General features: G+C 56.4%; 180 protein-coding genes, 4 tRNA genes and 1 other RNA gene (1 of these 185 cut by a window edge). 92 read left to right on the forward strand and 93 right to left on the reverse strand.

Going from position 1 to position 230686, the window contains the following annotated elements:
• The 5 genes from CA832_RS15190 to CA832_RS06415 form a co-directional block, all read right to left on the reverse strand.
• The coding region (locus CA832_RS15190; RefSeq protein ID WP_233131780.1) for a transposase at positions 1 to 88 on the reverse strand (88 nt) is incomplete at its 3' end.
• 218 nt (positions 89 to 306) lie between these two features.
• Positions 307 to 753, reverse strand: coding sequence for a hypothetical protein (locus CA832_RS06400; RefSeq protein ID WP_143542344.1), 447 nt, complete (start codon positions 751 to 753; stop codon positions 307 to 309).
• A gap of 375 nt (positions 754 to 1128) precedes the next feature.
• Positions 1129 to 1677 (reverse strand): hypothetical protein, encoded by a 549-nt coding sequence (locus CA832_RS06405; protein WP_143542345.1) that lies wholly within the window; start codon positions 1675 to 1677, stop codon positions 1129 to 1131.
• Between the two features lie 202 nt (positions 1678 to 1879).
• Complete coding sequence (locus CA832_RS06410) at positions 1880 to 2464, reverse strand: N-acetylmuramoyl-L-alanine amidase family protein (RefSeq protein WP_088340783.1); 585 nt, start codon at positions 2462 to 2464, stop codon at positions 1880 to 1882.
• Between the two features lie 213 nt (positions 2465 to 2677).
• Positions 2678 to 2941, reverse strand: coding sequence for a hypothetical protein (locus CA832_RS06415; RefSeq protein ID WP_088340784.1), 264 nt, complete (start codon positions 2939 to 2941; stop codon positions 2678 to 2680).
• A gap of 210 nt (positions 2942 to 3151) precedes the next feature.
• On the opposite strand from CA832_RS06415, the gene CA832_RS06420 reads away from it, so the two are divergent.
• Complete coding sequence (locus tag CA832_RS06420; protein WP_233131746.1) at positions 3152 to 3454, forward strand: helix-turn-helix domain-containing protein; 303 nt, start codon at positions 3152 to 3154, stop codon at positions 3452 to 3454.
• Positions 3455 to 3467: 13 nt separating this feature from the next.
• Here CA832_RS06420 and CA832_RS06425 read toward each other — a convergent pair whose 3' ends face one another.
• The 5 genes from CA832_RS06425 to CA832_RS06450 form a co-directional block, all read right to left on the reverse strand.
• Positions 3468 to 4616: a tyrosine-type recombinase/integrase gene (locus tag CA832_RS06425; RefSeq protein WP_088340785.1), complete on the reverse strand. Its 1149-nt coding sequence runs from the start codon at positions 4614 to 4616 to the stop codon at positions 3468 to 3470.
• A 58-nt stretch (positions 4617 to 4674) separates the two neighbouring features.
• Positions 4675 to 5103 (reverse strand): GNAT family N-acetyltransferase, encoded by a 429-nt coding sequence (locus tag CA832_RS06430; RefSeq protein WP_088340786.1) that lies wholly within the window; start codon positions 5101 to 5103, stop codon positions 4675 to 4677.
• Between the two features lie 28 nt (positions 5104 to 5131).
• Entirely contained in the window at positions 5132 to 5953 is an 822-nt protein-coding gene (locus CA832_RS06435; RefSeq protein ID WP_088340787.1) for a C-GCAxxG-C-C family protein, read from the reverse strand.
• An 89-nt stretch (positions 5954 to 6042) separates the two neighbouring features.
• On the reverse strand, positions 6043 to 6795 hold the full coding sequence (locus CA832_RS06440; RefSeq protein ID WP_158211894.1) for a CPBP family intramembrane glutamic endopeptidase: 753 nt from the start codon (positions 6793 to 6795) through the stop codon (positions 6043 to 6045).
• 582 nt (positions 6796 to 7377) lie between these two features.
• Positions 7378 to 7450, reverse strand: a tRNA-Lys gene (locus CA832_RS06450).
• 149 nt (positions 7451 to 7599) lie between these two features.
• Between CA832_RS06450 and CA832_RS06455 the strand changes: the two genes are divergently transcribed.
• Positions 7600 to 8115, forward strand: coding sequence for a shikimate kinase (locus CA832_RS06455; protein WP_088340790.1), 516 nt, complete (start codon positions 7600 to 7602; stop codon positions 8113 to 8115).
• On the opposite strand, the gene CA832_RS06460 is transcribed toward CA832_RS06455, so the two are convergent.
• The 3 genes from CA832_RS06460 to CA832_RS06470 are packed head-to-tail and all read right to left on the reverse strand — an operon-like array spanning position 8107 to position 9550.
• Positions 8107 to 8601: a phosphoribosyltransferase family protein gene (locus CA832_RS06460; RefSeq protein WP_088340791.1), complete on the reverse strand. Its 495-nt coding sequence runs from the start codon at positions 8599 to 8601 to the stop codon at positions 8107 to 8109. The two genes, CA832_RS06455 and CA832_RS06460, sit on opposite strands and share 9 nt — an antisense overlap.
• A 6-nt stretch (positions 8602 to 8607) precedes the next feature.
• A complete protein-coding gene (locus tag CA832_RS06465; RefSeq protein WP_088340792.1) occupies positions 8608 to 9189 on the reverse strand; it encodes a methyltransferase in 582 nt (193 codons plus the stop codon).
• Positions 9179 to 9550 carry an RNA-binding S4 domain-containing protein gene (locus CA832_RS06470; RefSeq protein WP_088340793.1) on the reverse strand — a complete coding sequence of 124 codons (372 nt, stop codon included), beginning with the start codon at positions 9548 to 9550 and terminating at the stop codon, positions 9179 to 9181. The genes CA832_RS06465 and CA832_RS06470 overlap by 11 nt, the downstream gene beginning before the upstream one ends.
• A 74-nt stretch (positions 9551 to 9624) precedes the next feature.
• Here CA832_RS06470 and CA832_RS06475 point away from each other — a divergent pair, with 74 nt between their 5' ends.
• Positions 9625 to 10587: an FKBP-type peptidyl-prolyl cis-trans isomerase gene (locus CA832_RS06475; protein ID WP_088340794.1), complete on the forward strand. Its 963-nt coding sequence runs from the start codon at positions 9625 to 9627 to the stop codon at positions 10585 to 10587.
• Positions 10588 to 10657: 70 nt separating this feature from the next.
• Here the strand turns inward: CA832_RS06475 and CA832_RS06480 are convergent, their stop codons facing one another.
• The 3 genes from CA832_RS06480 to CA832_RS06490 form a co-directional block, all read right to left on the reverse strand.
• The gene (locus CA832_RS06480; protein ID WP_088341377.1) at positions 10658 to 11227 is read right to left on the reverse strand and encodes a porin family protein; all 570 of its coding nucleotides are present in this window, start codon (positions 11225 to 11227) and stop codon (positions 10658 to 10660) included.
• A gap of 80 nt (positions 11228 to 11307) precedes the next feature.
• Positions 11308 to 12264: a transketolase family protein gene (locus CA832_RS06485; protein ID WP_088340795.1), complete on the reverse strand. Its 957-nt coding sequence runs from the start codon at positions 12262 to 12264 to the stop codon at positions 11308 to 11310.
• A gap of 16 nt (positions 12265 to 12280) precedes the next feature.
• Positions 12281 to 13126, reverse strand: a complete 846-nt coding sequence (locus CA832_RS06490) for a transketolase (RefSeq protein ID WP_088340796.1) — start codon at positions 13124 to 13126, stop codon at positions 12281 to 12283.
• 162 nt (positions 13127 to 13288) lie between these two features.
• Between CA832_RS06490 and tgt the strand changes: the two genes are divergently transcribed.
• The 5 genes from tgt to CA832_RS06515 all read left to right on the forward strand — a co-directional run bounded on the left by tgt (position 13289) and on the right by CA832_RS06515 (position 19550).
• Positions 13289 to 14419 (forward strand): tRNA guanosine(34) transglycosylase Tgt, encoded by a 1131-nt coding sequence (gene tgt / locus CA832_RS06495; protein WP_088341378.1) that lies wholly within the window; start codon positions 13289 to 13291, stop codon positions 14417 to 14419.
• A gap of 5 nt (positions 14420 to 14424) precedes the next feature.
• Positions 14425 to 15504 carry an LptF/LptG family permease gene (locus tag CA832_RS06500; RefSeq protein ID WP_088340797.1) on the forward strand — a complete coding sequence of 360 codons (1080 nt, stop codon included), beginning with the start codon at positions 14425 to 14427 and terminating at the stop codon, positions 15502 to 15504.
• Positions 15505 to 15588: 84 nt separating this feature from the next.
• Positions 15589 to 16542, forward strand: a complete 954-nt coding sequence (locus CA832_RS06505) for an acetyl-CoA carboxylase carboxyltransferase subunit alpha (protein WP_088340798.1) — start codon at positions 15589 to 15591, stop codon at positions 16540 to 16542.
• A 169-nt stretch (positions 16543 to 16711) separates the two neighbouring features.
• The gene (gene dnaB / locus CA832_RS06510; RefSeq protein ID WP_088340799.1) at positions 16712 to 18265 is read left to right on the forward strand and encodes a replicative DNA helicase; all 1554 of its coding nucleotides are present in this window, start codon (positions 16712 to 16714) and stop codon (positions 18263 to 18265) included.
• Positions 18249 to 19550: an asparagine synthetase B gene (locus CA832_RS06515; RefSeq protein WP_233131747.1), complete on the forward strand. Its 1302-nt coding sequence runs from the start codon at positions 18249 to 18251 to the stop codon at positions 19548 to 19550. Before dnaB ends, CA832_RS06515 begins: the two co-directional genes overlap by 17 nt.
• Here CA832_RS06515 and CA832_RS06520 read toward each other — a convergent pair.
• Entirely contained in the window at positions 19547 to 20347 is an 801-nt protein-coding gene (locus tag CA832_RS06520) for an HAD family hydrolase (protein WP_088340800.1), read from the reverse strand. The two genes, CA832_RS06515 and CA832_RS06520, sit on opposite strands and share 4 nt — an antisense overlap.
• 85 nt (positions 20348 to 20432) lie before the next feature.
• Here CA832_RS06520 and CA832_RS06525 point away from each other — a divergent pair, with 85 nt between their 5' ends.
• Complete coding sequence (locus tag CA832_RS06525) at positions 20433 to 20855, forward strand: secondary thiamine-phosphate synthase enzyme YjbQ (protein ID WP_088340801.1); 423 nt, start codon at positions 20433 to 20435, stop codon at positions 20853 to 20855.
• 50 nt (positions 20856 to 20905) lie between these two features.
• Here the strand turns inward: CA832_RS06525 and rplT are convergent, their stop codons facing one another.
• From rplT to CA832_RS06550, 5 genes are all read right to left on the reverse strand, one after another.
• Positions 20906 to 21250, reverse strand: a complete 345-nt coding sequence (gene rplT, locus CA832_RS06530) for a 50S ribosomal protein L20 (protein WP_088340802.1) — start codon at positions 21248 to 21250, stop codon at positions 20906 to 20908.
• 88 nt (positions 21251 to 21338) lie between these two features.
• A complete protein-coding gene (gene rpmI / locus CA832_RS06535; RefSeq protein ID WP_088340803.1) occupies positions 21339 to 21536 on the reverse strand; it encodes a 50S ribosomal protein L35 in 198 nt (65 codons plus the stop codon).
• A gap of 40 nt (positions 21537 to 21576) precedes the next feature.
• Positions 21577 to 22134 (reverse strand): translation initiation factor IF-3, encoded by a 558-nt coding sequence (gene infC / locus CA832_RS06540; RefSeq protein ID WP_394335745.1) that lies wholly within the window; start codon positions 22132 to 22134, stop codon positions 21577 to 21579.
• Between the two features lie 26 nt (positions 22135 to 22160).
• Complete coding sequence (thrS, locus tag CA832_RS06545; RefSeq protein ID WP_088340805.1) at positions 22161 to 24101, reverse strand: threonine--tRNA ligase; 1941 nt, start codon at positions 24099 to 24101, stop codon at positions 22161 to 22163.
• Between the two features lie 67 nt (positions 24102 to 24168).
• The gene (locus CA832_RS06550) at positions 24169 to 24405 is read right to left on the reverse strand and encodes a DUF6095 family protein (RefSeq protein WP_233131748.1); all 237 of its coding nucleotides are present in this window, start codon (positions 24403 to 24405) and stop codon (positions 24169 to 24171) included.
• Between the two features lie 113 nt (positions 24406 to 24518).
• Here CA832_RS06550 and CA832_RS06555 point away from each other — a divergent pair, with 113 nt between their 5' ends.
• Positions 24519 to 25646 (forward strand): glycerate kinase, encoded by a 1128-nt coding sequence (locus CA832_RS06555; RefSeq protein WP_088340806.1) that lies wholly within the window; start codon positions 24519 to 24521, stop codon positions 25644 to 25646.
• Here the strand turns inward: CA832_RS06555 and CA832_RS06560 are convergent.
• The 7 genes from CA832_RS06560 to CA832_RS06590 all read right to left on the reverse strand — a co-directional run bounded on the left by CA832_RS06560 (position 25633) and on the right by CA832_RS06590 (position 35919).
• On the reverse strand, positions 25633 to 26526 hold the full coding sequence (locus CA832_RS06560; protein ID WP_088340807.1) for a DUF4249 family protein: 894 nt from the start codon (positions 26524 to 26526) through the stop codon (positions 25633 to 25635). The two genes, CA832_RS06555 and CA832_RS06560, sit on opposite strands and share 14 nt — an antisense overlap.
• A gap of 3 nt (positions 26527 to 26529) precedes the next feature.
• A complete protein-coding gene (locus tag CA832_RS06565; protein WP_088340808.1) occupies positions 26530 to 27432 on the reverse strand; it encodes a DUF4249 family protein in 903 nt (300 codons plus the stop codon).
• The gene (locus tag CA832_RS06570) at positions 27432 to 29837 is read right to left on the reverse strand and encodes a TonB-dependent receptor (protein WP_088341381.1); all 2406 of its coding nucleotides are present in this window, start codon (positions 29835 to 29837) and stop codon (positions 27432 to 27434) included. The genes CA832_RS06565 and CA832_RS06570 overlap by 1 nt, the downstream gene beginning before the upstream one ends.
• Before the next feature lie 87 nt (positions 29838 to 29924).
• Positions 29925 to 32147: an NADP-dependent isocitrate dehydrogenase gene (locus tag CA832_RS06575; RefSeq protein WP_088340809.1), complete on the reverse strand. Its 2223-nt coding sequence runs from the start codon at positions 32145 to 32147 to the stop codon at positions 29925 to 29927.
• 632 nt (positions 32148 to 32779) lie between these two features.
• Positions 32780 to 34042 carry a carboxypeptidase-like regulatory domain-containing protein gene (locus tag CA832_RS06580; protein WP_233131749.1) on the reverse strand — a complete coding sequence of 421 codons (1263 nt, stop codon included), beginning with the start codon at positions 34040 to 34042 and terminating at the stop codon, positions 32780 to 32782.
• 98 nt (positions 34043 to 34140) lie between these two features.
• Positions 34141 to 35250, reverse strand: coding sequence for a helix-turn-helix domain-containing protein (locus CA832_RS06585; RefSeq protein ID WP_088340811.1), 1110 nt, complete (start codon positions 35248 to 35250; stop codon positions 34141 to 34143).
• A gap of 30 nt (positions 35251 to 35280) precedes the next feature.
• Positions 35281 to 35919, reverse strand: a complete 639-nt coding sequence (locus CA832_RS06590) for a M23 family metallopeptidase (RefSeq protein ID WP_088340812.1) — start codon at positions 35917 to 35919, stop codon at positions 35281 to 35283.
• A 137-nt stretch (positions 35920 to 36056) separates the two neighbouring features.
• Between CA832_RS06590 and CA832_RS06595 the strand changes: the two genes are divergently transcribed.
• The 3 genes from CA832_RS06595 (at position 36057) to CA832_RS06605 (ending at position 39537) form a co-directional block, all read left to right on the forward strand.
• The gene (locus tag CA832_RS06595) at positions 36057 to 37319 is read left to right on the forward strand and encodes an aminotransferase class V-fold PLP-dependent enzyme (RefSeq protein ID WP_088340813.1); all 1263 of its coding nucleotides are present in this window, start codon (positions 36057 to 36059) and stop codon (positions 37317 to 37319) included.
• A gap of 107 nt (positions 37320 to 37426) precedes the next feature.
• Entirely contained in the window at positions 37427 to 37909 is a 483-nt protein-coding gene (locus CA832_RS06600; RefSeq protein WP_088340814.1) for a DoxX family membrane protein, read from the forward strand.
• Positions 37906 to 39537, forward strand: a complete 1632-nt coding sequence (locus CA832_RS06605; protein WP_088340815.1) for a Gfo/Idh/MocA family protein — start codon at positions 37906 to 37908, stop codon at positions 39535 to 39537. Before CA832_RS06600 ends, CA832_RS06605 begins: the two co-directional genes overlap by 4 nt.
• 35 nt (positions 39538 to 39572) lie before the next feature.
• Here the strand turns inward: CA832_RS06605 and CA832_RS06610 are convergent, their stop codons facing one another.
• Positions 39573 to 42041 (reverse strand): M14 family metallopeptidase, encoded by a 2469-nt coding sequence (locus CA832_RS06610; RefSeq protein WP_088340816.1) that lies wholly within the window; start codon positions 42039 to 42041, stop codon positions 39573 to 39575.
• Between the two features lie 128 nt (positions 42042 to 42169).
• Between CA832_RS06610 and bshC the strand changes: the two genes are divergently transcribed.
• Both bshC and CA832_RS06620 read left to right on the forward strand, forming a co-directional pair.
• Positions 42170 to 43774: a bacillithiol biosynthesis cysteine-adding enzyme BshC gene (gene bshC, locus CA832_RS06615; RefSeq protein ID WP_088340817.1), complete on the forward strand. Its 1605-nt coding sequence runs from the start codon at positions 42170 to 42172 to the stop codon at positions 43772 to 43774.
• Positions 43775 to 43826: 52 nt separating this feature from the next.
• A complete protein-coding gene (locus CA832_RS06620) occupies positions 43827 to 45200 on the forward strand; it encodes a pyridoxal phosphate-dependent decarboxylase family protein (RefSeq protein ID WP_088340818.1) in 1374 nt (457 codons plus the stop codon).
• Here the strand turns inward: CA832_RS06620 and CA832_RS06625 are convergent.
• On the reverse strand, positions 45189 to 45743 hold the full coding sequence (locus CA832_RS06625) for a pyridoxamine 5'-phosphate oxidase family protein (protein WP_088340819.1): 555 nt from the start codon (positions 45741 to 45743) through the stop codon (positions 45189 to 45191). The two genes, CA832_RS06620 and CA832_RS06625, sit on opposite strands and share 12 nt — an antisense overlap.
• Before the next feature lie 531 nt (positions 45744 to 46274).
• On the opposite strand from CA832_RS06625, the gene guaA reads away from it, so the two are divergent.
• Genes guaA through CA832_RS06645 form a run of 4 tightly spaced genes read left to right on the forward strand, consistent with a single transcriptional unit; the run spans position 46275 to position 50851 of the window.
• A complete protein-coding gene (gene guaA, locus CA832_RS06630; RefSeq protein ID WP_088340820.1) occupies positions 46275 to 47804 on the forward strand; it encodes a glutamine-hydrolyzing GMP synthase in 1530 nt (509 codons plus the stop codon).
• A gap of 1 nt (position 47805) precedes the next feature.
• Entirely contained in the window at positions 47806 to 49944 is a 2139-nt protein-coding gene (locus tag CA832_RS06635) for a LysM peptidoglycan-binding domain-containing protein (RefSeq protein ID WP_088340821.1), read from the forward strand.
• The gene (locus CA832_RS06640; protein WP_088340822.1) at positions 49941 to 50345 is read left to right on the forward strand and encodes an OsmC family protein; all 405 of its coding nucleotides are present in this window, start codon (positions 49941 to 49943) and stop codon (positions 50343 to 50345) included. Before CA832_RS06635 ends, CA832_RS06640 begins: the two co-directional genes overlap by 4 nt.
• The gene (locus CA832_RS06645; protein ID WP_233131750.1) at positions 50333 to 50851 is read left to right on the forward strand and encodes a DUF922 domain-containing protein; all 519 of its coding nucleotides are present in this window, start codon (positions 50333 to 50335) and stop codon (positions 50849 to 50851) included. Before CA832_RS06640 ends, CA832_RS06645 begins: the two co-directional genes overlap by 13 nt.
• 6 nt (positions 50852 to 50857) lie before the next feature.
• Here the strand turns inward: CA832_RS06645 and CA832_RS06650 are convergent, their stop codons facing one another.
• Positions 50858 to 51724 (reverse strand): hydroxypyruvate isomerase family protein, encoded by an 867-nt coding sequence (locus CA832_RS06650; protein ID WP_088340823.1) that lies wholly within the window; start codon positions 51722 to 51724, stop codon positions 50858 to 50860.
• A gap of 45 nt (positions 51725 to 51769) precedes the next feature.
• On the opposite strand from CA832_RS06650, the gene CA832_RS06655 reads away from it, so the two are divergent.
• The 4 genes from CA832_RS06655 to CA832_RS06670 all read left to right on the forward strand — a co-directional run bounded on the left by CA832_RS06655 (position 51770) and on the right by CA832_RS06670 (position 56801).
• Positions 51770 to 52009 (forward strand): DUF3820 family protein, encoded by a 240-nt coding sequence (locus CA832_RS06655; protein WP_088340824.1) that lies wholly within the window; start codon positions 51770 to 51772, stop codon positions 52007 to 52009.
• Between the two features lie 49 nt (positions 52010 to 52058).
• On the forward strand, positions 52059 to 53696 hold the full coding sequence (locus CA832_RS06660; RefSeq protein WP_088340825.1) for a CTP synthase: 1638 nt from the start codon (positions 52059 to 52061) through the stop codon (positions 53694 to 53696).
• Positions 53697 to 53770: 74 nt separating this feature from the next.
• Positions 53771 to 55606: a membrane protein insertase YidC gene (yidC, locus tag CA832_RS06665; RefSeq protein WP_088340826.1), complete on the forward strand. Its 1836-nt coding sequence runs from the start codon at positions 53771 to 53773 to the stop codon at positions 55604 to 55606.
• A 628-nt stretch (positions 55607 to 56234) separates the two neighbouring features.
• Positions 56235 to 56801: a DUF6515 family protein gene (locus CA832_RS06670; RefSeq protein ID WP_143542346.1), complete on the forward strand. Its 567-nt coding sequence runs from the start codon at positions 56235 to 56237 to the stop codon at positions 56799 to 56801.
• Positions 56802 to 57054: 253 nt separating this feature from the next.
• Here CA832_RS06670 and CA832_RS06675 read toward each other — a convergent pair whose 3' ends face one another.
• Positions 57055 to 58938 carry a fasciclin domain-containing protein gene (locus tag CA832_RS06675; protein ID WP_088340828.1) on the reverse strand — a complete coding sequence of 628 codons (1884 nt, stop codon included), beginning with the start codon at positions 58936 to 58938 and terminating at the stop codon, positions 57055 to 57057.
• A gap of 151 nt (positions 58939 to 59089) precedes the next feature.
• Between CA832_RS06675 and mnmA the strand changes: the two genes are divergently transcribed.
• Positions 59090 to 60280, forward strand: a complete 1191-nt coding sequence (mnmA, locus tag CA832_RS06680) for a tRNA 2-thiouridine(34) synthase MnmA (RefSeq protein ID WP_088340829.1) — start codon at positions 59090 to 59092, stop codon at positions 60278 to 60280.
• A 16-nt stretch (positions 60281 to 60296) separates the two neighbouring features.
• Positions 60297 to 61244: an NAD(P)H-dependent flavin oxidoreductase gene (locus tag CA832_RS06685; protein WP_088340830.1), complete on the forward strand. Its 948-nt coding sequence runs from the start codon at positions 60297 to 60299 to the stop codon at positions 61242 to 61244.
• Between the two features lie 24 nt (positions 61245 to 61268).
• Here the strand turns inward: CA832_RS06685 and CA832_RS06690 are convergent, their stop codons facing one another.
• The 3 genes from CA832_RS06690 to CA832_RS06700 all read right to left on the reverse strand — a co-directional run bounded on the left by CA832_RS06690 (position 61269) and on the right by CA832_RS06700 (position 68253).
• Positions 61269 to 64688 (reverse strand): PVC-type heme-binding CxxCH protein, encoded by a 3420-nt coding sequence (locus CA832_RS06690; protein WP_088340831.1) that lies wholly within the window; start codon positions 64686 to 64688, stop codon positions 61269 to 61271.
• A gap of 2 nt (positions 64689 to 64690) precedes the next feature.
• Positions 64691 to 66889, reverse strand: coding sequence for a M28 family metallopeptidase (locus CA832_RS06695; protein ID WP_088340832.1), 2199 nt, complete (start codon positions 66887 to 66889; stop codon positions 64691 to 64693).
• 74 nt (positions 66890 to 66963) lie between these two features.
• Entirely contained in the window at positions 66964 to 68253 is a 1290-nt protein-coding gene (locus CA832_RS06700; RefSeq protein WP_088340833.1) for a Zn-dependent hydrolase, read from the reverse strand.
• 156 nt (positions 68254 to 68409) lie between these two features.
• Here CA832_RS06700 and CA832_RS06705 point away from each other — a divergent pair, with 156 nt between their 5' ends.
• Positions 68410 to 69027, forward strand: a complete 618-nt coding sequence (locus CA832_RS06705; RefSeq protein ID WP_088341383.1) for a trimeric intracellular cation channel family protein — start codon at positions 68410 to 68412, stop codon at positions 69025 to 69027.
• 4 nt (positions 69028 to 69031) lie between these two features.
• Here CA832_RS06705 and CA832_RS06710 read toward each other — a convergent pair whose 3' ends face one another.
• The gene (locus CA832_RS06710; RefSeq protein WP_088340834.1) at positions 69032 to 69751 is read right to left on the reverse strand and encodes a peptidylprolyl isomerase; all 720 of its coding nucleotides are present in this window, start codon (positions 69749 to 69751) and stop codon (positions 69032 to 69034) included.
• Positions 69752 to 69839: 88 nt separating this feature from the next.
• Between CA832_RS06710 and CA832_RS06715 the strand changes: the two genes are divergently transcribed.
• Together CA832_RS06715 and CA832_RS06720 are read left to right on the forward strand one after the other, a co-directional pair.
• The gene (locus tag CA832_RS06715; protein WP_233131751.1) at positions 69840 to 70391 is read left to right on the forward strand and encodes an NUDIX hydrolase; all 552 of its coding nucleotides are present in this window, start codon (positions 69840 to 69842) and stop codon (positions 70389 to 70391) included.
• Between the two features lie 25 nt (positions 70392 to 70416).
• Positions 70417 to 71229: a lysophospholipid acyltransferase family protein gene (locus CA832_RS06720; protein WP_088340836.1), complete on the forward strand. Its 813-nt coding sequence runs from the start codon at positions 70417 to 70419 to the stop codon at positions 71227 to 71229.
• Here the strand turns inward: CA832_RS06720 and CA832_RS06725 are convergent.
• The 4 genes from CA832_RS06725 to xerD form a co-directional block, all read right to left on the reverse strand.
• Positions 71226 to 71879: a hypothetical protein gene (locus tag CA832_RS06725; protein ID WP_088340837.1), complete on the reverse strand. Its 654-nt coding sequence runs from the start codon at positions 71877 to 71879 to the stop codon at positions 71226 to 71228. The genes CA832_RS06720 and CA832_RS06725 overlap by 4 nt on opposite strands.
• A 4-nt stretch (positions 71880 to 71883) precedes the next feature.
• The gene (locus CA832_RS06730; RefSeq protein ID WP_088340838.1) at positions 71884 to 72378 is read right to left on the reverse strand and encodes an RNA polymerase sigma factor; all 495 of its coding nucleotides are present in this window, start codon (positions 72376 to 72378) and stop codon (positions 71884 to 71886) included.
• Between the two features lie 110 nt (positions 72379 to 72488).
• Positions 72489 to 73901 (reverse strand): amidohydrolase, encoded by a 1413-nt coding sequence (locus CA832_RS06735; RefSeq protein WP_088340839.1) that lies wholly within the window; start codon positions 73899 to 73901, stop codon positions 72489 to 72491.
• A gap of 94 nt (positions 73902 to 73995) precedes the next feature.
• Entirely contained in the window at positions 73996 to 74898 is a 903-nt protein-coding gene (gene xerD, locus CA832_RS06740; RefSeq protein ID WP_088340840.1) for a site-specific tyrosine recombinase XerD, read from the reverse strand.
• 179 nt (positions 74899 to 75077) lie between these two features.
• On the opposite strand from xerD, the gene CA832_RS06745 reads away from it, so the two are divergent.
• Both CA832_RS06745 and aroQ read left to right on the forward strand, forming a co-directional pair.
• Positions 75078 to 75584 carry a porin family protein gene (locus CA832_RS06745; protein ID WP_158211895.1) on the forward strand — a complete coding sequence of 169 codons (507 nt, stop codon included), beginning with the start codon at positions 75078 to 75080 and terminating at the stop codon, positions 75582 to 75584.
• Between the two features lie 180 nt (positions 75585 to 75764).
• A complete protein-coding gene (gene aroQ / locus CA832_RS06750) occupies positions 75765 to 76184 on the forward strand; it encodes a type II 3-dehydroquinate dehydratase (protein WP_088341384.1) in 420 nt (139 codons plus the stop codon).
• Here the strand turns inward: aroQ and CA832_RS06755 are convergent.
• The 5 genes from CA832_RS06755 to CA832_RS06775 form a co-directional block, all read right to left on the reverse strand.
• Complete coding sequence (locus CA832_RS06755; RefSeq protein WP_088340842.1) at positions 76181 to 76459, reverse strand: DUF3817 domain-containing protein; 279 nt, start codon at positions 76457 to 76459, stop codon at positions 76181 to 76183. The genes aroQ and CA832_RS06755 overlap by 4 nt on opposite strands.
• A 10-nt stretch (positions 76460 to 76469) precedes the next feature.
• The gene (lpdA, locus tag CA832_RS06760; RefSeq protein ID WP_088340843.1) at positions 76470 to 77861 is read right to left on the reverse strand and encodes a dihydrolipoyl dehydrogenase; all 1392 of its coding nucleotides are present in this window, start codon (positions 77859 to 77861) and stop codon (positions 76470 to 76472) included.
• Between the two features lie 100 nt (positions 77862 to 77961).
• Positions 77962 to 78510 carry a DUF1572 family protein gene (locus tag CA832_RS06765; RefSeq protein ID WP_088340844.1) on the reverse strand — a complete coding sequence of 183 codons (549 nt, stop codon included), beginning with the start codon at positions 78508 to 78510 and terminating at the stop codon, positions 77962 to 77964.
• 4 nt (positions 78511 to 78514) lie between these two features.
• Entirely contained in the window at positions 78515 to 79012 is a 498-nt protein-coding gene (gene msrB / locus CA832_RS06770) for a peptide-methionine (R)-S-oxide reductase MsrB (protein ID WP_088340845.1), read from the reverse strand.
• 115 nt (positions 79013 to 79127) lie between these two features.
• On the reverse strand, positions 79128 to 79706 hold the full coding sequence (locus CA832_RS06775) for a hypothetical protein (RefSeq protein ID WP_088340846.1): 579 nt from the start codon (positions 79704 to 79706) through the stop codon (positions 79128 to 79130).
• Positions 79707 to 79939: 233 nt separating this feature from the next.
• Between CA832_RS06775 and CA832_RS06780 the strand changes: the two genes are divergently transcribed.
• The 7 genes from CA832_RS06780 (at position 79940) to CA832_RS06810 (ending at position 91774) form a co-directional block, all read left to right on the forward strand.
• A complete protein-coding gene (locus tag CA832_RS06780; protein WP_088340847.1) occupies positions 79940 to 81454 on the forward strand; it encodes an MFS transporter in 1515 nt (504 codons plus the stop codon).
• A gap of 94 nt (positions 81455 to 81548) precedes the next feature.
• The gene (locus CA832_RS06785; RefSeq protein WP_088340848.1) at positions 81549 to 83483 is read left to right on the forward strand and encodes an alpha-1,4-glucan--maltose-1-phosphate maltosyltransferase; all 1935 of its coding nucleotides are present in this window, start codon (positions 81549 to 81551) and stop codon (positions 83481 to 83483) included.
• A 5-nt stretch (positions 83484 to 83488) separates the two neighbouring features.
• Positions 83489 to 85147, forward strand: coding sequence for a maltokinase N-terminal cap-like domain-containing protein (locus tag CA832_RS06790; protein ID WP_088340849.1), 1659 nt, complete (start codon positions 83489 to 83491; stop codon positions 85145 to 85147).
• Between the two features lies 1 nt (position 85148).
• Positions 85149 to 87044 carry a 1,4-alpha-glucan branching protein GlgB gene (glgB, locus tag CA832_RS06795; protein ID WP_088340850.1) on the forward strand — a complete coding sequence of 632 codons (1896 nt, stop codon included), beginning with the start codon at positions 85149 to 85151 and terminating at the stop codon, positions 87042 to 87044.
• A 99-nt stretch (positions 87045 to 87143) separates the two neighbouring features.
• Entirely contained in the window at positions 87144 to 89543 is a 2400-nt protein-coding gene (locus CA832_RS06800) for a glycoside hydrolase family 31 protein (protein ID WP_088340851.1), read from the forward strand.
• Positions 89544 to 89588: 45 nt separating this feature from the next.
• The gene (locus CA832_RS06805) at positions 89589 to 90395 is read left to right on the forward strand and encodes a M48 family metallopeptidase (protein ID WP_088341385.1); all 807 of its coding nucleotides are present in this window, start codon (positions 89589 to 89591) and stop codon (positions 90393 to 90395) included.
• Between the two features lie 56 nt (positions 90396 to 90451).
• Positions 90452 to 91774, forward strand: coding sequence for an MFS transporter (locus CA832_RS06810; protein ID WP_088341386.1), 1323 nt, complete (start codon positions 90452 to 90454; stop codon positions 91772 to 91774).
• A gap of 59 nt (positions 91775 to 91833) precedes the next feature.
• Here the strand turns inward: CA832_RS06810 and CA832_RS06815 are convergent, their stop codons facing one another.
• The 5 genes from CA832_RS06815 to CA832_RS06835 are packed head-to-tail and all read right to left on the reverse strand — an operon-like array spanning position 91834 to position 95524.
• Entirely contained in the window at positions 91834 to 92565 is a 732-nt protein-coding gene (locus CA832_RS06815; RefSeq protein ID WP_088340852.1) for a head GIN domain-containing protein, read from the reverse strand.
• Positions 92566 to 92588: 23 nt separating this feature from the next.
• Positions 92589 to 93320, reverse strand: a complete 732-nt coding sequence (locus CA832_RS06820) for a head GIN domain-containing protein (RefSeq protein WP_088340853.1) — start codon at positions 93318 to 93320, stop codon at positions 92589 to 92591.
• A 17-nt stretch (positions 93321 to 93337) separates the two neighbouring features.
• Complete coding sequence (locus tag CA832_RS06825; protein ID WP_088340854.1) at positions 93338 to 94429, reverse strand: DUF4097 family beta strand repeat-containing protein; 1092 nt, start codon at positions 94427 to 94429, stop codon at positions 93338 to 93340.
• Positions 94410 to 94967 (reverse strand): hypothetical protein, encoded by a 558-nt coding sequence (locus CA832_RS06830; protein ID WP_088340855.1) that lies wholly within the window; start codon positions 94965 to 94967, stop codon positions 94410 to 94412. Before CA832_RS06830 ends, CA832_RS06825 begins: the two co-directional genes overlap by 20 nt.
• Positions 94964 to 95524: an RNA polymerase sigma factor gene (locus CA832_RS06835; protein WP_088340856.1), complete on the reverse strand. Its 561-nt coding sequence runs from the start codon at positions 95522 to 95524 to the stop codon at positions 94964 to 94966. Before CA832_RS06835 ends, CA832_RS06830 begins: the two co-directional genes overlap by 4 nt.
• A gap of 215 nt (positions 95525 to 95739) precedes the next feature.
• Here CA832_RS06835 and lon point away from each other — a divergent pair, with 215 nt between their 5' ends.
• A complete protein-coding gene (gene lon / locus CA832_RS06840; protein WP_088341387.1) occupies positions 95740 to 98190 on the forward strand; it encodes an endopeptidase La in 2451 nt (816 codons plus the stop codon).
• A 48-nt stretch (positions 98191 to 98238) separates the two neighbouring features.
• Positions 98239 to 98931, forward strand: coding sequence for a (d)CMP kinase (gene cmk / locus CA832_RS06845; RefSeq protein WP_088340857.1), 693 nt, complete (start codon positions 98239 to 98241; stop codon positions 98929 to 98931).
• Between the two features lie 58 nt (positions 98932 to 98989).
• Here the strand turns inward: cmk and CA832_RS06850 are convergent, their stop codons facing one another.
• Positions 98990 to 99370 carry a LysM peptidoglycan-binding domain-containing protein gene (locus tag CA832_RS06850; RefSeq protein WP_088340858.1) on the reverse strand — a complete coding sequence of 127 codons (381 nt, stop codon included), beginning with the start codon at positions 99368 to 99370 and terminating at the stop codon, positions 98990 to 98992.
• 261 nt (positions 99371 to 99631) lie between these two features.
• Between CA832_RS06850 and rpsA the strand changes: the two genes are divergently transcribed.
• From rpsA to ppk1, 8 genes are all read left to right on the forward strand, one after another.
• Entirely contained in the window at positions 99632 to 101470 is a 1839-nt protein-coding gene (rpsA, locus tag CA832_RS06855; protein ID WP_088340859.1) for a 30S ribosomal protein S1, read from the forward strand.
• Positions 101471 to 101605: 135 nt separating this feature from the next.
• On the forward strand, positions 101606 to 102145 hold the full coding sequence (pyrR, locus tag CA832_RS06860) for a bifunctional pyr operon transcriptional regulator/uracil phosphoribosyltransferase PyrR (protein ID WP_088340860.1): 540 nt from the start codon (positions 101606 to 101608) through the stop codon (positions 102143 to 102145).
• Positions 102146 to 102148: 3 nt separating this feature from the next.
• Positions 102149 to 103078: an aspartate carbamoyltransferase catalytic subunit gene (locus CA832_RS06865; protein WP_088340861.1), complete on the forward strand. Its 930-nt coding sequence runs from the start codon at positions 102149 to 102151 to the stop codon at positions 103076 to 103078.
• A 3-nt stretch (positions 103079 to 103081) separates the two neighbouring features.
• Complete coding sequence (locus CA832_RS06870; RefSeq protein ID WP_088340862.1) at positions 103082 to 103414, forward strand: ribonuclease Z; 333 nt, start codon at positions 103082 to 103084, stop codon at positions 103412 to 103414.
• A gap of 23 nt (positions 103415 to 103437) precedes the next feature.
• Positions 103438 to 104343 (forward strand): ribonuclease Z, encoded by a 906-nt coding sequence (locus tag CA832_RS06875; RefSeq protein ID WP_088340863.1) that lies wholly within the window; start codon positions 103438 to 103440, stop codon positions 104341 to 104343.
• Between the two features lie 96 nt (positions 104344 to 104439).
• Positions 104440 to 105087, forward strand: a complete 648-nt coding sequence (gene pdxH / locus CA832_RS06880) for a pyridoxamine 5'-phosphate oxidase (protein WP_088340864.1) — start codon at positions 104440 to 104442, stop codon at positions 105085 to 105087.
• 27 nt (positions 105088 to 105114) lie between these two features.
• On the forward strand, positions 105115 to 105600 hold the full coding sequence (locus CA832_RS06885; protein ID WP_088340865.1) for a SixA phosphatase family protein: 486 nt from the start codon (positions 105115 to 105117) through the stop codon (positions 105598 to 105600).
• Between the two features lie 4 nt (positions 105601 to 105604).
• On the forward strand, positions 105605 to 107692 hold the full coding sequence (gene ppk1 / locus CA832_RS06890) for a polyphosphate kinase 1 (RefSeq protein WP_088340866.1): 2088 nt from the start codon (positions 105605 to 105607) through the stop codon (positions 107690 to 107692).
• A gap of 6 nt (positions 107693 to 107698) precedes the next feature.
• Here ppk1 and miaE read toward each other — a convergent pair whose 3' ends face one another.
• Positions 107699 to 108280 (reverse strand): tRNA-(ms[2]io[6]A)-hydroxylase, encoded by a 582-nt coding sequence (gene miaE / locus CA832_RS06895; RefSeq protein ID WP_088340867.1) that lies wholly within the window; start codon positions 108278 to 108280, stop codon positions 107699 to 107701.
• A gap of 151 nt (positions 108281 to 108431) precedes the next feature.
• Here miaE and CA832_RS06900 point away from each other — a divergent pair, with 151 nt between their 5' ends.
• Genes CA832_RS06900 through CA832_RS06930 form a run of 7 tightly spaced genes read left to right on the forward strand, consistent with a single transcriptional unit; the run spans position 108432 to position 115213 of the window.
• Entirely contained in the window at positions 108432 to 109286 is an 855-nt protein-coding gene (locus tag CA832_RS06900; protein ID WP_088340868.1) for an EboA domain-containing protein, read from the forward strand.
• The gene (locus tag CA832_RS06905; protein ID WP_233131752.1) at positions 109265 to 110197 is read left to right on the forward strand and encodes a TatD family hydrolase; all 933 of its coding nucleotides are present in this window, start codon (positions 109265 to 109267) and stop codon (positions 110195 to 110197) included. The genes CA832_RS06900 and CA832_RS06905 overlap by 22 nt, the downstream gene beginning before the upstream one ends.
• Before the next feature lies 1 nt (position 110198).
• Positions 110199 to 111104: a UbiA-like protein EboC gene (gene eboC / locus CA832_RS06910; protein WP_088340870.1), complete on the forward strand. Its 906-nt coding sequence runs from the start codon at positions 110199 to 110201 to the stop codon at positions 111102 to 111104.
• Between the two features lie 9 nt (positions 111105 to 111113).
• Positions 111114 to 112280 (forward strand): 3-dehydroquinate synthase, encoded by a 1167-nt coding sequence (locus tag CA832_RS06915; RefSeq protein WP_088340871.1) that lies wholly within the window; start codon positions 111114 to 111116, stop codon positions 112278 to 112280.
• Complete coding sequence (gene eboE / locus CA832_RS06920) at positions 112280 to 113476, forward strand: metabolite traffic protein EboE (RefSeq protein ID WP_088340872.1); 1197 nt, start codon at positions 112280 to 112282, stop codon at positions 113474 to 113476. The genes CA832_RS06915 and eboE overlap by 1 nt, the downstream gene beginning before the upstream one ends.
• On the forward strand, positions 113473 to 114852 hold the full coding sequence (locus CA832_RS06925; RefSeq protein ID WP_088340873.1) for an alkaline phosphatase family protein: 1380 nt from the start codon (positions 113473 to 113475) through the stop codon (positions 114850 to 114852). The genes eboE and CA832_RS06925 overlap by 4 nt, the downstream gene beginning before the upstream one ends.
• 7 nt (positions 114853 to 114859) lie before the next feature.
• Complete coding sequence (locus CA832_RS06930; protein WP_233131753.1) at positions 114860 to 115213, forward strand: transmembrane 220 family protein; 354 nt, start codon at positions 114860 to 114862, stop codon at positions 115211 to 115213.
• Here CA832_RS06930 and CA832_RS06935 read toward each other — a convergent pair.
• A complete protein-coding gene (locus CA832_RS06935; protein WP_088341388.1) occupies positions 115208 to 117001 on the reverse strand; it encodes a DNA polymerase III subunit gamma/tau in 1794 nt (597 codons plus the stop codon). The two genes, CA832_RS06930 and CA832_RS06935, sit on opposite strands and share 6 nt — an antisense overlap.
• A gap of 135 nt (positions 117002 to 117136) precedes the next feature.
• On the opposite strand from CA832_RS06935, the gene rnpB reads away from it, so the two are divergent.
• Positions 117137 to 117445: RNase P RNA component class A (gene rnpB / locus CA832_RS06940), an RNA gene on the forward strand.
• Positions 117446 to 118252: 807 nt separating this feature from the next.
• Here rnpB and CA832_RS06945 read toward each other — a convergent pair.
• Genes CA832_RS06945 through CA832_RS06955 form a run of 3 tightly spaced genes read right to left on the reverse strand, consistent with a single transcriptional unit; the run spans position 118253 to position 120253 of the window.
• Positions 118253 to 118792 (reverse strand): RsmD family RNA methyltransferase, encoded by a 540-nt coding sequence (locus CA832_RS06945; protein WP_088341389.1) that lies wholly within the window; start codon positions 118790 to 118792, stop codon positions 118253 to 118255.
• Positions 118792 to 119625 carry a DUF3822 family protein gene (locus CA832_RS06950; protein WP_088340875.1) on the reverse strand — a complete coding sequence of 278 codons (834 nt, stop codon included), beginning with the start codon at positions 119623 to 119625 and terminating at the stop codon, positions 118792 to 118794. The genes CA832_RS06945 and CA832_RS06950 overlap by 1 nt, the downstream gene beginning before the upstream one ends.
• Positions 119600 to 120253 (reverse strand): hypothetical protein, encoded by a 654-nt coding sequence (locus CA832_RS06955; RefSeq protein WP_088340876.1) that lies wholly within the window; start codon positions 120251 to 120253, stop codon positions 119600 to 119602. The genes CA832_RS06950 and CA832_RS06955 overlap by 26 nt, the downstream gene beginning before the upstream one ends.
• 103 nt (positions 120254 to 120356) lie before the next feature.
• Between CA832_RS06955 and CA832_RS06960 the strand changes: the two genes are divergently transcribed.
• The 6 genes from CA832_RS06960 to CA832_RS06985 are packed head-to-tail and all read left to right on the forward strand — an operon-like array spanning position 120357 to position 125532.
• Positions 120357 to 121796 carry an ATP-dependent DNA helicase gene (locus CA832_RS06960; protein ID WP_088340877.1) on the forward strand — a complete coding sequence of 480 codons (1440 nt, stop codon included), beginning with the start codon at positions 120357 to 120359 and terminating at the stop codon, positions 121794 to 121796.
• A 28-nt stretch (positions 121797 to 121824) separates the two neighbouring features.
• Positions 121825 to 122400, forward strand: coding sequence for a DUF4126 domain-containing protein (locus tag CA832_RS06965; protein WP_088340878.1), 576 nt, complete (start codon positions 121825 to 121827; stop codon positions 122398 to 122400).
• 40 nt (positions 122401 to 122440) lie between these two features.
• Complete coding sequence (gene kdsB, locus CA832_RS06970; protein WP_088340879.1) at positions 122441 to 123169, forward strand: 3-deoxy-manno-octulosonate cytidylyltransferase; 729 nt, start codon at positions 122441 to 122443, stop codon at positions 123167 to 123169.
• The gene (locus CA832_RS06975; protein ID WP_088340880.1) at positions 123160 to 123864 is read left to right on the forward strand and encodes an HAD family hydrolase; all 705 of its coding nucleotides are present in this window, start codon (positions 123160 to 123162) and stop codon (positions 123862 to 123864) included. The genes kdsB and CA832_RS06975 overlap by 10 nt, the downstream gene beginning before the upstream one ends.
• A gap of 1 nt (position 123865) precedes the next feature.
• Positions 123866 to 124990 (forward strand): iron-containing alcohol dehydrogenase family protein, encoded by a 1125-nt coding sequence (locus CA832_RS06980; protein ID WP_233131754.1) that lies wholly within the window; start codon positions 123866 to 123868, stop codon positions 124988 to 124990.
• 5 nt (positions 124991 to 124995) lie between these two features.
• A complete protein-coding gene (locus CA832_RS06985; RefSeq protein WP_088340881.1) occupies positions 124996 to 125532 on the forward strand; it encodes a 1-acyl-sn-glycerol-3-phosphate acyltransferase in 537 nt (178 codons plus the stop codon).
• Between the two features lie 13 nt (positions 125533 to 125545).
• Here CA832_RS06985 and CA832_RS06990 read toward each other — a convergent pair whose 3' ends face one another.
• The gene (locus CA832_RS06990; RefSeq protein WP_088340882.1) at positions 125546 to 126019 is read right to left on the reverse strand and encodes a hypothetical protein; all 474 of its coding nucleotides are present in this window, start codon (positions 126017 to 126019) and stop codon (positions 125546 to 125548) included.
• 648 nt (positions 126020 to 126667) lie between these two features.
• On the opposite strand from CA832_RS06990, the gene CA832_RS06995 reads away from it, so the two are divergent.
• Together CA832_RS06995 and CA832_RS07000 are read left to right on the forward strand one after the other, a co-directional pair.
• Entirely contained in the window at positions 126668 to 135844 is a 9177-nt protein-coding gene (locus tag CA832_RS06995) for a malectin domain-containing carbohydrate-binding protein (RefSeq protein WP_088340883.1), read from the forward strand.
• 34 nt (positions 135845 to 135878) lie between these two features.
• Positions 135879 to 145445 carry a malectin domain-containing carbohydrate-binding protein gene (locus CA832_RS07000; protein WP_233131755.1) on the forward strand — a complete coding sequence of 3189 codons (9567 nt, stop codon included), beginning with the start codon at positions 135879 to 135881 and terminating at the stop codon, positions 145443 to 145445.
• Between the two features lie 75 nt (positions 145446 to 145520).
• Here the strand turns inward: CA832_RS07000 and CA832_RS07005 are convergent, their stop codons facing one another.
• From CA832_RS07005 to thrA, 7 genes are all read right to left on the reverse strand, one after another.
• Positions 145521 to 146231 carry a YebC/PmpR family DNA-binding transcriptional regulator gene (locus CA832_RS07005; RefSeq protein ID WP_088340884.1) on the reverse strand — a complete coding sequence of 237 codons (711 nt, stop codon included), beginning with the start codon at positions 146229 to 146231 and terminating at the stop codon, positions 145521 to 145523.
• 74 nt (positions 146232 to 146305) lie between these two features.
• Positions 146306 to 146593, reverse strand: a complete 288-nt coding sequence (locus CA832_RS07010) for a 4a-hydroxytetrahydrobiopterin dehydratase (protein ID WP_088340885.1) — start codon at positions 146591 to 146593, stop codon at positions 146306 to 146308.
• A 51-nt stretch (positions 146594 to 146644) separates the two neighbouring features.
• Positions 146645 to 147472, reverse strand: coding sequence for a sugar nucleotide-binding protein (locus CA832_RS07015; protein WP_088340886.1), 828 nt, complete (start codon positions 147470 to 147472; stop codon positions 146645 to 146647).
• Positions 147473 to 147499: 27 nt separating this feature from the next.
• Positions 147500 to 148585, reverse strand: coding sequence for a glycine cleavage system aminomethyltransferase GcvT (gcvT, locus tag CA832_RS07020; protein WP_088340887.1), 1086 nt, complete (start codon positions 148583 to 148585; stop codon positions 147500 to 147502).
• A gap of 66 nt (positions 148586 to 148651) precedes the next feature.
• The gene (thrC, locus tag CA832_RS07025; protein WP_088340888.1) at positions 148652 to 149956 is read right to left on the reverse strand and encodes a threonine synthase; all 1305 of its coding nucleotides are present in this window, start codon (positions 149954 to 149956) and stop codon (positions 148652 to 148654) included.
• A 3-nt stretch (positions 149957 to 149959) separates the two neighbouring features.
• A complete protein-coding gene (locus tag CA832_RS07030) occupies positions 149960 to 150919 on the reverse strand; it encodes a homoserine kinase (RefSeq protein WP_088340889.1) in 960 nt (319 codons plus the stop codon).
• Positions 150920 to 150934: 15 nt separating this feature from the next.
• Complete coding sequence (gene thrA, locus CA832_RS07035) at positions 150935 to 153376, reverse strand: bifunctional aspartate kinase/homoserine dehydrogenase I (RefSeq protein ID WP_088340890.1); 2442 nt, start codon at positions 153374 to 153376, stop codon at positions 150935 to 150937.
• Between the two features lie 339 nt (positions 153377 to 153715).
• Between thrA and CA832_RS07040 the strand changes: the two genes are divergently transcribed.
• Positions 153716 to 155272, forward strand: a complete 1557-nt coding sequence (locus CA832_RS07040; RefSeq protein ID WP_088340891.1) for an NAD(P)H-hydrate dehydratase — start codon at positions 153716 to 153718, stop codon at positions 155270 to 155272.
• On the opposite strand, the gene CA832_RS07045 is transcribed toward CA832_RS07040, so the two are convergent.
• Together CA832_RS07045 and CA832_RS07050 are read right to left on the reverse strand one after the other, a co-directional pair.
• Entirely contained in the window at positions 155273 to 155677 is a 405-nt protein-coding gene (locus CA832_RS07045) for an STAS/SEC14 domain-containing protein (RefSeq protein WP_088340892.1), read from the reverse strand.
• A gap of 198 nt (positions 155678 to 155875) precedes the next feature.
• Complete coding sequence (locus tag CA832_RS07050; protein WP_088340893.1) at positions 155876 to 158434, reverse strand: ATP-dependent Clp protease ATP-binding subunit; 2559 nt, start codon at positions 158432 to 158434, stop codon at positions 155876 to 155878.
• Positions 158435 to 158694: 260 nt separating this feature from the next.
• Here CA832_RS07050 and gyrA point away from each other — a divergent pair, with 260 nt between their 5' ends.
• Together gyrA and CA832_RS07060 are read left to right on the forward strand one after the other, a co-directional pair.
• Entirely contained in the window at positions 158695 to 161241 is a 2547-nt protein-coding gene (gyrA, locus tag CA832_RS07055) for a DNA gyrase subunit A (protein ID WP_088340894.1), read from the forward strand.
• Positions 161242 to 161267: 26 nt separating this feature from the next.
• Positions 161268 to 162530 (forward strand): tetratricopeptide repeat protein, encoded by a 1263-nt coding sequence (locus tag CA832_RS07060; RefSeq protein WP_088340895.1) that lies wholly within the window; start codon positions 161268 to 161270, stop codon positions 162528 to 162530.
• 53 nt (positions 162531 to 162583) lie between these two features.
• Here CA832_RS07060 and CA832_RS07065 read toward each other — a convergent pair whose 3' ends face one another.
• Together CA832_RS07065 and CA832_RS07070 are read right to left on the reverse strand one after the other, a co-directional pair.
• Positions 162584 to 163336, reverse strand: a complete 753-nt coding sequence (locus CA832_RS07065; protein ID WP_088340896.1) for a C40 family peptidase — start codon at positions 163334 to 163336, stop codon at positions 162584 to 162586.
• 18 nt (positions 163337 to 163354) lie between these two features.
• Positions 163355 to 164530 carry a thiolase family protein gene (locus tag CA832_RS07070; RefSeq protein WP_088341392.1) on the reverse strand — a complete coding sequence of 392 codons (1176 nt, stop codon included), beginning with the start codon at positions 164528 to 164530 and terminating at the stop codon, positions 163355 to 163357.
• 117 nt (positions 164531 to 164647) lie between these two features.
• On the opposite strand from CA832_RS07070, the gene CA832_RS07075 reads away from it, so the two are divergent.
• From CA832_RS07075 to CA832_RS07095, 5 genes are all read left to right on the forward strand, one after another.
• Positions 164648 to 166693, forward strand: a complete 2046-nt coding sequence (locus tag CA832_RS07075) for an HD family phosphohydrolase (RefSeq protein WP_088340897.1) — start codon at positions 164648 to 164650, stop codon at positions 166691 to 166693.
• 173 nt (positions 166694 to 166866) lie between these two features.
• Positions 166867 to 169266, forward strand: coding sequence for a TonB-dependent receptor (locus CA832_RS07080; protein WP_088340898.1), 2400 nt, complete (start codon positions 166867 to 166869; stop codon positions 169264 to 169266).
• Positions 169267 to 169501: 235 nt separating this feature from the next.
• Entirely contained in the window at positions 169502 to 172288 is a 2787-nt protein-coding gene (locus CA832_RS07085; protein ID WP_233131756.1) for a TonB-dependent receptor, read from the forward strand.
• On the forward strand, positions 172288 to 173619 hold the full coding sequence (locus CA832_RS07090) for a DUF4249 domain-containing protein (RefSeq protein ID WP_088340900.1): 1332 nt from the start codon (positions 172288 to 172290) through the stop codon (positions 173617 to 173619). The genes CA832_RS07085 and CA832_RS07090 overlap by 1 nt, the downstream gene beginning before the upstream one ends.
• Before the next feature lie 7 nt (positions 173620 to 173626).
• Positions 173627 to 175405, forward strand: a complete 1779-nt coding sequence (locus CA832_RS07095) for a peptidase associated/transthyretin-like domain-containing protein (protein ID WP_088340901.1) — start codon at positions 173627 to 173629, stop codon at positions 175403 to 175405.
• Positions 175406 to 175629: 224 nt separating this feature from the next.
• Here the strand turns inward: CA832_RS07095 and CA832_RS07100 are convergent, their stop codons facing one another.
• Together CA832_RS07100 and CA832_RS07105 are read right to left on the reverse strand one after the other, a co-directional pair.
• Positions 175630 to 176211, reverse strand: a complete 582-nt coding sequence (locus CA832_RS07100) for a hypothetical protein (RefSeq protein WP_088340902.1) — start codon at positions 176209 to 176211, stop codon at positions 175630 to 175632.
• Positions 176212 to 176288: 77 nt separating this feature from the next.
• Entirely contained in the window at positions 176289 to 178340 is a 2052-nt protein-coding gene (locus tag CA832_RS07105) for a helix-turn-helix domain-containing protein (protein ID WP_088340903.1), read from the reverse strand.
• Between the two features lie 242 nt (positions 178341 to 178582).
• Between CA832_RS07105 and CA832_RS07110 the strand changes: the two genes are divergently transcribed.
• Together CA832_RS07110 and CA832_RS07115 are read left to right on the forward strand one after the other, a co-directional pair.
• A complete protein-coding gene (locus tag CA832_RS07110) occupies positions 178583 to 179164 on the forward strand; it encodes an ankyrin repeat domain-containing protein (RefSeq protein WP_088340904.1) in 582 nt (193 codons plus the stop codon).
• A gap of 28 nt (positions 179165 to 179192) precedes the next feature.
• Positions 179193 to 180278: an acyltransferase family protein gene (locus CA832_RS07115; protein ID WP_088340905.1), complete on the forward strand. Its 1086-nt coding sequence runs from the start codon at positions 179193 to 179195 to the stop codon at positions 180276 to 180278.
• Positions 180279 to 180659: 381 nt separating this feature from the next.
• Here CA832_RS07115 and CA832_RS07120 read toward each other — a convergent pair.
• Both CA832_RS07120 and CA832_RS07130 read right to left on the reverse strand, forming a co-directional pair.
• Positions 180660 to 180734: transfer RNA gene (locus CA832_RS07120), tRNA-Pro, on the reverse strand.
• A gap of 291 nt (positions 180735 to 181025) precedes the next feature.
• Positions 181026 to 181109 (reverse strand) — tRNA-Ser (locus tag CA832_RS07130).
• Positions 181110 to 181399: 290 nt separating this feature from the next.
• Between CA832_RS07130 and CA832_RS07135 the strand changes: the two genes are divergently transcribed.
• The gene (locus CA832_RS07135) at positions 181400 to 181618 is read left to right on the forward strand and encodes a dodecin family protein (RefSeq protein ID WP_088340907.1); all 219 of its coding nucleotides are present in this window, start codon (positions 181400 to 181402) and stop codon (positions 181616 to 181618) included.
• Between the two features lie 42 nt (positions 181619 to 181660).
• On the opposite strand, the gene CA832_RS07140 is transcribed toward CA832_RS07135, so the two are convergent.
• Positions 181661 to 182539: a sugar phosphate isomerase/epimerase family protein gene (locus CA832_RS07140; protein WP_088340908.1), complete on the reverse strand. Its 879-nt coding sequence runs from the start codon at positions 182537 to 182539 to the stop codon at positions 181661 to 181663.
• A 163-nt stretch (positions 182540 to 182702) separates the two neighbouring features.
• Between CA832_RS07140 and CA832_RS07145 the strand changes: the two genes are divergently transcribed.
• Complete coding sequence (locus tag CA832_RS07145) at positions 182703 to 183191, forward strand: pyridoxamine 5'-phosphate oxidase family protein (RefSeq protein ID WP_088340909.1); 489 nt, start codon at positions 182703 to 182705, stop codon at positions 183189 to 183191.
• On the opposite strand, the gene CA832_RS07150 is transcribed toward CA832_RS07145, so the two are convergent.
• Entirely contained in the window at positions 183188 to 183781 is a 594-nt protein-coding gene (locus CA832_RS07150) for a TlpA family protein disulfide reductase (RefSeq protein WP_088340910.1), read from the reverse strand. The two genes, CA832_RS07145 and CA832_RS07150, sit on opposite strands and share 4 nt — an antisense overlap.
• 125 nt (positions 183782 to 183906) lie before the next feature.
• Between CA832_RS07150 and CA832_RS07155 the strand changes: the two genes are divergently transcribed.
• The gene (locus CA832_RS07155) at positions 183907 to 184671 is read left to right on the forward strand and encodes an exodeoxyribonuclease III (protein WP_088341393.1); all 765 of its coding nucleotides are present in this window, start codon (positions 183907 to 183909) and stop codon (positions 184669 to 184671) included.
• 4 nt (positions 184672 to 184675) lie between these two features.
• On the opposite strand, the gene CA832_RS07160 is transcribed toward CA832_RS07155, so the two are convergent.
• Positions 184676 to 185458 (reverse strand): LOG family protein, encoded by a 783-nt coding sequence (locus CA832_RS07160; RefSeq protein ID WP_088340911.1) that lies wholly within the window; start codon positions 185456 to 185458, stop codon positions 184676 to 184678.
• Between the two features lie 136 nt (positions 185459 to 185594).
• Here CA832_RS07160 and CA832_RS07165 point away from each other — a divergent pair, with 136 nt between their 5' ends.
• The 3 genes from CA832_RS07165 (at position 185595) to acs (ending at position 189590) form a co-directional block, all read left to right on the forward strand.
• Positions 185595 to 185876: a DUF4212 domain-containing protein gene (locus CA832_RS07165; protein WP_088341394.1), complete on the forward strand. Its 282-nt coding sequence runs from the start codon at positions 185595 to 185597 to the stop codon at positions 185874 to 185876.
• An 18-nt stretch (positions 185877 to 185894) separates the two neighbouring features.
• Positions 185895 to 187607: a sodium:solute symporter family protein gene (locus CA832_RS07170; RefSeq protein ID WP_088340912.1), complete on the forward strand. Its 1713-nt coding sequence runs from the start codon at positions 185895 to 185897 to the stop codon at positions 187605 to 187607.
• Positions 187608 to 187682: 75 nt separating this feature from the next.
• Entirely contained in the window at positions 187683 to 189590 is a 1908-nt protein-coding gene (gene acs / locus CA832_RS07175; RefSeq protein ID WP_088340913.1) for an acetate--CoA ligase, read from the forward strand.
• Between the two features lie 3 nt (positions 189591 to 189593).
• Here acs and CA832_RS07180 read toward each other — a convergent pair whose 3' ends face one another.
• A complete protein-coding gene (locus CA832_RS07180; protein WP_088340914.1) occupies positions 189594 to 191039 on the reverse strand; it encodes a DUF294 nucleotidyltransferase-like domain-containing protein in 1446 nt (481 codons plus the stop codon).
• A gap of 105 nt (positions 191040 to 191144) precedes the next feature.
• On the opposite strand from CA832_RS07180, the gene CA832_RS07185 reads away from it, so the two are divergent.
• Together CA832_RS07185 and CA832_RS15195 are read left to right on the forward strand one after the other, a co-directional pair.
• Positions 191145 to 191218, forward strand: a tRNA-Arg gene (locus tag CA832_RS07185).
• A gap of 530 nt (positions 191219 to 191748) precedes the next feature.
• Positions 191749 to 191910: a hypothetical protein gene (locus CA832_RS15195; protein ID WP_233131757.1), complete on the forward strand. Its 162-nt coding sequence runs from the start codon at positions 191749 to 191751 to the stop codon at positions 191908 to 191910.
• 36 nt (positions 191911 to 191946) lie between these two features.
• Here the strand turns inward: CA832_RS15195 and CA832_RS07190 are convergent, their stop codons facing one another.
• A complete protein-coding gene (locus CA832_RS07190; protein WP_158211896.1) occupies positions 191947 to 192456 on the reverse strand; it encodes a YfcE family phosphodiesterase in 510 nt (169 codons plus the stop codon).
• Between the two features lie 173 nt (positions 192457 to 192629).
• On the opposite strand from CA832_RS07190, the gene CA832_RS07195 reads away from it, so the two are divergent.
• A complete protein-coding gene (locus tag CA832_RS07195; RefSeq protein WP_088340916.1) occupies positions 192630 to 193907 on the forward strand; it encodes a M14 family metallopeptidase in 1278 nt (425 codons plus the stop codon).
• Positions 193908 to 193985: 78 nt separating this feature from the next.
• Here CA832_RS07195 and CA832_RS07200 read toward each other — a convergent pair whose 3' ends face one another.
• Positions 193986 to 194375 carry a hypothetical protein gene (locus CA832_RS07200; RefSeq protein WP_088340917.1) on the reverse strand — a complete coding sequence of 130 codons (390 nt, stop codon included), beginning with the start codon at positions 194373 to 194375 and terminating at the stop codon, positions 193986 to 193988.
• 174 nt (positions 194376 to 194549) lie between these two features.
• Between CA832_RS07200 and CA832_RS07205 the strand changes: the two genes are divergently transcribed.
• Positions 194550 to 195821, forward strand: coding sequence for an MFS transporter (locus CA832_RS07205; RefSeq protein WP_088340918.1), 1272 nt, complete (start codon positions 194550 to 194552; stop codon positions 195819 to 195821).
• Between the two features lies 1 nt (position 195822).
• Here CA832_RS07205 and CA832_RS07210 read toward each other — a convergent pair whose 3' ends face one another.
• Genes CA832_RS07210 through CA832_RS07220 form a run of 3 tightly spaced genes read right to left on the reverse strand, consistent with a single transcriptional unit; the run spans position 195823 to position 199881 of the window.
• Complete coding sequence (locus tag CA832_RS07210; RefSeq protein ID WP_088340919.1) at positions 195823 to 197328, reverse strand: sulfatase family protein; 1506 nt, start codon at positions 197326 to 197328, stop codon at positions 195823 to 195825.
• Positions 197325 to 198893: a DUF1593 domain-containing protein gene (locus CA832_RS07215; RefSeq protein ID WP_088340920.1), complete on the reverse strand. Its 1569-nt coding sequence runs from the start codon at positions 198891 to 198893 to the stop codon at positions 197325 to 197327. The genes CA832_RS07210 and CA832_RS07215 overlap by 4 nt, the downstream gene beginning before the upstream one ends.
• Position 198894: 1 nt before the next feature.
• On the reverse strand, positions 198895 to 199881 hold the full coding sequence (locus CA832_RS07220) for an amidohydrolase family protein (RefSeq protein ID WP_233131758.1): 987 nt from the start codon (positions 199879 to 199881) through the stop codon (positions 198895 to 198897).
• Positions 199882 to 200016: 135 nt separating this feature from the next.
• On the opposite strand from CA832_RS07220, the gene CA832_RS07225 reads away from it, so the two are divergent.
• The 3 genes from CA832_RS07225 to CA832_RS07235 are packed head-to-tail and all read left to right on the forward strand — an operon-like array spanning position 200017 to position 204549.
• Positions 200017 to 201660 (forward strand): carboxylesterase/lipase family protein, encoded by a 1644-nt coding sequence (locus tag CA832_RS07225; protein ID WP_198944454.1) that lies wholly within the window; start codon positions 200017 to 200019, stop codon positions 201658 to 201660.
• The gene (locus CA832_RS07230) at positions 201617 to 202429 is read left to right on the forward strand and encodes a carboxylesterase family protein (protein ID WP_088340923.1); all 813 of its coding nucleotides are present in this window, start codon (positions 201617 to 201619) and stop codon (positions 202427 to 202429) included. The genes CA832_RS07225 and CA832_RS07230 overlap by 44 nt, the downstream gene beginning before the upstream one ends.
• Before the next feature lie 26 nt (positions 202430 to 202455).
• A complete protein-coding gene (locus CA832_RS07235; protein WP_158211897.1) occupies positions 202456 to 204549 on the forward strand; it encodes a thioredoxin domain-containing protein in 2094 nt (697 codons plus the stop codon).
• Here the strand turns inward: CA832_RS07235 and CA832_RS07240 are convergent.
• The 3 genes from CA832_RS07240 to CA832_RS07250 form a co-directional block, all read right to left on the reverse strand.
• Positions 204546 to 208103, reverse strand: coding sequence for a VCBS repeat-containing protein (locus tag CA832_RS07240; RefSeq protein ID WP_088340925.1), 3558 nt, complete (start codon positions 208101 to 208103; stop codon positions 204546 to 204548). The genes CA832_RS07235 and CA832_RS07240 overlap by 4 nt on opposite strands.
• Before the next feature lie 111 nt (positions 208104 to 208214).
• Positions 208215 to 209969 carry a RagB/SusD family nutrient uptake outer membrane protein gene (locus CA832_RS07245; protein WP_088341395.1) on the reverse strand — a complete coding sequence of 585 codons (1755 nt, stop codon included), beginning with the start codon at positions 209967 to 209969 and terminating at the stop codon, positions 208215 to 208217.
• 58 nt (positions 209970 to 210027) lie between these two features.
• Complete coding sequence (locus tag CA832_RS07250; protein ID WP_233131759.1) at positions 210028 to 213351, reverse strand: SusC/RagA family TonB-linked outer membrane protein; 3324 nt, start codon at positions 213349 to 213351, stop codon at positions 210028 to 210030.
• Positions 213352 to 213601: 250 nt separating this feature from the next.
• Between CA832_RS07250 and CA832_RS07255 the strand changes: the two genes are divergently transcribed.
• From CA832_RS07255 to CA832_RS07265, 3 genes are read left to right on the forward strand one after another with little or no spacing between them, the layout of a single operon-like run.
• Positions 213602 to 215320, forward strand: coding sequence for a GMC family oxidoreductase (locus CA832_RS07255; protein WP_088340926.1), 1719 nt, complete (start codon positions 213602 to 213604; stop codon positions 215318 to 215320).
• Position 215321: 1 nt separating this feature from the next.
• Positions 215322 to 216035, forward strand: a complete 714-nt coding sequence (locus CA832_RS07260) for a gluconate 2-dehydrogenase subunit 3 family protein (protein ID WP_088340927.1) — start codon at positions 215322 to 215324, stop codon at positions 216033 to 216035.
• An 11-nt stretch (positions 216036 to 216046) separates the two neighbouring features.
• Positions 216047 to 216871 carry a sugar phosphate isomerase/epimerase family protein gene (locus CA832_RS07265; RefSeq protein ID WP_088340928.1) on the forward strand — a complete coding sequence of 275 codons (825 nt, stop codon included), beginning with the start codon at positions 216047 to 216049 and terminating at the stop codon, positions 216869 to 216871.
• On the opposite strand, the gene CA832_RS07270 is transcribed toward CA832_RS07265, so the two are convergent.
• Positions 216868 to 217956, reverse strand: coding sequence for a glycoside hydrolase family 130 protein (locus CA832_RS07270; protein WP_088340929.1), 1089 nt, complete (start codon positions 217954 to 217956; stop codon positions 216868 to 216870). The two genes, CA832_RS07265 and CA832_RS07270, sit on opposite strands and share 4 nt — an antisense overlap.
• A 74-nt stretch (positions 217957 to 218030) precedes the next feature.
• Here CA832_RS07270 and CA832_RS07275 point away from each other — a divergent pair, with 74 nt between their 5' ends.
• The gene (locus CA832_RS07275) at positions 218031 to 218801 is read left to right on the forward strand and encodes a M15 family metallopeptidase (RefSeq protein WP_233131760.1); all 771 of its coding nucleotides are present in this window, start codon (positions 218031 to 218033) and stop codon (positions 218799 to 218801) included.
• Entirely contained in the window at positions 218798 to 219709 is a 912-nt protein-coding gene (locus CA832_RS07280; RefSeq protein WP_158211898.1) for an alpha/beta hydrolase, read from the forward strand. The genes CA832_RS07275 and CA832_RS07280 overlap by 4 nt, the downstream gene beginning before the upstream one ends.
• Before the next feature lie 10 nt (positions 219710 to 219719).
• On the opposite strand, the gene CA832_RS07285 is transcribed toward CA832_RS07280, so the two are convergent.
• The 7 genes from CA832_RS07285 to tsaD all read right to left on the reverse strand — a co-directional run bounded on the left by CA832_RS07285 (position 219720) and on the right by tsaD (position 226238).
• Positions 219720 to 221087 carry a Gfo/Idh/MocA family protein gene (locus tag CA832_RS07285; protein WP_088340931.1) on the reverse strand — a complete coding sequence of 456 codons (1368 nt, stop codon included), beginning with the start codon at positions 221085 to 221087 and terminating at the stop codon, positions 219720 to 219722.
• 36 nt (positions 221088 to 221123) lie between these two features.
• Positions 221124 to 222245 carry a THUMP-like domain-containing protein gene (locus CA832_RS07290; RefSeq protein ID WP_088340932.1) on the reverse strand — a complete coding sequence of 374 codons (1122 nt, stop codon included), beginning with the start codon at positions 222243 to 222245 and terminating at the stop codon, positions 221124 to 221126.
• A 73-nt stretch (positions 222246 to 222318) separates the two neighbouring features.
• Positions 222319 to 223419, reverse strand: coding sequence for an AI-2E family transporter (locus CA832_RS07295; protein ID WP_088340933.1), 1101 nt, complete (start codon positions 223417 to 223419; stop codon positions 222319 to 222321).
• 4 nt (positions 223420 to 223423) lie between these two features.
• Positions 223424 to 224065 carry a DUF4159 domain-containing protein gene (locus tag CA832_RS07300; protein WP_088340934.1) on the reverse strand — a complete coding sequence of 214 codons (642 nt, stop codon included), beginning with the start codon at positions 224063 to 224065 and terminating at the stop codon, positions 223424 to 223426.
• A gap of 66 nt (positions 224066 to 224131) precedes the next feature.
• On the reverse strand, positions 224132 to 224839 hold the full coding sequence (locus CA832_RS07305; protein ID WP_088340935.1) for a 16S rRNA (uracil(1498)-N(3))-methyltransferase: 708 nt from the start codon (positions 224837 to 224839) through the stop codon (positions 224132 to 224134).
• Positions 224840 to 224845: 6 nt separating this feature from the next.
• A complete protein-coding gene (locus CA832_RS07310; protein WP_143542347.1) occupies positions 224846 to 225199 on the reverse strand; it encodes a TfoX/Sxy family protein in 354 nt (117 codons plus the stop codon).
• A 10-nt stretch (positions 225200 to 225209) separates the two neighbouring features.
• Complete coding sequence (tsaD, locus tag CA832_RS07315) at positions 225210 to 226238, reverse strand: tRNA (adenosine(37)-N6)-threonylcarbamoyltransferase complex transferase subunit TsaD (RefSeq protein WP_233131761.1); 1029 nt, start codon at positions 226236 to 226238, stop codon at positions 225210 to 225212.
• A 97-nt stretch (positions 226239 to 226335) separates the two neighbouring features.
• Here tsaD and CA832_RS07320 point away from each other — a divergent pair, with 97 nt between their 5' ends.
• Positions 226336 to 230686, forward strand: the 5' portion of a protein-coding gene (locus tag CA832_RS07320) for a translocation/assembly module TamB domain-containing protein (protein WP_233131762.1). It continues 95 nt past the right edge of the window; only the first 4351 of its 4446 coding nucleotides appear in the window; the start codon lies at positions 226336 to 226338; the stop codon falls past the right edge of the window.

Genomic DNA, 230686 nt, shown 5'->3' on the forward strand with positions numbered 1-230686 from the left:
CCCGACAAATGTCCGTGACCTTCATACCCGCATCATACTGGCGAAGCATGGAAACAATCTGCGTTTCTGTGAATCTGCTCTTCTTCATGATCTAAAAATAGTTGATTTTTAAACTGTCCGAAAAACAGGGAAGCCTTCACCAGGGTATGCATCCGTGGCGTTTGCTGCGGAGTGTTTCGCCGAAGATGGTTTCATAGCGAAACCCCGCTGGTGCCGGGGAGTATCCTGAGGATGAATTACAGTTTCTTAAATGTAGGGAATTTTGTTTTGGGGAAGGAAGCAGCCATGGAGCATACCCGATGTTGGCTACAGTTGTGTTCTACCACAGCTAAGAGAAAACATTAGCAAGTCCGCCATATCAAACATGTCATAATTAGTAAGCTCATTGATGGAAGTATTTTGGAAAATCGGAGGGATTCCATAGGCTTCTTTAGATCTGATGACAACTGATCTCATTTCTTGGAAAAGTTCAAGTTCTTTTGTTAGGATGGATCGATATTTCTCATTCAGTTTTAAGATCAGTTCATTGGGGTCATGCTTTTCACAATGCCTTTGAATGATTTGGAAGATGGAATAGGAGGATGGAAAGGAATAAAACTCCTGAATGGCAAGCCACGTATTGGTTTTAGCAAAGATGAAGCGATTGTCAAATGTGCATCTTTGAGTATTTCGGAACTCAGATTCCAAGCGTTGTACGGCGCATTCATAAGATTCCATTAAAGTCCGTATTCTCACTTGGTCCTCCTTTTCCACCTTTTCGAGTACGGTTTTAGAGAGAAAATTATAATCTGGTAATATGGAATCGTTGAGCTTAGACAAGTAGGATAATCTTATGGGAATGTCCTCCTTGGATAAAGAATCAACATTTGGCATTATACTCTGGCAGAAGGAGAATAAATGAGTAAATGTTACGAATAATAGAAAGGAGTACTTCATAAATTGTAGCCAACGCCCCAGGGTATGCCTCCGTGGCTTTTGCAGCGGGAGGTTTCGCCGAAGATGGTTTCATAGCGAAACCCCGCTGATGCCGGGCGGTTTCCTGAGGATGAATTACAGTTTCTTAAATGTAGGGATTTTTGTTTTGGGGAAGGGGCAGCCATGGAGCATACCCGATGTTGTAACACGTTCTTACCCCTGTAAAAATCTCAGGTCCAAATAATGATTATTTGGATTATTTGGATCCACGTATAATTCTGTTTCAGCTTTTAGATTTAAATGCATCTTAAGCTTAGTCGGATCCATATTGATGTCGACGCGATAAGGAATTATGCGATCCTTGTATGGAATTTCAAGAAGAATAACGTTATGATTTATATCTATCTGTTTATTGTGTTTACGATTGCCGCTACCAACTTCTATCTCTTCTAAATAACTATTTGTATAAATAGTGAGGTTCTCCAAATTGACCATTATTTTCATTCCGGTACTAAGTAGTCCTTCTATTCTATGCTTTTCGGTCTGCTTAAACCTTCTAATTTGAAATTTACTCTTAACCATGAGAAAAAGAAAGGGTAAAATGAGAACCAATCCTATTGCAAAAACATAATAGTTCCTCCCTCCAGGAGTATTCCAACTTCCACGCCCTCCGAGTCCGGAATAAATAAGGACGACCCCTATTATGGTAATACTAACAAGGGCCCATGAACCGGCATTGGAAAATGCTTCCTTAATCTTCACTAAGGTTCTTTCTTAATGTGTTACAACGCCCCAGGGTATGCATCCGTGGCGTTTGCAGCGGGAAGTTTCGCCCAAGATGGTTTCATAGCGAAACCCCGCTGGAGCCGGGGAGTTTCCTGGAGATGAATTACAGTTTCTTAAATGTAGGGAATTTTGTTTTGGGGAGGTGGCAGCCATGGAGCATACCCGATGTTGGCAATGGTTATTCTACTGCACTAAGAATCGATTTTGCGATCTCCATTTGTCCTTTTTCACTAGTCAACAATTCCAGGTCATTATTGTTGGTTAGGTATCCTAGTTCAATCAAAACAGTCGGGTGTTTTACATTTTCCAGAAGATGGAAATCCGCTTTTTTAATTTGAACATTACTATCGTTGAAATCATAGAATAGTCTGATGGCCAAATCACCTGACTTGTCCTTTTGAATGTTCTTGTCACTTACAAAAATTTCCTTACCCATTCTTTCCTTATCTGCTGCTGAATTTACATGTAGTGAAATAACGAAATCAGGGTTTAGTTCATTGATTTGCTCCGCACGTTCATGAATGGAAAGGAATTCATCGGTTTCTCTAGTTAAGATGATTTCCATGTTTGAGCTTTCGTTCAAGGCCTTAATCTTATTCGCAATTTCAAGAGTGATGTCTTTTTCCTTATAACTATTTGCAGCAATTCCGCTGTCTAAGCCACCGTGACTTACATCAATTACAATAGTCTTTTTATCGGATGTTGTAAATGCCATAATAACTCCTAAAATGCCAACTCCGAGAACCTTTAATAAATTTTTCATGGGTTTTTAATTTTGATGAATAATTATTGCCAACGCCCCAGGGTATGCATCCGTGGCGTTTGCAGCGGAGTGTTTCGCCGAAGATGGTTTCATAGCGAAACCCCGCTGGTGCCGGGAAGTTTCCTGAGGATGAATTACAGTTTCTTAAAAGTAGGGAATTTTGTTTTGGGGAAGTGGTAGCCATGGGGCATACCCGATGTTGGCAACGGGCAACTATTTATTCCAGATAGACTCAAATTCATCCTTTGATATAGTGAACTCTTTAAATTCATCCAAGTCTAGTTCTTGATCTCCTAAGAAGCCATATTTATCCTCGGGATTAGCTTCATCATATTTTAAGACTTTGCCATTCGAGTAAATCTCAATTTGTTTTATTGGCATTCCATTTTCCCTGGTTTCAAAATACCAAATTGAAGAACCCCAATGGTCAAATTCATCACCTCGAGATTCAGGACATTCTCTTTTGTAAAATGCCATTCGCGTGCTTGTTGCCAACTTGTTTTATGCAAATAAAGATAGCATATATCCCCAACCCACCCCTCCGGGATAAACGAAGGTTTACTGTACTTTATCGAAATCTACATTTCGAACTACGTGGGCTTCACAGATGTTTCCTTTTATGGAAACATTTTGTAATTTATGGGAATGGGAACGAATGTGTCAACACAGCTTCAAACCTCCAAACGAATGACCCTGGATCAGATCAAGGATAAGCACCTCGGCCCCGTGGGCACCCCGGATCGGGATCTATATGAGTTTGACCTCAAAATAGAAGTGTTGGCCGACATGATTAAGGCCGTCCGGAAGGAGCGCAACCTTACCCAGGAAGAATTGGGTAAAATGATTGGGGTAAAAAAGGCGCAGATTTCAAAGCTGGAGCGGAATACCAAGAACGTAACCCTGGGTACCATACTTAAGGTTTTTGAAGCCCTGCAAGCGAAAATCAAGTTCAGCGTTCAGGTGGATCAGGTGGATTACAAAGTAGTCTGACGACATACCGTATTTACTTTCTATCCTCCAGCCGAAACGGACCGTCCGCCTGAGGCACAGGGGTGTTGCCTTCAAAAATGCGGTCCAGGGGGCTGCGGATGTTCAGCAGGTCCTGGCGGGAGACGTGGGTATAGACCATGGTGGTCTCCGGGCGGGCGTGCCCCAGCAGTTCCTGGATGTAGCGGATGTCTACCCCCTGTTCCAACAGGTGGGTGGCAAAGGAATGGCGCAGGGTGTGGGGCGTGACGCGTTTCAGGATCCCAGCCCGTTTGGCACTGCGCCTCAAAAACACCCTGATGCTCGTAGCGCTGTAGGGCTGCCCCGGGGCGCCCTCGGCAAAGTATTCCCTGGGGGCATAAGTGGCCAGGTAGTTTTCCAGCAGGGGGATGAGCCGCTCGGCCAGGATAACGCTGCGGTCTTTGCGGCCCTTCCCGCTGCGGATAAACAGCTGCCTGCGGTCTACATCCAGAGCATCGAGCCGCAGGGCGAGCAGTTCCCCCACCCGGAGGCCGGAGCCGTACATCAGGGCCGTAATGGCACGGTGCTTCAAATTGCGGGTATGCTGCAGCAGCAGGACCACCTCTGCCGTACTAAGGACTTTGGGCAACAGCCGGCTTTTTCTGGGGCGCACCAGACCCTCGGGCTCCAGGCGGCATTCCGGGAGGAAAACCACCCATTGTTTCAGCGCGCTGATGGCCTGGCGGTGGGTGCTGATGGAGATGCGCCGTTTCAGCACCAACCATTGCAGGAAGGCCTCGGCATCGGCTTGGGTGGCCGCTTCCGCCGGGGTGTGGCCCAGGAAGGTCAAAAACTGACCCGCCAGGGAGGCATAGGTCCCCACCGTGCTGGCGCTGTAGCGGCGGGCCCTCAGGAAATCCGCGAACTTTTCCACCAGGGGCTGGGCAGGGGGCAGCGCCTGAGGCCTCCGAGGGCCGGCGGGCTGGGAAGCATCGAAGGTTACCTGGTGGCCATGGTTTTTTAAATGGCGGATCAGCTCCGGGGCGGCAGCGGGGTCTTTCAGGTACCAGCACCCCAGTGCTCCATCCCACCGGGTGCCCGGAAAGGACTTGACGCATTCCTTTGCAGCATAGGTATACGGAAAGGCAATGCGCAGGTGCTCCCGCCCTTCGTACAAAAAGGTGGAAAGGGTCATTCGGGCCATGGCGGCGTTTTGAGAAAAGGTAACCTCCGGGGCTGCATCCCCATTGCAGGCGGGAAAATCAGTCCAGGGCCAGGCGCATCAGCCGGCTCTGTTTTTCGGCAAACCCCAGGCTCAGGTACAGGCGGTGGGCCGCTTCGCGGTGGTGGCCGGTAAAAAGCAGCACCTCCCGGGCGCCCGCTTCCCGGGCACGGCCAATGAGGGCCTCCATAATCCGGCGGCCAAGTCCGCTGCCCCGTGCTGTCGCATCGACTACCACGTCCTCTATCCAGGCCTTGCGGCCGGAAATAACCGTGTACAGGCAGAGGGTCCCCATCCCGATAATTTTTCCCCCGTCCCGGCAAACCACCAGCAATGGGGGGTTAGGGGAGGCGAGCAGGGCCGGGACATCCTGCTGGGGCAGCTCCGGGTTCAATTGGCGGAACAGGTCGGAAATCTGCCGGAGGTCTGCCGCGCTGAGGTCCTCCGGCGATACGAATGCTAGGGTCATACGGAAAGGTACGTAAATCTGCCGGGGGTTAGCCCATCTCCAGGACCTTCATCAGGGCATCGCAGCCGTCCTGGTCCAAAAATCGGGTGTGGGCATCCACGGTCTGGAAGCGTTTTCCGCTGATTTCCCGGCAGGTCATTTTGCCATGGGTGGCCTGCAGGAAGGTTTCCAGTGTCCGTTGGGAGTCCGGGTTGTCGTAAGGGGAGCGGTCTTCTTCCCGGCTCCATTTAAGGGCCTGCATCCAGACGGCAGCGGCCAGGGCGCCGCACCCTCCGCCGCTCAGGCCCAGCCCCCCTGCAAAACCGGATACCATAATGGCTTGTTCTTCGGTAGCACCCATGCGCTCGGCCACCTCCGCGGCACAGCTGCGGCAGGGGCCTGCCTGCCCGGAGGCCTGAAGGCCTTCCCGGGCCGCCTGTACCGCCTTGGGGGCCCACTCCTGGGCCAGGGTAAAGCAGTGGCGATAGCGCCTGGTAATCATGTATTTGGCAAAGCTCCACCGGCTGGAAAAATTACAATGGGTAATCTCCCGGCAATTGATGGTCCCCTCTCGTTCCCGGAAGGATTGCATCACGGTTTGGGTAGCGGCAACGGCTGCCCGGATGGCTTGGTCCCTGTCCTTGCAGGTCCGGTAGGCTTCGGCCCCTATGGCCAGGGAGGCGCCCCAGAGCATACCGCACTGGTGGCCTTCCCGGAGGATGCCCCCGGCCAGGGTATCCGAGGCGCGTTCCTCCCCGGGGCGGTTATGCCCGAATTCCCGGTTCAGTAAAAAATGGAAGGTCCGGGAACAGGTCCCCAATTCCTTAAAGACTTTTTTGCCATCGGTGGGCTGAGCTACAGCAGGGTTCATGACTAGGCGCTTAGAACCCTCATGTTACAAACAATAGTGCTGTGCGTCAATGATTTGGGTCAGTGGGCGGCTGTATACCCCTCAGCTGCTTATTTAAAGTCCTTCCTCCGGAGGGAGTAGAGTAGCCCTGTAAGGATGGCCATGTAGAGCAGGAAGATCCAGAAGGTATGCATGGAACCCGTAAACTCCGGCAGGAGCTGCAGGTAGTTAAACGCGGCATTGGCACCGATGTGCACCAGGATGGAGGTCAGCACGCTTTCGGTGCGGGAATAAATCCAGCCTATAACTATCGAGGCCAGGAGTACCCAAAGTAAAAAAACGGGAAATTCCATATCCAGGGGTACCCCGGTGCCTATCAGGTAGGCGGGAAAATGCCAGAGCCCCCAAACCAATCCAACCAAAATACCGGAAAGAAGGACATTGAATCGCTGCCTCAGTTTTGGGAACAGGTAACCCCGCCACCCGTATTCTTCCCCAAGTGCGATGAGGATTATAACAGCAGATTGGGGCAGTATTTGGGTGGTGCGCAGCTGAAAATGGGATAAATCAAACCCCAGTTCGGTAAGTACCGCAAGGGCGGCCAGCATCGGGATACCAAGAAGGCAAAGCAACAGCCATAAAAGATGGGTTCGCCTGAAGGTTTGTTGTATGAACAGCGCATGCAGCCCCTTGCGCCCTGAGGCCTTTGCAGTGAGGATCAAAGCCACCAGCGAAGGGGTAAAGACCGACAGGATGGAGAGGTTTTTATTCCCGGAGGAAAAACCGGCATAACAGATTAGGGCACTAAGAACCAGGACCAGGGTAGAGAAAAGGGTTGCTTCTTTAATTGAGCTGCGTTCCATAAGCCTCAAGGATGGCATGTATAAGGAACCGACGATCTCAGAGAAGGAATGTTACCAGGGGTAGGACCAGGGAAAGTCTTTGAAACCAACTTCAAACCGACCCATTTCCACATTAACACATTAGCACATTAAAGAAGGCTGGGGTTGGCTTCGCTTGGTAGGAATGGAATTTGGAATTTAGTCCCGATAACTATCGGGATGGAATTTGAGCCCCAGTGGCTGGGGTTGGCTTCGCTTGGTAGGAATGGAATTTGGAATTTAGTCCCGATAACTATCGGGATGGAATTTGAGCCCCAGTGGCTGGGGTTGACTTCGCTTTGCCTCTTGGCAGGAAAGAATGGAATTTGGAATTTAGTCCCGATAACTATCGGGATGGAATTTGAGCCCCAGTGGCTGGGGTTGGCTTCGCTGCGCTCAGCCGACCCAGCACTCCCGTCCTGCACCCCGATAGCTATCGGGGCAAAACCAGCGCAGTTTTCAACTGCGCGGTTTTTTCGTTCCGACCGCAAGACTCAAGCGAGCTTGGCCTTGCTCCGAAACGAAAAAACCCGCCTCATTTGAGGCGGGTTTTGCGCTTGATCGTGACTTGGCTGGGGCTCGAACCCAGGACCCTCTCCTTAAAAGGGAGATGCTCTACCAACTGAGCTACCAAGTCAGGAGTGTCAAAAAAAGAACCGCGCTGCACCTGCGGTTCCGAGGGTGCAAATATAAAATGTATTTGTCATTTTTCAAGTGAAAGGGGAATAAATTTCTCCTTTGCCTGAAAAGGCGGATATTTGGGGCGGACTTTCAAAAGCAACGCGCATGGTAATTGCCCTTGTAGGCTATATGGGAAGCGGGAAATCGACCGTGGGGCAGGCCCTGGCACAGCAACTGGGCATCCCCTTTGTGGACTTCGACCGGTACATCGAAAACCGGATCGAACAGACCATCCCGGAGATCTTCCAGACCCGGGGCGAGCTGTTTTTCAGGCGTACCGAACACGAACTGCTTAAGGAGTTGCTGGCCGAAGGGGCCGGGATGGTTCTGGCCCTGGGAGGGGGTACGCCCTGCTATGCCGGGAATATGGATTTGTTGCTGGCCCATACGCCCCATGTGGTCTACTTGCAGCTCTCAGTAGGGGCGCTTACCCGTAGGTTGCAGGGAGAGAAGCAGGAGCGGCCGCTTATTGCCCACCTGCCCGATGCCGAACTCCCGGAGTTTATCGGCAAACACCTCTTTGAGCGGGCCCCCTTCTACGGGAAGGCGCCCATCACCATTATTGCGGACCACCTGGGTCCGGAGGAAGTGGTTTCGGAAATCCGCGCCCTGCTAGTCTAGGTACACGGCATGGTTGCGGGCTGCGAAATCGACCCGCACGTGCTCCTGCAGGGAGGTGGAGAGGGACAGCCCCTTGAAGTCTGCTTTTACCGGGTAACGTTTAAAGTTCCGGTCTATCAGCACAGCGGTTTTCAGCTGCTTGAGCGGGGTTTTTAAAAAGTGGTGTACGGCATAGATCAGGGTCCCGCCGGAATACAGCACATCGTCTATGATCACCACCGGTTTCCCTGCGTAGGATTCCTGCCCCGGGATGGTTTTTACCCCGCTTAAGGGGTCTTTCTTGTCCATTTCCACCCGGCACAACACCACCTTGGCAGGGGTAATCTGCTCCAGGACCCGTTTGATCTTTTTGGCGAACTCCAGCCCGCCCCCTTTGATGCCGGCCAAGACAATTTCCGGCTCCTCCACATGGGCTTCGTAAATCTGGTAGGCGATGCGCCTTATTTTGTACTGCACCTGCTGGTGGGATAGGATGCGGTTTTCCATGGCCGTTTATTTCTTCTCAAAGATAAAAAAGAGTTCGTTCCCTGCCCGGGGCGGAATGGAATTCCGCGCGGTTTCCAGGGTGTGCAGGTGGAACAGGCCCCCGAAGCGCTTGCGGTACTCGGTGGCCGAGCCGCCAAAGGGCGGGCCGTTTTCGGTGAGCGGGAACTGGAAGAGCAGGCCGGCCAGCCGCCCGCCCGGGGCCAGCAGCCCGTGCATGTGGCGCACGTAGTGGTCCCGCTCCTCTGGCGGGAGGGCGCAGAAAAAGGTGTGTTCCAGCACCAGATCGAAGGGCCCGCCCCGGTAGTCGAAAAAGTCCTGGCACACCAGGCGCTCTTTCGGGAACCCGGGTACCCGCCGGCCGATTTCCGCCAGGGGGGCGCGGGCAATGTCCAGGACGGTGACATCGGTAAAACCGGCCTGGTGGAGGTATTCTGCCTCGTACCCGTGGCCAGCCCCGGGTAGCAATATCCGCAGGTCCTTGCGGCCCAGCTGGTCGGCATAGGCGGTCAGGGCCGGGGCAGCGTACCCGATGTCCCAGCCGGTGGTGCCTGCCGCATAGCGGCCTTCCCAAAACGCCTTAGTCCCCATCGTCTATAAAATCGTCCAGGTCGCGCCGGTCCTTCTTGGTGGGCCGGCCCGTGCCCTTGTTGCGGTAGTATTCGCGGGTGGTCTGGATCAGGCGGTGCTGCTCCAGGGCTTCGGCCGGGGTGGTGTCTTCCCGGTAAATGCCCACCCATTTGGCCCCGACCCGCTGGGGCGGGATGTCCAGGACCTTCAGGCTGAGGTCCAGCTGCTGGCGGCGCAGGGTAATCTGGTCGGAGGGCAGCACTTCCCGGGAGGGTTTCACCACCTGCCCGTCTATGCGCACCTGGCCCTTCCGGCAGGCCTCGGTGGCCTGGTTGCGGGTTTTGAAATATCGGGTGCACCACAGGTACTTATCGATGCGCATGGGCCAAATTCTTTGTTAATGCCTTCCGCAAAAATAGGGGAAAATAGTATCTTGCGGGCCTATAGAAAATGGCTATGAACCTGAAAAACCTAGGCCTCGGATTGCTCGCGGCACTCCTTTTAGCCTCCTGCCGCAATGACGACGACGGCATCCTCCCCGGTAGTACGGTACCCCCGCGCGACCTGGATGAGGTAGCCCTGGAAAACGATGCGGACATCCGGGAATTCCTCCAGACCCACTTTTACAATTACGAGGAGTTCGATAACCCCCCGGCCGGTTTCGACTATCAGATCCGGATCGATACCCTGGCGGGAGACAACGCAGACAAGACGCCGCTCATTGAGCAGATGCAGACCGAAATCATCCAGATTACCCCGGAGCAGGTAGGGGTAGACCAGGATTTGGGCAATGTGGCCCATACGCTCTATTACCTGAGTGTCCGCGATGGGGTAGGGGTAAGCCCCACCATCGGGGACTCGGTGCTGGTGCGCTACCAGGGAAGTTACCTGGACGGGCGCTCCTTCGATGCCAACCCCAATTTCCAGTGGCAGGAACTCCCCTTTTTCCTGAGGGGGTACCAGGAAGCCATGAAGCATTTTTCCTCCGGGACCCTGGGGTCTCTCGTGGTAAACCCGGATGGGACCAGCGAGATCGACGACCGGGGCGTGGGCCTGCTTATCCTGCCTTCGGGCCTGGGGTATTTCAGCGATACCAGCACCGGGATTATCGCCTATTCCCCCCTGATTTTCCGGGTGGACCTGGGCCTGGTGGTGGAGGATACGGACTCGGACGGGGACGGCATCCCGAATATTATGGAGGACCTGAACAACAATGGCTACCTCTACGACGACAATACGGATGAGGCCCAGGAATTACAGGCCTTTACGGCCATCCTGAGGCCCAACTTCCTGGATACGGACGACGACAGCGACGGACGCCCCACCCGGGAGGAAATCGAAATTGACGCTCAGGGGAATATCACCTTCCCGGATTCGGACGGGGACGGTACCCCGGACTATCTGGACCGGGATTCCTAAACCCGGGATACCCTAAAAGAAAAACCCTGCCAACGGCAGGGTTTTTTTATTTGAATGGAATGTCCCGGTCTCAGAGTTTGACCGATACCCCCAGGATAAACTGGCTGGTACGGGTATCGAGCCGCTGGTCGGGCAGGTTCACAAAGGCTGCCTCGTTGGAGGAGAGGCCGCGCTCGTAGCGCAGGTCTATCCCGATGTTCCCGAGGTCTACCCCGGCCCCGATGTGCAGGCCTACGGTAAAGTCGTTCTCCAGGTCTCCCAGGGTCACGTCCTCAAAGTCGGTGTCCAGGATGTACTGCAGGTCCGGCCCGGCGAAAACCTTCAGAGGCCCCAGGATGCGGAGGCCTACCAGAAGGGGCAGGTCCAGTTTTTTCATGTCGAAGTCCGCGCCGTCGTATTCGGAACTGGTCTTGGTGTAAATCAGTTCCGGGCGGAAAAAGACCTTGTCTCCGAACTGGCCGAACACGCCCAGGTGCCAGCCCATTTTGGTGTCGGAGCTGAGGTTGGGGGCGGAATCGAATTTGTAGTCGCCGTTGGAGTTGAAGTTCAGCCCGGCCTTGACCCCGAAACCGGGATCTTTCTGCGCAAAGGCAGCCATGCTGGTCAGGGCCAGCACGCATACAATCAGTGTACGTTTCATAAGGGTGTTCATTTAGTGGGCCTTCAGATGGTAACAGGCCCTGGGTTATGAACCCCAGAGGCGCAAAAACGGTACCAAAATCAGGCTTTTCGTTTTAAAGCTTTAAAAACGGCGGTTTCGATGGCTTTATTGTCCAGCCCGTATTTGGCCATGAGCTGCTCCGGTGTACCGCTTTCACCGAAACTGTCGCGGACGGCCACCAGTTCCTGAGGGGCAGGGTGGTGGGTGGCCAGGGTACGGGCCACGCTTTCCCCCAGCCCGCCCAGCATGTTGTGCTCCTCGGCGGTGACCACGCAGCCGGTTTTGGCAACGGAGTCCAGGATGGCTTTTTCGTCCAGGGGTTTGATGGTGTGGATGTTGATGACTTCTGCAGAAATTCCCTGGGTTTCCAGGGCTTCAGCGGCCTTGAGGGCTTCCCATACCAGGTGGCCCGTGGCGATGATGGTAACGTCGTTCCCCTCCGACAGTTTCACGGCCTTCCCGATTTCAAACACCTGGTCTGCCGGGGTGAAGTTGGCCACCTTCGGGCGGCCGAAGCGCAGGTACACCGGCCCCTGGTGCTCGGCCACGGCCAGGGTGGCCGCCTTGGTCTGGTTAAAGTCGCAGGGGTTGATGACGGTCATCCCCGGGAGCATTTTCATCAGGCCGATGTCCTCCAGGATCTGGTGGGTGGCCCCGTCCTCGCCCAGGGTAATGCCCGCGTGGGAGGCGCATATCTTCACGTTCTTGCCGGAATAGGCAATGCTCTGGCGGATCTGGTCGTATACCCGCCCGGTGGAAAAGTTCGCAAAAGTGGAGGTGAAGGGGATGTACCCCCCTATGGTCAGGCCGGCGGCAATCCCCATCATATTGGCCTCGGCGATGCCCACCTGGAAGAATCGCTCCGGGTTCTCGGCGATAAAGGTCTCGATTTTCAGGGATCCTACCAGGTCGGCGCAAAGGGTCACCACCTTGGGGTTGGTGCGCCCCAATTCGGTCATCCCGGCGCCAAAGCCGCTGCGGGTATCCTGTTTTCCTTGGTCTGTATAGCGTGTCATTGCGGGTGTGTTCGGGTTAGTAATCGCCCAGGGTTTCCGGGTTCTGTGCCAGGGCGGTGGCCAGCTGCTCGTCGTTGGGGGCCTTGCCGTGCCAGGCGTGGGTGTGCATCATAAAGTCCACCCCATTGCCCATTTCGGTAGTCATCACCAGGGCAACCGGTTTTCCTTTCCCCGTGCGGGAGCGGGCGGTCTTGAGGGCCTCCACCACCGCAGCCATATCGTTCCCGTTTTCGCACTCCAGGACCTCCCACCCAAAGGCCTCGAGCTTGGGCCGCAGTTCGCCCAGGGCCAGGACTTCCTCGGTGGGCCCGTCTATCTGCTGCCCGTTGCGGTCTATGGTGGCAACCAGGTTGTCTACCCCTTTGCTGCCGGCAAACATGATGGCCTCCCAGTTCTGGCCTTCCTGCAGCTCCCCGTCTCCGTGGAGGCTGTAGACCAGATGGGAGTCCCCGTTGAGTTTCTTCGCCAGGGCCGCGCCTATGGCCACGGACATCCCCTGCCCCAGGGAGCCGGAGGCAATCCGTACCCCGGGCAGCCCCTCGTGGGTGGTGGGGTGGCCCTGCAGGCGGGAGTCAATTTTGCGAAAGGTGCTGAGTTCCTCCAGCGGAAAGTACCCCTTGCGGGCCAGGACGCTGTAGAACACCGGGGAGATGTGCCCGTTGGAAAGGAAGAAAAGGTCCTCCCCGATCCCGTCCATCTCAAATCCGGGCTGCAACTCCATGATCTCGTTGTAGAGGGCCACCATAAATTCGGTACAGCCCAGGGAGCCCCCGGGGTGTCCGGAATTGACCGCGTGAACCATCCGGAGGATGTCCCTGCGGACCTGGGTGGCCAGGGCCTCAAGGTCTTTGATATCAGCCATGCTTGCGTATTTAAACCCTCCAAAAGTACGGGCATTCTGCGGCCCCTGCAACCCAACTTTCCACAATTTATCAACGCCCCGGGGGGTGGAACTTTATTGTTTTCTTAAGGGGCGGATGCCCCGGAGTTGTGTATCTTTGGCCGCGAGCCCAAACCCTCGGACTTGGCCTTTACACTCCTCCATACCGACCCCGCCAGCAAGGCCCGCGCCGGGGAACTGCAGACTGCCCACGGGGTTATCCGTACCCCTATTTTTATGCCGGTAGGCACGGTTGCCTCCGTAAAGGGGGTCCACCAGCGGGAACTGCGGGAAGAGATAGACCCGGATATCATCCTGGGCAACACCTACCACCTGTATCTGCGCCCGGGGATGGAGATCCTGGAGAAGGCCGGGGGGTTGCACCGCTTTATGAACTGGGAGCGCCCCATCCTGACCGACAGCGGGGGCTACCAGGTGTACTCCCTTTCGGGAACCCGGAAGATCAAAGAGGAAGGGGTCAAATTCCAGTCCCATATAGACGGGTCGCGCCACCTGTTTACCCCGGAATCCGTCATGGAACTGCAGCGCACCATCGGGGCAGACATCATCATGGCCTTCGACGAGTGCACCCCGTACCCCTGCGACCGCCGGTATGCGGAGCGCTCCATGCACATGACCCACCGCTGGCTGGACCGCTGCATGGCTCACCTGGAGAAGGCCCCGCCCAAATACGGGTTCGACCAGCTGTTTTTCCCCATCGTCCAGGGCTCGGTCTATACGGACCTGCGCCAGCAAAGTGCGGAATATATTGCCGCTGCCGGGGCCCCTGGCAATGCCATAGGCGGGCTGTCGGTAGGGGAGCCGGCCGAGGAGATGTACGCCATGGCCGAGGCGGTTTGCGACATCCTGCCCCGGGAAAAGCCCCGCTACCTGATGGGGGTGGGGACTCCGGTGAACATCCTGGAAAACATTGCCCTGGGGGTGGATATGTTCGACTGCGTGATGCCCACCCGCAACGCCCGCAACGGGATGCTGTTTACCTCGGAGGGCACCATCAACATCAAAAACAAGAAATGGGAGGACGACTTCTCCCCCCTGGACCCCATGGGCCACACCTTTGTGGACCGGGAATACACCCGGGCCTACCTGCGGCATTTGTTTGCCGCCAATGAGTATCTTGGCAAGCAGATTGCCACCATCCACAACCTGGGCTTCTACCTCTGGCTGGTCCGGGAGGCGCGCCGCCGGATCCTGGACGGCACTTTTGCCCCCTGGAAGGCGGAGATGGTGGCCAAAATGGACAAAAGGCTCTGAGCGGTATGACGATCCTGGACTGGTACATCTTGCGCAAATACCTGCAGACCTTCTTCCTGCTGCTGTTGCTCTTTATCCCCATCGGGATTATGCTGAACCTGGCGGAGCAGATCGGGAAGATGATCGACAACGAGGCACCCCTCTCCGAGATCCTGGTCTACTACGGCAACTTTACGATTTACATCGGGAGCCTGCTCTTCCCTATCCTGCTCTTTCTGGCCATTATTTTCTTTACCTCCCGCCTGGCCAACAACACCGAGATTGTGGCCATCCTCTCCAGCGGGGTGTCCTTTGCCCGTTTCCTGAGACCCTATTGGGTAGGGGCGGGGATCATTGCCGTGATCATGTTTATGATGGGGATGTTTATCGTGCCCTCGGCCAGCAAGGGGTACAACGAGTTCCGGTACAAATACCTCAAACGGGGCGGGCAGGAACGGGTTACCAGCAACATTTTTACCCAGCTGGGGGAGAGCGACTATATTTATGTAAGCAGCTTCGACCCCAAGCGGCAGATCGGCTACAATTTCACCTACGAGCACTTCGGGGAGGACGGGGAGCTGGAATACAAGATGGCCGCGGCCAACATCCGGTGGATTGAGGAGGACAGCATCTACCGCCTTACGTCCTATTCCCGCCGCAACCTGAAGGGGGAGACCGAGTACCTGGAAACCCGCCGCCGGCTGGACACGCTTTTTGCCTTCCGCATAGACGACCTCACCCCGGTCTCCTATATTGCCGAGACCAAGAACCTCTTCGAGCTGAACAGCTTTATCGCAGACCAGCGCCGCAAAGGCGCCTCCAATGTGAATACCTATGTGCTGGTGAAGTACCGCCGGTGGGCCCTGCCCATCTCCGCCTTTATCCTGACCATCATCGGGGTGGCGGTCTCCTCCATGAAGCGACGGGGCGGGCTGGGGGTAAACCTGGCCTTCGGCATTGGGGTGGCTTTTATCTACATCTTCCTGGACAAGGTCTTCGGCACCCTGGCCGAGCAGAGCGGGTTTTCCCCCCTGCTGGCTGTGATGCTGCCCAATATCTTCTTCGGTATTGTCGGGATTTATCTGCTGCAAAAGGCTAAGCGCTAAGGGCTGGGCTTTTGTTTTTCCGGGCAACCGGAGTTTGGGAATATCCTGTATCTTTGCCCCGCATACAGACCAAACGAGAACCGCATGGAATACCTGGATTTTGAACTACCGATCAAGGAACTCGAGGAGCAGCTGGAAAAGTGCCAGCTCATCGGGGAGGAGAGCGATGTGGATGTGACCGAGACCTGCAAGCAGATCGAAAAGAAGCTCGACGAGACCCGGAAGGAAATCTTCAAAAACCTGACCCCCTGGCAGCGCGTCCAGCTTTCCCGCCACCCCAGCAGGCCCTACACCATGGACTACGTCCGGGCCCTTTGCGGGGATACCTGGCTGGAGCTCCACGGAGACCGCACCGTTAAGGACGACAAGGCCATGATTGGCGGCCTGGGCAAGATCGGGGACCAGAGCTATATGTTTATCGGCCAGCAAAAGGGGTTTAATACCAAGACCCGCCAGTACCGCAACTTCGGGATGGCCAACCCCGAAGGCTACCGCAAGGCCCTGCGCCTGATGAAGTCCGCGGAGAAATTCGGGATCCCCGTCGTTTCCTTTATCGACACCCCCGGGGCCTACCCGGGCATCGAGGCCGAGGAACGCGGGCAAGGCGAGGCCATTGCGCGGAACATCCTGGAGATGACCCGCCTGAAGGTACCCATCATTGTGGTTATCATAGGGGAAGGGGCCTCCGGTGGCGCCCTGGGCATAGGCGTGGGAGACCGCGTACTGATGCTGGAGAATACTTGGTATTCGGTAATCTCCCCGGAATCCTGTTCCTCCATCTTGTGGCGCAGCTGGGAGTACAAGGAACAGGCTGCTGCGGCCCTGAAACTCACCGCCACAGACATGAAAAAATTAAAGCTGATAGACGAGATTGTCCGGGAGCCTGCCGGGGGGGCGCACGCCAACCGGGAGAAGGCCTTTGAGATTGTCCGCAACAAGATTGCAAAGCACTATCAGGAACTTCAAAAGTTATCACCAGCCGAGCTGGTGGCCTCCCGCATGGACAAATACGGCTCCATGGGGGTCTTCAAGGACTGATGCCCCGCTTGGCGGCGCATCGGGAAAAATCCGGGGGCAGGCCCCCGGATTTTTTTTCGTTTATAAACAGAAAGTTGTAACTTATTAACACCCGGAATGTTAACGACCGGTGGATATCCCCCCGGCCCCGCCCGCACGGACTTCGGGTGAATTCCCTACTTTTACCGCTATGGAAAACAGCATCCCCGTTACCGCCCAGCGCATAGGAAAATCCAGCATCATTCCGTTGGAACGCGGGAAGATACCTCCGCAAGCTGTTGATTTAGAGGAGGTTGTAATCGGGGCCATGATGATCGACAAAAAAGGGGTAGACGAGGTGATCGACATCCTCCACCCGGATGCCTTCTATAAAGAGGCCCACCGGTATATCTACGAGGCCATCTTCAAACTCTTCGAAGGGTCCGAACCGGTCGATTTATTAACCGTTTCCGCCCAACTGAAGCAGGACGGCAGGCTCGAGCAGGTCGGAGGCGATTTTTACCTGATCAGACTCACCCAGAAAGTAGCCTCTTCGGCCCATATTGAGTACCACGCCCGCATTATCCTGCAGAAGTACATCCAGCGCAGCCTGATCAAGATTTCCAGCGAGATCATCGAAGAGGCCTACGACGAGAGTACGGACGTCTTCGACCTGCTGGACAATGCGGAATCGAAGCTCTACGAGGTCACCCAGGGGAACCTGAAGCGGTCTGCCGAAACGGCCCAGAGCCTGGTGATGCAGGCCAAGAAAAAAATCGAGGAAATCTCCAATCAGGAGGGCCTCAGCGGGATCCCCTCCGGTTTTGACAAGGTGGATTTGCTCACCTCCGGCTGGCAGCCCAGCGACCTGATCATTATCGCAGCCCGCCCTGGTATGGGTAAGACGGCCCTGACCCTCTCCATGGCGCGGAACATGGCGGTAAATGCGAACATACCCGTGGCTTTTTTCTCCCTGGAGATGTCCTCCGTACAGCTTATTACCCGACTTATCTCCTCGGAGACCGGCCTTTCTTCGGAAAAGCTGCGTACCGGCCGCCTGGAGAAGCACGAATGGGAGCAGCTCAACGTGAAGGTGAAGGCCCTGGAAAAGGCGCCCCTCTTTATAGACGATACGCCTTCCCTTTCCATTTTCGACCTGCGGGCCAAGGCGCGGCGCCTGGCCTCCCAGCATAAGATCAAGCTCATCATTATCGACTACCTCCAGCTCATGACCGGGGGTGCCAGCCAGAAGGGCGGCAACCGGGAGCAGGAGATTTCCACCATTTCGCGGAACCTGAAAGCCCTGGCCAAGGAACTCAACGTCCCGGTCATTGCCCTGTCTCAGCTCTCCCGGGCGGTGGAGACCCGAGGCGGCAGTAAGCGGCCTATCCTTTCCGACCTCCGGGAATCCGGGGCCATCGAACAGGATGCGGACATCGTGTCGTTTATCTACCGCCCGGAATACTACAAGATAGACGAGTGGGACGACGAGGAGCGCACCCCCACCCAGGGGCAGGCAGAGTTCATCGTGGCCAAGCACCGGAACGGAGGGCTCGATAATATTAGGTTAAAGTTCATTGGGCATCTGGGTAAATTTGATAATTTGGATGACTTTGATTCTCCTTTCGAGTTTCAATCCAAGATGAATGCCGAGGGTGAGAACCCGTTCCTGGCCAAGGATTTCCCCAGTGCCGACCAGGCCTTCGGAAGCGCCATGAACGACCATCCCGAGGCGGACCCGGATGACAATGACGTACCGTTCTGACACGCATTTTTTCGGCCGCCCCTCCAGGCGGCTTTTTGTTCTGGTGCTGTTGCTGCTGCTGGCAGGGGCGGCCCGGGCCTCGGTGATCCTCATCCCCATGGATGCCGACAGCCAGGAGAACCACCTGAAGGCCTACGGCATTACCTACTGGGTGCTCAGCAAAAAACAGAAAGTCCAGTGGCTGCTCAATTACCGGGGCGGGTCCTTCCTGTTGCCCGACGGGGAGCCCATCCGCAGCGAATGCCGCATCCGCGGGGTATCCTTCGAGGTCCTCTCCGACGCGGAGGCCCAGCAAATCCTGGATGAAATTTCCAGCCCCTCCCGCAACCAGGAGGCGGTTATCCTGGAAAAGGCCCCCCGCATTGCCGTATATACCCCCAAGGACAACGCCCCCTGGGACGACGCGGTTACTATGGCCCTGACCTATGCGGAAATCCCCTATGCCACCATTTACGACCGGGAAGTCCTGGAGGACAAGCTCCCGCTCTACGACTGGCTCCACCTGCACCACGAGGACTTTACCGGGCAGTACGGGAAGTTTTACGGAGCCTACCGGGCCACCCCCTGGTATATTGAAGGCAAACAGCAGGCAGAGGCCCTTGCGGCCGAACTGGGGTATTCCAAGGTGTCTGAGGAAAAAAGCGCCGTGGCCCAGAAGATCCGGAATTACGTGATTGGGGGCGGGTTTATGTTTGCCATGTGCTCGGCCACGGATTCCTTCGACATTGCCCTGGCGGCCGAAGGGGTGGATATCTGCGAGCCCATGTTCGACGGGGACCCTTCGGACCCCAATTACCAGCAGCGCCTGGACTATTCCAAGACCTTCGCCTTTACGGGCTTTACGTTGGAGCGCAGCCCGCTTCGGTATGAGTTCTCCTCCATAGACATGACCAACAAGCGGGACGAGGTCCCCATGGAATCCGACTACTTCAGCCTTATGGACTTCTCGGCCAAATGGGACCCGGTGCCCACCATGCTCTGCCAGAACCACACCGCCCTGGTCAAAGGGTTTATGGGACAGACCACGGCCTTTACCCGTTCGGAAATCAAACCCACGGTACTTATCCTGGGGGAAAACCGCCTCAACGGGGAGGCGCGGTACATCCACGGGGTCAAGGGCAGGGGCTTCTTTACCTTCTACGGGGGGCACGACCCGGAAGACTATCAGCACCGGGTGGGCGACCCCAAGACCGAGTTGGAACTCCACCCGAATTCCCCGGGCTACCGCCTGATCTTAAACAATGTGTTGTTCCCCGCTGCCCAGAAGAAAAAGCAGAAGACCTAAACCTGTCGCAACAGGGCTTCGAGCACCTGTTCCACACCTCCTTCGTCGTTCCCGCCGGTCTCATACCGGGCTACCTTCTTGACGTTGGGGTGGGCATTGGCCATGGCAAAGCTGTAATCCGAGAGGGCCAGCATCTCCAGGTCGTTGTTGTAATCCCCGAAGACCATGATCTGGTGGCGGCCCAGGCCGCGCTGTGCCATAAGGGCCTCCAGGGCATGCCCCTTGTGGGCATCCGGGTGGGAGACATCCACCCAGTTAGACCCGGATACCTTTACCTTCAGGGTATCCTCCATATCGGCAAAGGCGGGGTAGATAAACTGCTCGGAGCTCTCCCAGTGGTAAATGGCCACTTTCATCAAGGGGTCGGTAACCGCACCCAGGTCCGGGGCTATGGTATATTCGGTATAGTACTCCTGCAATAGGGTCAGGAAATCGTCTGAGGCCCCGTCTACGTAAGCGCTGGAGGAGGCGCAAAGGACGGGGTGGGCCTGGCGTATCCCAGAGGCTCGCCGGAGGATTTCCCCCACGTGCCGGGAGGGCAGGGGGGTGGTCATCAGGGTCTGATCCCGCCAGCGTACCAGGGCCCCGTTCTCGGCTATGAAAACGATCTCATCGCGGATGGGGGCCAGCTTATCGGCCATGCTGTGGTACTGGCGCCCGCTGGCGGCGACAAATTCCACGCCCTTGTCCCTCAGGCTGTGGTAGAGGTCAAAAAACCGGTTGCTGACCTCGTGGGCCGGGTTAAGCAGGGTGCCGTCCATATCGGCGACTACCATTCGGATGTGAGAGAGGTCCATAATAGGCGTTCTAAGTGTGCAAAGGTATTTTTTCTCCCTAACTTCGCCGGGTAGTACCCGGAAGTTTCACTAAAAGATAACACCCATGCCCTGGATACAGCGGAAAATCCGCCTGAAACCCCTGCCGAGGGGCTTCCACCTGATTACCCGGGAAGTCCTGGGCGCGCTGCCCGAAATCCGCGAGATGCGGGTGGGGGTGCTCCACGTGTTTATCCGCCACACCTCTGCCAGCCTTACGGTAAACGAAAACGCAGACCCTACCGTACGCACAGATTTCGAAAGCCATTTTAACGCCATGGTCCCGGAAGAGGCCCCGTACTACCGGCACACCTACGAAGGCCCGGACGATATGCCCGCCCACCTGAAGGCCTCCCTTCTGGGTCATAGCGTTCAGCTGCCCGTAGGGGAGGGCCGTCTGCTGACGGGTACCTGGCAGGGGATCTACCTCTGCGAACACCGGGATGCCGCCTCCGGCCGGGAGCTGGTGCTGACTCTCTGGGGGGAATAAAAAAAAACCCGGCTCAGTGAGCCGGGTTTTTGCGAGAAATCCGTTGTGACTTATTTTACCTTGTCCACCACGGCCTTGAAAGCCTCGGGGTGGTTCATGGCCAGGTCTGCGAGTACCTTGCGGTTCAGGCTGATGTCATTGGCTTTTACCTTGCCCATGAATTCGCTGTAGGACATGCCGTGCATGCGGGCACCGGCATTGATCCGGGCAATCCAGAGGGCGCGGAAACTGCGTTTTTTGTTGCGGCGGTCGCGGTATGCATATACCATAGCCTTTTCAACCGCGTTCTTGGCTACGGTCCAGACGTTTTTACGTCTTCCAAAATACCCCTTGGCCTGCTTCATTACTTTCTTGCGGCGGGCTCTTGAGGCAACTGCGTTTACTGATCTTGGCATTTCTTTTCGTTTTTTTGTAGCAGGCGTCCCCGTATGTACGGGGCTCTTTTACGGCCTGTCTCCAGGGTTAAACTTCTACCGTGCGTCCTTATTTAAGGCGCAATTGTTCTTTGATGCTTTGCTCATCGGCCTTATCCACCAAAGTGCTGTGCGTCAGGCGGAGTTTCCGCTTTTTGCTCTTTTTGGTGAGGATGTGGCTTTTGTAAGCGTGCTTCCTTTTGATCTTACCGGTACCGGTCAGCTTAAAACGCTTCTTGGCACTGGATTTGGTCTTCATCTTGGGCATGGTCTCGCTTGTTACACGTTACTATTTCGGATCTCTCGCGTTACTTCTTGTTGGTTTTGGGGGCAATGAACATGGTCATGCGCTTGCCTTCCAGTTTGGGCATCTGCTCCACCTTCCCGTAGTCTTCCAACTCCTGGGCCAGGCGCAGCAGCAAGATTTCGCCCTTCTCTTTATATACGATGGAGCGCCCCTTAAAGAAAACATAGGCCTTTAATTTGGCCCCCTCCTTGAGGAACTTCTCCGCGTGTTTCTTTTTGAAATCGTAATCGTGGTCGTCCGTGTTGGGCCCGAAACGAATTTCCTTCACCACCACCTTGGTCGCCTTGGCCTTCATGGCCTTGTCCCGTTTTTTCTGCTCGTACAGGAACTTTTTATAGTCCATGATCTTGCAGACGGGGGGCTCCGCTGTGGGGGATATTTCAACCAGGTCCAAACCGATTTCCTCCGCCTTGCTCAGGGCTTCCCGAATACTGTAAACGCCCATCTCCACATTATCGCCCACCAGCCTGACTTTTGGCGCGGTGATATTGTCGTTAATGTTGTGAGGGTTTTTATTTTCCCTCCTGGGCCTGGGTCGGAATCTTCTGCGAATTGCTATGGCTCGAATATTTTGATTTAACCTGTTTAAAACGATTTTAAGGTACGGCTTATTTCCTTTTGTATCAAGTCGGCAAAGGCCTGGGGGGTAATTGCCCCGAGATCTTCGCCCCCGTGCCTGCGCACGGAAATGGTGCCGTCCTGCATTTCCTGGTCGCCTACGATGACCATAAAGGGGTATTTACCCATTTCGGCCTCACGGATCTTTTTCCCCACGGTTTCACTGCGGGCGTCCAAGAGGGCGCGAATTTCGTCATTTTCCAGCGATTTTAAAACTTTTTCCGCATATTTTTCATGCTTCTCGCTGACGGGCAGGACAATAGCCTGCTCGGGAGTGAGCCACAGGGGGAAGTTGCCCCCGGTGTGCTCCAGCAGCAGGGCCACAAAGCGCTCCATACTGCCGAAGGGCGCGCGGTGGATCATCACCGGGCGGTGGAGTTCATTGTCGCTGCCCTTGTAGGTGAGGTCGAAACGCTCGGGCAGGTTGTAGTCCACCTGTATGGTCCCCAGCTGCCATTGGCGGCCCAGGGCGTCCTTGACCATAAAATCCAGCTTGGGCCCATAGAAGGCGGCCTCCCCGGGCTCGATCACAAAGTCCAGCCCCTTCTCGGTGGCGGCGTTGATGATGGCCTGTTCGGCCTTGTCCCAGTTTTCGGAAGAACCGATGTATTTCTCCGGGTTTTCCGGGTCCCGCACCGATACCTGGGCGGTAAAGTGCTCAAAGCCGAGGGACCCCAGCACGTAGAGGGAGAGGTCGATCACATTTTTGAACTCTTCATCCAGCTGCTCGTGGGTGCAGAAAATATGGGCATCGTCCTGGGTAAACCCGCGCACGCGGGTGAGCCCGTGCAGCTCTCCGCTCTGCTCGTACCGGTAGACCGTGCCGAATTCTGCATAGCGCTTGGGCAGTTCCCGGTAGGAGAACGGCTTGGCGCGGTATATCTCGCAGTGGTGGGGGCAGTTCATGGGTTTCAGCAGAAACTCCTCGTCTTCCCTGGGGGTGCGGATGGGCTGGAAGCTGTCTTCCCCGTATTTGGCGTAGTGGCCCGAGGTCACATAGAGTTCCTTCTGGCCGATATGGGGGGAGACCACCATCTCGTACCCGGCTTTTTTCTGGGCTTTTTTCAGGAATTGCTCCAGGCGCTCGCGCAGTGCAGCCCCTTTGGGCAGCCACAGCGGCAGCCCCTGGCCCACGCGCTGGGAGAAGGTAAAAAGTTCCAGTTCCTTGCCCAGTTTGCGGTGGTCGCGCTTCTTGGCTTCCTCCAGGAGTTCCAGGTACTCGGTGAGGTCTTTCTGTTTGGGGAAGGAGATGCCGTAGACCCGCGTCAGCTGGGGGTTGTTCTCGTTCCCGCGCCAGTAGGCCCCGGCCACGTTCAAAACCTTGAAGGCCTTGATTATCCCTGTATTGGGGATATGACCGCCCCGGCACAGGTCCGTGAAGGTATCGTGGTCGCAGAAGGTGATGTCGCCATCCTGCAGGTTCTCGATGAGCTCCACCTTGTAGGGATTGTCCTGTTTGCGGTAAAACGCCAGGGCATCTGCCTTGGAAACTTCCCGCATCTTAAAGTCGTGCTTGCCCCGGGCGATCTCCAGCGCCTTTTTTTCGATGGCGGGGAAGTCCTTTTCCGAGACGGTGTGCTCCCCGAAGTCCACGTCGTAATAGAACCCGGAATCGATGGCCGGGCCTATGGTGAGCTTGCAACCCGGGTAGAGTTCCTCCAGGGCCTGGGCCATCACGTGGGAGGTGGAGTGCCAGAAGGCCTTTTTCCCCTCCTCGTCCTTCCAGGTGTACAGGACCAGCGCCCCATCCTCCTCCAGGGGGGTAACCGTTTCTACTTTCCGGTTGTTGAAACGGGCACTGATGACGTTGCGCGCCAGGCCTTCGCTGATGCTTTGGGCCACCTCCATGGGGGTGGTGCCTTTGGGGTGTTGGACCTTGCGGCCGTCCGGGAGCGTGATTTCAATCATAAATGGTGGGCGTAATGCGGGAGCAAAGATACTATCTAAGGGGAAGACTCACAACCGAAACCAGGGGTCAGCCGGAGGGTTTGTCCCCGGAAAAAAGGGCCCGTACCAGGGTGCGGATCCCCAAAAACCCCATCGCGATGGCCCCAAGGGCCAGCAGCCCCCCCACTATCAGTACGGGCAGGTACCAGGGGTGGTCCTGGTTCTTAAAGGCCTGGTAGAGCACAACCGGCCCGGCAAACAGCAGCAGCAGGGTCAGCATCAGGCGGCGCAGGCCTTTCATCAACAGGGTTTTGTCAGTAGCCAAGGCAACAGGTATTTCCCGGTAAATGTAAGGCAAATGCCCCGATTTTCCTGCCTGTTGCCCCCGGTTTTGGCCCGGGCCGCCTGTGGCGTATCTTTACAGGGAACACCCAGCCCATGTATATTGTCCTGATCCCGGATAAATTTAAAGGCTCCCTCACGGCGGCACAGGTACGCCAGGCCATTGCCGAGGGGGTCTGCTCCCGTTTTCCCGAAGCCCGCTTCTCGGCCTTCGAGGCCTCCGACGGGGGCGATGGCTTCCTGGATGCCGTGGGGGCCGTACGCCCCCTGCAGCGCCATACCCTGCAGGTTCAGGACCCGCTGGGCCGGCCGGTTACAGCCGCTTACGGCTACGATCCCGAAAGGCGGGAAGCCTTTGTGGAGATGGCCCGGGCCTCCGGCCTGGTGCTGGTGGAACCCGGCCTTCGGGATGCCTTAAAAACCAATACCTACGGCACGGGGGAACTCCTGAGGGATGCTCTTAACCGGGGGGCGCGTACCCTCTATGTGGGCCTCGGGGGGAGTGCCACCTCAGACGGGGGTACGGGAATTGCCAGTGCCCTGGGCTACCGTTTCCTGGATGCCCAGGGGAAGGAGCTCCGGCCGGCAGGGGGGACTCTGGAGCACATCCACACCCTGGTGCCGCCGGAGAACCCGGTCCTCCCAAAAGATGTGACCCTTTTTGCCGTAAACGACGTGTCTAACCCGCTTTGGGGCCCGGATGGTGCAGCCTTTGTGTACGGCCCCCAGAAAGGGGCCTCCCCGGAGGCGGTGGAAACCCTGGACCGCGGCCTGCGTCACCTGGACCACCTGGCAGGCGGGCATCTGGGCGCTGTTCCGGGCGCCGGGGCAGCAGGGGGCACGGCCTTCGGCCTGATGGCCTTCCTGGGGGCAGAGTTTTTACCCGGGACCCAGTACCTGTTCCGCATTACCGGTTTTTCCGAATTCCTGGAGGGGAACCGCCCGGATTACATCATCACGGGTGAAGGGAAAATAGATGGGCAAAGCCTGCAGGGCAAGCTCCTGGATGGGGTGTTGCGGGAGGCAGGGCCCCGGAAAATCCCAGTTCTGGCCGTTTGTGGCGCCTGCGAGGCAGAATCAGGAGCCCTGGAACAGGCCGGATTAACGGCCCTGCTGGTAAGTGCCCACCCGGGGCAGTCCCTGGCCTGGAATATGGAAAACGGGTATGGCCAGGTCCGCGCGGCGGTAGCCGACTATTTCCGGGGCGTGGCTACTGAATCGTAACCTCGGCCTGTCGCTCCTCCACCACCGCGAAATAACCCAGGGGGAATACCTCCGGCCTCCCGGTATTGTCGAAAAGGTCGGTATTGTCTATCCCCGTAACATCCAGCACATTGCCGCGAACCGTGGTAACCGGTGTCTGGAAAGGGCCTTCCCGCCCGCTCTCCTCAATCACCCGGTCCATATAGTTGTAAAAGGCTTCATCCACCCCCAGGAGCCGAACGGTCTTTACCGTCCCCTGAGGGATGGGGTCTTCGTAGAAATAGGAAAACTGGAAGAACTGCCCCTGGTAAAACCGGTCTTCGGTGACCAGGTACTCCGCCGGGTCGAACTGGAACAGGTAGAAATCGTCCCCATCCCCCGGGTCCGAAAACCCCACAATGACCTCGGTCTCGTCCCCTTCCAGCAAGGTGGCGCGCCCCTGAACCAGGATGCTGATCGGGACGGCTTCCCGGTACCAGGTCTGAGCCAGGTACTGCCGCCCCTGGTGGCGGATCTGCAGGGTAAAGCGCACCTCTTCGTTTAGGAAAACCGTGGGGATGCGCTGGTCGAAGGTGGCATTGGGGTCCGGGATATACACCCCGCTTCCGGGGGTTTGCTCGGCCAGGGAGGAGGTGAAACTCTCAATGAGCTGGCCGTCCTCGAAGCGTTCCACCTGGATGATGACAGACTCGGCCCGGGTCACCGGGTTGGGCTCCAGGAACCCGGAGGATTCGCTCAAGGTGATGCGCACGGGTACAAAGGCCTCCGTGGCATCCACCCGGATCAGCCCCCCTACCACCAGCCGGGGCGGGTCCTGGGGGAGGTCTACCTCTACCACGTCCTCGCAGCCGGGCAGCAGCAGGACCGCCAGCAAGGTGCCGAAAAGGAGCCTGCGGGCCATGGCTTATTCTATGGTGAGGGTTTGGACCTGTTCCTGTACTATGGCGAAATACCCCAGGGGGAAGTCCTGAGGGCGGTCGGTGTTGTCGGTCAGGTCGATATTATCCAGGCCCGTTACGTCAAATACATTGCCGCGCACCGTGGCCACGGGGGTCTGGAAGGGGTCCCCGGAATCCCCGGACTGTTCCACCAGCAGGGCCATATAATTGTAGAAGGACAGGTCTGCCCCCAGGATGCTTACCCGGAGTTCCTCCCCGGGCTCGAAGACCTGGTCGTAGAAGTAGGAGAACTCCAGTTGCTGGCCTTTGTAAAACGTGTCCTCCGAGGGGAGGTAGTTCCCGAACCCGAAGTCGAAGACGTAGTAGTTGTCCTGGTCCGGGATATCGGTGAAGGCCACCACTACTTCGGTTTCATCATCGCCGAAGAGGGTGTTGTCCCCTTGCTCCAGGCGGTCTATGGGCGGGGCCGCCACGTATTCGGTCTGGGCAGCATACCTGCGACCCTGCCAGTCGATGACCATGGTAAAACGGATGTCGTTTTCCAGGACGGCGGAGGTGCGGATGCGCTGGTCCCGGTCGAAGGACGGATCGGGCACGTAGACCCCGCTCCCGGGCTCCAGCTGGGTCAGGCTGCTGGTGCCCGTATTCCCGCTGGGGAGGCCGTTTTCCAACTCCGAAAGGATGATGACGATGTTGTCTACATCGGTTACCGGCTGGATCTCCCCGAAAAACCCGGCCGTCTGGGTCAGGCGGATTTCCACCGGGATGAATTCCTGGGTGACGTCTACCCGGAGCAACCCTTCCACCACCAGGCGGGGGGCTTCCCCGGGGGTTTCCACCTCAATGACATCCTCGCACCCGGCCAGTGCCACAAACAGAAAACAGAAAAAGGGGAGACAGCGTTTCATTAGAACCGGAAATTATAGGTTACAGAGGGCACGATGCCGAAAATGGAGGTGCGTATCGCCTCATTGCGGCCGGTATCCTGGTTCTGCCGGAAGTTGATGGCCGCCGCGTTGTAGCGGTTGTAGAGGTTGTAGATGCTGAAGACCCATTCCCCCTGGATCTCACGGGTCCGGGACTTGCGGGTCTTTAAGGTGGCCGCCACGTCCAGGCGGTGGTAATCCGGCAGGCGCTCCTGGTTGCGCAGGCCGTAATAGGGCACTACCAGGCCTTCGAACTGGAACTGCCCCACGGGGTAGTTGGTGGGCTGCCCGGTCTGGTAGATAAAATTGGCGTTGAAGCTCCAGCGGTCATCCAGCTGGTAATTCCCGTAGAGGGCCAGGTCGTGGCGTTTGTCGTATGGGGTGTTGTACCAGTCCCCGAAGTTGATCCCGGTTTCCTCCACCTCCAGGCCGTTGCTGAAGACCGAGGACCGGCCCGGGGTGCGTTGCTCGGATTTGGAGAGGGTATAGGCCAGCCAGCCTGTGAGTTTCCCCGTGTTTTTGCGCAGCAGCAGCTCCCACCCATACGCCCGGGCCTCCCCGTTGAGGATGACCTGCTCTATGGCGTTGTTGGCAATCAGGTTGGCCCCGTCTATATAGTCGATGCGGTTCTCCACGGTCTTGTAGAACACCTCGGTTTCCAGGCTGTATGCGCCCCCGGAAAAATTCCGGAAGTAGCCCAGGGCAAACTGGTCCAGCAATTGGGGCTTGGTATAGGGCCCGCTGGGGGTCCAGACGTCCAGGGGGGTGGGGGAGTTGGTGTTGGACAACAGGTGGAGGTACTGGGCCATACGGATATAACTGGCCTTCACGGAGCTCTCGTCGGTAAGGGCATAGGAGACCGAGACCCGCGGCTCCAGGTTCAGGAATTTCTCCAGGGTTTCGAAGCGGTCTGCGCTAACCGTGTCTATTGGGGTGCCTTCCCGATAGACCAGGGTAAAGGGGTCGTAAATGACCGGGTTGTCGTTCTCATACACATAGAATTCGTCTTGCCCCAGGCGGTTGAACTGGCTCAGGCGCAGGCCGTAGCCAAGGCTCAGGCGGTCGGTAACCTCGTGGGAGGCGTCCACGTACCAGGCGTTCTCGTTGGCGTACTGTTTGGTGAGTTGCTCCTCCACAATCCCCGAGGTGGGGCTGTTGGGGGAGATACGCCCGGGGTTGAACACATAGTAGGTGTTGTGCATCCCGTAATTGAGCTGGAACCTGTCGCTCAGGTAGTGCTTCAGGTCGTATTTCAGGTTGAAGTTCTGGATGCCCGAATTCCATTCGAAGCCTACGAAATCCAGTTCCAGCCCGTAATAATAATCCGAATAGATCAGGGACAGGTTGGAAAAGAGCTTGTCCGAGAACAGGTGGTTCCACCGGAAATTCACCACCGCATTCCCGTAGGTATTTACAAAGAGGTCGGTGATGCTGAAGAGGTCCCGGCCGAAGTACCCGGAGAGGAAGAGGTTGTTCCTGTCGTTAATCCGGTAGTTGAGCTTGGTGTTCAGGTCATAGAAATAGGCGCGGTTGTCTATATCGAGCAGCGGAAGGAACAGGTGGGCGTAGGAGGCCCGCCCCCCGATCAGGAAGGCCGAGCGGTCCTTCTGGATGGGGCCTTCAGCCAGCAGGCGGCTGGCTACGGCGCCGATGCCTCCGTTCATGTGGAATTCCTTGCTGTTGCCCTCCTTCTGGTAAATGTCCAGTACGGAGGAAACGCGCCCCCCGTAACGGGCGGGGATGCCGCCCTTAAAGAGTTTGACGTCCTTGATGGCATCCGGGTTAAAGACGGAAAAGAACCCGAACAGGTGGGAGGAATTAAAGATGGTCGCCTCGTCCAGCAGGATGAGGTTCTGGTCTGCCGCCCCGCCCCGCACGTTGAAGCCCGAGGAGGCTTCCCCGGCGTTGGTGACCCCGGGCAGGAGCACGATGGATTTGATCACGTCGGCCTCCCCGAGTACCACGGGGATATTCTTGATGGTGGCCGCCTTGAGGGTGGCCACGCTCATCTGGGGTTCCCGGATATCGAGCCGTTCGGCATCTTCGGTAACCACCACCTCCTCCAGCTGTTCTGCCTTTTCCTCCAGGCTCAGGTCCAGGCGGCGGTCCGTATCGAAGGCGATTTCCCGCCGGACCTCCTCAAACCCGAGGTAGCGGATCACCACCTGGTAGGTACCCTCCGGGAGGGTGAGGGAATAGAAGCCGTATTCGTTGGTGACGGCCCCGGTCCGCAATTCCGGGACCAGGATATTCACGCCGATGAGGGTTTCGTTGGACCCCGCTTCGGTTATGGTCCCGCTCAGGGTGTACCGCTGCTGGGCCGATAGTGCCGAGCCCAGCAGGAGCAGGAAGCCGAACAGGGCGCGGTGGAATGCCTTTGGGTGCATGCAATTTTTTTTGGGCGGCACGGGGCCGGAAGCTTCAAAAATAAAAAAGCCCCGGCGAAACCGGGGCAATTTTAACGTTAATTGGCCTTATGCCAGCCCGTCCAGGATCCCGTTGAGGGTTTGGCTCGGACGCATGGCCCGGGCCGTTTTGGCAGCATCGGGCAGGTAATAGCCCCCAATGTCCTGGGGGGTGCCCTGCGCCTGCAGCAACTCCTCGAGGATGGTGTCGGTCTGGGCCTTCAGGGCTTCGGCAACGGGCCCGAAGACGGCGGCCAGCTGTGCATCCGCCCCCTGGGCGGCCAGGGCCTCTGCCCAGTAACGGGCCAGGTAGAAGTGGCTGCCGCGGGTATCGAGTTCCCCTGTTTTACGGGAAGGGGACCGGTTTTCTTCCAGGAAGCGCTCGGTGGCTTCGTCCAGGGCGCTGGCCAGGACGCCTGCCCGGGCGTTGTCGTTCTTTTGTCCGTAGTGTTCCAGGGAAACAGCCAGTGCCATAAATTCCCCCAGGGAGTCCCACCGCAGGTGGCCTTCCTCCAGAAACTGCTCTACGTGCTTGGGCGCCGAGCCCCCGGCACCGGTCTCAAAAAGCCCGCCCCCGTTCATCAGGGGGACAATGGAGAGCATCTTGGCGCTGGTCCCTACTTCCAGGATGGGGAAGAGGTCGGTGAGATAATCCCGCAGTACGTTGCCGGTTACCGAGATGGTATCCTTCCCGGCACGCATCCGCTCCAGGGTAAAGCGGGTGGCCTCCATGGGGGAGAGCACCCGGATGTCCAGTTCCTGCCGCGTTTCGGACGGGAGGTAGGCATCCACCTTGGCGATGAGTTCCCGGTCGTGGGCGCGCTCCGGGTCCAGCCAGAAAACCGCCGGGGTTTGGGAGAGGCGTGCGCGCTCCACGGCCAACTGGATCCAGTTTTGCACCGGCAGGTCCTTCACCTGGCACATCCGCCAGATGTCCCCGGCCTTTACGGGGTGTTCCATCAGGGTTTGGCCCGTTTCGGCATCGATAACCTTCACGAACCCGGCCCCTTTGATCTCAAACGTCTTGTCGTGGGAACCGTACTCTTCGGCCTTCTGGGCCATGAGCCCCACATTCGGGACTGTGCCCATGGTACGGGGGTCGAATGCCCCGTGCTTCTTACAGTATTCGATGGTGGCCTGGTAGATACCTGCATAGCTGCTGTCCGGGATCACGGCTTTGGTGTCCTGGGGTTTGCCTTCGGCATTCCACATCTGCCCGGAGTTCCGGATCATGGCCGGCATGGAGGCGTCTATGATCACATCGCTGGGCACGTGGAGGTTGGTCACCCCTTTGTCTGAGTTCACCATGGCCAGGTCCGGTCCGTTGGCTATTGCAGTGGTGATGGCCTCACGGATTTCTGCCGCTTTGCCTTCCGGCAGCTTCGAGAGGTCCGCCAGCAGGCTTTCCAGACCGTCGTTGGCATTGATTCCGGCGGCTTCAAGGTCGGCGCCATAGGCATCGAAGACGCCCTTGAAATAAGTACGCAGCACATGGCCGAAAATAATGGGGTCCGAGACCTTCATCATGGTGGCCTTCAGGTGTACAGAAAACAGGACCCCGGACGCCTTGGCGTCTGCGACCTCCCGGGACAGGAAGTCCAGCAGGGCCGCCTTTTCCATAACACTGGCATCTACAATCTCCCCGTCCAGCACCGGGACGGCAGCCTTGAGGGTTTCGGTTTTCCCATCCTGACCTTCCCACACAATCTTCAGGGTAGTGGCCTTTTCCAGCGTCAGGGATTTTTCGTTCGATTTAAAATCGCCCGCCCCCATGGTAGCCACGTGGCTTTTGGAATCCGGGCTCCAGGCCCCCATACTGTGCGGGTTCTTTTTGGCGTAGTTTTTAACCGGTTTCGGGGCGCGGCGGTCCGAATTGCCTTCGCGAAGCACCGGGTTCACGGCGCTGCCTTTAACCTTGTCGTACCGGGCTTTGATGGCTTTTTCCGAATCGGTCGAAGGGTCGGACGGATAGTCCGGAATCCCGTACCCTTTTGCCTGCAACTCGGCAATGGCTTCCTCGAGCTGCGGGATGGAAGCTGAGATATTCGGCAGTTTGATGATATTGGCTTCCGGCTGCTTGGCCAGTTCGCCCAGGAATCCCAGATCGTTCCCCACCCGCTGGTCTTCCCCGAGGAATTCCGGGAACACCGAAAGGATGCGCGCTGCCAGAGAAATATCCCGGGTTTGGACCGCTATGCCGGCGTTGCGGGTAAAGGCCTGGACAATGGGCAAAAAGGAGGCAGTGGCCAGTGCCGGGGCCTCGTCGGTTTTGGTATAATGGATGGTTGCCATGAAACGGTTTGGGTTAAAGCGCAGCAAATATACAATTTTCGCAGGGCTTGAGCAGCCGCCGTGGCCAGGCTTTTAAAATACCGTCTGCAGGAGAGGGGAGGGGATAAAAAAACAAAAGCCATATCACTGCAACGGGTACATTGATATGGCTTTCTTAAGCAGTCGGCAACTTAGGGTTCCGGATATTTCATCTTTCCCCACAACCCGGGGGTTGTTTGCCTTGCGACCGCCTGACGTTTGGATTGGTGCTGTTGCTGTGCGTACGCATACGCCCAGTGCCTGCCGCTCCTTTATGCCGCTTAACACGGTCTGTCTTATATGGGAAACCGGAGTTTTCCACGTAAAACACAGGTGCCCACCTTCCGATGGAGAACTACAGCCCTCCTATCGTGGCTCGGTTTCAGCTTCCTTTGCAGGGGTCCTGCGCAGGTTTCTGATTCCTAATCGGCATTACAAAGAACGTCTGCTTCGCAGCAATCTTTCATCGTTACCATGGACTGATAACCGCTACTCGATTACATTTACTAAAATAGACGAATCCCCCTCATTTCCAAAATTTTAGCCTAAAAAAGAATTGACAGGTTATGAACGGGGGATATCAACAATTGTTTATAACTAAAACAGTCTGAATCCTACTTGCCATTGCGGTTGGCACGCCTCAGTTGCCGCTGGATTTTGCGGATGGCGGATTCGATGGATTTGTCCGGTTCTATGATGTTGTATTCCCCCCAGAAATCCGGGTCTTCGAAACCATCGGCCGCCTCACTCAGGATGATGGAGGACCGCACCCGGTCCCGGAAGCGGGGTACCTGGCCCCCGGTATTGAAGTCCCAGTCCGTTATGGCCATCTCCAGGCTCAGGCTGTAGATGGAGTTGAAGAGTTTGCGGTCCCAGTCTACCTTGAACTCCAACAAGGCATTGCTGTAGGAATAGTACCAGCGGCCCTCGTGCTCCCGATAGTCTACCCGGTAGGATACCGAGGTGGGCGTCACCGAGGCATTGGCTGGCTTGCGGCGCACGAACATCCGCCCGGCCGCTTCCGGGTCTGTGATATTCAAAGAGAAGATTGCGCTGGTGAGTACCTTCCGGTCTGCATCGATAAACAGCCGGCCCTGGTACATGGGTTCGCGGATATGGGATTTTTGTTCGAAGCGGATCACGAAGATCAGCCGGTCGTCTATCCGTGTATTGCGGTCGAATGTGAAGGTGTAGTCGTCTATATAGTCCTGGGAAAAGAGGAAGTCCGGATATTTCATCACATCCACGAAGAGGGCATTGTACGGCCCGCCCTGCAATTTGAGGGCCACGGTGTCCAACCGGCTGTAGTCTGTGTTTTTGCGGGCGCGGTACAACTCCACCGCATCCCGCCTTTCGGAGGAGTAGGGGGCTTTGTAGATGTTCACCACCGCCTCGGCCAGGGAAGCGTTGCGCCTCCTTTTTTTAATGGTCTCCCGGTAGAATGCCGTCATCCGAAGGGGCTCGTCCAGGTAGTTTTCCCCTTTGCGGCGCAGGGTTTCCTTTACCAGGACAGTGGCATCCGCCGGCACCACCAGGTCTACCTCGGGCAGGGGGGTCACCGAAACCACCATACGGATTTCCAGGGGGGTATCCCCGAAGGCGGACAGGGGCACTTCCCGGTTGCGGTACCCCAGGTAGTTCACCACAAGGGTTCCCTCCTCCAGGTCTGCCGGGACTTTTAGCAGGAAGCCCCCGTCTGCATTGGTAACCGTTGAGATGTTCTCCCCCTGCAGGGACAGGGAGGCAAAGATCAGGGGCTCCCCGGTGGCAGCATCCACTACCTCCCCCTGCAGGGAGCGGTACGGCGCCCCGTCCTGAGCCCTGGAACCCGGCACGGCCAGCAAAGCCAGAAGGGCCAGTAAAAACAGTTTTTTCACAGCAATGGTTTTTGGTTCCGCAAGGGTTGCCCCGGGGTCTTTTCCGCTTCCCGGGCAATGGGATACAAGGTACTTAATTTTTGTCGCATCCCGAAGCCCTATCCCACCCTGGGGCCGGCGTTGTTGAGGTACTCGGCCGGGGTGGCCCCGGCAAATTTCCGAAAGGCTTTGTAGAAGGATGCCCGGGTGTTAAACCCGGCCTCGAAGGCAATCTGGGCAATGGTGGCTTCCCCTGGCTCCATTTCGATGAGCATCTGCCGGGCTGCTCCTACGCGGTATTCGTTGATAAAATCGAAAAAACTCCGGTTGAAGTGTTCGTTGATGATCTGGGAGGCTTGGTTTCGGGACACCCCCAGGCGTCCGGCGAGGTCCTCCAACCGCAGGTCAGGGTGGAGGTAAGGCTGCTCGGCTTCCATCAGGTGTTGGAGTTTATCCGAAAGGTCCCGGGCCAGCAGGGGGGAAAGTCCGGTATTGCGGTATTTAACAAAGGGTACACTCCGGGGTCCCCGCCCCTGGAAGAGTTCCGGCTGGAAGTAGGCAAAACCCGCAAGCAGGCCGATGAACCCTACAATGGCGAGGTCTATCAGATAGTCGTAGGAAGGGTCCATGAGGCCTGTTCGCACCAGAACGATATAGGCGGCAAAGGCAAGGGTAAACCCCAGGTAACTCCCTGCAAACCATTTCAGCCACCGGTTTTTTCGCCATTGGGGTATCTTCTGCGGCCCAAAACGGTAGAGGGTTAAAAAGGCATAAAAAACCATGATGGGGATAACCACCCAAATCCCATAAGAGGGGAAAAGGATGTAGTCGCCCACCAGGCCATTGGCCATAACTTCCCGTTTGGCCGGGCCGTCCAGGAGGTAAAAGTCCCATAACAGACCTATCATGACCAAGGGAGGCAGGGCAAAAACCAGATCGCTGATCCGGAGGCCTTTCCCGGTCATCGCGCGCCGGGCATAGAGGTAGACCAGGGGGCCGTAGGCGGTCCAGAACGGGAAGTGCATCAGGTTGAAATGCACCAGCCAGCGCCACTGTATCCACCCACCCCACCGCAGGCAGTTGTTCAGCAATTCCAGGGCAAAGAGGAAGGTAAAGGCGGCCAGGATCCGGTTTTGGAGCACATCCCCTTTTTTGCGGACCAGCAGGTGGGCCGTCAGGACGAAGCCCAACAGGGTAAAAAACAGGAAGAGAAAAAGGACAACACGCATGTCTTAAATATAAGGCAAAGCACCGGGGTTTCAGGGAGGGAAGGCCTCGTACCGCATCCCGCTTTCCAGGCTTTTCGGGTTTGGGGTGGTATTGCGGAAGGTGACCGGAAGGGAGGTATAGGGATACCCCATACTCCCGGGGGCCGTAAGCACGAAGTGCAGGTGGGGATAACCCGCCAGCCCGGTATTTCCACTGTACCCGAGAAGGGCTCCGGCGGCCACGGCCTGGCCCACCCGTACCACTGCCCCGTTTTGGGTAAGGTGTGCATAATGCGCATAGGTCCCGTCCGTATGTTGTACCGATACCAGGTTGTTGGGGAACCCGCCGTCTACCCCACGCTCCTCCACATAAACGACCCGCCCGCCCCGGGCGGCGTGGATGGGGCTGCCGATGGGCATATTGAAGTCGATCGCAAACATATCGGGCTGGCCGGCACTGTGGTAAGAACCCCCGCATGGGCCCAGGCCGATGATATAGGAGGTGCCCACGGGGTAGGGGAGGATATATTCGGAAGTATCCCAGGGATCGTAGCTGGCATCGGCACAGCTGGCAAACCCCTGGGAGGGGATGCCAACAGGGGCTGTCCCGATCAGATTTTCCCGCCAGGCTTCCTCTTTTTGACATGCCCATAATCCCAGCAGCACGACAAGGAGTTTCCAGTACTTCATTCGCTTAAAAGATTGATGCCCTAAATTTAGGTCCCCTGGGTCCGGGCCATGTCTCTTAGCGTAGGGAAATGCGCTGTCTGGCCGCAATATGCAAATTCCCAGGAATGCGTATCTTGTAGGGACCAACCAACTATCGAATGGACAAACGCGATTTCCTCCGGCGCCTCGGGACGGCAGCCATGGCGGCTCCCTTTGTTTGGCCCGAAATGGCCACGGCCGCGGAAGACCTCCCGCCCTGGCCGGACCCCTCCAACGAGGAAGCCTTCTGGGCCCGGGTACGCCTGGATTACGAACTTAAACCCGAATACATCAACCTGGAGAGCGGGTATTACAACATCATCCCCAGGCCCACCCTGCAGTATTTCCTGGAACAGGTTCGCCACGTCAACTACGAAGGCTCGTACTATATGCGTACCGTACAATGGGAGAACAAAGCGCGGGTGGCTGCCCGCCTGGCGGCGAAGGTAAACTGCCCGCCGGAAACCCTGGTCATCACGCGCAACACCACAGAATCCCTCGATCTGGTGATTGGGGGATACCCCTGGAAGGCGGGGGATGAGGCTGTTTTTGCCGAGCAGGATTACGGGGCCATGCGGATGCACTTCCGGCAGGTGGCAGACCGGTATGGGGTAGTGAACAAGGTAGTTTCCCTCCCTCAGCACCCCGCCTCGGACGAGGAAATCGTAGCCCTGTACGAGCAGGCCATAACCCCGCGTACCCGCTTGCTGATGGTATGCCACATGGTGAACATCACCGGGCAGATCCTCCCGGTGCGCGCCATCTGCGATATGGCCCACCGCCACGGGGTGGAGGTCATGGTGGACGGGGCGCATTCGGTGGCCCACCACCCGGTGGACCTCACCTCCCTGAATTGCGACTATTACGGCTCGAGCCTGCACAAATGGCTGGCGACCCCCCTGGGGGCCGGCCTGCTTTACGTACGCCCCGACCATATCCCGAAACTCTGGCCCCTGCTGGCCGAGCACGACCGGGAGCCGGGGGATATCGGCCGGCTGAACCACACCGGGACCCACCCGGTGCATACCGACCTGGCCATAGATGCCGCTATTGACTACTGGGAGCGCCTGGGGCCGGAGCGGAAAACAGACCGGCTGCGGTACCTGCAGCAATACTGGACCAACCGCCTGAGAGGTGTGCCCCGGGTGCTGGTCAATACCCCATCGGACCCCTCCCGCCATTGCGGGATCGGCAATGTGGGGATAGAAGGGCTGGACCCGGTGGAAATGGCAAGTATCCTGTTGGAGGAATTCCGGATTTTTACCGTAGGAATCCGGGATGCCGGGGTGTGGGGCTGCCGCATCACCCCGAATGTCTTTACCACCACCGAAGAACTGGACCACTTTGTGGCGGCCGTGGAATCCCTGGCCCGCCGAAGATGAAGAAACCTGATTCCTGTCATAAAATACCAGGAGCCCGGGCAGTACCTTGGTAGGTTGAATGCCCGCATGGACAAACCCAAACCGAGAACCCTTAAACCCATATACAAATGACCACAACGCAATTAAACCGGAAACTCACCAATGCCCTGGTGCTGCTCCGCGTATTTATCGGCTGGCATTTCCTCTATGAGGGGATTGTCAAGGTCTACAACCCGGACTGGACCAGTTTCGGATACCTGGCTTCGGCCCAGGGACCGTTTTCGTCTGTCTTCGGGGCCCTGACCGGGGAGGCCATCCTGCCCTGGGTAGACACCATGAACTGGCTGGCGCTAATGTTCGTGGGGATTACCCTTATCCTGGGCATCTTCGAAAAGGCGGGCGCCCTGGTGGGGATGGCCCTGCTGGCCATGTACTACCTGGCCCATCCTTCCTTCCCCTGGCTGGACCAGATCAACGTAGAGGGAAGTTACTGGTTTGTAAACAAGAACCTAATAGAACTGGTGGCCTGTTGGATTTTGTTCCTGCAGCCCACAGGAGCCACCTTTGGCCTTACCCGTTTGTTATCCAAAACTAAAACCGCACAATCATGAGTTGGACAAGAAGAGAAGCCCTGTTTGGGCTTGGCGGCATCCCCATTTTGGGTGCCATATGGTGGGCCGGTGCCCGCGGAACCGTTGGCAAGCGCCGGGAGCGCGACGCCATCCTGGAAACCCTCAACATCCAACCTTCCCTACCCCCGGCTGTCCCGGCTATCGGGGGCGAACCGGTTAAGGTAGGGGTTATCGGATTCGGGATCCGGGGTGAGCAGCTCTGCCGCGCCCTGGGCTATGCCACCGACGAGTGGATTGCGGATATGGAAGAGGCCACCGCCCTGGCCAAGGCCGAGGGCCGGCCATTTACCGCCCTGGAGGATTTCCGCAACCAGGACCCGCTTAATGTGCGCATTGTGGGGGTATGCGATATTTTTGACGCCCGGGCCGAGAAGGCGATTCGCTCCTTCTCCGACGAGCAGACCACCGTTAAGCGCTACCGCACATATACCGAGATGATCGGCAGCGGGGATGTGGAGGCCGTGGTGATTGCCACCCCGGACCACTGGCATGCCCCCATGGCCATGGAAGCCCTGCGCAACAATGTGCATGTCTATGTGGAGAAGCCCATGACCCACACCCTTTCGGAGACGTATGAACTCCGGGATACCGCCTTGAATTCCAAGGGTATCCTGCAGGTAGGGCACCAGCACCGTCAGACCCTGAGTTTTAAAACGGCCCAGGACATTATCGATAAGGGCATCCTGGGGCATGTGTCCCTGATAACCACCAATACCAACCGGAACGACGACAACGGGGCCTGGAATTACGAGATCCACCCGGATGCCAGCCCGGATACCATAGACTGGGCGCAGTTCCTGGGAAGTGCGCCGGAAATCCCCTTTAACCTGAACCATTTCTTCCGGTGGCGCAAATGGTGGGCCTACGGCTCCGGACTCTCCGGGGACCTGCTTACCCACGACTACGACCGCCTGAACTGTGTGCTGAAGATGGGGATCCCTGCTTCGGTCATGGCTTCAGGGGGCATCTATACCCACCGGGACGGCCGCAATGTGCCGGACGTCTTCCAGGCCAATATGGAATTCCCGGATTTCAGTACCGGAAGCAGCCAGGTAAAAGGAAAGGAGAAAGGGATGACCTTTGTCTACAGCGCCAGCCTGGGGAACGGGCTTAACCGGCCCACTATGCTGATGGGGCACGACGCGAGCATGGAACTCGGCAACCGCCTGACCATTTGGCCCGACGGCCGCTCCACCCGCTTTGCGCCCATGCTGGAAGAAGGCAAGATGGAGCCCCAGTCGCCCATTTACCACTACAACCCTGCGGCTACGGCCCTGGACGGGGTGTCTTCGGCTACCTCCCAGTATTTCGCAGACAAAGGCCTTATGTGGACGTACATAGACGGCAGACGCGTAGATTCCACCTTCCTGCACATGCGGGAGTGGCTCAGCGCTATCCGCAACGACGGCCCGGTGAGCTGTGGCATACAGGAAGGGTTCGAGGAGGCGATTTCCGCCCATATGGCGGGGCTGTCCTGGAAACTGGGCAGGCGTGTCGAATGGGATGCCGAGGCCCAGCGGGTCAAGCCCATCGACGAGATCGATCTCGATGCCGCCCTGTTGGAAAGCCCCCCTGGAGTTGGGGTGCCACCCGAACAGATGGGTTAAAAAAGAGAAACCCCGGGGAGCGCCCCGGGGTTTTTTTAATCCAGCATAAACAGGGTGTTGGCCATAAAGAGCTTCCCGTTTTCCCAGAAGCCCCGGAACAGCGGGTTATCTGCCATAAAGACCACCTGCCCGCGGCCGTGGGGCCGTACCCCGAATATGAGGGAGCCTGAAATTTCCGTTACCGCCTCGCTCCCGGCGAAGCCCGCTACAGGGCGGGCACCTTCGTCCAGGTAGGCCACGGTCCCCCGGGGAAAGCGCTCATAGGAGGCACTCCCCAGTTTCAGGCTGTAGTAGGTATCCGGGTACCCGAAGGCCAGGGGGTGGGTAGGGTCTACCCGGGTCTTAAAGATGGCGCCGGTAATGGCCCCTTTGATGCGTTCCCGCCTGCCTTCGGCATACGGCTCAGGGGTTACCTCCCCTTCGCCAGAGGACGCGCTGTTGCGTTTGGGGCGGATACCGAAGCCATCTTCCCCGCCGAGGGCATCCAGGCTGGACCCCATGGCAACCAGCCGCCCGCCGGAGGCTACCCATTGCTTCAGGGCCTCCAGGCGCGCCGGGGTCAGGAAGCGCCGGTACCCGCGGCCGTCGGGAAATACGATGACATCGTATTGTTCCAGCTCGGCTTCATCCCAGAAGTCGGCATCCAGGACGGTAAGGGGGTAGTGCAGCTGCTGCTCCATAAAGTGCCACACCTCCCCGAATCTTAGAGTGGAGGTGGGATCGCCCGAAAGGACGGCTACCTTTATCTGCGGGATCATAGCTACCGCGCGAGACCCGAAATCCTTTCCGGAATCCACATACCCCGAGGCTACCGGGGTAAGCTGCTTGCCTTCCCGCCGGGCCCATTGGGCCAGGGTGCTGCCCAAATCGGGCAGGTTCCGGTTATCGCCCGCCTGGATGATGAGGGTTCCCCGGTCCCAGTCGCGGCCTTCGGCCCGGAACGGCTCAGAGGCCCGCCGCACCCGGACACCCGCCTGCAGCAGTCCGGCCAGAAAGCGCGCGTCTTTCATGCTGTTCCAGTCTGTCAGGTAGGCATATGCCCCAGGTAGGGAAGCCTGCCCACTAGTTGCGGTTATGGCAGTGGAGGTTTCCGAATACGGTACTGCCGCCTCCGAAGCCAGGGCATCCAGGCCGTACGCATAGGGGAGGGACCAGGCGGTGATGTCGTAGGTGAGGGAGTCGCTCAGGCGGGCGTCGGGCTCAAACAGGACCTTCACCAGGTTGCCTCCGGGTTGGTCTGTGGGCACAACCAGGGTACTTCCATCCAGAGCCATGCTGCCGTTGGCCTGGGTGCTGTAGCGGAACCCACGTGCCGTTCCCGTGCGGGCAGTGCCGTATCGGATATCGTGTTTGGAAAGCAAGGCCGTGAGGGCAGCCAACCGGTCCGGCTCCCCTTTCAGGACATAACTCTTGTATTTGTGGTTGCGGGGTTGGCGGTAGTATTGCCGGAAGGCATCGGTAAGGGCACCGGCATTCCCGGCAGCTACCTCCACGGTACTGAGCCCGGTGGTCAGGTGGTGGGCAATGCGGTCTTTCAGGGTAAGGGTGTCCCCGGTGCGGGTAATGACGCCCAGGCCGGCCACGCCGCCCCCGCCCTGTTCATAAGTCATGCCTATGGCCCCGTTATAGGTGGGGTAGGTGTCCCCGTAGCTGGGGTAGAACAAATCGAAGACTTCCTTGGTAAAGTAGTACCACCCATTGGCGTCGAAGTACCGGGCGTGGTTCCGCCCGATGGTCTTCTGGAACTCCCGCTGAAACCCGGTAATGACTTCGTGGTAGGGCTCGGCTGCCGGGGCAAAATAATAGGGGGCGTTCATCCCTTGTTCATGGAAATCCACATGGATATGGGGCATCCAGGACCGGTAGGCCTGCAGGCGTTGCTGGCTTTCCACCTGGGTAAGCCACGCCCAGTCGCGGTTCAGGTCGAACATGTAGTGGTTGCTGCGCCCGCTCCACCAGCCTTCCTGGTGCTCCTTGCTTTCCGGGTTCACCTGGTAGGGGGTATTCTTGTACTGGTTGTACCAGTTCACGTACCGGTCCCTCCCGTCCGGGTTTATACAGGGGTCCATAATCACCACCGTGTTCTCCAGGTATGCGGATTTGGAGGTTAGCAGGTCGTAGAGGGTCTGCATGGAGGCCTCCGTGCTGACGCTTTCGTTCCCGTGGACGTTATAGCTGAGCCAAACGATGGGTGTGGCCCCGTTCCCGGTACCCTCCAGGCTTTTGAGGTGCTCCCCGCGGATCTCCTCCAGGCGCGTCATATTGGCTGCCGAACTGATAATGGCGTACATCAGGGGCCGGCGTTCATTGGTTTTGCCGTAAGTGTGCACTTGAACCTGCCTGGGAAGGGTTTCCGCTACATACTGGTAGTAATCCACCACCTCGTGGTGGCGTGTGAATTGGCTGCCCAGGGGGTATCCGAGGAATTCGGAAGGGGATTGCAGCTGCTGGGCAGCAACCTGCAGCCCGCAAAGGGCCACCAGCAGGAAAAGGTATGGTTTCATCGGTCCGACAAATTGGGTTTGGCCCAAAACTACGGAATCCGCCTAAAAACAGCCGACCCCGATCTTAACTTATTTTTTAGGGATTGTCCCGGGCTGGTGCGTTATCTTTGGACTGCTCAAACCAACCCATGCGCGCAGAAGGCATCCCTTACCAAGATACCGGCTTTTTTTCCGACCTCCTTGCGGATTACCTCCGGGCAGAACCGGGCCTGAAGCCTTTCTATGGGCGCTGGCCATCCCTCGAAGCCCTGGGGGAGCAATTGCAGGAGAAGGCGGGGCAGTACCCTGCTGAGAACCGGGAGGTGCTGGCTACTGTGCTCCGGGAGCAATATCAGGGCCTGGAAGTGCCGGAGGCTACCGCGGCTCACCTGGAAGCCCTGGGCGCCGCCAATACCTTTACGGTGGTAACCGGCCACCAGTTAAACCTCTTTACCGGCCCCCTTTATTTCCATTACAAAATTGTCTCGGCCATTGCCCTTTGCCGCCAATTGCAGGCGGCCTACCCGGACCACCATTTTGTGCCCGTGTACTGGATGGCCACCGAAGACCACGATTTCGAGGAAATCAGCCATTTTAATACAAGGGGCAAGGAATTGCGGTGGAACCGGGAAGCTTCCGGTGCCGTGGGCAGGCTGGATACCAAAGGCCTGGATGCCCTCGCGGACGCCCTTTCCCAGGAACTCGGGCCGGGTACTGCAGCCGGGCGGCTCACCCAATTGTTCCGGGAAGCCTACCTGGGACAGCCCACCCTGGCCGCTGCCACCCGCTACCTGGTGCATACCCTCTACGGGGAGTACGGACTTGTGATCCTGGACGCGGACGATGCCCGGCTGAAAGCCTGTTTTAAACCCTATATGCGGGAGGATTTGCTGCAGCACCTCGCCCATCAGAAGGTAACGGAGCAGACCCAGGCCCTGACGACCCTCAAAGACACCTACCCCATACAGGTGTCCCCCAGGGAGATTAATCTTTTTTATCTGGAGGATGGGTTGCGCTCCCGCCTGGTACAGGAGGGCGAAAGCTTTGGGGTGGTCGATACCGATATCCGCTTTACCCGGGAATCCCTGCTGGAAACCCTGAATAAACACCCGGAGCGGTTTTCGCCCAATGTGATCCTGCGCCCGCTTTACCAGGAGGTTATCCTGCCCAACCTCTGTTATATAGGAGGTGGGGGCGAACTGGCCTACTGGCTGGAATTAAAGTCCTTTTTCGAGGCCAGCGGGGTTCCTTTTCCGGTCCTGCTGCTGCGGAATTCGGCCCTGATCCTCTCGGAAAAACAGGTTCGCAAGGCCGAAAAGCTCGGGGTGGCTCTGCAGGAATTATTCCTGAAAAAGAACCACCTGATCAACCGGAAAATCCGGGAAGTCTCCAATATTGATATCGACCTGAGCCCCCAGCGGCAGCACCTGGAAGCGCAGTTCGAGGCTTTGCTGGAAGTAGCGGAGAAAACCGACCCCACCTTCCTCGGCGCGGTCCGCGCCCAGCAGGTCAAGCAACTCAAAGGCCTGGACCACCTGGAAAAACGGCTTTTGAAGGCGCAGAAGCGCAAACTCAGCGACCATGTGAGCCGGCTCTCTCAGCTGCACGAGGCGCTGTTCCCTTCCGGTCAGTTGCAGGAACGGAGCCGGAATTTTGCCGAATTCTATCTGGAAACCGGGGCGGACTGGCCCGGGTTGCTCCTGAAGCATTTCGACCCCCTGGGCGGGGAATTCTCCCTGCTGATTTACCCCTGAGACCCTCCAAAGCTCGACGGGGAATCCTATCTTTGCCGGTAAAACAACCCCTATGCACAGGATCGATATCGACACGGTCGAAATGACCCTGGACGTAATGAAATACGCCCTGGGCCGCATCAGCAACAGCGACCCGGAACTCGGCTGCCCCCGGACTGAGAAGGATCTCATGGAAGCTGTGGGGGAGACCATAACCCCGGAAGGGATTGGAGGCGAGAAGGCTTTCGCCCTTTTCCGCGATGTCCTGGTCCGCGCCACCGTCCCCATAGACCACCCGCGCCACCTGGCCTTTGTACCGGCTGCCCCTACCCGGGCAGCGGTCCTGTTCGACCTGGTGACCTCGGCCTCCTCCATCCACGGCGCTTATTGGATGGAAGGTGCAGGGGGCATTTTCTGCGAAAACCGGGCCATGGACTGGCTGGTGTCCCTCACCGGGATGCCTAAGGGGGCTTTCGGGGTCTTTACCAGCGGGGGTACCGCAGCCAACCTGTCGGCTATGGTTACCGCCCGGGAGGCCTGGCGGAAAAAGGGCGGGGAACGCCGCCGCAAGGGCATCCTGATCACCTCGGCCGGGGCCCACAGCTCTATCAAGGCCATGGCGAAGGTCATCGATGCAGAGGTGCTGCTGGTGCCTACAGAAGACCTTATGCGGGGGGAAGACCTGCAGCGCGCTATAGATGAACTGGACCCCGAACAGCGGGATTGCCTTTTTGCCGTGGTGGCTACAGGGGGGACCACCAATGCAGGCATAGTGGATGACCTGCAGGGGATTGCCGGGGTCTGCGAAAGAGAAAACCTCTGGTTTCACGTAGATGCCGCCTACGGGGGAGGGGCCCTGCTGGCCGATTCGGTCCGCCACCTGTTCCAGGGCATTGAAAAGGCAGACAGTGTAACCATCGACCCCCATAAATGGCTCTTTTCCCCCTATGATTGCGGGGCGATAATCTATCGGAACCCCGAACTGGCCCGGGAGGCCCATTCCCAGGAAGGGTCCTACCTGGACATTTTCAAGGACGAGGGCGCACAGGGTTTTAACCCGGCCGATTACCAGATCCAGCTCACCCGCCGCTTAAGGGGGATGCCCCTGTGGTTTTCCCTGGCCATGCACGGGACCAACCGCTACAAGTGGGCTGTGGAACGAGGGATCAGCCTGGCCCGGGAAGCTGCCGTCCAAATCAGCATGCACCCGGACCTGGAACTGGTACGCCCGGCCAGCCTGTCCTGTGTTTTGTTCCGCAGGAAGGGGTGGGGAGATGCCGAGTACAAGGATTGGACCTACCGCAACCACAAAGAGGGGCTCGCCCTGGTGGCACCCACCAAATGGCCCTCCGGCGGCAAGGTGGAAAGCGTCCTGCGTTTTTGTTTTATCAACCCGGATACCACCGAGGAGGACATTCAAGTGATTCTGGATACCCTACGGGACTAGGTAATCGCTGGTCCACCCGGACCCCCTTTTGGAGAAGCGCACCCGGGTGTTCTTGGGGCGAGAGAGTTTCAGGTACTCTATTTTGAACGGGGCGATGTGCACCATACCGAAGAACAGGTTGCCCTCTTCCTTCATATAATCCACCTTCTCCGGGCTGGCGATCTCCGTTCCCGGGGAAAGGACGCTGGTGTAATCCAGGCGGGAGGCGGCGTGGAGGTGGCTCCACCGCTCCTGCAGCAATTCGGGCGATCGCTCGCGAATGGCCAGGCCCTCGATGCGGATCTGCAGTTGGTTTTCGTGGTGGAACAACAGGAGGCTTACCCGGTTGTTTTCTTTGATATGCAGCATTTTCTTGGAACGCGTATCGGTATAAAAGGTAATGCGCAGGGTTTGCGGATCGAACTCGCGCAGGACCACCGTTCGTAACCTGGGAAGGGTTTCCAGGCCCACGGTAGCCAGGGTGGCGTAGCGGAACGGATGGGATTTTTCCGAGGTTCCGGCCTGTATCTGTCTGATGATTTCCTGCCAGATGGAGGTATTCATGGCGGGGAATTTTACCTAAAGTTAAAAAAAAATGCGTTTCGGGGTAGGGTATTTTTTCCTGGGGTTGTTATAAGGTCAAAGTTGCTAAGAAAGAGGAACTCAATACCTCCTCCCGCATTGCCCCCACGCAGGCGGGAAGAGGTTTCCTCCAGGAACTAAAATGTTTTGAATTAGCAAATTTGTGTCATAATTAGTTCATGTGTTTAGGTTGGTTTTGCCCCGCCCCTGGCGGGGGAAAGAGAAACCCCGGCAGGAGTGCCGGGGTTTTTTCTTTGGTACCGGATAACCGGCTGTTTGTCCCGCCTAAAGATCTTCGAAAACCAATTTGTAGGAAAAGGCATAAGTGCTTTTTTTCCAGGATATTGCAGCACATTACCTTTAGTGTAAGTTTGTGTGATGTGAATCCTGAATTCCCGGGCGGAAGTAGCCCGTATGGCGCCCGGAAATGGGCCTCCTCCCTATGTAAATAACCTTGGGAAAACTCTCCCGGAAAAAGGGGGGCGAAGCGGGTGTAAATTACTATTTTTGGCCATGCAAAATAACGTTCTCATCCTCGACTTCGGTTCCCAGTATACCCAATTGATCGCTCGCCGCGTTCGGGAACTGAACATCTTCTGCGAAATCAAGCCGTATAACAAACTCCCGGAAAACCTGGAGGAGTTCAAAGCCGTGATCCTGTCCGGCTCTCCTTTCTCCACCCTGTCGGAGGAGGCACCCCACCCGGACCTGAGCCGGATCAAAGGGCATAAGCCCATGCTGGCTATCTGTTACGGTGCCCAGTACATTGCCCATTTCGGGGGAGGGAATGTGGCGCCTTCCAATACCCGGGAATACGGGCGGGCCAAACTGGCCCATATCCAGGCCGACCCTTTCTTTAAGGGGGTGCAGCCGGACAGCCAGGTCTGGATGAGCCACAGCGACACCATCCAGCAACTGCCCGAGGGGGCAGAGCTGCTGGCCAGCACCCACGACGTGACCAATGCGGCTTATAAAATCGCTTCCCAGAATATTTATGGAATTCAATTCCACCCGGAGGTCTACCACACCAAGGAAGGGACCACCATTCTGAGGAATTTCCTGGTGGACATTGCCGGGCTGGAGCAGAACTGGACCCCGGATGCGTTTGTGGAAACCACCGTAGCGGAACTCAAGGAGGAAATCGGGAACGACAAAGTTATCCTCGGCCTCTCAGGAGGTGTAGATTCTACCGTGGCTGCCGTTCTGCTGCACAAGGCCATCGGGAACCACCTCCACTGCATCTTTGTCAATAACGGCCTGTTGCGCAAGAATGAATTCGAAGACGTGCTGGACCAGTACGAGCACATGGGACTCAATGTAAAAGGTGTAGACGCTTCGGCACGCTTTTTGGACGCACTGGCAGGGGTTGAGGACCCTGAGGCGAAGCGCAAGGCCATCGGCCGCGTCTTTATCGAGGTCTTCGACGACGAAGCCCATAAGGTGGAGGATGCCAGATGGCTGGGTCAGGGGACCATTTACCCGGACCGGATCGAATCGGTATCGGCCACCGGGGGCCCATCGGCAACCATCAAGAGCCACCATAATGTGGGTGGGCTGCCGGATTATATGAAGCTGAAGGTCGTGGAACCGCTGAAAATGCTTTTTAAGGATGAGGTAAGGCGCGTTGGCGCCAGCCTTGGGATCCCGGATGAACGCCTGGGCAGGCACCCGTTCCCGGGACCGGGCCTGGGGATCCGCATCCTCGGGGAGGTGACCCGCGAGAAGGTGGCCATCCTCCAGGAGGTAGACCACATCTTTATCCGCGGGCTCCAGGAATGGGGCCTCTACGACAAGGTCTGGCAGGCCGGTGCCATGTTGCTCCCGGTGAACAGTGTGGGGGTAATGGGCGACGAACGCACTTATGAAAAATGCGTAGCTTTAAGGGCCGTGGAAAGCACGGATGGGATGACAGCCGACTGGGTGAACCTCCCGTACGACTTTCTGCAGAAGACCTCAAACGATATTATCAACAAGGTGCCCGGGGTAAACAGGGTGGTGTACGACATCAGCTCCAAGCCCCCGGCCACCATAGAATGGGAATAACATGAACGCTGCTTGCAGGTACCTGCTGGCCGGGCTTTTTGCCCTGCTGCTGAGCGGCCCGGCCTGGGCCCAACAGCAATTCCGCACCCACGCTGTACAGGAGGGGGAAACCGTCTCCTCTATTGCGCGGCGCTACGGACTGACCCCGGCCGATCTGATCCGCCACAACAAGGAACTGGAAGGCGGCGCCACCCTAAAACCCAACACCCTGTTGGTCATCCCCAGGCGGGAAGCGGTAGCGGCGACTAATGTTGCTTCAGCCCAGGACAGCACGGACTTGAGCAAGCCGATTGGTTTTGTTACCCATCGGGTAAAGCGCAAGGAGACCCTGTTCAGCATCACCCGCCGTTACGAAGTAGAAGAGGAGGAGATCAAGCGGTACAATCCGCAGCTCTACGGCTCTGACCTGCAGCGCGGCATGGTCATCCGGATCCCCCGTTTTGCCCCCGGGTACCGGGAGCAGCAGGAAGTGGAATCCCAGCTGACGACTTACACCGTCCTGCCCAAGGAAACCCGGTGGAGTATTGCGCACAAGTTCGGGATCCCCATGGACAGCCTCCTGAGCCTAAACCCGGAACTTCCCCGCAGTACCAGTTACCTGGCCGCCGGGCAGGAGCTCCGTGTTCCCAAACCGGCAGAAGCCCCGGAGATGAACCAGCAAACAGAGCTGTACCGCTCCTACACGGTGCCCCCCAAACAAACCCTTTTCAGCCTCAGCCAGGAATTCGGGATTTCCAGGGAAGAGATCATCCGCCTGAATCCGGAAATTATGGAGCGGGGCAACCTGCAGGAGGGCATGGTGCTGCGCCTGCCCGAAAAAAAGTTGGACACAACAGGAGTACATGCGCAGGATTTTGTGTTTTACGAGGTAAAACCCAAGCAGACGGAATTTTCTCTTACCCGTAAATTCGGGTTGGGTTGGGACGAAATGCTCATGCTGAATCCGGACCTCGAACTGGGCCTGAAGGCCGGGATGGTCCTGAAAATCCCCCGGGAGAAGGCCGAGGGGTTGGAAGTCAAGAACACCCTGGTCCTGGATGCCTTCGACCTGAAGGACAGTATTAACACCCAACATATCCCCCGCCTGCTTGTCATGTTACCCTTCCGCCTGGATCGGCTGGATTTGCAGAACCAGGAGGAGACCTTTAAAAGGGTCCAGCAGAACAATGCCCTGACCTATGCCCTGGGCATTTATTCCGGCCTCATGGTGGCCCTGGACAGTGTGGCAGAGCTGGGCGTATCCGTAGAAGTGCGCGCTCTGGATACCCAGCTGCGACCGGAACGGGTGCGGCAGTTGCTGCTGCAAGAAGATTTAAGCAGGTACAGCGCCGTCTTGGGTCCGCTGGACCCGAGGTCGGTGCAGGAAGTAGCTACCCGGGCCTCCGAACTGGATTTGCCGGTTGTAGCCCCTGTGCCGGTGCCCTCGGCAGTAGGGACTGAGAATGTCTTTTACACCTATACGGACGAGGGACGCCTCAGACAGCGGATGTTGCAGTACATGCAGGCTACCGTTACCGACCAGAATATATTTATTATTTCGGACCAGAAAAACCGGGAAGTGGAAGCCCGGATTCTGGAAGCGTTCCCCGCCGCGGAACTGGTGGCCCTCAAGCAGGATGATGAGAATATTTCCCTGGACATGGAAGCCTTTGTGGCGAGCCTCTCGGAAGAGCGGGAAAACTGGGTCTTTGTGGAGACCGGAGACTTCCGGATTGCCTCCAGCGTGACCTCCATCCTGAATTCGGCCAATACCGAAACCACCCCGGTGCGTATGTTTACCACCAACCGGAGTGCCTTCGACAACGAGGTGGTTTCTGCCACCCACCTGTCTAACCTGAAGTTTACCTACCCATCAGTGAACCGGGAGGTGGCCGAATCTGCCTTTACCAAGCGGTACCGCCGCCGTTTCGGGGCCGAACCGGACCGCTATGCCGTGCGGGGCTTCGACCTGGGGATGGACCTGCTGCTGCGCCTGGCGTACAAGCCGGATTTATTCGAGGCCGCAGACCAGATTGGCAACACCCGGTATAGCGGGAATATGTTTAACTATGTTAAAGAACTGCAGTCCGGGTACTTTAATACCGCCTCCTACATCATGATGTACGAGGGCCTCAGGCTGCGCGAAATCCAGGGACCATGACATCGAAAGTCGTTTACCTCGGAGCCCTGCGCACCGAGAACACCCATATTGCCTCCGGGAACACCTACATCACCGATGCCCCTGTGGACAACCACGGGAAGGGAGAGGCCTTCAGCCCTACGGATACCGTAGCCACCGGGGCCGCCAATTGTATGCTGACTGTAATGGGGATTAAGGCACAGGACCTGGAAGTGGACCTTACCGGGGCCACTGCCCAGGTAACCAAGCACATGGCCTCCGGCCCCAGGCGTATTTCGCGTATTGAAATCCAAGTGACCCTCCCCGGGGGTGTTTCCGATAAAAACCGGAAAATCCTCGAGCAAACCGGTCGTACCTGCCCGGTTCTCATGAGCCTGCACGAGGCCATCGAAAAGGAAATCACCTTTCATTGGCAAGACTAGCCTGTTTACTCTTTTGTTTATTGGGGTTGGTAACTGCGGCCCAGGAACCCAGCATTGCCTGGGAGCCCGGCCTGCGTCTTACCTGGGAGAACTTTCGTGGGACGCCCCCGGCCAGCCAGCGCATTGCGGCTACCACGGCCAGCGGGATTTCCTACCAATACAACGCCCGTTGGAATGGGGAGGGGTATGTGTTGGAATTGCAGGTGGAAACCCTTTTTTACCCGGAAAAATCCTGGTACCACCCGGAGGTTTGTACGGCAGTAACCCTAAGCCACGAACAACTGCATTTCGACATCACCGAATGGTTTGCACGAAAATTTCGCCAGCGCCTGAGCGGACGGGTCTTCGGGGAAAACGTGAAGGCTGAAGTACGGCGGATCTTCGAGGAAACAAACAAGGAGCTATCCGATTTCCAGGACCGGTACGACCGGGAAACAGACTTCTCCCGCAACCCCGAAGCCCAGGAAAAGTGGAACCGGGAAATGGCCGGCCGCCTGAGGAAATAACCCGGTTTAAATATCGCAGATGCTCACCCCCTGTTTCAGGGCGGCAATCTTGTCCTCCCAACTGGGGATGAATTCCTGAGCCACGTAGCCGGTATACCCGGTATCTGCAATGGCTTTCATAATGGCGGGGTAGTAGAGTTCCTGGGTCTCGTCTATCTCGTGCCGGCCCGGGTTGCCCCCGGTGTGGTAATGCCCGAAATAAGGGTGGTATTCCTGTATGGTCCGGATGATATCCCCTTCCATGATCTGCATGTGGTAGATGTCGTAGAGCAGTTTAAAATTCGGGCTGCCCAGGCGACGGCACAACTCCACCCCCCATAAGGTGCTGTCACACATATAATCCTTGTGGTCCACTTTCGAATTCAGCAACTCCATTTGCAATACCACCCCGTGCTTTTCGGCCAGGGGCAGTATTTTGGACAGTCCTTCAACGCAGTGGTGCAGCCCCACCAGGTCGTCCATCCCATTTCGGTTTCCACTAAAACAGATTAGGTTGGTGTACCCGGCTTCGGCGATGAGGGAGATTTTTTCGGTATAGTCTGCAATGAGTTCCGCATGGAGTTTGGGGTTGTTCCACCCCTCCACGATACCCTTGCCCGCACCCCAGCACATGGCAGCGTGAATGCCGTGCTTTTTGAGTAATGGGAATTCCTCCGGGCCCACCAGGTCTATTGCCGGAATGCCGAGCTCCACCAGGTTGCCGAGGAACTCGTCCAGGGGGATACTGCCGTAGCACCAATAACAGACGCTGTGGTTAATGCGGTTTCCGGCTGGTTTTGACACCGGTGCGTAGGGTGCCGCTTTAAGCGCTCCGGTACTGAGGAAGGCTGCCGAGGCCGCTGCCCCCTGCTGCAGGAAGTTTCTGCGTTTCATAGGCTAGGGTTGTGATGTCTCTAAAGATAGTATTTTTACCGGTGTATGAAACACACGCCAAAAGAGGAACTGCTGCGACTGGCCCATTACCGGATGCCCTTTGGCAAGTATAAGGGACGGTACCTGACAGAACTGCCCTCCCCGTACCTGGTCTGGTTCCGCCAGCGGGGGTTTCCGGAGGGGTCGCTTGGTGAGCAACTAAGGGCTGCCCTCGAAATCCGCGAGAATGGGCTGGAGGGCCTCATTCGGAAAATCCGGCAAGAATTTCCCCCGGATCGCCCCTGAATTCCTCGGGCAATTTGTATCTTTGAATCCCGTAACACCGATTCCGCTCATGGCAGCTACCAAATATATTTTCGTTACGGGGGGCGTATCTTCTTCACTCGGAAAAGGCATCATCGCCGCTTCCCTCGCCAAACTCCTTCAGGCCCGGGGCTACCGGACCACCATCCAGAAACTCGACCCGTATATCAACGTAGATCCGGGTACCCTCAACCCCTACGAGCACGGGGAGTGCTATGTAACGGACGATGGGGCGGAAACTGACCTCGACCTTGGCCACTATGAGCGTTTCCTGAATGTGCGCACCTCCCAGGCCAACAACGTCACCACGGGGCGGATCTACCAGAGCGTTATCGAAAAGGAGCGCCGGGGGGAATTCCTGGGCAAGACTGTACAGGTGGTGCCCCATATTACCAACGAAATCAAGGAGCGGATCCAGATCCTGGGTAATAGCGGGGAATACGACATGGTCATTACCGAAATTGGCGGGACCGTGGGGGATATCGAATCCCTGCCCTATATAGAGGCCGTTCGCCAACTGCTCTGGGAACTGGGCGACCACAACGCTTTGGTGGTACACCTGACCCTGGTACCCTACTTGTCAGCTGCGGGGGAATTGAAAACAAAGCCTACCCAGCACTCGGTTAAAACCCTCATGGAGAGCGGGATCAAAGCCGACATCCTCGTATGCCGTACCGAACACGAACTCTCCGATGAGATTAAAGAGAAACTGGCCCTGTTCTGCAACGTCAAGAAGGAAGCAGTCGTTCAGTCCATCGATGCCTCCAGCATTTACGAGGTGCCTATCCTGATGCAGGAAGAAGGCCTGGACCGCGTTGCCCTTGAAAAACTAAACCTGCCGCCCACGCCGGACCCGGACCTGACCCAGTGGAACCAGTTCCTGGACCGCCTGCACCACCCGGGCAGTACCATTACCATTGGCCTTATCGGGAAGTATGTGGAGCTGCAGGATTCGTATAAAAGCATACAGGAAGCCATAATCCACGCCGGGGTAGCCAACGATGTAAAGGTGGAGGTCAAGAGCATCCACTCTGAGCATATCAGTGACAACAACCTGGAAGCCAAAATGAAAGGGCTCAATGGGATTATTGTGGCCCCGGGCTTCGGGGAACGTGGAATAGAAGGCAAGGTAAAGGCTGTGAAATATGCCCGGGAACGAGGCATCCCCTTCCTTGGGATTTGCCTGGGCATGCAGATGGCAGTAATTGAATACGCCCGGAATGTCCTGGGCCTCAAGGGGGCGAATTCCACTGAAATGAACGAGCAGACCCCGGCCCCGGTTATCGACCTGATGGAAGCCCAGAAGACCATCGTCAACAAAGGGGGTACCATGCGTCTTGGTGCCTGGGACTGCGAACTCTCCGAGGGGACCCTGGTCCATAAGACTTACCAGGGAGCTGCCACCATTTCCGAACGCCACCGCCACCGCTATGAATTCAACAATGAATACAAGGAGGCCATGGAGGAGGCGGGTCTGGTATTTTCCGGAATCAATGCGGAAACCGGCCTTGTGGAAATTGTGGAAATCCCTACCCACCCCTGGTTTATCGGGGTGCAGTACCACCCGGAATACAAGAGCACGGTGGCCAACCCACACCCGCTTTTTGTGGGCTTCGTGGGAGCAGCCCTGAAACAGAAGCGCGAAAACCAGGATGCCACTTTGGCATAAACTCCCCAATTGGGCCTATATTTGCGTCGGCTAAGCCCCGCGGGACCCTTACATCCGGCCTAAACCCTTTTTGAATGGAAGAAAAAAAACTGGATATCAATTCCATTATCGGTTTCGTACTGATATTCGGAATCCTCATTTACTGGTTCTATACTACCCAGCCTACCCCTGAAGAAATTCAGGCGCAGCAGCAGGCCGAACAGGTCCAGGATTCTCTGGAACAGGCCCAAAAGCCTATCCTGGAACCCGCAACCTCCAGGGTTGAGACCCAGCTGCCGGATTCCCTAGCGGCAGATGCCTATGCCCAGCAGGTAGGGGCATTCGCCTTCACCCCGAAACGGGAAGGGACCACACGCCTGGAGAATGATGTGCTGTTGCTGGAGGTTTCCAACCGGGGCGGGCAGATTTCCAAGGCCCAGATGAAGGCCTTTGTGAACCACGACTCCCTTCCGGTAGACCTCATCCGCGACGGCAATTCGGATTTCAGCCTTCGCCTTACCACTGCTGAGAACCGAGTCCTGAATACCAATGAGCTCTATTTTGAACCGGAGCTGAAAGAAGAGGGGGAGACCCAGGTTCTTTCCATGAAGGCCCGGACCGGACCCCAGCAGTACCTGGAATTCCGGTATAAAATGAAGCCGGGAGAATACCTGGTCGACTTTGACATCCGCTCCCAGGGCTTGCAGCTTCGCGGGGATGCCGTGGAGGCAGGGTGGGAACTCACAGCCATCCGCCACGACCCCAGTGTGATGTACGAGAACCGCTATACCCGGCTGACCTACCGCCACAGTGGCGATGATATCGATAAACTCTCCGCTACAGGCGAAGACGATGAAACCGAGCAGGATGTCCGGTGGATGTCTTACCGCCAGCACTTTTTCAGTTCCATTCTGGCAGCGGCCGAACCCCTGGCTTCTGTCCGCTTCCGCTCCGAGGACCTGGTGGAAGAGGAGAGCAGCGAAACTGCCTTTACCAAAACCTTCGGCATGGGGACAGAGCTTCCGCTGACCGGGGGCGAACTCAGCCGCAGCCTGCAGTGGTACTACGGACCAACAGACCTGGAGGTGCTGGCCCAATACGAAGACCTGGCCCTGGCCGATTCCATCCCCTTTGGGTGGGGGATTTTCGGGTGGATTAACCGGTATATCTTCACGCCGTTCTACGGGTTGCTAAGCTCCTTCCTGCCCTTCGGTATTGCCATTGTGGTCATGACCATCATTGTCCGGATTCTGATGTCTCCGGTTACGTATAAGTCCTACTTGTCCCAGGCCAAGATGAGGGTGCTCAAGCCGGAGATTACGGAGATCAATGAAAAGCACAAGGACAACGCCATGAAACGGCAGCAGGAAACCATGAAGCTCTACAACAAGGCAGGGGTGAGCCCCCTTAGCGGGTGTATCCCGGCCCTGTTGCAACTGCCCATTTTCTATGCCCTTTTCATGTTCTTCCCCACCAGTTTTGCCCTGCGGCAGAAATCGTTCCTGTGGGCGGAAGACCTTAGTTCCTATGATACCGTGGCCCAGTTGCCCTTTAGCATTTGGTTTTACGGGGACCACATCAGCCTGTTCCCCATCCTGGCCTCCATCGCCATCTTTTTCTATATGATGATGACCACCGGCCAGCAGATGCAGACCCAACCCGGGATGCCGAACATGAAATTCATCATGTACCTGTCTCCCCTGCTGATGCTGTTCTTTTTTAACAACTACGCCAGCGGGCTTAGTTTGTACTACTTTGTTTCCAACCTGATTACCATCGGGATTATGCTGGTGATTAAAAATGTGATTCTGGATGAGGACAAGATCCACGCCCAGATCCAGGAGCAAAAGAAGAAGCCGAAGAAGGAAAACCGCTTCCAGCGCAAAATGCGGGAGATGATGGAAGAGGCCGACAAACAGAAAAAGCGGTAGGACCGGAACGGTTGCGGAGGCTGCCGACCGTAGTATACCTTACTGAAGTTCAGAAAAAAACCCTGGTTTTGAAGCCGGGGTTTTCTTTTGGTATGAGGGTGAGATGGGGTTCCGTTTTTAAGGGGAAAGCCCCCTGAGCCCCATTGACAAGTTAGGCGTTGTCCCTGCAGGTTCCCATCACCTGAAGGTATGCAGGCAGGGTTTTTTCGAGAAGGGGACCCCTGAAACCCCTAATACCAAGATACCCGTTTAAACCCCATGGACCTTGCACCCGGGATTGGTTTACGGAGGTTGACTGACGTAGTTGCGTTTTTGGTAAAAAAGGGGAAATTTCCCCCAAAGCCCCGGTTTCAAGATATCATGCAAGACTGAAATCCCCTTTCAGTGCTGGCCGTTTTCGGAACTTCCAATGGAAACCTTGCTGCTTTTACTAATAGGGGAAGCTTTCCCCAATACCCCCAAAGCCAAAATACCCCACACCCCTGCAAAACCCCACCACCCCCTGGATTTTAACAGGTTTTCATCACAACTGCGGAACTTTCCATACCGTTCATCGAAAAAATCGGCGACAATTAAACGCGAAGGCGTTTTAAGAATCCAAGCACTGTTAACCCATTAAAGAATTGCCATGAAACGATTTCACATTTTAGGGCCTGCTTTGTTTTGCCTCCTGATGGCCCTGCCGGCAGAAACAGAGGCCCAGGCCTCCAGGACTACAACTGTAGTACAAGTAGAACGCAGCGGCCCGGCCAAACGAACCGTGCGCCGGAAAAAGCGCCGTGTGCGCCGCCGTACCTACCGGACCCTGCGCCAATTGCCGGCTGCAACCCGCGCAGTCCGCTACCGGAACATCAGCTACTACCCTGTAGCAGGGAAGTACTACCTGGCCCGTAAGGGTGTTTATGTCCGGACCTTTCCCCCTGTGGGCTTTCGGGTGAGGACCCTGTCGGTTGCTCCGCGCCGTATTGTGGTACGCGGACGTCCGTTCTGGTACGCCCAGGGCGTATTCTACATCCAGGACGGGGAAGATTACGTAGTAAGCGAAACCCCGGTGGGTGCTGTGGTCCCGGAACTTCCCGAAGAGGCCGAGGCCCTGGATTGGGATGGCGTCTCCGCCTATGAGCTCAACCAGGCCGTTTATAGGGAAGTAGACGGGGGGTACGAAGTAATGGAACTCCTGGATGAAGAGCAGTAAACTTAGTCCCTGGTTCAATGAAAAAGCCCCGCCAAACTGGCGGGGCTTTTTCGTGGGGTCAATTGTTGGTCAATTGAGGTCTGGAAAGATTTGGGACTGGAAAGATGCACCCGGATTTCCCCAAAGCAAAACAAAAGTTGTCTACGCGCTTTTTTTGTATGTGAGCAGCCGGTAGCCGGAGGTCACATTTCCAGACATTAAAAAACCACCTGCCGGGAGGGCAGGTGGTTTTCAGAATATATAGGGGGGAACCTTAGTTGTTCGTGTCGGGGATCATGACCTGGTTCAGGACATGGATCACCCCATTGCCAGCCTGTACATCCACGGCTATAATGCCGATGCCTGTATTGCCAGCTCCATCGGTAACATCGGCGATATTCTCGCCGGTACCGGGAAGGTTAATCGTAATCATGTCGCCTTCCAGGGTGGCCGGCATAATGCCGTCTGTAAGGTCTTCGGAGCGCACATTCCCGGAAACCACGTGGTGGAGGAGCACCTGGGTCAGGACGCTTTCCTCAGGAATGGAGGCCAGGGCATCGAAGGCCGCGTTGGTCGGGGCGAAGACCGTGAAATCCGGGTCCAGCCCATCTCCGTTCCCGCCTTGGGTACGGGAAAGGATTCCCGCGAAATCCGTGCCTGGGGTCAGCTCGGTAAGAGCGCTGACCAGGGTGCTGAAATCCGGGTCGGCAGTGGCAAAGGTGACCACGGTCGGGATGTCAATAACTTCTTCTACGGCGTGGATGACTCCATTGGTGGCTACCACATCGGCTACCACAACCGAGCTGGATCCATTAATGGTTACACCTGCATCCGTATTGATATAGGCGCTGAGGGCATCACCATCGGCATTCGTCCCGAGGGTGGATATATAGGAGTTGCTCAAGCCGGAGGAGAAGGCTGCCGCCCCGGAAACCACATGGTTGGAAAGAACATTGTTGATGTCGTTTCCATTGGGGTTGGTAAAGGCTGCAAAGGCATCATTCACTGGGGCGAATACGGTGAAAGGCCCCTCGGAAGAAAGCAGGTCCGTAAAGGTGGTATTGCCGCCATCGGTCAGTGCGCCCACAAGGCTGCTGAAGCTGGCGTTGGCCGTTGCGTGGTCTACAATGGTGGGAAGGCCAATCACGGCGTCCACAATATGGATTACCCCGTTTGAGGCTTCCACATCGGCTGTGCTAACGGTAGAAATCCCGTTGATTTCCACGCCCCCATCTGTGTTGATATACAGACTCAGGTTGGCCCCGCCAGGACCGGCCGTGGAAAGGGAAGACACATATCCTGTGGAGAGCTGGGTGGAAAGGACAGCACCGCTAACCACGTGGTTGAGCAATACCTGGGTGAGGACCTCGTCCGGCACGTCTTCCACGCCCGTAAATCCATTTACGCTCAGGAAAGTGGCAAAGGCATCGTTGGTGGGGGCAAAGACCGTAAAGGGGCCGTCTCCCTGCAGGGTCCCTACAAGTCCGGCCTCTGTCAGGGCATCTACCAGGGCGGAGAGGTCCGGGTTACCAAGAGCTTTATCCACGATGGTCTGCTCAGCTTCCAGGGCGGCCAGGGCATCCAGGGCGGCCTGGGGTAACAACACTTTATCGATTACGTGTACCACACCGTTGCTGGCCGGTACGTCGGCGGTCACCACATTGGCAGCGGTGCTGGTGGCATCTTCAATGGAAACGCCTCCGCTCAGACGGGTAGTGATAGATTCACCCTGTACGGTTGTAACGGTTCCGCCATCGCTCAGGTCCGTGGACTGGGCGGCAACACCGGCCACCACATGGTAGGCGAGAATTTCCGCCAGAAGCTCCCTTTCGGCATCCGTATCGAAATCGTCCAGGCTGCTGAAACCATAGACTTCCAGATCATTGATAAGGTTAGAAAAGGCCGCATCAGTAGGGGCGAATACCGTAAAAGGACCATTGCCACTGAGGGTCCCGATCAGGTCGGAGGAAGGCAGGGCATCGGCAGCCGTCAGGGCCGCTACCAGGCTGGTAAGGTTACTGGCCTGGGCCACTTCAACAATATTCGATTCGATTTGCGTTCCGCCGTTGCCGTCGTCATCGTTGGAACACCCAAAGGCAAAGGCCAGGGAAAGCCCGCCCAGCAATAGGGTTTTGAGGTTGTAATAAATCTTTTTCATAGCAATTTTTAGATGGTTTAACGTTTAACGAAAATATTTAAAAGTTAAACAAACTACCAAGCGTGTTAAGGGTAATTTAACAACCGGAGGGTGGATGCACCTGCTGCAAGCGCCGGGTTTTATTTCGTAATTTTGCGGAAGGAGAAATGAGATGAAAAAGGTAGTAGTAGGTCTTTCCGGAGGCGTAGACAGCAGCGTGGCGGCCCTCTTACTCAAGGAGCAGGGGTATGAGGTGATCGGCCTGTTTATGAAAAACTGGCACGACGATTCCGTTACCATTTCCAAGGAATGCCCATGGCTGGACGACAGCAATGACGCCCTTATCGTTGCGGAAAAACTCGGGATTCCCTTCCAGACGGTGGACCTGAGTGGTCCGTATAAGGAGCGGATTGTAGAATACATGTTCCGGGAATACCAGCAGGGGAGGACCCCCAACCCCGACGTGCTCTGTAACCGGGAAATCAAGTTCGACCTTTTTCTGAAGATGGCCTTGCAACTGGGCGCGGACTATGTGGCCACAGGCCATTACTGCCAGCGGGATAGTGTTACGGACAGCACCGGGGAGGTGCACTACCGTTTGCTGGCCGGGGCGGATCCCAACAAGGATCAGTCCTATTTCCTGTGCCAACTCAGCCAGGAACAACTTTCGCGGGCCATGTTTCCCATCGGCCACCTCACCAAACCCGAAGTGCGGGAAATAGCAGCCAAACACGGCCTGGCTACTGCAGGGAAGAAGGATTCCCAGGGCCTTTGTTTTATCGGGAAGGTTCGCCTGCCGGAATTCCTGCAGCAGCAGCTCAAACCCAGGGAAGGTGAAATTGTGGAGGTCCCTGCTTCGGCCCCGGTTTACCAGGAGCCCGTCCCGGACTTTGAAACCCGGGCCGACGCCCTTGCCTACCATGCGCGCAAGCACAACTATGCACCCTCCGACGGGAAGGTAGTGGGCCGCCACCAGGGTGCCCATTATTTTACCATTGGCCAGCGTAAGGGTCTGGACGTAGGAGGCACCCCGGAACCCCTTTTTGTCATACAAACAGATGTCAAGGAAAACATTATCTACACCGGCCAGGGAAAGTCTCACCCTGGTCTTTACCGGAAAGCCCTCTTTATCCAGGATGCGGAATTGCACTGGGTACGCCCGGACCTGGCCCTGGAACCCGATGGTACCCTGGAAGTGATGGCGCGTATCCGTTACCGGCAGGAATTGCAGCCCGCAACCTTATATAAGTATGAAGGTGGGATTTACATCGACTTTGAAACCCCGCAATCCGCAATCACCGAGGGGCAGTTTGCCGCCTGGTACCTCGGGGAGGAACTCATAGGTTCCGGCGTAATATCCTGACCTTAAATCCAAGCCCATGGCCAACCGTATAACGAGCTTGTTCGAGATTCAATACCCCATTGTCCAGGGCGGGATGATCTGGGCCAGCGGCTGGCGACTCGCTTCCGCGGTATCGAATGCCGGCGGCCTGGGCCTGATCGGGGCAGGGAGTATGTACCCGGATGTCTTGCGCGAGCATATCCGCAAATGCAGGCAGGCCACCGCGAAACCTTTCGGGGTGAATATTCCTATGCTGTACCCGGATATCGAGCAGCTCATGGAAATTTTGCTGGAAGAAAACGTCCCCATTGTGTTCACTTCTGCGGGAAATCCCAAAACCTGGACCCCAGTGCTCAAAGAGGCGGGCCGGACGGTGGTCCACGTGGTCAGCAGCGTGGCCTTTGCCCTCAAGGCCCAACAGGCGGGGGTAGATGCCGTGGTGGCCGAGGGTTTTGAAGCCGGGGGGCACAACGGCAGGGACGAAACCACCACCCTAACCCTGATCCCCGCGGTGCGGGAAGCCCTCGAAATACCCTTGCTGGCCGCCGGGGGCATTGCCACAGGGCGTTCCATGCTGGCGGCCATGGTTCTGGGGGCCGACGGGGTACAGGTAGGCAGCCGGTTTGTGGCCAGCCAGGAAGCGTCTTCCCACCCGGAATTTAAGCGCCTGGTGGTGGAGGCAGGCGAAGGGGATACCCGGCTTACCCTGAAGGAACTCGCGCCGGTCCGGCTGCTTAAGAACAAATTCTACCGCGACGTGGAGGCGGCCTATGCCCGCGGGGCCACACCTGAAGAACTCAAGGCTTTGCTGGGACGCGCCCGGGCCAAAAAGGGTATGTTCGAGGGCGACCTCGAGGAAGGCGAACTGGAAATTGGCCAGGTGTCTGCCCTGATCCGGGAGATCCTGCCTGCCGGGGACATTGTCCGCAACATGATGCAGGAGTTCGAGGCGGCCCGCAAAGCGGTCCCCGGATATTTTCCCTGATTTTATGCGCCCTTATACTCCTGCCTAGGACCTCCTTCGGCCCTTCAGGCTGGAAAGGTATTCCATCAGGTCCCGTAATTCCCGCCGGCTGATTACCCGCCCCATGGGGGGCATGGCCGAGGGTTGGTTCACCCTGCGCGCAATACGGCTTAAGGGGATGCGGATGGGTTCGGGTTCGTGGCCCCGGAGTACCAGGGTGGTCTTGTTTTCCTCCAGCAACAAACCGGTTATTTCCTGCCCGTCTTTCAGGGTAAGGGTAACCGAACCATATCCCGGTGCGATTCGCGCGCCCGGGTTTATGAGCGATTCGAGGATTTCCTCCCGGGAAAGGATAGAAGCTATGGAATCCAGGGGTGGCCCTACCTGCCCGCCAGCACCTGCAACGGCATGGCAGCGTACGCATTGGGCAGCCGGGTTGCTGGTAAAGACCGATTGCCCGTCCCACCAACTCCCTCCATAGAGGGTTTCCTTATACGAATCCACCGAATAACCACTTGCCTTAAGTTCGCCCAGGGAGGCCAGGAGGGTCTCAGACCCCGTTGCTTCCACCGCTTCTATAAGGTCCAGGATAACCCCGGGCTCCAACTGGTCTTTCCCTGCGGCTTTCACCAGGGAGGCCAGGGCACCTTCGCTTTTTTGGAGGTCCATCTCGGAAAGGGTGGTAAGCATGGCCTGCTGTTCGCGGAGGCTTCCCTTCTGGAAGATGGGGGTTACGATATCCGGGAGGGCTGAGGCTGGGAGATCCAGGACTGGCAGCATTTCTATAGCGGCTGTGCGTACCTGTGCCTCCGGGTCACTCAGGCCCTTGCGTAGGTAGGCCCCGATTTCGGGATCCCCGAGGCGGGAGAGCGTCCGCAGCAAGGCGGCCCGCGTCCCGGCGTTTCGGTGCCTGTCGAAGAGCCGTTTTAAGGCCGCGTTGTGTCCCGGGATGCCCAATTCCCCGATAACCCTGCAGGTACCGGCCAGGATGTCCGGGTTTGTGTCTGCCAGCAGGGCCGGCAGCGTACCGGAAACACGGGTAATAACGATGGAGGAATCCCGGCGGACTTCGCCCCGGTAGCGGCCGTCTACCCGGTCCAGGACAGAAGGCGCCGCCCAGCTTCCCAGGGCGGCCAGGGCTTCTCCCCGGAGTTCTGCCGGGGCCGATTCCCGGAGGGCAAAGGCCATGAGCCGGTCCAGGTCTGCCTCTGTGCCCGTGCGTAATGCGGCATTGATGGCCCGCCGGAGCAGGGGCTCCGAAGAGAGGGTATCTCGCTCCAGCAGGCCGGCCAGGTCTGGCAGGGCCTCCGGAATGGACCAGTCGTCGTTGATGGCCCGGGCCGCCTCGGCCAAAATATACTCGTCCGGGTCCTGGAGAAAGCGACGGATTTCAGGGCTTCGGAGCCGCCTGAGCACCAGTACCGCAGCCAGTCGGAGACTGGCATCCTCGTGGGTAGCCAGGGCAGCCATGGGCCCGACCTCCCCGATACGGGAAAGGGCCAGGACCGCAGCGTGCCGGAGGTATACATCGGCATCGTTGTTCTCGGCCAGTAGTTGTAACAACCCGTCTGTGGCGGGGGCATATTCCAGGCGGCCAAGGGCCTGGGCGGCAAAAAACCGCACCCTTGGCACCTCGTTGGAAAGCAGCGGGAGGAGGGCTTCCCCCGCCCCTTCGTAGCGAATGTTCCCAAGCGTTTTAGCTGCCTGGGCGATTATCTCAGGGTCGTCATCCGAAAGCAGGGGCAGCAGGGCTTCCCCCCGTCCCGGATCGGACTCGGCCAATTGGCCGATCCCCCAGATCGCATGGATCCGGGCCATCTGGTTTTGTGTTTCAGGCAGGACCTCCCGCAAAGCCCGGTAGCCGCGGCGCCCCCTGCTGGCGAGTTCAAACTGGGCGCGCTGGCGCACCCGCATGTCCGGGTAGCCCAATAACCCGGTAAGGGTGTCGGTCTCCTGCTCGGCGTAATCCATCTGGATCAGCCGCTGGGTTTCGGCCCGTGCCTGGGCCCAGGTATTTTCTTCAGGGCTCACATCGAGTTTCCAGACCCGCCCGGCATTTTTGGTATTCCACCCATTTATCCAGTCCGCCAGGTAGAGGGCACCGTCCGGCCCAAAGCGAATCCCGGTGGGTAATACCCCGCTGAGCACATCCTGTTCGGATTTGAGTTTAAAGCCCGCCCCGTCGGCCTCCAGGTCGAACGCCCAGATATGGGAGCGGGAGGGGTCCCCGATAAACTCCACCAGGAAGAACTTATTTTCCCATTGCGGGCCCAGGGCAGTGCCGGGGTTAAACTGCATCCCGGTGGGGCCGTTGTGGTAATTCTGAATGGGGGGGAGGATGTAAGCGGCCTGTCCCTCCCAGCGGGGCAGGTAGAGTTTTTCGTCCATCCAGACCTTATACCCGTTGTTTTTCGGGTCGGTGTATTTGCCGAACTGCCAGTTGGTCCGCCACCCGGTATCGGAGCCTTCCACCAGGTATACCAGGCGTTCGCTCTCGCCCTGGTGGTCCCCGTCATTGTCTGCGGTTATCAGGTTTCCGTAGGCGTCAAAGACAAATTCGTGGGTATTGCGCAGCCCGTGGGCAAAAACTTCAAAGTTGCTCCCGTCCGTATTGCACCGGACGATCACCCCCTGGTTGGGGTAGTGGTGCTTTCTGCCGTCTGCCGCGGTAATGCTCGCCCCAATATCGCCGATACCCCAATAGAGTTTCCCGTCCGGCCCGCGCACGGCTCCGGACATCCCGTGCCCCCCAAAGCCGATGTGGACCATAAAGCCAGTCGCCAGGGATTCTTTGGTATCCAGGACTTCGTCCCCATTGGTGTCGGTCAGGCGCCAGAAATCCGGGGCGATGCCCACGTAAACGGCATCGTCTTCCACCAGGATGGCCCCGGCCACATCCGAAACCTCCTCGTTGAAATCGCTCAGGATCCGGGTGCTGATGTCGGCAATACCATCCCCGTCCCGGTCTTCCAGCCGCCAGACTTCATCCTCTTCCACGCGCAGGTCGTTCCAGTCGTGGATGCTGTCGTTGTTCAGGTCTTCCAGCCAGCTGTTCGCTTCGCTTTTTTCCGGGGCGAAGGTCTGGCGGAGGAATTGGCGACGGTCTTCCACAGACTGCAGGCTAATAGAGGCCGTCATCCAATCCTGATGCCCCCGGATGTCGAATTCCGAGTGCTTTTGGCGGTTGGTCCGCGTGAGGTATATCCGCCCCCACTTGTCTATATCCATGGAAACGGGGTCCGGAGCCAGGGAATCCGTAGCCCAGAGACTGAGCTCCAGCCCGTCTGCCACCTGGGCGGCAATGGTCTCCCGGGCTTCCAGGGCCAGGGGTTGGGCAATGCTGTCCGGCTGTTCAATGGCCAGGGGGATTTCGGTTGGAATATCCGGGGTCCGGTTGCAACTCACGGCGAGCAGGGCCAAATAGCAAAAGGCCTGAAAAAGGGGGTAAGGTACTTGGGTCTTCATGGTTACGGTTGGTTCAGGATGGTTTGGATGCGTTCCAGGTGGGCCGTCATCCCATTGAGGGTTGTGGCCAGTCTCTCAATTTGTTGGCGGGCCTCCTCCCAGTTCTCCTGTTCGATGGCTTCACGTACCCCCGGGAAAGTCTTAACCCCATAGCCGGTATAGAAGCCAGGAGCATAGATCTGGTGTTTGTACCAGGACCTGCGCGGCAGCCCCTCCGGGTGGGTCAGTTGTTGTTCGGCCATCCGGAGCAGTTCATTGAGCTGGGCCCTGGAAGCCCGAGGAAGGCTTTGCGCAGCCGACAGGTTTGTACGGCCCACGGCGTCCTTCAGGGATGCCATGGCGTTCTGCAAGGGGGAGAAATCCAGGTAAGGTACAGCTGCCCGGGGTTTGGGTGCGGCGCCCGGCTTGGTAGGGTCGGCGGCAAGGGAATAGGCATTTCGGGACACCAGGCTATTGTGTTTGGCCACGGTTGTCCGCATGTTTTCCGCAGTTTCCATAACTTCTTTGGCATATCCCTCCAGGGTCTGCTGCCACGGCCCGAAATCCAGAGGCAGGACCTCGGCATTGGCCAGGCGCAGCACCACGCGCCCGGCAGTTTTGGCCAGGGCTACCCCGTAGGCCATTTCCGGGTCCTTAAAGCGCTTGTAGTGCGTATAGGTGTCGTAGATGGTGTGGTATTCGCCCCCGGCATTTTCACCCCCAAAGCCCAGGTTCAGGGAGGCAATCCCGGCATGCTGGATAAAGGGCGTATAATCGGAACCGGACCCCAGGGCATAAAGGGCAAATTGGTCGTCCCCGCCGGAGACCAGATTTCGCGCTGCGCCCCGCTCTTTGATGCTGACCCCTGTCTGGGGGTCCGGGACTTCAGAGGCCACTTGTGCCACCAGTGTCTGCAGGGCATGCGACCCGCCGGCACCCAGGAACCCCCGCCCGTTTCCGTCCGTATTGATATAAGCCACGGCTTTTTCTTTTAATTCCTCCAGGTGGTCTTCCACCCATTCAGTAGACCCTATAAGGCCGGGTTCTTCGGCGTCCCAGGCGCAGTATACCAGGGTGCGGCCCGGCTTTTGGCCCTTTTTGGCCAGTAAGCCCACGGCCCTGGCTTCTGCCATAAGGGCCACCATGCCGCTAACCGGGTCTGCCGCCCCGTGCACCCAGGCATCGTGGTGGTTGCCCCGGATCACCCACTGGTCCGGGTTCGTTGCCCCCTTCAGGGTGGCAATTACGTTATGGGCGGGTACCAGTTTCCAATCGAACTCCAGTTTGAGGCGTACCCGTGCGGGGCCGGGCCCAATCTGGTAGGTGAGGGGGAGGGCACCCCGCCAGGAGGCAGGGGCTACAGGCCCGCCCAGGGCGCGTAGCAGGGGTTCCGCATCGGCATAGGAGATGGGCAGTACCGGGATCCGGGTAATGGTAGGCGCCTGGTTGCGGTCCAGGCGTTTGGCTTTTTCTGTGGCCGCGTACCCCGGGGTCAGGACATCGCCCGGGTAAAGCGGCATATCCATTACCGAGCCGCGTTGCACCCCGGTGGCATTCTTAAAGGCACCCTCCGGGTAAACCTCGCCCCGGTAGTAACCGTCATCTTCCGGGTCCGAGTAAATGATACAACCTATAGCACCTTTCTCGGCGGCCAGTTTGGGCTTGATCCCGCGCCAGGATCCGTAGTATTTGGCAATCACGATCTTCCCCTTAACATCGATGCCCATTTTTTCCAGTTCCTCGTAGTCGCTGGGTATCCCGTAATTGACAAAGACCAGCTCGGCCTCCACGTCCCCGTCCGTGGAAAACGCATTGTAGGAGGGCAACAGGGCATCACCCTGTTGGGTATATGGGTCACCCTCCACAGGCACGGCCTCCAGGGAAGCTTTAAACGTCTGGGGAGCGGTCATCTCCAGAAGGCGCACCTTGGGGTAGGGGAACAAGACCTGGTAGGTATCGATCCGGGCCTGGTAGCCCCAGGATTCGAACTGCTGTTTCATCCACCTGGCATTGGCCTCGCCATAGGGGGTCCCTACCCAGTGGGGCTCTGCGGCCATACGTTTCATCCAGGCATCGAGGGAATCTGCCGAAAGCTGGGCATCAAAAGCGGCTTCCAGCTGGCGCTGGGCAGTAGCTTGTTGGTCGGTAAAGCCCGCCATTTGCTGCGCGGAAATCCATTGGGACGCTAGCAGGAGGCCTGCAGCCAGAAGTCGTGTTTTCATGGGTTGGATTTAGATAAACCGGAATATACTATAATTCTGGGTTCGCTGCCCTTGTCAGGTGTAAAAGTTACACCTTAATCCCACTCCGCATCCAGTTGCAGGAGGGTGCGCAGCAGGACATTGGCCCCGTTGGCCATATCCTCCGGGGAGGTATACTCCTCAGGGGAATGGCTAATTCCCCCTTTACTGGGCACAAAAATCATCCCCACAGGGGTAATGAGTGCCATGTCCTGGGCATCGTGGCCCGCCCCGCTTTGCATTTGCCTGTGGGAAAGCCCCAGGCGGCCCGCTGCTGTAGCAACAGCCTTTTGGATGCGGGGGTCGGTCAGGGCTGGTTTTCCCGTGGTGTCCAGAGGGAGGAAAGAAAAGCTTGTACCGCTTTCCTTCCCGATTAGTTCCGCCCGGGAATGGATTTTCTCATAGAGCCGGTCGATGACCGCATCGGACAGGTCGCGAATCTCCAGGCTCAGGACTACTTCCCCGGGGATTACATTGGGGGCCCCTGGCAAGGCAGAAATCCGCCCCACGGTTGCCACCTGTTTCCCTTCCATGGCAAGGGCCTCCTCATTGACGGCCTGGATAAAACGGGCGGCCGCCAGCAGGGCATCCCGGCGCAGGTCCATGGGCGTGGTGCCCGCGTGGTTGGCCATCCCACGGATGGTTACATCCCACCAGCGAAGGCCTACAATACCTTCCACCACGCCTATATCTTCCCCTTCCCGGTCCAGGATCCCTCCCTGCTCGATATGCAGCTCCAGGAAGGCGGTAAAACTCCCTTTCGACCTGATGGCACCGGCCAGGCGGGTCGTATCCCCGCCAAGGCGCATAATGCCCTCACCCATGGAGTATCCCGTACTGTTGACCACCCCCAGGGCCTCGGGTTTCAGGGCCCCTGCCATGGCACGGCTGCCCATCACGCCCCCTTCCTCGTTGGAAAAAATGATGACCTCCAGGGGGTGTCTGGTCTGAATTCCTGCATCCTGAAGGGTGCGCACAACCTCAATGGCCCCCAGGCTTCCGACGCAACCGTCGTAATTACCGCCCCGTGGGACCATATCGATATGGGACCCGAGTCCTATGGGTTTTAAGCCGTTATCGGTACCCTCCCGGGTGCCTATGATGTTCCCGGCAGGGTCTATGCGCACTTCCAGGCCCGCTTCCCGCATAAGCCCCATGACATAGGTACGCCCTTCCAGGTCCCCGTCGCTGAACGCCACGCGGTTGGGTTGCCCCTGGGCATCCCGGCCATAGGTCCCCAGCTCCAGGATGGTTTTCTCCAGGCGGTCCTGCTGGACGTTCGGGGAACTCTGGGCCCCGGCCCGGATAAGGAAAAGAAGTACAAGAAGGTAATGGATGGGTTTCATAGTTTAGGTGTTTGGCTCGGGAGTAACGCTCCGGTTTGGTTTGTAGAAGGCGCATTGCCAGAGGGCTATGGCCTTCGACTAAAAGTACTTATTTTCGCAGGAATTCAGCAAATGCTACCCGGGGCCGGGCAGGAACACTCCTCAGGACCGAACCGTATGGAACACTTATACTTTTTAGTCGATATGTTGGGCACGGCGGCATTTGCCGTTTCCGGGGTCCTGGTGGCCATGGAAAAGCGCCTGGACCTTTTCGGGGTAGTGATCGTAGCCGGGGTTACAGCCATTGGCGGGGGAACCCTCCGGGACCTGCTTATAGGCAGTACCCCGGTTACGTGGATGGCAGACCCCCGCTACCTGTACCTGATCCTGGCTACGGCTATTTTTGCGGTGCTTTTCCAGAGCAGGCTCAAGTACCTCAGGCGCTCGTTGTTCCTCTTCGACACCATAGGCATTGGCCTCTACACCCTGGTGGGCATTGAAAAAGGGCTTTCCGCTGGCCTTTCGCCCCTTATATGTGTAGTTCTGGGGACCATGACCGCCTGTTTTGGCGGGGTAACCCGGGACATCCTCTGCAATGAAATCCCGGTGATTTTCCGAAAGGAGATTTACGCAACGGCTTGTATTGTGGGCGGCGGGCTTTACTTTCTATTCCTGCGGGCGGGTATGGGGGAGTCCTATGCCTACCTGTCGGGCATCGGGGTGGTAATCCTGGTTCGGCTGCTTGCCGTGCGCTTCCACATTGCCCTGCCCGATATCTACAGGGCTAGACGGTAGGCCCCTATTCTAGGACTTCTGCCTTTAAGATGTAGATGTTTTTCATGGGCCATTCCCCATCGTCTATTTCCACCTGGTTGATGGCATCGACCACATCCATCCCATCCACCACCTTTCCGAAAGGGGTGTACTCCCCGTCCAAATGGTAAGACCCCGGGTCGGTTACCACGATAAAAAACTCAAAAGGGGAGGCCAGCATATGGGGGTTGTCGATTTCGCTGGAGGGCATCGAGAGGGTCCCCCGGTGGTGGCGGTGGCCCTTCCGGGTATCCGGGGGGAGGAGGTAGCGCCCGATGGCCCGCCGTTTGTCTGCCGTTTTGCGGTTGTCTGCATTGCCCCCCTGGATGATGAAATTCGGGACCACCCGGTGGAACATGGTGCTGTCGAAATACTGCTGTCGGGCCAGGTAGATGAAATTGGCCTTGTGGTAGGGCACGTTGTCGTAGAGTTCCACGGTAAAGGAACCCATGGTCGTGGTTAGCTTTACCCGGTTGGCTTTCAGTCCTTTCTGGTATTCGAAAAAGAAGGGGATGGCGTTGTCCTCATTTAGGCGGGTGGTATCCTTTTCGGCTGTCTCCGCCTCAGCTTCGGCCTTTAGGGTGTCCAGGGCCTGCATTTCCAGGGTTTCCGCCTTGTCGGGCACGGATTTATTTTGTTCCTTACACCCTGGCACCAAAACCGATGCCAACAGGGTTATTCCCAGGATTACGCGTTGTCTACACATGAAGTTTGAGGATTTTTCCCGTTCGGTCGCAAAAATAAAAAAACTTCCCCTACCGGGTCGGGAGGCCCATTACGAGATGGCCCCCAGGATGCGTGTAGAAGAGCTGGAGCGCATGGCTGCTGTCCCGGATTCTGCCCGGCAGGCCGGGGTCATGGCCCTGTTTTATCCCGGTGCGGATGGGGCGGCCAACCTGCTGTTGATCCTGCGCCCGTCTTACCCGGGGGTACACTCCGGCCAGGTGGCCCTGCCGGGGGGAGGCTGGGAGCCTGCAGACGCCGATTTACTCCAAACTGCACTTAGAGAAACCCGGGAAGAGGTAGGGGTTCCGGAAACCCATATCGAGACCCTCCGCCCGCTGAGCCCACTCTATATCCCGCCCAGCAATTACCAGGTAAGCCCGCATGTGGGCCTTTGCCACACGACGCCGGCGTTCCGGCCGGACCCGGCAGAAGTCGCCGGGATCATTCATGTTCCGGTGCCCCACCTGATAGCTCCCGGAAATATCATTAGCCGGCCCATGTCAACCTCCTATGCCCAAAACATTGAAGTTCCGGCATTTGCCCTTCAGGGCCATGTGGTATGGGGGGCCACAGCCATGATATTAAGTGAACTGCGGACCTTAATACGGCAGGTCATCTGAAGTCATTTTTGTATTTTAGCCCCCTATGGGCCTATTTAAGAAGAATCCGTTCGGGCATATCCTGCTGTTGAAGAAATGGCTGATCCGCATCATGGGCTTGCTGACCCACCAGCGGTACAAGGGGTTTAATAAACTCGAGATCGAAGGGTCCGAGGTATTGCGCTCCCTCCCGGACACCAACGTCCTGTTTGTAAGCAACCACCAGACCTATTTTGCAGATGTGGTGGCCATGTTCCATGTGTTTAATGCCAGTCTGAGCGGGCGGGTGGACAGTATCCGGAACATCGGGTACCTGTGGAACCCGAAGCTCAACATTTACTATGTGGCTGCCAAGGAAACCATGGGGAAGAGCCTGCTGACAAAAGTTCTGGCCTATGCCGGGTCCATCAGCATAGAACGCACCTGGCGCGCCGACGGGGAAAACGTGAACCGGCAGGTCCGCATGAGCGACATCACCAATATTGGCGTAGCCCTGAACGACGGCTGGGTCATTACCTTTCCCCAGGGGACTACCACCCCGTGGAAGCCGTTGCGCAAGGGTACGGCCCATATTATCAAAAAATACAAGCCCCAGGTGGTGCCTGTAGTCATAGACGGTTTCCGCCGGTCCTTCGACAAAAAGGGATTGTACATCAAAAAGAAGGGGATCCTCCAGTCCATGGTCATTAAGCCGCCGCTGGAAATCGACTACGACAACGAATCGGTGGACGCTATCATCGAGAAACTGGAATACGCCATTGAGCAGCACCCTTCCTTTCTGAAGGTCATCCCCCAGGAAGAGCTCCTGGCCTACGAGGAGGCCCACAAGGGCCGGAAGTGGCGGCCGGGGAAGGCCTAACGGTCCATGCGCCTCAGTTCCTTGTAGTTGGTATAAAGCCTTCGGGTAAGCAGGCCGTAGAGCAGGAAGTAAATGCCACCCATCAGGGTGGTGAAGACCACGCCCAGTACTCCCATAATCCCCATCATAAGCCATTTCAATTCCACCGGGTCCTGTTTGGCCCCTGCCTCGCCCAATTGCAAAGCCTCGGCCAGGTTGTCCGAGAAGTAGATCCCTACCACAAAAAGCCCGAAGATCACCAGGATCATGCTGAGGCAGAAAATTACATAGTGCTTCACTGTCCGGCGGGTTCTTATAATGCGCTTCATCAGCCGGTTGGCATCGTCCAGGACGGAAATCTCCTTATACCGGCGGTAAAACTGTATGATAAAGTAGAGCACCACTGCATACTGAATGACGGTCAAGACCAGGAGTTCGGTGTGGATGCCCAGGTCCTTGGCCACCGAATACCCATTGCCTTCCCGGAAGGAAGGGACCAGGTACAACAGGTGGGGTACCAGGAATTCGATAATGCTGATATAGAAAATCCAACGGACCAGGGAAGAGGATTTCTTCCAGATCATCCTGTGGATGTCATCGTAACTGAGCCTGGGGAGCTCCTGCTCCCGCTGCTGCCAGTCTTTTTTGAGTAATTCCAGTTCGTCCATCATACCCTTACGGATTGAGAATGGTTTTTAGTTTGGTCTTGATCCGGCTCATTTTTACCCGGGCATTTACTTCGCTAATCCCGAGGGTATCGGCGATTTCCGAGTAATTCTTATCCTCCAGGTAGAGGAAGACCAGGGCTTTGTCAATATCCCCCAACTCGCGGATGGCGCTGTACATCAGCTTGAGTTGTTTTTCCTCTGTGGGGTCGTAGGGTTCCGCCCCAATGCGGTAGACTACGGTGTCGAATGCCTGTGTACGGGGCTGTTTCTTTGCCTTCCGGTACAGGGTGATAGCCGTGTTAAGGGCTACCCGGTACATCCAGGTGCTGAATTTGGAATCGCCCCGGAACTTGGGATACGCCTTCCATAACTGTATGGTGATTTCCTGGAAGAGGTCGTTATGGGCTTCCGGATTATCGGTATACAGGCTGCACACTTTGTGTACGATGTTCTGGTTTTGCTCCAGCAGGGAAACGAATTGATGTTCGAGTTCCTTTTTCACTAAGGTTGGTGTGTTTCGTCGGTTTGCTCGGATCTGACTATAAGTGTGCCCGACGGGGGAATCGTTACACTTTGGCGCATAAAAAAAGGGGGCGAGGCCCCCGTTAGGTGTCAATCCCTGTAATCCAGGGCAGGGGCGCGGTCGCCCAGCAGGGATTCGTACTGGAATCCCGGCCCGCGCCGCGTCTCAAATTCCTTTCGGGCCTCGGCCAGGATGGCAGGCTCCTGGAAGAGGTCTATGGCCGTCCCGGCCAGGGTTTTGGCGGCAATCATCATGCCCTTGACCCCAATGCTGGTACCGCCGGCGGCTACGGCCTGCCAGCTGTGTGCCGGGGTCCCCGGAACCCAGGTCGCAGCACGCATGCCCACGGTGGGCACCACAAAGCTCACATCGCCCACATCGGTAGAACCAAAGGCCCGGCTCTCCTCCTGGTAAGGGAGTACAGAACCCGCGGTCTTCTCGTCCAGTTCAATATCCATGGAGGCCGCTATTTTCCGGGCAAATTCCCGTTCCTGCTCGGTGTAGGTCATGCCCCCGACGGCTTCCAGGTTCTGGTGCATTACCTTTTGAAGGGCGAGGTTGGGGAGGATTTCAAAAACCCCGTTGATGAGTTCGTAGTCCATGGTGGTACCGGTGCCCAGGGCAGCGCCTTCGCCGGCTTTCACAATGCGGTCGAAAACTTCGCGCACCACCTCCCGGGTGTTGTGCCGGGCGTAGTAATACACTTCGGCAAAATCCGGAACCACATTCGGGGCTTTGCCCCCGTCCGTAATCACGTAATGGATTCGCGTTTCCTGGGGGATGTGCTCGCGCATCAGGTTTACCATGTGGTTCATGGCTTCCACCCCGTCCAGGGCAGAGCGTCCGCGTTCCGGTGCGCCCGCAGCATGGGCGGAAATCCCATAGAACCTGAATTTAGCCGATTTGTTGGCCAGGGAAGCCCCGGCGCTGGCCCCGTTGGCAGCCCCCGGATGCCAGTGCAGTACGGCATCCAGGTCATCGAAAAGCCCGGCCCGTGTCATATAGACTTTCCCGCCCCCGCCTTCCTCGGCAGGGGTGCCGTAGAAGCGGATGGTACCGGATGCCCCGCTGTCGGCCAGCCAGTTGCGCACGGCAATGGCCGCGGCTGCAGAGGCCGTCCCGAAGAGGTGGTGGCCGCAGGCATGCCCGGCAACGCCCCCGGCAGGTTCCTTGGCAGGGACTGCCTTCTGGGACAGTCCCGGGAGGGCGTCATATTCGCCCAGAATCCCGATTTTCGGGGACCCGCTGCCGTATTCGGCGATAAAGGCCGTGGGGATACCGGCTACCCCGGTGCGGATGGTAAACCCGGCATCCTTCAGGGTTTGCTGCAGCAGGGCGGAGCTTTTCTCCTCCTTGTATCCCATTTCGGCCCAATCCCAAATCTGCATGGCAATGTCGGCGTATTTGCCTTGCTGTGCGTCGAGGGCCGTAACGGCATTTTCCTGGGCCTTTGCCCCGGAGAGCAGCAGCAGGCCACATAAAAAGGTATAAAGTCGTTTCATAGGGTTTTGGATTTCAGTAGCCCTAAAGATACAAAGCCGCTGCTGTTGCACAAGTCCCGTTTTTCCCCTGGGCATACGCAGCGGGCTACTGCGCTTAAATGGCCTTGCGCGGGTGGAATTGTTCCACGACCTGGGTGAGGTGGCTGCGGTCTACATGCATATAGACTTCCGTTGTGGTGATACTCTCGTGGCCCAGCATTTGCTGGATGGCTCGGATATCGGCGCCGTTTTCCAACAGGTGGGTGGCAAAGGAATGCCGGAAGGTATGCGGGCTTACACGTTTGCCAATCCCGGAGCGGGCCGCCAGGTCCTTTACCACGGCAAAGACCATGGCGCGGGATAGCCGCCGCCCGTTCCGGTTCAAAAATACCAGGTCCTCACTGCCCTTTACAGGTTGCCAGCGGGGGCGGATTTCCTTCAGGTATAATTCCAGACAGCGGATATTATGCCGGCCTATAGGTACAAAACGCTGCTTACTGCCTTTGCCTGTTACTTTGATAAACCCCTCGTCGAAGAACAGGTCGCTCAGGCGCAGGTCCAGGAGTTCGGAAACCCGCAGGCCACACCCGTAGAGGGTCTCCAGAATGGCCCGGTTGCGCTCCCCTTCCGGTTTGGAGCGGTCTATGGCCCCTATGATGCGGTCGATATCCTTTACACTGAGAGTATCCGGCAGCTTCCTGCTGATCCGGGGCGATTCGATCCAGTCCATGGGGTTGTCTTCCCGGTAGCCTTCAAAAACCAGGTAGGCAAAAAAACCGCGGAGCCCGGAAATGACCCGAGCCTGGGAGCGGGCCTGCAATTGCCCCCCAATATGGTGCACAAAGGCTTCCAGGTCTTCCCGGGAAACCGATAAGGGACCCGGAGCAGGCTCCCCCTTTTGGGCGTAGTCCGCCAGCTTGCCCACATCCCGGCGGTAGTTGCTTACCGAGTGCGCAGCCAACCCTCTTTCCAGTTTCAGGTAGTGCGTATAATCGGATATGGCCTGGTTCCAGTTCACCCCGGAAAGTTACGGTTAAATATATTTTGATCTCCTTGTTGGGCGCATTCATCCAACATCTACCTTTAATCCGGTTTTACCTCCCAGCAAAGGAGTGTCAAAACGGGATGTCGGGTACCTGTGTGCCGGGGTCCCGCGGCATCCCCAAGATGATCCGGCACGTCACCTATTTCTCATTAATGAAAAAACCAATTTTATGGGTCCTGCTACTGATGGTAACAGGCACCGCAGCCCAACAGGCCAAATTTGGCGTAACTGCCGGTTACCTCAACGCCAGGGGTTCCATTAAGGCAGAGGGGATTTCTATCTCCGCAAGTGAATCCGGGTTTTACGGGGGCCTTCTCGCCGATTTTACCCTGGGCGAGACCTGGCACGTACAGCCCGAGTTGCTCTATGCTACGGTCGATGGAGGAGAGGCCCTGTTTTTGCCCATTGTCCTGCGCTATTATGTGGCACCCAAGCTCAACTTCCAGGCCGGGCCACAGTTCGTGTTTTCCCTGGAGGATGTCCCGGAGGACTTTACCGGAGTTGAGTTCGACCTGGCAGGGGGCATCGGTTTTGATATTACCGAGGACTTTTTTGCCCAGGCGCGGTATTCCTTCCAGCTAAACAACAGCTACACCGGGTCCGAAGATGTTACAGTCCGGGGTAATTACCTCACCCTCGGGTTGGGGTATACGTTCTGAGCATAGGACCACAATGCATTTGGAAGCAGGGCTCAGGCCCTGCTTTTTTTATGGCCGTTCCCATTAGGGGGCCAGGGGGCAGGCCACGGCATTTACCGGTTGTTGATCCGGTTGGATCCCGGGAAGGCTAAAAAGAACGCTACCATGAGCCCTGTTCCCGTAAATGCTTATTTTTACGCCATGAAGATCGCCATTATCAACGGACCCAACCTCAACCTGCTGGGCAGCCGGGAACCCGATTTGTACGGGAGTACCACCTTCGAAGCCTATCTGGAAGAATTGCGCAAGGCCTTCCCGGAATTGGAACTGAGCTATTTTCAGTCTAATGTGGAGGGGGAATTGGTAAACCACATCCAGCAGGCAGGTGCTGCAGCCGACGGGATTGTCCTGAATGCCGCCGCCTATACCCACACTTCCGTGGCTATTGGGGACGCGGTAAAGGCTGTGAAAGCGCCCGTTGTGGAAGTCCATATCTCCAACCTCGCCACCCGCGAACCTTTCCGGCATGTTTCCCATGTGTCTGCGGGTGCCAAAGGGGTCATCTTCGGGTTCGGGCTCAGCGGCTATGCCCTGGCCCTGCAGAGCTTTTTGCAGGATTAAAGGCGGCGCAGCAGCCTGCTTTCCACATAGAAGGTGCCGAAGGGTAGGAGGGAAGCCAGCAGGAGGTAGAAGTACCGCTTAAAACTCCAGTTCCGCTCCCGCCACAGCAGGGTCGCCATTGCGATATAGGCGATAAAAAGCGCCCCGTGTACATACCCGATGTAGATATTGGGTTCCCGTATCCCGGTCCAGTATTTCAGGGGCATGCTCAGGGCAAAGAGCAACAGGTAACTGATCCCTTCCAAAACGGCCGTCCCCCGGAAAATCTTCAACATAAGGCGGCTTTTACAGGTGGATTACTTCGTCGTAGGCATCGGCAACGGCCTCCATTACGGCCTCACTCATAGTGGGGTGGGGGTGTACCGCTTTCAGGATTTCATGCCCGGTGGTCTCCAGTTTCCGACCCAGGACGGCTTCGGCAATCATGTCGGTAACGCCTGCCCCAATCATGTGGCAACCTAGCCATTCCCCGTATTTGGCGTCGAAGATCACCTTCACAAAACCGTCGGCATTCCCGGATGCCTTGGCCTTCCCGCTGGCGGAGAAGGGGAATTTGCCCACTTTGATGTCGTACCCCGCTTCCTTCGCCTTGGCTTCTGTAAGCCCCACGGAGGCGACCTCCGGCATGCAGTAGGTACAGCCCGGGATGTTTCCGTAGTCCAGGGGTTCCACATGCATGCCTGCTAGTTTCTCCACGCACAGGATGCCTTCGGCAGAGGCCACGTGGGCCAGAGCCGGCCCCGGGGTTACATCGCCAATGGCGTAGTATCCGGGGATGTTGGTCTGGTAGTAATCATTGACCAGGATTTTATCGCGGTCGGTGGCAATGCCTACCGCTTCCAGGCCTATGTTTTCAATGTTGGTTTTGATCCCGACGGCAGAAAGGACGATATCGGCCTCCAGGATTTCTTCTCCCTTTTTGGTCTTTACGGTAGCCTTTACTCCGCTACCGGAGGTATCTACGCCGGTTACCTCGGCCGAGGTCATGATTTTGACACCCGCTTTCTTAAAGCTCCGCTCCAGTTGTTTGGAAACATCTTCGTCCTCCACCGGGACAATGTTGGGCATGTATTCCACTACAGTGACTTCGGTCCCCATGGAGTTGTAGAAATAGGCGAACTCAATCCCGATAGCCCCGCTTCCCACCACGATCATTTTCTTAGGTTGCTGGGGCAGGGTCATGGCCTCGCGGTAGCCGATGATTTTTTTGCCGTCCTGCGGGAGGCTGGGCAATTCCCGGCTGCGCGCCCCTGTGGCTACGATGATATGGCTGGCCTCATACACGGTTTCCTTTCCGTCGGACCCTTTAACGCTGACCTTCTTTCCCGGTTGGAGGGTGCCATAACCGTTAATGACTTCGATCTTATTCTTTTTCATCAGGAATTGCACCCCTTTGCTCATCCCGTCGGCTACATCCCGGCTGCGTTTAACCACGGCCCCGAAGTCCTTGTCTGCACCATCTACGGTAAGGCCGTAATCGCCCGCGTGTTTCAGGTATTCGAATACCTGTGCGGATTTCAAGAGGGCCTTGGTAGGGATACACCCCCAGTTCAGGCAGACCCCGCCCAGGTTTTCTTTTTCGATAATAGCGGTTTTAAAACCCAGTTGGGATGCCCTTATGGCGGTAACATACCCGCCGGGTCCGCTTCCTAAAACAATAACGTCGAAGGTGCTCATAGTGGATCGGTTTCTCAATTTTAGCGAGGCAAAGGTACGAAACAACCGGCAAAAAAAAGCCCCTTCAAAAGGAGGTGGCCCCTGCTTCCCCGCTGGCGGATCAGGCTTCCTTATCCGGAGGTGTGCCCCGGAGCATCTGCCGGTTGAAGGCTTCGCTTTGCCCTGGGGGAATGCTCAGGTACCGCCAGGACTCACCTTTGAGGATTTTTCCCAGAAAGACCAGCTGCCCGGCATGGGAGGCGTAATGGGCCAGCTGTCGGTTTATAGCCTCTGCCGGGGTATGCGCTTCACCGCGGATATGCAGGAGGGTCCCCTCGGGTGCCCGTTCCAACAACTCCAAGGCTTCAAACAGGCAGCCCCAGCCTTTCTCCCAATAGGCCAGCAGGGCCTCGCGGGTTGGGGGCGGGTCGGTGAACTCGCCCTCGCGGTTGCGCCAGGATTTTTCCCCGTCTTCCTCCAGGACCCGGGTCCAGCGACTGATCATATTCCCCGCCATATGGGTGGCAATAATCGCGGCGCTGTTGGAGGTCGGGGAGGGCTTCCAATAGAGCTCGGAATCGGTAAGTTGGGCAAAGGTGTTTTCCCCTAGGGATTTATAGCGTAAGAATTCGCGCCTTACGCTGGTGAAATAATCCATCGGGAGGCCCATGGGACTACTCTGAGGGGATGAAATTCAGGGCAGCACCGTTGATGCAGTGGCGCATGCCCGTGGTCTTGCGCGGCCCGTCTTCGAAGACATGCCCCAAATGGCCGCCGCAGGTGGCACAGTGTTCCTCCACCCGGATCATCCCATAGCTGCGGTCTTCCGAAAAGGCGACGTTTCCTTCTATCTCCCGGTCGAAGCTCGGCCACCCCGTCCCGGATTCGAACTTGTGTTCGCTCTTAAAGACCGGGGTGCCGCAACCGGCACATACATAGGTCCCCTCCGCTTTGTTTTTCAGCCATTCGCTGGTACCGGGGTTTTCGGTCCCGGCCTTTCTGAGGATGTAGTATTGCAGAGGGGTCAGTTCTTTTTGCCACTCGGCGTCCGATTTGGTAACCGGGTAGGCTGCAGTAGTTTCGGTAGCTGTTGTTTCATTTGCGGGGTTCTGGGAGTTCCCCTTGCAGGAAAAGGCGAGGGTGCACAGGGCTGCCAGGACAAGCGTTCTCATAGTGATGTTTTACAAGATTAGTACGTGGAGGCAGGCTGTTCCTTTCAAAAATAAGCAGAAACACAAAACCCCTGCACAAGGGCAGGGGTTTTTGGCAAAATTTTAAGGGGGGAGGTTACTCCGCCTCGATACGCTGGATGGTATTTTCTTTTACCCCCATGAAATCGAGCACGGCCTGCATGTTGGAAACATCCAGTTTGGCACCGCCCAACCCATCGGCCGGCAGGATGGCAATCCGGAATACCTGATTGTCGGTATCCCCGGGCAAAAGAGTCCCCAGGTCGAAGTCGGATTCCAGGAAAATACTCACGTCCAGGAAGGTGTGGTCGTAATTGTATTGCAGGATACCCTGGTCCAGAAGCCGGGTCTGGGGCAACAGCCTCCAGACGTCGATGGGCGCGCCGCCATCCGGGTCATCTACCTGTTCCCACAGGATGTAGACCAGGACCACGTCGGTCTCAAAGACCTCCACGGAAGGGGCATCGTCGGAAAAGACCGAGAAGAGGGTGTAATTGTTTTCGGGGGTGAAGTCGCCTACAATATCGTAAACGCTCCCCAGGATGTTAACCCCATCTGCGCCGTCCAGGCCATCGAGGCCGTCGAACCCGGGAGGGCCGGGGGGGCCTGCGGGTCCTTCGCAGGAAAGGGTGGCCACTGCCACGAGCATACCAAAGAGTAGTTTGAATGTTTTCATATGACTGGTTTTTTTAGTGTCTGAGCCCGGAAAGCGGGAACTGCTTAACAGGGTTTCAAAAAGCGTTCCAAAAAATTGGCAAAGGGAGATAAATCGATATTAAATAATTGATAAACAGTGAAATAAAAATTTAAAATTCCCATTCACCCCCCGCGAAGGTACCCCGCAAAAAAATGTATCTTTAGCTGGGGCGCCCGCGAATTCCGGTAGCGCTGCCACCAAATTACCAAAACATGAAAAAACGCCACCTGAGTTTCTGGGAAATCTGGAACATGAGTTTCGGGTTCCTGGGCATACAGTTCGGGTTTGCCCTTCAGAATGCCAATACCTCCCGTATTTTTGAAACCCTTGGGGCCGAGGTAGACGAAATCCCCATCCTGTGGATTGCGGCCCCGGTAACCGGGCTTATCGTCCAGCCCATCATCGGCTATTTCAGCGACCGCACCTGGACCCGTCTCGGACGCCGGCGCCCGTATTTTCTGGTGGGGGCCATCCTGGCGTCCATCGCGCTGTGCATCATGCCCAACTCCCCCGCCCTTTGGGTGGCTGCAGGGATGTTGTGGATCATGGATGCCTCCATTAACGTGTCCATGGAGCCCTTCCGGGCCTTTGTGGGGGACAACCTCCCGGCCGACCAGCGCACCCTGGGCTTCGCCATGCAGAGTTTCTTTATCGGGATAGGGGCGGTTGTGGGGTCCGCCATGCCGTATATCTTCACCAATTGGTTGGGGATCAGTAATACAGCACCTGAAGGGGTCATCCCAGATTCGGTGAAATGGTCCTTTTATGTCGGGGGGGCGGTGTTTTTACTGGCGGTGCTTTGGACGGTCTGGCGCTCCACCGAATACAGCCCGGAGGAACTGGAGCAGTTTGAGGACAACCAGGAATTCGAAACCCCGGAGCTTACCCCGGAAGAAAATCAGACCCGGATAAAGCGACTGGTGCGCTCCGGATCTATCCTTGGGCTTGCGGGTCTTTTAGCCACCTGGCTGCCCTATGCCTACGATTTGCAGAAGGAATTGTACATCCTCACCGTTGGGCTTATGGTGGTGGGGGTCCTCTTTTTGCTGGCCGCGGCCGTCCGGAAGCGAAAAGGCCGAAATGGTTTTGTGGTTATCATGACGGATTTGCTCTATATGCCGGTCACCATGAAACAACTGGCCTGGGTGCAGTTCTTTTCCTGGTTTGCCCTGTTTTCCATGTGGATATACACCACCCAGGCCGTAACCGGCCATATCTACGGAACTTCGGATACCACCTCCCAGGCCTACAACGACGGGGCAGACTGGGTCACCATCCTTTTTGCGGTATACAACGGGGTAGCCGCCCTGGTGGCCTTTCTCCTGCCGGTTATGGCCAAGCGGACCAGCCGGAAGGTAACCCACCTTGGGGCGCTGGTCCTGGGGGGGCTGGGCCTGATATCGGTCTATTTTATCACGGACCCGGACTGGCTGCTGCTCTCCATGGTAGGGGTAGGGGTGGCCTGGGCGAGTATCCTCTCGGTCCCCTATGCCATGCTGGCCGGGGCCCTGCCCCCCAGGAAAATGGGTTATTATATGGGGGTATTCAACTTTTTCATCGTGATTCCGCAGATGGTGGCGGCCACCATCCTGGGCTTTATCGTCAACCAGTTTTTCGACAACCAGCCGGTATATGCCCTGCTGGTAGGGGGAGGGGCCATGATCCTCTCGGGCCTGCTTACCCTCAGGGTACAGGATGAGGCGGAGGTCCGGGTAGACGGAACCTGAGATATGGATAGGGTCCATCGGGGTCTTCCCCTCTGAATGCCCAGAAATACCTATTTTTAGCCACGGGATTAACCCATTAACCAAGCTATTCCATATGCTGCCACAACAACGGGTCGTGATAGATGACATACGGCCACAATTGGACTGCGGAACGTTTTTTATCAAACGCATCATAGGCGAAGAGGTCCTGGTCTCTGCCGACATCCTGCCAGACGGGCACGATGTCATGCAGGCCGAGGTACTTTTTAAACACCAGTCCGAACGGCGCTGGGGGGAAGTGCGTATGACACCCCTGGCCAACGACCGGTGGGAGGCGGCCTTCCGGGTAGAGAAACAGGGTTTTTACCAGTATAAGGTACGGGGGTGGGTAGATTACGCCCTCAACTGGCAGCACGGTATTGAGGCCAAACTGGCCGATGGCCAGCACGTGAAGAGCGAACTGCTGGACGGGGTGAAATACCTCCGGTTTCTGGAAAAGAAGACTTCGGGAAAAGACCGCACCTATGTGCGCGGACTAATCGAGGCTTTTGAAACAGAGGAACAGTACGGCGAGGCCACTAGGGAGGCGGTTTCCCACCGCCTGCATAAGCTCTTTGTGGCGTACCCCCAGCGGTTGCTGGCCAACACCAGCAAGGAACTCCAGGTCTATGTAGACCGGACCCGGGCGCACTTCAGTACCTGGTATGAGTTTTTCCCGCGTTCTGCGGCCCGGGAGCCCGGTGCCCACGGGACCTTTGCAGACTGCGAGCGGCTCTTGCCGAGGGTTGCGGAAATGGGCTTCGATGTGCTTTATTTCCCGCCCATCCACCCTATTGGGGAGAAGAACCGGAAAGGAAAAAACAATACCACCAACGCCCAGGAAGGCGATAGCGGGGTGCCCTGGGCCATTGGGTCCCGCCACGGCGGCCACCGCCACATCCACCCCGAACTCGGCACCGAGGCCGATTTCCGAAGGCTGGTGGGCAGGGCTGCTGACCTCGGGATTGAGGTGGCCATGGACCTTGCCTTCCAGGCCGCCCCGGACCACCCTTATATCACCGAGCACCCGGAATGGTTCCGCCGCCGCCCGGACGGGACCATGCAGTACGCGGAAAACCCCCCGAAGAAATACCAGGATATCGTCAATTTCAACTGGGAGTCTGAGGCCTACGAGTCTCTTTGGAAGGAACTCCTGGGGGTCACCCTGCAATGGGTCGATTGCGGGGTGAAGATCTTCCGGGTAGACAACCCCCACACCAAACCCTATTATTTCTGGAACTGGCTGATCGGGGAAGTCAAGAAAAAACATCCGGACGTGCTCTTCCTGGCCGAGGCGTTTTCCCGCCCCAGGGTCATGCAGCAACTGGCCAAGCAGGGCTTCTCCCAGAGCTACACCTATTTTACCTGGCGGGTCCACAAGCAGGAGATCATCGAATATATGGTGGAGCTCACCCAGAGCGAAATGCGGGAGTATTACCGCCCCAATTTCTGGCCCAACACCCCGGATATCAACCCCTACCACCTCCAGGGTCAGGGGGAGGCCATGCACATGATCCGGTACGCCCTGGCGGCTACCCTCTCCGGGAACATCGGTATCTACGGCCCGGTATACGAATATATGGTTACCGAGCCCTACCCGGGCAAGGAGGAGTACCTGGACTCGGAGAAATACGAAATCAGGCACTGGGACTGGGAGGTCCGCAACAAGCTCACCCACGTGATTACGCGTATCAATACGCTGAGGAGGAAACACCCGGCCCTGCAGCAGACCAATAACATTCATTTCTGCGGGTTGGAGCACCCCCAGTTGCTGGCCTTCTACAAATGGGATGACTCCCGCCGGGACGAGATTTTGGTAGTGGTAAACCTGGACGCCCACAACACCCACCAGGGCATGGTCCGCCTGCCCTGGGAGGCCATGGGACTGGAAACCCACCGGGTGGAGGTATACGACCTGATGACCCAGGCCCACTACCACTGGCATAACGAATGGAACTTCGTAGAGTTGGATCCCGGCCTGCCATTTCATATTTTTCAGATCAGACGGTAGCAGTTATGGCGAAGAAAACAGCATCGGAAGCAGCAAATACACCCGCAGGGGAACCGAAGGCCTACCATTTTGACGTGACCTGGGAAGGCCTTATGGACCATCAGGCTTTTGTTGGGGTCTTCCTCTCGGAGGTCCTGGAACAGTACGTACAGCAACAGCGCTGGTATGGGGGTAAATCCAGCACCCTCAAGTATATTGAGCTGCAGGAATACTTCAAGATCCAGCAAGGGGCGGAGGTGTACTACGGGTTGTTGCTGGAGGTGAACTTCGAAGAGGCATTTTTCCAGCACTATTTCCTGCCCATCGCTTTTGTTTCCGATCCGGATTTTGCCAGAAAGGACCGCATTCTGCCCGTGGTGGTAGGGGGGGAGGAAGGCTTTATCATCGATGCGGTAAACCTGGAGTCGTTCCGCAGACTGGTCTACGAGCGCATTATTACCGCCGAGCCCAATGACACCACCCGGGTGCGCTACCACAAAAGCACCACCTTCGAACCCACCCCCTATGAGTCGTCCAGGCTTATGGGCCTGGAGCAGAGCAATACCTCCATCGTCATCAACGGGAAATCGGTAATCAAGTTCTTCCGCCGCATCTATGCGGACAAGAACCCGGATTACGAGATGAGCCGCTTCCTCTCCGAACGGAAGGGCTACCGGAATACCCCGGCTTACCAGGGGAGCCTGAGCATTATCGACACCGATAATGCCAACATAACCATAGCCCTGATGCAGGAACTCATCCCCAACCAGGGGGATGCCTGGGAGTATATGCTCAAGGAGCTCAACAAGATATTTGCCAACCTCGAATACAAGGGCATCCAGGTAGCCCGCCTGCCGGGTACCGAACTATTCGCCCGCCTGAAAATCCGGGACGTACCCCCGGAGATCATCGACTGGGCAGGGCTCAACATTTTCCTGAAACTGCAGAAACTCGCCCAGCGCACCGCGGAGATGCACATCGCCCTGGGGTCAGAATTCGAGGATACCGCCTTTACCCCGGAGCACTTCAATGGCGATTACGAGGTCTGGCTGAAGAACCGTCTGCTCTACCAGTTCCAGAACCGCCTCAATACGGTGGAAAACAACCTGGAGAGGCTCCAGGGGCCTTCCCTGGAGCTGGCCAAAGAATTCCTCGAGCGCAAAAACGAGATTCGCAAGCGCTTTATGAAGTTCGACTGGACCAAATTAAAGGGCGAACGCCTGCGGGTTCATGGCGACTACCACCTGGGCCAGGTCCTGGTGCGCGACCAGGATTTCTACCTCCTGGATTTTGAGGGGGAGCCGGAGAGCACCATCCGGGACCGCAAGGTGAAACAGCCCCCCCTGAAGGATATTGCCGGCATTTTCCGGTCCTTCCACTATGCGGTCTACGCCACGATTTTTAACAATGAAGGCAAGTTTCCCTACAGCCGGGAAGACCTCTTCCGGGCCGGGGAGCTTTTGTACCGCTATTTTATCGGTGTTTTTATGGAGACCTATGTCCAGCTCATCCAGGAGCACAATGTGGATATAGGGTACAGCGCCGAGCGCATCTTCCTGCTCAAATACTGCATGCTGGAAAAGGCAGTATACGAGCTGGGCTATGAAATGAATTCCCGTCCGGACTGGGCCGTTATCCCCCTGGAAGGCATCCGGAGTATTATCAACGACAAACACGACTCTTAATATGGGCCAGGTAACCCCCCACAGTTTATTTTCCGATTTCGACATCGAACTCTTCAAGGCCGGCAAGCATTTCCGCCTCTATGAAAAACTCGGCTCCCACCCGGTAACGGTAGACGGGGTAGACGGGGTCTACTTTGCCGTTTGGGCCCCTTCGGCCAAGGCGGTATCCGTAGTGGGCGATTTCAATTACTGGATGGAAGGGGAGCACCCCCTCAATGTGCGCTGGGATGCCAGCGGTATCTGGGAGGGGTTTATCCCCGGCCTGAAGACCGGCACCTTGTACAAATACAAAATCCAGTCCCACATCGGGGACGTGAAGACCGAGAAGGCCGACCCCTTTGCCCGTTATTGCGAACACCCGCCAAAGACGGCTTCGGTGGTCTGGGAGGCCGATTACGCCTGGAAGGATAAGGCCTGGATGGAAAATCGGGAGGCCCACAATACCCTGGATGCCCCCTATTCGGTGTACGAGGTGCACCTGGGTTCCTGGAAGCGCAAGGCCGATAACCAGTTCCTGACCTACAGGGAAATGGCTGAGGACCTGGTAGCCTATGTCAAAGACATGCAGTTTACCCACGTGGAATTCATGCCGGTCATGGAATACCCGTACGACCCCTCCTGGGGGTACCAGCTTACCGGGTATTTTGCGCCCACCAGCCGTTTCGGGACCCCGGAGGATTTTAAATTCCTGGTAGATGCCCTGCACCGCAGCGGTATCGGGGTCATCCTGGACTGGGTCCCGTCCCACTTCCCGGAGGACGCCCACGGGCTCGGCTTTTTCGACGGCTCCCACCTGTACGAGCACCCGGATCGTCGCAAAGGGTACCACCCGGACTGGAAAAGCCTCATTTTCAACTACGGACGCAACGAGGTGCGGGCCTTCCTGATCAGCAACGCCCTGTTCTGGCTGGACCAGTACCATGTGGACGGGTTGCGGGTGGATGCGGTGGCCTCCATGCTCTACCTGGATTATTCCCGGGAGGAAGGGGAGTGGGAGCCCAATATGTACGGGAACAACGAACACCTGGAGGCCATTTCCTTTATCCGGGAACTCAATACGGAGGTGTACGGGAACTTCCCCGGGGTGCAGACCATTGCCGAGGAATCCACGGCCTTTTCCCAGGTGACCAAGCCGGTCAGCATGGGCGGCCTGGGCTTCGGGATGAAGTGGATGATGGGCTGGATGCACGATACCCTGGAGTACTTCAAGAAGGAACCCATCTACCGCAGGCACCACCAGAACGACATTACCTTCAGCCTAACCTACGCCTTTACCGAGAATTTCATGCTCCCGTTCAGCCACGATGAGGTAGTCTACGGCAAGCAGTCCCTGCTGTACCGTATGCCCGGGGACGAGTGGCAGCGGTTTGCCAACCTCAGGACCCTCTTTGGTTATATGTTTACCCACCCGGGGAGCAAATTGCTCTTTATGGGCGGGGAATTCGGGCAGTCCTCCGAATGGAATTTCCAGCAAAGCCTGGACTGGCACCTGCTGCAATACGACTTCCACAAGGGGGTGCAGGCCGTGGTGCGCGACCTCAATGCCCTGTACCGCAGCCAGCCCGCCCTCTATGAGAAGCAGTACAGCCCGGAGGGCTTCCAGTGGATTGACTACGGGGATGCCGAAAACTCGGTGCTGGCATACATCCGCAAGGGCCATGCCACCAAGGACGACCTGGTGGTCCTCTGCAACCTCACCCCGGTACCCCGGGAGAATTACCGCATCGGGGTGCCGAAAACCCGGCAGATGAAGGTGCTGTTCAACAGCGATGCAGCGGAGTATGGCGGAAGCGGGATGGGCGTAGACAAAGTTGCCATCGACAAAACGCCTTCCCACGGGTATGACCGGTCTGTGGTACTCACCCTCCCACCCCTTTCGGCCATGATTTTACGATAACCGGCACAGCGCAAACGTTGTAGTTTATAATTGCCTCCCCGTGGGTTTTATTTTCACGGGCGAATGTCGTTTTTTTGTCAGGTTGAAAACCAGCCGCCTATGATTACCAATACGGAACTCGAGTACAAAGGCAATCTCTACCCCAAGCGGGTAGTGGAGCACAAGGAGGACTCCGGGAATTTCCTGTTCACCAGCGAAAACGGCGTCCTGCTGCAGATTTCCGTGTTGCGAAACAGCGTGCTGCGCATCCGCTACGCCACCGACCATATCTTTGAACCCGACTTCTCCTATGCCATTGCCCCGGATTCGAGCAGGGGGTATAACCAACTGAAGAAGGAGGAAACCGACGAGCATTTCCTGATTTACACCAGCAAGCTGAAGATCGAGGTGGAAAAGGAGAGCCTCCGCGTGGCCATCCATGACCTGGAAGGCAATGTGATCAACGAGGATGAACTCGGCTTCCACTGGGAGGAGAATTATGCCTTCGGGGGTAATACGGTCAAGATGAGCAAGGTGACCCAGCCTTCGGAGAGTTTCTACGGGATGGGAGACAAAGCCACCCATACTAACCTGAAAGGCCGCAGGGTAAATAACTGGGTAACGGACCAGTATGCCTTTGCCAAGGAACAGGAGCCCCTCTACAAGGCCATACCGTTTTACATTGGCCTGCACAACAATATCGCCTACGGGATCTTTTTCGACAACTCCTTCGGCACCACTTTCGATTTTTCCCACGAGCGCCGGAACATCACCAGTTTCTGGGCAGACGGTGGGGAAATGAACTATTACTTTTTTTACGGCCCGGCCATCTCCAAAGTGGTCCAGGCCTACACCGACCTGACCGGTACCCCGGAACTCCCACCCCTATGGGCCCTGGGCTACCACCAGTCCAAATGGAGTTACTACCCTGAAAAACGGGTCAAGCAGCTTGCCAGGACCTTCCGCAGGCTGAAGATCCCCTGCGACGCCATCTACCTCGATATCGACTATATGGACGGGTTCCGCTGCTTTACCTGGGACAAGAAACACTTCCCGGACCCCAAGCGGATGATTGGGGAACTGGAGCAGGACGGCTTCAAGACGGTGGTCATGATAGATCCGGGGATCAAAATAGACCGCGACTACTGGGTCTACCGGGAAGCCCTGGAGAACGACTATTTCTGCAAGCGTGCGGACGGCCCCATCATGACCGGGAAGGTCTGGCCGGGCCCTTGTAGCTTCCCGGATTTCACCAACCCCAAGGTGCGCCAGTGGTGGGCCGGGCTCTATGAAGATTTTATTAAGGAATCCGGGCTGCATGCCGTCTGGAACGACATGAACGAGCCGGCCATCATGGAGGTGCCTACCAAAACGGCGCCCCTGGATACCCGCCACGACTACGACGGTAACCCCTGCAGCCACCGAAAGGCCCATAACGTATATGGGATGCAGATGGTACGGGCTACCTACGAAGGGGTCAAAAAGTATGTCTTCCCCAAGCGCCCCTTTGTGATAACCCGGGCGGCGTATGCCGGGACACAGCGTTTTGCCTGTACCTGGACCGGGGACAACGTGGCTACCTGGGAACACCTTTGGATTGCCAATGTGCAGGTCCAGCGGATGTGCATGAGTGGGTATTCCTTTGTGGGTTCCGATATCGGCGGGTTTGCCGAGCAGCCCAACGGGGAGCTTTTTGCCCGCTGGGTGCAGCTCGGGGTTTTCCACCCCTTCTGCCGCGTGCATTCCAGCGGGGACCACGGCGACCAGGAACCCTGGTCTTTCGATGAGGAGGTTACCGGGATTGTCCGGAAATTCGTGGAACTGCGCTACCAGCTGCTGCCCTACCTCTACACCATGTTCTGGAAGTATTCCAAGGAAGGGGTCCCCATGCTGAAACCCCTGGTTTATTTCGATCAGGAAGACCCCCAGACCCATTTCCGGACAGACGAGTTTATTTTCGGGGAACAGATCCTGGTCTGCCCCATACAGGAGCCCAACGCCAAGGGTCGCCGGATGTACCTGCCCCGCGGCAAATGGCACAACTACTGGACCGGGGAAGTCCTGGAAGGGGGCAGCGAGAAATGGGTGGCGGCCGATATCGACAAGATCCCGATTTTTATCCGGGAAGGGGCCATCATCCCTATGTACCCGGTACAGCAATACGTAGGGGAGAAGATTATCGAGCAGCTCCGCCTGAATGTCTACTACAAACTGGGAGTGGAGCAATCCACCCTGTACGAGGATGCCCAGGATGGGTACGATTACAAAAAGGGCGGGTACAGCATCCGGAATTTCCGCCTGAGCGGGCGGGAGAAGGAGCTTATCATCCAGCAATATAAGGACGGCTCCTACATTACCCCCTACAAAACCCTCAAAGTGAACCTCATTGGGCTTCCCTTTAAGATCAAGAGCGTGGAGGTAGACAACCAGGAGGTAGACCTGAAATCGGTACGGCCTAATGGGGACAACACCATTGTGGTGGACAAGAACTTCAGCGAGTTGCATATTTTCGGAAGCTGATTTTTTTGTACTTTCCACTCACCATTAACCGTCATGCCGAGCATTATGAAAAAAGTTGCTTTAGCGCTGCTGGTATTCCTTTCCGTAGCCGCTTGTAAGACCAACCCCTTTACCGGGCAGAGAACCCTGAATTTTTACCCGAACAGCCAGATTTTCCCCATGGCCTTTGCCCAGTACGACCAGTTCCTGGGCGAAAACAAGGTGGTGAAGGAGACCGACCAGGCCAAGATGATTGTGCGGGTAGGGCAGCGGATCGCTTCTGCAGCTGAGCGCTGGCTGGATGCCAATGGGTATCCCGGCTACCTGAAGGATTACAAATGGGAATACAACCTGGTGGATGACCCTACCGTTAACGCCTGGTGTATGCCTGGGGGCAAGATTGTTTTTTACACAGGAATTATGCCCATATGCAACGGGGAGACCGGCGTTGCAGTAGTGATGGGCCACGAAGTGGCGCATGCCCTGGCAGACCACGGTGCCCAGCGGATGAGCGCCGGGATGCTCCAGCAAATCGGTGCTGTGGCGGGTAATGTTGCCATCCAGGATCCGCAGAAACGCAATATGTTCAACCAAGCCTACGGTTTGGGCAGTACGGTAGGGGTCATGCTCCCCTTCAGCCGGAGTCACGAGACGGAGGCAGACCGCATCGGGCTGCAGATCATGGCTATAGCCGGGTACAACCCGGATGAAGCCGCCGAGCTCTGGAAGCGGATGAAAGCCCAGAATTCCCAGGCCCCGCCCGAATTCCTCAGCACCCACCCCTCCAACGACACCAGGATTTCCAACCTCACCCAGTGGGCGCCCTTAGCTAAGGAAGAAGCGCGTAAATTCGGGGTTACCAGTTTCAAGTAGGGGGAGAACCGCCATTAATCGTATATTGAGAGCCATTCACCAGAATGGCTTTTTTTATGGACAGGGCATTCGCATTAAAAGGCAGCCGCAAACTGCTTAACGCATGGGCATTCTACGACTGGGCCAATTCGGTATACAGCCTGGTAATAGCCTCGGCCATCTTTCCCATCTATTACGGCGCGCTTTTCCGAATGGCGGACATCGATACCGTCGCCGTCTTCGGGATGTCAATAGCCCGGGCCCCGCTCATCAGCTACGTGACGGCCGCGGCTTTTGTGGTTATCGCCCTCATTACCCCCCTGCTATCCGGGATAGCCGATTACCTGGGAAACAAGAAGGTCTTTATGAAGTTCTTCTGCTACCTGGGCGGGGCGTCTTGTATGGGCCTCTACTGGTTTTCTCTGGAGCATATTTACCTGGGCCTGGTCTGTTACTTCCTGGGCCTGGTGGGCTTCTGGGTTAGCTTTGCCATCAATAATTCCTACCTGCCCGATATCGCCTACCCGGAACAACAGGACGGGGTGAGCGCCAGGGGTTTTTCCCTGGGGTATGTGGGCAGCGTGATCCTGCTGCTGGCAAACCTGGCCATGGTGTTGCAACCTGAGACTTTCGGGATTGCGGATACCCCGGAGCAGCCGGCAGAAGTACTGGCCATGCGGTATTCCTTTGTCTCGGTTGGCCTGTGGTGGATCGGGTTCAGCCAGTATACCTTCTACCACCTGCCCAAGGGCTACCGGCGCGAAGGCAGCCGCTCCCGGATTATCTTCAACGGCTTTAGGGAATTGCAGTCGGTTTGGAACCAACTCACGCAGAACCGAAGGCTTAAGCGCTATCTGGGGGCCTTTTTCGTCTACAGTATGGCGGTACAGACCATTATGCTCATCGCAGCGTATTTCGGGGAGGAGGAGATTGCATGGGGATCGGATTCGGAGCGTACCACCGGCCTTATTGTCAGCATCCTGGTGATCCAGGTGGTTGCCATCGCTGGGGCTACCTTAACGGCAAGGGCCTCCCGTAGCTTTGGCAATATCTCCACCCTGATTGTGATCAACGCCCTTTGGCTGGTCATCTGTGTCTATGCTTACACCGTGGTCAGCCCCACAGAGTTTTACATCGCCGCCGGGTGCGTGGGCATGGTGATGGGCGGGATCCAGGCCCTTTCCCGGTCCACCTACTCTAAATTCCTTCCTGAAACCACCGATACCACGTCGTTTTTCAGCTTTTACGACGTCACCGAAAAAATCGGGATCATCATCGGGATGGTGCTCTTCGGGGCGGTGTCACAGGCCAACGGGACCATGCGGCCTGCCGCCCTGGTCCTGGGGTTGTTCTTTGCCCTTGGCATTGTCCTTCTGGTTCGCGTTCCCCGAAAAAAATAACCCCGGGAAGGCCTTGACTTTCCCGGGGCGACTGTCGCGTTTTCGGATGGGTGGTATGACTAGGACCTGGTGATATCGCCGGAGCCCGAGGTTTTGGCGTCTACCTTGGAGGGGTTCCCCTTGTAGTTGATGTCCCCGGAACCGGAAACCCGGGCCTCCAGGGATTCCTTTGCCGTTACCTGGATGTCGGCCGAGCCGGAAACCGTGGCATCCACGTGGTCTGCCTCCAGGTCGAAGGCCCTAACATCACCGGAACCGGAAACGCGTACCTCCAGCCGGCCCGCAGTCCCGCTGAGGTTAATATCCCCGGAACCCGAGAGGCTGGCTTCCACTTCCCGGGCGGCCACCTCCAGGGTGATATCTCCGCTTCCGGACATGCCCGTTTCAAAATGGTCTGCCCGCAGGAGGGTTTTCCCCACGATATCCCCGGATCCGGAGAGGGAGACCCCGTGGATGTCCTCCACCGGGACGGTGATGGTGATGCCCCCGGACTTCCAGGAGGAGGGCTGCAGGTTGTACCCCTGCTCGGTCTTGATGACGAGCTTTCCGTTTTTCACCTCAGTGATGACGTGCTCCAACAGGTTTTCTTCCCCTTCCAGGGTAAGGGTGCCCTCGTTGCCGGCAACCAGTTCTACATCGAACCAGCCGGAGAGGGATACGGCATCGTAGGTGCCCACGTTTCGGGTCTCGGTGGTCATTTCGCCGTTGCCCTTTACGCGTTTGCCCCATTGGCCGCTTAGGTTGCAGGAGACCAGTAGTCCGGCCAGGATCAGGATCATGGATTTTTTCATGGTGTTCGTGTTTTTGATGTCAATTATGATTTTTTTACGTTGGCCGCCCCGGAAGCTTTGGAATCTACCCGGGTGGGGTTGCCTTTGTACCGGAGGTCACTTGCCCCGGATACCCTGGCGGTAAGCGCTTCCGTGGCGGTAATCTGCACATCGGAAGACCCAGAAAGGTTGGCCTCCACTTCCCGGGCTGTAAGGTCGTAGCCCCTGAGGTCCGAAGCCCCTGAACCAGAAATCCGCACCGATTGGGCCGTGCCGGACAGTATCAGGGTGGCCGCCCCGGAGATATCGGCCCGGAGTTCCCCGGTTTCCAGCTCGAGGGACATATCGGCCGCCCCCGAGATACTGGCGCGGAAGGTATCTGATTTCAAACGTACTTTTCCGGTAAGGTCAGAGGCGCCGCTGGCATGGGCTTCGCGCAGGTCCTGCACCGGGACTGTTACCCGGATCCCATTCCTCCCGGCCGAGGATACCTTAAGCTGGTAGCCCTTTTTCACGGAAATGACCAACCGGTCGCCCTTTACTTCCGTTATCACGTAGTCCAGCAGGTTGTCCTCCCCTTCCAGGGTAAGGGTGCCCTCCCGGCCGTCCACCAGGGTTACGCTGAAAATGTGGGACACTTCTATTTCGTCGTATGTCCCTACCTCACGGGTCTCTGTGGTGGTCTTCCCGTTGCCCTTAACGGTTTTTCCCCATTGGGCCCCTGCGGTAGTGCTAACCAACAGGGCGAGGAGCAGGGTTATGGATATGCGTTTCATGGGTAATTGTTTAAAGGTTAGTTTCTGGTGAGGGTCACGCTCCCGTAATCGCTGGTGATGCGAAGGGAATTGCCGCTGCCCGCAGCACCGTGGTAGCCGGAATAATAGCGGGAACTGTTGCGCTCGCGGCTGATGTTCACCTCCAGGTCATCCATTCCTTTTACGCCGGCGTATTCCGTGCTGATCTCAAAATCGAAGGCATACCCCGGGTCGTAGCCCAGCTTGATGCCCGTGTAGTCGGTACGGATATTCACATTCCCGGCATCGGCGGCCATCCGGTCAATCCGGATAGAGCCGTAATCGGCTGTGATATCGACATCCCCGTGGAGGGTGCCCAGCTTTACATTAATGTAATCGCCATTACCCTGTACATCTGCGGCTTCCCCTACTTCCAGGTTGCCGTAATCTCCCGAATAGATGAGGTTCTCCATCTGTTCTACTGTGGAGTTCGTATAATCGGCGTTAATGGTGAGGTCCCCGGCACGCTCTACCACATAGCCGGAATAGTCTGCGCTGATCTTCCCGGAGCGGATATAGCCAATCCGGGATTTGGAGGTATAGTCAAAACTGAGTTCGTTGTTGCGGCCCTGCAGTTCTCCCAGGTCGAGGCGGCCGTAATCGCAGCTGATTTTGGCATGCCCGTCTACCCGGTCCAGGATGATGTTGCCGTAGTCGTTACTCAGGTGAACTGAGTTCTTCACCGGCATGTTGACCGTGTAGTTGATCTGCATGTTCACATTGTTGTTGTTGCCCCACCAGCCCCAGGATTTCTCCTTGCTGAACCGTGTGCGGGCACTTACCATGGAAGCGCTCGATTCGAATTCCACGGTAATTTCGTCGAGTTTGCGCTGAACCTTTTCCTCGTTGTTGCCGTTGGTGGTGATGTGTACTTCGATAACCACGCGGTTTTCATTCCAGGAGTTCAGCACCAGGTTGCCGTAGCTGTTACTGATTTTCAACAGGGCATCCGGGTTTACCTGGAATTCCTTTTTGATGGTTTTCTCCCGGGTATGGCGGCCCCGCAATTCGGGGTCCGAGGCGTGGGAAGTGCCCAGCCCGATAAAAAGGGCCAGCAGGAAGGGAAACATTTTAAATGGTATACGTATCATGGGATTCGTCTTTAAAGTCTTTAACGGTTTCTATTTGGCGCATCACATCCTGCAGCAGGTCGATGCGGGTTTGGAAGTTGGTGATCATGGCACTGAGGATGAGTTTGCTGTTGCCCCCGGCCACCAGGTCCTGTTCCAGTCGGCGGTAATCGGCTTCCAGAAGCTCAAGCCGCCGGAGGGTATCTTCAATGAGGGGTTCGGTATCCGGGCCGCTCAGGTCCTTCAGCTCGTTAACCTGCTGTTCGATAAGGTTGGCGAAGTAAAAGGAGGTCTGGGAGGCCTCTGGCGAGATCTCAGCTACCTGCTCCTCCAGGGTGCCGGAGGGCCTGAGCAGGACCAGGCCGGTTCCCAGCAGGAGGATTATGGAAGCGGCTATGGATAAGGGTTTCCACCAGCTTCGGCCACTGGCAGCTACCCCACCGCCCTGGCTTGCCAGGCGCTGGCGGAACCGTTCCCTGTGCCCGGCCGGGGGCGCTTCCCGGTCGAAAGCCCCTTGCAGGCTCTCAAACAGGTCCTCTATGTTGTAGTCCTTTTTCATAGGCTTGGTGTTATTGTTAACTTTTTCCTTAGGCTTTCCTTGGCCCTGGAGACCGTGGTGCGGCAATTCGCGTAACTGATATCCAGGATCTCGCTCATCTCTTCGTAATCGTACCCTTCAATTAAGTGTAAGGTCAAAGCTATTCGGTAGTTATCCTTCAGCTGTTTCATGGTTTCCAGAACTTTTTGAGCCATCTGTGCCGTACTCCCCGAATCAGCATCCCCCACCTCATTGGCTTCGACCTTGTACAATACACTGTCCAGTCCCACTTCCCGGTTTTTCTGTTGCTTGCGGTAGTGGTAAATACTGTTGTTGATCACAATCCGCTTCAGCCAGGCCCCGAAGGTTACCTCGCCCTTAAAGGAGTCTAACCGCGTAAAGGCGCTCAGAAAGGATTCCTGCATGATATCTTCGGCCGTCGCAGCATCCTTTACGATCCGCAGGGCCGTGTTGTACATGGCCTGGTAATAGCGGTCGTACACCTTCATTTGTGCCCGGGAGTCGCCCCTCAGGCAGGCTTGAATCAGAACATCAGTATGTTCGATCGGTTGGCTCAAAAAGTTGTATTTGTCTTAGAGATGCTCCAAGTTACGGTTTGTTACAGTTTAGGGGTAAAATCTTTGGACTTGGCACAGGAATTGTCCATACCAAGGGAATTGAAAAGGAATGAACGGGGCTAAGTGCCTGTAAAACAATAGTTAAATCACAGTTCATTCCCGTGAAGGATGGCGGTATGCCGTCCGCAGGTGACAGAATGACCGAAAAACCCTTTATGGCTACATCAAAATTCATATCCCTTGACAAACTGTCGCTTCAGGACCTCGATCAGGACTCGGAACTCATCCCCCTGCTTACCCCTGAGGACGAAAAAGAAATGAACAACGAGGAGTTGCCGGAGGTCCTGCCCATCCTCCCGCTCCGCAATACGGTACTGTTTCCCGGGGTAGTGATCCCCATCACGGCGGGGAGGGACACCTCCATCCACCTGATCCGCGACGCCAACAACGGCTCCAAGGTAATCGGGGTGGTGGCCCAGAAAGACGAGACGGTCGAAAACCCGGGGGTCAAGGATATCCATACCCAGGGGACGGTGGCCCGCATCCTGAGGGTCCTGCAGATGCCGGACGGGAATACCACTGTCATTATCCAGGGAAAGAAGCGGTTTGAGGTGGCGGAAGTCCTTACCGAGAAGCCCTACCTCACGGCTACCGTCCGGGAGGCCGGGGAGGTGCGCCCCGCCGAGGAAGACCCGGAATTTGCAACCATCATAGAATCCATGAAGGAGCTCGCCCTGCAGATCATCCGGGACAACCCCAACATCCCCAGCGAGGCTTCCTTTGCCATCAACAACATACAGTCCAATTCCTTCCTGGTCAACTTTGTCTCCTCCAACCTGAACCTGGAAGTGCACGAGAAACAGGCCCTGCTGGAAATAGGGGACCTGAAGCAGCGGGCCCTGGCGGTGCTCAAACACCTCAATACGGAACTGCAGAAGCTCGAGCTGCGCAACGAGTTGCAGTCTAAGGTGCGCTCCGATATGGACCAGCAACAGCGGGAATACTTCCTCCACCAACAGATGAAGACTATCCAGGAGGAACTCGGGGGTCTTTCCTACGACGAGGAAATCGAGGAAATGGAGGCAAGGGCCAAGGAGAAGAAATGGGGAGAGAAGGTGGCCGAACACTTCGAGAAGGAACTGGCCAAACTGCAGCGGATGAACCCCCAAGTGGCCGAGTATTCCATCCAGCGCAATTACCTGGACCTGCTCCTGGACCTCCCCTGGGAGGAATATTCCCAGGACCGCTTCGACCTGAAACGCGCCCAGCGTATCCTGGATCGGGACCACTATGGCCTGGAAGACGTCAAGCGGCGGATTATAGAATACCTGGCGGTGCTCAAGCTGCGAAACGATATGAAATCGCCCATCCTTTGCCTGTACGGGCCACCCGGGGTGGGGAAGACCTCCCTGGGAAAATCGGTGGCCGAGGCCCTCGGCAGGGAGTATGTGCGCATGTCCCTGGGCGGGCTGCGGGACGAGGCTGAAATCCGCGGACACCGGAAAACCTACATCGGGGCCATGCCCGGCCGGATCATCCAGAGCATCAACAAGGCCGGGACCTCCAACCCGGTTTTTATCCTGGACGAGATAGACAAGCTCTCGAGCAGCTACCAGGGAGACCCCTCCTCGGCCATGCTCGAAGTGCTGGACCCGGAACAGAACAACGAATTCCACGACAACTTCCTGGAGGTGGGTTATGACCTTTCCAAGGTCATGTTCATCGCCACGGCCAATAGCCTGGCCTCGATCCAGCCGGCCCTGCGGGACCGGATGGAGATCATCAACGTTACCGGGTATACCATAGAGGAAAAGGTAGAGATCGCCAGGCGCCACCTGCTGCCCAAGCAGCTGGCCGAACACGGCCTCACGGGCAAGGACCTGAAAATTGGAAAGCGCCAGCTGGAGAAAATCGTGGAGGGCTATACCCGGGAATCCGGGGTGCGCGGCCTGGAGAAGCAGATTGCCAAGATGGTCCGGTATGCCGCCAAGAATATCGCCATGGAGACCGAATACAATGTAAAAGTCAGTTACGCCGATATCGAGGAGGTCCTGGGTCCGCCCCGCATGGAACGGGATAAATACGAGAACAACGAGGTGGCCGGTGTGGTCACGGGCCTGGCCTGGACCAGCGTGGGGGGCGATATCCTCTTTATCGAATCCATACTTTCGCGTGGCAAAGGCGCCCTGAATATTACCGGGAACCTGGGGCAGGTCATGAAGGAATCGGCCACCATTGCCCTGGAGTACATCAAGTCCAATGCCGAGGATTTCGGGATAGACCCGGAGGTCTTTGGCCGTTACAACGTGCATATCCACGTGCCGGAGGGCGCTACCCCCAAAGACGGGCCCAGCGCCGGGATTGCCATGCTCACCTCCCTGGTTAGCCTTTTCAGCCAGCGCAAGGTCAAGAAGAGCATCGCCATGACCGGGGAAATCACCCTCAGGGGCAAGGTCCTGCCAGTGGGTGGTATCAAGGAGAAAATCCTGGCTGCCAAACGCGCCCGGATCAAGGAGGTCATCCTTTGCGAGGAGAACCGCCGCGATGTGGCCGAGATCAAGGAGGAATACCTCAAAGGCCTTACCTTCCATTACGTAAAGGATATGAAGGAGGTCATAGACTTGGCCATTACCCAGCAGAAGGTAAAGAACGCGAAGAAACTCTAAGCCCCTTCAGGCTTGGGGCATATCCGCCGGGATTCCCTATTTTTGGGCATGCGCAAAATTTCCATAGCCATAGACGGCTTTTCCTCCACGGGCAAAAGCACCCTGGCCCGCCAGTTGGCCCGGGAATTGGGGTATGTCTATATCGATAGCGGCGCCATGTACCGGGCGATAACGCTTTACGCCCTCCGCAACGGGTTAATCGGGCCCGGGGGCCTGGACCGGGAGGCCCTGCTGGAACACCTGCCGCAATTGGAACCGGGCTTTGCCCTGAACCCGGAATCCGGCCGTTCCGAAATTACCCTCAATGGGGAAAATGTAGAAGCCGAGATACGCACCCTGGAGGTTTCCCGACACGTCAGCGAGGTCTCTACCCTTGGTCCCGTGCGCGAAAAACTCGTGGCACTCCAGCGCAGCCTGAGCAAGGACGGCGGGGTGGTTATGGATGGCCGGGATATCGGCACCGTGGTTATGCCCCATGCGGAACTCAAGCTGTTTATGACTGCCAGCCCCGAGATCCGGGCCAGCCGCCGCTACAAGGAACTCCTGGACAGGGGGGAGGACGTGCATTACGAGGAGGTGCTCAAAAATGTGCGCCACCGGGATTACCTGGATTCCCACCGGGATATCTCCCCTTTGCGCAAGGCTGCCGACGCCGTGGAATTCGACAATTCCGATATGGGTCTTAAAGAGCAGTTCGAACGGATCCTGGCCCATTCCCGCAACATCATCGAAAAAAAATAAGGCGCCCCTTTCGGAGCGCCCTATGTGTTTTGGGCCACCTAAGGCCTGAAACCCCGCCTTAGAGGTTCGGGATCACCAGTACCTGGTCCGGGTGGATCAGGTCCGGGTTGGACAGGATGTTGGTATTGGCCTCGAAGATCTGCTTGTACTTCATGGGGTCGCCGTAGTAGTGCTTGGCAATTTTGCTCAGCGATTCCCCGCGTTGTACGATATGGCGGTGGTACACCGAAGCGTCCTCTACCGTGATATTCGCCTTAATATCGGCCGGGCTTTCCCCGCCAATGGCTTTGATTTTATCCCAGATCAGGTTCTTCTCGTACTGGGTGCGGGCCATCCCCTTGATTTTCAGGACGCCTCCCTCTTCGCGGACATCTCCGTCGCGAACCCCGAGTTGCTCGCCCAGGTCCAGCACCGGCTGATACTTTTGTTTAACGCTCATTTTTGATGGATTTAATGGTTACTATTTAAGCCTCCACAAGATACGAATTCGGGGCTGATTCCGGGGGCTTTACCGCCTTTTTTGGGGGAATTTCGCCCCTCCCGGCACAAACGCTTTGTAAAACGGCGGAATCGTTGTACTTTTGCGGTCCTTTTTAGCTAAGAATCAAGAGGAAAAGGAAACAGACACATGTTTTAAAACCCCTTCCGAAGGAACGGCGAACTCTTGAAGGTACTTTGGAATACAAATGAATATCAGCACATGGCTGAAGAAAAAAAGGCGGCAGAAGCGGTAGAAACCGCAGCCCCGGAAACCCAGGCAGCAGCGCCTGTAACGCAACAAGACCCGCAGGAATTTCTCGAAAACTTCGATTGGGATAAGTACGAGGAAGGCATCGAGCGGGTAGCCGACGACAAACTCAAGGAATTTGAGAAGCTCGTTGAGGAAAACTTTGTAGATACCGCCGACGAAGAGGTTGTTGAGGGGGTTATCACCCACCTGACCGACCGGGAGGCGATCATCGATATCAACGCGAAATCCGAAGGGGTTATCTCCCTGAACGAGTTCCGCTACAACCCCGACCTGAAGGTAGGGGACAAGGTAGAAGTCCTGATCGACATCCGCGAGGATAAGAACGGGCAACTGGTACTGTCTCACCGCAAGGCCCGCACCATCATGGCCTGGGATCGCGTTAATGAGGCATACGACAAAGAAGAAGTGGTCACCGGTTTTGTAAAGTGCCGCACCAAGGGCGGTATGATTGTGGACGTTTTCGGGATCGAGGCCTTCCTGCCCGGTTCCCAGATCGACGTGAAACCCATCCGCGACTACGACCAGTATGTAGGGAAAACCATGGAATTCAAGGTGGTCAAGATCAACCAGGAATTCAAAAACGTGGTGGTTTCCCACAAAGCGCTTATCGAAGCCGATATCGAGGAGCAGAAAAAAGAGATCATCAGCCAGCTGGAGAAAGGCCAGGTTCTGGAAGGGGTGGTCAAGAACATCACTTCCTACGGGGTCTTTATCGACCTGGGCGGCGTAGATGGTCTTATCCACATTACCGACCTGTCCTGGAGCCGTATCAACCACCCCAGCGAGGTGGTGGACCTGGACCAGAAACTCAATGTGGTGATCCTGGATTTCGACGACAACAAATCCCGTATCCAACTGGGTCTGAAGCAGCTTGAGAAGCATCCTTGGGATGCCCTTGGCGACGAGATCAAAGTGGGAGACAAGGTGAAAGGAAAAGTCGTGGTCATTGCAGACTACGGTGCCTTCCTGGAAGTAGCCGAAGGGGTGGAAGGACTCATCCACGTTTCCGAGATGTCCTGGTCTACTCACCTGCGCAGCGCCCAGGATTTTGTGAATGTAGGCGACGAGCTGGAAGCCGTGGTCCTGACCCTGGACCGCGAGGACCGCAAAATGTCTCTTGGCCTGAAGCAGCTGACCCCGGACCCGTGGACCGATATCACCACAAAATATCCCGTTGGCAGCCGCCACACCGGTATCGTCCGCAACTTCACCAACTTCGGTGTCTTTGTGGAGCTGGAAGAGGGCATCGACGGGCTTATCTATATCTCTGACCTTTCCTGGACCAAAAAAATCAAGCACCCCTCCGAGTTTGTGAACGTAGGGGACAAGCTTGAGGTTGAAGTACTGGAACTGGATGTGGACGGCCGCAAGCTGAGCCTTGGCCACAAGCAGACTCAGGAAAACCCCTGGGACAAGTACGAAGCCGAATTCGGCGAAGGTACCGTCCACAAGGCAGCTATTACCGAGATCGTGGACAAGGGTGCCATCATCGAGTTCAACGAGGATATCACCGCCTTTGTACCCGGACGCCACATGGAGAAGGAAGACGGCAAGAAGCTGGGTCGCGGTGAGGAAGCCGAGTTCAAGATCATTGAGTTCAATAAGGACTATAAGCGGGTGGTAGCCAGCCACACGGCCATCTTCAAGGAAGAGGAGCAGCGCAACGTTCGCGCGGCCCGGAAGAAGGCTGCTGTACAGGCCGAAGAGGCCAAGCCTACCCTTGGGGATGCCAACGAGCAGCTCCAGGCGCTTAAGGACAAGATGGAAGCCGCCAACAAGAAGAAGTAAGGCGGAGTTCCTTTCAAACAAAACCCCGGGGATGACCCCGGGGTTTTTTTATGCCCTCCCGGCAGGGGTCGGGGCAAGGGAATCTGGGAGGAATTGCCTATTTTTGTTCTACCAATGTCTTAGGCCAGGCCTTCTATGAGTCAAAAAGTGCTGCTTTCCGCCAAGGAGATCGAAATTATCCTGCACCGACTGGCCTGCCAAGTATTGGAACACCACCTGGATTTTTCCGAAAGTGTCCTGATCGGGCTGCAGCCCCGGGGGACGTACCTTGCACGCCGGCTGCTGCAGTTGCTCGAATCCGATTACAACGTAAAGAATATCCCCTTCGGCCTGCTGGACATTACCTTTTACCGGGACGATTTCCGCCGGGGCGACAAAACCCTCGCCGCCAGTACCACCGAGATCAATTTCCTGGTGGAGGGCAAGCGGGTGGTTCTGATAGACGATGTGCTCTATACCGGCCGGAGTATCCGTGCGGCCCTCACGGCCCTGCAGTCTTTTGGCAGGCCCGGGAACATAGAACTGCTCACCCTGATAGACCGGCGTTTCAGCCGCCACCTGCCCATACAGCCCGATTACCGCGGGAGGCAGGTGGATGCCATCAATGAGGAGCGGGTGAAGGTATGCTGGAAAGAAAACGACGGCGAAGACGCCGTATACCTGATTAGCAACTAACCGATGAGCGAACTGAGCGTACGACACTTACTGGGCATCAAGTACCTGAACCTGCAGGATATCGAGCTCATTTTTAAGACGGCCGACCACTTCAAGGAGGTCCTGGGCCGCTCCATTAAGAAAGTCCCCTCCCTTCGCGACATCACCATTGCCAATATCTTTTTCGAGAACAGCACCCGTACGCGCCTCTCTTTTGAGCTGGCCGAAAAGCGCCTCTCCGCCGATGTGGTGAACTTCTCGGCGGCCCAATCCTCGGTGCGCAAAGGGGAGACCCTCATAGACACGGTGAACAATATCCTCTCCATGAAGGTCGATATGGTGGTGATGCGCCACCCCAACCCGGGGGCGGGTATTTTCCTTTCCCGCCATGTAGATGCGGCCATCGTCAACGCCGGTGACGGGGCCCATGAGCATCCTACCCAGGCCTTGCTGGATTCCTATTCCATCCGCGAAAAACTGGGAGGGGTAGCCGGAAAAAAAGTGGTCATAGTTGGTGATATTCTGCATTCCAGGGTGGCCCTCTCCAATATATTCGCCCTGCAGATGCAGGGTGCCTCGGTCCGGGTTTGCGGCCCTAAAACCCTCATTCCAAAGTATGTGGAAAGTCTGGGGGTGACAGTGGAACCGGATTTGCGCAAAGCCCTCGAATGGTGTGATGTGGCCAACATGCTCCGGGTACAGAACGAACGGATGGACATGAGCTATTTCCCATCGACCCGCGAATATGCCCGGCAATTCGGGCTTACCAAACCCCTGCTGGACAGCCTGGACAAGGAAATCGTGGTGATGCACCCGGGACCCATCAACCGGGGTGTGGAAATTACCAGCGATGTGGCAGACTCCAGCCACTCCATAATCCTGAACCAGGTGGAAAACGGCGTGGCCATCCGCATGGCGGTTATTTATTTGTTGGCGTCCAAAATAAAAAAGTAACCCATGATTTTTGAAACGGAAGGGACCACCACCACGGTCTTTCAGGAAAAGGTATCCCTGAAGGTATTTAGGGAAAACCTGGAGGCGGCCTACCCGAAACTGAAAAACAACAACCTGATCCTCAACCTGCTTTCCTTCGATACCCTCCGGGTGGCAGATATCCTGGAGCTGCTGGAACTCTCCAATACCCATCGTGGAGGGGGTAAATCCTTTGTGGTGGTTACCCCTGATGTGGGGTACGAGGAGGCGCCGGATGAAATCTGCGTGGTTCCCACCCTGCAGGAAGCCCGGGACATTATCGAAATGGAGGAAATTGAAAGGGATCTTGACTTTTGACTGCCGGTAAAGCCGTTCGGGGAATGAAGCTGCACATTATAGGGTGCCATGCCGCCACCCCCAGGCACCTGACCCACCCCAGCGCCCAGGTTCTGGAAGCCGGAGGCCATATGATACTTATAGACTGCGGGGAAGGGACCCAGATGGAACTGCGGCGGTACCGGATTAAATTTTCCCGTATTTCCCACATCTTTATCTCCCACCTCCACGGCGACCATTTTTTCGGCCTGCCGGGCCTGGTGTCTACCTTCCGCCTGCTGGGGCGGGAGAAACCCTTGCATATTTACGGACCCAAAGGGATCAAGGAAGCCATTACCCTGCTACTGAAACTTGGGGATTCCTGGACGCAATACCCCCTGCACTTCCACGAGCTGGCCTCGGATGCCCCCGAATGCATTTTTGAAGATAGCAGCCTGAAGGTAACCACCCTGCCACTGCTGCACCGGGTCTATACCAATGGGTTCCTCTTCCAGGCAACCCCTGGCCCGCGTACCCTCGACCCCGTTAAAGCCAGGGAATACGGAATAGACCGGGCCTACTTCCAGAAAATAAAACAAGGGGAAGATGTTCCCGATGCGGATGGAAACCTGGTTTCCCATACCCTGGTTTCTCACCCGCCCCCACCGCCTCCCAGTTATGCCTACTGCAGCGATACGGCTTACAAGCCGGAACTGGCCCGGTGGATACAGGGTGTAGACCTGCTTTACCACGAAGCCACTTTTCAGGAAAGGGAAGCTTCCCTGGCCCCGAAAACAGGGCATTCAACAGCCCGGGACGCTGCACGGATTGCCCGGGAAGCCGGAGTCGGGCGGCTGCTTCTGGGGCATTTCTCTACCCGGTATAAGGACCAGCAGGGTTTTCTCAGGGAAGCTTCGGAGATTTTCCCTGAGGTGGAACTGGCCGCAGACGGCAAAGTCCTGCAATGGTGAGGGTTAGGTCATAGCCCCTGTAAGCGGCCCTTTTTACGTCTTAGCCCCCCTGTCTTTCGTGCAACTTTGATTATATTGTGGACCCAGTTGCGAAACATGCAGAAAGATCTGAGCCATTACCGGAAAACCTATGAAAAAGGGGCCCTGACAGAGGATTCCACCCCGGAGAACCCCATGGAGTTGTTCCGGGATTGGTTTCACCAGGCCGAGGGGGATCCGGGTGCCGACGAAGCCAATACCATGATGGTATCCACCATCGGGCTGGACGGCTACCCCAAGAGCCGGATCGTACTGCTCAAGAAGTTTACCTTCGAGGGCTTTGTGTTTTACACCAATTACGATAGTGAAAAGGGCAGGGCCATTGCGGCCGACCCCCGCGTTTGCCTCTCCTTTTTCTGGCCGGTGCTCGAGCGCCAGGTAATTGTAAAAGGGAAGGCAGAAAAACTGGCGCCCAACTTGTCCGACGGGTATTTTGAATCCCGGCCTGACGGAAGCAAACTCGGGGCGGTTGCCTCCCCCCAAAGCCAGGTAATCCCGTCCCGGGAGTACCTGGAGGAGAAGGTGGAGGCCCTGCAGCGGGAGTACCAAGGAAAGGAGATACCCAGGCCCGAGTATTGGGGTGGGTACCTGGTACGACCCTCGAGCCTCGAATTCTGGCAGGGCAGGCCCAACCGCCTGCACGACCGGCTGCGCTACACCCTGAGCCCGGATTGGGACTGGACCAGAGAGCGACTGGCACCGTAACGCAAACAACCAACCCGATTAATACAGATGAAAGAACTTATTTTAATCCGCCACGGGAAATCCTCCTGGGAGTACGACGTGTCGGACAAGGACCGCCCGCTCACCGAGCGGGGCATACAGGACGGCCACCTGGTGGCCCAGGCCCTGGGTAAGGAATTTCCGGCCCCGGACGCCATTTACTCCAGCCCGGCCAACAGGGCGCTGCATACCTGCTGTATCCTGATGCGGGAACTAGGCCTGCCCCTGGACCGGCTCCGCCTGGAGGAGGGGCTTTACGACTTTAGCGGGGCCTCCGTAAAGGCGTTTGTCAGGGGGCTGGATAACTCCCTGGGAAGGGTGATGATTTTCGGGCACAACCACGCCTTTACCCTGGTGGCCAATGCCTGGGGAAGCCGGCACACCGACAATGTGCCTACCACGGGATGCGTGCACCTGGCCTTCGATACCGATTCCTGGTCAGGCATCCGGCATGGAAGAACCGTTAAGATGGTTTTTCCCAAACAACTGAAATAATACAATGAATAAAAACCAGTACATCAACCGGGAAATCAGCTGGCTTCGTTTTAATGAACGGGTGCTGCAGGAAAGCCAGGACCAACGGGTCCCCCTTATTGAGCGCCTGCGTTTTCTCGGGATCTTTTCCAACAACCTGGACGAATTCTTCAAAGTCCGGTACGCCACGGTAAAACGTATCGTACAGGCGGGAAAATCGGGCAAGAGCGTCCTGGGTGGCGAGAAAGCCAAGGACCTGTTGGATGAGATCACCAATATCGTCATCCGTCAGCAGGAAAAAAGCGTCCAGATTCTAAAACAGGTGGAACAGGAGCTCGAGCAGGAGCACATCCACATCATCAACGAGACCGAAATCCAGGAACACCAGGAGGACTTCCTGAAGCATTACTTCATCCAGAACGTCTCCCCGGTGCTGATGACCATCATCCTGGACGGCCTGGTGGAATTCCCGGTATTGAAGGATACGGCGGCTTACCTGGCGGTTAAACTGGTGCTGGTCGATACCGAGGGCGGGAAGGAGGCCGAGGGGGAAACCCGGTACGCACTAATAGAAATTCCCAAGGATGCAGACCGCTTTATCGTACTTCCCAGGGAAGGGGAGAAGCATTACATCATCCTGCTGGACGACCTGATCCGCTATTCCCTCAGGAGCATTTTCAACATGTTCACGCTGAAGGAGGTCTCTGCCCACATGATCAAGATTACCCGCGATGCGGAACTGGATATAGACAACGACCTGAGCAAGAGTTTTATCGAGAAGATCTCCACCTCTGTGGAGCACCGGAAAATAAGCGACCCGGTGCGTTTTGTCTACGACCGGGCCATTGAGAAGGACACCCTGGCCTTCCTGAAGGAAAAAATGAACATCCACGAAACGGACAGCGTAATCCCGGGAGGACGGTACCACAACCGCAGGGATTATATGGGCTTCCCCAGCCTGGGCCGGGAGGACCTTATGTACCAGAAAATCCGCCCCCTGCCCATCAAGGGACTAAGCATGGAGGGGAGCTTGCTGGAGGACATCGCCAAACGCGATTACCTGATGTACGCCCCATACCAGTCCTTTACCTATGTGATCAAATTCCTCCGGGAAGCGGCCCTGGACCCTAAGGTGCGGAGTATCAAGATTACGGTGTACCGTCTGGCGAACAATTCCCAGGTGGCCTCGGCCCTGATTAACGCCGTGAAAAACGGAAAACAGGTGACCGTCCAGATCGAGTTGCAGGCCCGTTTCGACGAACGCGCCAATATCGAATACGCCGAACAGCTCCAGGCCGAAGGGGTCAGGCTCATTTTTGGGGTACCCGGCCTGAAGGTCCACAGCAAAATCTGCGTTATTGAACGGGAGGAGTCCGACGGGTTGCAGCGGTACGGGTTTATCAGCACCGGGAATTTCAATGAGAGTACGGCCCGGATTTATACGGATTACACCCTCTTTACCGCCAATGATCCGATCCTGAAGGAGCTTTGGAAGGTCTTCGACTTTTTTGAAACCACCTACAAGATCAAGAAATACAAGCACCTGATTGTGTCCCCCCACTATACCCGCCAGCGCTTTGAGCGCCTCATCCGCAAGGAGATGGCCAATGCGGCCCAGGGGAAAGAGGCCTACATCAAGATCAAAATGAACAGTTTCACCTCCTATGATATGGTGGATTTACTCTACGAAGCCAGCAATGCAGGGGTGAAGATTCAGCTTATTATCCGGGGTATTTGCTGCCTGATCCCGGGTATTCCGGGGATGAGCGAGAATATCGAGGCCATCAGTATCGTAGACAAATTCCTGGAGCACCCCCGGGTATTTATTTTTGCCAACGACGGAGACCCAAAGGTTTTTATCTCATCGGCAGACTGGATGACCCGCAACCTAGACTACCGTGTGGAAGTAGGGGTCCCCATCTACCAGGAGGACATCAAACAGGAACTCATAGACACCTTCGAAATTTCCTGGAACGACAATGTGAAGGCCCGCATCTTCGATGCCGAACAGAAAAACCGCTACCGCCTGAATAACAAACCGCCCCTGCGTTCGCAATTTGAGATGTACGACTACTACCAGCGCAAACTCGGGCTGCCGGCAGGGAAGGGGTAAGTCCCTTTACCCGTGTACGGTTTCCTTTTTTCCGAGGTCCTTCATGATGGAGGCCTCGTACTCCAGCAGGGCCTGCCATTTGCCGTCTACCTCGGCCTTCTTCCCGTATTGGCGGGCAAATTTCAGGAACAGGGTATAATGCCCCGCCTCGCTGATCATGAGTTTGCGGTAGAATTCTGCCAGGTCTTTGTCCTGGAGTTCTTCGGAGAGCAGGCGGAAGCGTTCGCAGCTGCGCGCCTCAATCAGGGCGGCGTAGAGCAGGCGGTGGACGAGTTGCTCCTCCCGGCTCCCGCCCTTGGGGAAGAATTTCATGAGTGCCACCACATATTCGTCCTTCCGGTAGCGCCCCAGGGTTTTGCCCCGGGCCAGGATACGGTCGTGGACCATCTTGAAATGCCCCATTTCCTCCCGGGAAAGGGCTACCATTTCTGTAACCAGCTCCGGGTACTCCGGGAAATTCACGATGAGGGAAATAGCGGTACTGGCTGCTTTTTGCTCGCAAAAGGCGTGGTCGGTGAGGATTTCGTCGATATTTTTTTCCACGATATTGACCCAACGCGGGTCGGTAGGCAGTTTTAATCCGAGCATGGCAGTCACTTTTGTGCTAAGGTAGGGAGAATTGACGGGATGCCCCCCGGTCGCAAATGTAGATTGGCCCCGGGGATTCTGGATATTAATGGCTAATTTTGTAGGAACCCTGCATTTGATTCCAGGGGATGCTTAAGGCTGAAATGAACCCATGAGTGAAGCAAACCTCCCGGACCTCCTCCGGGGCTTATTGTCCCGGGCGGCAGATGCCGATGCCACAGATTGGCTGGAATCCCGTCTCCCGGAGATCCTGGACCCACCCTCGGCGAGGAACCTTTTTCTGACCTACAGCCTGGTTGGCCGTACATTCCCGGATCGGGAAGTTACAGGCATCGATGGGGATACCTCCGGGGTGCACGCCTATCTTAGCCGGCATGGCATCCGCCAGGGTGAGCTGGCGCGGGTCTACCTGCTTGCCAGGGCCCTGGTCTCCGACCCGGAATACTTTACCCCAAAGGTCCGGCAACTGGCCCAGGTAGCCGATACGGGGGAATTAGTGACCTTCCTGAGGTACATCTCCCTGTTGCCCGGGTGCGAGGCCTTTGCGGATACGGCCGTGGATGCCCTGCGGACGAACATCGCAGACGTTTTCAAGGCTATCGCCCTGGACAATCCCTACCCGGCAGCCCATTTCAATACCCAACAGTGGAACCAGATGTACCTGAAAGCGGCCTTTATGCAATTGGACCTGCTGGCCATCCCCGGGGTGGAATCCCGGGCCAACCCGGACCTGGTACGCATCATTTCAGACTACGCACACGAGCGGTGGGCGGCTTCCCGAGAGATAGACCCCATCTTCTGGCGGCCGGTTTCCCCATTTCTGGCAGGAGCCCTGCTGCAGGATATGCAACGCCTGCTTTCCAGCCCCAACCCGGCGGAACAGCAAGCGGGTTATTTGTGCTGCAGGGCCTCCGGTAAACCCGAAGCCCGGGAACTGATCTCTGGCCACCCTATGGACAACGCATATTCGGAATCCCCCTTTGGATGGGAAGACATAAACGCATGACAATGGAACACGATTTGAAATTCATAGATCCCCACGTCCACATGACCTCCCGCACCACGGACGATTACGAGGCCATGGCGGCCGCCGGGGTGGTAGCGGTAATCGAACCCTCCTTCTGGCTGGGGCAACCCCGGACCCAGGTGGGTTCCTTCCAGGACTATTTCAGCAGCCTGGTGGGGTGGGAGCCGTTCCGCGCAAGCCAGTTCGGGATCAAGCATTATTGCACCATCGGGCTGAACTCCAAGGAGGCCAACAATGAGCCGCTGGCAGAAGCGGTCATGGAACTGTTGCCCCTGTACCTCCACAAGGAAAATGTGGTGGGTATAGGCGAAATCGGATACGACGACCAGACCCCGGCAGAGGATAAATATTTCAGGGCCCAGCTGGAACTGGCCCGGGAACTGGGGATGACTGTACAGGTGCATACCCCGCACCGGGACAAAAAGGCCGGCACCATCCGCAGTATGGAAGTATGCCTGGAACACGGCCTGGACCCATCTCATGTGATCATCGACCACAACAACGAGGAAACCGTGCAGGAGGTTCTGGACCGCGGGTTCTGGGCAGCCTTTACGATCTACCCCAAGACCAAGATGGGGAACGAGCGCATGGTAGAGGTGGTCCGCCGCTTTGGCAGCGAACGCATAATTGTGGACAGTTCTGCAGACTGGGGCGTATCCGACCCCATGGCCGTCCCAAAAACGGCTTCCCTCATGCTTCGCAGGGGAATTGACCGCGTCCATGTGGAGCGCACCTGTTATTCCAATGCCCTGGAAGCCTACAGCATGAATAGCTCCATGAAAGAAGCAGACTGGGAACAGGCCGGAGGTATAGACCAGCGAAAACTCTTCAACGACAACAGTGTACTGCGGGGGCAGCAACCCCGGGTAGATACCGACCAGATCAGTTAAGATGCAGCCGGATGCCCTGCGCGGATGGGTGCAGCTGATGCGCCCGGCCAACCTGCCCACGGCGGCAGCCGATATTGTGGCAGGAACGGCCATTGCTGCAGGCCTCACCGGTATGGATGTTTCCGGTCTGGCCCTGGCCGACCTGCTTTTGGGTTTGCCATACCTGGTGGGCAGTTCTGTATTCCTTTACGCGGGTGGGGTGGTCCTGAACGATGTTTTCGATGCCGAAACAGATCGGAAGGAGCGGCCTGAAAGGCCTATCCCCAGGGGTGCAGTAACCCAACGCGCTGCGGGGTACTTCGGCACGCTACTCCTGTTGGCAGGCGTTGCGGCAGCGGCAGGTCACAGCCTTCCGAGTGCAGCCATCGCTGCGGTACTAGCCCTCTCCATCCTCGCCTACGATGCGGTGGCCAAGAAACACGCCTTCTTCGGACCCCTGGTCATGGGGTTGTGCCGGAGCCTGAACCTATGGTTGGGAATGAGCCTGGTTTCCGATGCGTTTTATCCCGCCTTTCTGGCCGTGCCCCTGGTCTACATCTTTGCGGTTACCACCGTGAGCAGGGACGAGATAGACGGGGGGCGCAAAAAGCCGCTGATTCTGGCGGGCATTTTATACGCTATTGTTATTTTTAGCGTTGGTATCCTGGTGGCCTATGGCACCGGTCACCTGCTGTATACCCTGCCGTTTATGGCCATGTTCGGCCTGATGGTTTTCCGGCCCCTTGCGGGGGCGTTCCGGGATCCGAGTCCGGAGCATATCCGAAAGGCCGTTAAATGGGGTGTAATCGGTATCATTGCGCTGGATGCCTGCTGGGCTGCCGGAATGGGCACCTGGTGGCTCGGGGTTGTCGTGCTGGCACTCCTTCCCCTTTCCCGCGCTCTGGCCCGCGGCTTTGCCGTGACCTAAAAACCCGACATGAAACGACGTATTGAGAAGTTTTTTTCTGTCCCCTTCCGGCACAGGCTGCTGTTTACCCAGGACGTCTTTAATCCCGGTAACAGCCTCCTGGCAGATGTCGTGGGGGAGTACCGTCCGGATACCCGCGTAAAGCTTTTGTTTGTGGTGGATTCAGGGGTCATGCAAGCCCATCCGGGCCTGGAAAAGGCCATCCGCGCCTATTGTGAAGCCCACGCCTCCCGCCTTCAAGGAACAGGGTTTCTCACGGTACCCGGGGGGGAAGCTGCCAAACAGTCCGAAGACCACGCCCAGGAGGTGCTCAAAGCCATCGACCGCCATAAAATATGCCGGCATTCTATCGTAGTTGTGATTGGTGGCGGGGCAGTAATCGACATGGTGGGCTATGCAGCAGCCATTGCACACCGGGGGGTACAGCTTATCCGGATCCCAACAACCGTCCTGGCCCAGAACGATGCCGCGGTTGGCGTAAAAAACGGCCTGAACCATTTTGGCAAAAAGAACTTCATCGGGACCTTTGCCGTCCCGCTGGCCATACTCAACGACGCCCTTTTCCTGAACACCCTCGAAGACCGCGACTGGATAGCCGGCACGGCGGAAGCGGTAAAAGTGGCGCTGATCAAGGATGCCGAGTTTTTCGAATTTCTCGAGGCCAATGCAGCTGCCTTGCGCAAGCGGAGCCCCCAGGCTATGGACCACCTTATCTACGAATGTGCCGAGCTCCATATGGACCATATTGCCCAAGGAGGAGACCCCTTTGAGAGCGGGTCCTCAAGACCCCTGGACTTCGGACACTGGGCGGCCCATAAACTCGAACACCTTACCGGGTACAACATCAGGCATGGAGAAGCCGTAGCCATCGGGATGGCCATCGATGTGGAATACAGCTACCGGATAGGGTTGCTCGACAATGAAGACCGCCTTCGGATATACGACATGCTCCAAACCCTGGGCTTCCACCTGGAACTCCCTGAAATGGAAGCGGGGGGCATCGATGCGCTGTTGGACGGAATCGAGGAATTCCGCGAACACCTGGGCGGGGTGCTGACCATAACCCTCCTGGAGCGCATTGGCCGCAAACGGGATGTACACGAAATAGACCTGGCTACCATGAGAGAGGCCATAAGCGCCTTCCTCCCGGGCCGCCGCATAAACCGGGCTTCCTGATGCAGGTAGGGCAGGGGTACCATATCAGTTATTGCACCAACATCCATCCCGGGCAGGACTGGGAAGCCACTTTTGGAGCCCTGAAACAGCACGTTACCCATATACGCCGGGAAGTTTCTCCTGAAGACCCTTTTGGCCTCGGCCTTCGGCTTTCCGACCGGGCCAGCCGGGAACTGGGGTTGGGAAATACCCTCGAAGACTTCAGCAACTGGCTGCAGGAGAACGATCTGTATGTGTTTACCATGAATGGGTTCCCATACGGGGACTTCCATGGGGAACGGGTGAAAGACCGGGTACACGAACCGGATTGGACCACCCCGGAGCGCCTGGAATATACCCGGCGGCTCTTTCGGCAGCTGCTCCGGCTGATGCCCGGAGGCACGGAGGCCGGGATATCGACTTCCCCGGTTAGTTACCGGCACTGGCACCGTTCTGATTCCCAAAAGGATGCCGCCCTGCGCAAAGGTGCCGGGCAGATGGCCCTGGTGGCCGTGGACCTGGCGCGGATGGAATTGGAAACCGGGAACTACCTCCACCTGGATATAGAACCGGAACCGGACGGGTTACTGGAGTGCACCCGGGATGTCCTGGACTTCTACAGGGATTACCTGCTGCCAGCGGCTATCCCTCTGATGGAGCAGGAGCTCGGTCTTTCGTCAGATAGAGCACGCTCCAGGGTCCTGAGGCATATTACCCTCTGCTATGACATCTGCCATTTTGCCCTGGCCTTCGAGCCGGCATCCCATGTCCTTCCTGCCCTCGAATCGGAGGGTATACAGGTGGGTAAGATCCAGGTGAGTGCAGCCCTTAAAATAAGGCCGGGTAATAATCGCGAGGCGGTTTTGGAGGCACTGCGGGCATTCGACGAACCCATTTACCTCCACCAGGTAACCCAGAAGACAGCCGATGGGGTTAAAACCTACCCCGACCTGCCGGATCTGTTCCGGGAAGACCCTGCCTTCAGCGAACTTCGCGCCCATTTCCACGTGCCGATTTTTACTCGGGAATTTGGGTTGCTCCAGGCCACACAGGATGAGATCCTGGAGGTTTTGGCCCATTTGAAACAAAAGCCATTTACCCGTCACCTCGAGGTGGAGACCTATACGTGGGATGTCCTTCCGAAGGGTCTCAAGGAAGACCTAACAACCTCTATCACGCGGGAATTGAAATGGCTTCTGGACGTTCTGCAGCAATGAAAAAGACCGTAGTCATAAATGTAGTGGGCCTCACCCGGAGGTTGCTGGGGGAGCGCATGCCGCGCATCACCGAATTTGCAAGGAAGGGCCAGGCAGCGGAGATTGCCCCTGTGCTGCCTGCGGTCACCTGTACGGCCCAATCTACTTACCTTACCGGGGTACCACCCTCGGGCCATGGCATTGTGGGGAACGGCTGGTTTTTTAAAGAAGAACTGGAAGTAAAATTCTGGAGGCAATCCAACCGCCTGGTTCAGGCACCCAAACTCTGGGAGGCGTTGCGCGCTGAGGACCCCTCCTTTACCTGTGCCAACATGTTCTGGTGGTACAATATGTACTCTTCGGCAGATTTCAGTGTAACCCCCAGGCCCAATTACCTGGCCGACGGGCGGAAAATCCCGGATGTCTACAGCCACCCTTCCGACCTTCGGGACCGGCTTCAGAAGGAATTGGGGACTTTTCCGCTTTTCCATTTCTGGGGCCCCCGGACCACCATCCTATCCAGTGAGTGGATTGCACGGGCCAGTATGCTTACCGACCAGTGGCACGACCCAACCCTTACCCTGATTTACCTGCCCCATCTGGACTACAACCTCCAGAGATACGGGCTGGACATGGACCGCGTGGGGAAGGACCTGGAGGAAACCGACCGGGTTACGGGGGAACTCATTGACTATTACCAAGGCAGGGGAGCGCGCGTGATCCTGCTTTCCGAATACGGCATAACCGATGTAGACCGGCCGGTACACCTGAACCGGATCTTCCGGGAAGCCGGCTTGCTGGCTATCCGGGAGGAACGGGGCCTGGAATTGCTCGATGCCGGGGCCAGCGAAGCCTTTGCCGTAGCAGACCACCAGGTAGCCCATATTTACGTCAAAGACCCGGAGCGGCTGCCCCAGGTAGCAGCGCTGGTCCGCCAGGCCGAGGGTGTAGAGCGGGTACTGGACGGACCGGGAAAAAAAGAAGCGGGAATGGACCACCCCCGCGCCGGGGATCTGGTCGCAGTGGCAGACGCCCGGTCCTGGTTTACTTATTACTACTGGCAAGACGATGCCAAAGCCCCCGATTTTGCCCGCACGGTTGATATCCATCGCAAACCGGGTTACGACCCAGTAGAACTCTTTACCAACCCCTCAGATCCGCTGGTAGGTGCCCGGGTGGTGTGGAAACTCCTCAGGAAAAAAATGGGGTTCCGCACCCTTATGGATGTAATTCCACTTCAGGCAGAACTGGTAAAGGGCTCCCATGGGAGAATCCCGGAAGATCCGCAGGATTATCCTATCTTTATCTCAGACAACCCGGCTACCTTGCCAGAATCCCCCCTGAAGGCCACCGATGTTTACGGGCTGCTCCTGGGGGCTGCAGGGTCCGATAAATAACCAAACCATGAGTGCTTTCTTCAAGTATTTTTCCCTTGTCATGTTCCTTGTGTTCCTGTGGGCCGCCTATGTGCAGCTGAACGACCCGGATGCCACCAGCTGGGTGGCTATCTATCTGGTGGCTGCAGCGGGAAGCCTTTTGTTCTTTCTGGGAAAACTTCGGTACTGGTTGGCTTTGGTACTGGGGATTGCCTACCTGGCCGGGGCTTTTATCTACTGGCCGGAGACCTATGAAGGGGTTCGTTTCGGGGAGATGGAAATGGCCAATATGAACATTGAGCGCGGCCGGGAATCCCTCGGTTTGGGGATCACGGCCCTATTGTTCCTGATCCTGGGCTGGCGCATCCGCCGGGGCTCATAACTCCAGGTCGAAGGTTTTTCTAAGGAGTTCGATGGCGGGGTTTTGTTCCCGCAGTTTCTCGTACTTTTCCCGGGGCGTAAAGGCGTATTGGCGCTCCGTCTCCTCGTTGATGGTAATACGGAGCTGCAAGGCGTAATTGTTGAGGGTCTGCCTCAAATGGGTCATCAGCTCCAATTGGTCCCGTTCCACTTCTTTTTTCATGGTGCTGTTGGGCAGCTCTATCCGGATGATATTTCCGTCTTCGAGTTTCGGGGTATCTGTGCCCAGGCTGGCCGCCAGGAGCTTCTTCCCCTTATCTCCTAGGGTCCGTACAAAAGCAGCCCACTCCTCCTGCATCCTGCTTTCCTCCACCGGATCTTCGGGCAAGTGCTCGGGTTCCTGGTCCTGTTCGGCCCGGATTTTCTCTAAATGGGCCTTTTTGGCCTTAATACTCGACAGCGATAAGCCCGACACCCGTTTGGAACCCTCCGGTTTCAGCAGCGGGGCCACTGGGACCGATGTCTCCGGGGCTGCTTCAGGAGCAGGTGCTTCCTGGGGCGCCCCAGAGGCGGTTTCCTCCACAGGTTGAGGGGTGGCTGCCTGGGCAGGCTTTTCCAATTCAGGCTGCTGATTGACCGTGGATGGTACAGGTTGGGGTGTCTCCCTCTTTACTGGTGCTGCCGGTGCGGGTTGGCTGTCCCTGAAGCGGGAAGCGGGGATCAGCTCGGGGTCTTTTCTACCCTTTTTTTTTTGACCGTCTCCAAGGGAAGCCAGTCGCATCAGGCACAGCTCTACCAGGAGGCGGTGGTTTTTGCTGGATTTGTAATCCAGATCGCACTGGTTGGCTACATCCAGCGCTTCCAGCAGGAACGGCCCCGGGCAATGCCGGGATTGTTCCAGATAGCGCTTCCGGGTAGCTTCACTGGTTTCCAGAAGGGCAACGGTAGACTCGTGGGTACAGACCATCAGGTCCCGAAAATGGGAGGCCAGCCCGCTGATATAGTGGTGCCCGTCGAACCCCTGGGCGAGAACCTCGTTAAAATAGAGGAGCAGTGCGGGGATATCCCCTTTGAGGATGAGGTCCGTACTGTGGAAGTACACATCAACGTCAAGTACGTTCAGGTTTTCAGCAACTGCTTTTCGCGATAGCGTTTTCCCTGCAAAACTCACGACCCTGTCGAAGATGGAGAGGGCATCGCGCATGGCGCCGTCCGCTTTCTGGGCGATCATGTGCAGGGCTTCCTCTTCGGCTTCCACCCCCTGCTGCTGCGCGATGTATTTCAGGTAATCCACAGCGTCCTGAACGGTAATGCGTCGGAAATCGAAGATCTGGCAGCGCGACAGGATGGTGGGGATAATCTTGTGTTTCTCCGTGGTGGCCAGGATAAAAATGGCGTGCGCCGGCGGCTCCTCCAGGGTTTTTAGAAAGGCGTTGAAGGCCGACTGGGAGAGCATATGCACCTCGTCGATGATGTAGACCTTGTATTTCCCTACCTGGGGTGGAATACGCACCTGGTCAATGAGGTTGCGGATATCGTCTACCGAGTTATTCGATGCAGCGTCCAGCTCGAAAATATTGAAGGCAAAATCCTCACCCTCCCGCTCGCTGCCGTCTTCATTGATTTTCTTGGCCAGGATACGGGCGCAGGTGGTTTTACCCACCCCCCTGGGGCCACAGAACAGAAGGGCTTGTGCCAGGTGGTTGTGGGCAATGGCGTTTTCGAGGGTGCGTGTTATGGCCTGCTGGCCCACCACGTCCTCGAATTGCTGCGGGCGGTATTTTCGTGCGGAAACAATAAAGGGTTCCATGGGGTACGCCTTGCGTTTTCGGATATGACCCGTAATCCGGGTCAAATACAAATATAGGGATCGGCCCGCTTACTTCGGAGGGCCGCGGGCTGGACTGAGATGGAACTTATTAACAATATCCGTATCTTTGCAGGCTGAGCAGGCCGGCCTGTCGCCCGGGGTTTTCCCCCGGGAGGAAAGTCCGGACACCACAGTGCAGCATAGCGGGTAACGCCCGTCCGCCGTAAGGCGAGGACCAGTGCAACAGAAAGGATGTACAGTTCGGCTGTAGTGAAATCAGGTAAACTCTATGCGGTGAAACGCCATGTAGGCCGGCATTTGAAGGTGGCACGCCTGAGCCGGTGGGTAGGCGGATCGAGCCCGGGAGCAATCCCCGGCCTAGATAGATGACAGGTAACCCGGCCCCGTCCGGGTACAGAATCCGGCTTATGGCCTGCTTTTTTTTGAACCCGGCTGGCGTTTTCAGGAGCTGCTGCGCCTTGGTCTTTTGCACCGGAAGATTGGCTTTTTCTCGTCGCGTAGCGCTGCTATGCTCCTCTAAAAACCCCTCCTCCCGGCACAAAATCCCTGAGGCTCGCTTTGCTCCTTCAAACGCCAGCCGGGTTCTTTTCTTCCAAATGGACATAAAGGCTGCTGCGCCTTGGTCTATTGCACGAGAAGATTGGCATTATCGCGTCGGGTAGCACTGCTATGTTCCTCTAAAAACCCCTCCTCCCGGCACAAAATCCCTGAGGCTCGCTTTGCTCCTTCAAACGCCAGCCGGGTTCTTTTCTTCCAAATGGGCAGAGAGGCTGCTGCGCCTTGGTCTATTGCACGAGAAGATTGGCATTATCGCGTCGGGTAGCGCTGCTATGCTCCTCTAAAAACCCTGCCTTCAGGCACAAGATCTATCGGCCTTGCTCTGCTCCTTCAAACGCCAGCCGGGTTCTTTTCTTCCAAATGGGCAGAGAGGCTGCTGCGCCTTGGTCTATTGCACGAGAAGATTGGCATTATCGCGTCGGGTAGCACTGCTATGTTCCTCTAAAAACCCCTCCTCCCGGCACAAAATCCCTGAGGCTCGCTTTGCTCCTTCAAACGCCAGCCGGGTTCTTTTCTTCCGAATGGGCAGAGAGGCTGCTGCGCCTTGGTCTTTTGCACCGGAAGGACGGCTTTTTCTCCCCGCGTAGCGCTGCTATGCCCCCGATAGCTATCGGGAAAAACCTCGGTATTTAGCCCTTGGTCGCACCGGTTCTTTATCCCGGTCCGGAATCGCTAGGATTTTTCGAAGAAACTGAACACCGAACCCCCATAGGCGCGGTGTTCGGTAAACCCGGGAAGGTCGGAGAGGTCGGTGCCTTTGTCGTGTTCCAGCACCAGGATACCCTCCTGTTCCAGAAGATCCTTCTGCCCAATTAGGTGGAGCAGCTCCTCCAGTTTTACCTTTTCCATCCCGTAGGGCGGGTCTGCAAAAATCAGGTCAAAGGACCTGCCGCAGCGCTCCAGGTATTGGAAAACATCGCTCCGAACCGGGTAGACAGGCAGCCCCAGGGCTTCTGCTGTCTGGCCGATGAATGCTACACACCCCTTGTGGGCGTCAACAGATGTTACCGAGGGGCATCCCCTCGAAGCGCATTCCAACCCGATGTTCCCAGTCCCCGCAAAAAGGTCTAGTACTTCGGTTTCCGGCCAGTAGACCCGGTGGGCCAGGATGTTGAACAGGGCTTCCTTGGCCCGGTCGGTGGTAGGCCGTACGGGAAGGTTTTTGGGCGCCTTCAGCCGCCTGCCGCCGTGGGTGCCGGAAATAATGCGTATCACAGTGCGCCGATAAGGGTGAAATCTATAGCGTTGGAGTCCCCATCCGGGTCGTACATGAGGTCTGCAGGCATGAAAATCGACACGTTTTCCACGTACTCTGCCGAGGATTCGAATACCGCATCCCCTTCCGAAACCTCGCCCAGCAGCCGAAGCTTGATCCGCTGGGGGTCCAGGCCCAGTTGTTCCAGGGAAAAGAGCAGGTAATAGAGGTAGTCTGTCTCTCCCGAGAGGGGAAAGCTGTTGTAAAACCGGAATTTTTTATTCGCGAATACCGCCAGGTCTAAGCGGGACTCGGCAAGGTGGGCGTAACACACGGTGCCCTGACCACTGCTCGGGAGTTTTGCCAGGGACTCCAGCAATACGGTGGCAGCGTGTTTAAACTCGAACGGCCCGAACAGGTCGAAAATGTAGTTGTTTACATTGGTGAAGGGGACATACACGTTTACCAGGTCCAGTCCTTCCACAGTGTCGTGCTCCACGTGGTCAGTAGGCAGGATTTTGGTATTGAATTTCAGGTAATCGGCCTGATCTTCAGGGCGGAAAAAGGCCTGGGGGACCAGGCTGAACATCGGGTTGCGGTGGATGGCGACTACTTCAGAATACGCGTAATCCCAAACGCCTTGCTGCCGTAGGCGCTCCTTGAGCTCATGTTGCAACCGGTATGGGGTGACGGCCGAGTCAAAGCGGTGTTCGTGCCTTAGGGCAATGGACTGTCCCACGGTATCCAGCACACAAAAAGAAAGTCCATCCAGGCTCACCTGGATGGACAGTTTATGATACGGGATTTCGTTGGAATCCAGGTCTTTATTGTTGTTCTCCCTTCTTGTCATAGATAGGGGGCCAGTTCCCGCTGGTACTTACCTTAGAAAGCGATCCCACGGTAATGGCGGTACCATTTACCTCTTCCACGCTTACCTGGGCGTTTTCGCGCGCCACCAAATCCTTCGGTTGGTCGGAAAGGATTAGGTTTTTGGCCACCTTGGCCTCGAAAACGGGAGCCCGGTATCCGGAAGCATCGATAAAATCGGCCTTCATTTCGAATTTGGCATCCCCCTGGGCGTGCGGGACATTCATCATGTTTTTATAACGGGTATCGTTCTTAAACAGGGAATCCCTTACGGAGACGTACCCCAGGGTGTCGATAATCTTCACTTCCTTAAGCATATCGATGCCATAGGTAGGGTCGAATTCCATATAGGAGGAGTCCCGCTGTTGCGTGATCACGTACTGGCCGGTATCCACAAAGGTGATAAGGCTCTGAAAATCGTTGGCGTAGCGCCCGTTTACAGTTTTATAAGCCTCCTGGGAGTTCCGGATGTCTTTCAGACGGTCGATCACATCCGCAAATCGTTCCTTCTTTACTTTGTCGAATTCAATGGGACCGGTTACGGACCTGTAGATCATGTACCCCAAAATGATACATACAATCCAGAGAACAATCTGCAGTACGGTTTTCATTTTAATATTGTGTTATTTGGAATTAGTGGTTAGTCACAAATCTACAATTTTTTTTTAATCGCAAAAGGCAGTCCGGTAAATTCATTCCTATATTTACAGGCCCATGGACGCCCATACGCCCGCCTCTTTTTACAAGCTTCTAAAGGAAAAATTCCCACACCAGCCCACCGCGATGCAGGATATCGCCATGCAAAAAATGGCGGGTTTTGTCATCCAGTCTGCCACCAATGGGGTGTTCCTGTTAAAGGGATATGCGGGAACCGGGAAAACCACGTTGCTTGGGACCCTGATTACAAATTTGTGGCATTGCAAGAAAAAAGCCGTGCTGATGGCGCCTACCGGGAGGGCCGCAAAGGTGATGTCTTCCTATACGGGTACCCAGGCCTTCACCATACACAAGCAAATTTATTTCCCCAAGAAGGAGCGTTCCGGGGGGGTGCGTTTCACCCTGGCCCCGAACCGCCATCGCAATACGCTCTTTATCGTAGACGAGGCCTCGATGATTCCGGATGCGCCCACGGAATCCGCCAAGGGGCCGCAGGCGTCCCTGCTGGACGACCTTATTTCCTATGTGTATTCTGGGTTTAAATGCCAGTTGATGCTGGTAGGGGACACCGCCCAGCTCCCGCCCGTGAAACTGAGCCTGAGTCCTGCCCTGCAGGCCCATACCCTGGAATTGCAATACGGCAAATCGGTGGAGGAACTGGAGCTGGACGAAGTGATGCGGCAGGCCGAGGATTCGGGTATCCTGATGAATGCCACCCGCCTACGGGAGGCCCTGGTCATGGACCCTGTGGGGGAATTCCGGTTTTCACCCGAAGGCTATCCGGATATCGTGCGGCTCACGGACGGATATGAGATACAGGATGCGATAAACAACGCCTTCGATACCTGCGGAAAGGAGGAGACGGCTGTTATTGTCCGGTCCAACAAGCGGGCGAATCTCTACAACGAAAACATCCGCAGCCGCCTCCTTTTTCTGGAAAACGAGATTGCCGTAGGGGATTATATGATGGTGGTCAAAAACAATTACTTCTGGATCAAGAGCAGTTCCGAGGCCGGGTTCATCGCCAACGGCGACATTATCGAGATCCTCGAGCTGTTCGCCATTAAAGAACTCTATGGGTTCCGGTTTGCGGAGTGCAAGGTGCGCATGGTGGATTACCCCCGGATGAAACCCTTCGAAACGGTGCTGTTACTGGATACCATCAAGGCCGAGAGCCCCGCCCTTTCCTATGAGGACGGCAACCGCCTGTACCAGGCGGTTATGGAAGACTACGCCCACGAAACCTCTTCCTACCGGAAGTTCCTGGGGGTTAAGAACAACCCCTTTTTCAATGCCCTTCAGGTGAAGTTCTCCTATGCCATTACCTGCCATAAATCCCAGGGAGGGCAGTGGGAGACGGTTTTTGTGGAGCAGCCCTACCTCTCCGGGAGCCCTGACCGGGAATATCTGAGGTGGTTGTATACGGCCGTTACGCGGGCCCGGAAAACGCTCTACCTCATTGGCTTCAGCAACGATTTTTTTCTCCGTGGGGATTGATGTATTTTAGAGTCAAAACCAGTCCCGCATGAGTGCAGAATCCATCCTGAGTATTTTCCTGGGCGTAGGCTTGGCGGCCTCTGTGGGTTTCCGGGTATTTCTCCCTCTTTTTGTACTTAGCCTTGCCTCCTACAACGGCCTTTGGGACCTCAATGAAAGCTGGACCTGGATCGGCAGCCTGGCGGCTGTCATCACTTTCGGGGTCGCCACCCTGGTGGAATTGCTCGCGTACTTTATCCCTTGGGTAGACAACCTTTTGGACTCCATCTCTCTTCCTCTGGCAGCCATTGCCGGGACTGCAGTGATGGTTTCTACAGTCGCCGGCCTGGACCCCCTGCTTACCTGGTCCCTGGCCATCATCGCCGGTGGCGGTACGGCTACTGCCATTAAGGGCGCTGCTGCAGGGGGACGTCTGGCGTCCAGTGTAGGCACCGGCGGACTGGCTAACCCGGCCATTGCCACCCTGGAAACCGGCACGGCGACTGTCATGAGCGTTGCTTCTGTCCTGGCCCCGGTTTTTGCGGCCCTGCTGGTCATTATTGTATTGGCCCTGGTCTTCCGGATCTACCGGAAACTGCGGCCGAAAGGAAATGGGGGTCGCTGAAATAAATGTACCTTTACAATCGAAATAAACACCAGAATCCATGAAGGTATTCGCCATGATTCCTGCCCGTTACGGGGCTTCCCGCTTCCCGGGAAAACTCATGCAGGACCTGGGAGGAAAACCTGTCATCGTACGAACCTATGAAGCCGCCGCGGGCACCGGCCTTTTCGACCGGGTTATTGTGGTTACCGACAGTTCGGAAATCGCCGAAGCCGTTACCGGGGCCGGGGGTGAAGTCATTCGCAGCCGTGAAACCCACGAGACGGGAAGTGACCGCCTGGCCGAAGCCGTTGCCGGCCTGGAGGTGGATGTGGTGGTCAATGTGCAGGGGGACGAGCCCTTTACAGAACGGGAAAGCCTGGCCAAGTTGCTGGATGTTTTCCACCAGGACCCGGAAGGCGTGGTAGACCTGGCCTCTCTGATGACGGAGATTACGGACCCGGAGGATATTGCCAACCCCAATACGGTAAAGGTCATTACCGACCGTCAGGGGTTTGCCCTGTATTTTTCGCGAGCCCCCATCCCGTACCAGCGGGCAGAACAGCCCAAGGCTGTCTACTACAAGCACAAAGGGGTTTACGCCTTTCGCAAAAGGGCCCTTATGGACTTCAGGAACCTGCCCATACAGCCCCTGGAGGCCGTTGAAAAAATAGAGGCCATCCGCTATCTGGAGTACGGCAGGAAAATCAAAATGGTACAAACCGATGTAACCGGAATTGAAATCGATACCCCGGAGGACCTGGAAAGGGCAAAAGCAGCATGGACCTAGACTTTACCAACATTACCACCATCGGTTTCGATGCCGACGATACCCTGTGGGTCAATGAAACCTATTTCCGCAGGGCGGAGGATGAGTTTGCCGGGTTGCTGGAGGATTTTGAAACCAAGAACACGGTAGACCAGGAACTCTTTAAAATGGAGATGCGCAACCTGGACCTTTACGGGTACGGCATTAAAGGGTTTATGCTATCCATGATAGAATCGGCCCTGGAACTCTCCAACCAACGCGTCTCCCAGCAAACCATTGGCCGGATCCTGCAGATAGGTAAGGATATGATTGCCCACAGACTGGAATTGCTCGATGGGGTGGAGGAGGTGCTCTCCAGCCTCCATGGCAAGTACCGCCTGCTGGTGCTCACCAAAGGAGACCTGCTGGACCAGGAGCGCAAACTGGAGAAATCCGGCCTGATGGACTATTTCCACCATGTGGAAGTCCTCTCGGATAAAAAGGAAAGTAATTACTCCCGCCTGCTGGAACACCTGGAAATTCCGGTGGAGGAATTCCTGATGGTAGGGAATTCCCTGAAGTCGGATGTTTTACCCATATTGAACATTGGTGCCCGAGCCGTTCATGTGCCCTTCCATACCACCTGGGCTCATGAACAGGTAGATCCCTCCGAGCATTACAACTCCCATCTGACCTTGGGGAATCTCAGGGAGTTATTAAAGTATGTAAACGGATAGTATGAAAGTAGAACGAAAAACCACCAAACCCGGGGAACGACAAACTTCCCGGAACTTCCGAAATTTCCCCATGGTGCCCCGTGTGGTCTTCGGGGCAGGAAGTTTCGACCAACTGGGGGACATCCTCATGCCCAAGCGGCGCCATGCCGAGGCCCCGGTGATCTTTTTGGTGGACGATGTATTTGAAGGGACGCAACTGTTGGGGCGGATTCCCGCTATCTTCGATGACCAGATCATCCTGATAAGTGCCGATGAAGAACCCAAAACCGTCCAGGTAGACACCCTGGTTACCCGGATTCGACAATCCTTCGGGGCCACGCCTTCCGGGATTGTGGGCATTGGGGGAGGGTCCGTAATGGACCTGGCCAAAGCCGTGGCCATTATGCTGAACAACGAGGGCCACAGTGCCGATTACCAGGGTTGGGACCTGGTGAAACGGCCGGCGGTGTACCATGCCGGGATCCCGACCCTGAGCGGGACGGGGGCAGAGGTGAGCCGCACCGCCGTATTGTCGGGACCCCAGCGGAAACTGGGAATTAATTCGGACTATACGGTTTTCGACCAGGTGGTCCTGGATCCGGACCTCACCCGGGGTGTTCCTAAGGACCAGTGGTTTTACACCGGGATGGATTGCTATATCCACTGTGTGGAATCCCTGAACGGCTCGTATCTGAATGCCTTTAGCAAGAGCTATGGGGAGAAGGCCATGGAACTCTGCCACGAAGTCTTTTTAGGCGATCCCTCCCCGGAGGAAAGCCGCGAAAAACTGATGATGGCTTCCTGGCATGGAGGGATGAGTATAGCCTACTCCCAGGTTGGCGTAGCCCATGCGGTGAGCTATGGGCTCTCCTATGTACTGGGCGTTCCTCACGGACTCGGGAATTGTTTGGTGTTCAACCACCTGCAGCAGTACTACCCTCAAGGGGTTGAAACATACCTGAAAATGCAGGAAAAACACGGGATACGGATGCCCAAGGGCGTCTGCGCCGGGGTTTCCCCTGAGGAGATGCAGACCATGGTAGAGGTGGCACTCTCCATGGAACCCCTCTGGGAGAATGCCCTCGGCCCCCACTGGAAAACACAAATAACCCCGGAAATCCTGTCGGGGATTTACGAAAAAATCTGAATGGCATGAAGGCCTTTGCCTCCTGGATTTTTTACCGCCTGATGGGCTGGAAGCTAACCGGGCCCAGGCCGGAACTGGAAAAGTGCGTCATTGCTGTAGCCCCGCATACCCATTGGGTGGACTTCCTGCTGGGACTTATCGTGAGGAAGGTTTTAGCCCTGGAAATACATTACATCGGGAAAGCTGCTTTGTTCCGGCCGCCCTATGGCTGGTTTTTCCGGTGGACCGGGGGTACTCCCGTAGACCGGAGTGGGGGCAAGGACAATGTAAAGGCTGCAGCCGAGATCTTCGGACAAAGGGACCTCTTCCGCCTGGCCCTTGCCCCGGAGGGAACGCGCAAAAAGGTGGCGCGCTGGAGAAGCGGGTTTTACTACATCGCTCTGGAAGCCGGGGTTCCTATTTTCCTGGTGGCTTTCGATTTTGGCCGGAAGGAGGTCCGGATTTCCCAGCCGCAGTACCCCACAGGTAATTTCGAGTCCGATTATGCCCAATACCTGTCCTTCTATGAAGGGGTGGAAGGCTATGTCCCAGGGCGCTTTTGATTATTATCCCACATTAGCCTCGCTCAAAAATAAAATGGATGGAGCAGGACTCGAAGTCTCCGTCATTGTCGAAGTCGTACTCCCCGGTGTCTGCCCCGCCATTTAAGGAAAGGACCGTGCCGTTGTAAGTATGACCGTAGGTGTCCCAGTCCCCGGGGTCATCGTCCCATTCAATGGCAAAGTAATAGCTGCCCTGCCAGGCTTCCCAGAACATTTCCCCGCTAACCGTATAGGCTGGCCGGTCCGCCGGGTTCAAAATCAGGCTGAAGCGGCCACTGGTCTGGACTGTCATTCGGGCAGACCCCCCTTGTTCTATGAGATCCACGGAGGTGGTACTTACGGAGAACTGGGCCTTGGTGGCATCCCAGGTCCCGGCCAGTTCGCTGATAGCGAAGGGCCCGTCCTTGGTGGTAACGTCTTCGTCCCCATCGCTGCTGCAGCCCAGGGACAGGAAAAGTAGTACGAGAAGGGTGATGGTGGTTTTCATGATAAGGGTTTTAGCCGGCGCCCCGTCTTTAGGGCACCTATGCAAACCTAGCGGTAAGGGCTGGCCCTGGCAATGATGCGGGTCAGCAGTGGCGGGGCTGGACAAATGCCAGGAGGCACCATTTGTTAAAGGCTTCGGGGATATGGATGAACATCGGCGGAGAACCTTCCTACAAGTTTGCGTAAGGATAACCTGCCCTGGGTTTTTATTGTATCCTTTTACCGAATTTTTGTGCGTCTTGACGATTAATACCGCCGGTCATCGAGCGGGAACCCGTTCAAATGCTAATCTTTAGGGTGCTGAAGTCAACGATTAACCAATTACGCTTCACCCAGGATTTCCATCCTGATCTATTTCCTTATCGTTCCCCCATTGGTTAAAGGAAGATGCCCCACAGCTTCCGCATAGCCTACCTGTGCATTGGTGCGTAACGCGCTCCTGTGCCTATGATTGAACACTACCCGAGTACCCGCTGCCGACGGTATCCCTGCAGGGATTTCCCTGCAATCCGTCACATGCTGAGCCTGTCTTCCGGAAGTCTCCGGATGGTGGGCCTTAGTGGTGTATTCCTGGGGGGTGACTTCCGGCATAGGCGTGTCTTAATCCTGAAAGACCAAAACCACCAATATCCCACAACCCATCCCACCTATGGAACGATTTGTACTCCCGATCCTGGAAGCTACCCTGCGTAGCTTCAATGCCTTAATCAATGGTAGAAAAAGCAATCTGACTCCCTTGCCGGAGCCGGTCAGACCAGACTCCAAACCCTACCGGAACTGGCTGCCCCTGGCCGTCCTGCTGGTGGCACTCTCCGGGGTAGGTTCCTGGCAGTCTGCCATGGCCCAGGCAGATATGTCCGTAACCCCGGCCACTTCTACGGTAAATACCGGAGACACATTCTCCCTTACCGTGGAAATTGCAGCCAATGGGGTTACCTACAGTACGGCAGACGCCTACCTGAGCTTCGACCCGGCTATTCTCGAGGTGCAGAGCGTTACCGCCGGTGGAACGGAGTTGCCCATCCCATTGCTGTCTGTCTCCAACAATACGCTTGGGACGGTACAGTATAGTGCTGGTAATTTTGCAGCACCCACAACGGCCGATATCGATCTGGTGGTGATCGAGTTCCAGGCCATTGCCGAGGGCACTACCACTGTAGACTTCTACGACCCGGATGGTGCCGACCCCATCCAGAGTGGCGTGTTCCTCACCGGCACCAATTTTGTGAATTCCCTTACCGGAGCCAGTGTTACGGTAGGTACCGCCAACCAGAATCCTGTCGCCTCCTTTAGTATTACCCCGAACCCTGCGGAAACCAACCAGGTGGTCTCCTTCGACGGGACGGGCAGCACGGACGACGGGACTATTGTTTCCTGGGAATGGGACTTTGACGGGGACGGTAATTTCGACGATACCACTTCCGGGGCGAATACTACTTTTTCCTATACCACAGCCACTACCTACACCGTAACCCTGCGGGTAACTGACGACGGGGGGTTGCAGGGGGTAAGCCAGCAACCTATTACCATCACGTCCCCCTCCATTACAACCTACACGGTGAATGCCAGCGCGGGCCCCAACGGGTCTATCTCCCCCTCGGGGGCCGTCTCTGTGGACGAGAACGACAATATAACGTTTACCATCACTCCGGATCCCGGGTTTGAGATCGCGGAATTACTGGTAAACGGGAACCCGGAACCCCCAACTCTTAGTTATGAGTTCGTTGGGGTAACCCAGAACAGCAGCATTAGTGTGACCTTCCAGGAAATCCCTCCCTTCCAACTTTGTATTGCCTCGGGCAGCGCAGACCTGGTGGCTTTCGGCCGGAATTTTGTCGGGGATCCGGCCACAGCCCCGCCAACGGGGCTCGGCTTTACCCGGACCAACGGGACCGTTTTTTCAAATTACAGTAATGCCATTGCCGGTACAACCCCGGGAAGTGGGGAAGAACTGCTGTTCCAAAAGGAAATCTATGGCGGTGCCCCTGCCAACCCGGCATTTATTTATGACATCCCTGTATCAAATGGCTTTTATCAGGTAGACCTGTATTTTGCCGAGGTATTCCACCCCAGTTCGGGTGGACGCGTTTTTGACGTTTTCCTGGACGGGAACCTGATCCTTGACGAATACGATTTGGTAGACCCAATAAAGGATGGCCTTTCCAGCAACCAAACCGCCATTACAAGAACTTATTTTGTCCAGGTCACCGACGGCTCGGTGAGCCTGCAGATCGGGGATGCCACTATTGACAACGGCAAGCTCTCTGGGATTTGCGTCACCGAGGTGTCTTCTGCAAACCTGCACCCGCTGAGCGCCATTGGGGATTTCAGCGTGAATGCCGGGGAGGCCGCCGCTGTCCTGCTCAATATCAATGACCCGGAAAACGACCCCCTGACGGTTACCCTTAACGGGTTGCCCGCAAGCCTGACCTATAATACGGGTAACGGACAACTGGAAGGCACACCCCTGCCCGGGGATGCCGGGGTTTACACCATCAATGTTATTGTGAGCGACGGCACCAGTGCCCCGGTCACCGAAGAATTTACCCTGACCATCAACCCGCCAGCCGGAGACGATCCTCCTGCAATCGCGGCCATTGCGGATGTCTTTGCCAATGAGGGCGATGCCATTTCCGTCCCCATTGCCGTGACAGACGATACCAATCCTGCCGCGACCATCGAAATATTCGACGTGAGCGCCGGGGGTACCAATCCCTTTACCCCAACAACAACGGTAACGGTAGGTTCCCTTACGGACAATGGCGGCGGCAGCTACACCTTCGACTGGACGCCGGCCCCCGGGGAAGGCAAATCCTATCTGGCTGTGGTTACGGCCAACGACGGGGTGAACCTCCCCGTTACTGAGTCTTTCCGGATAAACGTGGCCCAGCAACTGCCGGGAACCATCCTGGCCAGGACGTTCTTCAACCCGGATCCCTGGTATGGCAGTTCAAGCCCTACAAGCCCCTATACCGTGGCCATTGAGGACAATGCCAACCAGAACATTGGCTATATCAACAATGGGGACTTTGTTGACTACCTGATACATGTCCCGGTTGCAGGCACCTACGACCTGGAACTGTTTGCCGGTAAAGGGGTTGCAGGGACCACTGTAATTACGGTATCTGAAGAAACAACCTCCGGTTTCAACCCTATCGGAACTCTGAATGTGGTGCAGACGGGCTGGCAAACATACGTCCCCTACACGGCTCAGGTGACCTTTGCAAACCCCGGGGTACAGACCTTGCGCCTGGCCTTTAACGGGGGTGCAAACGTCAGGGATTTTAATTTCACCACGCCGCTGGATGTACCCCCGACCATTGACCCCATTGCCAATGTTGAGGTTTCTGAGGGAGGGACAGTGAACCAGGTTATCCAGGTAAATGATGATTCCAACCCCAATGCCTCAATTGTCATCTATGACAAAAGCGTCTTCAACACAGGGGGCAATACTACACCCTTCACCTCCGGGTTGGAGGTTCCCTCCTCGGACTATACCTTTACTGAAAACCCCGTTGGTTCAGGAACCTGGACCCTGAACTGGGTGACTGCCCCTGGTGACGGACGGGCCTACCTTGCCCGCATAACTGCGGATGACGGGGCCAACCCGCCAGTAACTGAGGAATTCCTGATCGATATCGCCCAGCCCGTTCCTGCCACAGTGCTGGCACGAACCTTTGCCAACCCACTGCCCTGGTACGGGGGAAGTCCGGCGGCCCCTTTCACCGTGGCTATTGAAAATACAGCTGCCCAGAATATCGGTTGGATCGATACTGGCGAATTTGTGGAATATTTTATCGATGTGCCTGCTGCAGGTACCTATACCGTGGAAATGTTTGCTGGCAACGGCAGTGGTGCAGCTACCACGGTAACCTACCTCGAGGAGTCGGGAACAGGTTTTACCCCTATAGGTTCGGTTGTGGCACCGGCTACGGCCTGGCAGTCCTACAGCGGGTATGCTACGGACATAACCTTCACCAGTCCCGGACCCCAGACTCTGCGCCTGGAGTTTAACGGAGGGGTGAATATCCGTGATTTTGTTTTTACCCTGGTCAGTGACAATGCTACACCTGTAGTGGTAATCAACTCCCCGGCAGACGGTATTTATGCCACCTCCGATGTAAGCCTTTCCTTCACGGGGACGGCTAACGATACCGAAGACGGGGATCTCTCCGCAGCCATCAGCTGGAGCTCTAACCTTGATGGCGCCCTTGGAGTAGGGGCCTCCGTGAATGCCTCCCTTTCCGTGGGCACGCATATCGTCACCGCATCGGCCACCGATCTTGACGTAGCAGACCCCCAAACGGGGGAAAGTACCATAATAGTCAATGTCGTGGAATCCGATCCCTTCTGCGCCACCCCGAGTTTCCGGGTGAATGCGGGTGGGCCGGCCATCCTGTCGGCCAATGGCGATTTTGAGGAAGACCAGAAAGCCAGCGGCCCCACCAACGGCACTGCCCAGCTCGGAACGCCTTCTCCTTACTTGGATCTGACCCCTCCCGCACTGGACCAGACTTTTGGCTCCAATGCGCCTTTGGTGTCGAACACCACGGGGTATCCAGATTACCTTTTCCAGACCGAGCGATACAGCGAAGCCGCAAACCCGGACAATATGAACTGGGCCTTCCCCACGGGCAACGGTGTCTTTGAGGTTAAACTGCTTTTTAATGAGAACTGGACCGGGGAGATCAACAGTCCCAGGGTTTTCGACGTATTGATCGAAGGAGACCTGGCCCTGGACGACTACCGTCCGTCAGGACCCACTGGGGCCGACGTGAATGTGGCTAAAGTAGAGACATATACGGCTACGGTAACCGATGGCGTCCTGAACATCAACTTTATCCAGGGCACACAGAACCCGTCCATCAAAGGGATAGACATCTGTTTTGTTTCGGATCTGAATACCGCACCGGTGGTAGCCATTACCGCTCCCACGGCAGGTGCCAGCGTCAGCCGCGGCCAGGCCATTACCCTGGAGGCTACGGCAAATGACACCGAAGATGGGGACGTAAGTTCCTCGATCCAATGGACTTCGGATTCCGATACCCAGTTTACCCCCGCCGGGTCAGGGGGAAGTACCACAGGTACGTTTGTAACCCCGGGTACGCAACTCCTCCGGGCGACTGCCGCGGATTCCGAGACCCTGCAAGGTTTCGATGAGATCAGCGTGGAGGTGAGCGCCCCTGCGGTGACCTTTGTGAGCCCGACTAGTGGCAGCACACTTTCCAGCCTTACGGTCAATGTGGAGGTCAGCACTACGGATGTCTTGTTTGGCAATACCGAACACTTCCACTTCTTCATCAACCCTCCGGACCCCAATACCCTCGATATCAATACTCGGGTTTCCACCGCACCGGCCACTGCGCCCTGGAAGCTCAGTGATACCGAGTTCGTCTTTGACGAGAACAGCGGTGCCTTGTCTGCCAATGGGCAGGGTAATGGCATAGTGGAAGGGGAGAATACCCTTATTGTTATCGTTGCGGACCAGTTCCATACCGAATTCACCAATCCGGAAGCCCGGGCCGAGGTAACCTTCGACGTCTGTTTGGTTTCTATTACTGATGTTTCGCTGGAAGATCCTTCAGGCTGTACTACCAATGACGGAAGCTTTCAGGTCACGGCCACAGGTTCCAACCTGGAATACAGCAGTAACGGGGGCACGGACTTCTTCCAGAACGGCGGGGCCTTCAGTGGCCTTTCTGCAGGAACTTATGACATTGTAGTCCGCAGTGTGGACAATCCCGATTGCACCGCTACTACCCAGGTCGTCCTCAACGATCCTGCCGGCCCGATGCCGGTCATCAGCGGCCCGCTCACGTACCTGCAGGGTACCCCCGGGGTAACCCTCGATGCCGGGGCCGGCTATACCAGCTATCTCTGGTCTACCGGAGAAACCAGCCAGACCATAGATGTTACGGCGGGCACCTATTTTGTAACCGTAACCGACTCCAATGGTTGTACGGGCACCTCCGTTTCCGTTATCGTAACCGAGGACCCGGATACCATTGCCCCTTCGGCAGTTTGTAAGAATATCGAGATCTTCCTGGATGAAAACGGCGTGGCGACACTCACAGCCGAAGATATAGATGGCGGCTCCACCGATAACGTGGCTATCGCCTCCCTGGTCGCCAGTACCACCTCTTTCGATTGTTCCAGCCTCGGGCCCAACCAGGTGATGCTTACAGTTACGGATGTGAATAACAACACCGATTTCTGTATGGCCACTGTTACGGTTACTGATCCGGTGGCTCCGGTAGTCTCCTGCGCGGCCAACGTGATTGTGACCAGCTCCAACGGCAGCCCGGTTATCGTGACGGTCCCGGAGCCCGGTATCCTCGACAATTGTGATTCCGGCCTTACTGCCACTGCGGTGCGCAGCGACAATGCCAGCCTGACACTGTCCGATCCGTTCCCGGTTGGGACCACCCAGATCACATGGTCGGTTACCGACGCCTCCGGCAATACGGGGACCTGTTTCCAGAATGTGATCGTGAACTTTACCGCTTCCGCGGCGAATGATATCGTGAGTTTCACTGTAGGCGGTCAGGTAGGAGCTTCCGATATCAATGCGGTGTCTCACACCGTTGCTTTTACGATGCCGTTCGGAACAGACCTGAGCGATCTTACGCCTACCATTGGTGTTTCTCCCTTTGCTTCTATTGATCCGGATACCGGGGTGCCGAACGATTTCACCTCCCCGGTGCAATACACGGTGACTGCCCAGGACAACAGCCAGCAGATCTGGGAGGTCACGGCAAGTCTTGAAGCCGATGGAGAAAACCCGGTGGTAACCTGTCCGGGAGATATCACAGTTTCCAACGACACCGATCAGTGCGGTGCTGTGGTGACCTTCTCGGCCTCTGCCACCGATAATGATGGCAGTGCCCCATCGCTGTCCTATTCCCATGCTCCGGGCAGTTTCTTCGAGGCGGGTACTACTACGGTAACGGTTACAGCCACCGACCTGGCCGGCAATACGGCCCAGTGTACCTTCAATGTGACGGTCAATGATGGGCAGGCACCGGATATCGTGTGCCCCGGAGACCAGACGTTAACCGGAGATATCTCAGGTAACCTTTCCATGCCGGACCTGACAGGCCTGGCCAGTGCAGTCGATAATTGCGACGCCAGTGTGGTGGTCACCCAGTCGCCGGTAGCCGGGACCGCGGTTTCGGGGATCACTCTTGTTACCCTTACAGCAGAGGATCTGTCAGGGAATACTGCTACCTGCAGTTTTAACCTGACGGTAGAATTGGCCTCTGAAGCCAACCTGGTCATTGCGCCTGCTTCCATGGAGGTCACCCTCTTTGAAGGCCAGACGGCGGATGTCTTCTACACGGTAGACTCAGACGATGCCAGCACCCTGCCCACTCCGGCAGCCATGACCCTGACGGACAATGCCTCAGGCGTAGCACCCACCTGGGCGGCCACCACCAGTGCGGCCAACCAGGATACGCCCTATGAGGTTATCTTCAATAGTGCAGGCCTGGCCCCCGGCACGTATACAGGGGTCCTTGAAGCAGGGCCGGTGACCGGTTATACCAATGCCAGCATCCCTATAACCCTCAACGTGGTGGCGGTACCCCCGCTGGGCGTGCTTGAATTCGTCCTGGTGGATGCCGATGCAGATGTGGATCTGTTCACCATTACCGAGGGGATGCAGATCGACGTGAACACCCTGCCCACGGCAAACCTGAATATCCGGGCAGAGGCCGGGCCGTTGACGGAAAGCGTAGTCCTGCAACTCAGCGGACCGCTCACCAAGTCGCAAACCGAGAGCGTACCGCCCTATGCCCTATATGGGGATGCCTCCGGCAATTACAACCCGCAGGTCTTCCCGCTGGGTACCTATAACCTGAATGCCACTGCCTATTCCGGCAACAGCGGAAGTGGTACGGCCGGAGCCACTGCAAACGTTTCCTTTGCCTTTACCGACCAGGATCCGGCTTGTGCGTCCTTCCTGGCCCTGTTGGAATCCAGTACGGACCCGACTACCTGTTCAGGGACAGATGGCAGCGCGACCCTTTCGGTCAGCGGTGCCACGGGAGCGGTAAGCTATGACTGGAGCCATGATGCCGGGCTCAACGGACCAACGGCAACAGGACTTGCAGCCGGGGCATACTCCGTTACAGTTACCGACCAGAACGGCTGCGTAGATGTGGTGGCCTTTACCCTCACGGGGCCGGCCCTGCCCATTGTAAGCCTGGCGCCTTTTGCCAATGTAGTGACTACCGATGCGCCCTTTGCCCTTACCGGCGGTTCGCCGGCTGGAGGTACCTATAGCGGTACAGGCGTGAGCGGAGGTTTCTTCGACCCATCCGTTGGGCCGGGTACTTTCCCGATTACCTACACGTATACTGATGGCAACGGCTGTTCCAATAGCGCCGTACAGTCTATAACGGTGACCGCTGAATTGGATAATTCAGCTCTTATCGTCCTGGATGCTACCACGGATACGGAATTGTTTGCCCTGGTAGACGGTATGACTATCTACAAAAGCGATATTGGAGAAACCCCTCTTGGGATCATATATAATGCGGACCTGAACCCTGGAGGCGTACAGTTCAATCTGAGCGGCCCCCTTACCCAGAACCGTTTCGAAGGTCCCGCTCCCCATTCCCTCTTTGGAGACAAAGGGGTGGATATCCAGGGCAAACCCTTCCCCGTGGGCAGCTACGTGCTGATCGCCGATCCGAATAACGGACCCACGCTAACGGTGAACTTCACCGTAGCGGACGAGGATCCATTGTGTGCCGGTTTCGATGCTAGCCTGGCGAGCACTTCCCCGGCCACCAGTTGCCTGGTGTCTAATGGCAGTGCGACCATTGCCGTGAGCGGGGCTACTGGATCGGTCACCTACGCCTGGAGCCATAATGGCGGCCTGAACAGCCCTACGGCCACAGGCCTTGCGCCGGGTAATTACTCGGTTACGGCTACGGATGCTAACGGATGTTCGGATACCCTAACCTTCAGCCTGAGCGGACCTCCGCTTCCTGCGGTAACCCTGGCCCCGTTTGCAAGTGTGCTCAGTACGGATGCCCCCTTTGCCCTGAGTGGCGGTTCCCCAGCTGGCGGCACCTACAGCGGTACAGGTGTCAGTGGAGGCGTATTCGATCCTTCTGTAGGACCGGGTAGTTTCCCCATCACCTACACCTATACCGATGGCAACGGCTGTACCAATAGTGCGGTTCAAACCATCCTGGTGACTGCTGTTGGCGGATCCTCACCCCTGATTGTGCTCAATGCCAATACCGATACCGAGCTCTTCCGCCTCTTTGACGGAATGGTGATTGACAAGGCATCGATAGGGGAGACCCCCCTGGGTGTGATCTTTGACCCGGCTGTTACCTCAGGAGGGGTCCAGTTTAACCTCACCGGACCTATCAATGAGAGCCGTTTTGAAAGCCCGGCCCCGCGTTCGCTCTTTGGCGATATCGGGACGAATATCCTCGGGAAGCCTTTCCCGGTTGGCAACTATACCCTGGTGGCCAACCCGAATATCGGCCCGACCATTACGGTGAATTTCTCCGTGGTACAGAGCCCGGCTACTGCTAAAATAGCCCCTGTAATACCCATGACGGCCAGCCCGAACCCTGCCGATACCGAGGTACAGGTAACCTTCGAAGAACCGGTGCGCCTGGTTTCCCTCCATGTCTTTGACACCTCCGGGAAACTGGTTAAAGTGGTCCAGGCCGGAGGGGATGAAAACCTGACCTCGTATCAGTTGCAGGTCATGGACCTCCCCATCGGGATTTATTACATCCGGGCCACCGATGCCTACGGCAATTCGTATCAGGAAGAAGTAGTGGTAAGCCGTTACCGGTAACCCGGGTTAATTCAATAAGAATACTAGCATGAAAATGACCACCCCACAAATAACCAAAACCAGTATAGGAGCCGTGCGGTGTATCCGCACGGCCCTCCTGCTGGCTGTATGTTTCCTCCTGACCCTAAGCGGGCTGCAGGCACAATCATTCGGGCAAAGCCAGCTGAATTTCAACGGGAACGGCGGCGTCAGCCAGGGCACTTCCCTAATGTTCGGCCCGGACGGGCGCCTGTACGTCCTGCAGCTAAACGGGACCATCGACATCTTCACCATCCAGCGCAATGGGCCGGACGACTATGTTGTGGTAGCCAGTGAGGAGCTGTTGCTGGTCAAGAATATCCCCAACCACAATGACGATGGATCCTCCAATGCCGGGAACAACCGGGAGGCCACCGGGATTACCGTGGCCGGGACGGCGACCAACCCTGTCATTTATGCGACCTCCAGCGATTCGCGGGTGGGTGGCCCCAGCGGCGACCAGAACCTGGATACCAATTCCGGGGTGATAACCCGCATTACCTGGAACGGCAGCAGCTGGGAAGCGGTTGATATCGTACGCGGCCTGCCGCGCTCCGAAGAAAACCATGCCACCAATGGGCTGGAGTTTGTTACGGTAGGGGGCACCGATTACCTCATCGTCGCTTCGGGAGGGCATACCAACGCGGGAGCCCCGTCCGACAATTTTGCGTGGACCACCGAATATGCCCTTTCGGCGGCCATCCTCTCGGTGAACCTGACCATGCTGGAGTCCATGCCCATCCTCAACGATGGGGTACGGAACTACATTTATGACATCCCGACCCTGGACGACCCGGAACGGGCCAACGCAAATGGGATAACGGACCCGGACGCCCCGGGTTATGACGGGATAGATGTAGACGACCCCTGGGGAGGGAACGACGGTCTTAACCAGGCTATGATTGTTCCGGGGGGCCCGGTACAGATCTTCTCGCCCGGGTACCGGAACTCTTATGATCTGGTGGTTACCCAGGATGGGAAAGTCTACGCCACGGATAATGGGGCTAATGGCGGTTGGGGCGGCCTTCCCATAAATGAAGGTACCGCAAACGTGAACAACGACTACGACCCCTCGGAACCCGGCAGTTCTTCCGCCGTCGGTAATGAGCAGGTCAACAACCAGGATCACCTTACTCTGATTACAACGGATATTCAGAGTTATACCTTCGGGAGTTTCTACGGCGGGCATCCCACCCCGGTGCGGGCGAACCCGGCAGGGGCAGGGCTTTTTACCAACCCGACTGCAAATGCAAACTCCGGTTCTGTGTTCCGGACACAGACCTATGACCCGGATGGGTCCACACCAGGCTCCACTACAAACCCGGCCATTGCGCTTCCGGCCAACTGGCCTCCGGTACCCGTGGCCCTGGCCAACCCCGACGAGGGGGACTGGAGGGGTCCGGGCATCAACAATCCGGACGGGCCCAACGACATCCTGGTGACCACCTGGGGGACCAATACCAATGGAATTGACGAATACACCGCATCCAACTTTGGTGGGGCCATGCAGGGCAACCTGTTGGCTGGTACCAATGGCGGCGTCCTGAGAAGGGTCGAGCTCGATGCCAGCGGCAACCTTCTGAATCTGACGAATAACTTCCTTTCCAACCTGGGCGGAAATGCGTTGGGGATTACCTGTAACAGCGATTCTGACCCTTTTCCGGGTACGATTTGGGTGGCACCCTTTAATGGTTCCATCGTGGTCCTGGAGCCCCAGGATTTCGTGATTTGCATCCTCCCGGGAGAGGCTGGGTACGATGCCAATGCCGACAATGACAGCGACGGGTACACCAACCAGGATGAGATCGACAATAAACTCGTGGGGCAGACCGACGAGCAGCTTATCTGCAATGGAGGGAACCAGCCTAACGATTTCGACAAAAGTGCCGGGGGGACCCTGGTTTCCGACCTGAATGACGCAGACGACGATGCAGACGGTATCCCGGATGCTGCAGATCCCATGCAGCTGGGCGACCCTACAGACAATGGCTCAGACGCCTTCAACCTGCCTGTACTCAACGACCTGTTTTCGGACAACCAGCAGCTTAAAGGCTATTTTGGGCTTGGGTTTACGGGCCTGATGAACAATGGGGATACCGGGGCCAACTGGCTCAACTGGCTGGACCGCCGGGACGACCCGGCAGACCCCAACCCCAATGATATCCTGGGGGGGGCTACCGGTTCCATGACCATGCAGATGACAGCAGGGACAGCCCTTGGTTCCGCCAATTCCCAGGAAAAAGCGTTCCAATATGGCGTCAACGTCAGTACGGCCACCGGCGCTTTTACCGTGGAAGGCAGGCTGTTCAATTTTTCGGATAACCTCCAGCTCTACCACCCGGATTCCCCAACAGGGGGTGAACTAGGTCTGTTTATCGGGGATGGAACCCAGAGTAACTACATCAAGATTGTCATTACCCAGGCCGGGATTACAGCCTTGCAGGAGCTCAATGATGTACCGCAAACCCCCATCTCTGTTACTGTGCCCACAGGAAGCCGTCCGGGGAACGAAGTATTCTTCTATTTTGTGGTCAACCCGGGCAGTGGGGATGTTACCCTTCAATACAAGTTTGATACAGGTCCTGTACAAACCCTGGGCACCCTTACAGCAGGGGGAGCGATCCTGTCCGCCATTCAGAATGCCTCTAACCCCCTCATGGTAGGGTTTATCGGCTCCTCCAACGCTGCAGGAGAGGAAGTGGAAGGTACCTGGGACTACCTGAATGTACAGGGCAGCCAGCCAACTATTGAGGCGGCAATCCCGGATATCAGCGTTCTTACAGGCGCTTCCCCGACCTCCCTTACACTGGCGGATTACTTTTCCGATGATGGTGGTGATGGGAACCTGACCTATACCATAGAAAACAATAGCAACCCGTCCATAGGGGCGGTTATCAACGGGGGTGCTCTTAACCTGACTTTTCCCGGGGCACCGGCCACCTCCCAGATCACGGTCCGGGCCACGGATACCCAGACCCTCTTTGTGGAACAGACCTTCACCGTGGAAGTCTCGGACGAGCCGGTTCCTATATTCCGGATCCGGGCCAACGGGGCTACCCTTACAGCAACGGATGCCGGGAACCCGGACTGGATCGGGGTAACGGCCACCGGGGCCCAGGGAGGTACTGCCAACGGGATTACCTGGAACGTAAACACCGGAAACCACTCCACCCATAACATCCCTGCGGTGGATGCTTCCGTACCGTCCTATGTACCCCTGGCGCTCTTTGCCAACGAGCGTTGGGATCCGGGAACAGCTCCGGAAATGGAATGGACCTTTGCCCTGGAAAATGGGGATTACCTGGTTCGCCTCTATATGGGGAATGGCTTTGCGGGAACTTCTGCGGTAGGCCAGCGTGTCTTTGATATCTCCATTGAAGGTGCCCTGGTGCAGAATGACCTGGACCTGGTGCAGACCTTTGGACACCAGGTAGGTGGGATGCTGGAATACCCTGTAAACGTGGGTGATGGCACCCTGAATATCCTCTTTGAGCACGTTACGGAGAACCCCCTGGTAAACGGGATTGAAATCCTCTCCCTCAGCGGTGGCTTTACCCCGCCGGTGACGGTAGCCAATATTCCCAACCAGACCCATGTGGAAGGGGCGCTGATTAACCTAACCGTTGAGGCCAGTGGAGGGGATGCCAACGAAAATTTCAGTTTCGCCGCGACCGGGTTGCCACCAGGTATTGATATCGAACCCACCACGGGCCTGATCTTTGGCAATATTGCAGCGGGGGCCTTTGCCGGTAGTCCGTATGCAGTAACTGTTACGGTGAGCAAACCCGGAAGCACTCCGGTACAGGAGAACTTCTCCTGGGTGGTTCTGGACCCCTCCGTATCGGGCACTGTCCTGTACCGGGTGAACACCGGTGGGCCCTTAACGGCTTCCAATGATGCCAGCCCACAGGGCTGGGAAGAAGACCAGTCCGTGGCTACGGCCAATGGAACGGCAGCTACGGGTGCGCCTTCCCCCTATGTCAATAGCGGTGCGGAGGACCTGACCTTTGGGGCAGCTCTTCCAGGAGCCTTTGTAAATACAACAGGGTACCCGAATGCGCTCTTCCAGACCGAGCGTTACAACACCCTTCCCGCCCCGGATAACATGCAATGGGATTTTCCGGTGGCCAATGGCAGCTACACCGTAAACCTCATCTTTGCCGAGGTCTGGACCGGTGCCCAGACCGCTGGCGTGCGCGTTTTTGATGTTGCTATAGAAGGGGCGCTTGTCCTGGACGATTTCGACCAAACGGCTGTCTACGGATGGGCTACCGCAGGGGTTGAGACTTTTAATGTGACCGTAACAGACGGCAACCTGGATATCGACTTTATACAGGGCATCCAGAACCCGAATATCAAAGCAATTGAGATCCTGGCGGCAGACCCGCCCCCAACTGATGCCTGGGCGGACCAGACCGATGACGAGAACTACACCGCCCGCCATGAGTGCTCCTTTGTTCAGGCAGGGGATAAGTTCTACCTCTTCGGTGGCCGGGAGAATTCTGCCACCCTGGATGTTTACAATTACCAGAGTAAAACCTGGTCTCCCATAACCACGAGTTCCGCTCCCCAGGCCTTTAACCACTTCCAGGCGGTGGAGTATAATGGCCTGATCTGGGTGATCGGCGCCTTCAAGAACAATGCCTTCCCCAATGAGGTCCCCGCGGATTACGTCTGGGCCTACAACCCCGCCCAGGACGAGTGGATCCAGGGGCCGGAGATCCCGGCGGCCCGGAAACGCGGTTCGGCCGGTTTGGTGGTGTACAACGACAAGTTCTATATCATTGCCGGGAACAATGACGGGCACGATGGCGGGTACGGTACCTGGTTCGACGAGTTCGACCCGGCTACCGGTACCTGGACCACCCTCCCGGATACCCCAAGGGCCAGGGACCACTTCCACGCCGGGGTTATCGGTGATAAACTTTACGTAGCCGGCGGGCGTCTTTCGGGAGGCCCAGGAGGGACCTTCCAGCCGCTGATTGCCGAGGTGGATGTATTCGACTTCACCACCGGTACCTGGTCTACCCTCCCGGCAGGGCAGAACCTGCCCACGCCAAGGGCTGCTGCGGCTACTGCCGTCTTCCAGAATGAGCTCTATGTCATTGGGGGGGAGATCGAGGACGACCTCGGCGGAAACCCTGTAGACGATGCTGTAAAGACTACCGAATCCTATAATCCGTCAAACGGGACATGGACCACCCGGGCAGACCTGATTACCGAACGCCATGGGACCCAGGCCATCGTATCCGGCAGCGGCATCCACGTAACAGCAGGTTCTAATAGCCTTGGCGGCGGGGGCACCATGAAGAACATGGAGGTTTACGGGACCGACAACCCCAGCGGAACCCCCATCACGGCGGGTCAGCTGGGCGTGGCCGCTTCCCAGGTAGTACCCGCGGGAGCAACCGCCTCCCTGACCCTGACCCATACCGGGGGCAACGCGGCGATTATCCTCACCGGGGCCTCTCTCTCCGGTCCCAACAGCGGGAACTTCCAGGTCCTGACCGACCTGGGCTTCCGCATGATCCCGCCCGGGGGCAGCCTGCAAGTGAGTTTGAGCCATACCGGTGCAGCCGAAGGCGAAACAGCAACCCTGACGTTTAACTACGACGGGGGCAGTACTTCCCCGGTGGCTTTGAGTTCGGGAGCGGCTTCTGCCACCGTGCTCTACCGGGTCAATACTGGCGGCCCTTTAACGGCAGCCACGGATACCCCAAACCCGGACTGGGAGCAGGATGAAGGTAATTTTGGAGCTGCCACCAACTCCCCGTATTTATCGGGTGCGAGCTCAACTACCGGGACTTTCGACCAGACTTCGGCAAGCGCGTACCAGGGGCCTATTGTAATGACGGACCCTTCGTTGCCGGCAGGGACGCCGAGTACCCTCTTCCAGACCGAGCGATTCGATGCCCTGGAAACCCCTGAAATGAACTGGGCTTTCCCGGTTGCAGCGGGGACCACCGTTGAGGTGCGGCTCTATTTTGCCGAGCTCTTCAACGGGATCACCGCGGCCGGGCAGCGGGTATTTGATGTTTCTGTTGAGGGAGCGATACCCCCGGTCTTCGACGATATAGACCCCTTTGCCCGAAACGGGGCCCTGGGCGCCTTTATGCTGAGCCATACCGTTACCGTAACCGACGGGACCCTGAACCTGGAGTTTCTCCACGGGGTCGAAAACCCGAGCGTCAAGGCTATTGAAATCCTCGATGCCGGTGGGTTTACAGGCAATACGCCGCCCGTGGTGACTAATCCCGGCCCACAGCAGGGCGTAGACGGCGATGTGGTTAGCCTGCAGGTCCTGGCCAGTGACACGGACCCTTGCGACGGGTTGACCTACAGTGCCACGGGGCTGCCCCCCAACCTGTTCATAGACCCGGCTACCGGCCTGATTACCGGAACCTTGCAAGAAGGCTCCGGATCCGGGGTGGCGGGTGCCTACATCGAAAGCGGCGGGATCGTGATGATCGAGGCCGAAAATGATTTCGTAGATACACCCGGTGGTTGGAACCTCTTCAGCGAAAGCGGGGTCGATTATCTGGTCGCCAGTACGAACCACTTTGGTGATACCAACGGTCAGACGGTGAATTACCCCATCCAGATCAATACCCCGGGGGTATACCGGTTACACATGAAATCTGCCATTACGGGGACAGTATTCTCTGAGGAGAACGATACCTGGTTCCGGATTGTCAACACCCCTGAAGTACACTTCTTTACTGTCCTGAAAAACGCCAATGCCCTTACGGGTACGGCAGAGTTCGAAGGGATTCTGGCGGGTAACCCAACCACCAAGGAAGTGTTCTGGCCCGCAGGAAATGCCATGGGCCGTCCGGATCACGGAAATGAAAACCCCGGTGTAAATGGCTTTTTTAAAGTCTACCGTAGTGGTTCCGGTGGCAACAAATGGAGCACGGTCACTATTGATAATAGCGCCGGATCGGCAGTATATGCTTATTTCCCGAACCCGGGGAATTTCACGATCTCCATTTCCGAGCGTTCGGCAGGACACCGCCTGGACCGGTTTGCCCTCGTGCATATCGACGATGTGGCCACAGACGTGCCTTTTTCCATCCTCAACGCTACCCCGCAGTCGCAACAGGCCGTTGGGGGTACCCCAGGGGCTTCCGCCAATAGCCCGTACAATGTAACGGTGACCGCCACCGACGGTTGCGACCCGGCCCTGAGCTCCCAGGTGAACTTTAACTGGAATGTCACGGCCGAACCCGTGGGCAACCCGGAAGCTCTGGTACAGGTTAACGCCGGTGCAGGCATAGGAGCTTCCACCTTCGGGAACAACAGTTTCCTGATCTCCAATACAGGCGACGACCAGATCACCAACGTCACCATCACCACCAATACTGGGTATATGATGGATGTGGTCTTCGATCCCGTGGGTACGGCTGGGGATAATGCCGCCAAATGCCTTACCGAGGGCACAGCCTCCGTAGGGGATGTGGGGATAACCGTCCCGGCCGATGGCGGAACGGACGCAGCGGACTGCGTCAGCGTCTTTGCCCTCCCGCACAATGGCGTGAACAACGAAGAAGGCTACGACCAGCTGGTGCTGGACTTCACCAACTTCGACCCGGGTGAGGCCTTCGCCTTTGGCGTGGATATGGACCCGACCACCATTAAAGGGGATCTGAGTTCCGGCGATGCCGGTTCCATCTCTGGCTTCGAACTGATCGGGGCCACCGTGAGTATTACCTTCGGCAGCGGGGTTACCTATACAGCCAGCCTATACGACGAGGGATCGCTTGGCGGTTCCGACGTCCTGGTCAACCAGACGTCCCAGAACCTGCAGGCTCCCGCCATTGCCGTGGACGGCAATGCTTTGTCCCGGGTGGTGACCGACCCCAACCAGGTGGTAACCATTACGGGTGTGCCCAACAGCCAGGTGAGCCTGCTCCGGATAGATGGCCGGCTCTATATTGACCCGGGCAACCCGGGTGTCGGGTACGACATCGACCTTTTTGAAGCGAACGAGGCCATGGCCAAGCAATTGTACACGGCCCAGCTGGACGGATCCGGGGTGGCCCAGATTCCTGTGGTCCTGACCCAGACGGCCGGGGCTTCCGGAACGCCGAATGGCGGGCTGAACCACTTTGTGGCTGTCACCACCGCTCCAACAGGGGAGAACAGCACGGCTTCCAATATCATCGTTCTGGAATACGACCCGGATGCGGTATTCGGGCCTTCCGCCCTGGTGGAAGTTACCCCGGATGCCAGCCTGGATGCCAGTACCTTTGCCGGTAACAGCTTCCAGATCACCAATACCTCCACCGGAGGCCTGCAGATCACCTCGGTGAGCATAGACCTGAGTACCGGGATCCTTCCGGATATGGTCTTCGACCCGACCGGGGCAGGAGGGGACGCCACCGCCAGCTGCCTCACCCCGAATACTGGGGCAGCAGCCACGGGCTTTGTGGCACCAACCGACCCCTGTGCGGACCCCTTCAGCCAGCCACGCAACGGTGGGTTTGATGTCCTAACTGTGAACTTTACCGGGTTCGACCCCGGGGAAAGCTTCCAGTTTACCACGGATGTGGACCCCAACAGCATTCAAGGGGTCGCGGGAGCAGGCGCTGCCGGTGCCGTATCCGGGTATGAACTCATCGGGGCCACCGTTACCATTAGCTACAGCGATGGCTCCACCCTGACCGGCAGCCTGTACGAGGATGGAAGCCTCGGCGGCTCGCAGGTCCTGGCCGAAACCCTGCCCACGGCGCCTACCATAAGCGTCCTGGGCGTGGGCACCGGCCCGGCCACGGTGAGCGACCCCAACCAGACGGTACAAGTCACCGGAACCCCAGGGGATTATGTGTCCCTCCTGCTCATGGATTCCAGGCTGTATATCGCCTCCGGCGACCCGCCTTTCAACGTGGGGGACCCCACCTATTACGCCAACGAGGCTATGAGTGGCAAGGCCCTCTTTTCAGGGCAGATTCCGACTGGCGGCACGCTGGATATCCCGGTTACCCTACTGGCCACCGCGAGCCCGGATGCAGGTCCCGATGGCGGGTTGAACCAGCTCATCGCGGTTACCTCTGCAACCCCCTATGCCGTAGACCAGCCGGTAAGTGAGACCTCCAACGTGGTAACCCTGCTTTATGACCCGAACTTCCAACCGGCCCAGGCCACGATCAACTACACCCTCCAGGGGCGTACCGATCATACGGCCACGCTCAACGTGGAATTCTACGAAGTAGGGCAAACCACCCCGGCCTTTACCTTTACCGCAAATGGAGACAACTCCGGGGCAGCGGCCCTCAGCAACCTGCCGGAAGGGGAGTACCAGGTAGCGGTGAAGGAGGCCAAGTACCTGCAGCGGGTGGTGACGGTGACCCTGGTGGCCGGAGCCAATACAATCAACCTAGGGGAGTTGCTGGCAGGCGATGCCAACAACGACAATGCGGTTACGGCCCTGGATTTCTCTATCCTGGCAGCCACCTATAACCTGGGCAGCAGTGCCACTGGTTACGACGACCGGGCGGACTTTAACGGGGACGGGTCGGTCACGGCATTGGATTTCTCCCTCTTGGCCGGTAATTACAATGTGCAAGGAGAGAAAGTGGAGTAGCCATTTCCAATTCTAATACTAAAAAGCCCCCGGAATCCCGGGGGCTTTTTTTTATCTCTTGAGGAAAGCGGAAATCTACTCCTGCATGTTGTGGTAGACGTTCTGTACGTCATCGTCCTCCTCGATCATCTCCAGGAGTTTTTCGACATCCTCCACCTGTTCTTCGGTAAGTTCCTTGGTCACCTGTGGGATGCGGTCGAAGCCCGAGGAGCGGATTTCAATGCCGCGGGATTCCAGTTCTTTCTGGATGGCCCCGAAGGATTCGAAAGGGGCGTAGATGTGGATCCCGTCCTCGTCGTCGAAGACCTCCTCGGCCCCGAAATCGATCATGTCCAGTTCCAGTTCTTCCGGGTCCAGCCCTTCCGGGGCAATCCGGAAGTTGCAGGTATGGTCGAACATAAATTCCACCGAACCCGAGGTTCCCAGGTTCCCGTCGCATTTGTTGAAATAGGAGCGGATGTTGGCTACCGTGCGGGTGTTGTTGTCTGTGGCCGTCTCAATTAGGATGGCAATCCCGTGCGGGGCATAGCCTTCAAAAAGGACCTCCTTATAATCGCCCTGGCTCTTGTCGGTGGCCCTTTTAATGGCCCGCTCGATGTTGTCCTTGGGCATGTTCACCGCCTTGGCGTTCTGGATGACCGCCCGCAGCCGCGAATTGGAATCCGGGTCGGGCCCGCCTTCCTTTACGGCCATGACGATATCCTTCCCGATCCGGGTAAAGGCCTTGGACATGGCGGCCCACCGTTTCATCTTCCGGGCTTTCCGGAATTCGAATGCTCTTCCCATGGTACGCTTGGTTTATCGGGGACCAAAAATACGAAAACCCCGGTTCTGTTCAAGCGGGGGCAGCAGGCAAAACATCAGCTCCCGGCAATTAAGGTTTCAATGGTCCGGGCCAGGTGGAAGTCCTTCTCAGTAACCCCGCCCGCATCGTGGGTACTGAGGCGAATTTCCAGCTGGTTGTACACATTGGCCCAGTCCGGGTGGTGGCCCTGTGCCTCGCATTCGAAAGCAATGCGGGTCATGGCGGTAAAGGCCTCCCGGAAGTCCGCAAATTCGAAGGTGGTGGCTATGGCCTCCCCGGTATACTCCCAGCCGTCCAGCCCTTCCAGGGCCTGCCGGATCTGGGTTTCGTTCATAGGTTTCATAGGTGTCGTTTCCCCGGAAGGTACATAAACTGCACTATTTCCCAAAGGCTGCTACTGTGGGATATGCGCATCGATAACTTCCTGGTAGGCAAACTGCAGGTTGCGCGGGAGTTTGTTGTGCCTCGGCAGTACGGCCAGGTACCGCTCGTCATTGGTAGTGTAGACCCGCTTGAAGATGGGTTTGGCATCGCTCAGGTGCTGGCAGATTTCCAGGATAAAATCGTCATGGTGCACCAGATCCCGGGAGCCCAGGTGGTAAATACCGGTCTTGCTGCGGTTGATCATATAATGGACCTGCTGGCAGAGCTTGTCGTCCGAGGAGACGTTCATCACCAGGTTGGGGAAGACCTCAATAGGGGATGCCTCCTTCAGGGCATCGAGGATTTCCCTAATGCGCGGGGAGGAGTTCCCAAAGACCATGGGTAAACGGATGATGGCCCATTTTTCCTGGGGCAGCCGTAGCAGCATGTTTTCAATCCGGATTTTCAGCCGTCCGTAAACACTTTCCGAAAGCGTTTTATCCAGTTCGTAGGAAGGAAATTTACTGTAGGCGTCAAAGACGTTGGCCGAGGAAAGGAACAGCAGTCGGGCGTTGTGGGTGGCCAGGTATTCCGCCAGATGCAGGTGGGCCTGAATCTGGGCCCCGAAATCCCCCCGGAGCGCAGAGATGACAATATCCGGCTGCACTTCCTGCAGGAGCCGGAAGATATCGTCTTCCAGTAAATCGTAGCGCAGGTACTTGGAGTTGTCCTCAAAGCGCCGGCGCGCCGAGCAGTAGGTGGCGTAGGTGTCGAAATACCCGGAAAGCTCCCGGTACAGGGCATGCCCCAAAAATCCGCTTCCGCCCAGTATGAGTATTCGCTTTCCTGCTTCCCGCACGCCTTCTCCTTGCTGATTTCCTGTGGGTTAGCCCTTATAGAACGGGGGCCTGACCACCTGGGCCGGTACCCGGTTCTTCCGGATTTGAATGTAGATGGTGGTTCCGGGTGCGGCCATTTCCGTAGGTACATAGCCCAGGCCTATACCCTGGTTCAGACTCGGCGCCATGGTCCCTGAGGTAACCGTGCCAACGGCCGTGCCGTTGGCATCGGTAATGTCGTAGCCCTGTCTTGGGATGCCGCGTTCCAGAAGTTCAAAGCCCACCAGTTTGCGGGCAACCCCTTCGGCCTTTTGTTTTTCCAGGGGGGCTTTCCCCACAAAATCCGTAGTGAGTTTGGTAATCCAGCCCAGCCCGGCTTCCAGGGGGGTAGTGGTATCGTCAATATCGTTCCCGTAGAGGCAGTACCCCATTTCCAGGCGGAGGGTATCGCGGGCCGCCAGCCCGATAGGCTTGATCCCATAAGGGGCGCCGGCTTCCATCACCTTTTTCCAGACCTGTTCCACCTCGCTGTTCTTGCAATAGATCTCAAACCCGCCGGACCCGGTATATCCGGTAGCGGAGATGATCACATGGGGGATCCCTGCAAAATCGGAGACCTCAAAGTGGTAGAAGGGGATGGCGGAAAGATCAACCGAGGTCAGGGATTGCATGGCTTCGGAGGCTTTAGGTCCCTGGATAGCCAATAGGGAGTAGCCTTCCGAGATGTTGCGCATTTCCGCCCCGATGGCCTTATTCTGCGCACTGATGTGCTCCCAGTCCTTCTCGATATTCGAGGCATTGACCACCAACAGGAAAGTTTCCTCTTTTACCCGGTAGACAATCAGGTCGTCCACAATCCCGCCCTCAGGGTTGGGCAGGCAGCTGTACTGGGCCCTGCCCACTTCCAGCTTGCTGACGTCATTGGAAGTAACCCATTGCACCAGATCCAACGCTTTCGGGCCTTCGATGAGGAATTCTCCCATATGGGAGACATCGAAAACACCCACCCCTTCGCGCACGGTCTGGTGTTCGGCGTTTACCCCTTCGTAGGATACGGGCATTTCATACCCGGCAAACGGGACCATTTTGGCACCCAGGGCTTTGTGGACGTGGTTCAGTGCAGTCTGTTTCATCTCGGTAAATTTCTTCCGGCAAAGGTATTGAAATTCCCCCGATCCGTCCGGGGTCCGATGGGGAAATCAGCCCGCAGCGGAATCCAGCAGGAAGGCCTTGACATCTTCGTAATGGGCTACCGGAAACCATTGTTTTTCCTTGCCCATAACCGTTTGTATCTGCGGTGGGATATCCAGGCGCAGCCCCAGGGTGTTTTCCACCTCGGGCCTGAATTTGATGGGGTGGGCGGTTTCCAGGAAGATCCCGGGAGCTTCCGGATAGGTATCCCTGAATGCCTGGAGGCCCAGGTAGCCCACGGCCCCATGAGGGTCGGCCACATAACCATAGCTGTCGTACAGGGTTTTCATGGCCTCCCGCGTTTGCGTGTCGGTAAAAGCCCTGGCGCTCAGGGTGGCGGAGAGCTCGGGAAAGCGATCCCCGAAAAGCTCCCGGATCCGTACAAAGTTGCTGGGGTCGGCCACATCCATGGCATTGGAGATGGTAGGAACGGCCGGATGCGGATCATAACGTCCGGTTTGCATATAACGGGGGACGGTATCGTTGGCGTTGGTGGCGGCTATGAAATGGGCGCAGGGCATCCCCATGTGCCGGGCCAGCAGGCCCGCGCAGATATTCCCGAAATTCCCGCTGGGGACGGCAAAGACGGGTGCTGCGGCTCCAGGGCCCAGGGCACGGACAGCAAGCACGTAATACAGCATTTGAGGGATCCAGCGCGCCACGTTGATACTGTTGGCCGAGGTGAGGCGGACGGCACCCTCCAGGTCCGGATCCAGAAATGCTGTTTTTACCATGGCCTGGCAGTCGTCGAAGGTACCGCGGACCCGGAGGGCCCGGATGTTCTTCCCCAGGGTGGTTAGCTGCCGTTCCTGGATATCGCTGACCTTCCCCTCGGGATAGAGGATCACTACCTGTACGCCTTCCACCCCCAGGAAGCCATGGGCAACAGCCCCTCCGGTATCCCCGCTGGTGGCTACCAGCACGGTCACTTGCTGGTCCGAACCGGCAGAAAAATGCCCGAGGCACCTCGCCATAAACCGGGACCCCACATCTTTGAAGGCCATCGTGGGCCCGTGGTAGAGTTCCAGGGCAAATACCCCGGGGGAGACCTCCACCAGGGGAAACTCAAAGGCCAGGGTCTCCTCCAGGATGTCCCGCAACCGACCTTTTGGGACGGTATCCCCCACAAAGGGCTGCATGAGATCCAGGGCGAGGTCCGGCACCTCCATTGCCCCCAGGCCATTCCAGAAAGCGGGTTCCCGGACGGGGATTTCAGTGGGGAAATAGAGTCCCTTGTCTGGCGCGATCCCTCTTAGGACTGCCTGGTCGAAGCGGACCCGGGGGGCGTTCCCGTTTAAGCTGTAGTATTCCATGGGTTAGACTTTAGGTAGCTGCTGATCCGGTTCCAGCAGGCAGACGCCTCGCTGGCCCACAGGACTCAGGTGTAGTTCGAAAGGGATGTCAAAGGGCGCATAGGATTCTTGCAGGGCCTGGCCCACCTGCCGGGCAGAAGCGCTTCCTCTGCAAAGGGCATAGACTGAGGGGCCGGATCCCGAAATCCCAAAGCCCAGTGCCCCGGCCTCGAGGGCAGCCTGCTTCATAGTGTCAAAACCAGGGATCAGCAGGGAACGTACCGGTTCTATGATACAATCCTCCAGGGAACGGCTTATCAGGCCGTAGTCTTCGGTGAAAAGGCCGGTAACCAGGCCGCCCACATTGCCCCACTGCCGGATACCCTTGGCCATGGGGATGCTGGTTTTCAAGATTTTGCGGGCATCGGAGGTTTTTAGTTCTACCTGAGGGTGCAGGACGCAGGCGTGCAGCTCTCCCGGGCAGTGTACCCGGGCAATGTCCAGCGGGTCCGTACTCCGGACCAGGGTGATGCCCCCGTAAATGGCGGGTGCCACATTGTCTGCGTGGGCCGTGCCGCTGGCCAGGCGTTCCCCTTCCATGGCAAAACGCACCAGGTCCGGGTTTTCAAATGGGTATCCGAGCAGGGCATTCAGCCCCCAGGCAGCCCCGGCAGCGCTGGCAGCGCTGCTGCCGATGCCACTCCCGGGTTTGATCCGTTTCTCGATAACCATCTCCACCCCACCTGAGAAGCCTGAAGCCTCCAGCAGGGCCAGGGCAGCTACCCCGGCTACGTTCTGGGTAGCTTCCAGGGGCAGGTCCATGCCGTGGACCGCAAGGATACGCACCCCGGGGCTGTCGGTGCGTTTCAGGTGCATCACATCCCCAACCCCTTCCAGGGCGAGGCCCAGGACGTCAAAACCACAGGAGAGGTTGGCTATGGTAGCCGGCGCAAAGACGCGTATTTCATTTAGGTCCTGACTCATGTCCCTCCCTGGTTTTTATTGATAATTCCCGATGCGGATGATGTCTGCAAAAATCCCCGAAGCCGTTACGTCGGCCCCGGCCCCGGCTCCTTTAACAACAAGGGGTTGTTCCCGGTAACGGTCCGTATAAAACAGCACGATGTTATCGCTCCCGCTCAGGTTGTAAAAGTCATGCCCCTTCGGAATAACCTCCAGGCCCACTGAGGCCTTCCCGGAATCCAGCGTGGCCACGTACTTCAACCTGCCGCTCTGCTCCGTTGCGCTGTCGTAGAGGTCCCGGAAATGACCGGGCTCGGCTTCGAGGGCCTTGTAAAAGGCTTCTACGCTATTGGCCTCCCTGGCGTTTTTCGGGAGGAAGGAATGGTTTTCAATCGCCTCCATTTCCAGGACAAGACCGCTTTCCCGGGCCAGGATCAGGATTTTGCGCATCACATCCACCCCGCTGAGGTCAATCCTGGGGTCGGGTTCCGTATACCCCTGGGCCGCAGCTTCCCGCACCACCTCGCTAAACGGGGTTTCCCCCTTGTAGGTATTGAAGATAAAGTTAAGGCTTCCGGAGAGAACGGCTTGAATTTTACGAACCCGGTCCCCGGATAGGATCAGGTTCTTCAGGGTATCGATAACGGGAAGTCCGGCCCCTACGTTGGTCTCATAGAGGAAGGAGGCGCTGTAGTCCCGTGCAAGGGCCTTCAGCCCGGCATAATGGGCATAGGGGGAGGAACAGGCAATCTTGTTGCAGGTCACCACGCTGATGCTGGACTTCAGGTAATGGGCATAATACCCGGAAACGGTTTCGCTGGCCGTGTTGTCCACGAAAATGGAATTCCGCAGGTTCATGTCCCGGACGGCCCGGTGGAATCCTTCCAGGGAAGCCGGTTCCCCAGCCTCCAGGAGTTCCTGCCATTGCGTGAGGTCTATTTCGCCTTTGCCCACCAGCATATTCCTGGAGTTGGAAAGCCCCATGACGCGCAGGTTGATGCGGTGTTCCTTTTTCAGGGTTTTCTGCTGGTTGCGGATCTGGTCCAGCAACCGGGCCCCTACATTGCCCACCCCGGTAATAAACAGGTTCAGCTGCTTGACCTGGGCCTCAAAAAAGGCCTCATGCAGGGTGTTGAGGGCTTTTTTGACGTCGGCGGTCCGGATGACCGCGGAGATATTCCGCTCGGAAGCCCCCTGGGCAATGGCCCGGATATTGACGTTGTTCTTGCCCAGGGCGCTGAACATCTTCCCGCTAAGCCCCTGGTGCTGTTTCATCTGGTCGCCCACCAGGGCGATAATCGAAAGGCCATCCTCGGTTTGGACGGGCTGTATGCGTTTGCGGCTGATTTCCAGCTCAAAAGCCGTATTGACTGCAGCCTCGGCTTCGGCCAGGCGGGAAGCGGCAATCCCCACGCAGATCGAGTGTTCCGAGGACGCTTGGGTTATGAAAACGATACTGATACCCGCTTCGGAGAGGGTCTCGAAAAACCGTTTGCTGATCCCGGGAATCCCGACCATGCCAGGGCCTTCCAGTGAAAGAAGCCCGATATCGGAAACGTGGCTGATTCCCCGTACCGTCCGCCCTTCGGTATTGCCTTCGGCATGGATAAGGGTGCCCTCGTGTTCCGGCTCGAAGGTGTTTTTGATACGGATGGGGATCCCCGCCTCCAGAGCGGGTTGAATGGTAGGGGGGTAGAGGACCTTGGCCCCGAAATGCGAGAGTTCCATGGCCTCCTGGTACGAAATAACCGGGATGGGACGGGCCTGCTTTACCAGCCTCGGGTTTGCAGTAAACATGCCGCTGACATCGGTCCAGATCTGGAGCTCGGAAGCCCCAACCGCCTCTGCGTAGAGGGCCGCCGTAAAATCGGACCCGCCGCGGCCCAGGGTAGTGGTGTCGCCCTGGGCATTGGAGGCGATAAAGCCCGGGAGGACGGTAATGCCCTTTTGCCCCTTGAAATACTGTCTTGCCTGTTGGCGCGTGGTTTCCCGGTCTACCGCAGCATGTCCGAATCTCGCGTCGGTGCGGATCAGTTCCCGGCTGTCCTTATAGGTAGCTTCCAGGCCTTCTGCCCGGTAATGAGAGGCTATGATAAAGCTCGACAGGAGTTCCCCGTAGCTCACGATTTTATCCAGGAGTTTCGGGGTGGTTTCCCCTATGAGGAAGGCACCTTCCAACAGGGTTTCGAGGGTGTTTAAATCGGCTTTTACACGGCCAATTACCCCAGCCTGGGCAGCAGGGGGGATGAGTTCCCGGATGGTTTGAAGGTGGCGCTGCTCCAGGGCTTCCAGGCCTTCACGGAAGGCCTCCGATTGGGCAGCCGCATCGGCAGCGGCATGAAGGAGCATATCGGTAACGCCGCCCAGGGCGGAAACCACAACCGCCAGCGGGCTGGGTTGTTTGGAAACTATGGCTCGTGTTTGTTTAATGGCGGGGGCATCGGCAACGGAGCTTCCCCCGAATTTCAGGACTTTCATGAAGTGTTTTTTCAAGGTGGGTACCGGTAGGAACGGTCAGGACGGATGAATGGAACATGTGCTTACCCCCAAGGGGTGACGCCCGTGGTGGTCATAGGGGTAATGGCCGTTAGGGCAACGGCTTCTGGAAAGTGGCAGGTACGGGCATGCAACATCCTAATAATCCTTTGGATGAAACAAAAGTAGCATTTTTGAAATCTTAGGCAAGGTTCCCGGGAATTTTTGAAAACTCCTCAGAATTTCGCCGGTTTTCTTTCGCATACCTGCTAAATTTGGAGGGAACCCCCTTAATTCCAAAAAATCTGGCCCCATGGCTAAGGGGGTCTTAACCGGATACCTATGAAGATACTCAACAGGGAACAGATCTACCAGGCAGACCAGGTAACCCAGCAAATCCAGGGTATCAGCAGCACCGAATTGATGGAGCGCGCCGCAACGGCTGCATTCGGGTGGCTCCACGAGCGGCTTCAGGGGGCTCCTGTCCCCGTGCGCCTGTTCTGCGGTATCGGCAACAACGGGGGCGATGGCCTGGTCATGGCTCGCCACCTTGCCGAGCACGGCTATCACATCGAAGTGTACATCGTGAACTACAGCGATGCGCGTTCCGAGGACTTCCTGATAAACCTGGAATCCCTGAAAGACCGGAAAATCTGGCCCCAGACCCTAAGCGAGGAAAGCCCCCTCCCGGAAATTGCCCCCACGGATATTTTGGTGGATGCCATTTTTGGTATCGGCCTGAGCAGGCCTCCGGCCCCTTGGGTCCGGACCCTTATCGGGCACCTGAACGCCAGCGGGGCCTTCATCCTCTCTGTGGATATGCCCTCGGGCCTGCCAATGGACCGCCTTCCGGAATATCCGGAAGGGGTGATCCGTGCCGGCAACACCCTGACCTTTGGCACCCCCAAACTCCCGTTCCTGCTCCCGGAAACCGGGGGGTATACCCGCGGGTGGGAGGTTTTGGATATCGGGTTGGATCCGGGGTATTTACAGTCGGTACCTGCCCCTTTTTCCCTGGTTGGGATGGCTCAGGCGCGGGTTCTGCTGCGCGAGAGAGACCGCTTCTCCCATAAGGGGACCTATGGGCATGTTATGGTGGTAGGCGGGAGCTATGGAAAAATAGGGGCGGTGGTCCTTGCCGCAAGGGCAGCGCTACGCTCCGGGGCGGGCCTGATCAGTGCCTGGGTACCTGAATGCGGCGTCCTGCCGCTGCAGTCAGGCTCCCCAGAGATTATGGTACAGGCCGGGTCAGGGAAGGAGCAGCTGCTTTCTTTCCCGACCGGGCCGGAAGACTTTGCCCTGGCTGTGGGCATGGGGATGGGCCAGGACCCGGAAACTGAACAGGTTCTTATTCCTTGGTTGGCCAGCCTTGGGAAACCAGTAGTCCTGGATGCCGATGCCCTGAATCTCCTCAGCAGGCATCCGGAAGCACTTAAAACCCTGCCGGAGGGATGCCTCCTTACACCCCACCCGGGGGAATTGAGGCGCTTGCTGGGTCCCTGGAAGGACGATTATGAAAAACTGGACAAGGCCGCTGCCTTTGCCCGGGAACATAAATGTGTACTCCTGGTAAAAGGAGCCTATACGGCTATCCTGACTCCCGCCGGCGGTTTTATCAATACCACCGGCAACCCGGGTATGGCCACGGCGGGGAGTGGCGATGTGCTGGCTGGTATCCTGGCCGGGTTATTGGCCCAGGGGTACACGACACTTCAGGCATCTATTCTCGGGGTTTACCTGCATGGGCTGGCAGGGGATATCGGGATGCAGCAAACGGGCATGGAGGCCCTCACGGCCGGGGATCTGATCCGATATATAGGCCAGGCTTACGGCTACCTGCGCTCCGAGGGACGCAGCCAACAAGGGGAAAGGGGCGATGGGGCCCCGGAAAAGGAATGATCAGGCTTTGGACCTGGCACGGCGACGGACCCAGGCAAGCGCATTTTTGTAGTCGATGAAAAATTTCATCGGTTTCTTGTAGAACAGCCGCTCAATATTGAAGTTGTGCATGTCCACTTCTTTGGAGGAGACAATGGCAAAAGCCTTCAGGTTCTCGAGTTCCCTGAGATAGGTGTAGACTGTTGGGTCTATGGCATAGGAATTTTTCCGGTGGCTGATGTACCCGAAGGGTTTATCCCGGAAATGGATTTCCGAAATCCCGATAATCTGGTAGGCTCTTTCCAGGGTTAAGGTGGCCCCTTCGTCGAATTCGGCTACCATGTAGTTGTCGTATACCAGGATCTTCCCGACATCCAGGTTGTACTCCCTGACGATGACGGTCTTTTTTGCCGGTCCAATGCTCATTCCATTTTCTTTAGTGTCTCGAAACGAAAGTAGGCGGAACCCCCTGCGAGGGGAAAAAATTTAGACGAGCGACATAATTATCGTATAACCGGCAATTCAGGGGCTGGAATTGTCCTGTTATTCTTACGATGCCGTCTTACTCGGTATAAAAAAAGGGGTCATACTTGGATGACCCCTCTGTTGTAATCTCTTACAGCCTCAGGCTTCCTTAGACGATTCGCTGGCCTTTTTAATGGAGATGGTCAGCTTGTCTTCCTTCTCCTCCAGGTCCATCGTTATGCTGTCGCCCTCATTGAGCTTCGCATTTACGATTTCCTCGGCCAGGGCATCCTCGATGTATTTCTGGATGGCCCGTTTCAGGGGGCGTGCCCCGTACTGCTTGTCAAAGCCTTTGTCTGCGATATAGTCCCTGGCCTTATCGGAGAGGATCAGGTCATAACCGATCTCCTTGATACGGGCATAGAGCTTGGCCAATTCAATATCGATGATCTGGTGTATGTGCTCCCGCTCCAGCGGGTTAAAGACAATCACGTCGTCAATCCGGTTCAGGAATTCCGGTGCAAAGGCCTTTTTAAGGGCATTTTCAATCACGCTTTTCTGGTGGGAATCCGCCTGCGACTTCTTAGCAGAGGTTCCAAAACCAACACCCTGCCCAAAATCCTTGAGCTGCCGGGCCCCGATGTTCGAGGTCATGATGATGATGGTATTGCGGAAGTCGATCTTACGGCCCAGACTGTCGGTGAGGTACCCGTCATCCAGCACCTGCAACAGCATGTTAAAGACATCCGGGTGCGCTTTTTCCACCTCGTCCAGCAGGATGACGGAATAGGGCTTGCGGCGCACCTTTTCGGTGAGCTGCCCGCCTTCCTCGTATCCCACATACCCGGGAGGAGCGCCTACCAGGCGGGAGATCGCGAATTTCTCCATGTATTCGCTCATGTCGATCCGCACCAGTGCATCTTCCGAGTCGAAGAGCTCCTTGGCCAGTACTTTGGCCAGCTGTGTTTTCCCGACACCCGTCTGCCCCAGGAAGATAAAACTTCCGATAGGCTTGTTCGGGTCTTTCAACCCGGCGCGGTTGCGCTGAATGGCTTTGGCCACCTTGGCTACGGCCTCGTCCTGCCCGATGACACTGTTTTTGATATGGTCAGGGAGCTTGGCGAGTTTGTTGCTTTCGGTTTGGGCAATCTTGTTTACCGGTATGCCGCTCATCATGGAAACCACATCGGCGACGTTTTCCTCGGAAACGGTTTCCCGGTGCAGCTTGCTGTCCTCCTCCCATTTCTCCTGGGCGGCAGCCAAATCTTTCTCCAGGCGCTTCTCGTCGTCGCGCAGCTTGGCGGCTTCTTCGTAGCGTTGTTTCTTAACCACGCTGTTTTTCAGTTCCCGCACCTCGTCCAGCTGCTTCTCGAGTTCGAGGATCTGCTTGGGTACGTCCATATTCACGATGTGCACACGGGACCCCGCCTCGTCCATGGCATCGATAGCCTTGTCCGGTAAGAAGCGGTCCGTCATATAGCGGTTGGTGAGCTTCACACAGGCCACCAGGGCCTCGTCTGTGTAGTTCACATTGTGGTGGTCCTCGTACTTGCCGCGGATATTCTTGAGGATTTCGATGGTTTCCTCCACGGTGGTGGGTTCCACCATAACCTTCTGGAAGCGGCGCTCCAGGGCCCCGTCTTTCTCGATATACTGGCGGTACTCGTCCAGGGTGGTGGCCCCAATGCATTGGATTTCACCCCGCGCAAGGGCGGGTTTAAACATGTTGGAGGCGTCCAGGCTGCCCGTGGCGCCGCCAGCCCCGACTATGGTGTGGATTTCGTCTATAAAGAGGATAACATCGTCATTCTTTTCCAGTTCGTTCATGACGGCTTTCATCCGCTCTTCGAATTGCCCGCGGTATTTGGTGCCAGCCACCAAAGAGGCCAGGTCCAGGGTTACCACCCTTTTGTTATACAGGATGCGGGATACTTTTTTATTGATGATGCGCAAGGCCAGCCCTTCGGCAATGGCACTCTTACCCACACCGGGTTCCCCGATGAGAAGGGGGTTGTTCTTTTTACGGCGGCTGAGGATCTGGGAAACCCTCTCGATTTCCTTTTCCCGGCCCACTACCGGGTCCAGCTTGCCTTCTTCGGCCAGTTGGGTCAGGTCCCGCCCGAAATTATCCAGGACAGGGGTTTTGGACTTCTTATTGCCCTTCTGTGCCCCGGCATTGCCTCCGGAGTAGGAGCTTTCCTTGCCTTCTGCCGCATCGTCTGAATCGCTTGGGAAGGATTCGGAGGTGGGGCTTTCGGTGTAATCGTCTTCGCTGGTAATCATGCTTTTGAACTGCTCTTTTACCCCGTCGTAATCCACTTTGAGCTTATGCAGCAACTTGGTAGTGGGGTCGTTCTCATTGCGTAGGATGCAGAGCAACAGGTGTGCCGTGTTGATGGACGAACTCTGGAAGAGCTTGGCTTCCAGAAAGGTCGTTTTCAGGGCGCGCTCTGCCTGGCGGGTCAGGTGCAGGTTCTTGCGGTCCTTGGGATGGGAACCGGAATTCGGGTTGGCCGGGCTGAGGATCTCCACCTTCCGCCTGAGGTGGTCCAAATCCACCTCCATGGCGTCGAGGATGCTGATGGCCTTGCCGTTGCCATCCCTCAGCAGCCCGAGCATCAGATGTTCGGTGCCGATGAAGTCGTGGCCCAGGCGCAGTGCCTCCTCCTTGCTGTATGCAATGACGTCCTTAACTCTCGGTGAAAAATTGTCGTCCATAAAACCTCCGAATTCGATTTTAAAATTACTAAAACTATCGATAAGAACGTCAACAACCGTACCTATATTCGATAAACCAGACCCAATTGACGAAAAATTGCCCGGTTTACAAAAAGTTTAACAGCCATTTTATCAACGTAAAAGGGGGTTGTGGATGTTGATAAATTCTTTAATAATTGCCGGCCACGCTGGCGCGAAAGGGTCGATTTTACGTATATTGCCATGATTTTTTAACACCAAAAACGGACGAATTCTAGCACATGGCAGAAGGAGAGAAATTGATCCCGGTAAACATAGAGGATGAGATGAAATCCGCCTACATCGACTACTCGATGTCGGTCATTGTGTCACGTGCCCTGCCAGATGTCAGGGACGGTCTCAAACCCGTACACCGCAGGGTGCTTTACGGGATGCATGAATTAGGGGTCCGCGCCAACAGTGCGCACAAGAAATCGGCCCGTATCGTCGGGGAGGTCCTCGGTAAGTACCACCCCCACGGAGATTCCTCCGTATATGATACCATGGTGCGCATGGCGCAGGAATGGAGCCTCAGGTACATGCTCGTGGACGGGCAGGGGAACTTCGGTTCCATAGACGGCGACAGCCCCGCAGCCATGAGGTATACCGAAGCGCGGATGCGGAAGATCGCCGAGGAGATGCTTGCCGATATCGACAAGGAAACGGTAGATCACCAGCTCAACTTCGACGATTCCCTGGAGGAGCCCGTAGTGCTGCCCACCCGTATCCCCAACCTTTTGGTCAACGGCGCCTCGGGGATTGCTGTGGGGATGGCCACCAACATGCCCCCCCACAACCTTTCCGAAGTAGTGGAGGGAACTGTGGCCTACATCGACAACCGGGAAATCGGCATCGATGGCTTGATGGAGTACATCAAGGCTCCGGACTTCCCCACTGGGGGGATCATCTATGGGTACGATGGGGTCAAGGATGCCTTCGAGACCGGCCGCGGCCGGGTGGTGATGCGCGCCAAAGCCCAATTCGAGGAAGTACAGGGCCGGGAGTGCATCATCGTTACCGAGATCCCGTACCAGGTCAATAAGGCGGACATGATCAAGAAGACCGTAGACCTGATCAACGAAAAGAAAATAGAGGGTATTTCCACGATCCGGGACGAGTCCAACCGCAAGGGTATGCGCATTGTCTATGTCCTGAAACGGGACGCCATCCCGAATATCGTCCTTAATACCTTGTATAAATATACGGCCCTGCAATCCTCCTTCAGCGTGAACAACATCGCCCTGGTGGATGGCCGGCCACAACTGCTCAACCTCAAGGACCTGATATCGCATTTCGTGGAGCACCGCCACCAGGTGGTGGTCCGCCGTTCGGAATACGAACTGCGCAAGGCAGAGGAGAGGGCCCATATCCTGCAGGGGCTTATCATCGCCTCGGATAATATCGATGAGGTCATCGCCATTATCCGAGCCAGCGCCAACCCGGAAGAGGCCAGGGAGAACCTGATCAAGCGCTTTGAGCTGTCCGAAATCCAGGCACGCGCTATCGTTGAAATGCGCCTTCGCCAGCTTACCGGCCTGGAGCAGGACAAACTGCGGGCCGAATACGAAGAGGTCCTGGCGACTATCGAAGACCTCAAGGACATCCTGGCCCGGGAAGAGCGCCGGATGGAGATCATCAAGGACGAACTCCTGGAGGTAAAGCAAAAATACGGGGACGAGCGCCGCAGTGAAATCAACTACGCCGGGGGTGATCTCAGCATAGAAGATATGATCCCGGACGAGCAGGTGGTGATCACCATCTCGCACGCGGGGTACATCAAGCGTACGCCCCTTACCGAGTACAAGACCCAACACCGTGGGGGCGTGGGCCAAAAGGCCTCTGCCACCCGGAACGAGGACTTTTTGGAGCACCTATTTGTGGGGACCAACCACCAGTATATGCTGTTTTTCACTCAGAAGGGACAGTGTTACTGGCTGCGTGTCTACGAGATCCCGGAAGGCAGCCGCACCTCCAAGGGGCGGGCCATCCAGAACCTGATCAACATTGCCCAGGACGACAAGGTCAAGGCCTTTATCTGTACCCAGGACCTTAAGGATGAGGATTACGTCAACACCCATTACGTGATCATGGCCACCAAGAAGGGCGTAGTTAAGAAAACCCCGCTGGAGCAGTATTCCCGTCCGCGTCAGAATGGGATCATCGCCATTGGCATCCGGGAAGGGGACGAATTGCTGGAGGCCAAGCTCACCACCGGTTCCAGCCAGATTTTCCTGGGGCTTCGCTCCGGGAAGGCCATCCGCTTCGAGGAGAACAAGACGCGGCCAATGGGCCGGTCTGCCTCCGGAGTGCGTGGCATAACCCTGGCCGATGAGTCCGATGAGGTCATCGGCATGGTGTCGGTCCACGATTTCGACGAGGATATCCTGGTGGTATCGGAGAACGGATACGGGAAGCGTTCCAGCCTGGAGGATTACCGGATTACCAACCGGGGCGGAAAAGGGGTAAAGACCATTTCCATTTCCAAGAAGACCGGCGGATTGGTAGCCATCAAAAGCGTATCGGACTCCGACGACCTGATGATCATCAACAAATCCGGGATTGCCATCCGCATGAGCGTGGAAGACCTCAGGACCATGGGACGGGCTACCCAGGGGGTTCGCCTTATTAATCTGAAAGGGGACGATTCCATTGCGGCAGTGGCCAAGGTGATGAAGGAAGAAGACAACCTGGAGGAGGCCGATATCATGGATATGGAAGTAAATACCGAAGATGGCACGGCTCTTGATAATACGGGGTCGGAAACATCCGAAAACGAGAATAATTCGTAAACACTACATAATAAGCATAAGTATACATGAAAACTAAATTGATCCTTCTGGCTGCACTGTTCCTCGGTGTAGTCGGATTTGCACAGAAATCGGAAATAAAGGATGCCGAAAAGGCCCTGAAAAACGGAGATTCCGACGCTGCCAAAACAGCCCTGGAAAGTGTACAGGGGAGTATAGGCGGCGCAGACGAGCGCATGCAGGCCCAGTATTACAACCTGCTGGGGCAATCCTATGCTGACCTCGCTGCCAAAGGCGATAACGCCTCTTTCTCCAAGGCTGCCGATGCCTTTATGAAAGCCATCGAAGTAGAAGAAACCAGTGGCAAAACCAAGTACACCGATGAAGTACAACAGCGCCTGCGCGCTTTGGCAGCGGACCTGGTGAACTCCGCCGTGGACGACAATAGTGCCAAGAACTTCGACCAGGCTGCAGACAAGCTTGCCCTGGGTTACAAGGTTAGCCCGCAGGACACGGTTTACCTCTATTATGCGGCCAGTAGCGCCGTGAATGGCGGGAACTACGAAAAGGCCCTGGGGTACTACGAGCAGCTCAAGGAAATCGGTTTCGACGGCAGCTCCATGGTCTACAAGGCCACCAACGTGGAGACCGGCCAGGAAGAGGAAATGGACAAGGCCCAGCGCGACATCATGGTCAAGTCCGGGACCTATGCCAACCCAGTCGATGAAAAACGCCCTTCCAAGAAGGCCGAAATCGTTAAGAACATCGCCCTGATCTACTCCCAGCTGGGGCGGAACGAAGAGGCCCTGGCGGCTTATGCCGATGCCCGCGCCAATAACCCGGACGATGTGAACCTGGTCCTGAACGAGGCAAACCTGCACTACCAGATGGGGGATAAAGACCAGTTCAAGGCCCTCATGGCCGAGGCTGCCGAAATGGCCCCGGACAATGCAGACCTGCACTACAACATCGGGGTAATCAACATGGAGCAGGACAATATTGAGGAAGCCCGTGCAGCCTACCGCAGGGCCATCGAGATAGACCCGGGTTATGTCAATGCCCAGCTGAACCTCTCCACCACCTACGTGAATGAAGGCAACGGCCTTATCGACGACATGAACGCATTGGGTACTTCCCGGGCCGATATTGCCAAATACGATGAGCTGAAACAGAAGAAGGACGACCTCTTTACCCAGGGCGCCCAGATCCTGGAAGATGCCCTCAAGAACAACCCCGACAACCAGGGGGTACTGACCCAATTGAAGAACATCTACGGCGCCCTGGGCGACAATGAGAACTTCATGCGCATCAAAAAACTGCTCGGGGAATAAATCCTCCCGAACGATCAATAAAAGAGCCCTGCCGAAACGCGGGGCTTTTTATTTTATAGGATTTTCTTGATGACCCGTAAGGGGTGGGTATAAAGGCGCAGGTCGTTATTGAAGATGCCGCTGTGGTCCAGGCGGTCTATGCGCACCTTGCCAAAGGCGTGGATAATGTAATTGTCCTGCATGATGATGCCCACGTGGTTGATGCTGCCATCCGGGCCGTCGAAGAAGGCCAGGTCCCCCGGGGTACTCTCTTCGATAAAGCTGAGGGCTTCTCCCTGGCTGGCTTGTTGGTCAGGAGTCCGGCTGAGGCGGACACCGCAGCACTTGTACACCATCTGGGCCAGTCCTCCGGCATCGATTCCGAAAGGGGAACGCCCGCCGGCGCGTTCCGGGCTGTTCAGGTATAACAGGGCGGTAGGCACGAGCTGGGCCTTATCGGACTCCCTGGGAAAGACGCTGCCCTCAAAACGGTGTTCCAGCAAAGGGGCATGGCCGGTCTCGGAACCCAGAAGGATGGGCTGGAGCAGACCCCCTTCGGCTGTGGTATGGTCCACCAGGTCCGAGGCGCATCCGGCGCCCCCGTCATTATCGAGGGCCTTGTACTGTTCTTCCCCGATTTCAAAATGCTGGTCTGCCCGGATCCACCCTTCGGTTCCGTCCCACTCGGTTCGTATCCGGCCCCATTTTTTTCGCGCCTCCAGTAATTTATAGGCCTCCCCGTAGAGCAACTGGGTCAGCATAGCCGAAGCCGCATCGGGGCTTTCGTATACGGGGACCAGGCTGAGAGGACAAATTCCGTAGCGCATACCGGGGACCTGCAGGCGTTAGGGCCGTTCGACGATAAGGGCAGAGGCACCGCCCCCGCCGTTACAAATTGCCGCAGCGCCCAGGCGCGCCCCTTGCTGGTGCAGGATATGGATCAGGGTAACGGTAATCCGTGCCCCGGAACACCCAAGGGGGTGGCCCAGGGAAACGGCTCCGCCATTTACGTTTACATTGGCATCGGTGAGGCCAAGCAGCTTGATATTGGCCAGGCCCACCACGCTGAAGGCTTCGTTGAATTCGAAGAAGTCGATATCTCCGAGGGTAAGGCCGGCTTTGCCCAGTGCCAGGGGCAGGGCTTTGGCGGGGGCGGTGGTAAACCATTTCGGTTCCTGGGCAGCGTCGGCGTAGGAGCGGATCTTTGCCAGGGGGACGAGGTTGAGTGCTGCCGCCTTCTCCGCACTCATCAGCACCAGGGCAGCAGCCCCGTCGTTGATGGTGGAGGCATTGGCAGCGGTTACCGTCCCATCCTTGGTGAATGCCGGGCGCAGGGCCGGGATTTTATCCATCCGCACATTGCGGAACTCCTCGTCCTCCTTTACGATGATGGGCTCGCCCCGGCGTTGGGGGACTTCCACGGGTACCACTTCCTCCGCGAACTTGCCGCTTGCCCAGGCATCGGCAGAGCGCTCGTAGGACTGTACGGCATAGGCATCCTGGTCTTCCCGGCTGAACTGGTATTCTGCGGCGCAGGCGTCGGCGCAGACCCCCATGGCATTCTGGTCGTAGGCGTCTACCAATCCGTCCCGCTGCATGCCGTCTTCCAGGGTGGCCGGCCCGAACTTCTGGCCGGTCCGCATGTGCACGTAGTGCGGGATCTGGCTCATGTTTTCCATCCCGCCGGCCACTATCACAGAGGCATCCCCAAGGGCAATGCTTTGGGCTGCCTGCATAATGGCCTTCATCCCGGAGGCACATACCTTGTTGACTGTTGTACAGGGTACTGTATCCGGTATCCCGGCGTAAATAGCCGCCTGGCGTGCAGGCGCCTGGCCCGCCCCGGCCTGGACCACGTGGCCCATCAGCACCTCTTCTACCTCGGAAGGGTCGAGCCCGATTTTGTCCAGAGCACCTTTAATGGCGGCAGCCCCCAGTTTCGGGGCAGGTACGGTGGAAAGCGCCCCCATAAAACTACCTATGGGAGTCCTGACAGCAGATACGATAACAACCTCTTTCATCATGTGGGAATTGGTATGGCGAAAATACGAATTTAAACCCGTTTGCCCTTCCGGGTGCCGGGGAAATGCCTTCCATGCCAACCGTTTTTTCTATTTTTGATTTGCTAACTGCACCCAATGGCCAACTTCCTGGATACCCTGTATCGTTCACATTCGCTGATCTATAAGTACATCCTGTACTTCGCGACCATCGGCGCTATCGTTTTTTTCTTTCCTCGCGGCGGGCAGTTCAAGTACGAATTCCAGAAAGGAAAGCCCTGGCAATACGAAAACCTCTACGCTCCCTTCGATTTTTCTATCCGCAAGTCGGCATCAGAACTGGAAGCCCAGCGCAGCCAGGCCACCCAGGAACAGATCCCCTATTACCGCTTCGACACCGAAGGTGCCCGGGAAGTCTACCGGGTTTATGAGGCAGAGTTTGGGAACATTTTCCCCCAGGACGAACTGGGTCGACGGGGCTGGAACAGTCTCAAACAGGTGGGGCGAACCGTGCTGGACAGTGTTTACCAAACCGGGTTCTGGGACGGGAACGACCCCCCGGGGCAGCAGGAGGTGTACCTGGTGCGCGACAACGAAGCCAGGCGGATACCGTTCGGCCAGATTCACCGGCTGGGGGAACTAAGCGGCATCGTGGAGGGGATGCTGGGCGGGCAGGTAGCCCCTGACGCCCTGCAACGCTTCCAGGACTTGTTTTTCCGGATCGTCCAACCCAATGTGAGCCTGGATGCCGAACTGACCCAGCGCGAGCTCTCCGAAGAACTCGCCCGTATTTCGCTTACCCGCGGGACGGTGGACGAAGGGGCGCTGATCATCGCCAAGGGCGAGGTGGTGGAGGCCGAGAACCTCAAAATCCTGGAATCCCTGCGGGAGGAGTTCCAATCCGAGCTCTGGTCCGAAAACAACTTCTACTTCATCCTGGCCGGGTATACTATTCTGGTGGCCCTGGTTCTGCTTATGCTGCTGTTGTTCCTGAAGAAATACCGACCCCTGGTCTTCCGCAATAACGTAAAGGTCACCTTTATTTTCTTTAACATCCTGGTGATGGTCTTCCTCACCACCTTTGTGGTGAAGTACGACGAGAAACTGGTCTTTGTGGTACCCCTCTGTATCCTTCCGCTAATCCTGAAGACCTTCTTCGATGCCAGGTTGGGGCTGTTTGTCCATGTACTAACGGTGCTTATCCTCGGGTTTGTGGTACCCAACAGCTTCGAGTACATCTTCTTGCAGATTATCGCCGGTATAGTGACCATCCTTACCGTTTCGGAGCTCTACAAAAGGGCCAACCTGTTTATCTCTGTGGGGCAGATCACCATGATCTATATCCTGGGGTATTTTGCCTTCCATATTATCCACGAAGGCAACCTGGAGAATGTAATCCTGGTCAATTTCGGGTTCTTCCTGCTCAACGGGATGATCACCCTCTTTGTGCAGCCGCTGATCTATATCTACGAAAAGATGTTCGGGATGGTCTCGGATGTATCCCTGCTGGAGCTTTCCGATACCAATTCCCGCCTTTTGAAGGAACTTTCCACCAAGGCCCCGGGGACCTTTAACCATTCCCTCCAGGTGGCCAACCTGGCCGAGGCAGCGGCCAACGAGGTAGGGGCAAACGCCATGCTGGTGCGCGTCGGGGCCCTCTACCACGACATTGGAAAGATGAACAACCCCACCTATTTTACGGAAAACCAGACCACCAACATCAACCCCCACGACGACCTGGCCCCGGCCGACAGTGCCCGGATCATTATCAACCACGTCATTGAGGGGATCGAACTGGCCCGCAAATTCAACCTGCCGGACCGGGTCATCGATTTTATCCGGACCCACCACGGCTCCACCAAGGTCTATTACTTCTACAAGAAGGCCCAGGAGCGTTCCGGGGAAGTAGAGGAGAAGGATTTCCAGTACCCGGGCCCCATCCCATTCTCCAAAGAAACCGCCATCCTGATGATGGCCGATTCGGTGGAGGCAGCCTCGAAGAGCCTGGTAAACCCCACCTTCACCATTATCGATGAATTCGTGGACCGGATTGTAGGCACCCAGATGCAGGCCGGCCAGTTCCTGAACTCGGATATTACCCTCAAGGAGATCGAAACGGTGAAGAAAGTCCTCAAGCACCGCCTGACCAATATATACCACCTACGGGTGGAGTATCCGGAATAGGCCCTGCGGGGTCCTGAAGCATCCCGGGGGTGTTTGCCGTCACTTGCCTTTCATTTTTTCTAATGTGCTCAAATCGTGTATTTTGAACATTTAATAAAGGATGTCCTAAATAATTGTGAAAATTTTTACGATTTACAGGATTGTGTATTAAATTTTCAGAAAAACACTGCGATATGACTACAATAAGATGCTTCAGAAATCCCTTTATCCTTTTACCCCTATTGTTTGCCCATATCGCTATCTCGGCCCAGCGCTCCCAACCCGGGGGTCCGGCGGCTGTTTCCCCTGTTAGCGAAGTGCTGGTACAGAACCAAACCATCCGGGACTCCCTTTTCTTGTGGGAGGAACGGATTTATCTGCATACTGACCGGAGCGAGGCCGCGCCGGGCGAGTATCTCTTTTTCAAGGCGTACGCCATGACCGGCCCGCAAAAATTCAGGGTTAGCCCCAGCGGGGTCATGAAGGTGGACCTGATAGACCCATCGGGGACGTTGGCCAGCTCCCAGTATTATCAGCTTTCGGATGGGATGGCGCAGGGCGCTGTCGAAATCCCGGAAGACCTGGAGCCCAATACCTATCAATTGCGGGCCTACACCCGCTGGATGCAGAATTACGGCCCTCAGCAGTTCTTTACGCGCCAGATCCGGGTTCTGGAAAACGGGGAGGTCACCACAGGCGCTTCCCTGAAGCAGGTGGCCGAGGTGCGTTTCTACCCGGAGGGCGGCAGCCTGCTGAAGGGTATGAACAACAAAATAATCATCCGGGCCCTGGATGCCCTGGGGTGTCCCGTTTCCCTTGCGGGGGAAATACGGGATAGCGCGGGCAGGCGCGTGGTGGATGTATACAGTTACGAGGAAGGGCTAGGCATGTCCATCCTTACGCCCGAACCGGGGGCTGCCTATACCCTCCATCTGGAGAACGGACAGCGGTTTTCCCTTCCTGCCGTACAGGACGCGGGTTACGCCATGCAGGTAAACCCCTTGCATCCGGACCATATTACGGTTTCTGTGGGAGCTGTGGGTATGAAAAAGAGCCCCTTACAGCTAACGGGCAGGATCGGGGAGAAGGTTTTTATGGAGCAGCCCCTTGAGCTGGAAGGCTCCGGGTCCCTGCAAATAGAAATCCCCAAGAAACAGATGCCCAGCGGGATTGTGCATTTCGATTTGCTCGGCGCAGACGGGGAGGTGCTTTCTGAGCGACCCGTACGCATAGAGGGTCCCGAATCCCTGAAAATGGAATTGGTTCCGCTGGCGCAGGATTTCACGCAAGGTGGCAAGAATACCTTCCGACTGAAAATCACAGACGCCTCCGGCAACCCGGTGCAGACCGAAGTGTCCCTCTCCGTCATCCGCGATACCGGGTCCAGGCTGCCCGGGATTTCGGACTATCTCCGTCCTAACCCCGGATCTGCAGAAATAGGGGCCTTCCGCAAGGCACTTTTCCTGGACGACCTCAATGCGCTGGCAACAGCATCCGGGAACAGTGGAAAGGACTTGCCTAATGAGATCCTGTACCCCATACAGGAGCAATTGGAACTCATAGGGTATGCCTATGATTTAAATAATGAATTGTTGCGTAACCAGGAGATACAGGTGATGTCCTCTACAGACGAAAACCTGTTTATTTCTGAAGTCAGGACCGACCCTTCCGGAATACTCAAGGTGAGCGGCATTGATTTTTCCGGGGAGATACCGCTCATCTTCCGCACCAAGGGTGAGGATACCCGTACCAATCTGGTGCGCTTCGAGCCCCTGCATGAGGAGATTTACCAGAACACCAAGACGCGCGCAACAGGGCAGCCCCTGGCCATTAAGCCCCCGGAAACGGAGGTTAAGCGCAAGGGGAGACCTCTTGTGGAAACCACTCCATGGGCCGTGATCGATACCACGGGTCTCATCCGGCTGGCCCAGGCGACGGTAACGGCCAAAAAACAGGAAGTAAAGGCGACGCCTTCAGTTTACGGTATAGAACCCAAGCGGGTGATCAGGCAGGATCCCAAAAAACCCTATAACAGTATTGGGGAACTACTGCAGCGTATGCCCGGCGTTTTTGTGACCGGGGACGTTTTTACGGTTCCGAATGTGAGTGTGCCCAGTTTACCTCCGGGCCCAACCCGGTGGGTGGTGGATGGATTGATGCTGGTGGCTAATGAACACCCATTCGATCTGGTCCCTATTATGGACATTGAGCGTATCGAATTGTTGTCTGCCTCAGACGCTTCCATTTATGGGAGTAGGGGAACAGGCCCCATTTTTGCTATCTATACACGCAACGGCTCCGATGTCGATTATGTGAGTCGCAAGGACGCCATGGTTACCTTTAAAGGTTTTGCCCCTGGGCTCCCCTTTGAGGAGTATCTCCAGCAGCGCAACAAGGACCGGAAGCTCCGCAAACAAGAGCCTGCCACCTTGTACTGGAACCCTGCGGTTACCACGGACGAATCGGGGGAAGCCTTGATTGAGTTCACTAGCCCGGCAGATTACGATGCCATAAGGATTCAGCTTGAAGCGGTAACACCAGAGGGGAGTCACGGATCTTTACAGGATGTGCTTCACCGTCCTGATTTGAAATAGACACAAGAAGACGCCCCCGGGTAATTTATCGGGACTTGAAAATGAAAAACCGCCCTCCGGAATCTCCCGGATGGGCGGTTTTTCGTAACCAACCTAACAACTTTCTAAGAAATAGATGCGCCAATTCCATTGGGGTTGCGTTAGGCACCTCTTGCAGCGGATATTTTGCCGGGTGGTGCGGGATTGCGCCCATTTTGTAATATATTCGGGATTACCACTAAAAATTGCAACCCTTTTGAACCGAGTACGCCATTTACTTCTGCTCGTTGCTTTAGCCCTTCTGAGCACCAGTCGCCTGGAGGCGCAGCAGGCAGAAATAAGCGGCGATTACAACCAAACCCTCCTGGGGGAAGTCGTGCCGGAGCTGGAGGCTCAGACGGGCCTGAAGTTCTTTTTCCTGCCGGAGTGGGTCGCGGGAGTCGAGGTCAGCGGCTCTTTCAGTAATACTCCCGTAGGAGAGGCCCTAAATACCCTTTTGGAAGGCACCCCGCTCAATGCGTATCTGCGATTGTCCGAAGGGCGGGTATACCTGCTTCGGAACACCCTGATTTACGAGGAACTCCCCGACGGATTTTTCCCGTTGGAAACGGATTCCACCCCTGTAACAGTATCGTCCAGGCCGCGTGCACAGGCCCCGGCACCCGTTTTCCTTCCGGAAGCCGTGCGGGAGGACACCCGGGCACTTCCCATTGCTCGCATCGGGAAGGCAAGTGAAGGCCAGCAGCGCGCGGCGTACCTCATCCGGGGGCAGGCCCGCAATAACCAGACGGGAGAACCGGTGGCAGACCTGGCCATCCGCGTAGGGGGCACCAACCGCATTGCGGTAACCAATACCCAGGGGCAATACCAGTTGGAACTGCCGCCGGGATACCATGTGCTCACAGCAACCGCCATGGGCATACGGGAAATGAAACGGGAAATCCTGCTCTACGGGGATGGCACCCTGGATTTTAACCTGGAGGAAGGGGTACAACAACTGACCGAGGTGGTCGTGGAGGCCGATGCCGCCCGCAATGTGGAACAGGCCAGTACGGGAAGTGAACAAATCGGTTCTGAGGAGTCGAAGAATATCCCCCTGGTATTGGGGGAGCGCGACATCCTGCAGGTGGCCAAGACCCTGCCGGGGATATCCTCAGCCGGGGAAGGGGCTTCGGGAATCAATGTGCGGGGCGGGAAAACAGACCAGAACCTCGTGCTGCTCGATGATGCAGTCATCTACAACCCCACCCACTTTTTCGGGATTTTCCAGGCACTCAACCCCTTTACCACAGAGCGGGTGGATATCTATAAGGGAGCTGCCCCCCTGGAGTTTGGCGGCAGGCTGGCATCGGTTTTCGACATCCGGAGCAAGGACGGGAACACCCAAGAACTCAGCGGGGAAGGCTCGGTAGGACCGGTAACGGCCAACCTGGCCCTGGAGATCCCTGTGGTAAAGGATAAATCCTCCCTGGTGGTAGGAGGGCGCGGCGCCTACGCAGACTGGATCCTGCGTTCCCTGGACGATGAATCCCTGAGCAACAGCGGAGCCTCCTTTTTTGACGGCATTGTCCGGTACACGGACCAGCTCAATGAAAACAACCGCCTGGAAACCACGGCCTACTACAGCCGGGATGCTTTCAGCATCACTTCGGATTCCCTGTACCGCTACAGCAATGCCCTGGCCTCAGTACGCTGGGACCACCGGATCGGGGAGAAGACCGGGGCGGTACTTTTTTTTGGGAATAGCGATTACCGCTTCGGCATCGACTACGACGGACCCTCCAATACCGATTTCCGCCTGGATTACGGCATAAACGAAACCCAGATGAAATACCGGCTGCGGACCGAAGCCGGCAAGGGCCACACCCTGGATTACGGCATTACAGGCAAATACTATTCGGTGAGCCCGGGAAGCCGGGAGGCGGGCGCCTCCGGTACCGCGGTTGCGCCTATCGACATTCCCCGGGAGCAGGCCTTTGAAGGGGCCTTATTTTTAGGGGACGCCTTCGACCTGACGGACCGTCTCCGCCTCGATGTGGGGGTCCGCCTTGCCTTTTTTGCCGCCCTGGGCCCGGGGTCGCAGCGGACCTATGCCGAAGGCCAGCCCATAAGCGAGGGCACGGTACGGGATACCCTCAATTACGGTAGCCTCGAGGCCATCAAGACCTATGGGGGTCCGGAGGTAAGGGCTTCTGTCCGGTATCTGCTGGCCGAGGATTTTTCGGTCAAGGCCAGCTTTAACAATGCCTACCAGTTTGTCCATACCCTTTCGAACAATACCACGATTTCTCCCATCGACACCTGGAAGCTCTCCGACCTGAATATCCGCCCCCAGACGGGGTATCAGGCCTCCCTGGGCTTTTACAAGAATTTTGCCGACAACGCCTATGAAGTTAGCCTGGAAGGGTACTATAAACGGATGGATGATGTGCTGGATTTCAAGACGGGAGCCAACCTCCTTCTAAACCCCCATGTAGAGACGCAGGTCCTGCAGGGGGAGGGTAAGGCCTACGGGGTGGAGTTCCTGTTGAAGAAGGAAAAAGGAAAACTCAATGGCTGGCTCGGGTATACCTATTCCCGGTCTTTTTACCGCCTGGACAGCGAATTCCGGGATGAACGCGTGAACAACGGGGCGTTTTTCCCATCGAATTTCGACAAACCCCACGACCTGAGCCTTATCGCAAACTACAGACTCACGCGCAGGTATAGCTTTTCCATGAATTTCGTCTACCAGACCGGCCGGCCGGTTACCTATCCCATCGGCACCTTCCGGTTTAACAATGCCGATCTGGTTTTCTATTCGGACCGCAACCGGTTCCGTATTCCGGATTACTACCGCCTGGATTTGGGGATCAACATAGAGGGGAACCACAAAAAGGACAAGCTAGCCCATAGTTTCTGGACCATTTCGGTCTATAACGTGCTGGGGCGCAATAACCCCTATTCGGTGTTTTTCGTCACCGAAGGGGGGGAGGTAAAGGCCCTGCAAAGTTCCATCTTTGCCATCCCGGTGCCATCGATAACCTATAATTTTAAATTCTGATGCTGCTCAATAGGAGACCTTACCGCACTGTTCATGCCATCCTCGGACTGATTCTGGGGGTGCTGGCCACGGGGTGCGTAGAGGAATTGGAACTGGATTCTGTGGAAGAGGTGTTGGAGGAACCCCTCCTGGTAGTAGAAGCCACGCTTACGGACGAAGTTGGGGTGCAACAGGTGCTGCTTAGCCGCAGCTCCCCGAGACTGGACCTGGAAACCGATACCATTTACAACCCTTTCCTCCCCTTTGGCCTGGGCGCCCGGGATTCGGTGGATGACGAAACCGGGGCGCAGGTGCGCCTCAGGACTGGAAGCGGAGGGGTTGTGGATTTCTTTGAAGCCGAACCGGGTAAGTATCTTTCTGAAACCCCCTTTGGCCTGCAATCCGGAGTGGAGTACTTCCTGGAGATTACCCGCTCCAACGGGCGGGAGTATACCTCGGACCCCTTGCGCATTGCCGGGGCCGCCGGGCTGGACCGAATCTATGCAGAAAGGGAAACCAATGCCTTCGGGGTGGAAGGGGTGCAGATCTATGCCGATGCCACCACCCTCCAGGGCGATGCCCAGCGCCTGCGCTATGCGTATGAGGAAACCTATAAGGTTATTGCCCCCTTCTGGGACGAAAATGAGTTCCGCCTGACCAATTACGACCCCTGTGCCCTTCCGGAACCCACCTATACCCTGGAGATTGTACCCAGAGAGGTGCAGAACCAGGTATGTTACAATACCGTGCCTTCCGAAACCGTGGTACAGGCAAGCCTGCCGGCCGGAACGGGGAATACCCTGCAGCGCTTCCCGGTTCGCTTTATTCCCAGAGACGATTTTATCATTACCCACAGATACAGCATTCTGGTGCGGCAGTATGTGCAGGATGCCGATGCCTTTGGGTTTTTCGAGGCCCTGAAGCGGTTTTCTCAGACCGAAAGCCTGTTCTCCCAGGTGCAGCCCGGGGCGCTTACAGCCAATATGAACCGTTCGGACGGGACGGATGAAAATGTACTGGGGTATATCGAAGCGGTAAGTGTTAGTGCCCAGCGCATCTTTTTCAATTATGACGACCTCTTCCCCGGGGAGCCCTTGCCGCCCTATCCGTTTGTGTGTATAGAGCACTCCTCCCCGGAATCGCATGTTTCGTATTGTTTCAGCGGACCCACTGGGGGTGATGACTGTCCGCAGTCCATAATCGAACGGGTAAACCTGGGCCTGAGTACCTATACCGGCGAGAACATCAACAACATCGGAACCTGCCCCGGCCCCTATACCTATGTTAACCGCGTCTGCGGCGATTGCACCCTGCTGGGGGAAAACACCGTCCCGGATTTCTGGGAAGAATAATGAAGGTATGAAACGGATTTTTGGTTTTCTTTTCCTGCTAACCGCCCTCAATCTGACGGCCCAATACCGCATTGATGACGGTTCCGAGCTCTTGGACCTGCAGCGGCTCCCGCTGGAGAAGATGTATGTCCACCCCAGCCAGGAGCTTCTCTTTTCGGGAGAATACCTGTACTACAAGCTCTATTGCATCGATGCCCAGACCAGCCGCCTGAGCCGCATCAGTACGGTGGCCTATGTGAGTCTGGTAGACTCCAATGGCAAGAAGGTTTTCGAACACAAGATCCGGTTGGAAGGGGGCATGGGCCAGGGCGATTTTTTTGTAAATACAGACCTGCCCACAGGCTCATATAAATTGCTGGGCTATACCCAGTGGATGAAGAACGGGGGGCTTAGCCAGGTCTTCCAGACAGATATAGCTATTGTAAACCCATACCGGCCCCGGGAAGTGGATTCCGGGCATGTGCCTGCCAATGGAGGGGAGGCCGTTGCCGGGCAGAGCAAGTCCGAACCGGCGGACGAAGGCGGGGAGTTGCTCCAACTGCAAATGGATACCCTCAGCTACGGCCCCCGGCAGGAAATCCGGCTTTCCCTGAGGAATTATAAGGGGCGTTTGGCCCATGGGGAGTATTCCCTGAGTGTGGTCCGCAAGTCCGACCTGTTTGAATCCCATAAGACAGCCGAGACCTGGGGCATGGAGCAACAAGCTGCCCTCAGGGCTATCCCTCAGGGGATAGGCGACTCCATTTACCTGCCTGAACAGCGGGGAGAGTTGTTCTTCGGAAGTGTTATGGATGCTGCCACGGGTACTCCTGCGGCTGGGAAGGAGGTGGTCCTTTCCGTTCCGGGGCAAGGGTATATCCTTAAGTCTGCCACCACCAACCCGGATGGGTATTTTTTTACCTACCTGCGCAAGCCTTACCGCGAGTCCAGTATTGTATGTCAGGTGATGGGGGAGGGCCAATACACCATTACCCGGGGAGAGCGCCGCCCCATGCCTCTTAATACTTTGGATTTTAAGGACTGGAGGCCCGAACCTGAACATCGGGAGGCCATTGTAGCCAGAAGCGTGAATAACCAACTGGAAAATGCTTTCATTGGCGCCAAACCGGACTCGATCCTGCGGGAAGACCTCCCCGATCCCTTTGATGGGGGTATCCCAAAAGTGGTCCACCTGGATGAGTATACCCGCTTTCCTACCCTGCAGGAGACCTTTGTGGAGATTTTTGGCAATGTCGGGTACCGCAAGGGTCCGGGAGGATCCGATTACATCCGGGTTGCCCAGGATTTTGAAACCTTTAATGAACCCTACAACGACGACCCGGCCATTGTGCTCATAGACGGCGTTTTTATCCGCGATGTAGGCGCAATCAAATCCTTCGAGGCCCAACGGATCAAAACGATAAAAGTCCTGCAGGACCCGCTGGTTCTGGGGCCAGGCACCTATCAGGGGGTTGTTTCCATTGAGACCTTCGAAGGGGATTATGCAGAATCCTTCGCCGGGGGGAATGCGGCCGTTTTCGATTTAGGTTTCCCGGAGCCCGTAAAGCGCTATTTCCGCGCCAACCACGGCCCAGGCTCAGGCTGGGCCAATGGGCAAATTCCGGATTACCGATACCTGCTTCACTGGGAACCGCGGATTACTGTGGACGCCCCGCAGCAGGAAATCCGGTTCTACACCTCAGACCTGGAAGGAACTTACGAGATATACCTGGAGGGGTTTACCACCTATGGGAAACCGGTATCTGTGCAGGGTAGCTTTACTGTGGAAGGGCCAGCCCGGCAGTAACGCACCCGGGTGCGGTTTATGGGATAAAGAAACCTTTTGCTTTAGGGAGATATCCCCCCACCCCCTGTGACGCAACATAACCCGTCAGACTGCAAAATCCTATCAGGCATCTTCACTTTTTCAGCCCTTCCGGAGGACTAACCTAATCCATAAGCCATATCCATTAAAATCCCGGGTTGTCCTAAGAAGTGTCGGTAGATAGTGTTGGCTAATCCCTCTGAGGCTTAATCTTTCCCTTTCCCGGATTGCATAACCAGGTCTACTGTGGCATTCAGGTCGTTCAGGGCCCAGGTCCGGAAGACCACTGCCCGGTGGAGGAATATCAAAAAAAGCACCACGGCCCCGGCGGCCAGGCCAAAGAGGGCCAGGTTGAAGTAGCCCAGGATGAAGATGCGGTAGAGACTGGCAACCAAAAGGAACAGGGCGACTACCCCCAGATTATGGGAGAGGTTACAGAACATATTCCAGATCTCAATATACTTGAAATTGGCCGGGCTGTACTGGCGTACCAGGACATATTTCTCAGATACAGTAATACCTGCTTTGCAGGGTTGTGGTTTCATGGGCCACAGCCGAAAGCCCAGGCGGGTATATAAAAATCGGCCTACCGGCCCCAGCGCAAAGCCGATTACATAGGAAACAAACACGAGGAATGCGGCGCTCCCCAGGTTTATGGTACTCAATTGGGCCAGCAAGTCGTCCGCATTATGGATGTCCGGATCGAACAGGTAGAGGATCCCGATAAAGCAGGAACCCGGAACCACCTGGGTCAGGGCGTCGAAGGTGGAATTGAAGAACTTGTCCATACACGTGGGTTCCGGATCCCAGGAAGGCAGGGACTGGTTATGAAAGATAGTGAAATTTAGTTTGGGGACGTACCTTGTTACAGCAATCCCTGTTCCTGTAATTTAGTACGCAGCACCCGGTGATTTTCCCAGAAACGATCCTGGATGGCCCGGATGACCCCGGGGTAGTCCGGATGGGATTGCAGGGGTTCCATATGCGGGTCCAGTTCCATGAAAAGGAGCATCCAGTACTGGATGTTGTCCTCCCTGGAAAAAGCCTGCAACTGCGCTATGGCGGCATCGTACCGGCCCTCCCGGGCATACTTTACCGCGGTGCTGGCGCTTTTGTAGATGGAGGCGTCCCTTTCGCAATACCGGTCATAGGACTGGTATAATTCTTCCGCCTGCTGCTGCAACCCCTGTTTCTGATAAACAAGGCCAATCTTGATGTCTTCCTGCGGATAGATATCCAGACCCCCGGACTCCCGGGCCCGGACAAATTTGTCGTAGTAGATGTAGGCGCTGTCGAAATCCCGGCGGAAATAATAGGATTTTGCCAATTCCTGGAGGATATCCAACCGCGTGGTATCCTTTTGCCATTCCCGAAGCAGCATCCCGGACATGCGTTCCAGGTCCTGATGTTTCGCGTACCGGATATAGATATTCAGCAAGGGGGAGTACGGGTTTTGCGGGTTATAGGCCAGGGACTTTTCGATATAGGTGAGGGCCTCATCCACAAAACCGGACTGGACAAGGGCGTTGCTCAGGTGGAGGTAGGTGTAACTGCGGGAAATGGAATCCCCGGGAGCCTTATCAAGCCGGATACCTTTAAGGGCATACTCCAGGTATTTGGAGGTATTGGGGATGATGCGGGCATAGTAATCTGCAAGGATGTTGATGGCCGAAGATGAATTGGGGTTGTACTCCAGGGCCTTTTCCAGGTATGGCAGGGCAAGCCGGTAGTCCTGGATCTGCATATAATATAGCGCCTTGGCGATAAGGCCCACGTCGGAGCGGGAATCGTAGAGCAGGGCGTTGTCTGCATAGTGGTTGAGTTCTTCCGTGTACTGTTTTTCCCGTTTATCCTGATCCATAAAGAAATAGGCCACCGCAGTATTGGCATAGGCCAGGGCAAATTCCGGATCTTCCTCGATCGCCTTTTTGAACAGGGGGATGGACGCTTCCAGCCCCTCCGCAGTCCGCTCCGAAATGCGCGCCACCCCCCGGAGGTAGTAGTCGTAGGCCACAAGGTTCTCCGTGGGCTTTTTCTGGATCTGCTGCAATTCGTCCGGGGTAACGTTGGCCTTGATGGCATCCGCGATTTTCCGCGCCACTTCGTTCTGAAGTGCAAATATGTCTCCCACTTCCCGGTTATACTGCTCAGACCATATGGGCCTGTCCCCGGAAACCTCAATGAGCTGGATATGGAGCAATACCTGGTTTCCTACCTTTTGTCCGCTCCCTTCCACGAAATAGTTTACGTCCAGTTCGCCGGCGATTTCGGGGATTGACTTATCGGTATTCCGGTACTGCTCTACCGAGGTACGACTGATGACCCTCAGGTCCTCGATTTTCTGGAGGTTATTCAGGGTAGATTCCATCAGCCCGTTTACGAAATAGGCATTGGAGGAATCGCTGCTCAGGTTTTTAAAGGGGAGTACCGCTATGGATTTTTCCAGCGTCACCCCGGGTTCCCGGGGAGCTTTCAGGTAAAATACCAGGATAAGACCTGCCATAAGAACCAGGGCACCGAGGACCAGTTTCCACTGCGGTTTAAAAACGCCCTGCGGTGCAGGGGAGGGCTGGAGTTTTCCTGTTTTGCTGGCCTCTCCGGGCGGATACCCGTATTGTTCCCGAAAGCACTTGATGAAATAAGAAGTGCTGCCAAAGCCAACCTGATACGAAATTTCCGAAATGGTAAGGTTGCCCTCCCTGAGCATTTCCAGGCTTTGATCCAGACGGATACGGCGGATAAACTGGCTTGCAGACAGGCCGGCGTCCTTTCGGATTTTACGCAGGAGGTTGGAGCGGCTCATGTGCAGGGCCGCTGCAAGTTCCGAAACCCCGAAGGCTTCATCAGCCAGGTGTTCCAGGACCTGAGCTTCCGCCTGCCGGATAAATTCCGATACCTGTGGTTTTTGGTCGGCCATGATGAGGTATTACACCTTCGAAAATACTAAAGAAATCCCGATTCGACCCTTGGTCGTGCCAGCTCGGGAATTCGGGCTATGAAAGGGGCGCTTGCGTCATAAGTTATATCCCTGCGCCAATTGTTACAGCCCTTCATCAAACCTTATGGAATTCGGCACAAGGCTTATAGGTCCTGCGTCATGGGGTACCGGAACTTTGTATCAGACAAAAACGAAAAATAAAACCCTTAAAAAATCGAATCATGAAAACAGTAAAAATGAACAAGGTAACACAGATAGTATGCCTGGCCCTCCTGGTGGGTGCCGCCATCTCCTGTAAGGAAGCCAATTCCCAGCAGAAGGAAACCCCTGGTCAGGAAGTAGTCCAGAAACCGGATACGGACCTGCCTACAGCCGTATTGTACGGGAACCTGGAGGTCGTCAAACAGCATATTGCGGCCGGAACAGACCTCAATGCCAAGGACCCCATGAGCGGTTCCACCCCTTTAATTACAGCTGCCACTTTTGACCAGACCCCGATAGCCCTGGCCCTGGTAGATGCCGGTGCAGAACTGTCTGCCAAGAACAACGACGGGGCCACCGCCCTGCATGTGGCTGCCTTTTTTGGACGGGTGGAGATCGTGCAAAAACTCCTGGATGCCGGAGCGGATAAAAACGTACGCAACAATTACGGTTCTACCCCTCTGGAAAGCGTTGCCGGCCCCTTCGAAGAGGTACAACCCATTTACGAACTCATGCAGGCTCAGCTGGGGCCGTTCGGGCTGCAGCTCGATATGGCCGAACTGGAGGAGTCCCGCCCTGTGATTGCCATGATGCTGCAATAAACCAACCCAAATCAAAAAACGAACAACCATGGAAAGAAGACACGACATAGACTGGCTGCGGGTAATCGCCATAGGCCTGTTGCTGATTTACCACATTGCGATAATTTTCCAGCCCTGGGCCATGTACATTGGGTTTATCCGGAGCGAAGCCCCATTGCAGGACCTCTGGGTACCCATGACCCTGCTGAATGTCTGGCGCATTCCCTTCCTGTTTTTCGTTTCCGGCATGGGGGTGTTCTTCGCCATCCGAAAACGAAACTGGAAACAATTGCTGCTGGAACGCTCCCAGCGCATCCTGCTCCCCTTTGTTTTCGGGGTATTGGCCATTACCCCCATCCACTTTGCCATCTTCCAGTGGAATTACAATTTGCCCCTGTCGTACTATCCCCACGCAGGCCACCTGTGGTTCCTCGGGAATATTTTTGCCTACGTGCTGCTGTTGTTTCCTCTGTTCTTCTGGCTGCGGAAATATCCGGAAGGGTTGTTTCTAAAGGTTCTACAGCGGGTCTTCTCAAACCCCCTGGGCATCCTTGCCGTCTCGGTTCTCTTCATAGCAGAGGTCTTGCTGGTAAAGCCCTTGATCTTTGAGATGTATGCAGAAACGGCCCATGGCTTTTTTATCGGCCTCCTGGCTTTTTTCTTTGGATTCTTATTTGTGGCTGCAGGAAAAACCTTCTGGCCTACGGTCCTGAGGTGGCGATGGCTATATATCGGTCTTGCGGCGGTTCTCTACACCGTGCGTTTGCTGGTTTTTGACATGAAATCCCCCGGGTATCTGATGGCCCTGGAGTCCAATGCGTGGATCTTCGGGCTTTTTGGGATAGGGTACAAATACCTGAACCGGCCCAGTGCAGCCCTGCGGTATCTCAGCCAGGCGGCCTACCCCGTGTACATTATCCACATGTTCGTTTTGTACGCCGGGGCAGGCCTGATCCTGCCGTTGGAACTCCCGCTTTTGGTACAATTTTTTGCTATTGTGGCCTTTACCGGGCTGGTGTGTTTCCTGCTTTACGAATTTGTGATCCGCAGGGTTGGGCTATTGCGGCCATTATTCGGGCTCAGAGGAAAAGAACGCCCTAAGGAAGTGTTGCACAAAAGCGCGGAGTCCGTTTAAACGGGGTCGGGATTTCCAGGATTACGTGCGCTTCCTCGCGTGATCCCGGCTGAACGGCCACCAAAGGTCCGGTGGACCTTTGATAGTGAGGAGCCAGGCGGTGCGCGGGCCTTGTCGCTACGTGTTCAGATCGTACCGGATTACGCTCGCATACTCGCGTGATCCTGAGTGGGGGTAGACTGAAAGAAACCCGATGCGGGCTGGAGCCAGGATTACCTCCCTTCGGTCGGTGATCCTGAGTGGGGGGGTAGATCGAAATAAACCCTGACTTCAGCCGACTGGCTGAAGTCGGTTTTTCCCTTTCCTCCGACATTATGAAGCAAGCTTCAATGTCTTCGGAAATGAAAAACCCCGACGACATTGTCGTCAGGGTTTTTTTCGTCGGGGTGGCAGGATTCGAACCTGCGACCTCCTGCTCCCAAAGCAGGCGCGATAACCGGGCTACGCTACACCCCGAGTAGCAGCTGAAGCTGCAAATTCCAGAAAGGTAAATTCCAAATTCCAAAGCTACTTGTGTAGCCCGGGAACCGGGCGGAGTTTATCCCAAACAGAACAACCCCGTTGTTCTGGTTTGGGGCTACACCCCGGGCCGAGTGTTTGGCGAGGAGCCAGCCGGCGCGCGGGCCTTGCTGTTTTCCTGCCACTTCCCCAGGGGAAGTATGAAACACTCAAGAAAAAATTCCAAAACCCGAATTCCAGCTCGAATCAGGGCTTTGGAATTGCATTTTCCGCCTTATGGCGGGTCTGCGGAGAGACTGGGACTCGAACCCAGGCGACGGTTACCCGCCGACAGATTAGCAATCTGCTCCGTTACCACTCCGGCACCTCTCCATTCCCTGCCGAAAGACAGGGAAGCGCAAACGAAATTGCGGATGCAAATGTAATTTTTCGCCTGCTCTAACGCAACCTTTTTAAAGATTTTTTTCCGGTTAGTAAGGGGTTTCCGTTACGCTGGCCGTCTCACTGCATCCCGCAAGGATTTCACGCAGAAAAACGGTGTCCTCCCGCTGATTTGGGTCATTGCCAGGATACCTGCCGTCTGTTATTTTAATCTTCCCATTCGCCCGGAAGCCTTTCGGATGCGGGCCGGGGAAATCAGTAACCCCTAAAAACGAGAAGTCATGAGTGTACTAAAAGTGGTTGAAATCCTGGGGAATTCTACGGTGAGTTTTGAACACGCCATTGAAAACATCCTCAAAGAGGCTTCGGTTTCCCTCAGGGAAATCAAGTCCATCTATGTGAAAGACATGCAGGTAACGGTAAAGGACAACAAGGTTGATCAGTACCGCGTCAATGCCAAAATAACCTTTGTGGTGCAGCACAATTGGCCCAACCCGTAGGGCGTTGTGCCGGGCATAACGAGGTAATTGCAATGACCGTTATCAGCGCAGTCCGAGCTCCTCGAGGTTGCCGAAGCTGATTCGGATGGCCTCGAGGGGCTGCATGCCGTCAAAGGTCATGTCCTGTTCCACGATGTAGTATTCCAGGCCTGCCTGCCCGCTCTTGGCCAGGATGCGTTTAAAATCTATACTCCCGGTTCCCACAGGGGCGAAGCGGCCCTGGCTATCCATGTCCTTCAGGTGCCAGCTTTTAAACCTTCCCGGGTATTTTTCAAAGTACTCCAGGGGGTCCGCACCCGCGCGGGTCACCCAGTAGAGATCCATTTGAAAATTCACGACTTCCGGGTCGGTATGCTCCAGGAAGTAGTCCATGGGCACTACCCCTGCTGCGTTTTCCTTGAATTCAAAATCGTGGTTGTGGTAGAGCAGTTGTAAACCGGCGGCCTTGCATTTTTCACCTACTGTGTTAATAATGTGTGTTACTTCCTCCACATCCTCGCTCATGGACATCGTCCGCGTCTGCGGGTCGAACTTAAAATGCCCCATGGGGGGAATGGGAATTACGAAATACCGGAACCCTGCCGCTTTCGAATCTGCGATCATCTGGTCTGCATTCTCCAGGGTTACCCCACCCTGGTGGACGCTCATAGGGACCAGGCCCAGGGACTCCAGATACTCCTTGAAGGCTGTGGGTTCCATCCCATAGAATTTTCCGTCTGCATAATTGGTAGCTTCAATATTCACATACCCGAGGTCTGCTACCTGGCGCAACACGCCCTTTGGGTCTTCGTCCATCAGGTCCCTGACGGTATAAAGGGTTGCCCCTGGGGCAGGGGTATCAGGTGCTGACTGACAACTCGCAAGGAGCAATACGGCTGGAAGGATGATCCAAAAGCGTTTGAGGGAATAGATCGTTTTCATGTTTGGAAATTTGGTTTAGGGGTCCCGGCAAGTTTCCCGGGAATGGCATAAAGGTAGGTATTTTCAGGTGTGCAGCCCACACGTATTTCGGGGAATGATTCAGGTCATTTCGGCGTTTGGCTATTCCGGATAACTTGCCAGGGTATTATGTAGCTATTTGGCCATGAAAAATATCAAAAACCCATCTGGGGAGCCCCAGCGGGAGCTCACCGGAAGAATCTCCCGGGAACTCCTCGCCAGGAACTGTTTTGGTTCCCTCGCATATTTGGCCCACGGCGTCCCCTATGTGCTTCCGATCACATACTTCTATGACAAAGAGCGGAACTTCCTGGTGAGCTACAGCATGGAAGGTCATAAGATCCAGGCTATGCGGGAGCACCCTGAGGTAGCCCTTTTGGTCTACGAAATGCAGGACCCGGGTCAGTGGGTTTCCGTTCAGGTGCACGGGCGTTTTGAGGAAGTTCGGCAGATTGATGCAAAGGCATGTCTGCACCGTTTTACAGAAGGGGTGCGCAGCATTCTGAAATCGAGGGGGGAAGACCAGGCATCGGTCATTCCGGATTTCTCCAGCAAGTCGGAAACTATGGGTATTCCGGTAGTATACCGCATCCGGCCCACAGTTTGGGAGGGCCGCTGCAGGGAACGGGACTAATCCAGGAGGGCATTCAGAAAGGCCTTGTTTTCCGGGGTGTTGAAGTCCGCCATTCCCAGGTTCCGGTAAATAACGCCGTTTTTCCGGTCCACCACCAGGGTAAGGGGAATAGATCCGGTGCGAAACACCTCTGGTGCCGGCCCCTTGACCTGCAGGAGTTCGAACGGATATTCCTTCTGGCTCAGGAAGGTACCTGCTTTTTGAAAGGTCCGGTCCCGGTTGATCATCACAAAACCCACCTGCGGGTGTACCTGCTTATACAATTCATGGATACCCGGCATTTCGGCAATGCAAGGGGCACACCAGGTGGCCCAGTAGTTGATAAAGAGGACTTTTTGCGGATATTCCGCAGCGGTCCGGGTTTGCCCTTCGGCATCCTCCAGCAGCAGCTCCTGTAACTCGGTTTCCGAGACGGGCATTTGCTGGAAGGTGGAAATCCCAGCGGGTTTAGGTTGGACCACCCCGGTAGCGATAAGCCGGTTCTGCAGTCCGTTGTACAGGCGGATATGGAGCCCGCTCCAATAGGCCAGGCCCATGGCTGCAACAGCCAGTATACTCAAAACGAGTCCCTTTTTTCCCGCAGGTTTCATACCAAGGTATTTAGCGTTAAAAGTACAGTTTTTCGACCTTTTCCTGTGTAACCCCGGTTACCCCGAGGGCCATTTGTTGCCCATAATCTTCCCGGCTATTGTATTTTTGGGTAAAACCAGTAGGAGTGAAACTGATTTCATGGAACGTTAATGGCATTCGGGCCATTGCCAAAAAGGACTTTTCGGCCTCTGTTAAGGCGCTTAACCCTGATATCCTGTGCTTGCAGGAAACCAAAGCGGACCCGGATAACGTAGCCGAAATCGCTTCGGGGTTTAACGGCTACCACTGTTATGCGTTCCTCGGGGAACAGAAAGGGTATTCCGGGACGGCAATCCTCAGTAAAACCGAACCTCTTCAGGTAACGACCGGCGGGGACCATGCACTTCTCCAGGCAGAGGGGCGAATCCAGTGTGCGGATTTCGGGACCTTCTTCCTGGTGAATGCCTATGTGCCAAATTCCGGAAACGGCCTCAAGCGGCTGGAACACCGAAAGGAATGGGATGCGGCCTTCCTGGAGTACCTGCAGTCCCTCAAGGAAGAGAAACCACTGATCCTCTGTGGGGACCTGAACGTGGCCCACCGCCCCATCGACCTGAAAAATGACAAGTCCAATTACAACAAAACGGCCGGGTATACCCAGGATGAAATTGACGGGATGGACCGCCTGCTGGGAATGGGAATGGTCGATACCTTCCGGCGCCAGTATCCGGATAAGGAAGCCTATTCGTACTGGAGTTATCGGTTTAATGCCCGACAGAAAAATATCGGGTGGCGCATCGATTATTTCCTGGTAAGCGAGGACCTGGCAGACCGGGTTGAGGATGCTGCGATTTATGCCGAATACGAAGGCTCGGACCACTGCCCCATTGGCATTCAGCTGGGTCTGTAACGGCTCAGGAACCCCGTAGTACCTTCTTTCCCATTTCCCCAAGCCACCACTGCTCGCGGGGTGGCTTGCGCACCAGCCCGAACCGCTTCACGGCATGTACCTTCAGGTGTTCGACCATTTCCGGGACCGAATCCGTCATAAAAAGCAGGTCCATATCTTCCGGGGCAATGCTCTCGTTACGGGCCATGAGCTGGATATGCTCGTAGAGTTCCTTATGGTACTCCTTCCCCATAAGTACCACTGGAAAACTATTGATCATCCGGGTCTGGATCAGGGTGAGGGATTCGAAGAGCTCGTCCAGGGTGCCAATCCCCCCCGGCATGACCACAAAGGCATACGAATACTTCAGGAGCATAAACTTGCGGACAAAGAAGTAGGGGATGTTCACCCATTTATGCAGGTAGGGGTTGGCGTGCTGTTCTTTGGGAAGGACAATATTGCACCCTATAGAGTACCCCCCGTTTTCATAGGCGCCCTTATTGGCAGCCTCCATAATGCCGGGCCCGCCTCCCGTCATGACCGTAAAACCGAGTTCCGCCAGGGCCTTGCCAACCGCTTCGGCCTGCTGGTAGTAGGGGTTATCCGGGGTAAACCGGGCCGAACCGAATACGGTTACACATGGCCCCACAAAGTGAAGCTTCCGGAAGGCGCGGATAAAGTGGTAGGCCACCTTAAGGGTAAACCACAGTTCGCGGAAACGGTTCCTGGGGCCCTGCAGGAAGGCACGTTCCTCCTGAAGGCTCAAACGCTCGCTGTGGTCTGGGGCAGGTTTCGATGCAGCTGACATAATCGGAGTTTTCTCCCGTAAAGGTAGGTATAGGCGGGCAGATGCAGAAGCCCCCGGCAAGGGGTTTGCCCAACCACTTCAAATCCGTATTTTTAGCGTGAAGCCGGGTTGGTTCCCGGTATATAAACCCAAACCCATGAAAAACCCCCAACCCCACTTACAAGCAGAGGCCCGTGCCTATTGGCGCGCCAACCTCAGGCTGGTCGGCATCCTCTTACTGGTCTGGTTCCTGGTTTCCTACGGGGCCGGAATCCTCCTGCGCCAATGGCTGGACCAATGGTCAGTTGGCGGCTTTAAACTGGGCTTCTGGTTTGCCCAGCAGGGGGCTATCTACGTTTTTGTCGTGCTGATCTTTATCTATGTGGCCGGGATGAACCACCTGGACCGAAAATACGGGTATAACGACCCGGAATCCTAACCGAGAAATATCCCTGTCGTGAGTGTACAAGTCTGGACCTATATCCTGGTCATTATATCCTTCCTCCTTTATATTGGAATTGCCATCTGGTCCCGGGCGTCTTCCACCAAGGATTTCTACGTGGCCGGGGGAGGGGTTTCCCCCCTGGCAAACGGCATGGCCACCGCTGCAGACTGGATGTCCGCGGCTTCGTTTATCTCTATGGCGGGGATCATCGCCTTTGCCGGATACGACGGGTCTGTCTATTTAATGGGCTGGACCGGGGGTTACGTATTACTGGCACTTTTGTTGGCGCCTTACCTGAGGAAATTCGGGAAGTTTACCGTCCCAGATTTTATAGGGGAGCGCTATTATTCCTCCACAGCCCGCATTGTAGCGGTGCTCTGTGCCCTGCTGGTGTCCTTTACCTATGTGGCCGGGCAGATGCGGGGGGTAGGGGTGGTTTTTTCCCGTTTTTTGGAGGTAGATGTAAACACCGGGGTGGTAATCGGGATGGTTATTGTCCTGTTCTATGCAGTATTGGGAGGGATGAAGGGAATCACCTATACCCAGGTGGCCCAGTATTGTGTCCTGATCTTCGCCTTTATGGTGCCCGCTATCTTTATCTCTATCCAGATGACAGGTAACCCGGTACCCCAGCTGGGGATGGGGGACACCCTGGCCGACGGCTCGGGGACCTACCTGCTGGACAAACTGGACGGCCTTTCGGAAGAGCTGGGTTTTACGGCTTATACCGATGGTTCCAAAAGCATGGCAGACGTTTTTGCCATCACCCTGGCCCTGATGGTGGGTACGGCCGGCTTGCCCCATGTCATCGTTCGGTTCTTCACGGTTAAAAGGGTGCGGGATGCCCGTAAATCGGCCGGGTTGGCCCTGTTGTTTATCGCCATCCTCTACACGACGGCCCCGGCAGTGGCCGTATTTGCCAAGACCAACCTTATTGAAACCGTGAACGGCAGGCCCTATGCGGAGATGCCGGCCTGGTTTACCAAATGGGAGGCTACCGGCCTGCTCACCTTTACCGATCGAAACGCAGACGGGATGGTCCAGTACGTAAAAGACCCGGCCCGGAACGAGCTGGTGGTAGACAACGACATTATGGTCCTGGCCAACCCGGAGATCGCCAACCTGCCCGCCTGGGTGATTGCCCTGGTGGCAGCAGGGGGGCTCGCGGCGGCCCTTTCCACGGCGGCCGGCTTGTTGCTGGTTATTTCGTCTTCCATTTCCCACGACCTGATCAAGAATGTCTTCAAGCCCGACCTCCCGGAGCGGCAGGAACTGTGGTATGCCCGGGGTGCTGCCACTCTGGCGGTGGTGGTTGCCGGGTATTTCGGGATTAACCCCCCGGGGTTTGTGGCTGCTGTGGTGGCCCTGGCCTTCGGGTTGGCAGCGGCCTCCTTTTTTCCGGCGATCCTGCTGGGCATCTTTTACAAGAAAATGAATTCCAAAGGGGCGGTAGCCGGGATGATTACCGGTATTTCCCTGATGCTTTTTTATATGCTCAAATTCAAATTCGGGCTTTTTGACGGTGGTAAGGAAGCCGTGGCAGGATTGACTTCCCAGTGGTGGTTTGGGATCAGTCCCGAAGGTTTTGGGTCGGTTGCCATGGTAGTTAACTTTGCCGTGGCCCTACTCGTAAATCGTTTTACAGCCCCGCCCCCGGAGCACATCCAGGACCTGGTGGAGGATATCCGCATCCCTGGAGGAGCACCCCCTCCATCGTCCCATTGAAGAATTCAGGATTTGTCAGCATTGTGTACATTTAAGGGCACAACGCATTTCCCATACCAAACAAACAACATATCCATGAGTAATTACCACATCAAACACCTGGAGGAATATTTCCAGGTTTATCGCAAATCGGTGCGGGATCCCGAAGCGTTCTGGGAGGAAATCGCAGAAGAACATTTCGTATGGCACAGGAAATGGGACCGGGTCTTGCGGTGGGATTTCCAAAAGCCGGAAGTCGCCTGGTTTGAAGGGGCCCAACTGAATATCACAGAAAACTGCATAGACCGCCACCTGCCGACCCGGGGCGACCAGACGGCCATCCTGTTTGAACCCAACAACCCGGAAGAGGCGGCCGAGGCGATCACCTACTCGGACTTGCACCGGCGGGTTTGCCGGATGGCAAACGTTTTAAAGGGGCAGGGGGTTGGCAAGGGGGACCGGGTGTGTATCTACCTACCCATGATCCCGGAGCTGGCTGTAGCCGTTCTGGCCTGTGCGCGCATCGGGGCCGTACATTCCGTGGTTTTCGCCGGTTTTTCTGCCACGGCCCTGGCTACCCGGATTAACGATTGCGATTGCCACCTGGTGATTACTTCGGACGGTTCCTACCGCGGGGCCAAGACCATAGACCTGAAAGGGATTGTAGACACGGCCCTGGAGGACTGCCCCGGGGTACGGTCGGTCCTGGTGGCCCGGCGGATCGGGTCGGAAATCGGGATGCAGGACGGGCGCGACCACTGGTTGCAACCGCTCCTGGAGCAGGCGGCCCCAACCTGTCCGGCCGTAGTCATGGATGCGGAGGACCCCCTGTTTATCCTCTATACCTCCGGGTCTACCGGTAAACCCAAGGGTATGGTGCATACCTGTGCCGGGTATATGGTCTATACGGCCTATACCTTCAAGAACATCTTCCAGTACCGCCAGGGCGATATTTACTGGTGTACCGCAGATATCGGCTGGATTACCGGCCACTCGTATATCGTATACGGCCCCCTGGCCAACGGGGCTACCACGGTAATGTTCGAAGGCGTGCCTTCCTACCCGGATTTCGGGCGCTTCTGGGCGGTGGTGGAAAAGCACAAGGTGACCCAGTTCTATACGGCCCCCACAGCTATCCGGGCCCTTGCCAAGGAGCGCCTGGACTTCGTGGACAAATACGACCTTTCTTCCCTCAAGGTCCTGGGCTCGGTAGGGGAGCCCATCAACGAGGAGGCCTGGCACTGGTATAACCAGAACATCGGGAAGAAACACAGCCCCATTGTCGATACCTGGTGGCAAACTGAAACGGGCGGCATCATGATTAGCCCCATCCCCTATGTTACGCCCACCAAACCCACCTATGCCTCCCTGCCCTTTATCGGGGTTCAGCCGGCCCTCATGGACGAAGAGGGCAATGAAATCCGGGGCAACCAGGTAAGCGGCAGGCTGTGCATCAAGTTCCCATGGCCCTCCATGGCACGGACCATCTGGGGCGATCACCAGCGGTACCGCGACACCTATTTTTCGGCCTATCCCGATAAATATTTTACAGGGGATGGCGCCAACCGGGACGAAGTGGGATATTACCGCATTACGGGCCGGGTAGACGATGTGATTATCGTTTCAGGACACAACCTGGGCACCGCCCCCATAGAAGACAGTATCAATGAGCACCCGGCCGTGGCCGAATCGGCTATCGTAGGCTTCCCGCACGACATCAAGGGCAATGCCCTCTATGGGTTTGTGATTCTGAAGGAAACCGGATCCGGACGGGACAGGGACAACCTCCGCAAGGAGATCAACCAACAGATTACAGAGCAAATCGGGCCCATTGCCAAATTGGACAAAATCCAGTTTGTACCCGGGCTTCCCAAGACCCGAAGCGGTAAAATTATGCGCCGCATCCTTCGTAAAATAGCCTCTAAGGACACCTCCAACCTGGGAGATATCAGTACCCTTCTCAACCCGGAGGTAGTGGAACAGATAATGGACGAAGCCCTTTAAGAATTAGCGCAAGCCCGCCACGCGAAAGCGCACCTCGATGAGCTGCCGCAGCTGAGCCACTGTTCTCAGGTGTGCTTTCAGCTGTTTTCTGCGGTAGGGTGAAAGGGCTTTCAGGTCAATATACCTGCCGGAATCCCCATTTGTCAGCCCGGATTGCACCCGGAGGGCTGAGAGGTCGAGGAAGGCCTGGGCACAGCCCGCAAAAAGGGCCTGGTTCTGGGGTTCGGCCTTCGCCATAAACCGAAAGCGTTGTTCTGTATTCCGGAACCCCGTAGTTGTTCTGGAAAGGACCAGGAGCCTGGCGGCATCCACCAGGGCCAGGAGTCCCCTTGCTTTCAGGTCAAAATACCCGCGATGCTCCCCGGAGCTCTCCTTCCGGAGTTGCCCGAAGAAGCCAAAGGCAGGCGGCGCATTCAAGGCTGAAACAGCCAGGTAGGACAAGAAGGGGGGCGCCTCCCCCAGCAGAAGGTTAATCTTTTCCATAATGTCCTCTTCCAGCATAGTGTCTCCCCAAACGGGTCGCATGTCCAGCATGGCGCTGCACACCAGGATACTGTCTTCGTCCGGTTCCCGAATCCACCGGGTAAAAAGGCTTTTCCACTCGCTAACAGACAGGCACCACCTGGGGTTGGACGCCATCATCCCCGCCGGGCATGGCGCATAACCCATGGCGGCCAGGCCGTCATTTACCGCTCGTGCCAGTGGCAGGAGCCGCTCCCGGGTGTCCTGGGAGGATGTCCCAGGCAGATCCTCAAAGACCAGGGCATTATCCTGGTCCGTGGGCAGGAGTTGTTCCCCCCGCCCCAGGCTTCCAGTGGTCAGCCAGCAAAAGCGCAAATGTTCCAACCCCAGCCGTGCCGCCTCCCAGCCAATCCATTTAGAGACCAGGGCATCTTTTAAGGCGGTAAACACCTCACAAGAGTACGAAACAGGTAGTTCCTGGCGCATGTACTCCGTTAGCAGCTGTCGCATTTCGGAGCCTATCTGAAGGAGGTCCTTGGGATCGGATGCCTCCCGGATCCCGCGCATGAGCATAGCGGGGCTGTGACTTTGGGTGATCAGGATATCCCGCTGAGAAACCATCCCCACAACCTTCCCGGTATCCATCCCGTCCTCGGTAAGGACCAGGTGCGAGATTCCAAACCGCAGCATTGCAGCCTGCGCCGCGCCAGTGCTGAGGTGGTGGGAAAAGGTTCGCACCGGCGCGCACATCCACCCCGAAACCCGGTCTGTCCGGGGTCCGGCCCCGGAGGCCACGGCCCTGCGCAGGTCCTTATCCGTAAGGATCCCCTCAAGGCGGCCCGGGCCCTGCACCAATACAGCCGTATGCCCCCCGGTTTGCATGGCGGCGGCGGCCTCCTGCAGGGTAGCCCCGGCATCCAGAATAAGGGCAGGGCTGCACCGGGCGTGCACCGGCAGTTCGTGCCAGGAAGTTTCAGGTAAATCCATAGCCGGAGAGGCACTTTTTTTAAAGATAGCAAATTCGGCCTCGGGTTCCCGCACGAGATTTTTTAGGGCAATCTTCCCCTTCGTCGTATATTTGCGGGGCCCTTAGGTCGCGTAGCTCAGCTGGATAGAGCATCTGCCTTCTAAGCAGACGGTCCCAGGTTCGAATCCTGGCGCGATCACTACAAGCACACCCCCCCGCAACGCAAGTTGCGGGGTTTTTTATTCCTAGAATCCGTCAAAAGCCTGCTTTTGTAAGGGTTCGAAGGAATAAAAAACACACTGCCCGCCAGGGCAGTGCCGGGGGTGTATTTGCAAAGGGGATTGCCCTCAGGATCACCGCAGGTACTCCTGGCAAGCTCGCTTTTGTAAGGACCTGAAAAGCAAAAAACACACTGCCCGCCAGGGCAGTGCGGGGGTGTATTTGTAGAGGGGATTGTCCTCAGGATCACCGCAGGTACTCCTGGCAAGCTCGCTTTTGTAAGGACCTGAAAAGCAAAAAACACACTGCCCACCAGGGCAGTGATAAATAGCGAAGCGCAACTACACCTGGTGAAATCCAAATTTCTCCCTTCCTTTGTTGTAAGGGAGCTACTACCATGTACTTTGAAGGCCTTTTACCGGAAGATAGAAAATTGATGGATCTCCTGTTTCCTTTGCCAAAATCCCATCATGGTATCGATTACCACCTAAACCATTTTTACGCTGGGACATGGCCAAAATCATGTCCGAATACCGGCTGCAAAACAATGGCCGAACCATTCCCTATGAAGTCCTTTTTCGAAAACTCCGCATGATTGAGGATGATCACCTTTTTACTCATCAGCTCCTTGTAGGCCTTGTGTTGCTAAAAGCCAACGAATACTGCTATTGAGTTGCCGGATCGCCTTTAGGTGAGCAGCTGCAGGCCTTAAAGGTCGACACGGGTAACCTGCATGCGGCTCGTTTCGAGAACCAAAAACGTAGCCGGCAGGTCCCGGAGCTCCCCCCCGTGATACCCCATGATGGCCCCCGGGTTCAGTAATAAGGTGTCGTTGACCTTTTCGGTGTGAATCGTATGGTTATGCCCGTAACAAACCACATCGTACCCCCCGTTTTCCGCAAGCGCGCGGGCTTTGTCCGGGTAGTGGTTCACAGCAATGGTAATGCCTCCGAGGCTTCCTCTGTAATATTCGCCATGGAGGCGGACATTCGGGTATTTGGCGGCGTTGGCGATGATGGCCGCAACATCCCCGTCATTATTGCCCAACACCAGGTGCGTAGGCTTTGAATACGCCTTCCCCAGCAGGTGGACGATAAAGGGCGCGCAGAGGTCGCCGCAAAACAGCATGGCTTCGGTCTCCTGGAGCAGGGGGTGTGCCAGTGCTTTCTGGAGGTTCCAGACATGGTCGTGGATGTCTGAGAGGATGGCTATTTTCATCTTGGAGCGATTTTTATGAAGCGGGTTTAGGTCTTTGGATGGGACCCTTGGCCGGGACCCCTTAAAGATACCCATATTCATTTTGGTCCTTTGGGGGGTGCCCTTTTTTTGACGGGACAGCCCTGCTGCGTTCAGGATTTCTTATTTTCAGCGGATGTAAACAAGAAGTAAGCATGAGGATTCTATATGTAGTAGCAGGGCTTGGAGTGAGCCTTCTGCTGGGGTGTAAAAACACCAGTTCCACCCCTTCCCCCACGGGGTATCAGGGGCAGGGGCCCACCCCGGTGGTCTCTACCCGGACCAAACCCGTGCAGAAGCAATGGCGTGGGACCTGGTCCTTTCAGGACAGCACGGTTTTTTTCAGCAATGCCTTCGACGGGGCACGCTTAAACGGGGTGGCCCACGACGGGGGGACGCATTATACGTTATGGATCACAGCGGAGAATACCCCCATTAACCCAAGCCCCTGGTATGCCTTCCAGGTCTGGAGCACCGAGGCGAAGGAGGTAACCCTCAGGTTTACCTATGACGGCAGTAGGAGTCGGTACTATCCCAAAATCAGCCGGGACGGGGTCCACTTCAAAGCCCTGGACAGTACCCGGTTCAAAGCGATTAACCCCGGGGAGGGGGACTTCGGTATCCGGGCGGCTCCCGAAGAAATAGAGATCAGCATAACCGTAGACCAGCAGCCTACCTGGGTGGCTGCCCAGGAACTGTATCCCTCAGGGGCCGTAAAAAAATGGGTGGACTCCCTGGCAGCCAAACCGTTTGTTACCGCCTATGAGATTGGCAGGAGCCGCGAAGGGCGGCCCATGAACCTCGTGGAGGTAAACGGGGCAGGTGCCAATAAAGCCCTGATGATTATCTCCCGCCAGCACCCGCCGGAGGTTACCGGTTTTCTGGCGATGAAATCCTTTATGGAGACCCTTGCCGGGGATTCCGAGCAGGCCCGGGCCTTCAGGAAGGCGTTTACCGTATTCAACGTCCCCCTAATGAACCCTGACGGGGTCGATAACGGGCATTGGCGCCATAACCATGGCGGCATAGACCTGAACCGGGATTGGCAGGAATTTAACCAGCCGGAGACGCGGGCCGTCCGGGATTTTCTGAAGGCGAAAAGCGAAGCAGGCTATGAGTTTGTTTTCGGGGCTGATTTCCACTCGACCTGGGATGATATCTATTACCCTATAGACTCTGTGGTTACCGGGGAAAGGGGCAAGATCGTATTCGATTGGATCAGGGGCATCACAGCGCGGTTGCCCCAGAAGCAAACCAACATCAGCGCCTCGGATAAGATCCGGCCTACCATGGTTTCCCGCAACCACTTCTACGTGGCCCATGGGATGCCTGCCATCGTCTTTGAGCTGGGGGACAACACCCCCCGGGATTTCCTCAGGGAAAAGGGCAGGGTCGCAGCCGAGGAACTCATGCGGCTGCTGATGGAGCAATGAATTATGGGGGCATTAAATAAGCGCACCCAGTCCCCACCCGGTGCGCTTATTCGGAAAACGCAAACATCTGTTTGGGTTTCACATATACTCCGTCAGAAAAGCGAAGAATTCCTTTTTGAAATCGGCGTAGACATCGCGTTCGGTTTCCATTTTCTCGCGGGTGGTCCTATGGGCGTTAACCATCGTAATGTCCATATATTCTGCCCCTCCGCTGCGGGTTTGCCCCGCTATCCGGGCTTCGTGTTTTTCAATGTCCTCCAGCAAATCCAAAATCCGAATTTCATGCAGGCGGATTTCGTTCTGGTAATGCTCCAGGCGCTTTAAGAACGTAATGTCGGTATAGCGGGACACCAGGTCTTCCAGTCGGTGGTTAAAGGTCCTTAGTTCATCTTCCCAGAAACGCAGTTCTGCGGTCCAGTTGCGGTGTTCGAAGTGGAGGTCGGAATTGTGGATGATGGTTTTCAACATGATCTACGGATTTAATGAGACGTTTCAGGTGCCCGGGTCCCGGGTAAGTTTCTACAAGTTATCCCCATCATCAATGCCATACAATGACCTTTGTCACCATTTTGGGCCAACTTTGGGCCGCCGTTGGGAGCATCTTCGGATTGTGTATTTTTGGGTCCTCAATCCTAACCTTCAATGGCTGCAGCCCAGGATCCTTATGCCGCCCTGCGCTTCCGGGAATTCAATGTGTTTCTCGGGGTGCGGTTTGCCATGGTGCTGGCCTGGTCCATGCAGTTTATCCTGATCGAGTGGTTCGTATATACCCTCACTAAGGACCCGCTTTCCCTGGGGCTTATCGGTCTGATGGAGGTTATCCCTTCGGTGGGGATGGCTCTGTTTGCCGGGCATATCGTAGACCAGCGTGAAAAGCGCAACCTGTTGCTCGCTTGTATCCTGGCCTTTTCCGTCCTGAGCCTGGGCCTGTTTATACTTAGCTTGCCCACGGTGACTGAAAGCCTGGACCAGGGGAATCTTTTGGCGGGCATCTATACTCTGGTCTTTTTCGGGGGGTTGGTGCGTGCCTTTATCGGGCCTACGATATTCTCCCTGATTGCCCTGATAGTCCCGAAGCGGATTTACCCCAACGCTGCCACCTGGAGCAGCAGTACCTGGCAATTGGCTTCGGTGCTGGGTCCGGCCCTTGCCGGGTTTTCCATTAGCTGGATCGGGGTGCACTGGTCCCTTAGCCTGATTTTCGCATTTTCCGCCCTCGCGTTTTTGATGCTGCTGCGTATCGGGCGCAAGCCCATCCTCAACCCTAAAATTGGGGAACCGGTACTGCAAAGCCTCAAGGACGGTTTGCAATTTGTCTGGCGCACCAAATCCATCCTCGGGGCCCTTACCCTGGATATGGTGGCGGTGTTGTTTGGCGGGGCGGTGGCCCTGTTGCCTATTTATGCCCAGGACATCCTCCATGTGGGGTCCGAAGGCTTTGGGATCCTGAGGGCAGCCCCTGCAGTGGGGGCCTCTATTACCATGCTGGGTTCCACCCGTTTTCCTCTGCACCGCAACGCCGGCCGTAAATTACTCTGGGCCGTTTTTGCCTTTGGAATTTGTATCCTGGTATTTGGCATTTCCACCTCGTTCTGGCTCTCCGTAACGGCCTTGTTCCTGAGCGGGGCGGTAGACGGGGTCTCTATGATTATCCGACAGACCATTTTGCAGCTGAAAACCCCGGACCACATGCGTGGGCGTGTGGCTTCGGTCAATTCCATATTTGTAGGGTCCTCCAATGAGCTGGGGGCTTTCGAAAGCGGATTGGCCGCCCGGCTCATCGGGACGGTGCCTGCGGTGGTTTTCGGGGGCGTCATGACCCTGCTTACGGTAGGGGCCACCGCGGTGGTTTCCCCCCGATTCCGCCGGCTTGACCTTTCGGATGAGGTGGAGGTATCGGAGGCCGCCCCTTAGGTTAGTTTATCAGGGCTTCGTATTCCCGTCGCAGGATCTGAAGGGTATCGGGTAAGGTCCCGGCCAGATTGCGGGTTTGCCCCGGGTCTGAATTCAGGTCATAGAGCTGATAGTCATCCCCATTCGCCAATTCGATATCAGGCCCCCAGGGGGTTATAGCCGCCCCCGGATAGGGCGGGATCAACGCCCAGTTTCCCCTGCGGTATGCCCTGCGCCCCATGGCCTCCAGAATGAGGTTTTTCCGTCCCGTGTGGCTGCGCCCGAGGAGGGCGTCGCCCAGAGGCTCGCTGTCTCTGGGGCGGGAAGGCTTTCCGATGACCTCCCCAAGGCTCGCCATCAGGTCTACCTGGGAGATCAGGGCTTCGGATTGGCCCCTGGGCACCACGCCTTTCCAATATGCGATAAAGGGGACCCGGGTCCCGGCTTCAAAAAGGCTGTACTTCCCTCCCCGATACGGTCCCGCCGGTTTATGGGTACCTACAAGCTCCGCCGCCTGGTCCTCATACCCATCGTCCAGCACTGGGCCATTGTCTGAGGAAAACAGGATAAGGGTATTGCTATCCAAGCCCCAGGCCTGTAAACTATCCATTACAGCCCCAACCATAGCATCCATCTCGGCGAGGGCATCCCCCCTGGGGCCTTTTCCGGTAACCCCTTCAAACCGCGGGTGAGGGGTGCGGGGGACGTGGAGTTGAGGGAAAGACAGAAACAGGAAGAAGGGGTTGGCTTTGTTTTTCTTTATGAAGCCCAGGGCCCGCTGCAGGAGGGTGTCCCCCATGGTTTCATCTTGCCACAGGGCACGCTTCCCGCCCTTCATATACCCGATCCGGGAAATGCCGTTGTGGATACTCATGTCGTGGCCGTGGCTAGGCCGCAGTTTCAGTAACTCCGGGTTCTTGGCCCCCGTGGGTTCCCCCTCGAAGTTTTCGCGGTAGTGCACCTGGAGGGGGTCTGCCGGGTCCAGCCCAAAAACCCTGTCATTTTCTACGTAAACCGTGGGTACCCGGTCGTTGGTAGAGGCCAGGATAAAACTCTCATCAAACCCCAGGTCATTGGGGCCCGGCCTTATCAGGCCATTCCAATCCAGCGTATCAGCTCCCAGACCGAGGTGCCATTTTCCAATAACAGCCGTGCGGTACCCGGATGACCGGAAGAGGTCTGCCAGGGTATGGGTTTCGGGGTCTATGATAAGGGGGGCATTCCCAGGGAGTACTCTGGCCCGGGACTCCCTCCAGGGATACACTCCGGTAAGAAGGCCATAGCGGCTGGGGGTACAGGTGGCCGATGTCGCATAGGCATGGGTAAAGCGCATCCCTTCTTTTGCCAGGCGGTCTAGGTGAGGGGTTCGTATTTCTCCCCCATAGGATGAGAGGTCTCCATACCCCAGGTCGTCGGCATAGAGGATCAGGACATTGGGAGGCTCTGGTTCCTGCTTGTTTTGGGGCGAACAACCCAGGACAAGTCCCAGGCAAACCAACAGCCCTGTATGTGGACGAAAAAGGATCATCCTCGTGCCTTTAATACAACCCTCCGATAGCGGGTCATAGGGTGTTCCGCCACATCGGAAACCTCCAGGATCAGGTGAAGGTCTTCCCCGGGGCCTAAATCTTCCGGTATCTGGAGGAGCAGCTCGGGTTGGGAGGCACTGCCCAGCTCCAATCTCCCGCCATAGCTGTCCACTTCCCAGTACTGCCACCAGCGGTATTCGAGTTGGTCCCCGTCCGGGTCGGTGGCCATCCCTTTCAGGGAGAGGGCCTCCCCCGGAAGGACTTCCAGCACGGCGGGGTGGTCCAGGGTTACGACAGGCGGGTGGTTGGCTTCGGCAAAGGGCTTCACACACCAGTCTGCCCGCGCCGCAAAATCGTGCTGTAAGGCAGGAACCCACCGGGTTTGCGGATAGGTGGGGTCTATTTCCTCCCGGAAGGGATTAAAATCGGCTGCCTGTGGGCCGTCCTCCCATCGGGTGGGTACACTGTCGGATTGGACCAACCGGCCTCCCCAGCCCCCAATATGGGGTTGTTCCAGGTTGCCCAACCCAACATCTACCAGATGCAGATAGGCCGGGGAGTCCCCTTCTGAGATAAAATCGTAGGGTTCGAATGGCCCCCAGTTTTGCCCCATTCGGCCCAGGTTAAAGGAATCCAGGGCTACCCCGTGGATATGCTCGGGGTCCCCTGCCTGTTGCTGCCCGTCCCCGTAGCTGTAGTAGTGTTCCAATAAAGGGCCATGGCCCTGCACCAAATGGGATTTCATAAAGGCGCCTTCCATATACGGGTGCCAGGGTTCGGGCACCGCCCGCTTCCAGGGATAGGCGAAGCACCAGAACTGGTTGGCATTGTAGAACACCTTCAGGTCCGGCCAGTTCGGGGCGATGTATTCCCGGTACGTGGCATCCTGGTCCAGGATGGCGTATATAACGGCTTTTGCGCATACCTTGCGGTAGATTTCCTCCCATTGGTCTGTATCCCCATACTGGTCCTGGATAGATTTCAGGGCCCGGGCAATGGTATTGGTCCCGCCCCAGACCTGCAGGTAAATGGGTTCGGGGTTCTGGTCCAGCAACTTGGCTTTAATCCAGTCCGAACCTTCGGTATCCCTGGCCATACTCCCCTCAAAATCGATATTGCCAACCTTTACGAGGGCCCTGAGGGAATCCGGGTGGGGGAAGCGCGCATCGTGCAGGAGCAGGTTGGGATAAACCTCCCCGTAGGCGGAAAGCAGCGTATCCATCCAGGTGGTGCCCGGCCAGCGCAGGTCGGTGCGCTCCCCGTAGATGTTGCGGGTCATTTCCATTTTCGATGTAAAGGGGGTACCCTGCCCATCGCCCTTGTAATGCCACATGGAACTGCTGTATACCAGGCCTTCCACCTGGAGTTCATTGGTGTACAGGAGCATCCTTATAAAGGAATCCACATCGTCTATTTCCCCGTCGGTGGTTACAATGGTCCGGGGGCCGTGTGTTGCCGGCACGTCTTGTGGGGCTGTGGTTTCATTTTTGCTTTCAGGTGCGCAGGCCGTAAACACAATGATTCCGGCAGCTGCCACCAGACGTAACAGAGTTGTTCCTGACATGTTATTCGAAATCTTCAGGGTTGAGGTTGAAAAAACGCACGGCATTATTGAAAAAGATATCCCGTTTCTGGTCTTCTGAGAGGTAGTTGGCATTTTCGATGACCCCAATGGAGGTCTCCAGCAATTTGGGCCACATCATCAGGTCGGTCCCATAGAGGATCCGCTTGCCAAACCCAGCCTGGACCAGACGCCTGAGGTAGGCGTGGATCTCTTCCAGGGGATAGCTCCAGATAAAGCCGGCCAGGTCCACGTAGACGTAGGCATTGGCCCCCATAAGGGCAATCATCTGGTCTATCATGGGGTACCCGGCATGCATGACCCAGATCTTGAGTTTCGGGTGGCGGGCCAGGACATCTTCCAGCAGGAAGGGCTGGCCCAGGGAGGCCCGGTATTTTGGGTTGCTGATGTTGATCATGCCATTACCCCCCGTGCCCATATGGATCCCCACAGGGATTCCCATTTCCTCGGCTACGGCAAAATAGGCATCCAGGGACAGATCGCTGGGAGACATCCCCTGATACTGGGGCGCTACTTCTCCCATCACCTTATAGAAACCGGTTTCCAGGGAATCCCGGAAGGCTTCCACACTCATCTGGTCCGCGCTGCTGAGCGACAGGGACGGGATAAACCGATCCGGGGCCGCATCGTGCCAGTCGTGGATCACCGCGGCATCCCCGCTGACCACCATAGTGACGTTCAAGCGCTCGCAGGCCTCCAGGAGTTTGGCCTGCATATCGGCGTCCGAAGTTGCAGGCTGCAGGGGGTTGGCACAGGCCGTGTTGATAAAGGAAGGGGCGGGCTGGTTGGGGCCGCTCCCGGGCATATCGCTCAGGAACCAGGGGCACATGGTGGCAGCAAAATTGGGGTTAACCCGCATGGCGTGGACATGGACATCAATAATGGGAGGGCGTTTCCCGTTTTCCTGGGCATTCCCGGCAGCCATGCCGATTAACAGGGCAAGGAAGGCGATTTTACAAGTTGTTTTCACAAGGGCAATAGGATTTGTTAGGAATGTCTCAATAGGTTGTGCGCCGGTCCCACTGCGGGACAGGAGGCCTTAATTTAGGATATAAAATCCGCAAAAAGAGGGTATATTGTGTAAATCAAACACAATTAAATGGAAATGTCCGAATGTAGACCTGCCCGATGGCTGGTTACCCTTTGTTTACTCATTAGCATGACCGATGCCACTGCCCAGAACCCCAATGCCTTTCCCGTACAGGTCCAAACCGATAAGGGCCTTATAGAAGGCGATTATAACACCCACACGGGTATCCAGACCTATTTCGGGGTCCCTTTCGCCAAGCCCCCGGTAGGGGAGTTGCGCTGGCAGGCCCCCCAGCCCATGGATTCCTGGGAAGGGGTAAAAGCTACCAAGGCCTTTGGCCCCAGGCCCATGCAAACGCTGGTTTTCGGGGATATGAAGTCCCGGTCTGCAGGCGTAAGTGAAGATTGTTTGTACCTGAATATATGGACCCCGGCCACCCGCGATGACAAGGACCTCCCGGTTTTGCTCTACTTCTATGGGGGGGGGAATGTGGCCGGAGATGCCTCCGAATACCGCTACGATGGGGAAAGCATGGCTAAAAAAGGGATTGTGACCATCACGGCGAATTACCGCCTGAATATTTTTGGCTACCTGGCCCACCCGGAATTGAGCGCTGAGACCCCCTATGGTGGCTCGGGCAATTACGGGGCCATGGACCAGGTGGCGGCCATCCGGTGGGTGCGCGACAATATCGCTGCCTTTGGGGGGGACCCCAACCGGATTACCATTGCCGGAGAATCTGCCGGTTCCATTGGGGTGAGCACGCTTATGGCATCGCCCTTGTCCCGCGACATGATTGCAGGGGCCATAGGGGAGAGCGGGGCCTCCATCCACCCAACCATGGGTCCGGTACCTCTTTCGGAGGCGGAGGCCCAGGGAAAAGCATTCCTTGACGGTGCCGGGGTTTCCTCCATCGCTGCCTTGCGCCAACTGCCTACCCGGGACATTTATGAGTTGTATAACGCCTCCGGCCGCTTTGGCTTTCCCATAAACGTGGATGGCCACTTCCTGCCGGCCACCCTGCCCGAGATTTTCGGGGCAGGTCAGCAGGCCGATATCCCGTTGCTCCTGGGGTGGAATTCGGCGGAAATCCCCGGGATGGCCTTTATGCAAGGCATGCCTTATACTCCTGAGAATTTCCAGGCCAAAGTACGGGAGGCCTATCCGGAACGGCACGCGGAAGTGCTGGCGCTTTACCCCCATACCACGGATCAGGATGTGGAGCAATCCGCTACAGACCTGGCCTCGGACCGCTTCATTGTTTACAGTACCTGGAAATGGTTCGACCTGCACCGCAAAAACAGCGACCAACCGGTATACCGGTACCTCTACAGCAAGTTAAGACCACCCCTCAAGGACCAGAACCTGCGTCCCGGTCTGGCCGGGGGGACCGTTCAGGCCGAATCCGATGCCCCGGCCATGCCACAGCCCATAGGGGCGCCCCATGCTTGTGAAATCGAGTACTGTATGGGGAACCTCCACCTGGTTGACGATTATGCCTGGACCCCGGAAGATTTTGCAGTATCGGAAACCATGCAGGAATTCTTTGCCAACTTTATAAAAAAAGGAGACCCCAACAGCCTCTCCCTTCCCAACTGGAGCGCTGCAGGAGGGCAGGACCCGAACCCACCCGTCATGATACTCGATACCCGCAGCACCCAAACCCAAGCCCGGAATGATAAAAGGTTCCTCTTTCACGATTCCTATTATCGGGAATAACCCCTTGGCTTTGGTGGTAGGGCTTTTTGCATGCGGGTTTGCACCCCGGGCACGCTATGGCTTGCTTTGCACCCTCTGCGGGTTTTGGTTGCTTTCCGGGTGTGCCGACCCGCCCAGGCTCGGTTCCGGACGTTTTGAGGCTACCGTTTCGGAGCCTCTGGAGTACTACCTCTATGTTCCTCCCCAGTACAGCCCGGACGGGCCGCCATCGGGTCTTATACTCTTTTTACACGGTGGGGGGGAGTCCGGTCAGGACCTGGAGAAACACAAGGCCCAGGGGCCGCCCAAAAGGTTGCTGGAGGGCCCGGATCTGCCTTTTATGGTCCTGGCCCCCCAGCACCCGGAGCCGCGCAAGTGGTGGAATACCCGTGCTGTCAAAGAATTACTGGACCATATTGTGGATCGGTACAATGTGGACCCGGACCGGATCTATCTGAGCGGCCTGAGCCGGGGCGCAACAGCCTGTTGGGAAATGGCGGTGCATTACCCGGATACCTTTGCCGCCATGGCCGTAGTTTGTGGGATGACTCCCGTTCCCTATGCCCATTGGATGCGTCCGGACATGCCGGTTTGGGTCTTTCACGGGACCGAGGACCCGGTAATCCCATTTTCGGAGTCCGATGATATGGTAGAGAAACTCAGGTCCATGGGCCGCCCGGTGCGCTTTACCCCGTACGAAGGGGTGGGGCACAATGCATGGGACGCCGCCTATGCCGACGAGGCGCTCTATTCCTGGCTGGCTGCCCAGCGCCGCAAGCCGCAGCAGTAGGGGGTATTGTTCGTATATTTGCCCCCATGAGGCGCATTTCCTTTTTGTTTCCTGTTTTTATTCTCGTGTTGCTGATGGGGTCCGGTTGTGCGGAAGTCCCCCGGCGAAACCTTTTGGGGGAGGAAACCAGTCCGTACCTGCTGCAGCATGCAGAAAACCCCGTGCACTGGCAACCCTGGAGCGATGCCATCTGGGAAATGGCCCGGAAAGAAGATAAACTGGTGCTTATCAGTATCGGGTATTCCTCCTGCCACTGGTGCCATGTGATGGAGGAAGAGACCTTTGAGGACGATTCGGTAGCCCAGCTTATGAACCAGCGCTTTATCAACGTAAAAGTAGACCGGGAGGAACGCCCGGACGTGGACCAGGTCTATATGACGGCCGTCCAGTTGATGACCGGCAGGGGCGGCTGGCCCTTGAATGTCCTGGTGCTCCCGGATGGGAAACCCCTGTACGGGGGTACCTACCACACCCGCGAGCAATGGATGGGTGTCCTTGCCGAAATGGACCGGCTCTACCGGGAAGACCCGGCCCGTGCCCGGGAGTATGCCGACAAGGTAGCCCAGGGGGTAGCTCAGACTAATAGTCTGGTACCCGCGGCAGACACCCGTCCCGTGCGCCCGGCGGAAGTGACTACAGCGGTATTGGGCTGGAAGGCCAGCTGGGACCCGGAGTGGGGGGGCAACACCGGGCAGCAGAAGTTTATGATGCCCGCCAACATGAATTTTCTCCTGGATTACGCCTTTTTAAGTGCGGATTCCCTGGCCCTTACCCATGTCCGGAACACCCTGGACAGGATGGCTCGAGGCGGGGTGTTCGACCAGGTAGGGGGCGGTTTTTTCCGCTACAGCACAGACCCTGAGTGGCGCATCCCGCATTTTGAAAAGATGCTGTATGACAATGCCCAGCTCCTGGGCCTGTATTCCAGGGCGTTTAAGTGGTTTCCCTCGGGGGAATACCGGGAAACGGCCGGGCGAATTTTTGAGTTCCTTCAACGCGAAATGAAAAGTCCGGATGGGGGGTACTACGCTGCCATGGATGCAGACAGCGATGGGGAAGAAGGAGCGTTTTATACCTGGGAGGAGCAGGAATTAAAGACCCTCCTGGGGGAGGCCTTTCCCGACTTTGCCACCTATTACGAAATCCGTCCCGAGACGGCCTGGGAAGGCAATTACGTCCCGTTCCGCCCCGTATCGGACAGTGTCTATGTTTCCAGCGGTGGTGGGACCCCGGAAGCGCTGAAAGAGCAGCAAGCCGGGTGGAGGAAGGTATTGATGGAAGCCCGCGGGCAGCGGCAGCGCCCGGGGATCGACAACAAGGTGCTCACCTCCTGGAACGCCTTGCTCATTTCCGGCCTGGCAGAGGCGTATGAAGCCTTTGGGGAAGTCCGGTACCTGGATGCAGGGGAGGAGCTTTTTGCCTATTTACTCCAGCACCAGTTTCAGGGGGAAGCCCTCCGGCACAGCTCCGTTTCCGGGGTGGCAGGAGGCGAGGGTTTCCTGGAGGATTACGCCTTCCTGGCCGAGGCTGCCATGCGCCTGTATGAGGTTAGCGGAAAACCCGGGTATCTGGAAAATGCTGAGCGGCTGGTACTCCAGGCAGAGGAGCGATTTGCTTCGGAAGAATCGAGGTTGTTGCGCTATACGGAAACCACCGACCTGATTTCCCCCATCCTAAAAACAGACGATGGGGTTATTCCCTCTGCGAATGCAGTTATGGCCGGGCTGTATCTGAAACTGGGTCATTTCTATTACAAGCCGGCCTATCTGGAACGGAGCCGCACTATGGTGTTGGCCCTCAGGGAACGCTTTGGCCAGGCCCCCCAGAATTACAGCGCCTGGGGGCGGTTAATGCTGGCACATAGCTGGCCGTATTTCGAAGTGGCCGTTGCCGGGCCACAAGCCAGGGAGCTACGCATGGCACTGGGGAAGGAATTCCTGCCGAATGCCTTGCTGGTCTTTACAACGAGCCCCAGCGACCTCCCGCTCTATGCCAACCGGCACGAAGAGGAGGCTACCTATTTCTATGTCTGCCGCGACCACAGTTGCCGCTTCCCGGTGGAAACCCCACAGGAAGCTATGGCGCAGATTCAGGAGGACTTGCTGGCAGAAAGACCCTAACCTTCGCTGTCCACCGTGCGGGTAACGGCCCCGGTCTGGTCGAAGAATTCCACGGACTTCATTTCCGGGGTGCGCAACAGGTACCTTTCGGACTGGCTGTTAAAGCCGCTGCCCCAGTACCATTCCCGAAGTTCCGCGCGCCCGTCTGCATAATGCACCCGCGCCCCGACCTCGTTAGGGGCCACTTTGAGGGTAGCAGTTGCCGGGGTCCCATAGGCCCGGATGCGGTCGTTGTTTTGGGAGGCCACCCAGAGCAGGGTGCCATCGGCTGCAGGCAGGCCCACCAGGGCCTTGGCATCCCCAGGCAGGTAAAACCCGCTTTCGGTGTTGTTTAAGGCTTTGAAATGGCCTTTCCCGTCTCCCAGGAGCATGAGGCCCATAAAGGCGTCTGCACGGCCCTGCTGAACCTCCATACCGTAGTCGTTGCCGGCCAGTAGGAGGTCCGGGAAGGTATCCCCGTTAAAATCTGCGGAAACAATCCCGTAGACGGGGGCGATTTGGGCATTCACCGGGAGGGCATGGCGCCGGAACGTTCCATTGCCGAGGTTTTCTACCCAACTGGTTTCCTGGGTATTGAATTCCAGGACGGTAGCGTCATCCAACAAGCCATCCGGGAACATTTCCGGGAGGGTGGAGGCCCCGAATTCCCCAAAGGAATTGAAGCGTTTGCGGATGGCAGAAAACTGCTTGACCACGTCCTGCCAGGGGTGGTAGAGGTATTCCCGTTTTACCCCGGCGCTGTCGCGCAGGTAATAGGAAATAAGCGGATCTATCATCCCGTTGTCGTCCAGGTCCTTGGCATAGACCCGTACCGGTTCGGATTGGGTACCCCGGAAATAAATATTGGTCCCGGAATTCCCGGCGATATAGTCCATGTCCCCGTCCTGGTCCAGGTCTGCTGCGGCCAGGCTGTTCCACCAGCCCTTGTCTTCCTGCAGGCCTGTGGTTGCGGTAATCTCGCGCAAGCTGCCCTGGCGGTTTTCAAAGAAGCGCAAGGGGCTCCATTCCCCGGCCAGGATGAGGTCCGGCCAGTGGTCCCCGTTGAAATCGGTCCATAGGGCATCGCTTATCAGCCCTGCGAATTCCAGGGCGGGTTCCACTTGAACCGTGACATCGGTGAAGGTAACCTTGCCGTTGGCGCTGTCGTTGCGCAAGAGGTAACTGCGATCTGCCATGGGGTAGGCAAAGGGCAGTACCCGGCTACCCACAAAGAGGTCCAGATCGCCGTCCTGGTCGTAATCGGCCGCTTTTACCACAGAGGTATTGGCGCGGATATCCGGCAGGGCAGTGGTCGCCCGGCTGAATTCCCCGCTGCCATCGTTGAGCAGTAGGATATCCCTGTAGCGCTCATCCCCAGCTTCGTACTGCCCGGAACCGCGGGCGAGGTACAGGTCCGGGTCCCCGTCCCCGTCTGCGTCGAACAGGAGGGCTGCCGTATCTTCTTCCTCCAACTCCGGATGGGACTTATAGTTCACCTCAGCGGCCTTAAAGGAGCCGTCTTCTCCCTGGATGAGCCAGGTCTGGGTAAAGTTCCGGGTACCCGGGATAAATAAGTCCGTGCGTCCGTCGGCATTGACATCGGCCGCTGCCAGGGCTGGGCCATACTGGGAGAACTTGTGGGGCAGGGTGCGCTGGAAGTTAAAATCGATAAAGTCGATATCGCGGATGCGGATATCCAGCCCACGGGTGGAATCCTGGGCAGTGAGCAGTGCCAGGCTTCCCGCTTTTCGGGTCGGGGAGGGGAGGGCCTCGTTATACCGGAAGACCAATTCCTGCCGTGCCTCCGGTGCAACGGCCCAGGCTTCCCGCCCGTCGGCCCAGCGCACATGTACCGAGTCTACCGAAGCCTGGCCTAACCCGAAATGCAATACGCCTTCGGGTTTTGAGAGGTATCCCCGACCAGAGAGTACCCTGAGTTTCTGGATGGCACCATCACGGTAAACCGCTACTTCGCTGCCATACCCTGCCGGGTTGGCTTTCGGCCCTTCGAGTCGGACCCGGAGGTATCCGTTCTGGGGCTGGAGTTCATTCTGCCTGTTCTCCATGAGCAGGGCCTTTTCGTTCAGGTTGTTGATGACCAGGTCCAGGTCTCCGTCTTTGTCGAGGTCCCCATAGGCCGCCCCGTTGGAAAATGTCCCAAAATTGAGGCCCCAGGCCGCTGTGGCATCTTCGAAACGCAACCCGCCCATGTTGCGGAAGGCGAAATTCGGGATCTTGATTTCCGGGATGGCCTCAATGAGTTTTTCCTTGGTGACGAGCCGGCTTGCCGTAACCCGGAAATCCCCAAAATCCCTGTCGGTTACATCTTTTGGAAAACCATTGGTGATGAGCAGGTCCTGCAGGCCGTCGTTGTCGAAATCGGCAAAGAGGGGCGCCCAGCTCCAGTCAGTTTCCTGTACGCCGGCAAACATCCCGGCCTCGGAAAACACCGGCAACCCTGTTTCGGGGTCTGTCCCGTTGGCAATCTGCAGGGTATTGCGGGCGTACTGGTATTCGTACCCGTAGGAGCGCGTAAAGATTTCCTTGTTGTAGCTGCTGGGGCCCTGAAACAGCTTTTTACGCTTGTTGTAATAGGGTTGCATTTCCGTGGTGAACAGGTCCAGCTCCCCGTCGTTGTTAACGTCGGCCAGGTCGCTGCCCATGGAGGAAAGGCTAAAGTGTTTGAAGATGTCCCCGGCCCGGTTAGTAAAGGTCCCGTCCTGGTTGTTGATATACACCAGGTCATTGCTGAAAAAATCGTTGGCGACGTAAATGTCCATCCAACCATCCTTGTTGAAGTCGTGGATCAGCGTACTGTGGCTGTATCCATGGTAGCGGATTCCCGCACTGTCTGACACATTGGTAAAGCGGGGGTGTCCCAGGGCTTCGTCCCAGCGGTTCTCATACAGGCGGTCGCGGCTCAGGGAGCTCCCGTCGTCCTGGTTGGGCCGGAATTCCGCCGGGTTGATGCCTTCAATGCGGTTCACGCCAATGAAGACGTCCAGGTCCCCGTCATTGTCGTAATCGAAGAATTGGGCATGGGAGGAGTACGTATCGTCGTCCAGCCCATAGGCTGCAGCTTGTTCACTGAAGGTGGGTACCCCGTTGGCCGTATTGCCCTGGTTGATGTACAACAGGTTGCGGCGGCTGAGGCTGTCGCGGTAAAACGTGTTGCAGATATAGATATCCAGGCGGCCGTCCAGGTTCAGGTCCACAAGGCTTACCCCTGAGGACCACACCAGGGAATCCGGTTTGCCTATCCCCGAAGCAGTAGAAACGTCTTCGAATGCCAGTTTGCCCCTATTGAGGTAGAGGGCGTTATTGGCCTGGTTGCCGGTAAAAAAGATGTCGTCGAGACCATCTCCGTTTACATCGCCCAGGGCTACTCCGCTCCCGTTGTAAACAAACTCATTGTCGAGGATGTTGATGGAGTCGTTTTCCGTCAGGCGGTTTTCGAAATGAATCCCACTGTACTCCGGAGACACAGGGCGAAACAGGTGAGGGGTTTCCGGCTCACTGCAAGCGTGCATGCTTATCAGTAAAAGGGCGGCAAAAGCCCCATATAATACTCTCATGTCGGGTTGTTTGCTTTACGAACAAAAATGCGGGAATTCCGAGGAAGGCACAAGAAAAAGGCCGCTATTTCAGCGGCCTTTAATTCTTCATTAAATGAATTTAACCAATAATTACCATCCCGGGTTCTGAGTAAGAACGTCAGATCCCTGAATATCGATCTGGGCCTGAGGGATAGGCTGGTATTCGTGCTTGCCTGCCTGGAAGCTGGCGCCTCCGAACTTGGTCACCAGGTACTGGCTTTCATAGTTCAGGTAGCGGTTCAGCTCATCGGCTGCGATCCCCCAGCGTACCAGGTCGAAGAAGCGGTGTCCTTCGCCGGAAAGCTCGAGTTTACGCTCGAAACGAACGATATCGCGGGCAGTGGCTTGGTCGGAGAAATCCGAAGCAGCGTACTCGCTGATTACGTAGTTGGCAGCATTGGCATTGGGATCGCTGTACTCCTTAACCCAGAATTGAGCATTGGCGGCACGGGCACGAACCTGGTTAACCAGGGCACGTGCGGCCTCCAGGTTACCCAGTTCCACTTCGGCTTCGGCAGCCATCAGCAGCACATCGGCATAGCGGATAATGGTGTAGTTCATCAATGCATAGCCACGGGTCCAGGAGCTGGCATCTGTCAGGCTTCCTTCCTGAGAACGATAGTAGATGTACTTCTTAGGAGAGTACGGACCAGCGTAGGGGAAGCTACGGATCCAGGCAGAGCCCGGGTGCTCGATCCAATCCAGGTAAGGGATTCCCTTACGCCCGATAGACCAGTCGATACGCGGATCCAGCGGACCGGCATCTTCGGTAAAGGTGCCTTCATCCTGCCCGTCGGTAAAGACATGGCGGTAGACGTTGGCCACTTCGTTGGCCGGGTCGCTGAAAGAACCATCGAGCAGGGGCAAACCAGCAGCCGTGGTACGGAAGTGGTTGGCCAGGTCGATACTCGGCTGGAAGAATCCGCAGCAGTTACCGGGACCGTCAGGACCGGTGTTGTACGGGTAGTTCAGGTCGTCGAAATAGTTGGCGTTCTGAGTGCTACCGGTGTTGTTGGCGGATTCCACATCGAATACGGACTCTGCATGGTTATCGAACTCGGCATTGAAAATGTTGGCGTAGTTGTCCAGCAAGGCGTATTTCTCACCCAGGGGGGTTACCCCGTTGGCGATCACATCGTCGAACCAGGTTTTGGCCTGGGAGAATTTGCCCTGGTACAGCATGGCCTTACCCATAAGGGCTGCAGCCGCCCAGCGGTTAACCCGACCGGCAGAGGTGGTCTCCGGCAGGTTGTCGTAGGCGTATTGAAGGTCTGCTTCGATAAGCGCCCAGGCATCACCATTATTGGGAACCAGGATCACTTCTTCCGGCGGGACGGTTTCGTCGAATACCGGAATGTTGTTGAAGTGCTTCTTCAAATCGAAGTAGAAGTGGGCACGAAGCATACGGGCCTCCCCGGAAATGCGGGCATAGTCCGAAGCGGTGAGCTGGTCCTGGATCAGGTTGGCCGTAGCCACCACCTTGTTGGCACGGGAAACCCCTTCGAAACGACCTCTCCAGAGGTTGTTAAGGTCACCTTGTGTGGCATCGTGCGTAAACCGCTGTACCGGGTTGATAGAGGAATAATCCCCTGCATCTGTACCCTTGTTGGCGTCTCCGCCGAGGATAGCACCGGTTACCCAGTGGTTAGGACCTTCGAAACGGTTGCCGAAAACCCCGTTCAGGGCAGCGTACGTTCCAATTAACAGGCCTTCAACCCCGTCCTTGGTCTGCAGCTGAGCGTCTCCCAGGGAGTTGGCCGGCGGCACTTCCAGGAATTCGTCGCTACAGGCCCCGACAAGCAGGAGACCCGCAGTAAGTAGCGCAAAAAATCTGTTTGTTTTCATAACTTTTTTTTCAAATATATTCAAAAAATTTGTTCTCATCTCACTCATGTTTAAAGAATTACAGGCGTAGATTCACATTAAACAGGTAAGAAGGAGTAACAGGGTAGTTACCTACATCAACCCCGAAACGGGTATCGGCATCCCCACCAACCACGGGATCAAGTCCGCTATAGTTGGTGATTGTCCAGATATTGTTAGCGGAAATTCCGATGGAGAAACGCTTTACACCCAGTGATTCGAGGATATTATCATCGAAGTTGTACATCAGAGCCAAACGCTGCAGACGGATGTAGTCTCCATCTTCCACATACCAGCTGTTGGAAGCACCACTTGTAGATAAGTTGGATTCGCTTTCCCAGATAGGAGCGGCTGCGTTGTTGCCCAGTTCAGGTGTCCAGGAGCGAAGTGCAGCAACACCCTTGGCAGAACCTTCGAAAGTACCGAAGAAATCGCGGAACCATTTCCCCTGGTTGAAGATTTCAACTCCACTTACCCAGTTCCAGAAGGTTTCCAGGGTAAGGTTCTTGTAGTTCAGGGTAATGGTGGCACCACCACTGTACTCCGGTACCGGATCTCCCAGGTACGTACGGTCGTCCGGGGTGATCACCCCGTCACCGTTCACGTCGCGATAGCGGAAACGCCCTACACCGGCACCATCCTGGGCGGGTGAGCTGTCCACTTCTGCCTGAGAATTGAAGTAACCGATTACGTCATAACCGAAGAAGGAAGACAGCGGCCTGCCCAATTGGTTTCGAGTGGGGGAGATGCCACGGAAAGTTCCTCCATCCAGGAACTCAATTCCATCGGCAAACTTAACAACCTCGTTTTTCAAGAAAGAGTTGTTAAGAGTCACATTGAAACTCAGATCTTCGGTGATGTTTCCACGACCTACGATCTGGAAGTCGACCCCTTTGTTGAGCATGGCTCCTACGTTACGCGAGGGAGCAGATGCGAAGTTTCCGGTTACACCGGCCAGTGGCACAGTGAAAAGCAGGTCTTCGGTATCCTTCTTCCACCAGTCGAGGATGATGTCCACATGCCCATCGAGGATGGTGGCATCGAAACCGATATTGAGGGTGGTTGAGGTTTCCCACTTTGCATCGGGGTTTCCGATACGGGTGGTGGCAAAACCTTCGTTGGCACCGCTGTTCTGGCCGTCGATCGGGTAAATGGTATTCCCGATATTAATACCAGCCAGTGAGAACTGGTTGGCCGGATCCACGTTGTTGGAGTTACCCATTTGCCCCCATCCACCACGGATTTTCAGGTCGGTGAAGATGTTCTGGTTTTCCATGAAAGACTCGGCAATAACCCGCCAGGCACCGGAAACCGCAGGGAAGGTTCCGTAGCGGTTGTTGGAACCGAAAACAGAGGAACCGTCGCGCCGGATAACCCCGGTCAGATAGTATTTCTCATCCCAGTTGTAGTCCAGTTTTCCAAAGACGGAGTTGAAGTTCACCCCTTTGCGAATGAAGCTCTGTACTACGGGGGATCCAACGGTTTGCAGGTTTACGAAATCCAGATCGGTAGAGAAGGGGTTGATCCCCGATCCCTGAATCCGGCGTCCTCGGGAAGCGGTGGTCGGCGTGCTGGCACCTTCTATAGCTTCATAACCTACGAAAGCTTTGATTCCGTGCTTTCCGAAGATTTTCTCGTAGGTAGCCGTATTGGTCCAGATCCACTGGAAGCCGTACTCCTGGCCTTCGTTAAAGCTAAAGGATGCCTGCGGCTCGGAATCCCCAAGGTAGCGGTAGTTGTAATCCAGGTTGGTGAAATTGTAGTAGTTACCACCTATGCTAGTGCGGATAACTAAACCTTCAATGGGCTTCACCAAAGCGTACAGGTTACCGAAACCGCTTACGGAGTAGGCCTGGTCATTCCCGCGGTCCTGTACCAGGCGGCGTACCGGGTTCCGTGGGTTGTTGAAGCCCGCGGCACGGGTACTGGCGTAGCTGCCGAACTCATCGAATACCGGGATAATGGTAGGCATCCGATATGCGGAAAGTACTTCGGATTCGTCATCGGCAATACCGAGACCACCGTTTCCACCAGTTTGACCGCGCACGGAGTTATAAGTAAACTGCAAATTCTCACCCAGGGAAAGCCAGGGGGTGACGTCCCATTCGGAATTGAAGCGGGCGGTGTAACGATCTTGTTCGTTCTCCAGCAGAATTCCATCGAGAGATTGCAGGCTAAGGCCAACGAAGAAGCGTGAATTTTCCGTTCCCCCGTTAAAGCCAAGGCTGGCGCGCACTGCAGGAGCAAGGCGTGTAATCTCTTTATACCAGTTGGTTCCGCGCAGGTTGGGGCGGATCAGGAATACGTTTTCAGGGTTAGCCTCATAATTGGCACGGATCTGCGCCAGGTTGATGTCAGACTCATTAACCCCGTTCTGCCCGTCCGCATGAAGATAGTCCGGGAAGGTAGGGGTGGCGTTGGAGCCATACTGAGGGTGGGTGTACTGCGGGGCAGTTCCGTTGGCTGCGGCATTGTTTTCATACCCGATATGCGTCCATTCTGCCATTTGCTGAGGATTCAGCATTTTGGGAGAACCATTTACGTTCGGGTCGGTAACCCCACTCTGGATGTCGACAGATATTTCGGTCTTCTTGTTGCGACGGCCCTGCTTGGTGGTATAAACGATTACCCCGTTGGCAGCACGTGCCCCGTAGATAGAAGCAGCGGCAGCATCTTTAAGAACCGTAGTAGTCTCGATATCGTCCGGGTTCAGGAAGGAGATGTCGTTGATCGGCACCCCGTCTACCACATACAGCGGCTCGTTACCTCCGAAGGCCCCGAAACCGCGGACGCGGATTTGACTGGCAGTACCAGGCTGTCCGTTGGTTACTACGTTTACACCGGCAACCCTACCGGCCAGCTGCTGTTCAACGTTACCGGAAGGGATGGCGGCCAGTTCCTCGGCCTTCACGATAGAAACGGCTGCGGTGGTTTCCCGCTTGGTTTCCGTGGTATATCCCGTTACGATCACTTCGTCCAGTGCCTGGGAGTCTTCGGCCATGGTAATGGAAACCGAAGAGCGTCCGTTAATGGCAACCGACTGTGTCACGTAACCCAGGTAGCTCACGACAAGTGTAGCATTCGGGTCGGCCTCGATGGTAAAATTACCGTCGAAATCCGTTTGGGTACCTGTGGTGGTACCCTGCACGATGACGTTGGCGCCGGGAAGCGGAACCCCATAGGAATCCACTACAGTACCGGAAACGACATTTTGCAGTGCGTTTTCTCCGGTCGTTTCATTGGGCATTTCGACTGCTGCATGTGCCGGCAGCAAACCGAAACACAGAAACATCATTATGAATCCGGAGAAGAGTCGTAAAAACGATTTCAGTCCCATCGGATTCCAGTCAGCGTTTCGAATCATAATGTTTAGTTGTTAAGTTAGTTAAATGTTTGATTTACACTTGTTTAATTCGAGCTTTGGCCGAAAACGTTTTCGCTGATAACGTTAACAAAACCCAAAAATCGTGTTAATAATACTAAAAATAGGGGGAATATAAAGTAGCCTCTACCAAATTTTTATCAAAAATCTTTCAATCTGTTAAAAATTTTAGAGGAATATTAGCAATCCATAAATTAGGCGTATTTATCGCTAACCAACCAAAATCACACCTATGCAGATAAAGGAAAACGCCACGGTCTACGATGCCATTATTGTAGGATCGGGAGCCGGGGGCGGAATGGCTACCAAAATACTGGCAGATGCCGGCCTCAAAGTAGCCGTGGTTGAAGCGGGGCCGTTTTTCGACCCCAAGGACCCCAAACAGCAGACCCAGATGAAATGGCCGTATGAGTCCCCGCGCCGGGGCGCAGCCACAACCCGGGACTTCGGCGAATTCGATGCCGCTTATGGCGGATGGGAGATAGAAGGGGAACCTTATACCCATAAGGATGGCACTAAATTCGACTGGTTCCGTTCGCACATGCTGGGGGGACGTACCAACCACTGGGGAAGGATTTCCCTCCGTTTCGGCCCCAAGGATTTCAAGCATAAGGATGTGGATGGCCTGGGGGAAAACTGGCCCATTAGCTATGAGGACATCAAACCCTATTACGACAAGGTAGACAAACTCATTGGCGTGTTCGGCACAAACGAAGGGCTGCCCAATGACCCGGACGGGTTTTTCCTCCCCCCGCCCAAGCCCAGGCTCCACGAGCTGTACTATATCAAAGGGGCGCGGAAGACAGGCATCCCGGTGATTCCCTCCCGGATGTCCATGCTCACCAAGAAAATCAACAATGAGCGCGGGGTTTGCTTCTATTGCGGGCAATGCAGCCGCGCCTGCCAGGTCTATGCGGATTTTTCGGCCGGGACCTGCCTGATCTTCCCGGCCCAGAAGGGCAGGGGGCAGGTGGACCTGTTTACCAACTGCATGGTGCGGGAAGTAACCACGGACGAAAATGGCAAGGCTACCGGGGTCTCCTATATTAATAAGGAAGATCGCAAGGAATATTCCCTGAAGGGAAGGGTAGTGGTGCTGGCGGCCTCGGCCTGCAGTACCGCCCGCATCCTGCTGAACTCCAAGAGCAAACAACACCCCAACGGGCTGGGCAATGGCAGCGACCTGGTCGGGAAATACCTGCACGATTCCACCGGCAGTAGCCGGGCTGGGTTTATCCCGGACCTGATGAACCGGGAAATCTACAACGAAGACGGGGTTGGCGGCATGCACGTATACTCCCCCTGGTGGGGCGACAACAAAAACCTGGATTTCCCCCGGGGCTACCACATTGAGGTGTGGGGTGGGATGGGGATGCCCAATTACGGTTTCGGCTTCAACCCGAACGATTTCAACAGGTTTTTCGGCCTGCCCACCGGCGGCTACGGCGAACAGCTACGCAAGGACGTCAAGAAGTACTACGGTTCGGTGGTCGGTTTCGGCGGCCGGGGCGAGGCGATTGCCCGCAAGGACAATTACTGCGAAATAGACCCCACCACGGTGGACGAATGGGGGATTCCAGTATTGCGCTTCCACTACAAATGGTCCGATTACGAACGCAAACAGGCCCGCCACATGCAGGCCACCTTCGAGGAACTCATCCACAATATGGGGGGAGAGGTCCTGGGCGATACCCCATCGGCCGAACAGGATTACGGCTTACTGGCCCCGGGCCGTATTATCCACGAGGTAGGGACCACCCGGATGGGGGACGACCCCAAAACCTCGGTAACCAACCGCTACCAGCAGCTGCATGAGGCAGACAACGTCTTTATTACGGATGCAGGACCCTTTGTGTCCCAGGCGGACAAGAACTGTACCTGGACCATCCTGGCGCTCTCCTGGAGGGCTTCGGAGTATATCGTAGAACAACTCAAGCAACAAAATATCTGATATGGACAGAAGACAAAGCCTGAAATCCCTCGCCTTGGGTACCGCCGCTGCAGGCCTCGCCCTCCACGGCTGCAAAATGGAGGATCAGGAACTACAGGAGGCTGTTTCTGCGGGAGCCGAACACTATTTCGGACGGACCCCGGAGGAATTGGAGCAAATTGCAAAACTCCATGCCGAAACCTTCTTTAACCCCCATGAAATGGAAACCCTTTCGGTACTGGCCGAATTGATCCTCCCACCGGTGGAGCAATATGGCGGGCCGCTGGAGGCCGGTGTGCCGGACTTCATGGAATTCATGGCCAAGGACATCCCCGAACTGCAGGTGACCCTCCGAGGCGGGCTGATGTGGCTGGACCACAAGAGCAATACCGAGTTCCAGACGGAGTTTAAAAGCGCCCAGCAAGCCCAGCAAAAGGAAATCCTGGATGCTATCGCCTTCTACGACCCGGAGGTCCCCTTGCAGGAGCAGCCACTGGAAATCCAGTTCTTCAGCCTGGTGCGCAACCTGACCGTTTCCGGGTATTATACATCCAAGCTTGGCATAGAGGAATTGGGTTACAAGGGGAATACCCCGAATATCTGGGATGGGGTGCCCCAACACGTACTGGACAAACACGGCCTGGCCTATGAGGAGGAGTGGCTGGCCAAATGTGTGGACCAGAGTAAGCGCGGGGTGATTGCCGAATGGGACGAAAACGGGAACCTATTAACGTAAAAACCAGTGACATGAGAATCAGATCATGGATTGCCGCCTTGGCTGTCTCCGCCTTTTTTGCCCCTCAGGGGCTTGACGCACAAGAATTTGGCATTCAGTTGTACAGCCTGCGCAACCAGTTTGAAAAGGATGTGGAAGGCAGCCTGAAGCAAATCCGGGACTGGGGGATCACCTACATCGAAGGCGGGGGAACCTATGGGTATTCCCAGGAGGAATTCCTGGGGTTGCTTGGAAAATATCGCCTGAAAACCATCAGCGTGGGGGCGTCCTACGAGGAATTGCGGGATAATCCGGAGTCTCTGGTCGAAAAAGCCCGCGCATTTGGGGCGGAGTACGTGATGTGCGCCTGGATACCGCACCAGAACGAATTCGACCTCACGGAGGCATTAGCGGCCATTGACGTCTTCAATAAAGCCGGGAAACTCCTGAAGGAAGCGGGTTTAACCCTGGCCTACCACCCCCATGGGTACGAATTCAGCGCGCATGAAGAGGGCACGCTGTTCGACATTATGGCCAGGAACGCCAGGGACTTTGCCTTTGAAATGGATGTGTACTGGGTATTTCACGGCGGGGCCGACCCCCTGGAACTCCTGAACCGTTATCCGGACAAGTTTGTGCTGTATCACCTGAAGGATATGGCCCACGGCGTGAAAGGGAATACCTCCGGGCACGAAGATGTGGAAACCAATGTAGTGCTCGGTACGGGGCAGATTGATATTGCAGCCCTGGTGAAACGGGGCGCCGAGCTGGGAATCCGGTATATGTTCATAGAGGATGAATCCAGCAGTGTGGTGGAACAGGTGCCCCAGAGTCTGGAATTCCTGCGGGGGCTCTAGCCCCCCGGTTTTATTGCCACCCCTACCATGGAGTCTGCGGTTCCGTAATACAGGAACCAGTTCTTCCTGAAATACACCAGTCCCTGGATAAAGGTTGTCCCCGCCTGGTACTGCCCGCTTACCTCATGGGGCAGGCTGGGGCAGATAAAAGGCGCTTCCAGGCGCCGGACAAATTCAGTTGGGTCGTCTTTGCTGAATAATGCCTGGCCCCCGCAGTAAGTGCCCTCAGGGGTTTCAGGCCCCGCACCCTCCCCGGAAAGATTTTTGCCGTTATACAACAACAGAATGCCTTCTTCGGTATACAAAGCCGGAGGCCCGGGTTCCGTGAGGTGGCTGTCGAAGGTTCCCGGGGTGGGAACAAAGGGCTTGATCAGTTCCCCGGAGCCGTTTGTTACCGGGGTCCAGTCGCGGCCATCTTCCGAAACGGCCACATTCACAAAAAGCTCCCCCCAGTACATGTAGTAAGCACCCTTGATTTTTTTGGCGACCAGCCGTCCGTCCTTAAGCTCGGTTACCACCGATCCCGATTTGCTCCAAACATCCCGGAAAGCCCCGCCATGGGCTGTTTCAAAGACCGGACCGTGTTTGGTCCAGTGGACCAGGTCTGTGGAAGTGGCGCTGGACAAACGGGCTGTTTCCCGGTTCCAGCTGGTATAGAGCATCAGGTAGGTGCCGTCTTCCAATTCGGTTACCCTGGGGTCCTCAACCCCGCCCGGGAAATCCCATTTGCTGAAGGGCCCGGGTTCGGGATACAGCACCGGATCCTTATGCCGGGTAAAGTGCAGCCCGTCCGTACTCCAGGCCAGCCCGATACGGCTGGTACGCTCGCCTAGGCGGGCGTCGCGGTCATCCTCCGCCCGGAACAGGAGAAAAACCGTGTCGTTACGGACCACGGCACCCGGGTTAAAAACATCGGCCTGCTGCCAGCGAACCGGCCTGTTTTGCATGGGGCAATCGAAAATATAGGTGGAATCGGGCCCGAGGATGGGCTGCCCCTCCGGTTTCTCGAATCCAAGCATCCAGGGCTCCTGGGCGAGACCCGCAATCGGGAAGAACAATATCAGCAGTAAAATGGAGCGCATCATTCAGAGGGCTTTAAGGCTAAAGATACAATCCTTTTTGGGCTTTGAAGGTTTGAAAAAGGGGTTATCTTTAGCTCATGCCCAGTACGACAAAGTTCTTTAAAACAGGTCTGCCAGCCCTGCTGGCTGTTGCCGTGAGCGTGGTATCCGGATGCCGGGAAGGCGGTACTTCGACTCCTGCACCGCGTACCATGCCGGAAAAAATGGAAGTTGCCGATACCACCGCCATTACTCCGGAGGTAACGACCCCACCCGCCCCGCCCCCCCTGGAGCAACTGCCCGACACCGCGTTCGTTCGCCTGGCGGATTACAGCGAGGCTTTCGGGTTTGAGATGCGCTATGCCACCGCCGATAATTTCCTGGAGGCTGTCGTTTACCCGTGTGGGGAATGCTATACCAGGGCCATTACCGCCAGGGCCCTGCTGGCGGCCAATGCGGCCCTGAAGCCACATGGGTACCGGATCCGGTTTTTTGATTGCTACCGGCCCCACCGGGTGCAATTCAGGATGTGGGAACTGGTGCCCAACCCCCAGTATGTTGCCAACCCCGAAAAAGGGTCTATCCACAACCGGGGAGGGGCCGTGGATATAACCCTGGAAACGCTGGAGGGGCAACGGGCCGATATGGGTACGGATTTCGATTTCTTCGGCCCTAAGGCCCACCACGACCATCTGGACCTTCCCAAAGAAGTGCTGGAGCGCCGGGCGCTGCTGAAATCGACCATGGAAGCGCATGGGTTCTGGTCTGTCCGCACCGAATGGTGGCATTACAACCTGGCTGCTGCTTCCCGCTACCCGGTAGCCGATTTTATCTGGACCTGTCCGGAAAAAGAACCCGCGCTGCCATGAAAAAAACTCTACTAGCCCTTCTGTTGATCCTGGTGCTGCCTTGTGCAGCCCAGCACTTCCGGCTCCCGATCTGGCCCGATGGGGCCATCGCACACCGCGTGCCCACCAATGAGGCCGAAATACGCGACAGTACCGATATTCTGCGCATCAGCAAGGTCCAGGTGCCGGAAATCGAAGTATACCTGGCCGATACCACCCGGCAGACCGGGAAGGCCGTGCTGATCCTGCCTGGAGGCGGGTACCGCATTCTGGCCTACCACTGGGAAGGCACCCAGTTTGCCAGATGGCTTCAGGCCAGGGGGATAACCGGGGTGGTGCTGAAATACCGCCTTCCCGATTCCCGCTCCCTTACCGAGGCCCACCTGGTCCCTTTATCGGACGCCCAAAGGGCCATGCGGCTGCTGCGGGAAAAAGCTACCCAATGGACTATTGACCCGGGTAAAATCGGGGTAATGGGCTTTTCTGCCGGAGGCCACCTGGCCGCGAGCCTGAGTACCCAGTACGAGGCAAGGGTCTACGAACCTGTGGATCGTGCCGATTTGCTAAGTTCCCGCCCGGATTTCTCCGTTTTGGTCTATCCGGTTATTACTTTCTCGGCGTCTGCCGTGCATTCCGGCTCCCGGGAAGCCCTCCTGGGGCCTTCCCCCTCAGATAGTTTGCTGCGATTCTTTTCCCCGGAGCTCCAGGTAGGGCCCGAAACCCCGCCCGCTTTCCTGCTGCACGCTGCAGACGATACCGGAGTTCCCGTGGCAAACAGCCTGGCTTATTACGAGGCCATGCGCGCCGCAGGCCGGCCTGCTACGCTCCACCTAGTGCCGGAAGGCGGCCACGGTTTTGCCATGGCGCGTGGAGACGCCTACCTGAGCCGGTGGGTCGAATGGCTGGAAGCCTGGCTCCTCAACTTATGATTGGGAAGGATTAAAGGGTTCCGGCAGGGTGCTCATACCCGCTCCGGTAAGGCCGTTGTAGCCTTCCTGTAGCTTCCGGATCTCCTTCGATGATGCGCTTTGCGGGATTATAGCTAAGAGGCCTGCCCAGGTCCATGGCCACGTTGGCCAGGATACAGCTGGCCGACGAAATATGGCCCTGTTCGATGTCCGCAAATGGGCGGTTGCCGTTTTCAATGGCCGCAAGGAAATCGATCATATGCCGGCGGGTCGCCGGAACGGCGTGCAACTCGATATTGGCCTCATTGACGTCTTCCGGATACTTTTCACGCTCGTAAATCACGTCCCCGTGAATGGGGTTGCTGCCGTCTGCCGGGGTGAAGTCGTACTGCATCACGCTGCCCGCCAAGGTCCCTTTTTCCCCATAAATCTTAAAGGCCCAGGGGTAATCGGGGTCTGCCGGGGCGCCCCAGCTGCGGTGCTGCCAGTGGCAGCTGAAATCCGGGAATTCGAAAACAGCCGATTGGGTGTCCGAAATATTGGATTTCCCATCCTTCTGCACATAGATTCCGCCGCTGGAGCTGATCCGCGTGGGCCATCCCAGATCCAGCAGCCACCGGACGGTGTCTAACATGTGCACGCACATATCCCCCATAATGCCATTGCCATACTCCATAAAGGTGCGCCACCAGCGGATATGGGGCAGCCCGTCATAGGGCCTGAGCGGCGCCGGCCCGGTCCACATCTGGTAATCCAGATGGTCCGGGACCTCCTGCAACGGTGGGTTTCCGTTAGCCCGCATATGGTAGTAACAGCACATCTCCACATGGCCTACCTTGCCCAACAGGCCTGCATCCACAATCCGGCGTTTGGCTTCCTGCAAATGCGGGGTACTGCGCCTTTGGGTCCCGATCTGCACCGTCCTGCCATGCCGCCTTGCGGCCGCCAGGATGGCCTCGCCTTCGAGCACGTCCACACTAATGGGTTTCTGCAGATAAACATGACAACCCTTCCGGATGGCTTCAATAGCAATCAGGGCGTGCCAGTGATCCGGGGTGGCAATCAGTACGATGTCCATTTCGGTTTCTGCCAGCATTTTGCGATAATCCCGGAAAAGCCTCGGTTTGGCGGAGGGCTCCCGTTCCAGTACCATGGCGGCGGCTTCGTCCAGGAGCTTCTGGTCTGCGTCGCATAGGGCTGCCACCTCCACGGGGGCCACCTGCATCAGGCGCCAGAGGTCCATTTTTCCGTACCACCCGGTACCGATAAGCCCGACCTTCCAGGGTTTGCCCCGGTAGATGAGGTCCATGCCATAGGAGCCGAAACTGCTCAGCAGGGCCAGGGCGCCTGCTCCTTTCATAAAGCGCCTTCTGTTGATGTTGAAATGCGGGTGTTCCATCGGTTGTCGGGTTGGTTGTTCCTAAAGATAGGAAATTCAATCCGTGCACCGGCGGGCGGTTATAACTGCCTTCTTCCCGTCTGCAAGGGTGGTGTAGAAAAGAAAGGTATCCCCACCCGGGGAAATGCGGTTTTTAGATCGTATCTGTGCCACCGAAAGCGGGAAGTTCCGGCTCACCACATGGGCTTGTCGCAGTGGGGGTTTCCCAGCTTTGTACCCCATGTAACCTAGGATTTCAAAACGCCTCCCTGGGAATTGGGGCATGTCGGCCTGTGCGGTGTAAAGGTGGGTACTGGGATGTAATTTTTTTAACCCGAGGCGCTGGGCCACCAGGCGGAAGGCCCCGGCCTTCATCAAGGCGGCATGGGGTTCGAAAAGGTAGCCTTCGGGAGATCCGGAAGCTGCAACTGCCGTTTGCTCATCTTGCGGGTGGAACGTAAAGGAGGGCCAGGTGTCGCGGGCCAAATCCACGGCGGTAATCCGGGGGGCTCCTGTACACCCGGGTTGGAGGTGCCAAAGGAGTTCCTTTACCTCGTTGTGGACCCCGATGACATAAACCGCCTTTACCGGGCCCAGCTGCCGGATGCCCTGGGTGATATCCAGCAGGGGGGAGGTTTTCAGCAGGAGGTTATCTGCCGACTCCAGCCATTCTGCAAGGTGGGAAAGAACATCCGGGGTGTACTCCTCCAGCCGGAAGACTTTGCCCCCATCCTTCCCCCTCCTGGCCGGGTCGGCGTAGAGCCAATCTGCCTTTAAACCTCCATGGCGAAGCGTACGGAGTACTTCAAGGCCGTCCTTGGCATGTACGACAATGTTCTTGATTCCGAGGGCTGCAAAATTGTGTGCGGTAATTTCGGCCAGGCGGAGATCAATTTCACAGTAGTGTACAGTGGTTACTGCGGCGGCAAAAAAGGAAGTATCCAGACCCATCCCACCGGTCAGGTCTACCAGGATTTCGCCCGAAACCAAACCGGCCTTGAACCGTGCCGTGATTTCCGAGGAGGCCTGCTCCAAATGAAGTTTAGGGGGGTAATAGATTCCTGTAGCCGATGCCCAGAAAGGGGATTTCTGTGCCAGGGTTTGGGCCCCGGAGACCTGCGTTGCGAGTTCCCGGGGCGTAACCCCGTCAAAAGGGGATTTTGAGAGGGCTACTGACACTATGTCAGTGGTTAAATTATTTTTTATAAAATTCTGTACACCAGTATTTAGAATTTCTTTATTCAAAGCAATGCTATAAATCTCTGGTGAGTTTCTGAACGATCTTGTTATCGGATAGGAATTCCTTTAAAATAACCTTTATGGCGGTATATCCGGGCACGGCGACGATCATTCCCACTACCCCGAAAAGGAGCCCGGCTATGATGATGATCAGGAAGATTTCCAGGGGGTGCGACCGGACACTGTTAGAGAAGATAAAAGGCTGGGAAAAGAAGTTGTCTACCGCTTGTCCAATGGCGAGGCCCAGCAGGACCCAACCTACGTCCGGGAGGATCACGGTGCTGAAATCAGCACCCAGGTTACTGGTCATGGTCAGGACCACCATGATGACTCCGCCTATGATGGGACCCACGTAGGGGATGACATTGAACAGGGCGCAAAGGAAGGCAATGACCAGGGCGTTCTCGATCCCCACCAGGAGCAGGACAATGGTATAAATGGCAAATAGTACCAGAATCTGACCAAGCAGCCCTATAAAATACCGGGATAGCAACCCCTTGATTTTTTCAATGGAATGCTTCAGCCGGCTTTCCTTGCTCTGTGGCACCAGGGTGAGGAGCGCATTTTCAAAAAGGCGGCTATCCTTCAGGAAGAAAAAGGAGATAAACAGCACGGAAAACAGACCGATGCTGAGGCTGCTCAAGACGGCAACGAAGGAGTTGAGCAGTTTGGGGATAAAGCCGAAATCGAGTTCGTTCAGGAAGCTGCCGCCCCATTCGGATTCCTGCACCATGGCGCTGAAAGATTGGGGGGAGGTGCCCAGGAAGGTAGTAACCTCCCGGTAGAGGCGTTCCAGGTCCCGTTCCAGGTCGTCCATATGGAGTAGGGACAGGTTTTTGCCCTGCTCGGTCAGGACCGGGACGAATAAGGATACCAGGCCAACCAATACCCCCAGCATCAGAACCATGGTTACGACAACGGCCAGGGTATTCGGGAATTTGACCCGACGCCGCAGGAAGAGTACCACGGGGCGGCCGATAAGGGCTGTCACGGCTGCAATGCTGACGTAGGCAATTACAGAACGCACCAGGTAGAGGAAATAGCAAAACAGCCCAATGGCCACCAGGATTAAAACAGCCCGAACAATGCCACTAGCTAAGGTCTTGGCGTTCATACAATCAGTTTTTGAAGGCGTAATTCACGATGTTGGCTCCCATCTGCAGGGCCTTCCTCCGTACGGGCTCCGGATCGTTGTGTACCGCCGGGTCTTCCCATCCGTCCCCCAGGTCTGTCTCGAAGGTGAACAACAGGATAAGCCTTCCTTCATAGGTTATGCCCAGGGCCTGGGGCCGCTTCCCGTCGTGTTCGTGGATTTTGGGCAGACCCTCGGGGAAGGCAAACGGTTCCTGGAAAATGGGGTGGTTGGCCGGTAGCTCTTCCAGGGGGAGGTCCGGGAATAATTTCGGAATTTCCTTTTCCAGGTAGGGTGCCATCCCGTAATTGTCATCTATATGCAGGAAACCGCCTCCCATCAGGTACTGCCGTAGGTTTTCGGCTTCCGTATCGCTGAACAGGACATTGCCATGCCCGGTCATGTGTAAGAAGGGGTACTGGAAGACCGCCGGGCTGTCTGCCTCCACGGTGGCTGGGTCTGCTTCCAGCTCTGTCCCAATTTCAGCATTGCAGAAGCGGGAGAGGTTGGGCAGGGCAGTTGGGTTTGCATACCAATCGCCTCCTCCCCGGTATTTGAGGATGGCAAGCTGTTGTCCGTATCCCCAGGTAAAGGGAATCAGCAGGAAGAGAAAGAAAAGCTGCCTCATGGTTCCAGGCTATTAGACTCGCCTGAATTCAAATGTAGTGATAAAGCGGGAGTTGTGTCCTTAGGCTTAGCCGCCATTTATCAGGTTGACCACGGCGCAGGCCATCAGGGCTGCCGTTTCGGTGCGCAAGCGGTACTGCCCCAGGGATACCGGAAGGAAGCCCTTGTCCTCGGCCATCCGGATTTCCGATGGGCTGAAATCCCCCTCGGGTCCGATCAGCACCACCACGTCCTTGTCTGCCGCCAGCCGCCTTTTGAGCTCTACCTTGTCGTCCTCCTCGCAATGGGCTATAAACTTCAGGCCGGGATGCTTCCCTTCCAGGAAGGTGACAAGGGGCACCGGATCGCTGAGGGTAGGCAGGTACGCCCTGAGGCTTTGTTTCATGGCTTCCTGCAGGATGCGTCGCATACGCTCCATTTGCAGGTGTTCCCGCTCGGAGTGTTCGCAAATCACCGGGGTAATCTGGTCTACGCCCATCTCTGTGGCCTTTTCCAGAAACCATTCAAAACGATCTGCTTTTTTGGTAGGGGCCACGGCCAGATGGAGGCTGTGCATGGTGGGGTGTACTTTCCGCGTTTCCAGGATCCGCCCCATGCAGCGCTTTGGGTTGGCCTCCAGGATTTCGGCGGTAAAAACCAGTCCTTTCCCATTGGTGATGTGGACGGTATCCCCTTCGCGCTTGCGAAGGGCTTTAACCATATGCCGGCTTTCTTCCGGTGAGAAGGCAAATTGGGTTACGCTGTTGTCCAGGTTTTCCTGATAGAAATAATTCATGCGCCTCTATTGATGTTCTTCCCCGCATTTGGCCCGGGCATGTGCCAGTCCCCACTCGATCCAGGTCGTTAAGTCGGCCTCGGTACGCAGCCCTTCAGGAGCGACCTGTACAAATTCCTTCATGGTGCGGCCTGTAAAATCCATCGGACGGGCGCCGTAGCGCTCCAGGGCTTCCTCCATCGCTGAAGCAGGGACCCTGGCCATGAGTTCATCGGCAATGATGCCGATACTCATCTTGCCTTTATACAGGTAGGCCAGGCCACCAAACATCTTTTTGAGTTCCATGTGCTTGTACGCATCGTCCCCGCGGCGGGTAAGCAGGGTATTTATTCTCATTTCGAGGGAGGTGTCGTAAGCCATAGGGTACTGTTTAACTGCCCAGGCGGTAGCGCGCCTTGGCACTGACGTTTAGGGTGGCAAAATCCCCTTGAAGATACTTGAAATAGCCCACAATTCCTATCATGGCCGCATTGTCTGTACAGTATTCGAATGGCGGGATGTAAGTAGTCCATCCCCATTCGCGCTCGGCATCCTTCAGGGCCTGGCGGATCCCGCTGTTGGCCGATACCCCGCCCCCGATAGCTACGTGTTTTATGCCTGTTGCTTTGCTTGCTTTCCGGAGCTTTTGCATCAGGATCCGTACAATAGTGTATTGAATGGAAGCACAGATATCGTCCCGGTTTTGTGAGATGAAATCCGGGTTGGCTGCCGTTTCCCGCTGCAGGAAATACAGGATACTTGTTTTCAGGCCGCTGAAGCTGAAATCGAACCCACCTACCTTGGGGATGGGGAATGTGAACCGCGTGGGGTCTCCCTGGGCGGCGTGCTTGTCTATAAGCGGGCCCCCCGGGTAGGGAAACCCCAGGAGCTTTGCGCTTTTATCGAAGGCTTCCCCTGCAGCGTCGTCCAGGGTTTCCCCCAGGATTTCCATCCGGAAATAATCGTCCACGCGGATAATCTGGGTATGCCCCCCGCTTATGGTCATGGCGAGAAAGGGGAAGGGGGGCGGTTGCTTCCCGGGGGTTTCCAGGAAATGCGCCAGGACATGGGCTTCCATGTGGTTGACCTCAATTAGCGGGATGCCCAGACCCAGGGAAAGGGATTTAGCAAAGGAGGTGCCCACCAGGAGGGATCCGAGCAGTCCCGGCCCCCGAGTAAAAGCTATGGCGGATAGCTGTTTTTTGTCGATATTTGCTTTGGCCAGGGCCTGGTGTACCAGGGGGACAATATGTTGCTGGTGGGCCCGGGACGCCAACTCGGGGACCACACCCCCGTATTCTTCGTGGATGTGCTGTGTGGCCACCACGTTGCTCAGCGCCTCCGCGCCCCGCAAAACGGAAGCGGAGGTGTCGTCGCAGGAAGATTCTATCGCCAGGATGTAAACAGGGGGCAGGCTCACCTTGGTTTGGAACGGATTTTGGATACGCAAAGGTAAAACAATAGGGTCTATCAGGAAACTTCGCAAAATAGTCGTCCGCATACTGCTGGTTGTCCTGGTGGTCTGTGTCCTGGGCACGGTGGTCCTTTCCCTGCCTGCGGTCCAGACGCGGCTCGCGCAAATGGCTACCGAACGGATCAACCGGGATTTCGGGACCGATATCCGGATAGACCGGCTCCGGATTTCCCTCATTAGCTGGGATACGGCGTTAAGGGACATCTACATTGAAGATTACAAGGGAGATACCCTTGCATATATCCGGGACCTGAACACCTCCATCCTGAGTTTGCGGGACCTGGTGGGAGGAACCCTGGAGTTCGGGGACATCGACATCGAAGGGTTGTACCTGAACATGAAAACCTACCGGGATGCCCCGGATACGAACCTGGGGATTTTTATAGATAAGCTGGACGACGGTAAGCCACGGGACCCCGGGACGCCTCCATTTTACTTCTACGCCTCGGGCATTGAAGTGGAGGACAGCCGTTTTTCGCTTGTGGACGAGAACCTGGAGAAACCCACCATCCTAAATTTCAGCAGGCTCAACATCGATGCAGAGGAATTCACTATCCTCGGGCCTCAGGTTCGCGTCCAGATCCGGGGGATGTCCTTGAAAAGCCCAAGGGACCTTCAGATCGATACCCTTTCCACGGCCTTTACCTATACCAGGGAGCAAATGCGCTTCGATACCCTCCGGATCCGTACCCCGGAATCCGATATCCGGGGAGGTTTGGTATTCGACTACCAACGGGAGGATCTGGCTTCCTTTACCGACAAGGTCCGCATTACGGCCAATTTCGAACAATCGGAAGTGGGCCTGGATGAGGTCAACCGGCTTTACGATGTATTCGGCACGGGCCGCAAGGCGATGTTCAGCACCGGGGTATCCGGCACCCTGAACGCCCTCCGCCTGGAAGACCTCTTTCTGGTCACCGACCAGACAGGCATCCGCGGCACCTTCGATTTCGCCAACCTCTTCAGTAAAGAAGCGCCATTCAGCCTGGATGCCCAGATCCGGGATATCACCACGACGTATTATCAGATGCGGGGGCTCATGCCCAACCTCCTGGGCAATACCCTGCCTTCCTCCATGGAGAAACTGGGGCAGTTCACTGTCCGCGGGAGTTCCCAGATCACAGAAAATACCGTAGCTGCCCAGGTCAATATCAACAGCCGTATCGGCAACTGCTATGCGGACCTGGACCTGAGTGGGATCACCAATGTGGACAACGCGGCCTACCGGGGGTTTGTTTCCCTGATCGATTTCGACCTGGGCCGGTTTACCGGGAACCCCTCCTTTGGCAGGTCTACCCTCGATGTGAATGTGGAAGGTCAGGGATTCACCCAGGACAAACTCAATACCGAGGTGATCGGGGAGGTTTACACCTTTGGGTTTAACGGGTATGACTACAGGGATATCTCTGTTTCCGGGGTGCTGAAGGACCAGCTCTTCGACGGCTCCCTCAACAGCCGCGACCCCAATATGGTCTTTACCTTCAAGGGGCTTGCGGATTTCGGAAGCCAGCCCAACACCTTCAATTTTGTCGCCTCGGTAGACCATGCAGACCTGCATGCCGTAAATTTTATTTCGGATTCCGTGTCCGTCTTCAAGGGGAACATCGACATGGACATCACCGGGGATGACCCGGACAACATCCGGGGTGAAATGCGCTTTAGCAAGACCCAGTTCCAGAATGCCAACAACACCTATTATTTCGAAGACTTCCAGGTTGTTTCCCGGGTTGGCGAAGATTCCCTGCGCACGGTGGAGATCAATTCCCCGGATATCATTACCGGCTATATGCGCGGGAGGTTCCGGGTCCGGGAACTGGGGCGGCTGTTGCAGAATTCCGTGGGTAGTATTTACACCAATTACAAGCCCTACCAAATATCCGGCGGGCAGCAGCTGAGTTTTAATTTCAGGATTTACAACAAGATTGTCGAAGTCTTTTACCCGGAGGTATCCTTCGGGCCCAATACCTTTATCCGGGGCGACATTGCAGCAGATGAGGGCGATTTCAAGCTTAACTTTAAGTCGCCGGACATTGCGGCATTTGGCAATCGTCTGGGGGAGGTGGATGTGCGTATAGACAACAAAAACCCCCTTTTCAACACCTATGTCTCGGTGGAAGAGGTCTCCACAGTCTATTATGACCTCAAGGATTTTGAATTGATCAACACCACCCTGAATGACACCCTGTTTTTCCGTACGGAATTCAAGGGGGGTAGCCAGTATAACGACCGCTACAACCTGAACTTTTACCACACCTTCAACGAGCAAAACCGTTCGGTCATTGGCCTGAAGCGTTCCGATGTGAGCTTTAAAGGCAATACGTGGGTCCTGAACCGGCAGGGGAATAACCGCAATAAGGTTATCGTCAACAGTAGCCTTGACAGCATTCAGATAGAGGAAATCGTCATGAATAATGAAGAACGGGAGGAAATTGTCCTGAACGGATCCATGGCAGATTCCACCTATAAAGACCTGGAGTTGCGCTTTAAAATCGTATCCCTGAATAAGATTACACCTGCCATAGACAGCCTGAAACTCACCGGAGAGGTGAACGGGGTGCTCAATGTCCGGCAGGAGGACGATGTATACCTGCCTATCGGAAACCTGAAAATAGGCGATTTCGGCATCAACGGGATGCAACTCGGGGAGTTGGATATCGGGATTGTGGGAAACAAGGACCTCACAGAGTTCTCGGTCAATACCCTGCTCTCGGAAGCGGGGCGGGAGAAATTTTCCGTTATCGGAACCATTCTGAACCGGGAGGAGTACCCCACGGCCAACCTGATGGCCAGTTTTACCGATTTTCAGCTGGACCCTTTCAGCCCGCTTGGGGAGGGGGTCATTGACCAAATCCGTGGGAATGTCAACGGGACAGCCCAGATCCGGGGCGACCTCAGAAACCCCGATATCTCCGGTTTGCTCACCCTTACCGGGGCGGGCCTGGGGATCCCTTACCTGAATGTCAACTACGATTTTGCCCCCAATTCCACAATCAGGCTTCAGGACCAGACCTTCGATTTTCAAAGCATCCGCCTTACGGATGTGGACGAGGGGACAAGGGCTGTGCTGGATGGGACTATTTCCCACACGGCTTTCGATGACTGGTTGCTGAACCTCAATGTAGATACTGAAGGGGATCGCCTTCTGATCCTCAATACGGAATACGACGAAGATGAATTGTACTACGGCCAGGCCTTCGCCACGGGTTTTGGTCGGATTTACGGACCAACAAGCGCTCTGAATATCGACTTTGAAGGTTCCACAGCCCGGGGGACTTCCCTGAAAATCCCAATCAGCGATGTGGCCACAGTGGGCGATTACAGCTTTATCAATTTTGTGCAAAGAGGCAGCCTGGAGGCCCTGGAGGCCGAACGCACACTCCGGGAGTACCAGGGGCTGGAACTGAATTTCGACCTTGACGTAACCCCTGAAGCGGAGGTGGAAATTGTAATAGACCAGCAAACCGGCAGTTCCCTCAAGGGCACGGGAGCCGGGCTTATTTTTATTGAGATCAACACCAACGGGAAATTTAATATGTGGGGGGACTTCGTGGTGGTCACCGGTTCGTACAACCTGAAATACGGGGGTATTATAGACCGAACCTTCCGCGTAAAACCGGGGGGTACCATTAACTGGGACGGGGAACCCCTGGCTGCCATCCTCAATATGGAAGCCGTGTACGAACTCAATGCCAACCCGGCCCCGTTATTGGAGAATACTCCATACACGCGAAGCATCCCAACGGAGGTTATGGTCCGTCTTACAGGCGAACTGGAGCAGCCCACGGTGGAGTTCGACATCGGCTTCCCGGGTACCAGCTCAATCATTAAATCGGAGCTGGAATACCGCCTGCAGGACCCTACTGTAGAAGAGCGCAATGCCATTTTCCTGCTGGCCCAGGGTACTTTTGTGGCCGATGGGAGCGGGCTCAATCAGAACGCTGTGGCCGGGAGCCTCATCGGGTCCGCCACCACCAACCTGTTTAACCAGGTGCTGGGCGGTGGCGATGAAAACTTCAATCTAGGCGTTTCCTACGAGGCGGGGTACAATGACCCCGGTGCCGATGTGAACACCGAGGACCGCATCGGGGTTACCGTTTCGACCCGCATTTCAGACCGGATCCTGTTTAACGGCCGGTTTGGGGTACCGGTAGGCGGTGTGAGCGAATCTGCCGTTGCGGGCGATGCCGAGGTGCAGTTGCTCCTAAATGAAGAGGGCACCCTGAGTATGCGCATTTTCAACCGGCAGAATGAAATCCAGTCTTTCCTGGCAGAACGCCAGGGATACACCCAGGGGGTGGGGCTTTCCTACGAAGTGGATTTCAACAGTTTCCAGGACCTGCTGCGGCAAATCTTCAAAAAGCGGGAAAACCCGCCGCAAAACCCCGGCCAGACCG

This window comes from Robiginitalea sediminis (genome assembly GCF_002198115.1).
Classification (GTDB): domain Bacteria; phylum Bacteroidota; class Bacteroidia; order Flavobacteriales; family Flavobacteriaceae; genus Robiginitalea; species Robiginitalea sediminis.

Excerpts from the sequence above, each read along its gene's own strand:
- CA832_RS06990 (WP_088340882.1), bottom strand. The coding sequence starts at position 126,019 with ATGAAAACCACCATCACCCTTCTCGTACTACTTTTCCTGTCCCTGGGC.
- CA832_RS07115 (WP_088340905.1), top strand. The coding sequence starts at position 179,193 with ATGGAAAGAAGACACGACATAGACTGGCTGCGGGTAATCGCCATAGGC.
- CA832_RS06805 (WP_088341385.1), top strand. The coding sequence starts at position 89,589 with ATGAAAAAAGTTGCTTTAGCGCTGCTGGTATTCCTTTCCGTAGCCGCT.
- bshC (WP_088340817.1), top strand. The coding sequence starts at position 42,170 with ATGCGCGCAGAAGGCATCCCTTACCAAGATACCGGCTTTTTTTCCGAC.
- CA832_RS06885 (WP_088340865.1), top strand. The coding sequence starts at position 105,115 with ATGAAAGAACTTATTTTAATCCGCCACGGGAAATCCTCCTGGGAGTAC.
- CA832_RS06995 (WP_088340883.1), top strand. The coding sequence starts at position 126,668 with ATGGAACGATTTGTACTCCCGATCCTGGAAGCTACCCTGCGTAGCTTC.
- CA832_RS06765 (WP_088340844.1), bottom strand. The coding sequence starts at position 78,510 with ATGGGCCTCCCGATGGATTATTTCACCAGCGTAAGGCGCGAATTCTTA.
- CA832_RS06670 (WP_143542346.1), top strand. The coding sequence starts at position 56,235 with ATGAAACGATTTCACATTTTAGGGCCTGCTTTGTTTTGCCTCCTGATG.
- CA832_RS06655 (WP_088340824.1), top strand. The coding sequence starts at position 51,770 with ATGAAACACACGCCAAAAGAGGAACTGCTGCGACTGGCCCATTACCGG.
- thrA (WP_088340890.1), bottom strand. The coding sequence starts at position 153,376 with ATGAAAGTCCTGAAATTCGGGGGAAGCTCCGTTGCCGATGCCCCCGCC.
- CA832_RS06485 (WP_088340795.1), bottom strand. The coding sequence starts at position 12,264 with ATGACACGCTATACAGACCAAGGAAAACAGGATACCCGCAGCGGCTTT.
- kdsB (WP_088340879.1), top strand. The coding sequence starts at position 122,441 with ATGAAGGTATTCGCCATGATTCCTGCCCGTTACGGGGCTTCCCGCTTC.
- CA832_RS06960 (WP_088340877.1), top strand. The coding sequence starts at position 120,357 with ATGGACGCCCATACGCCCGCCTCTTTTTACAAGCTTCTAAAGGAAAAA.
- CA832_RS06915 (WP_088340871.1), top strand. The coding sequence starts at position 111,114 with ATGAAACGACGTATTGAGAAGTTTTTTTCTGTCCCCTTCCGGCACAGG.
- CA832_RS06685 (WP_088340830.1), top strand. The coding sequence starts at position 60,297 with ATGGCCAACCGTATAACGAGCTTGTTCGAGATTCAATACCCCATTGTC.
- CA832_RS06930 (WP_233131753.1), top strand. The coding sequence starts at position 114,860 with ATGAGTGCTTTCTTCAAGTATTTTTCCCTTGTCATGTTCCTTGTGTTC.
- CA832_RS06815 (WP_088340852.1), bottom strand. The coding sequence starts at position 92,565 with ATGAAAAAATCCATGATCCTGATCCTGGCCGGACTACTGGTCTCCTGC.
- eboE (WP_088340872.1), top strand. The coding sequence starts at position 112,280 with ATGCAGGTAGGGCAGGGGTACCATATCAGTTATTGCACCAACATCCAT.
- CA832_RS07240 (WP_088340925.1), bottom strand. The coding sequence starts at position 208,103 with ATGAGAGTATTATATGGGGCTTTTGCCGCCCTTTTACTGATAAGCATG.
- CA832_RS06565 (WP_088340808.1), bottom strand. The coding sequence starts at position 27,432 with ATGAAACGCTGTCTCCCCTTTTTCTGTTTTCTGTTTGTGGCACTGGCC.
- CA832_RS07275 (WP_233131760.1), top strand. The coding sequence starts at position 218,031 with ATGCCCAGTACGACAAAGTTCTTTAAAACAGGTCTGCCAGCCCTGCTG.
- eboC (WP_088340870.1), top strand. The coding sequence starts at position 110,199 with ATGCAGCCGGATGCCCTGCGCGGATGGGTGCAGCTGATGCGCCCGGCC.
- CA832_RS06610 (WP_088340816.1), bottom strand. The coding sequence starts at position 42,041 with ATGAAACCATACCTTTTCCTGCTGGTGGCCCTTTGCGGGCTGCAGGTT.
- CA832_RS06640 (WP_088340822.1), top strand. The coding sequence starts at position 49,941 with ATGACATCGAAAGTCGTTTACCTCGGAGCCCTGCGCACCGAGAACACC.
- CA832_RS07245 (WP_088341395.1), bottom strand. The coding sequence starts at position 209,969 with ATGAAAACAAACAGATTTTTTGCGCTACTTACTGCGGGTCTCCTGCTT.
- rpmI (WP_088340803.1), bottom strand. The coding sequence starts at position 21,536 with ATGCCCAAGATGAAGACCAAATCCAGTGCCAAGAAGCGTTTTAAGCTG.
- CA832_RS06520 (WP_088340800.1), bottom strand. The coding sequence starts at position 20,347 with ATGGACCTCTCTCACATCCGAATGGTAGTCGCCGATATGGACGGCACC.
- CA832_RS07195 (WP_088340916.1), top strand. The coding sequence starts at position 192,630 with ATGAGGATTCTATATGTAGTAGCAGGGCTTGGAGTGAGCCTTCTGCTG.
- CA832_RS06500 (WP_088340797.1), top strand. The coding sequence starts at position 14,425 with ATGACGATCCTGGACTGGTACATCTTGCGCAAATACCTGCAGACCTTC.
- CA832_RS06475 (WP_088340794.1), top strand. The coding sequence starts at position 9,625 with ATGAACCTGAAAAACCTAGGCCTCGGATTGCTCGCGGCACTCCTTTTA.
- CA832_RS07095 (WP_088340901.1), top strand. The coding sequence starts at position 173,627 with ATGAAACGGATTTTTGGTTTTCTTTTCCTGCTAACCGCCCTCAATCTG.
- CA832_RS06620 (WP_088340818.1), top strand. The coding sequence starts at position 43,827 with ATGCACAGGATCGATATCGACACGGTCGAAATGACCCTGGACGTAATG.
- msrB (WP_088340845.1), bottom strand. The coding sequence starts at position 79,012 with ATGAGAACGCTTGTCCTGGCAGCCCTGTGCACCCTCGCCTTTTCCTGC.
- CA832_RS06420 (WP_233131746.1), top strand. The coding sequence starts at position 3,152 with ATGACCCTGGATCAGATCAAGGATAAGCACCTCGGCCCCGTGGGCACC.
- CA832_RS07030 (WP_088340889.1), bottom strand. The coding sequence starts at position 150,919 with ATGAGTCAGGACCTAAATGAAATACGCGTCTTTGCGCCGGCTACCATA.
- CA832_RS06925 (WP_088340873.1), top strand. The coding sequence starts at position 113,473 with ATGAAAAAGACCGTAGTCATAAATGTAGTGGGCCTCACCCGGAGGTTG.
- CA832_RS07285 (WP_088340931.1), bottom strand. The coding sequence starts at position 221,087 with ATGGAACACCCGCATTTCAACATCAACAGAAGGCGCTTTATGAAAGGA.
- CA832_RS07090 (WP_088340900.1), top strand. The coding sequence starts at position 172,288 with ATGCTGCTCAATAGGAGACCTTACCGCACTGTTCATGCCATCCTCGGA.
- CA832_RS06425 (WP_088340785.1), bottom strand. The coding sequence starts at position 4,616 with ATGGCCCGAATGACCCTTTCCACCTTTTTGTACGAAGGGCGGGAGCAC.
- CA832_RS06700 (WP_088340833.1), bottom strand. The coding sequence starts at position 68,253 with ATGAAACCCATCCATTACCTTCTTGTACTTCTTTTCCTTATCCGGGCC.
- CA832_RS06775 (WP_088340846.1), bottom strand. The coding sequence starts at position 79,706 with ATGAAAACATTCAAACTACTCTTTGGTATGCTCGTGGCAGTGGCCACC.
- CA832_RS06800 (WP_088340851.1), top strand. The coding sequence starts at position 87,144 with ATGATTACCAATACGGAACTCGAGTACAAAGGCAATCTCTACCCCAAG.
- glgB (WP_088340850.1), top strand. The coding sequence starts at position 85,149 with ATGGGCCAGGTAACCCCCCACAGTTTATTTTCCGATTTCGACATCGAA.
- CA832_RS07205 (WP_088340918.1), top strand. The coding sequence starts at position 194,550 with ATGGCTGCAGCCCAGGATCCTTATGCCGCCCTGCGCTTCCGGGAATTC.
- miaE (WP_088340867.1), bottom strand. The coding sequence starts at position 108,280 with ATGCTCGGATTAAAACTGCCTACCGACCCGCGTTGGGTCAATATCGTG.
- pyrR (WP_088340860.1), top strand. The coding sequence starts at position 101,606 with ATGAGTCAAAAAGTGCTGCTTTCCGCCAAGGAGATCGAAATTATCCTG.
- CA832_RS06830 (WP_088340855.1), bottom strand. The coding sequence starts at position 94,967 with ATGAAAAAGGACTACAACATAGAGGACCTGTTTGAGAGCCTGCAAGGG.
- lpdA (WP_088340843.1), bottom strand. The coding sequence starts at position 77,861 with ATGAGCACCTTCGACGTTATTGTTTTAGGAAGCGGACCCGGCGGGTAT.
- CA832_RS07310 (WP_143542347.1), bottom strand. The coding sequence starts at position 225,199 with ATGGCTTACGACACCTCCCTCGAAATGAGAATAAATACCCTGCTTACC.
- CA832_RS06865 (WP_088340861.1), top strand. The coding sequence starts at position 102,149 with ATGAGCGAACTGAGCGTACGACACTTACTGGGCATCAAGTACCTGAAC.
- CA832_RS07010 (WP_088340885.1), bottom strand. The coding sequence starts at position 146,593 with ATGAAACCTATGAACGAAACCCAGATCCGGCAGGCCCTGGAAGGGCTG.
- CA832_RS06755 (WP_088340842.1), bottom strand. The coding sequence starts at position 76,459 with ATGTTGAAGATTTTCCGGGGGACGGCCGTTTTGGAAGGGATCAGTTAC.
- CA832_RS06980 (WP_233131754.1), top strand. The coding sequence starts at position 123,866 with ATGAAAGTAGAACGAAAAACCACCAAACCCGGGGAACGACAAACTTCC.
- gcvT (WP_088340887.1), bottom strand. The coding sequence starts at position 148,585 with ATGAAACAGACTGCACTGAACCACGTCCACAAAGCCCTGGGTGCCAAA.
- thrS (WP_088340805.1), bottom strand. The coding sequence starts at position 24,101 with ATGATTGAAATCACGCTCCCGGACGGCCGCAAGGTCCAACACCCCAAA.
- mnmA (WP_088340829.1), top strand. The coding sequence starts at position 59,090 with ATGAAAAAGGTAGTAGTAGGTCTTTCCGGAGGCGTAGACAGCAGCGTG.
- CA832_RS06625 (WP_088340819.1), bottom strand. The coding sequence starts at position 45,743 with ATGAATACCTCCATCTGGCAGGAAATCATCAGACAGATACAGGCCGGA.
- CA832_RS06955 (WP_088340876.1), bottom strand. The coding sequence starts at position 120,253 with ATGAAAACCGTACTGCAGATTGTTCTCTGGATTGTATGTATCATTTTG.
- rpsA (WP_088340859.1), top strand. The coding sequence starts at position 99,632 with ATGGCTGAAGAAAAAAAGGCGGCAGAAGCGGTAGAAACCGCAGCCCCG.
- CA832_RS07075 (WP_088340897.1), top strand. The coding sequence starts at position 164,648 with ATGGCCAACTTCCTGGATACCCTGTATCGTTCACATTCGCTGATCTAT.
- pdxH (WP_088340864.1), top strand. The coding sequence starts at position 104,440 with ATGCAGAAAGATCTGAGCCATTACCGGAAAACCTATGAAAAAGGGGCC.
- CA832_RS06935 (WP_088341388.1), bottom strand. The coding sequence starts at position 117,001 with ATGGAACCCTTTATTGTTTCCGCACGAAAATACCGCCCGCAGCAATTC.
- acs (WP_088340913.1), top strand. The coding sequence starts at position 187,683 with ATGAGTAATTACCACATCAAACACCTGGAGGAATATTTCCAGGTTTAT.
- CA832_RS06595 (WP_088340813.1), top strand. The coding sequence starts at position 36,057 with ATGGACAAACGCGATTTCCTCCGGCGCCTCGGGACGGCAGCCATGGCG.
- lon (WP_088341387.1), top strand. The coding sequence starts at position 95,740 with ATGGCTACATCAAAATTCATATCCCTTGACAAACTGTCGCTTCAGGAC.
- CA832_RS07005 (WP_088340884.1), bottom strand. The coding sequence starts at position 146,231 with ATGGGAAGAGCATTCGAATTCCGGAAAGCCCGGAAGATGAAACGGTGG.
- CA832_RS06570 (WP_088341381.1), bottom strand. The coding sequence starts at position 29,837 with ATGCACCCAAAGGCATTCCACCGCGCCCTGTTCGGCTTCCTGCTCCTG.
- CA832_RS06900 (WP_088340868.1), top strand. The coding sequence starts at position 108,432 with ATGAGTGAAGCAAACCTCCCGGACCTCCTCCGGGGCTTATTGTCCCGG.
- CA832_RS07140 (WP_088340908.1), bottom strand. The coding sequence starts at position 182,539 with ATGAAAACGATCTATTCCCTCAAACGCTTTTGGATCATCCTTCCAGCC.
- CA832_RS07210 (WP_088340919.1), bottom strand. The coding sequence starts at position 197,328 with ATGATCCTTTTTCGTCCACATACAGGGCTGTTGGTTTGCCTGGGACTT.
- CA832_RS06975 (WP_088340880.1), top strand. The coding sequence starts at position 123,160 with ATGGACCTAGACTTTACCAACATTACCACCATCGGTTTCGATGCCGAC.
- CA832_RS07255 (WP_088340926.1), top strand. The coding sequence starts at position 213,602 with ATGCAGATAAAGGAAAACGCCACGGTCTACGATGCCATTATTGTAGGA.
- CA832_RS06965 (WP_088340878.1), top strand. The coding sequence starts at position 121,825 with ATGAGTGCAGAATCCATCCTGAGTATTTTCCTGGGCGTAGGCTTGGCG.
- CA832_RS07295 (WP_088340933.1), bottom strand. The coding sequence starts at position 223,419 with ATGAACGCCAAGACCTTAGCTAGTGGCATTGTTCGGGCTGTTTTAATC.
- CA832_RS06950 (WP_088340875.1), bottom strand. The coding sequence starts at position 119,625 with ATGACAAGAAGGGAGAACAACAATAAAGACCTGGATTCCAACGAAATC.
- CA832_RS06850 (WP_088340858.1), bottom strand. The coding sequence starts at position 99,370 with ATGAGCGTTAAACAAAAGTATCAGCCGGTGCTGGACCTGGGCGAGCAA.
- CA832_RS06410 (WP_088340783.1), bottom strand. The coding sequence starts at position 2,464 with ATGAAAAATTTATTAAAGGTTCTCGGAGTTGGCATTTTAGGAGTTATT.
- gyrA (WP_088340894.1), top strand. The coding sequence starts at position 158,695 with ATGGCAGAAGGAGAGAAATTGATCCCGGTAAACATAGAGGATGAGATG.
- CA832_RS06875 (WP_088340863.1), top strand. The coding sequence starts at position 103,438 with ATGAAGCTGCACATTATAGGGTGCCATGCCGCCACCCCCAGGCACCTG.
- CA832_RS07215 (WP_088340920.1), bottom strand. The coding sequence starts at position 198,893 with ATGTCAGGAACAACTCTGTTACGTCTGGTGGCAGCTGCCGGAATCATT.
- CA832_RS06810 (WP_088341386.1), top strand. The coding sequence starts at position 90,452 with ATGGACAGGGCATTCGCATTAAAAGGCAGCCGCAAACTGCTTAACGCA.
- aroQ (WP_088341384.1), top strand. The coding sequence starts at position 75,765 with ATGAAGATCGCCATTATCAACGGACCCAACCTCAACCTGCTGGGCAGC.
- CA832_RS06465 (WP_088340792.1), bottom strand. The coding sequence starts at position 9,189 with ATGGGGACTAAGGCGTTTTGGGAAGGCCGCTATGCGGCAGGCACCACC.
- dnaB (WP_088340799.1), top strand. The coding sequence starts at position 16,712 with ATGGAAAACAGCATCCCCGTTACCGCCCAGCGCATAGGAAAATCCAGC.
- CA832_RS06710 (WP_088340834.1), bottom strand. The coding sequence starts at position 69,751 with ATGTGTAGACAACGCGTAATCCTGGGAATAACCCTGTTGGCATCGGTT.
- CA832_RS06415 (WP_088340784.1), bottom strand. The coding sequence starts at position 2,941 with ATGGCATTTTACAAAAGAGAATGTCCTGAATCTCGAGGTGATGAATTT.
- CA832_RS06695 (WP_088340832.1), bottom strand. The coding sequence starts at position 66,889 with ATGAAAACACGACTTCTGGCTGCAGGCCTCCTGCTAGCGTCCCAATGG.
- CA832_RS06590 (WP_088340812.1), bottom strand. The coding sequence starts at position 35,919 with ATGAAGTACTGGAAACTCCTTGTCGTGCTGCTGGGATTATGGGCATGT.
- CA832_RS06725 (WP_088340837.1), bottom strand. The coding sequence starts at position 71,879 with ATGATGGACGAACTGGAATTACTCAAAAAAGACTGGCAGCAGCGGGAG.
- CA832_RS06585 (WP_088340811.1), bottom strand. The coding sequence starts at position 35,250 with ATGCGTGTTGTCCTTTTTCTCTTCCTGTTTTTTACCCTGTTGGGCTTC.
- CA832_RS07200 (WP_088340917.1), bottom strand. The coding sequence starts at position 194,375 with ATGTTGAAAACCATCATCCACAATTCCGACCTCCACTTCGAACACCGC.
- CA832_RS07050 (WP_088340893.1), bottom strand. The coding sequence starts at position 158,434 with ATGGACGACAATTTTTCACCGAGAGTTAAGGACGTCATTGCATACAGC.
- CA832_RS07260 (WP_088340927.1), top strand. The coding sequence starts at position 215,322 with ATGGACAGAAGACAAAGCCTGAAATCCCTCGCCTTGGGTACCGCCGCT.
- CA832_RS06480 (WP_088341377.1), bottom strand. The coding sequence starts at position 11,227 with ATGAAACGTACACTGATTGTATGCGTGCTGGCCCTGACCAGCATGGCT.
- CA832_RS07145 (WP_088340909.1), top strand. The coding sequence starts at position 182,703 with ATGAAAAATATCAAAAACCCATCTGGGGAGCCCCAGCGGGAGCTCACC.
- CA832_RS07105 (WP_088340903.1), bottom strand. The coding sequence starts at position 178,340 with ATGGCCGACCAAAAACCACAGGTATCGGAATTTATCCGGCAGGCGGAA.
- CA832_RS07225 (WP_198944454.1), top strand. The coding sequence starts at position 200,017 with ATGTCCGAATGTAGACCTGCCCGATGGCTGGTTACCCTTTGTTTACTC.
- rplT (WP_088340802.1), bottom strand. The coding sequence starts at position 21,250 with ATGCCAAGATCAGTAAACGCAGTTGCCTCAAGAGCCCGCCGCAAGAAA.
- CA832_RS06785 (WP_088340848.1), top strand. The coding sequence starts at position 81,549 with ATGCTGCCACAACAACGGGTCGTGATAGATGACATACGGCCACAATTG.
- CA832_RS06440 (WP_158211894.1), bottom strand. The coding sequence starts at position 6,795 with ATGGAACGCAGCTCAATTAAAGAAGCAACCCTTTTCTCTACCCTGGTC.
- CA832_RS06720 (WP_088340836.1), top strand. The coding sequence starts at position 70,417 with ATGGGCCTATTTAAGAAGAATCCGTTCGGGCATATCCTGCTGTTGAAG.
- CA832_RS07300 (WP_088340934.1), bottom strand. The coding sequence starts at position 224,065 with ATGAGGCAGCTTTTCTTTCTCTTCCTGCTGATTCCCTTTACCTGGGGA.
- CA832_RS06555 (WP_088340806.1), top strand. The coding sequence starts at position 24,519 with ATGTATATTGTCCTGATCCCGGATAAATTTAAAGGCTCCCTCACGGCG.
- CA832_RS15195 (WP_233131757.1), top strand. The coding sequence starts at position 191,749 with ATGGCCAAAATCATGTCCGAATACCGGCTGCAAAACAATGGCCGAACC.
- CA832_RS07060 (WP_088340895.1), top strand. The coding sequence starts at position 161,268 with ATGAAAACTAAATTGATCCTTCTGGCTGCACTGTTCCTCGGTGTAGTC.
- CA832_RS06985 (WP_088340881.1), top strand. The coding sequence starts at position 124,996 with ATGAAGGCCTTTGCCTCCTGGATTTTTTACCGCCTGATGGGCTGGAAG.
- CA832_RS07135 (WP_088340907.1), top strand. The coding sequence starts at position 181,400 with ATGAGTGTACTAAAAGTGGTTGAAATCCTGGGGAATTCTACGGTGAGT.
- CA832_RS06790 (WP_088340849.1), top strand. The coding sequence starts at position 83,489 with ATGGCGAAGAAAACAGCATCGGAAGCAGCAAATACACCCGCAGGGGAA.
- CA832_RS07040 (WP_088340891.1), top strand. The coding sequence starts at position 153,716 with ATGAAGATACTCAACAGGGAACAGATCTACCAGGCAGACCAGGTAACC.
- CA832_RS06575 (WP_088340809.1), bottom strand. The coding sequence starts at position 32,147 with ATGGCAACCATCCATTATACCAAAACCGACGAGGCCCCGGCACTGGCC.
- CA832_RS07165 (WP_088341394.1), top strand. The coding sequence starts at position 185,595 with ATGAAAAACCCCCAACCCCACTTACAAGCAGAGGCCCGTGCCTATTGG.
- CA832_RS07065 (WP_088340896.1), bottom strand. The coding sequence starts at position 163,336 with ATGCGCTACGGAATTTGTCCTCTCAGCCTGGTCCCCGTATACGAAAGC.
- ppk1 (WP_088340866.1), top strand. The coding sequence starts at position 105,605 with ATGAATAAAAACCAGTACATCAACCGGGAAATCAGCTGGCTTCGTTTT.
- CA832_RS06600 (WP_088340814.1), top strand. The coding sequence starts at position 37,427 with ATGACCACAACGCAATTAAACCGGAAACTCACCAATGCCCTGGTGCTG.
- CA832_RS06705 (WP_088341383.1), top strand. The coding sequence starts at position 68,410 with ATGGAACACTTATACTTTTTAGTCGATATGTTGGGCACGGCGGCATTT.
- CA832_RS06735 (WP_088340839.1), bottom strand. The coding sequence starts at position 73,901 with ATGAAACGACTTTATACCTTTTTATGTGGCCTGCTGCTGCTCTCCGGG.
- CA832_RS06435 (WP_088340787.1), bottom strand. The coding sequence starts at position 5,953 with ATGAACCCTGCTGTAGCTCAGCCCACCGATGGCAAAAAAGTCTTTAAG.
- CA832_RS07250 (WP_233131759.1), bottom strand. The coding sequence starts at position 213,351 with ATGATTCGAAACGCTGACTGGAATCCGATGGGACTGAAATCGTTTTTA.
- CA832_RS07235 (WP_158211897.1), top strand. The coding sequence starts at position 202,456 with ATGAGGCGCATTTCCTTTTTGTTTCCTGTTTTTATTCTCGTGTTGCTG.
- CA832_RS06605 (WP_088340815.1), top strand. The coding sequence starts at position 37,906 with ATGAGTTGGACAAGAAGAGAAGCCCTGTTTGGGCTTGGCGGCATCCCC.
- CA832_RS07150 (WP_088340910.1), bottom strand. The coding sequence starts at position 183,781 with ATGAAACCTGCGGGAAAAAAGGGACTCGTTTTGAGTATACTGGCTGTT.
- CA832_RS06490 (WP_088340796.1), bottom strand. The coding sequence starts at position 13,126 with ATGGCTGATATCAAAGACCTTGAGGCCCTGGCCACCCAGGTCCGCAGG.
- CA832_RS06635 (WP_088340821.1), top strand. The coding sequence starts at position 47,806 with ATGAACGCTGCTTGCAGGTACCTGCTGGCCGGGCTTTTTGCCCTGCTG.
- CA832_RS06470 (WP_088340793.1), bottom strand. The coding sequence starts at position 9,550 with ATGCGCATCGATAAGTACCTGTGGTGCACCCGATATTTCAAAACCCGC.
- CA832_RS06455 (WP_088340790.1), top strand. The coding sequence starts at position 7,600 with ATGGTAATTGCCCTTGTAGGCTATATGGGAAGCGGGAAATCGACCGTG.
- CA832_RS06505 (WP_088340798.1), top strand. The coding sequence starts at position 15,589 with ATGGAATACCTGGATTTTGAACTACCGATCAAGGAACTCGAGGAGCAG.
- CA832_RS06825 (WP_088340854.1), bottom strand. The coding sequence starts at position 94,429 with ATGATACGTATACCATTTAAAATGTTTCCCTTCCTGCTGGCCCTTTTT.
- CA832_RS06715 (WP_233131751.1), top strand. The coding sequence starts at position 69,840 with ATGCGTGTAGAAGAGCTGGAGCGCATGGCTGCTGTCCCGGATTCTGCC.
- CA832_RS06515 (WP_233131747.1), top strand. The coding sequence starts at position 18,249 with ATGACGTACCGTTCTGACACGCATTTTTTCGGCCGCCCCTCCAGGCGG.
- CA832_RS07100 (WP_088340902.1), bottom strand. The coding sequence starts at position 176,211 with ATGGACAAGTTCTTCAATTCCACCTTCGACGCCCTGACCCAGGTGGTT.
- CA832_RS06745 (WP_158211895.1), top strand. The coding sequence starts at position 75,078 with ATGAAAAAACCAATTTTATGGGTCCTGCTACTGATGGTAACAGGCACC.
- CA832_RS06675 (WP_088340828.1), bottom strand. The coding sequence starts at position 58,938 with ATGAAAAAGATTTATTACAACCTCAAAACCCTATTGCTGGGCGGGCTT.
- CA832_RS06905 (WP_233131752.1), top strand. The coding sequence starts at position 109,265 with ATGGGAAGACATAAACGCATGACAATGGAACACGATTTGAAATTCATA.
- CA832_RS06780 (WP_088340847.1), top strand. The coding sequence starts at position 79,940 with ATGAAAAAACGCCACCTGAGTTTCTGGGAAATCTGGAACATGAGTTTC.
- CA832_RS06870 (WP_088340862.1), top strand. The coding sequence starts at position 103,082 with ATGATTTTTGAAACGGAAGGGACCACCACCACGGTCTTTCAGGAAAAG.
- CA832_RS06690 (WP_088340831.1), bottom strand. The coding sequence starts at position 64,688 with ATGAAGACCCAAGTACCTTACCCCCTTTTTCAGGCCTTTTGCTATTTG.
- CA832_RS06820 (WP_088340853.1), bottom strand. The coding sequence starts at position 93,320 with ATGAAACGCATATCCATAACCCTGCTCCTCGCCCTGTTGGTTAGCACT.
- CA832_RS07070 (WP_088341392.1), bottom strand. The coding sequence starts at position 164,530 with ATGAAAGAGGTTGTTATCGTATCTGCTGTCAGGACTCCCATAGGTAGT.
- CA832_RS06660 (WP_088340825.1), top strand. The coding sequence starts at position 52,059 with ATGGCAGCTACCAAATATATTTTCGTTACGGGGGGCGTATCTTCTTCA.
- CA832_RS07280 (WP_158211898.1), top strand. The coding sequence starts at position 218,798 with ATGAAAAAAACTCTACTAGCCCTTCTGTTGATCCTGGTGCTGCCTTGT.
- CA832_RS07000 (WP_233131755.1), top strand. The coding sequence starts at position 135,879 with ATGACCACCCCACAAATAACCAAAACCAGTATAGGAGCCGTGCGGTGT.
- CA832_RS07080 (WP_088340898.1), top strand. The coding sequence starts at position 166,867 with ATGACTACAATAAGATGCTTCAGAAATCCCTTTATCCTTTTACCCCTA.
- guaA (WP_088340820.1), top strand. The coding sequence starts at position 46,275 with ATGCAAAATAACGTTCTCATCCTCGACTTCGGTTCCCAGTATACCCAA.
- CA832_RS07190 (WP_158211896.1), bottom strand. The coding sequence starts at position 192,456 with ATGAAAATAGCCATCCTCTCAGACATCCACGACCATGTCTGGAACCTC.
- CA832_RS07110 (WP_088340904.1), top strand. The coding sequence starts at position 178,583 with ATGAAAACAGTAAAAATGAACAAGGTAACACAGATAGTATGCCTGGCC.
- CA832_RS07270 (WP_088340929.1), bottom strand. The coding sequence starts at position 217,956 with ATGATGCGCTCCATTTTACTGCTGATATTGTTCTTCCCGATTGCGGGT.
- CA832_RS07180 (WP_088340914.1), bottom strand. The coding sequence starts at position 191,039 with ATGGATTTACCTGAAACTTCCTGGCACGAACTGCCGGTGCACGCCCGG.
- CA832_RS06460 (WP_088340791.1), bottom strand. The coding sequence starts at position 8,601 with ATGGAAAACCGCATCCTATCCCACCAGCAGGTGCAGTACAAAATAAGG.
- yidC (WP_088340826.1), top strand. The coding sequence starts at position 53,771 with ATGGAAGAAAAAAAACTGGATATCAATTCCATTATCGGTTTCGTACTG.
- CA832_RS07045 (WP_088340892.1), bottom strand. The coding sequence starts at position 155,677 with ATGAGCATTGGACCGGCAAAAAAGACCGTCATCGTCAGGGAGTACAAC.
- CA832_RS07305 (WP_088340935.1), bottom strand. The coding sequence starts at position 224,839 with ATGAATTATTTCTATCAGGAAAACCTGGACAACAGCGTAACCCAATTT.
- CA832_RS07160 (WP_088340911.1), bottom strand. The coding sequence starts at position 185,458 with ATGTCAGCTGCATCGAAACCTGCCCCAGACCACAGCGAGCGTTTGAGC.
- thrC (WP_088340888.1), bottom strand. The coding sequence starts at position 149,956 with ATGGAATACTACAGCTTAAACGGGAACGCCCCCCGGGTCCGCTTCGAC.
- cmk (WP_088340857.1), top strand. The coding sequence starts at position 98,239 with ATGCGCAAAATTTCCATAGCCATAGACGGCTTTTCCTCCACGGGCAAA.
- CA832_RS06650 (WP_088340823.1), bottom strand. The coding sequence starts at position 51,724 with ATGAAACGCAGAAACTTCCTGCAGCAGGGGGCAGCGGCCTCGGCAGCC.
- CA832_RS06430 (WP_088340786.1), bottom strand. The coding sequence starts at position 5,103 with ATGACCCTAGCATTCGTATCGCCGGAGGACCTCAGCGCGGCAGACCTC.
- CA832_RS06525 (WP_088340801.1), top strand. The coding sequence starts at position 20,433 with ATGCCCTGGATACAGCGGAAAATCCGCCTGAAACCCCTGCCGAGGGGC.
- CA832_RS07265 (WP_088340928.1), top strand. The coding sequence starts at position 216,047 with ATGAGAATCAGATCATGGATTGCCGCCTTGGCTGTCTCCGCCTTTTTT.
- CA832_RS07230 (WP_088340923.1), top strand. The coding sequence starts at position 201,617 with ATGATAAAAGGTTCCTCTTTCACGATTCCTATTATCGGGAATAACCCC.
- CA832_RS06560 (WP_088340807.1), bottom strand. The coding sequence starts at position 26,526 with ATGGCCCGCAGGCTCCTTTTCGGCACCTTGCTGGCGGTCCTGCTGCTG.